We start from the raw sequence: 227328 nt of genomic DNA, 5'->3' as shown, positions 1-227328 counted from the left end.
GCAGAGCTTTCATGCCGAGCCTATCGATATGGTGCCCTTGGATGGCACCGTTGATGGTGAGGCCGGTGATGACACGATCAGCCTGGGCTATGATGACAGCACCGGCCCCAGCGATGGCGGCGGGGATCAGGTCAGCAATGATGGCAATATCATCGAAGGGCAGGGGGGCAGTGACTCGATCACCGCCGGGTCAGGCAATGACACGATCTATGGGGATTTCGCCGATCAGGCGGCAAGCTATCTGATCACCAATACGGGTGATTTGTTCCTCTATGAGCCAGAGAGTGGCAGTTCCACCCTGTTGCAAAGCGGGCTGGAACCCTACGGAGATATTGCCACAACGCCGGATGGTTCCCTTTTTGGCGTGGTGTTCAACGAAGTGGATCTCAGCAATGCCGGTATCTATGAGATAGATCCGGTGACCGGGGCGCAGACGCTGGTGATTGATTTGCCAGAGGGGACGGAGCTGCACTCCTCATTGGCGGCGGATGGCAATGGCGGCCTCTATGTCAGCAATGACAATGCCGGTACGGTGACCTATTACCCCAGCGATGGGGCTGGCGGGTTCCTTGCGGGTGTCAATGCCGGGACGATCCCGATTCCGGCGACTGATATTCTGATACTGGATGATGATACGGCCTGGGTCACAGCCAATGGCGTGATTTATCAATATGATATCGACGGGTCGGGCAATTTCACCAATGAAACCAATCTGGGCATGGCCGGTGGAGACACCGATGTCTTTGGACTGTCACTGTCTGCGGATGGCCAGGTGTTGGCCTATGAAGGAACGGGCGAGGTTTGGAGCACCGATCCGACAAGCCTGCCGCTGACATGGTCATCCGAACCCGATGCCGAGCTGGATGGCGGTATGATCTGGGGCACGGCGAATGCGGTCGGAACCGGTGGGGCGGATACGATTTCGGGCGGGCTTGGCGATGATGTGATTGCCGGTGGCGACGGGGCGGATTCGCTTTTGGGCGGCGCTGGTGATGACACGCTGAGCAGTTGGAGCGGAGCCGCCACGATGGATGGCGGTGATGACAGCGACACGTTCCTTTTATACGATTCAGGCGGCGGCAGCTATGCCGGTGTCACCATTGTCGGTGGCGAAGGCGGCGCGACGGATAATGACACGATCGACCTCAGCGCGCTGAGTGGCGCGGTCTTTGTGGATTTCACCGGTCATGAGACCGGAATCATCACCAACGGCGCGGATACGATATCCTTCAGTCAGATCGAAAGCCTGATCCTGACCGGTCAGAATGACACGGTGGATGCCACGGTGGATGCCAGCATGGGGGCGATGGATCTTTATATCGACGCGGGCGGTGGCGATGATCTGATCGAGACCTGGGGCGTCGACAGTGTTGGCAATTCCAATGTCGATACGATCCATGGCGGCACGGGCCATGACACGATCAGCTCGGGCGGGGCGGATGATCTGATCTATGGCGGGGATGGCGATGATCTGATCTCGTCCGGGTTTGCCAATGATGGTCTGGGGGATACGGTCTATGGTGGTGCGGGCAATGACACCATCAATACGGTTGAGGGCAGTACCGGCACGGTGTCCGGGGTTGGTGATTATGTCGATGGCGGCAGCGGTGACGATTCCATCACCGGGTCGGATGATACGGGCGGGCTCTTTCAAGGGGATACGCTGATCGGTGGCACCGGCCATGACACGATTTCGGCTTTGGCCGGGGATGACAGCCTGACCGGCGGGCAGGGCAATGACTCGCTCACTGGCGGCGATGGCGATGATACGTTTAACTACAGTGTCGGAGACGGGGCCGACACGATCACCGATTTCAACTTTGGCAATTCCGGGTCGCTGAGCGACGGGGATAGTGGCAATAACGACTTTATCGACCTCAGCGCATTTTACGATGATATCTGGGAGCTGCATGCGGATCTGGCCGATGACGGCGTCCTGAACCAGTCCAATGACGGGGTGGATGGGGTCGATTATTCGGACAACACGCAGTTTGCGGTGGGCGACAGTCTGAGCTTTACCGGGGCGTCGGCGGATGGGTCGTCGTTCACGGTGGAAAACACCGGGGTGATCTGCTTTGCCAAGGGCACGATGATCCGCTGCGCTGAGGGGGAGGTGGCGATCGAAGAGCTGCGTCCGGGGGATCTCGTGCAGACGATGGATCGCGGTCTGTGCGAAATTGTGAATGTTGAGCGGTCAGATGTGCCGTTCAGCCGGTTGAAGAAAGAGGCGCAGAGCCGCCCGGTCTGGATTTCGCCGAAATTGACAGGGGGCGAGGTGCCGCTGATCGTGTCGCCGCAACATGGCCTGATGCTGCCGGGGCGCGGTGGGACGCGGGCTTTGATCAAGGCGGGGCATTTGGCGCGGATGGAAGGCGGGCAGGCGCGGGTGATGCTGGGCAAGCGGCAGGTGAGCTATTTCCACCTGATGCTGGAGCGCCATGAGATCCTGTTTGCCAATGGCATGCCCGCCGAAAGCTTTTATCCGGGGCGTATGGCGGTGTCGACGCTGGGCCGGGAGGGGCGGGCGCGTTTGGTGCAGCTGTTCCCGGATCTTGTGACGTACCGGGCCCGCCATGTCTTTGGCCCGCGCGTGCGCGAGGTGGCCAAGTGGAAGGATCTGCCGGAGCATATTGGCGATCTGATCGGGAGCCGGGTGTATTAGGGTTAGGGTCAGGACCCATTCATTTAACGTCACTGGCGCAGGAAGGGCAAAAAAGTAGAGTTTTTGAACGCGCAGGAACTGGCGGGGTCAATTGAAAGCGGCTAAAGCCGCTGCTTTGCAGCGCTTACTGCGTCGGGACGATTTACCTGATCTTGCCCCTGAGCTGCGGTACACCGCCTTGAAATACAACCAGCATTTCTGCGCCGATGTGCCTTGTCAGGAACAAGATCAGGTTAACCAGTGGCGTTAAATGAATGGGTCCTGACCCTAGAATACAGGGCGTTTTTGTAGGAGCGTTTTGAGGAACCGCGAGCAGAGTGTTTGGGGGCGCTGCCCCGTCCCGAGCAAGCTCGGGACTCCCCGGGATATTTTTAGCCCAAAGAAACCTGAAGGGGTGGAGGCCTTCATTGGGGGCAGAGGCGCTTAAGCAGGCGGCAGGCGATCTGGGTGTTGGCTGCGCGCCTTGGTGGGTGGCTTTGGTGGTTTGAGGGCGGGAAACTGGGCTGTGCTGCCTACTCCAAACAGTCCTTTGGGGGATCTGTTTTTGCGCAAACCGTGTGGAATAACAGTGTTCCGGTCAGGCCTTTGGCCACCAGTAATTCCTCGGCGCGGCCGCGGGTTTTAGGGGTGCTGAAGGTGATAAAGGCCTCAAGGGGTGTGACTGCCTCGGCAATGGCAAATTGGGGCAGGGGCGGGGTGCCGGCCTCGTCAAAATCATTCGGCTCCGCGAAATAACATCCGGGTCGATAGCATCCTGCCTCGGTGAGGTCCTGCTTGTGGCGGGCAAAACTGTCAATGGCGACGGTGCCGACACGCGCCTTGCGAAGGGGGCGCAGGGCGATGCTTTCCTCGATCACGCCATTGGCGGGGAGGGTTTGGCGAATGACAAAAGTGGTCGGATTGACATCGGCCAGTTTCGGATCTGTGGGGCGCAGGATCAGCTTGGCAACAAACAGGTCGGCATTACCATTGTTCAACAGGCCGAGTTGCAGAAATTCATCTTTTTTCGGGCCCTGCTGGGTCTTGACGGTGGAATACAGGCGGGCGCTGACATTGGGGGCTAGGCTCTGTTGACAAAATCCAGCCACCACCGGTTTCAGACCAATTTTTGTCGGCGCTAGGCGTTTGCGCGCAGGAAGGGTGGCCGCCTTAGAAGCGGAAATAACGACGCGCAGGCAAAAATTGACGAAATCGCACGCGACGCGGCAGGTTTTGCTTCTGCCTTCTCTGATTTGCCCTTCCGATCAGCCAGATCGCCGCGGTCAAATCAGCTTGTCAGCAGCAAAACCTGACACGCGCCGGTGATGGCTGGATTTTGTCAACAGAGCCTCAGACCGACAGCGCCTGGGGCAGCAGGGCCACCCCCGCGGTTGCCAGCGACAGGATTGTGGTCAAAGCCCCGGCCAGTGCCGCAAATCGGATCAGGTTGCGGCTGACTTGGGATTGTCTGGTGCCGCAATGTGGGCAGATCGAAGCCTCGACATCGATCAATTCGCGGCAGCCCACGCATTTCTTGCGGGTTTCAATCTGAGTTTCCGTCATTTTGTCAGACCCGACATTAGGTGGCTTCTGGCGATCAAACAGGCAATCCCCAGATAGAGGGATCTTCACCTTGACACGCCTGAAGCGCGCGCCGCTTACAACTGCACCTCGATGATTGAGGCCGGGTCGAGGCCCTGGCCGCCGGGTACGATGGCAAAGATTTCACCATCCACCAGGACATTCGCCCCGGTGCCATCTGGCCAGTCTTCGACCGTGATAGTCAGGGCGTCGAAATCGGTCACGATGCTGCCGTGCGGATTAATGGTGATGCCAATCACGTCCTCGGCAGGGTTGAAATCGGCAAAGGTGATCGGGCCATTGCCCAGTTCCTCGTTGGTGAAAAGATCCGCACCCGCTCCGCCGGTCAGCGTGTCATCGGCCCCACCCAGCAAGGTGTCATCTCCCTCGCCGCCAAAGAGTTCATCGGCCAGCGCGACCTCATTGGGTGAATAGCCACCACCATAAAGGATGTCATTGCCAGAATCGCCAAAGAGTTGATCCATACCGGTTCCGCCCTGGAGGCGATCATCGCCATCGCCGCCGGTCAGCGTATCATCATCATGACCACCAAACAGAATATCATCCCCGGCATTGCCGTTCACAATGTCATTGCCGTTATAGCCAACCAGGTAGTCGTTACCCGTGCCGCCATTCAGCGTGTCATCGCCTTCGCTTCCGGTGAATTCGACGGCGAAATCGATGGTGTCGGGGTCAATGCCCGCTGCATTGCTAAGCGTCGCAATGTGTTCGCCAGCGTAATACAGTTCGGCACTGGTTCCGTCGCTTGAGTCCGCAACGCTCAGGGCTCCGTCTAGAGGAGTTGTGCCAGGGTGGATATCGACATTACGATAAATTAGTCGGTCTTCGCCAGGAGCGAAATCGGAGATGATACTGACGTTGTTACCGTCCTGAAAAAGGTGGAATTCGTCGGTTCCTGCACCACCTGTCAGCGTTGACCATGAAGATGCAATCAAACGGTCATCCCCGTCTCCACCATTCAGGTCGCTGAAATCTCCCCTGTTTTCCAAAGTGTCATTGCCTTGGCTGCCGAACATACCAGCGGAACCTGCGTCATTGATCAGCCTATCATCTCCTTCGCCGCCATCCATGACGTCAGCGCCGTCGCCGCTATGAAGTGTGTCATCTCCCAAACCGCCATCCATGACATCACTGCCATCACCGCCATTCATGAAGTCCCGTCCAGCGCCGCCATCGAGGCTGTCACTACCTGCGTCGCCTGAAAGACGGTCATTGGCATCGCCGCCCGTGATTATGTCGTTACCTTCCCCGCCTAACAAGACATCCCGATCAGCACCGCCGGACAGTTGATCATTGCCTTCGCCCCCCACCAGGGTGTCGTTTCCGGCCAAGCCTTGGAGGATGTCGTCTCCATTTGTACCGGCCAGGCTATCAGAGCTGTCGGTACCAAGACCTGGGTCCACCTCATCACCTGGATCGTCGCTTGGGGTGTCATCGGAATGATCGGATTCGCTGTCGGAGCTGCCGATCAGTGCCAAAGAAAGTCCGAGAAATAAGAGAATAAGTGGGGACATGGGAATTACTCGTGCAAAAATTGTGAATCGGGGTCATTTTATAAAAAATTTATCTATTTGTGATTGCAAATCTATTTCCTTGTTTTTGTCATTGTTTTCCTAGTGGAAACAGTTGCTGGCACTGGCCACTACGTGGCCTGTTGTGCGGGCGCATGAGCGATGTCGGTTCCTGCAACAGGATTTCGCTCAGCTACAGGCGTGCGGGCGTTGGGCGGTGGCAGTCTTGCGGGCAGACAGGAGATTGCCATGACCCAGACGCTTTCGAAAACGCCAATGCCAACCAGAGAACGCAGCCGGGCCGGGGGGCGCAGTGCCCGACGGGCGGCGCGCAGCACGCGGGATGTCACCATGTTGCCGGGGCTCAAGCGCGGCATTCCGATTTGCGAGGTGATGGATCAGGAGCAGGTGGAACGCATCGATGCGGCCTCGATGGATATTCTGGAGAATGTCGGGGTGCAGTTTCGCGACCCCATCGCCTTGGAGGATTGGAAAAGGGCCGGGGCCAAGGTGGTGGGCGAGATGGTCTATCTTGACCGCGGGCTGGTGCGTGATCTGATCCGGACCATCCCGGCGGACTTCACCTATCACGCGCGCAACCCGGCCAATAATCTGCGTCTGGGCGGGCCGCATTCGGTCTTTGTGCCAATGACCGGCGCACCGTTTCTGCGCGATCTCGACGATGTGCGCCGTAACCCGCTGCTTGAGGATCTGGCGACCTTTCACAAGCTCAGCCACATGCTGCCCGCGCTGCATTCCAGCGCCCATCACATTGTCGAGCCATATGATCACCCGATCAGCCAGCGTCATTTGCGCATCACCTATTCCTCGATGAAATACAGTGACAAAATGTTCATGGGCATGACCACCAGCCCCAAGAATGCCGAAGACGTCATGGATATGTGTGCGATCCTCTTTGGCGAAGAGTTCATCGACAGCCACCCGGTCACAACAGGCAATTGCAACGGCAATAGCCCGCTGGTCTGGGATGAGACCATGCTGGGCGCGATGCGGGCCTTTTGTCGGCGCAATCAGCCGGTTCTGTGCTCGCCTTTCGTGCTTGGGGGCGCGAACACCCCGGCCTCGGTCCCGGCGACAGTCGCGCAATTGAATGCCGAGGCGCTGTCGGCTCTGGCCTATACGCAGGTGATCCGGCGTGGCTGCCCGGCGATTTACGGGCATTACCTGTCGACCGTGTCGATGAAATCTGGGGCACCGATGGCGGGGACGCCGGAGATCAGCCTGATGAATTTCATGATCGGTCAGATGGCGCGGTATTACGATGTGCCCTGGCGGACCTCGAACACGCTGGGAGGGGCCAAGAGTTTTGACGCGCAAGCGGGATATGAAAGTGCCACGACCTTGTCAGCGGTGATGCATTCCGGGGCCAATTATATCTGGCACTCGGCGGGTTGGAACGAGGCTGGGATGCATTGTTCGATTGCGAAATTTGTTGTCGATGCCGAGCAATGCGCCATGGCCTATCGCATGGCTCAAGGTCCGCAATGGGGCGATTTCGACGAGGCGGTGCGCGCTGTTCCGGATGTGGGGCCAGGCGGGCATTACCTGGGGCATCCGCACACGCAGGAGAATTTTCAGACCGCGTTTTTTATGCCGGAGCTGTTCGATAACAACTCGATCGAGCAATGGGTCGCAGAAGGATCAGTTGAGATCACCGAGCGGGCGCTGGGCTATGCCAAGACGCTGTTGTCTGAGTATCAGGAGCCCAAGCTGGATGAGGCGAAGAATGAGGAACTGCTGGACTATATCGCGCGGCGTGAACGGGAAATTCCGGCGAGTCACGAGTTGAATCAGGAGTATTGAGGATAGTTTGCACGAACAGAGGGGCGCACCCGAACCCGAGGGCGGCCCTCTGTTTGGCAATCCGTAGGTAAAAACCGCCATGATGGCAGAGTGTTTCGACGTCGCATATTCGCACCCGCCCTGGGGGCGGGGTCGGGTGCGAAACGGATTGCGGGCAATCCGGGAAAAGGTTTGGTTTTGCCTCTACGGCTCCAGCGTATAAAGAAAAACCTTGCCCGCGCCCTTGTCGCGGGTCACTTGGAAATCTTCACCGTCATATTCCCAAAGCTGGCAGTCTTCTTTGGTGGAATAGCTTTGCAACACACGGCAGAAATAGCCTTCTTTCCAGGCCCAGCTTCCGGTGATTTCCTTGCCTTTGAACACCACGATCAAGCGGCCATCGTTTTGTGCCAAGGCGGTTGTGTCGCCAAGGTAGAGCGTTTTGCCCACGGCCAATTCCACGAATTGCGACTCGGATTCGATGCGGGTGAAGCCCTGGGCTGAAACGGGGCCGGTCAAGCTGGCCAAAACGAGGGAGAAAAGCAGAAATCTGGTCATTTGGGCCTCTGATAGGGTGGGTAAGACAGTCACCACAGCGATAAAAGCCCGGGCAAAGCCGCGCCATGACCAAAATCAAGCATAAAAGCCAAGGAATGTGCACCAGAGCGGTTGACTCGGGGGGCAAGGCCAGTAAAAGGCAGGTTCCAGATTTTCACGTGGGCCCCACGCCCAGCGTTGCAGGAGATGACCCATGGCGAAGCCGACAACAATCAAGATCCGCCTGAACTCGACCGCAGGCACCGGCCACTTCTACGTGACCAAGAAAAACGCCCGTACCATGACCGAAAAGATGGTCATCAAAAAGTACGACCCGGTTGTGCGCAAGCATGTTGAATACAAAGAAGGCAAAATCAAGTAAGCCTTTTTTCGGTTCAACCGAGATTGCAAACCGCGCAGGGGTGACCCTAGCGCGGTTTTTCTTTGGCCAAATGGGAGAGAGACAATGACAGTCTGGCCAGACCCTGTTGAATTGCACGGAGCATTTGTCTCCGTTGTGCCCTTGTCGCAGGACCATCACGATGATCTGTGCGACGCCACCGAGGATGGGGAACTGTCCAAGCTTTGGTACACCTCGGTGCCGGATCGGGCGGGGATGCGGGCGGAGATCGACCGTCGTCGAAACCTCGCCACCATGTTGCCCTTTGCGATCATCGACACGGCCTCTGGTCGCGCGGTGGGCATGACAACCTATATGAATATCGATGCGGCCACCAAGCGGGTCGAAATCGGCTCGACCTGGTATCGCAAATCGGTGCAGCGCACGCCGTTGAACACCGAATGCAAGCTGATGCTGTTGCAACATGCGTTTGAAGAGTTGGATTGTGTCTGTGTGGAGCTGCGTACCCATTACGTCAATGTGCAAAGCCGCCGGGCGATTGAGCGGTTGGGGGCCAAGCTGGACGGGGTGTTGCGGTCGCATATGCGGATGCCGAACGGGACGTTGCGCGACACAGCGGTCTATTCGATCATCGCCAGCGAATGGGGCATGGTCAAAGCCAACCTGGCTTTCAAGCTTGAGAACATGGCGTGGTGATCAGGCAAAGCGACCAGAGCTTCTTTGGTCGCTTCGCATTTGCAGCATTGACCGGGGCCGCGCGCTTTGGCAGTGTCACAAGTGATGGTTCTGACGTCCCGACCATTGGTCGTCAGAGAATAGGGAACATGGTGCGCCTTACGGCAATTCCGCGACTGCCCCCGCAACTGTAGGCGGAGAGCCTGTCTGACAAACCACTGAAGCGAACCGCTTTGGGAAGGGTTGGACAAGCAGAGACCCGCAAGTCAGGAGACCTGCCATCAGAGTTGAAACGGAACCGGGCGGGGTGCCCTGGGGAGGCTTATGATGATGGCGCGTGCCAAAACAGATCTGATCGGCCCCAACCTCGCATTATGGCGCGGAGGGATGCCAGATGAACAAACCACTTTCCAGCAGGGGCTTGCGCACGGCAGTGGCGCATGAGCAGCCATTTCGGCTAACGCGTTGCACTGATTGCCCGCAGAGTGGCACCCCTTGCCGCGCCGGGTTGGAGATGCTGTTTCGCTTGCAAAAGGGCATGGCGGCGGCGGGGCAGGCGGTTGGTGAAGGTTTTCAGATGTCGGGCGAAATGGTGCTGGAGGGCTGTGCCCATCCTTGCCGGATGATGTATTTCGCTGAAAAGGGCGGGTGTTATCTGGTGGGCCATATCGCTGAAGATATGGAGGAGGCCGAGGCGCTGGCCCTGGCCAAGGGGCAGGGGGCTGGGCAAGAGGCCATGGTGATGGCGCTGGAGCAGGTGGCGCAGCCTTTGCAGTGAAGACGCGGTACGTCCTAACGGTGCGCTTTTTAACGCAGTACCAAAACGCAGGGTTTTCGTTGCACAAAACAAAAGGGCCGGTCGTTGTGACCGGCCCTTTGTTATGTCGTCGTGACAGGCGCGCTTATTCGCGGTCGCCCAGCAGTTGCAGCAGGAACATGAACATGTTGATGAAGTCCAGATACAGGTTCAGCGCACCGCTGATCGCTGCCTTGGCCAGCCATTCCTGATCGCCATGCTGAGCATGGGCGATATAGGTGTTCTTGATGTTTTGCGTGTCATAAGCGGTCAGACCGGCAAAGATCAGCACACCCAGAACCGAAATCGCCAGTTGCATGACGCCCGAGCCCAGGAAGATGTTGATGATCGACGCCACGATCAGGCCGATCACACCCATGATCAGGAAAGACCCCCAACCGGAGATGTCTTTCTTGGTGGTGTAGCCCCACAGGGACAGGCCAGCAAAGGAGATCGCTGTGATCAGGAAGACCTGAATGACCGAGAAGCCGGTATAGATCAGGAAGATCGAGCTGATCGACAGCCCCATCAAAGCCGCGAAGGCAAAGAAGGTCAGCTGAACGCCGGCGGCGGAGAGACGGTTCATCGCCGCACCAAAGCCAAAGAAGACAAAGGCCAGCGGGGCAAACATGATCACCCATTTCAGCGGGCTGGCATAGATCGCCATGCCCAGACCGGTCAGATAGGTGCCTTCATGCACCATGCCTTCGGCGGCATTGATATCTGTGGTGGTTGCCAGGCTTGCAATTGCCCAGGCCGCAGCAAAAGTGATCAGCATGCCGATCGACATGGTGCTGTACACTTTGTTCATATGGGCGCGAAGCCCTTCATCGATCGCGGCCGCGCGGGCACCAATGCCTGCGGAACGGACCGTGTCGTATTCAGCCATAAAAGCCTCCGTCAAAGAAACCGTACATGCGGGAACCGCATGGCGACGCGGGATCGCGTCGGATATGGCTCAGATATTGGGGATGTGGGCGGATTTTTCAAGGAATTCCGTACCACATCCGTAAAGATATCTGGAAACTTAGGGGCAAGATGCATTGATTTGAAGCCACTAGCGCAGGAAGAGCAATAAAGCAGGGGCTTTTGATGCGCATGAACTGGCAGGGGCAATTTCGAGCGCTCAAAGCCGCTGCTTTGCAACGCTTCCTGCGTCTGTCTCCTCAAAGGGGAGACAAATAAAATGGCGCACCTCTGGAGCGACGGATTTGGTTTGTCTTACCCCTGAGCTGCGTTGCATCGCCTGAAGAGACAACCGGTATTTCTGTGCTGATATGCTGTGTCTGGTGCAAGGTCAGGTAAACCAGTGGTGCCAATTCAATGCATCCTGACCTTAGTCACATGGAGCCGAAACTCTTATCAAACAGGAAATGTCCCCGGATCGCTTGCGATCCGGTTCGCGCCCGACCCCGCCCCCCTGGGCGGGCGCGAATTCGTCCCAACGTTTCAACAAGATGCACAGTTTTCTGATACCACCACCCAGTTGCCAAGGTTAGACGCGCCCACCCTCGGTGCCGGGCGCGAACCTGCGTGGTTGCTAGTTGTCTAAGTTGCGGATTTCGGTTCCAGGCGTCTGGCGTTTTATTTCAGCCAGTGGTTCGGCGCATCCCAGAAGGGGCGCGATGCTTCGGCCTGGGCCTGGTCCGGGGTCAGGCCAATATCGCTGAGCATGGTATCATCCAGCTCTGACAGGGACTTGCGCTGGTGGGACAGGGCCATCCAGTTCTGCATCATGGTCAGGGGACGCAGGGAAACAGAGGGAGCGTAGCGGGTTGCAACACGGATCATGATGGTCTCCTTCAAGATTTGTGATGGATTTGCGTTTTCGTATTTTTCCTGTTGATGGATATGGCCTCTTGTGTTTCATTTGTGAAACGAATGTTTTTGACGTCATCCATCAAGGTCTGTGATCAATGCGCAATCTCGACATCACAACACTGCGGTCATTCATGGCGGTGGCTAATGCGGGCGGCGTGACGCGCGCTGCCGGGTTTCTCAATCTGACGCAATCGGCGGTGTCCATGCAGCTCAAACGGTTGGAAGAAACGCTGAACCTGCAATTGCTGGATCGATCCGGGCGCGGCGTGACACTGACACCGGCCGGGGCGCAGCTGTTGACCTATGCGCAGCGCATCGTGGATCTGAACGATGAGGCTTATGCCAAGCTGACCGATCAGAATTGGGAAGGGGATATTGTTTTGGGCGTGCCCGAAGACATCGTCTATCCGGTGATCCCGCAGGTTCTGCATCGCATGGGTCGCACGCATCCGAGGGTGCGGGTGCAATTGATCACGTCGTTTACAAAGACCTTGAAGGAGAGTTTTTCGAAAGGGGAAGTTGATGTGATCCTGACCACGGAAACCGGGGTTGAGCGCGGTGGCGAAACCCTGGCCGAGGTGCCCCTGCGCTGGATTGGCGCACCGGATGGGCAGATGTGGAAGGCGCGGCCCCTGAGGGTGGCCTTTTGCCGCCGCTGCGTGTTCCGTGAAGACACGTTAAAGCGCCTGGACGAGGCGGGGATCGACTGGGAACTGGCGGTGGATTCCGACAGTGATGTCACGATTGATGCAACAGTCAGTGCCGATCTGGCGATCACAACCAAGCTGGAAGGCCACGCGCCACCGCATCTGGAGCAGATCGAGAATGGCAATGCACTGCCCGATCTTGGGACACAGCAGATCAACCTCTATACCGGTAGTGGCAAAACGCAGATGGTGGACACGCTGAGCAGCTACTTGCGTCAGGGCATGACGGCGGTGGCTTAGGGGCAGGATGCATTGATTTGACGCCACTGGTTCGCGTGGTCTTGCAGGCGCAAGGGGGGCTGCAAAGCAGCGGCTTTTTGGGGAAGTGATGAGGTAAGAGCCTCACGGAGTAGGCTGACACGTTTTTCTATGAAAAACATGTCCTTGTTCAAAGCGTTGTCGATTAGAAATGGATTGCTTAACGCTGCCTGAAATCAGAGATTTCAACGCGTGAAGCAATGCTTTTATATGCTGAAATCGAAACGCTATACGCGCCGCAAATTTTCGGAGAAATTTGAAGGAGCCTGGACAAGAGCCTCGCTGGGTAAGCCGACACGTTTTTCTTTGAAAAACATGTCCTTGCCTACGCGCCGCAAAAAAATCAGGGTTTTTTGCGGCGGGGACCACATCTTCCGTGTGGGTGAACGCATTCCCGAGGACCTGTATATACAGGTGGGCGCCAGGTAACGAAGCCACGGCTACGACAGAGCCAGCCCCCTCGGATTTGCTTAAGGCCACCGGAATGTACCCGTTCACGCAAAGCGCAGACCCCCGCCAGCGACTGACATAGGCGAGTGGGCCTAGGCAGACAAGGGCTCTCGGGTTTCTGGAGTGGCAGTTTCTCCGGAAAGATGCGCCAAAAGTGAGTTTTCAAAGAAATGTTGCCAGCCACGGGTGCAGACATCGTGGCAGTCCAAGCTCGGTGTGAGGCCGAGATGGGACAGGGTAATGCGCGACCCGTCGCCATCGGGCAGGATTTGCCAGATCAGCGATGTGCCCTGCCATTCGGTGGCGTCGGCCACATCCTCGATGATCATATTGGCCTCGCGGCAGGTCCAGACATAGGTGCCGTCGCGCATGGCAAAGTCGAAACTGACATGGGAGTTGCCGAAATGGATTGTCGCGCCGCGCTCGGTCTTTTCGACACGGGTTGACCACCAGATATGCATCTCGTCAAAGATCGCCTTTTGCGCGGCCTCGACCGAGGCCGGGGTGCGGATGGTGGCGGTGTAATCGTCGCCCATGGCGTGGAAATTACCCAAGAAGCCATGCCACCCCTTGTCGAGCGCCAGGACGAGCCCATAGCCTTCGCCATTTTCGGGCAGGCCGGAATGTTCCAGCGTCAGTTCGGTTCCGCCGGGCGCGGGGGCGAGCCGCCAGTCCACGGTGGACATGACGCCCTGCATCGGTCCGACGGTAAAGCTCCAGCGCATATGTTCGTGCGGGGTGGCCTTTTCGACCTCGCCCCAACACATACGTTCGCCATCTGCCGCTGAGAGCAGCGTATAGGGCTGGCCCTCGGCCAGATCCTCGGCAGCGGGGTGGAACCATTTGCCCATCAGATCGGCCTTGGTCAGGTGATCCCAGACGATGGCCGGGGCGGCGGGCAGGAATACGGTTTTGCGGATGGTCAGGGTCATTCTTTGTCCTCCAATTCGGTGTCTTTCAAATCTGATAACGTGTCGTGCAACGCGCCCAGATGGGTGTCCCAGAAGCTTTCGAAATAGGTGAGCCAGTTGACGACGGGTTTCAGCGCGTCAGCATTCAGCGATGACAGCGTTTCGCGCCCCGAGCGCCGCATCTGGATCAGGTTGCCGTCTTGTAGCACGACGAGGTGCTTTTTGACGGCGGCGCGTGTCATGTCGCAATGGGCGGTGATTTCGGCCAGGGTCATTTCCCGCGCGCTGAGACGTTTGAGAATGTCGCGGCGGGTGGGATCGGCCAGGGCGCGAAAGGCGGGTTGCAGATCGGGTGCGGCGCTCATGGTGTCACCGGCAGAAAATCAAACGCGCCGTCCTGATAGAGCAGGGTTACGCAAGGCGTTTCAGAGACGCAAGAGGAGACATGCGCCAGATTGGCCGGGATCTCGTAATACCCGCCCGGGCCGATTGGGGGGGCGGAGTGCGGGTCTTGCCCGGCGAGAACATGGGTCATTTCGCCCGAGACCATCAGCCCGATCATGGTGGCGGATTTGGTGTGCGGCGGGCTTTGCAATCCGGCGGGCAGGCGCACCATGGCAAAATAGGGATCGCGCATCCGGTCGCCGCGCAGCGGGGCAAAGGCGACGCCTTCGGGTGTTTTTTCCCAGTCGAGTGCGGCGGGCGGGACAAGGGTGATCTCGGCCTGCGCAAAGGTTGGCAGGAGTGTGAGACAGGTTAACAGGGGGCGGAGCATGGGGGCCTCGGCTAAAATGATTCCATTTGGTATCCTATTTATGGATACCTTTTGGTATCTCGTCAAGTGGGCGTGTCGGATTGTTTTGCGCCGGGCTGTCCTGGTCCATGGCAATTCTGTCAGGTCAGCCCTCAATTGGCCCTGCAATTCTTGATCGGTTGCCCGGAATTTCGCAGCCTGTCTGTGGCGCATCAAATTTTCAGCGCCGCATTTTTATGGGAGACGAAATATGACTATTCGGACGATGACTGCCGCTTTTGTTTTATCAGTCACGGGGTTTGTCAGTGCCCCCCAAACGGCCCTTGCCGGGGATTGTTGCATCCTGAAATCACCACAAAAGGGCACCGAGTTTTGTGTCCGGGCGACGGGGCCAATTTGTCAGGCAAACAGACATTTTTCGCAGTTCAAACCCAAGCTGTTTTGCCGGACACCCGGACGGAACCCGCCTGATTGCGTTCAGAACAAACCCAAAGGAGCCGCAATGGAAGGGGGCGGGGATTCACTTGAGCTCTCGGCCAAGTATCTCGAAATGGATCCCGAAGAATTGAAAGAGGCTTTGGGGAGCAAGGCGCGCGAATGAGCGATACATGGCCGTCCTGGCCTTTGGGTCAGGACGGCGTTTCGGTGGTGAGACCGTATTCTTCGACCTGTTCGGGCAGCAGGATATAGATTTCATCCGCTGGCGTGGCCAAGGCGTGGCGCATGATCAGGGGGTTTATGCCCATATCATGCAGGTAAGCCATGACATCGCCCTGGCCGCGCTGAATATCTTCGATGGCGATAAAGGCGGGCAGGTAGGTGTTTTTGTCAAAGTCGTGCTGATGCACCCCGATTGACGCGGATGGGGAGGCAAAGCGTTTTGCACCGCCAGAGAACAGGTAGGGGCAGGCGGAATAGCAATATTCGCCTGACAGGATGCGGGTCGCGATTGAGGCGGCGCGCAAGTGGCGGCCAAGATCCAGGGCGTCGCGGACCGAGCCGCCGGGGCTTTGCAGGATCAACTCGTTGACCGGCGGGTCTGAGCGGTCGATCTGGGCAATCAGGCGCGGGGCATCGCCGGGGGCGATCATGCCTTCGAGGCGATAGGTGCCGTCTTCGAAGGTCAAGGTCAGGCGGTCGGGCAATTGGCCGGGGTCGCGCACCGGCTGGACCTGCGGATTGTCTTCTTGCGGGCGGAATTGGCGGCGTTGATCGCCGGGGCGCACGGGTTGGCTGAGGCGCGGCGCGTCCGGGGCGAAGCTGGGCAAAGGCAGCCCGTTGCCCTGAATATCCCCCAGCACCAAAAGCGCGCCGATACCCAGTTGAAAGATCAGAACCGCCATCATGGTGCGGGCCACGGCGCGGGGGTTCATGAACCGCCCCCGGCCTTGCTGTCTGTGCTCTCGACCGGCTGAAGGTGGTCGGATTTGTCGGTGTCATGCAGGGGCGTGGGTGGTTCTGGGGCGGGCTGTGCGGCGGGGGCTGGCGGCTGGGCTGGGGCGTCAAGCACCCCCTCGACATCGCGCAAAGCGGTGACGGCGGCGCGCAGCTCGGCCAGGGTCAGCGTGTCTTCGACTCCGGCCCCCTCGCGCCCCGCGCGAATGGCGCTTTGGGTCACGGCAAGGATAAAGACCAGCACGGCGGGCAGCAGGTCAATGGCGATGGCCCCGGCCCAGGAGGGCACGAAATTGCGCGCATATAGAATGACCGCATCCGCTGCCGAAAGCGGTGTATAGGTGACATCGACCGGCGCGGTTTGGGATGACACCGATTGTGCCGCCTTTTCCAGCGTATTGGCGCGGGCGGCCAGAACATCCAGCACCGAGGTGATGGTGGAGGCCTGATCATTGCGATCCGCCGCTGTGCGCCCGTCAAGTTCGGGCAGGACAACAGAGGCGGCGAGGTCTTGGGCGGCACGTTCCACGAGTGTGGCAACCGACAGCTGGCGCAACCGGGTGATCAACCCTTGCAGGCGCACGGCGGCCTCGGAAAACTCGACCGAGCGCGCCTCGACATTGCCGGGTTCGACAGTAAGGGCGCGCATCCGTGACAGGATGGTGTTGCCTTCGGTAAAGGTGGCCTCGACCAGCGGGGTTTGCGCGGCGATCTGTTGCTCGAGCGCCGAAAGCTCGGCGGATTTCTGACGCAAGACGCGGAACACCGCCCCGCGTCCAGCGAGACCGGACAGGGTGCCCTCGGCCTCTTGTTCCGAGAGATCCTCGAACCCTTGCCGGGTGCGGGCGACATCGCGTTGCAACGCCTGACCCGACAGGGCGATTTCGTGGGCGCGTTCCAATGCGGTTTGGTAATCTTGCACGGTTTCGGCAAGGTGCTGTTCGACGGCGGCAGAGCCGGCCAGCGCGGCGGCGTTCAACCACGACGACATGGCGACAATGGCAAGGCTGCCGAGCCCCATCGCCGCCAAGAGTCCGGCGCGGGCACGGGCCGTGCGCACCGCAGGAAACAGCCGCAAAAGGTAAGACCAAAAGACAAAAATACCCACAGAAACGGCGACCGAATAGGCGATGGCGGCAAAGACCGACATGGCCCCGTTTTCATCCAACAGAGACGAGACGCCGAGATAGGTATAGATGCCCGAGGCGGTGGCGAGAACGCCAAGCGCTGTGCCGGAAAACGTATCGAGCCAGGTCAAATGGGTTTCCAGCTCACGCGAATAACGCACACCACGGGCCTCGGCCCGGGTGAGATGGGGATCGCTCATCTTGTCCTCTCCTGTTCGTTGCGAGGACTGTAGCCCAGATTTGGGGCTGGGAAAGGTGGCTTGCATTTGTTCACGAAATGTTCGATGTTTTGGGCATGATTTCGCGCGGATCAGAAGGATTGGGCACCGAAGGGTTGCAACCGGGGCAGGTTTTGGCCCGCGGGGTGGCGCGGCATCTGGCCAGCCATGGCTTTGCAACGATTGAGGAATTTGTCCCGGATCGCGGGCTGCGCGTGGATGTGATGGCGCTGGGGGCCAAGGGCGAGCTTTGGGTGGTTGAGTGCAAATCCAGCCGCGCCGATTTCATGAGCGATCAGAAATGGCAGGGATATCTGCCCTGGTGTGACCGCTATTTCTGGGCGGTGGATCAGGAGTTTGACGTTGATCTTTTGCCAGAGGGCACGGGGTTGATCATCGCCGATGGCTATGACGCTGAGATCCTGCGCATGGGGCCCGAGGACAAGCTGGCAGCGGCACGGCGCAACAAGCTGGTGCGCAAATTTGCCTTTCACGCCGCGCGCCGTCTGCACGCCCTGCGCGATCCGCGCCTATCGGGCCTGTTGAGCGTGGAGTGACCGGGGCGGTCTGGTCAAATTCCGTCGACGGAATTTGCAAAATTTTTAGATAAAAATTTTGGTTGCTCGCCGCGAGAGGTTAGGGCCTGCCCGCGCAACTGATGACAAGCCTTAGGATTTCACCTTGCGGGCGGTGGCCAGGGCCGAGCGCAGCTCTTCGATGATTTCCTCGGCCTCGTCTGGTTCGAAATCCATCGGGATCTCAAGGTCGCCGGCAAAGATGAACAGGCGCACCATGCCCTGATCGGTGGGGCCGATCTGAAGGTTGGCCTCGATCTCGCGTTCGGTATTGATACCCATTGAGCTGTCCTTTGTTTGTCACAACCAGCGAAGCCACTGGATTAAATCGAAAGGCGGCCTTTGCCAAGGGGTTGAGTTGTTGTCGGACCTGTTTCACCATGCCCCTATGGAGATTGCCCTGAAACATCTTGGCCCCGGGGATGCCGCATGGTTGGTGGACCAACATGGTCGCGCCTATGCCGAGGCAGAGGGGTTTGACGACACGTTCGGTCCGCTGGTGGCGCAAATCCTGGCGGATTTTGAGGCCGGGCATGACCCCAAGCGTGAGCGCGCCTTCATCGCCTGGCGGGGGGAGGAGCGACTGGGCTCGGTGTTCTGCGTGAAACTGGACGAGACTTGCGCCAAGCTGCGCCTGTTTTATCTGGTGCCTGAGGCGCGCGGGCTGGGTTTGGGGCAGCGTTTGCTGGATGTTTGCATGGGGTTTGCCCGCGAGGCCGGGTATGAGCGCATGCAGCTTTGGACCCATGAAAGCCACAAGGCCGCCTGCGCCCTATATGCCCGGAATGGTTGGGAGTTGCTGAGTTCCAAACCGGTTCACAGTTTTGGCGTCGATCTGGTCGAGCAAGCCTGGCAGGTCGATTTGACCGCAAAAATATGATATGAATTTTCTCGCAGATTCTCTCTTGCATTCATCGGAGGCGGGGGGTAAATCACGCGCCAGTGCCGCCTTAGCTCAGTTGGTTAGAGCGCCTGATTGTGGATCAGGAGGTCCCCCGTTCGAGCCGGGGAGGTGGTACCATCACACATTACATCATTGGTCGATGTTTCGTTGGTTTCGCCGGGTAGGGTCTGGCGGGAGATAGAAGAGCTGTCGGCATTTCAGGACCTCTTGCTGCGCCTTTGAAGTTGCGGGAGGATCCCAAGCGTTCGGTCGCGACCAAGTTTGTACATTAGAGGCGGCATGGTCCCCTGCGAGCAGTCCCTCCCAAGTGTAAGTTCAGATGTTCTCGGGCTTTCTCCATTACCGCAGATCAATTTTTAGCTGGGGTTCTCCGTTACTGGTTTTTTCAGCCGAATGCCCTTTGGGTCCAACGACGCCACGAATTCGTTTACGCAAATTGGAAAACCGCTTTGAGCGGACAACGTCAACGGCTTCGTGCAAGTCCAGACCCACGTGGAACCATCCGGGTTTGACTATTTTGATGGAAACCACTGTTGCGCGAAACGGTTGCGACAAATAGGTGCCGTTGACCGTTTCACCGACGGCCCACCCCTTGGGCGGTCCGTTCCTGATTTCTGCGCGCATGGTGTTCCAATCGCGGAACCCATGCTGATGGGCCACACGTTCAAGCGACTGGGCATGACCGATCGGCGTGCCTGCCTCGGTCAATTTCCTGCGTAGGCGTTTGGCCAGGTCCTTGGCTTCTGTCAGTGAGGGAAGAGGGCGGGTCATAAGGCAACGCCCTTTGCACTGTGGAAAATTCCCCATTTCAAAGCCGTTTTTCGGGCTGCGTGCCAAAGAACGATCATCGTGATGCCCAACATGATCACTTCGGCAATGGGGCCTGCATACCAGATGCCTAGTTCACCAAACCAAAGAGGCATCAAGAACGTCAGCGGAATCGCAACGGCATATGGCTTGGTCAAACTGAGCAACGCGGCTTTGCCCGCCAACCCGATCGCTTGAAAATAGGTTGCGAGCATCATCAATGGCCCGACCAAAAAGAAGACGCTGGTCATGACTGGCAAGATGCGTGCGACCTCCGCAATCACTGCTGGTTCTTTGACAAAGGTGCTGGCGATCTGGCTTGGCAGAGCCATCACCAGGGCTTGGACCACCACGCAATAGATGAACGCCACCCAAAGCGCCATGCGCAGGCTTTTATCGGACCTGTGCCAAAGTTCGGCACCGTAGTTGTTTCCGGTGATTGTTTGCATCGCAAAGGACAGCCCCAGCAGCGGCAGGAAGGCAAAAGTGATGACCCGTGTGATGATCCCATAGGCGGTAATCGTATCTGTGTAGCCGGGGTGCCCGACCCATTGTAAAGCGGTGATGATCGCAGCCGAACCGAGGGCCAGCCCAATGAAGTTCAGGCTTTGTGGCGCGCCCAGTGAGAGGATGCGCCCCCATTTCCCCAGCAGCGAATGGGACAATAGAGTGGTCGGGCGCAAAGGTGTTTCGCCAAAAACACGGAAGGCCAGGATGATGACAAGGGCAAGCGCCTGTGCCGCCGCAGTGCCATACGCTGACCCCGCGACCCCCAGGTCCAGAACGGCGATCAGGAGGTAGTTGAAACCAATATTGGCAGTCGAGACCAGCAGGCTCATTGCAGCCATGAATTCAACACGCCCCTCGTTGCGCAATGCGTCAGAGTTAACCGATAAGACAAAAAGCAACGGAGAACAGCAAATCGTGATCCGCAAGTAAATCAGACCCATTCGCGCCAATGTCTCAGACCCGCCTGCTGCCAATATCGCCATTGGCTGGCCAACCAGAAAAAACACCGTGATCAGGATTGCGGCCAAAGCGACGGCCAATCCGTGGGCACCTGCGAATGTGGCCCGCGCGCTATCGACATTTCTTGCACCGAGGGCGCGCGCCAAGAGGCTCGACATACCGTTCGCCACAAGTGTGGAAAGCGCGACGACCAGCATATAGATCGGAAACATCAGCGTGACGGCGGCCAGTGCATCCGGCCCAACGTAAAGGCCCAGAAACAATGCGTCTGCCACAGTAAGCAACCCGTTCATCCCCATCACAAATATGATCGGTAACGCGGTTTTCAGATAGATTTTGCCAAGCGGCCCATCTGTAAATGTATTGGTGGGGGTCTCAGTCATATCCCGTAACTCTCTAGCCAATTCGCGCAGCAAAGATGGGACCCGCATTACCATCCGCGCGATATGCGGACAGAGATGGATAGATATTTACGTCGCAGAACTTAACCAAGACAAATGTCAGCGGGTGGCAGGCGTCTGCAGCCTGCGGGTTCTTAAACCGGTGGGTATCCGGAGGTCAAGTCGTCAGGTGCTGGCTTCTCTGGCCCCGAGTTTTCATGCAGTGCCGCATGCCTTGGCGGGTCGGGTTTGGGGGCTGTGACAGCATAATGCGCTGCGCATAATGCGGTTAGACGCTTCGCAGGCAAACTAAGACCCTAACTCCCCGTTTTATTGACAGCTTTTAAGTGATCGATGAACAAGCGCAGAGGGACGATGTTTCGGTATTCACGCGGAAAGTAGATATAGGTGCCAGGCGTCTTGCCGATGTGATCTTCTAGGACCGGAACGAGTTGTTCGTTTCTAACTTGCGTTGCACAGTAGTCTTTGAAGGTGAATATCAACCCAAGGCCCCGCGTCGCCAGATCGACCATTGCGGGAAGTGTATTGGCGATCAATGGGCCCTTTACCTCGACCGCATAGTCTTCGTCATGCCTTTTGAACGTCCAAGGGGCGATATGGCGGGATGTGGGGAAACGATACCGGATGCAGTCGTGATCCAGTAAATCAGATGGCGTTTTTGGCGCGCCATGCTTCTGCAGGTAAGAGGGGCTGGCAAAAACGGCCAAGGGTTCGGCCCTGCTAATGCGCACTGCGACCATATCGGGTGCGATACGGTCCCCCAATCGGAACCCTGCGTGAAGCTCTTCTGCCAGCAAATCCGTGAGTGCATCGGTGAACTGCATCTCGATCTCAATCTCAGGAAAGGTGTCGCAGAAACTGGGCAATGCTGGGCCGACATAGAGTTCATGGACAAAATCCGTCATCGCCAGACGCAATGTGCCACGCGGTGCATGGCCTACAGAACGCGCGGTTTCCACCGCATCGGCCAGTTGATCAAAGGCGGGACCTGCCCCTCGCAGCAGGGCGCGCCCGGCTTCGGTTAGGCTGAGCGAGCGTGTTGTTCTGATGATAAGCGCCGTGCCCAACTGATCCTCAAGTGACTTGAGTTGGTGGCTGACAGTGGAAGGTTGCAAGCCAAGCCGCTGGGCCGCGCCCTTGAAAGACCCTTCCCGGGCAATGGCATTGAATATTTCGAGCGTTGGTAAGGGCAATCTCATAATTCGATTTGATACATGATAGTTGTGAAAAATGCATGTATTATCTTGTTTGACCTAAAGGGTTAGCTCTCTCCGTAAGACAACGAACTTGATGGAGAGACTTCATGAAAACGATCAATCTGCAAAACACACCTGAATTGAAGGGCGTCCTTTCCGAGGAGGTTAGCTTTGACAGCCATGGCGCGACGCTGCGGGGTGTTCTCTATAAACCTGAGGGTGCAATAGCGCCATTGACCGCTGTTATTGTCACTGGAGCCTGGACCACCGTCAAAGAGCAAATGCCGGGCACCTATGCCCGCGAATTGGCTGCGCGTGGCCTTGCGGCACTTGCCTTTGACTTCACCGGTTGGGGCGAAAGCGACGGCGCACCCCGCTTTGTCGAGGATCCCGCCGTGAAAACAGCCGATATCAAAGCCGCGACCAGCTATTTGAACAGCCGTGATGATATCGACGACATTTCCGGTCTCGGCATCTGTGCCTCCTCGGGCTACATGGCGGTGGCGGTTGCTGACGATGCGCGATTGAGCAAGTTGGCGCTGGTGGCACCCTGGTTGCATGATCCCGAAATGGCTGAAGGTATCTATGGCGGTGCTGAAACCGCTGCCAACCTGATTGCTGCCAGTGATGCCGAAGGCGCTGCTGAAACCGTTTTATTGGGGGCCAGCGCAACCGAAGAAAACGCCGTCATGTATCAGGCACCATATTACAGCGAAGAAGATCGCGGCCTGATCCCAGCCTATGACAACAAGTTTTCGGCGCTCAGCTGGAAGCCATGGCTGACCTATGACGCTCAAGCCTCGGCAGATCGTCTGACCAAGCCGATTCTGATGGTCGGCTCGCCGTCCATTGCCTTGCCAGCTGGGGCGGTAGCCTATGAAGCCCGCACGAATGCGCCGTTCGAAAAAATCTGGCTGGGCGAGGATGTCACGCAGTTCGATTTCTACGACCGCGCAGATGTTGTGAAAGCCTCAGTCGACGCAGTTTCTGACTTCTTCAAATCCTGAGGAACACCCCCATGAAATCACTTATCCAACTCTCCCTTGCGACTGCAGTATTCATCACCGGACAAACCGCTATGGCTGACACACCCGAAAACAATATCAAAGTTGTGCAAGACTTCTTTGCGGCCTATGGCGCGAACGATCCCGACGGTATTGCCGCTGTCATGGACGAAGATGTGATATGGCACATTCCTGGCCGCCACCCGCTCAGCGGCACCAAGAACGGTCGGGACGAAGTGCTCGCCTTCTTCGCCCAATTGGGGGCCGCCAACTTCCAGGCCGACCCGATATATTTTGGCGCAGATGAAACACATGTCGTGGACATCCATCGTGGTTGGTCGAATGCCGAGGGCAAGCCAAATGTCGATACGACATGGGCGCTGGTCTACCGGATTGAAAACGGAAAGATCGTCGAGGCGACAAATCTGTCTGCCGATCAAGATGCGGCCAACACATTCTTTTGGTCGCAGTACCAATTGAAGCCCGTCCCGTCCCGTCTTGCTGATTGACCGCGCTCGGCCCGTGTTGCTCGCAACTGAGAACACGGGCTTTTCCAAAGGAGAATTCTGATGACAACCGACATTTCAAACACCGTTGCGCGGTTCTTTGCTGCGGTCGACCGTTGCGATTGGGCCGCGGTTCGGGAGCTGATGACCAACCCCTTCCACGTTGATTACTCTTCCTATGGCGGTGGGCCCGCTTCGGACGTGACACCAAGAGGGCTGACAAGCGCATGGGCGGATTTGCTGCCCTTCTTTGATCAGGTTCATCATCAGATCGGCAATCTGATTATCGAGCAACAGGGTGAAACTGCGAAGGTCCAGTGCCACGGGATGGCCACGCATTTCATTGCGAATTATCCCGGTGGAGATTTGCAATTGGTTGTAGGGACTTATGATCTGACGCTCGCGCGGATGAATGGATTTTGGAGGCTGTCGTCGATGCGTTTCAACTTCAAATTCGCATCGGGAAACGCAGATCTCGCTGCTGAGGCCGGGCGTAGAGCGGCCAATCACACTAGGGAGAAACGCAATGCTTAAACCTTTGTTCCTTGGATTGATCACTGTGGCAAGCCCTGCCTATGCGCAGGATCTTCCCCGCGCCATTTCCTGCTATCAGAACAGCACAAATGCAAAGGACATCAATGCCTATATGGCGTGCTTCATAGAAGAGGCCGAGATGACAGATGTCTCACGCAGCTTCAGCGGACAAAAGGCGATTGCTGCTTGGGCAGAGCGGGAGGTGATTCCCTATGGGGAAACGTTTCAGCACCGGGAAATCTTGGAACTATCCGTGGGCTATGCCAAAACCGAAGTTACCTGGCTGAGTTGGATCGTTCATTATTCCTATTGGTGGGATAGAGAGGACAAGATCACAAGAATGTCGCTGCAATACGCAAATTAGGGTCTGTAGATAAATCGACGGCAAAAGAAAGCATTCGCAACACCCACATGTACTCAAGGCCTATCGCGCAGGCGGGTGAGATTGGTGCAGCTGCGCCAAGCCTATCTTGAGAGATCTCGGCATCAAATATTCTGATACTGATCCACGTGCTGAAGGACAGAGTTATAGCATGGCAGCAAACCTGGTTGGCACTGCATCCTGACCCTAGAGATTGGTGTTTAGCAAAATCTCGATGCGAATATGTTCTTGTTGGCTGTGCGTGGTGCTTTTGTCCGAAATTGCTTTCAGTTTGCGAACGGCACTGCGAACCATATGCCCTGCGTTTTGAGCGATGACACAATCGAGCCGCCCGTCATGCAAAGCCGCCTCGGTGAAGGGGGTTCGTTCATGACCGACGGTCACCACATCTTTGATCCTGGGCAGCGTCGACAGCACGGTCACTGGGATCTTGGCCTCTGAGGACATAATGTAGATGCCCACGAGGTCCTGATCGTTGCTGACCACATTTGTTATGATTTCCTCGGCGCGTTCTTCGTCCCCATAGGTTTCGAGCGAGGGCAGGGCGGTCAGATTCGGGAAGCTCTTGCCCAGTTCCGCGTCAAATCCAAGGCGGCGTTCCAGGCTGTCGCGCGACTGCATGCTTTCCGCGATGACCATGATCGACCCGCTGTCGGATTTGCTAAACCGGCCCAGTAGAGCGGCCGCCGTCGCCCCGGCTGCGCGGTTGTCGATGCCGACCCAGTCGGTATCCATCGTGGTCTGATCGGAAATGAAAGGGATTGCGGCCACACCCCGTTCCTGAAGGCGAAAGATGGCGTCCCGCACTTGCGGAGATTCCGGGGCCATGATGGCAACGCCGCTTGTCTCGTCCGGGGAAAGCGAGGCCAGAAAGGCAGCGATGCTGTGAGGGTCGTTTTCGTCAATATGTTCAACGTCACATCGGACTTGATCAAGTGCGAATGCCTCTTCTGCGTCCCGGATATGGCGAACGATCTCTTCGAGAAACTCTTCGCCGGAGCGGGGCAGGGCAAAGACGAACCGGTAGCGTTTCGATTTGGCGAGGTTCGCCGCCTGAATGTTGCGAACAAAGCCCAGCTCTTTGATGGCGGCGTTCACCTTGTCGACCGTCTTTTGCTTGACGCCCTCGCGACCATTTAGGACGCGATCAACTGTGGCGCGGCTGACGCCGGCTGCTTTGGCCAGATCTTTTGTCGTTGGACGCATCATAAAATGATCACCAGAGAGCTGCGTTGATTTCAATTTAATATCAGACCTTTGCGATGACGAAAACCGATGACTTTCCCGGAGGCGTTACGACCTTTTAGCACAAAATGAGGCACGTGCATCAAAAATATCTTGATTTGATGCACGTGCCTCAAATAGGAATGAGGGGCATCGAGTCGGAGCGAGGAGGCTTGGCTCGAAACTTCAGGGAGGAGATTTCCGAATGAAAAATACACATCTCACTTCAGTCGCAGTGGGTGCGATTATGGCATCTGGTGTTGCCAGCACGGCTCTGGCGGATGGGCATGCGACCGAACTCACGCTTTGTTGGGCCGCATGGGATCCGGCAAATGCCCTGGTTGAGCTGTCAAAAGATTTTGAGGCCATGTCCGGTCACAAGATGAATTTTGAATTCGTGCCCTGGACCAGCTTTGCGGATCGTATGCTGAACGAGTTGAATTCTGGCGGTCAGCTCTGTGATCTCATGATCGGCGACAGCCAGTGGATTGGTGGCGGGGCTGAGAATGGTCACTATGTCAAGCTGAACGATTTCTTTGACGCCAATGGCATCGATATGGGCGATTTCATCCCGGCAACCGTGACGGGCTATGCCGAATGGCCAAAGAACACGCCGAATTACTATGCGCTTCCGGCCTTTGGCGATGTGGTTGGCTGGACCTACCGCAAAGATTGGTTTGAACGCCCCGAGCTTCAGGAAGAGTTCAAATCCACCTATGGTTACGACCTGGGCGTGCCGGAAACGCTGCAGCAGCTGACAGATATTGCGCAGTTTTTTCAGGGGCGTGATATTGACGGTACCACGGTTTACGGGGCCGCAATCTATACCGAACGTGGTTCCGAAGGGATCACCATGGGGGTGACCAATTGGCTTTATAACCATGGGTTCCTCTACGAAAATCCAGACAAACCTTATGATCTTGACGGCTTCGTAAACTCGGCAGATGCCGCTGCGGGGCTGGAAGCCTATAAGGCGCTTTATGATACGGCCACGCCTCCGGGGTCATCGAACTGGTATATGGGCGAAAACATCGACGCCTATCGCTCTGGCCAGGTCGCCATGCAGATGAATTTTGCCTTCATCTGGCCGGGTGTCGAAGCGGATGAAAAGGTTGGTGGCGGCAAGTCCGGGTACTTTCCGAACCCTGCTGGCCCGTCTGGTCAGTTCGCACAACTCGGCGGGCAGGGCATTTCGGTCGTTGCCTATTCTGAAAAGCAGGATGCGGCCCTGGAATATATTCAGTGGTTTGCGCAGCCTGAAATTCAGTCCCGTTGGTGGGAACTCGGCGGGTATTCTGCCCTGAGCGCGGTTGTCGAAGACCCCAGCTTTGTCCAGAGCCAGCCCTATGCGCAGACCTTTCTCGACAGCATGGCAATCGTCAAGGATTTCTGGGCGGAACCGGCCTATGCCGACCTTCTGATCCCGATGCAAGAGCGTATCCACAACTACGTCATTGCCGGCGAAGGCACGGCGCAAGAGGCGCTGGATGGCCTGGTTCGCGATTGGACCGAAGTCTTTGAGGACGAAGGCAAGCTCTAACCATAACCTCCCTGTCGGACGCATGTGGATGCCCCATGCGCCGGACGTCCCAGCCGATCAAACGGTCGGCTGGGGCCATATCTAAATTGGGCACAAGTTGCGGGTTGTCGTCTTTGGGCACCTGCACAAAAGGAACAGCGATGACCGCATCACCCATACAAAAGATGGCTGAAAAAACGCCACCGGGGATGGCACGTAATATCAAAGGGCTTTCGGACCGAACGATTGCCTGGATTTTCGTGGCCCCGACAATTTTCCTGCTCTTGGCCGTCAATATCTTTCCGTTGATTTGGACGATCCGCCTGAGTTTCACGAACTATCGGGTGAACCGCCCCAACAAAGATGTTGATTGGGTCGGGCTGCGAAACTACGAGCGCATCCTGAATGATCCAGACATCTGGAACACGATGCAAGCAACGGCGCATTTCCTTCTTTGGACCATTGCGCTGCAGGTGCTGATCGGATTTGCGCTGGCTTACCTGATCAACAAGAAATTCAAGGGCAACGATCTTTGGACGACGATCATCGTCTTTCCGATGATGCTGTCCCCGGCTGTTGTCGGTAATTTCTGGACCTTTCTTTATCAGCCGCAGATTGGCCTGTTTAACTACGTCATCGCGTTTTTCACGGGCGCTGATCCGGCCAGTTTCTCGATGATCGGCGATGTGCATCTGGCCCCCTGGGCGATCATCATCGCGGATACCTGGATGTGGACACCTTTTGTGATGCTGATCTGTCTCGCTGGTTTGCGATCCATTCCAGACAGCATCTATGAGGCGGCGGAATGCGACCGGGCCAGCAAGTGGCGGCAGTTCTGGACCATCACGATCCCCATGGCACTGCCCTTTCTGATGTTGGCCGTTTTGTTCCGTGGGATCGAGAATTTCAAGATGTTCGATCTTGTCGTGCAGCTCACCGGGGGGGGACCCGGCAACACCACGACACTGACCTCGATCGACCTCAAGCGTGAGGCGTTTGAGAAATGGCGCACCGGGTACTCCTCTGCTTACGCCGTCATCCTCTTTGTCACCGTCTTCGGCCTTGCGTCGATCTATGTCAAAGCGCTGAACAAGGTAAAAGAAAGATGAGCTTTTCCGTCACCGAACCGACCAAGGGCACCAAGTGGTTTGCTGGAGTTCTGGTCGTCGCCTATGCGGTCATCACACTTATCCCGCTGCTGTGGATCATCGCCACAGGGTTCAAGTCACCCGCCGATTCCATCGCTTATCCACCCGTGGTGGTGTTTGAGCCGACGCTCGAAGGGTATGTGAACCTCTTTACCGACCGCACACGTGCAACCGAGGATATGCTGGAGGCCGCGGGCCCGCCGCAAACCTGGTACGAAGAAATCGCGCGGGAGCGGGGCACAGTCATCTCTGGTCCGTCCCGCTATGGCGAACGTTTTCTCAATTCGGTCATCATCGGCTTTGGGTCTACGGCGCTGTGCATGATCCTTGGGACCGCCGCCGCCTATGCGTTCAGCCGGTTTCGGGTGCCACTGAAGGACGATCTGCTCTTTTTCATTCTCTCCACCCGGATGATGCCGCCTATTGCGGTCGCGATCCCGATCTTTCTGATGTTCCGCAACTTGGGCCTGAACGACACCCATCTTGGCATGATCCTGCTTTATACGGCGGTGAACCTGTCGCTATCGGTCTGGTTGCTCAAAGGGTTCATCGACGAGATTCCGATGGAATACGAAGAAGCCGCCCTGATCGACGGATACACCCGGTTTCAGGCTTTCTACAAAGTCGTGCTGCCTCAGGCTGCAACAGGCATCGCGTCTACTGCAATTTTCTGTCTGATCTTTGCTTGGAATGAATATGCCTTTGCGGTCTTGCTAACCTCGGGCGAGGCGCAGACCGCACCGCCCTTCATCCCGAATATCATCGGCGTGAACGGTAAGGATTGGCCGGCTGTGGCCGCGGGTGCCACGATCTTCCTTGTCCCCGTGATGGTGTTCACCGTGCTTCTGCGCAAGCACCTGTTGCGCGGCATTACCTTCGGAGCGGTTCGCAAATGACAAACTTTATCAATGGCCTGCTACGGCTTCGCCGTGGTCCGTGGGAAATGGTGGCTTCGATCCTTATCGCTTTGGGTGTGATCATGTTGATGCAGCCCATCGCCATCGGGCTCTACACCTACTCGTTTATCGTAACCCTGATCGGCACGGTGATGTTCATCATCGTCAGCCACTTTCCAGAATAGGAGGCGCACAATGGCACAAATTCGCATTGAAAACGTGCGCAAGGAATTCGGGGCCTTTACGGCTGTGCAATCCTCAACCTTCACGATTGAGGACGGAGAATTCTTTATGCTGCTGGGGCCGTCGGGCTGCGGCAAGACGACAACGCTGCGGATGATGGCGGGGCTTGAACTGCCAACATCGGGCGAAATCTATATCGACGGCGAAGAGGTGGGGCAAAAACCCGCCAGCCAGCGCGATATCGCCTTTGTTTTTCAGATGTTCGCCCTCTACCCGCATATGAATGTGGGCAAGAATATCAGCTATCCGCTGCTGAGCCAGGGGATGCCAAAACCAGAGGTCAAAAAGAAGGTCGGTGAGATCGCTGAGATCCTTGGCATCACCGACATTCTGAACAAACCAGTTGGTGGTCTGTCGGGCGGTGATCGGCAACGGGTCGCTTTGGGCCGCGCCATTGTCCGCGATCCCAAGGCGTTTTTCATGGACGAGCCGCTTGGCGCGCTCGACGCTGAATTCCGCGAACATATGTCCGAAGAATTGCGGGCGCTGCATGATCGGATGAACGCCACCACGGTTTATGTCACCCATGATCAGCTTGAGGCCATGCAAATGGGTGACAAGATTGTGGTGATGAACCACGGTGTCGTCGAGCAATTCGGCGTTCCGCAGGACATCTATGACTGGCCTGCCACCAAGTTCGTTGCGCAGTTTATTGGCTCTCCGCCGATGAATTTCCTAGATTTCCAAGGGATGGTCGGCACCGGCCAGAGCGAGCTGCGGATGAACGATGTGGCCATCGAAATGCCCGAGATGCGCGAAGGCCGTGACGGTGCACTGACCTTTGGTATTCGTCCCGAACATGTGCGCCTGGACGATGCGGCCCCTTATCGTGGCCGCGTGATTGCCACCGAATATCTGGGCACGACGCAAATTGTGACCCTGGACACTGCAAATGGAGAGGTGAAGGCAAGGCTTTCGTCAGCTGATGCTGTGAAAGTTGGCGACCAAACTGGTTTGCGCTTTGATCCGCGCACGATCACCCTTTTTGATGCAGAAAATGGGAAAGCGCTGAAAAGCGCCGCGAATATGGAGGTGTTGTCGCATGGCTGAGGTGGTTCTAAACGGCGTGTCCAAAGCGTTTGGTGATGAAACTGCCTTGGACAATGTGAACATGACGGTGCCGGACGGGTCCTTTGTCGTTTTGCTTGGGCCGACCGGTGCGGGCAAGACCACGACTTTGCGCATGGTGTCGGGGCTTGACAAGCCCGATGCCGGGCATGTGAGCATCGGCGGGCGCGATATGGCTGGGCTCACACCTGCGCAGCGCGATGTCGCCATGGTGTTTCAGCAATATTCGCTCTATCCGCATTTGACGGTTCGGCAAAACCTTGAGTTTCCGCTGAAATCCCCGATCCTGCGCACCCGGCAATCGGTGATTGACCAGAAGGTAGGCGAGGTGGCCGAGATTCTACAGATCAGCCATAAACTGGGCAACAAGGCCACGGCCTTGTCAGGTGGTGAAATGCAGCGGGTGTCGATTGGGCGGGCCTTGGTTCGCAACCCGTCAGTCTACCTGATGGACGAACCGCTCAGCTCTTTGGATGCCAAGTTGCGATCAGATCTTCGGATCGAGTTGAAAAACATCCAGGCAAATTCCGGCGCGACGCTGCTTTATGTGACCCATGACCAGATCGAAGCCATGACCATAGCCACCCATGTGGGGGTGCTGGACAATGGCAGGCTGGTGCAATTTGGAACTCCGCGCGAGATCTATGAAAACCCGGTCAGCGTTTATGCCGCCAGCCGTCTGGGGCAGCCGCGCATCAACGTGGTGCCCGCTGATTTGTTTGGAGGTGCGCCGCAAGCGGCGGAAACCATCGGTCTGCGTCCAGAACATATCGTGCAGGGCGAGGGAGAGGACAGCATGGTCAAACGCGTGGAACATCTGGGTGATCAGACGCGATTGCATCTGGCTTTCAAAAACCACGACCTGATCACGGTTACGGATGCACATACGGAGCTTAGCGAGGGCGATATTGTCAAAATCCGCCCCGAGAAACCTTATTACTTTGACGCCTCTGGCGCGCGCGTGGCCTGAGGGAGGGCAGCATGGAACATTTTATCAACGCCAAGGAAGACATGGTCACACAGGCAATCGACGGAACGATTGCTGCAGCCGGGGGCAAGCTGACGCGGCTTGACGGGTATCCGCATATTCGCGTTGTCGTGCGCTCTGATTGGGACAAATCCAAGGTCGCGCTGGTCTCTGGCGGCGGCTCGGGACACGAACCTGCCCATGCGGGTTTCGTGGGCGAAGGCATGTTGACCGCGGCGGTCTGCGGCGATGTCTTTGCCTCACCTTCCGTTGACGCCGTTTTGGCGGGCATTCTGGCGGTGACTGGTCCGGCGGGCTGTCTGTTGATTGTCAAGAATTACACCGGTGACCGCCTGAACTTTGGCCTTGCGGCCGAACGTGCGCGGGCCTTTGGTCACAAGGTTTCCATGGTGATTGTCGACGATGATGTCGCCTTGCCCGACCTGCCGCAGGCGCGCGGGGTTGCGGGCACCCTTTTTGTCCATAAGATCGCCGGTGCCATGGCGGAAAACGGATCTAACCTCGAGGCCTGCACCCTAGCCGCCGAACGTGTGATCAAAGCGACCCGCAGCATCGGCATGTCTTTGGACACCTGCACCGTTCCCGGCTCGCTCAAGGAACAGCGTATCCCGCAGGGCATGGCGGAACTGGGATTGGGAATCCACGGCGAGGCCGGTGTGGAGCAGGTCGCCTCGCGCGGGGCGCGGGATGCGATTGCGCTGATATCCGAGAAACTGGCGGCGGGAATGCCGCAAACGCCCCATGTCGCGCTGATCAACAATCTGGGCGGGGCCTCGTTTCTTGAAATGCTGATCCTGACGGAGACCTTATTGGCCTCTGAGATCGGGCAGAATATCAGGCATGTGATCGGCCCCGACGCGATGATGACAGCGCTGGATATGCACGGTTTTTCGGTATCGCTGTTGGAACTGTCCAATGGCGACGAAGAGCTGCTGGCCCAGGCCGTTGGTGCCCCGGCCTGGCCCGGTTGCAACACCGTTCATGTGCCCGAGGTTCTGCCATTGCCGGATGGGCTATCCCCCATTCGCGCGCCTGCATCCCAACATGAACCGACCAAGGCGTTTCTGACAGCCTGCTGCAATGTGCTGATCGCCTCCGAAGCGGATCTGAATTTGCTTGATGCGAAGTCAGGGGATGGCGACACGGGCTCGACTTTGGCCACTGCTGCGCGCGCCTTGATCGAAGCGATGGACACCCTGCCGCTGGCGGATCACACACAGCTTTATCGCGCGATCGGGCTGGAGTTGAGCCAAACCATGGGCGGATCATCAGGCGTTTTGCTGGCCATCTTTTTCGCAGCGGCAGGAGACGCTTCGTCGTCTGGTTTACCGATGAAAGATGCCCTCAAGATGGGGCTGGAGCGGATGCGGCAGATCGGCGGGGCCAATCCCGGTGATCGCACAATGGTTGACGCGCTGTTGCCTGCTCTTGAGGAGTTGGGAACAAGCGTTGCGGCGGCTGCGGCGGCAGCCCGCAAAGGGGCGGATTACACGGCGAGCCTGACATCAGCAAAGGCCGGGCGCGCAAGCTATATCAATGCCGAGCAGTTGGATGGTCATATTGATCCCGGCGCCGAAGCGGTGGCCCGCCTGTTCGAACATCTCGCAAGCTGATCCGATGGAACAGGAAACACTTCACGCCTATCTCGACCGCGAGGTAGGCGACGCAAGTCTGCATGATCTTCTCGACCGGATTGCCAGCGCCTGCTGGTCCATTTCGTCACTGGTTCGTCGCTCTGCTTTACACAGCAATCCGGATGAGGTGGGTTCAGCCAATCGACAGGGTGACCTGCAAAACCCGCACGAGTTGTTGGCAGACGATGTGTTTGCGCGAGGCTGTGCGGCTCATGCTGGCGTCGCAATGCTGATCTCTGAGGAAGTCGACGAGGTCATAACGTTGAAAGATCCCCAAACCGGCGATTTTGTTGTGGCCTATGATCCTTTGAATGGCGCTTACAATCTTGATGTTGGTCTTCCGGTTGGATCCATTTTCGCTGTGTACAAAGTGTCAAAGGATTGCGGAAAGACCGCTCTGCCCTCAGGGCGGCAGCTGGTTTGCGCCGGCTATGCGATCTATGGCCCGTCGACCATGTTGGTGCTGACAATTGGAAACCGTGTCCAAGGGTTCAGCCTTGATCCCGAAACGGACACGTTCATTTTGACCCATCCCGATGTGACGGTTCCGCAGAACGCAGTAGAATTTGTAATCACCCTGTCGCCCCGGCGGGCACCCATCCAAAACCTTGTTATGCGCTGGACAGCTTCAATAGTGGCTGAGGTTCACAGTCTCCTGTTATGCGGGGCGATCTTTCCCTGTCGTGTCGAGGATGAAAACCCGTCGCACAGGGGAAGTCTCCGCCTATTTTTCGAAGCCTATCCTATGGCCATGATCCTTGAAGCGGCAGGTGGCAAAGTAACAAACGGTCGAACCCCGATCCTTGACCTCATGCCCTTGGAGGCTCATCAACGCTCATTCGTCCTGTTGGGCTAAGGCTACGAGATTGACTGTATGGTCCAGGCCTTTACAGCTTTGGAACAGGTTCCGTCTGACTTCGAGTGCTTTGACGCAAGTAAAGACTTAAGCCAACTTTCCTCAAAGGACATGGTCTGATGAGATGCCATGTGGTCAAACATGGCATCCATACCTGTTCTGGATCCAGCCGTTATGCCCTCATGGCTGCGGGCAACCGTAACCGCCGCCGCCGGGTGTTTTCATGACAAAGCTGTCCCCGGGTGCCAAATCGGTCTGGTCGTTGCCTTGCAGGGTTTCAATTGCGCCATTCGCTCGATGAACCGAGTTTTCCCCGGTTGCGCCCGGAACACCGCCCTGCGCCCCCTGTGGCGGAACGACCCTGTGAGAGGTCAAGGTCGTGACCGTCATGGCCTCGTTAAAGGTCAATCGGCGGATGATGCCATTGCCTCCGCGAAACTCTCCGCTCCCACCAGAGCCTTGCCGGATTGAGAATTCATCAACTCGGACGGGAAACCGGGTTTCAAGAACCTCTGGATCCGTCATGCGCGTATTGGTCATGTGACTGTGCACCGCGCTGGTTCCATGGAATCCATCGCCCGCACCTGTACCGCCGCAAATGGTTTCATAGTTTTGGTATACGTCATTGCCATATACGAAATTGTTCATCGTGCCTTGGCTACCTGCGATGACACCAAGAGCGCCATAAAGCGCGTCTGCAATCGACTGGCTGACCTCGGTATTGCCCGAGATCACAGCCGCAGGGGATTTGGGATTGATCATCGAGCCTTCGGGGACGATCAATTCCAGAGGTTTGAGGCAGCCTTCGTTCATGGGAATGTCACGCCCGACAAGCGTTCTGAAGACATAGAGCACCACGGCCCGGCAGATCGCCATTGGCGCATTGTAGTTCAAGGCGCTTTGCGGGGATGTGCCGGTGAAATCAATCGTCGCCGAGCGGTTTTCCCGGTCGACCTGGATGTCCACTTCGATCTTGGAACCGTCATCCATCGGGTAGCTGAAACGGCCATCCTTCAGCACGTCCAGCACACGTCGGACGCTTTCTTCGGCATTGTCCTGAACATGGCCCATATATGCGTGCACGGCGTTGATCCCGAACTGTTTGGTGATTTTCTGAAGTTCGGAAACGCCTGTTGCATTGGCTGCGATTTGGGCGGCCAGATCAGCCATGTTCTGATCGACATTGCGGCAAGGATAGGTTCCGGACGCAAGCAGGGCGCGGGTTTCGGTGTCGCGCAACGTGCCGCGATCCACGAGTAGGAAGTTGTCTATGACAACGCCTTCTTCCACGATCACGCGGCTGTCCGGAGGGGCTGAGCCCGGTGTTTTGCCACCGATATCTGCATGATGCCCACGCGACGCCACTGTGTAGATGATCCTGTCCCCGTCAGGATCAAAGACCGGCGTGATCACCGTGACATCGGGCAAATGCGTGCCGCCATTATAGGGGTTGTTCATCATGAACACATCGCCCGGGCGGATGCTGCCGGCATTTTCGCGCAGGATCGTGCGGACACTTTCCGACATTGAACCCAGATGCACCGGCACATGCGGCGCATTGGCGACCAGATCGCCATGCTGGTCAAAGATCGCGCAAGAGAAATCGAACCGCTCTTTGATGTTCACCGAATAGGCCGTGTTGGCCAAAGTGGCCCCCATCTGCTCGGCAATGGACATGAAGAGGTTATTGAAGACCTCAAGCATCACAGGATCCACCAAGGTGCCGATCGCTTCGGCCCGTGTGATGGGAACGACGCGTTCGAGCACAAGGTTTCCCCCCTTGGCGCAGGTCGCGCGCCACCCAGGTTCAATGACATTGGTTCCGGTGGGTTCCGTCAGGATTGCGGGGCCATCGACGGAGTCACCCACCGCCAAACTGGCGCGGTTGACCAAGGGCACATTCTGCCACTCTTTCTCAAAGCACACAGAAACGGATGTCTGATCAAGTGTTGTCTCATGCGGGTCTGGAAGGCTGACTTGTTCGCCTGTGCGGCCAATGGCTTCGACCACCAGCACATCAATGATGAGGTCACTGGTGTCGGGCGCAAACCCGAACCGCTGCTGATGAGCCTGCACAAAATCCGCTTCCATGTCAGAGGGCGTGCCAAAGGCAACCTCCAGGCTTTGCTGCGCATCGCGTGGGCGAATTTGCACCCTTTCGGCCAGATCAATCTCAGCCGGATCAATCCCCTGAGCGATCACTTCGTCGCGCGCGTTTTGAGCCATCGTGTCGAGAGCTTGGCGCGCACCATTATCGCTGAGGGGCTTTTCAAACTGCTGTTCGCGCATGGCTGTTACGTCGGCCAGACCCATGCCAAAGGCCGAAAGGACACCGGCAAACGGGTGGATAAAGATGCGTTCCATGCCTAGGGCATCGGCGACAAGGCAGGCGTGCTGACCTCCCGCACCGCCAAAGCAGTTCATCGTGTAGGTGGTCACGTCGTAACCACGTTGCACGCTGATCTTTTTGATCGCGTTGGCCATGTTTTCGACAGCGATCCTCAGGAATCCTTCGGCCAGGTCTTCGGGGGATTTGCCGTCGCCGATTTCTTTGGCCAGTTCCTCGAATTTCCGGCGCACGACAGCGCGGTCAAGCGGTTGGTCCGCATTCGGGCCAAAGACATGCGGGAAATGGTCGGGGTTCAGCTTGCCCAACAGAACGTTGCAATCTGTCACCGTCAGCGGGCCGCCCCTGCGATAGGCGGCAGGGCCTGGATTGGCACCCGCGCTTTCGGGGCCAACCTGCATACGACCATCGCGGTAAGACAGAATAGACCCGCCACCGGCTGCGACGGTGTGAATGGACATCATCGGTGCCCGCATCCGCACACCAGCCACTTCGGTTTCAAAGGAGCGTTCGAAGTCTCCGGCATAGTGGCAAACATCCGTTGACGTGCCGCCCATGTCGAACCCGATGAGTTTCTCATAACCCAGTTCACCGGCCGAGCGCACCATTCCAACCACGCCGCCAGCCGGGCCAGAGAGGATTGCATCGCGACCGTGGAACAGCCGTGCATCCGTCAAGCCGCCGTTTGATTGCATGAACATGAGCCGCTCACAGCCACCGGAATCTGCGCCCAAAGCATTGGCAACCTGATGGACATAGCGGCGCAAAATCGGAGAGAGATAGGCATCGACCACGGCGGTGTCGCCGCGCCCGACAAGCTTGATCAGCGGGCTGACCTCATGGCTGAGTGATATCTGAGTGAACCCGCATTGCTGCGCCATTTCGCCAAGGCACCGTTCGTGATCGGAAAACCGATAACTGTGCATGAGCGCGATGGCGATGGATCGATAGCCCTGGTTGTGGGCCTGCGTTAACGCTTCGCGCGCCTTTGCCATGTTCAAGGGGGTGATGACATTGCCCTTTGCATCCAGACGTTCGTCGACTTCGACCACATCGTCATAAAGCAACTCGGGCAGTTCGATATTGAGGTCGAAAAGCTTGGGCCGGTTCTGATACCCGATCCGCAAGAGGTCTTTCATGCCTTTTGTAATAAACAAAACCGTCCGCTCGCCCTTGCGTTCCAACAGGGCGTTTGTGGCAACGGTTGTGCCCATCTTTACGGCGTCGATCATGCCGCTTGGGACGGGTGCATCTGGTGCGAGGTCGAGCAATTCCCGAATGCCATGCACGGCGGCGTCTTGGTAGACTTCGGGGTTTTCCGACAACAGCTTGTGCGTTTTCAGTGAACCTGTAGGGGTCTTTGCCACGATGTCGGTGAAGGTTCCACCACGGTCTACCCAAAATTGCCACATGGGACATGTCTCCTTGGTTTGCAGCCCGGTGGCTGCATTATTTTGTTAAGTGTGATTGGGTCCTGACCCTAGGCGTCAATTAAGCGCGGAGGGCAGCCAAAGTGCGATGTCAGGGAAGGCGATCAGGGCAAAGGCCATGGCAAGCATGGTCAAGCAATAGGGCAGGGCTCCGAGCATGACCTCGTTCAGATTGCCGGATTTTCGCGCGCCCTGCACGACATAGAGGTTCAGGCCGACCGGTGGGGTGATCAGCGCCATCTCGATGAGGACGATCATCAGGATACCAAACCAGATCACGTCATAGCCCTGAGCCAAGACCATTGGCACGATGATCGGAATGGTCACCACCATCAGTGACAGGGTTTCAATGAAAAAACCCAGAACGATATAGATCAACACCACCACCATAATGAAGCCGATGGGTGAGAGGCCAAGACCTTCGAGGAAGGCCGTCAGTTCGCGTCCCAGACCTGCAGAGGACAGGGTAAAGTTCAGAAAGGATGCGCCGATAATGATCAACATGATCATTGAGGTGACCTTGATCGTGCCCAAAAGGCTTTCGCGCATCATCGTCCAGCTGACCCCGCCAAAGGCCAATGCGATCAGGAGTGCGCCCGCCACACCAACGGCAGCGGCCTCGGTTGGTGTCGCCCAGCCGCGATAGATCGAGCCAACGATGAGCGCGAACAGGATCAGGATCGGGATAAGATCAATGAGCGCGCGGGCCATTTGGAGCAAAGGAAACACCCGACGATGGCCGCCAAGTTCAGGCCAGATGGTGCAAAGAATGGCGGTGACGGCCAGAAAGGCGAGCGCCAAGCCAAGACCGGGTATCAGCCCGGCAAGGAAAAGCTGCGGGATCGAAGATTGCGTCAGAAACCCGTAAACGATCAGGTTGATCGAAGGCGGGATCATAATGCCCAAAGTGCCTCCGGCGGCGATGGCACCGGAGAACAGCTTTGGATCATAGCCGAGCTTTTCAGCTTGCGGCATGGCAACGGTCGCAACCGTGGCGGCCGTTGCAACCGATGACCCGGACGTGGCAGAAAACATGGTCGCGGTCGCGACATTGGCGTGCACAAGGCCACCGGGCAGCCAGCTGACCCAACTATCCAGCGCCGCATAGGTGCGCGTCGCAACGCCGGAACGGACAAGTACTTCGCCCAGGAGGACAAAAAACGGGATGGCAATCAGTGTTGCGGAGCTGGATGAGGACCAGACCATATTGCCAAGCGCACGGCTGAGCGGGAAGTTGGTATAGAATTGATCAACCCCAAACCCCAGCAGAAAAAGGACGATCCCTACGGGAATGGAGAGGGCAAGCAGCGCCAGAAGGCCTGCGGAAACATAGGTGATCATTTCAGGCTGTCCTGTTCGGCAAATGCGCCAATGAAGGTTTCGGTTTTCGACGCTTGGCCGCGCAACATCAGGCTGATCGCTGCGAGTGTGACCAGGCTGGCCATGGTTGCGAACCAGATCCAGCCAGCGAACCAAGGGATTTGCACCCAAGCCAACGGTGTGGCCAAGGGGGTGTTGGCGCGGCTGCCATTTTCAACCGCGCGCGCGACAACAGGCCAGCATTTGACCGCGATCGTTGCGATTACGCCCGTCATGACAATCATCGAGAAAACATCAAACAGCGCGCGCAGCATACCTTGGGTGCGCGCGCGCAGCAGGTCGATGCGGATATGGCCAAGCTCTAAAAGAGCATAGGCCATTCCCCATGAGCTGACCAAAGCCATTGCATAGCCAGCCAACTCTTCCGTTCCGCCAAAGGAGGCATGGATCTGGCGCAGAGCGATATCGGCAACGACGAAAGTCGCCATTCCAAGAAGCCCAATTCCCACGATCAACGCAACGATGCGATTGAGCTTTCTAAGCTTATTGATCAACGCCAGTTCCATAATACGTCCCTTGTCCCTGTGTGATTATTTGATTGTAACGCCGACAACCTGGCCGACGCTGTCATTCCAGCGAGCCGCCCAGTCGCCGCCTGCGCGCTCTGCCCAATCAGGAAGAACGTCTCCGACCAGAATGCCGCGGGCGGTTTCGAAATCGGCATCGGAGATATCTACCAATACCATGTCACGCGCATCGCCCGATGCGCATTCGCCGTTTCCGGTCAGACAGGCGATGTCATTCACCAGAGCGTCCTGCGCGCTGGCCCATGCTGGTTCTTCGAAGCCGGATGAAATCTGGTCGCGGACCAGGTTTTGTTTGTCTGGGCTCAGCGCGTTCCAGCGATCAGCATTCATGGCCGTGACAACATGATCCCACCCGCCAAGCGGAATGGGCAGCAGGTGTGTAGAAACTTCCCACCACCCCGCGGAATAGCCCGAGCCGGCACCGGTGACGGCGCAATCGACAACACCATTCTGAAGCGCGCCGGGAACCTCTGAGAAGGAGACATTCACGCCTTCAGCGCCGAGGGCTTCGAGAAATAGCGCCGTCATCCGGCCAGAAGCGCGGACCTTCAGACCGGCCAGATCAGAAAAGCTGTTGATTTCAGCGTTGCAGAACACGACTTGCGGTGGATAGGGGGCGATTGCCAGAACTTCGGCGTTGAAACGCGCACGATAGATGTCAGCCACCATCGGGCGGGCTGCATCAACCATCGCGCGGGCCTCATCCGCGGTGAGTGCCAGTAGAGGCACATCAAGGCCTTCGAGTTCGGGCGCGTCCCCGACCGCATAGTCGGCCACGGTCATCGCAACATCATAAACGCCCTGACCAAGCAGCGGATAGATTTCAGAGAGGCCAAGGCCCATCTGGTTATGGGTTGTCAGCTCAACCTTAAAGTCGCCAGCGCCGGGCAGCGTTTCGGACCAGAACGGAGCTTCGTAAGCCTTGTGCAAAGGCAGGCTTGACCAGCTTCCGACCACAGACAGGTCTTCGGCGAATGCTGGCGCGACAAAGGTTGTCGTTGCCGCGAGTAAAGACAAGGTACGTTTCATATTTCTCTCCTAGTTGGTGTTGTTTTGGTAAATTGTTGTTTCTGCGTCTTCGGCGACATCCGTGATCAGCATGTGGCCGGGCGCATGCGTGATGCAGAGCGGGAGCCGCGCAGCGCGAAGAACGTTTTGCGGCGTCACTCCGCAGGCCCAGAAAACGGGGATTTCACCGGGTTGGAAGTCGACAGGATCGCCGTAATCCGGGGTGTTGAGATCGCTGATGCCAATATCCAAGGGGTTGCCAATAGCGATTGGTCCGCCATGAGCCTGAGGGTAGCGTGCGCTGATACGCTTAGCGTCCTCGATCTGCTCTTTGAGCAGCGGTCGCATGGTCACAACCATCTGACCGCCAAAGGGGCCAGCCGGGACAAGATCGATATTGGTTCGAAACATTGGCACATTCCGGCCCATTTCGATGTGGCGCACCGGTATTCCCGCCCGCATCAACGCGTTTTCAAAGGTAAAGGAACAGCCAAGGGCAACCGTCACGAGGTCATCTGTCCAATAGTCAGAGATCTCGGTCGTTTCGGTCGACAGGCGCCCGTCATTGAAGACGCGGTATCGCGGCACATCCGTGCGGATATCAATGTCGCGCCCCAGCGTTGTCAGCATCGGATTGCCCGTATCGCTGACACCGACAACGGGGCAGGGTTTGGGGTTTCGCTGACAAAAACGGAGAAAGTCCAGTGCAAAGGCCTCGGGGAGTATGGCGAGGTTGCACTGGAGCTTTCCCGGAGCAAGCCCAGCGGTATGGGCCGCGTGTTGGCCTGCTCTTATCCGCTTACGGATGTCGTCACCGGAAAGATGTGAGAGATCGTTTTCTCTGGCTTGCTGCACCGACATGCTGCCTCCTGTGGAAGTGTCATTGAAACTTCACACAGGGTGCGCATTCATTCAAATTATCATTTTTTATCTACATTGATAAAAAATTTGAAATCAACTGGGGTGCGCATTATGCCAGTTCACGGCAACGTCCCGCGCAATTTCTGCGCTGTTTTCAACGAGAAAGCTTCTGGGTTCCGCCAGGTAGGAGGCCGTGAACTCCAAAGGTGGCGGAACGAAGCCTGGATCGAATTCTTCGACCTCGTTCGCCTCTAAGTGGCGCGCAGCCAAAACGCGAGGGTAGGGGCCAACGGCGATTCCCGACGCGATCATTTTCAGGCTGGCTGACAGGGACGCGGATGAGAACACGCGGGATTTTGGACCGACACGCCGCGACAATTCCGAGGTGAGTTCGCGGTAGGGGCGGGTCTTGCTGGAATAGGAAATGATCGGAATCTCGGCCAGATCGACATCTTTGATCTGTTTCGACTTGTACCAATGCAGATCGAACTGAGGCAACGCGAGGTTTTTGACGGAATACTCGGATATCGGTCCCATCAAAAACGCGAGATCCAGGCGGCGTTCCAAGATTGCGGCACGTAAGTTCAAGGAAATATCCACTGTTAGGTCAACATTGACCCTTGGAAACTGCGTGCTGAAAGCTTCGATGAACCGCGGCAGCCAGGCTTGGGCAATGGTCTCCGAGGCACCGAGGCGAAACAGGCCTTCGGTTTCGGCGGGGTTGGCGACGCGGTTTTTGATCTCTTCTTCGACAAACAACATTTGTTCGGCATATCCGAGTAATTGCTGACCTTGCTTTGTCAGAACGAGGTCGCCGGGACCCCGTTCAAACAGCTTTGCCTGTAATTCGTCCTCGAGATTGGAGATGCGTGTTGAGACGGCGGGCTGGGACAAATGCAGCCGCTCAGAGGCTTTGCGGAAACCACCCAATCGGGCCACCCAAAGAAATGTGCGAAGTTGTTCAAAGGTCATGCCTATAGAGAACACTTATCGGAACATGGGTCAAACCATCAGGTTTTTTGCGCTGCCAAGCTTTGTTCACCCCAGTTCCAAACTGGTCACAGCAAAGAATTCTGCTGAGCTGGGTAAGAATGGGCCTTTGTACATGCGTGCGGTCTTGAAACCGGGTTGCAGGCCGAGCTGCTGGCACAGCGCCGTCAGTCCAGTCGCACTTTCCGGTACATCCAGCGTGATGGGACCATCAAACAGGGACGCGGCATGCGCAATCAGCCGCTGCGCGATGGATGCATTACTGGCGATGAGCGGCCCGATCTTGGACCCGAGACTGCATTTGCGCACGGTGCAGAACCCCTCCAACCCGTACTGTGAGCGGTATGTAATCGTGGTTCTGTCGGGCGAATTCTGAAACCACGCCCGCAGGTATTGTTGTTTTTCAACGCCCGAAGCTGCGGCCTCTGACGTGATCAAATCTGGGACGTCATGATCGCTGGCCAGCGAGATTTCAGCGGAGCGCGCGGCAGGGATTTGACCGGTGAAACGGGTTGTGCCCCCGGCATAGTCAAATCCGGAGGCCGCATAATTGCCTTGCTGTGCCTCCACGCCGTCCAGACCAACCGTGCGCCGACCCGCATGCCCTATTGCATGTTGCCAAAGGCCATAACCGGTCCCCATGCCGCGCGAGACAGGACGGACAATATATAGCCCGAGAAAGGCAAAATCCGCAGTATGGTTTACAACAGAAATCGCCGCGAGGGGTTCGTTTTTGTCGTTTGTCGCAACAAAGAAACCATTCGGGTCAGCCTGAAAAAACGCGGCGGCATCATCGATACCGGGGTTCCAACCTTCTTTCGCGGCCCAACCCAAAATTGTCGACACTTCTGACAAAGAGGCATTTCTGAATTTGGTCATTGGCGCAAGGCATCCCTGAGTGATGTGAACCCTCCGTCCCGTTCCTGTAGATCCAATTGCGAATAGATGTCCAAGAGATGGCTTTTCATGAACTCCTCAGCGGAATCCGCGTCACGCTCGCCAATCGCAGTTATGAGGTCGTGATGCGCATTGCTTTCGCAAAGGGCGTTCCGGCGGCGCCAATAGAGCGCAATCACCAGTGAGGACCGCGAGATAAGCTGGCGCAAGAACTGTTCGAGTGTTTCCTGGTCCGCGATTTCGGCAATCTTGAGATGAAAATCCCCGGATAACTTCAGCGCCAGCCCGGCCTCTCCCTGATCCAGTGCTGCGTGCTCACGTTTGATATGTTTCTCAAGCTCCTGAATGTCTTCAGATTTTGACCGCTCGGCGGCCATGCGTGCGATGCTGGGTTCGATCAGGGAACGCGCCTGAAACACCTCGCGAGCTTCTTTGAGAGAAGGTTTGGCGACAAAGGCCCCGCGGTTCTTTTGGATGGTAAGCAGGCCTTCGAATTCCAAGGACCGCAGCGCCTGGCGCACCAAGGTGCGGCTTACGCCAAAGATATCGCAGATCTCGTCCTCGCGCAGTTTCGCACCGGGCTGTAACCGATGTTCATGAATGGCTTCGGTCAGTTGTTTGGCGATTTCGTCGGCAGCCGACATCTTTGATTCGGTCATGATAGGCATTCAAATACTCCTGCATGACCTATGGGCCAAAGCGCGGTTTTTCTCAATATCTCACACAAAGGTGTGCTGGATCGTATACAATCACTGATTAAATCTTGGACAATGTGAGTGCGAATGTCTTCGATTTAGGCGCTTGTCCCTTTTGGTCCGAGAGCTCGCGCGGTTTCGGCTAGGGAAATCGTAAAAAAGTCGGTCAGCCTGAGATCAACTTCTCGGGGGTGACATGAGTCAAAAACTGGACTTGGAATTTATCAACCTGACAAAACGCTATGGAGCAACCGTGGCGGTTGATGCGATCAGCTATCATTTTGCCACGGGTACCTATGCGTGTTTGCTGGGTCCTTCTGGCTGCGGAAAGTCCTCGACCTTGCGGATGATTGCAGGCCACGAAACAGTGTCCGAAGGGGCCGTCACGCTGGGCGGTCGCGACATCTCGCATTTGCCACCGGCGAAACGCGGCACGGCTATGATGTTTCAAAACTATGCGCTTTTCCCGCATTTGAGCGTGTTGGATAACGTTGCCTTTAGTCTGAAAATGCAAGGGGTTGAGACCGAAAAGCGTCATAAGCGCGCCGGAGAGATGCTGGAATTGGTCGATATGTCGGCCTTGTCAAATCGCCTGCCAGCGCAGCTTTCTGGTGGGCAGCAGCAACGGGCGGCGCTGGCCCGCGCCTTGATCACTAAACCCGACGTGCTGCTTTTGGACGAACCGCTTTCGGCATTGGATCCGTTTTTGCGTATCCGAATGCGGGCCGAATTGAAAAAGCTGCAACGCGAGCTTGGCATCACCTTTATCCATGTCACCCACGGGCAGGATGAGGCCTTGGCGCTGGCTGACGAAATTGTCGTGATGAACAACGCCAAGATTGAACAGGCAGGGCAAACGCGGTCGGTCTTTGACGCCCCAAAGACGGCCTTTGTTGCGCGCTTTTTGGGCTCTCATAATGTGGTGAAAATGCCCGAGGGAATGGTCGCCATTCGCTCTGACGCGCTTACGCTGGATACCGGGGAATCCGCCAAGCTGCCGGGAACAATCACAAATATCGAATATCAAGGAACCCATGTCGCCGTGACGGCCATGGTTCCGGGCGACCAAGAGGTCACAGCCCTTTTGTCTGATCACGAGTTTTTCGACAGTCCAAAGGAAATAGGCGAGGCGATTGGTCTCGGCTGGGAGGCCAGGGCGGCACAAGCCTTGGCACAATAACTGAACGTTCAACAATGAGGAAAACGCTATGACGACGATTTCTAAAGTGCGCTATTCGCGCCGGTCCATGCTGAAAGCAGGTGGCGCGGCGGTGGCGGCCGCCGCGCTTCCGGCTCCAATGGTATGGGGACAAGAGACGAAAAACATCACCTTGCGCCAGTTTGGCACCGGGGTTTCCAACCTCAACGAAGTCGCAGCCAAGGTCAAGGAAGACCTAGGGTTTACGCTGGAAATGACCGCTCTGGATTCTGACTCCGTGACGCAGCGTGCGGCCACTCAGCCTGACAGCTTTGACATCGCCGATATTGAGTACTGGATTTGTAAGAAGGTCTGGCCGACCGGCAACCTTCAGGCCATGGATACTTCAAAGATCGCCAATTACGACAAGATCGTCGGCACCTTCCGGTCCGGGAAACTCACGCCTGAAAGCGTAATCGCACAGGGCACCGCGCCGCATACTGTTGGCTTTACCACTGGTGTGGATGGCACGGAATTTGTTCCCGAAGAATCCGGCTGGATGACGCTGATCCCGACGATTTACAATGCGGACACTCTGGGCATTCGCCCGGACCTGATTGGCCGTCCGATCAGCAATTGGTCTGAGCTGTTGAACCCTGAATTCAAAGGCAAGGCATCGATCCTCGACATCTCGTCCATCGGTATTATGGACATGGCGATGGTTGTGGAATCCATGGGTGAATACACCTACCCGGACAAAGGCAACATGACCAAGGAAGAGATTGACCTGACATTGGGCATCTTTACCGAAGCCAAGAAAAACGGTCAGTTCCGTGCTTTCTGGAAATCCTTTGATGAATCCGTGAACCTGATGGCCTCGGGCGAAGTGGTGATCCAGTCCATGTGGTCGCCTGCGATTACTGCGGTGCGTTCGCAGGGCATTCCATGTGTGTATCAGCCGCTGGAAGAGGGCTATCGGTCCTGGGGTGGCGGGCTTGGTCTCTCGGCCTCGCTGTCTGGTATGGAGCTGGAGGCGGCCTATGAATACATCAACTGGTATCTGAGCGGTTGGGTCGGCGGCTTCTTGATGCGCCAGGGCTACTATTCCGCAGTGCCAGAAACCTCCAAAGACTTCATGAGCGCCGATGAATGGGGTTTCTGGTTCGAAGGCAAACCCGCAGAGGGCGACATTACCAACCCATTTGGCCAGGTCATGGAAAAAGCCGGTGCCGTGCGCGATGGCGGCTCGTTCTATGATCGCATGGGCGCAGTGGCCTGCTGGAACGCCGTTATGGATGAGAACCAGTACATGGTTCGCAAATGGAACGAATTCATCGCTGCCTAAGCGATGCATGTCGGAGGGCATCGGCCCTCCGACACCTTCAGAACAAGATATCTAAAGAGGCAGGCGTGCAGAAAAATTCGCTTACGGGATGGTTGCTGGCGAGCCCCTTGTCGCTGGTCCTTTTGGTGTTTTTGGTCGCACCGATCGCGATGATTGTGGTCGTGAGCTTTTGGGGCGCGACGGAATGGTCGATCTACCCCGCGTTTCAGTTCGACAATTACGCGTTTCTTTTGACGTCAGAAGTGACCTATCGGGTCTTTGTTAACACCTTTAAATACGCGGCAATCACCTGGGCCTGCACCCTATTGATTGGCTTTACCGTGGCCTATTACCTGGCCTTTCACATCCGCAGCCTGACCTGGCAGATCGCGCTGTTTTTGCTGTGTACGATCCCGTTTCTCACATCCAATATCATCCGTATGATCTCGTGGATTCCGTTTCTGGGGCGGAATGGGATCGCCAATTCAACCTTGATGTCGATGGGCGTTATCGACGAGCCGGTGGAATGGCTTTTGTTCAGCGATTTCAGCGTCATCCTGGCCTTTGTGCATCTTTACACGCTGTTCATGGTTGTGCCGATTTTCAACACCATGATGCGGATTGACAAATCGCTGATCGAAGCGGCGGCTGATGCGGGGGCCACCGGTTGGCAGACGCTGTGGCATGTGGTGGTTCCCTTGACCAAACCCGGCATCATGATTGGCACGATTTTCGTGGTGGCGCTGGTGATGGGGGATTTCATCACGGTGCGCTTCATGAGCGGCAGTCAGTCTGCAAATGTCGGCCGCATGATCCAGAACGATATCGGCTTGCTCCAATACCCCTCAGCCTCGGCCACAGCCGTCATCCTATTGATCACCGTGCTTTTGTTGATCGGCACGATGCTGCGCTTTGTCGACATCAGAAAGGAGCTTTGAATGGAACCGCGTCCAAGATCCTTCTACGCTTTGACCGCCTTTTTTATTCTGTTCCTGGTGTTTTTATACGGTCCAACACTGACCATCGGCATCCTGTCCCTTCAGGGGCCGGGCGGCGGGCTGACCTTTCCGATGCGGGGTGTTTCGCTGCATTGGTTCCGCGACCTGTTCGAGCAACAAGCAGTAGGAGACATCTGGGGCTCGTTCTCGCGGTCTTTGACGTTGGGGCTGATGGTCATGGTGACGACCGTTGTCGTTTCGGTGATGGGTGGTCTGGCCTTTCGCAAGCGTTTTGTCGGCGCGACCTTGCTATTTTACCTGATCATCACCTCTTTGGTGATCCCCTCAATTCTGGTGTCCTTGGGGGTTGGCCTGATCTGGTCGCAATCCGGTTTGCCGGTTCATTGGTCGACCTCGGGTTTTGGCGCGCAATTGACCTGGACGCTGCCCTTTGGCCTGCTGATCATGTTTGCGGTCTTTAACCGTTTCGACAGGTCCTATGAAGAAGCCGCGCGCGATCTTGGGGCCTCGCCTTGGCAGGTTATCCGGCATGTGGTTTTGCCGATCATCGCGCCATCGCTCATCGGGGTTGCGTTGTTTGGTTTTACCCTAAGCTATGATGAATTTGCGCGCACGCTTTTGACCTCTGGCAGTTACAACACGCTGCCGCTTGAGATTTTTGGAATGACAACAAATGTGACCACACCGGTGCTGTTTGCGCTTGGCACGTTAACGACGGTGTTTTCTCTGATCATCATTTTGGTGTTCCTGCTGGTGGTGTGGTTGCTTAATCGTCGCCGGGCTCGTCAAGGATCCAATGCAGGCCAAGGCATGGTTTGATGGCGGTCATCATCATCAACCCCAACAGCACCAGATCGATGACCGAAGCGATGGTCAACCAAGCCCGGCTTGCCGCGCCCAGTGTGCGGTTTGAAGGTTGGACATCGATAAATGGCCCTGCGGCGATACAAGGGGTCGCAGATGGGGAGGCGGCAAAGCGCCCGCTGTTGGAATTGGTCGAGAAAGCCTCGTCACAGGGGGCCGATTGCATCATTATCGGATGTTTTGACGACACCGCGTTGGAAGAGGCCGCAGACCTTGCACAGTGCCCTGTTATTGGTCTGGGCCAAGCGGCCTATCACTATGCCGCGCTCAGGAATTGGCGCTTTAGTGTTGTGACGACCTTGTCCGTTTCCGTGCCAATCCTTCAGGCAAATATTCAACGGCAGGGCCTGTCCCCGTTTCTTTCGCAAGTCCGCGCATCGGAGGTTCCAGTCCTTGAACTCGACGCAGATCCCGTTGGTTCCGGGGCGGTTGTTCTTAAGGAGGCTTTGCAGGCGCAGGCCAGTGACGATATTTCCGCCGTCATTTTGGGATGTGCCGGGATGGCGGGCGTGACGGCGGCTGTTCAGGCGGGTTTGGAAATCGCCGCCATTGACCCGGTTACATGCGCTGCCAACTGCGTGAAGTGGCTGATCTGACAAACCATAATCGGCGCGTAAACCGATACGCGCCGGTTATGGCTGGGCCTGTCGATTGAGCCCGGGGCTTGCTGCAAGATCGGCTCAGAGCAACCGCTCGGGCAGCATTGCCAATACTCAGTGAGGCGGGTTGCGCCCGGCTTGGATTTCCGCTTGGCGTTCTGGCCAGATGGAGGCGATGAAAGCCAGAATGTCCCAGATTTGCCTGTCGCTTAGATCATCGGCAAAGCCCGGCATACCACTTGGAAACCCGGTCACGCCCATCTGGGCAAGGGCTTTGGCCCCGCCCAGTTTGGTGTAGGTAAAGAGATCCGCGTTGGAATGATGCCAGGTATGGCCGGTTTCATCATGCGGCGGGGCGGGGAGCACGCCATCGTCATCGGCAATTCGCCAATTGGGCTGCCCTTGGAGATTGTCTCCGTGGCAGGAGGCGCAGTTTTCAGCAAAAAGCGCTTTGCCCGTCGCAATGTCGCGCCCCTCCAGCTCGTGACCGGCCTGCGCAGATGTCGCCATGGTCAGGCCTGCAATCAGAAAGAGCCTCATGTCACCTCCACCCAGGTCTTCATGCCAGCTGCCTGGTGGCCCAGCATATGGCAATGCAGCAGCCATTTCCCGGGATTGTCAAAGACGCATAGAATGTCCCGGCTTTCGCCGCGATTGATCAGGGTCGTGTCGCGCAAATCGCCAAGGCCCGCTTCGTTGGTCTCATAGAAATGATGGCCGTGCAGATGCATCCCATGCGGGAAGGCAGTTTCGTTTACCAGGCGAATGCGGGCGGTTTCGCCGCGTTTAAAGCGGGCGAACGGGGTTTCAGGCAGGCCCGAATGGCCGTTCAGGGCCCAGATGTCATCGCCGGAATGACGGCCGCCCATCGCGCCGCCCTGCATGGTCAGGGTCAACTCATGATCGGCAGGGCCGGGTGTTGGGGTATTGGGGGCAGGCAGCGGCGTGATGTCTGTGTCGATTGGCGACGGGTTGTCGCCCTCAACCGCGATGCGGCCCAGCTCGTAAGGGTCGCCCCGTGTCGGAAAGTCAAAGCGCAGCGTGTTGGTGACATCGACGATCAAATCCATGCGCTGGGCCGGGGCCAAGGTGATGTCGCTGATCTCACGCGGGGCGGGCAGGGGCATGCCGTCCAGCGCCACAACCTTGCCCGAGGCTCCGGAAAGGATCACCGGGAATATCCGTGCCGTGGCGGTGTTGATCAGACGCAGGCGCAGCCGGTCGCCGCGCCGGACTGTTTCGACCGAGACCAGAGCGCGGGCAAAATTGCCCAGCCGCCCGGCATGGGCAAAATCATGACGATTGCCAAAGCCACCAATCAGCGTGCCGTCCTCTTCCAACCTCCAATCGTCGAGCAGGACGGTCACGTCGTGATCCACTGCGGGCGGTTCTGCCTCTTCGACGATCAGGGCCCCATAGAGACCCTGTTCGACCTGTTCCCAAGAGCGGCTATGGGAGTGATACCAAAAGGTTCCGGCATCCGGGGCGACAAAGGAATAGTCGAACCTGCCGCCATGGGGTACGGCGGATTGGGTCATGCCGGGCACGCCATCCATGGCGTTTTCGATGCGAATGCCGTGCCAATGCAGGGCGCTGTCCGCCCCGATCTGATTTTCAAAGGTGACGTCAAGCCGCGATCCCTGTTTGACGCGCAATTCCGGGCCGGGGGTGGTGCCGTTCAGGCCAAGCATGGCCGTTGTGCCATCCCCTTTGGGCAGGATTTGCGCGCTCACAGGCGCGGCCCGCAACACGGTTGGCGCTGCCAGGGCAGCGCGTGGCAGGGCGAGCAGGGCAAGGCCCGAAGCCATCGCCCCCCGCCGGGTCAGATTGAAACCGGTCATTTGCGATACTCCTTGTGGCAGGCTTTGCAGGTGGCCCCCAGCTGCGCCAACCCAGCCGTGAGATCATCGGGGGTGGTCAGGCTTTGGGAGAGCGCAAGCGCGCTTGCTTCGGTGTTCTGCGCCAAGGCGGTGAAGGCGTCGAAACGCTCCCAGATCACTGGCAGCGCTTCGGTCTTGGGGTCGGTTTCGGGGGCTTGGAACAGGTCCGGGATTTGGGCGGATAGGGTGGCCACATCCTTGGCCGCGGCGCGGGCGGTTTCGGCGTCAAACTGGGTTTGCCCCTTGGCCATCGCCCCCAACACTTTCATCGCCTCGCTGATAGAGGTCATGCCATTCATCCGCGCCATCACAGCGGCGTTTTTGACCCCGCCATGTGCGAGGGCGACCGAGCCAATACCGGCAATCAGCAGGGCCATGGCGAGAGGCGTTTTTGTCAGCTTCATGGTGTGTTCCTCAACTCAGTTAATACCATTGGCGCGCTGCAATTCGCGCAGATAGGTGATGATCATTTTCACATCGGCGCGGGTGAAGTCGGATACCGGTGCCATGTCGCCAAAGCTCCAGTGATGGGCCCGCACGCCCAGGGCAACGGCGCGTTGAAACGCTTCGTCGCCATGATGCGACGGTTCATAGATTTTGTGAACCAGGGGCGGCCCCATGCCGTTGCGCCCGCTGCCGTCTTCGCCATGGCAGGCCACGCAAACTGTTTCATAGGCCCGCTGCCCCAATTGGGCGTTGGGCGAAAGGGAGGCGGGCAGGGCGACCCGGACAAGCGCCGCGCCGATGTTGGCGGCTTGCGGTTGGCCCGTCGGTGGGGCTTTGGGAGGCAGGAATGCCCATGCTCCGATGCCAACCGCGCCGATGGCGGCTGCGATCATGAGTTGTTTCTTCATGTGATGTCCTCTGCAATGTCAAAATGATGGCCCCTTTGCGGGGTGTTCATTTTCACGCGCGCGGAGGTGGGGGATCAAAACCTGGCAACGTACCACTGTGTAACGCCGCCAAGGGGATTGGCAGGGGCAAACACGTTGCTAAAGCTGTTGTTTTGTCGTTCAGGGACGGCGCGCGCAGGGCCAGGCAACTCAGGCAGAGGTCGCAACTGCTGCCGATCTCATGCGCGTCCTGACAGGGTGGCGCGCAGGGGGAGGCATGGGGCATCCCAGCCGTTTCTTCCGACATATTTGGGATGGCGGTGTCGGGCATGGCGGCAGCAGAGACCCCGCCCGCCCCAAACAGGAGCGCGGCCACAATGGCAACAAGGCAGATCAGGGTTCTCATGGCCCGCATGGGGGTAATGTGCCTCTGCCCCCGCGCCAAGGCAAGGGGCGCGAGGTCACATGGAGCTGAAATCCGCTACATAGATAATTAGCAACCACACAGGTTCGCGCCCGACACCGAGGGTGGGCGCGTCTAATCTTTGCAACTGGGTGGTGGCATCAGGTAACTGTGCATCTGGTTGAAACGTTGAGGCAAATTCGCGCCCGCCCTGGGGGCGGGGTCGGGCGCGAACCGGATCGCAGGCGATCCGGGGACCTTATCTCTATGACAAGAATTTTGGTTCCGGGTGACTAGGGGCAGGACCCATTAACTCACAGGGTTGTGTTTTGGGTCCTGAGCTTCGAACCCTTATTTGCAGATCGGCAATTCCAAAGGGGGCTGTTTGGGCAAGGAGCGCCGCCAGCGATTGATCACCGGTTGAAGTTTGCGCTTGGGCCAGAATTGCGGTTTGCCGATCTTGGCCAGACAGGTTTTGTCCCAATAAAGCCCTTCGGAGCCAAGTGATTTTCCGGATTTCAGCGCGGCGCGGATCTGGGTAATATCGCTGCCCTCCGGGTAGATATATAGCGCGGCGGGGTCTTTGTTGATCAGGGGCAGAATCTCTTGCGTAGCGGTGTCGGACCAGGTTGTGCAGCCATTGCTGCGCCCAGCGGTGTAATCGACCAGACGACCAAAGGGCACATAGCCGTCTTTATCCGCATGGGGCGAGTCCGGCATTTTCATCCGACATTGCCATTTCAGGAACATCGCACGATGGCCGCCAATGGCACGATCCCGCGAATTGCGGGTTTCTCCTTCGCCTTCAAAGACCACGAATGTGCGATGGAAGGGGCGGATGTCACCGGATTGGCGGTGATAGCCTTTGAACGAGGTGCGGGCCTCGGCGGTGACATAAGATCCGCCCATGGTCAGCTTGGAGCCTTCGGCATTGCTGAAATGTTTGGCGCATTGGCGGCCATTGGAAAAATCGGCCTTGGGCAGTTTGCGCCCATTACCATAGCCCGAAGATACGGCGCGAAAGGTCTGGCGACCCTCGCAAATGGTGTAAAAGCGGCGGCTGGGTTGGCCGTTTTTGGCAATGCTGGGGCGGGTGGCATCCATGGCAAAATAGCAAGGGCTTTTGACCGCGCCCTGGCCAAGCTTTTTGAAATAATGCGCGCGGGCACGTTCCAGGACGATGGGTGCAATCTGCCCATCGCTCAGCCCAATATGCTTTTGCAACCAGGCTGGCAGGGCCTCGCTCTGCGCCTGCGATTTGACGGCAGACAGGGACAGGACGGCGATCAACGCCGCGCGGGTGATCAAATGTGAACAAATACTTGGGGGCACGGGAACCACCTTATGTTTCAACCAATGGTGGTTTCAGGATGCCATAATCCTTGATCTTTCGCACAGGTTTTTGCGGAGATGGGCCTTTAATCGCCCATTAATCGCCCATGGGCCCTGACCCTAAGACGTTTCGCCCATGCGAAACGAGGGGTTGAGCCGGGCGATCACATCGTTGATGCCCCAGACCGGCCTTTGACACGCGTGTTGAACCGCAGCGGCGTAGGGTTGCAGATTGGTGCATTCAAAGAGGAAACCGGCCGTGTCGGGATGCTCAATCAGAGAGGATTGGCATAGTGTGACAAGCTCGTCTTGCAGGGCTTGCGGGTCCAGAGTGATCGCCTCTGGGTCGCCATCGCTTAGGATGGACTTGCGAAAGGCCGGGCAGGTTTCCATGCCGATGATGTGAAGATCCCAATCGGTTAAAATGCCCACCGCATGCAGGTGATCCCAAGTCAGATTTTCACGACTGGCTGTGACAATGACCAGCGGTTTGGCCCCCTGGGCGTGGTAGATGTCGGGCACCAGAGACAGGCTTGAGGTGAGCAAAGGCACCTTGACCGCTTTGGCCAATTGGGTTTGCAGCAGGGATAGAAATCCGCAACTGGTGGTGATGGCCTGTGCGCCTCGGTGTTCCAGCGTTTTGGCCGCATCGATAAAGGCGGGGAGTAGATCATCAATGGAGCCAGAAGAGATGATCCTGTGAACCTCAGCCTTGGGGACCTTGTGATAGAGCACTGGGAAATCAAAGCTGTCAGGATTGCCGATATCCCCGAGGACACGTTTGAATTTGGTGTCGAGCATGATGACACCCAAACTGGGCCGGGCTTCGCTGGGCATGTGTTTGGCTCTATTTCACGACTTCCAGATATTGGGCTTTGGCGGGCTGCAATCCGGTGTTTCGGCTAAATCTTGTCGCCAGGATCATCTGGCTCTCTACCGCATATATGCCATCAAGCAAGCTGACGTCATCAATCAATGCGTCCAGATCTTCGCTATATTGCACTTCGACCATGCAAGACAGGTCATAGGTGCCGGAGGTCGAGTAACAGGCGCGGATTTCGGCATAGTTGCGCAAATCGCGGGTGATGGTTTTGATCATGCGCCGCTCGCATTTCAGAAAGATCAGAGCGCGGGTCTGGCTGGCCTCGGGATCGGCGGCAAGAATGGTGGTGTAGCCCTGAATGACGCCATCACGTTCCAGACGGGCAATGCGGTCATTGACGGTCGAGCGCGCAATCCTAAGTTCGCGGGCGATTTGCGAGGCGGACATGCGCGCATCCTTTTCGAGCAAAACAAGAAGCTTTCTGTCCAATTGATCTCGTGGTTGCAACTGCATGATGGCCTTGATCATCCCCGGTTCGCGTGCCGCAACGGTGGCAGAAGTCGCGCGGTTAAAAAAACAATTAATCTGCAGTTTAGTATGACATATAATCATGCTTATGCGACGTTTCCTTCCCAGCATGTCTGCGCTTCAATCCTTTGAAACGGCGGCAAGGCATTTGAATTTCTCCCGTGCGGCCGAAGAGATGGGCATCACGCAAAGTGGGATTAGTAGGCAAATCAAGTCATTAGAGGATCATCTTGGTATGCCACTGTTTGACCGGGTGGGGCCACGCCTGATCCTGACAGAGACAGGGCGGGCCTATGCCAAAGAGGTGTCACGGGTGTTGGATGAGTTGGAATCAGTTTCTCTGGATATGGTGCGCGGCTGGAAGACCGATGCCGCGCTCATGGTCGGAGCGATGCCGACGGTTGCGGCGCGCTGGCTGGCACCGCGATTGGACAGGTTTTCCAAACGTCATCCGGGCACCTATCTTGAGGTGACGCCGGTCACGGCAGACACGGATCTGGAAAGCAGCGCCGTGGATATCGCCATTTTGCGGGGCAAAAATGAATGGTCCAATGCGGTGGCGACGCCGTTATTTCCCGAACGGGTGGCAGTGGTGGCCGCCCCCGGCTTGATCCCTCGCGGAACCGAGCTGGCACCAGAGCGGTTTGTGGACTTCCCGCTGTTGCAAAGCTCGGCCCGGCCTGATGGCTGGCTGAATTGGATCGCGGCCAAAGGGGTTGATTTCAAGGGACGTATTCAGGGGCCGCGCTTTGGGCATGTGAACATGCTGGCGAATGCGGCGATCAGCGGGCTGGGGCTGGCCATTGTTCCGACGTTTCTGATCGAACCGGATCTGGAGCGCGGCGATCTGCATCTGCCCTTTGGCCCGTCGGTGCTCAGTGGCGAGACTTATTTTGCCGTCAGCCCGGAACGCAAGGCACAGTACAAATCCGTGCTGGCATTCCGGGATTGGTTGCACAGTGAGACAAAGTCGCTGCGCCAGGCTGCGCTGGATTAGCGGCCCAGCATTGGCCGAGCCCCTGTATATCAGAAAAAGCCGATCCGTTTGCCATCCAGGCTAAGCGGGTCTTCGCCGCGTTTGCGCAGCCAGGAATAGACCGGCGGGACGCGGTCGGCGATGGATTCCACATGCACATCGATGAAACAGGGGCCTTTGTTGTAATCAAAGGCCTCCTGTAACACCGTATCCAGCTCCGGGGCGGATTTGGCGGTAAAGGCTTTCATGCCAAAGGCTTCGGCAATCGCCTGACCGCGGGGGGGAGTAAAATCAACGCCAAAGCATTGGTTATGCCCGTTCAGGCGGTGCAACCCTTTGATCCAGCCAAAGGTGCCGTTGTTGAACAGGATGAGAATGGCAGGAACCTGCAGACGGACAAGGGTTTCAAGCTCGCCGGTTGTCATGCCAAAGGAACCGTCACCGAACAGGCCAATCGGGCGCTTGGTTTTGTCGGCACGCCAAGCCCCGACCGTTGCAGGCAGAGCCGAACCAAGGCCACCAAAGGCGCGGGGGATGGCCAAGCGGGTCTCGCAATCCTGCAACCGCAGGAACCGGGTCATGTGCGGCGTCGGCGTTCCGGCGTCGGAATAGATCAGGGCGGGCTGGCCCGAGGCTTCGAGCGCTTCGTTGAAACAGCGCACGGCGCGTTCGGGGCGCAAAGGCGCGTTGTTATCATTCAAAAGCGCCTGCGCATTGTCCCAAAATGTGGAGCGCAAGGCGTTCAGGTGATCCACCCAAGGTTGGTGTTTGGCGGTGTCAAATGCGGGATCGACGAGGGTGAGCATCTCTTGCAACACCAGTTTCGCATCCCCCGGCACGCTCATCAGGTTTTCGTAATTATTTGCCATGACCTCGGGGTCGATGTCGATCTGGGCCACGCGTTTGTTCAGGGTGAGTTTGGGAAAGGTCCAGCCGATGGTGACAACCGACCCCATGCGTGACCCAACAAAGAGCACAAAATCAGCCTCTTCGAGGGATTGATTGGCATGGGGGTGATAGCCGTTATCGCCGATAACCCCGATCGCCAAAGGGTGATCATCGGGCATGGTGCCCTGGCCGGTCATCGTGGTGCAGACCGGGATGTTCAGGCGCTCGGCGAGGGCCTGGACATCGACGCCAGCGCAGGCGCGATTGACCCCACCGCCTGAGACGATCAGCGGGCGTTTGGCATCGCGAATAAGGTCCAGAAGGGCGGGCAGGACATCCGGGGCGGGGCGTGTCGGGAAAGCCGGAAAGGTCTTGCAGTCTTCCTCGACATGCAAAGAGATGGTTTCGGGATCGACCTCTGCCGTCAGCATGTCTTCGGGGATCTGCAAATGAACCGCCCCCGGTTTACCCGAGCAGGCCACGCGAAAGGCGCGGCGGATGATTTCGGGCAGCTTTTGCGCGGTCTTCACTTGTATTGACAGCTTGGTCACCGGTTCGAACAGCTTGGCGCAATCCAGCTCGGTCAGCACCCCACGACCTTCACCGGGCAGGGGGATGTCGATGGTCAAAAGGATCACTGGCACCGCCGAGGCATTGGATTCGGCAACCGGGGGGAGGGAATACATCGCGCCCGCGCCTGATGGGCATTCGAACACGCCGGGCTTTTTGGTGAAGCGGCCATAGGCATCGGCCATATACCCCGCCGAGCGTTCATCGCGCGCCATGATATGGGTAATCTTGTCTTCCTGACGTTGCAGCGCCTCGTAAAAGGACACATTGGTGTCGCCCGGCACGCCAAAAACCGTGTCGACCTCGTAGCCCATCAGCATCTGAACGAGAATATCTGCACCCTTCACGGCACTCTCCTGAATTGATCTTTTGATGCAGATTGACGGGGGTGTTGCACGGGAACAATTTGCATTCCGCCGGGATTTGCCCGGGCCTTCCGGCAAATTGACGGATGCAAAGGCAAAATGGGCCGCGCAGCTCCGCTGTTTCGCCAAAATTGCCCATTTCGTCGTTATTTTCGCTCACACTAGCCCGCTAGTGCCACGCTCAAATGCCTAGGGTCAGGACCCATTAATTTAACGCCACTGGTTTGGTTGATCTTGGTCCTGACAAGGCACGTCTCCGCAGAAATACTGGTTGTATTTCAAGGTGATGTAACGCAGCTCAGGGGCAAGACCAACCAAATCTTGCAGACGCAGGAAGCGCTGCAAAGCAGCGGCTTTGACCGCTTGCAATTGCCCCCGCCAGTTCCTGCGCGTCCAAAACCTCTGCTTTATTGCCCTTCCTGCGCCAGTGACGTCAAATTAATGGGTCCTGACCCTAGAACTGAGCAATTTTGGACTGAAACTGATGATCTATACTGATTGTTCACAGGCCCTAGCAGCACCGGAAGGGGTGGTTCTGCCAAATTTCGAAAGGGCCGGGAGGTTGGAATGCTGTCCCGGCCTGAAACGCTTTAACTGCCAGCGATCTGGCGGGCTTTTTCGACCAGCACTTCGGCCTGACGGATCGAGGCATAGTCGATCAAGCGACCATCCAGCGACACAGCGCCTTTGCCGGCGGCTTCGGCCTCGGTCATGGCGGTGAGGATGCGCTGGGCTTTGGTGACCTCGGCGTCAGAGGGGGACATGACTTCGTTGGCCAGGGCGATCTGGCTTGGATGGATGGCCCATTTGCCCTCGCACCCCAGAACGGCGGCGCGTTTTGCGGCGGCTTTGTAACCTTCGGGGTCCTGGAAATCGCCGAATGGCCCATCGATGGGGCGCAGGCCGTTGGCGCGGGCGGCAACCACCATTCGGGCCAAGGCATAGTGCCACATGTCGCCCCAATGGGTCATGCGCGCACCGTCGTCAATTGGGTCGGTCAGCACCGAGTAATCCGGATTCACACCGCCAATGATGGTGGTGCGGGCGCGGGTGGAGGCGGCGTAATCGGCAACGCCGAAATGCAGGCTCTCATTGCGTTTGGAGGCGGCGGCGATCTCAGAGACATTCTGCATTCCCAGCGCGGTTTCGATAATATGCTCAAAGCCGATACGCTTTTTCAGGCCCATGGCGTCTTCGATCTGGGTGACCATCATATCGACGGCGTAGACATCGGCAGCGGTGCCGACCTTGGGGATCATGATCAAGTCGAGGCGTTCGCCCGCCTGTTCCACCACATCGACCACGTCGCGATACATGTAATGGGTGTCGAGCCCGTTGATGCGCACCGACATTGTCTTGGTGCCCCAATCAATGTCGTTCAACGCTGCAATGATATTCTTGCGCGCCTGTTCCTTTTTATCCGGGGCCACCGCGTCTTCGAGATCGAGAAAGATCACGTCCACATCGGACTGCGCGGCTTTTTCGAACATGCCGGGTTGGCTGCCAGGCACCGCGAGTTCGGAGCGGTTGATGCGGGAAGGGGCCTGATCAATCGGGAAAAATGACATGGTAGGTGGTCCTTTGGTCAAGTGAGGAGGGGGGCGAAAGGCAAAGCGGGAGTGTGCCCGGCGATGCGTTTCGCCGGGTTCGGTCAAGACGAAGAGAAGGGGGCAGGCCCCGCGGGTCAGATCACCCGGTCACGGGGATCACGGCCCGCAAAGAAGTCGGACAGGTTGTCGAGCACCCGGAACCCCATGGCCTCGCGCGCTTCCTTGGTGGCGCTGCCAAGATGGGGCAACATCACAAGGTTGTCGCATTGCATCAGGTCCGGATTGATACGCGGTTCGCCGTCAAACACATCCAGCGCCGCCCCGCCAATCAGCCCATACATCAAGGATTGCGTCAGGGCCCATTCGTCGATCACTTCGCCACGGGCGGTGTTGATCAAAAAAGCGTCTGGTTTCATCAGGTCGAGCCGACGAGAGTTGATCAGATGGCGGTTCGGGGCACCGCCAGGGCAATGCAGGGACACAAAATCGCACATCGGCAAAAGCGTATCGATCGAGTCGACCTGGGTGGCGTTGTTGCGTGCCAGTACCTCGGGCGCGATGGGCGAGCGGTTATGAACCACCACCTGCATGCCAAAGCCATGATGGGCGCGCCGTGCCATTTCCTGCCCGATGCGACCATAGCCGATGATGCCCAACACCTTGCCCGAAACCTTGGTGCCGATCAGATGGGTGGGACGCCAGCCGGTCCAATTGCCCGCGCGCAGCTCGCGTTCGCCTTCGCCCGCGCGCCGGGCCACCATAAGCAGCAGCGTCATGGCGATATCAGCGGTACATTCAGACAGAACGTCGGGCGTGTTGGTGACGGTCAGACCGAGATCGCGAGCCGAAGCCTCGCAGATATGGCTGTAGCCAACGCCGTAATTGCCCAGGATACGCGTTTGCGCGCCTTTTACGTCCAGCGCTTCGGCGGTGAACCTGTCCGTCACCGTGGGCAATACGGCATCGTATTTGCCCAAGGTCTCGCGCAACTCGGCCGGTGACAGGGGGATGTCACCGGTGTTGAGTTGCAGATCATAGGTTTCCGCCAGCTTGGCCTCGACGGCTGCGGGCCAGCGGCGGGTGACAAAAACGGAAGGTTTGACCATCACGCGGCCTCCATCACACGAGCGATTGTTTCTCCAATTACTGCCGGGTTTTCAGCGACGGTGACACCGGCAGCCGACAAAATTTCCACTTTTTCCGACGCACTCTCGCCAAAGGCAGAGATGATCGCGCCGGCATGGCCCATAGTCCGGCCCTTGGGCGCGGTGAGACCGGCCACATAGGCGATCACCGGTTTGGTGATGTGGTCAGAGATAAAAGCAGCGGCTTCGGCCTCTTGCGGGCCTCCGATTTCGCCGATCATCGCGATGACATGGGTGTCTTCGTCTTGTTCAAAGCGTTCGAGAATGTCGCGGAAGCTGGAACCGTTGATTGGGTCGCCACCAATGCCGACCGAGGTCGAGACGCCGATGCCCCGTTCCTTGAGCTGTGCCGCCGCTTCATAACCCAGCGTGCCGGATCGCCCAATGATGCCAACATGGCCGGGTAGATAGATATGGCCGGGCATAATGCCAAGCAACGCCTTGCCGGGTGAGATCGTGCCCGCGCAGTTTGGCCCGGTCAGGACCATGCGCTTGTCCTTGGGGTAGCGATACATGTAGCGCTTGACCCGGATCATGTCCTGGGCCGGGATGCCATCAGTGATGCAGACGCAATACCGAATGCCCGCATCCGCCGCCTCCATGATGCTGTCAGCGGCAAAGGGCGGTGGTACAAAGACCAACGACGCATCGGCCCCGGTGGCGGCAACCGCCTCTTTCACCGTGTTGAACACCGGCACGCCCTCGACGGTTTCGCCACCTTTGCCGGGCACGACGCCACCGACAACATTGGTGCCGTATTTGATCATGTCCTTGGTATGGAACCGTGCCATGCGGCCCGTGATCCCCTGAACAATGACGCGGCTTTCACGATCTAGAAGAATGCTCATTTCAGGGCCATCATTCTGGTGGCTTGGGTCAAGTCGTTTTGCCAGGCACCCACGGCGCGCTCGGCGGCTTCCATCAGGGTGGTGGCGCGGATGATTGGCAGACCGGATTGGGCGAGGATCTTTTGGCCCTCTTCGACATTTGTCCCCGCAAGGCGAACCACGACGGGAATATCGATATCCAGCTCTTTCAGGGCCAGAACCACGCCTTCTGCCACCCAATCGCAGCGGTTGATCCCGGCGAAGATGTTGACAAGGATCGCCTGAACATTCTGGTCCGACAGAACCAGGCGAAACGCCTTGGCAACCCGTTCAGGAGAGGCCCCGCCGCCAATGTCGAGGAAGTTGGCCGGTTCACCCCCCGCCAGCTTGATCGTGTCCATGGTCGCCATGGCCAGGCCCGCGCCATTGACGATGCAGCCGATATTGCCGTCCAGCCCGACATAAGACAGGCCGCGATCTGCGGCGCGGCTTTCGCGCGGGTCTTCCTGGCTTTTGTCGCGCAGCTCGGCGATTTGCGGGTGGCGAAACAGGGCGTTGTCGTCAAAACTCATCTTGGCGTCCAGCGCCAGCACCCGATTGTCGCCGGTGATCACCAGCGGGTTGATTTCAACCATTGTGGCGTCCAGCTCGGAGAAAGCGGCGTAACAGCCCTGAAGCGTGCGCACCATATGCTGCACCAGCCCCGCTTCGAGCCCCAGTTTGAAGGCGATTTCACGCGCCTGGAATTCTTGCAGACCAACGGCTGGTTCAACGATGGACCTCACAATGCTGTCGGGGCGCTGTTCCGAGATCTCTTCGATCTCCATCCCGCCTTCGGATGAGGCAACGATCATCACGCGCTGACTGGAGCGGTCGAGCACAAAGCCAAGATAGATCTCGCGATCAATCTGCACGGCGCTTTCCACATAGACTCGGTAGATGCCTTTGCCTTCGGGGCCGGTTTGATGGGTGACGAGCTTGCGGCCAAACATGGCATCGCAGGCCTCGTACATGTCGTTTTCACTGTCGCAAAGCTTGACGCCGCCCGCCTTGCCACGGCCACCGGCATGGACCTGAGCCTTGACGATCCATTTGTCGCCGCCCAATTCGCGGGCGCGATAGGCCGCCTGTTCCGGGCTATAGGCCAATCCGCCAGGGGGCACGTCCACACCAAAATTGGCCAAGATTTCCTTGGCTTGATACTCATGAATGTCCATCGGGTTCTCCTCCCTCAATGGTCCGTTTGTTTCGACGGCCCCATTCTCCTCAAAGGGGCCTGTTTCAGAGCCTAGGCGGCAACACTGGTGCCATAGCGGGTGTCCAGAATGGCAGCGATGCTGGCACCATCTACCTCGGCCCCGAGGTCGCGCATTGCATCGGCAAAGAGGTGAACGATCTTGCTGATCACGCCGCGATCCAACAGGTTGAGAATGCCGATACGCACCTGAACCGGCTCAGACAGGGTGGGCCAGATGCCAAACCCCTGCGCACGGCAGTTCTGCACCAGCTCCATTTCGCGTCCGGCAAGGGCCGGGGGCAGGTTCAGCACCACAAGGCTGGTCATGTTCGAGGTCACTTCGCAGCCCATGGCGGTCAAGGCCTCGCGCAGCACGGCTTCGTGGGTGCGGTAGGAATGGGCGCGCTTGGCCAGTCCGTCTTGCAGCGCCAAGCGCAGGCTTTCGTGGAAGGCTGACACAGCATAGGCGGAATGGGTGCGATGATAGCTGCCTTTGTCGACGTCCTGACCATTCACAATGCCCCAATGGCGCGCCTCAAAGATCGGGTTGTGCACATAGCTATAAGCCCCGCGGGTCTTGAGCGCCTCGATATAGGCATCAGTGAAACTGACCGGGGCATAGGTGAGCGGCAGGCAGCACAGACCCTTTTGCGGGCAAGAGGCCCAACCGGCAACACCCGGGTAATCGTCGATGGCGAATTCTTCGACTCCAAGAGAGGAGACTGCATCGATCAGACCCATGGCTCCGTGACGTGAGCAGGCATCCGAAAAGCCCTGCAGATCATTGATGCGGCCCGACCCGGTTTCCCAATGCGCCATAAAGGCCCATTTGGGTTTGTGCCTGGCCAGAGCGGTTTCAATCACCTCGCCACTGATCGATTGGCCATGTGGAATCTCAACGGTGGTGACCGAAGCCGCCTGCGGGTCGAGCGGGTTGGCCGCATGTTCCGCTGCTGTGGCGGCCTTGATGTTCAGGGTCTTGGCATCGATGCCCGAAAAGGTGCCATTCACAAAGGCAACAACCGTGTCGCCTGGCATGACGGCGGAAAACATTGTGTCCAACCCGCTCCAACCAGTGCCCGCAACAGCAAAGGTATGGGTGTTCTGGGTGCCCCAAAGGCGACGCAGCATATGCTTGCATTCGATCATGCCGCGTAAGACGTCATCCTGCATGTGATCGGCCATCCCTACGCGAGAAAACGCGGCCAGGACGCGGGCATCGGTATTGCCCGGTCCGGGGCCAGCGGCCAGGGTCTCGCTGATTTCCAATTGTGGGTAAATCGGCATGGTCATGTTGGTCTCCTCCTGCCCTTGGGGGCGTGTCTTGGGGGGCGGGCCGGGCCGCTCCTCATGTTGACGGGTAGGAAAACCGAAGCTTGTCATGTGGCGCAACGTAACTTACGACTGCTTTTGGGTATCTAAATGGGTGGGAAATTACCTATCCTTTTGTGTGAGAATACCGCTGTATACCGTATAAAGCCCCACCCAAATGGGTGGGAAATCGCGAATACCTGTGAGAAAACAGATGCCTGACCAATTGAGCCCCTCGATCGACATCATGCTGGCGGACAGCAATCCTCTGGTTTTGACGGCCATGTCGGAATTGTTTGACCGCGACCCGCGATTCTCATTGGTGGCGACATCCGCCACGGCCGAAGGCTTTCTCGGCACGGTGATGCGGGTGCCGGTTCAGGTTGGTGTGGTGGATTGGCATTTGCCGGTTCTGGGCGCGGCCAAGCTGATCGAAGTGCTGCGCGAACAGGAAAACGCCCCGCGCTTTGTGGTCTATGGCGATGCCGGGGGCGATATGGCACGTCTCGCGATGCAGGCCGGAGCGGCGGGATTTGTTGCGCGTTCGGGGGCGGTTGAGGGATTGCTGGACACCTGCGCCGAGGTGGCAGCTGGCAAAATGGTCTTCCCCTTCATCGATGTGCGTCAAATGCAGCAGGACCCGATCCACAGCCTGTCACGCAAGGAGCGCGCTATGCTGGAGGCACTGGCCAAGGGGCTGTCCAATCGCGAATTGGCCAAAGAATTGCAGATTTCGACCAATACGGTGAAATTCCACCTGTCAAATGTCTACGAGAAGCTGTCAGTCAAAAACCGCACCCAAGCCATCGCCTATTTTTACTCGTCGCAGTTCACCGGCGGGCAGAAATAGGCACCACAACGGGCTGATCTTGATCAGAGCCATTTTTCTTAGCGAATGTCAAAACCGGGTGGTCCAGATGCGCAGCGCGGATTTGGTGGACCGCCACCTGAAAGATTGGTCCAACCACATCCGCAGTCAGCACAGTATCAGGTTCGCCAAAAGCCTCGAGTGATCCATCTCGCAGCACCGCAACCCGATCACAGGCGAAGGCGTGGTTGAGGTCGTGCAGCGCCATGGCCACGGTGGCCTCTTGGTGTTTGGCCCAGTCGATGATTGCAATTTGGTGACGAATATCCAGGTGATTGGTTGGTTCATCCAGCAGAAAGACTTGCGGAGCCTGGGCTAGAACACGGGCAATATGCACCCGTTGTTTTTCGCCTCCTGACAGGGCGTTAAACAGCTTGTCACGGTGGGTATCGATCGCCATGTCGCGCATGGCCTGATCCACCAACCGTTGGTCATCTGCGCCAAAGGGGGAGGCAAAGGAAAGCCAAGGTGTGCGCCCGAGTTTCACCGCATCATGGACCGCGATGGCGTCGGTTGTCCCGGCCTCCTGGGTGACAAAACCCAAGCGTTGCGCCAGTTTGCGCGGTGAAAGCCTGTCGACCCGGTCGCCACCAATGGTGACATGCACCCCATCCGCAGGCAGCAAGCCCGCGATGATGCGCAGCAAGGTCGATTTGCCCGAGCCGTTGGGGCCAAGCAAAGCCAGGGATTGCCCGGCCTCGACGCTAAAGGACACATCGCGCAAGACCTGTTTGCCTTGGATCGATTTCGAGATGTTTTCAACCTGAATGCGCACGGGAACTCCGGACCAGAATGATGGCAAATGCAGGGGCCCCAACCAGGGCGGTGACGACGCCGATGGGCATGGCTTGCCCCGGAATCAGGATGCGTGACACGATGTCAGCAAGGATCAGGAACACGCCGCCGGCCAAGGCGGAGGCGGGGATCAGGCGCACATGACGCACCCCGACAAGAAAACGCATGGCATGGGGCACCACAAGGCCGACAAACCCGATGGCGCCGGTCATCGAGACCATGACAGCGGTCAGCAGGGCAGTGGTCCCGATCAGGATGGTCATCACCAGCCCGGTGCGAATGCCCATGGATTGCGCAGCTTCGCGGCCAAAGGTCATCGCATCCAGCGCACGAAAATGGGCAAAGATCACACCCGCTCCGGCCAGCGCAACAGGCACGGCAAGGTAGATATCGGGCCAGCGGCTGCCTGACAGGTTGCCCATCATCCAGAACATGATGCCGCGCGCTTGGTTGGCGTCGGCGGATTTGGCAATGATAAGCGCGGTCAGCGCATGAAACAGCTGCGCCCCGGCGACCCCGGCCAGCAACAGCGCCAGGCTGGAGGTTGCGGCAGCCGAATTGCCGCGCGCGAGCCGGGCCAGAAACGCGACAAAGCCAAAGGCCAGCAGGGCCCCGATGAATGCGCCCCCCGAAAGGGTCAAAGCCCCGGCACCAAAGCCAAGGATCGCCACGGCCACCGCGCCGGTCGAGGCCCCGGCAGAGAGGCCGAGAATATAAGGGTCAGACAGGGGGTTGCGCAGCAAGGCCTGCAAGACAACGCCGCTCAGCGCCAGGGATGCGCCACAGGCCATGGCCATGATGGCGCGGGGCAAACGGTAGCTCCACAAGATGCCGTGATCGATTGGATTGACCTCGGGTGCGGGATAGCCCGCTTCGATCCGCAACACATTCCAAACCGAGTCCAACGGGATGCGGGTTTCGCCGATCACCAGCGCAAAACCGAGGGCGGCAATCGCAATTGCCGCCCCGATTAGGAGTGAGACGGCGGGGGTGAGCCCGCCGAATTTGGTGTTTGTCACTGGGTCAGAGCCTTCTTTTCCATGGCATCCACCAGCAGTTCCAGACCAGAGATGGTGCGGATCGTGGCGTCCATCGCATGGGCATTCAGAACCAGAACGCGATCTTCCTTGACCGCATCCATCAGGCTGGCCACCGGATCGTTGTTCAGGAACTCTTGTTTGACTTCAACAGCATCTGCCGGGAACTTGCGACGTTGAAGGTCGGCCAGAACGATATAGGTCGGGTTGGCCTTGGCCAGGAATTCCCAGCCGACTGTGGGCCATTCTTCGCTGGATTCAACGACGTTCTTGATGCCGAGCTGGCTCATGATAAAGCCTGGCGCGCCTTTGGCCCCGGCCACATAGGGATCTGCATCCATTTTGGCGCTGGAGAACCAGAACAGGGCCGAGGTGTCCTCGATCTTCAGCGCTTTGGCGCGTTCAATCGCCGCCATTTCGCGGGCTTTCAGGTCTGCGACAGCAGCCTCGCCTGCTTCGGCTACGCCAAAGATCTGCGACAGCTCGATCAGGCCGCGATAGATCACCTCGGTCGAGATCAGCTCTTCGCGGGTGCCATCAACGCCGACGCTGTTATCCTTGCCGACGCAATCAGCGGGCCAGATATAGGTCGGGACAGACAGGTCGTGGAACTGCTCGCGCGTGCCGACCGAACCTTTGGGGCCGACATACCATTCATATTGGCTGGTCACGAGGCCGGGGCGTTTGTTGACCACGGCCTCAAAGCTTGGCGTGTTGTCGGCGATACGCTCAACACCTGCGTTCAATTCGGCATATTCCGGCAAGACATCGGTGAACCAGACAGCGGTTCCCGCAACCTTGTCGCCCAGACCCAGCAGATAGAGCGCTTCGGTGGTGGCCTGACCGATGCTGACCACACTTTCGGGGGCCGCATCAAAAGTTACGGTGTGGCCGCAATTCTCGATGGTGACCGGGTAATCCTGCGCCATTGCGCTGGTTCCAGAGAGCGCCACCAGGGCCAATCCAAAGGACAGTTGTTTCATATCTCGCGTTCCCACCTTGTTAAAAGCTCGGGCCGAATGTGTTGCGGCCAGATTGCGAGCTGGTATGTTATATCATAACGAAAATGCCAAGCGCAAAATTGTGGCCGGGACAACATTCAGCACAATCATGCGCAAATGATCATGGGGCCGGTTGGATCTGGATTTCCTGGCGCAATTTGCCCGACGCACGGTCAAAGATCAGGATCACATCCCCCTCGGTCACCACCGCGTACCAGTCCGCCCCTTGCGTATAGGCGGTGGCGGTTTGACCGGCGGGCAGGGTGATCACCTCTGGCAAGGGGGCGCGGGCATTGTTATAGCGATGCCAGATCAAAGCGAGGATCAGCACGATCCCAGCTATCATCACGCCCGTGAGCACCGTCACCAGAAGGCGCAGAAAGCGCAGCTGGGGTGGTTCGGGCAGAGTTTCATTCTCAGGGGTGTCCATGACAAACCTTTGCATCACCATTGCGGCCAATCCGCCGTCCCGTCTTGATAAGGCCTTGGCCCGCGATGTGCCAGAGGAGGCAGCGCTGTCGCGCACCCGTTTGGCGAAATTGATCGCCGAAGGGGCCGTCAGCCGCGCTGGCGTGGTTCTGGACAATCCCAAATTGGCAGTGGCCGAGGGGGATGAGATCGAGATCACCGTGCCGGAAAGCGTCAGCTATGACGTGGTGGCGCAGGACATCCCGCTAGAGATCGTCTGGGAGGATGAGGATCTTTGCGTTGTCAACAAACCCGCAGGCATGGTGGTTCATCCGGCACCGGGCACGCCGGATGGCACTTTGGTCAATGCCCTGCTGCATCATTTTGGCGACGACCTGTCCGGGGTTGGCGGAGAAAAGCGCCCTGGCATTGTGCATCGGATTGACAAGGATACCAGCGGCTTGCTGGTGGTGGCCAAATCCGATCGCGCCCATCACGGCTTGGCAAAGCAGTTTGAAAAGCACACCGCACAGCGCGCCTATTTGGCTTTGGTGCATGGCGTGCCAGACCCTGCCGATCCGCGCTTGATGGGGACCAAAGGGGTCTCGGCCGGGGCAGGGGGTATCACCATCACCAGCGGCTTGGCGCGTCACAAGACCGAGCGGCAGCGTCAGGCGGTGTATTTTGACGGGCAGGGACGGCATGCGATCACCCATGCCCGGGTGTTGGAGCGCTATGGCAGCCCCGAAGTGCTGAGCCTGGTGGAATGCCGGTTGGAAACCGGGCGCACGCATCAAATCCGCGTGCATATGACCCATGCGGGCCATGCCTTGATCGGGGATCCGGTCTATGGCGGGCGGCGCAAGGTCTCGGCCAAGGCGATGTCGCCCGAGGCCCATGCGGCGGTGACCGGATTCTCGCGACAGGCCTTGCATGCGCGTGAATTGGGCTTTGTGCATCCGGTCAGCGGTGAGGAGCTGCTGTTTCAGGCGGAGATCCCCCAGGATATGTTGGACTTACTGGCTTTGCTTCGGTGAACCTAAGTTAGCTGGGCGCGTGCCGCGGGTGGGAAGGGGCGCTGCCCCGTCTTGAGCAAGCTCAAGACTCCCCGGGATATTTTTGGCCCAAAGAAGACTGGGCGAAGGATGAACGGGCAGGGGGCAGATGGGCTTGTCCCTTTTGCGAGTGTAATGATATAACATGCGTCGAAATTTGGAGATGACGATGCAATCCGGTAACTTGGGGGCGACCCATCTGCGCCGCTCAAAGCGCAATATTGATCCCATGGCGGCCTATGATGCCTTGCCCAAGGAGTTGCGTCATTGGATGGCAGGGGCGAAACTGCCCTGGTCTGCGCAATCCTGTTTGAAAATCTGGCGTAGGGCCAAATCTGTGTCAGAGGCCGTAGAGCGATTGGCGCGGGCTGAGGCCAAGGCGCTGGAGAAAGAGCAGCAAAAATTCGCTAAGCTCCGGAATTCCTGACTGCTTTTGGCGCGGCATCGCGTGGTAGGATTGTTGTAACACAGAGCACCTGTGCGTGAGAGCACAGAAACAAAGGTTACATTCTCGGCAAGAAATCTTAATTGCCTGTCAAGCTTTTGGTGGCAGAGCCCTTGAACCGGCTGTTAGCGCTGCCTACCTATGATCCAACCGATGTTAAAGGTTGTTACATTTACTGGAGGAACAGGGACATGAGCAATTACGCAAACCTTCCAGCCCCGACACCTGAGGGCGGGCTGAACCGCTATTTGCAGGAAATCCGCAAATTTCCGCTGCTGGAGCCGGAAGAAGAATACATGCTGGCCAAACGCTGGGTTGAAAATGAAGACAGCCGCGCCGCGCACAAGATGGTGACCTCGCATTTGCGATTGGCCGCCAAAATCGCCATGGGCTATCGCGGCTATGGCTTGCCGCAGGCCGAGGTGATCTCGGAGGCCAATGTGGGTCTGATGCAGGCAGTGAAACGCTTTGATCCGGAAAAAGGGTTTCGGCTGGCGACCTACGCCATGTGGTGGATCCGTGCCAGCATTCAGGAATACATCCTGCGCAGCTGGTCCCTGGTGAAAATGGGCACCACAAGCGCGCAGAAAAAGCTGTTCTTTAACCTGCGCAAAGCCAAGAACCGCATTGGCGCGCTGGAAGAGGGCGATCTGCGTCCTGAGCATGTTGAAAAGATCGCCAATGATCTTGGCGTTTCCGAAGATGATGTGATTTCGATGAACCGCCGGATGAGCGGTGGCGATGCCTCGCTGAATGCCACTGTCGGGTCGGATGGCGAAGGTGCCATGCAATGGCAGGATTGGCTGGAAGATGAAGATGCCGACCAGGCGGGTGATTATGCCGAGCGCAACGAAATGGATGCGCGCCGGGCCTTGCTGACCGAGGCGATGGATGTGCTGAATGACCGGGAAAAGGACATTCTGACTCAGCGCCGTCTGGCCGAGAGCGCGGTGACGCTTGAGGATCTGTCGGGCCAATATGATGTCAGCCGCGAACGCATTCGCCAGATCGAGGTGCGCGCGTTTGAAAAGCTGCAAAAGCGTATGCGTGAATTGGCGCGCGAGCAGGGGATGCTGCCAAGCCATTAAGGCGATCGCTTAAGAACTGTTGTCCGGGTCTTCCTCCCGCCCGGCGACAGGTTTCAGGGCCTCCTTCTTTGTCCCGGAAGGAGGCCCTTGCTTTTGCGTAGGCCTGCTTTAGTTTGGCGCTAACATTTTCTTTGATCGCAAAATAATAGGGGGGAGCCATGGTGGTCAGATGGGGAGTTTTGGGCGCGGCCAAGTTTGCGCGTGAGCATATGGCTCCGGCGATCAACGCCGCGCGGCGCGGACAGCTGGTGGCTTTGGCCACGTCAAGTTCGGACAAGGCCAAGCCGTTTGAGGAAATCGCGCTGGGGCTGCGCGTTCATGACAGTTATGAGGCGCTCTTGGCTGATCCGGAGGTGGATGCGGTCTATGTTCCATTGCCCAACCATTTGCATGTGGAATGGGCGTTGAAGGCAATGGAGGCGGGCAAACATGTCTTGGTTGAAAAGCCTCTGGCAATGAGCTGTGCCGATTTTGACAAAGTGATTGCCAAGCGCGATGAGAGCGGTGTTATGGCCGCTGAAGCCTATATGATTGTGCATCACCCGCAATGGAAACGCGCCAAAGCGCTGTACGAGAGCGGGGCGATTGGCAAGCTGATCCGAGTGAGTGGGGCGTTTTCCTATGACAATTCCGCCGATACGCAGAATATCCGCAATGATGCCAGCAAGGGCGGCGGGGCGATCCCGGATATTGGGGTTTATATCTATGGCGCTGCGCGATTCCTGACCGGGGAGGAGCCAGAAAAGATCCTGAGCACCGAAGTGCGGCGCGAAAATGGGGTGGATGTCTGGAGCCATATTACTGCGCAGTTTCCGAGCTTTCATTACACGGGGGTGGTGTCGATGCGCATGGCACCTTGGCAGGAAATGGTCTTTCACGGGGATAAAGGCGTGATGCGCCTGAGCGCGCCGTTTAACGCCAATCTTTATGGTGAAGCGCGGATTGAACTGCAGAGTGCGGGGCCTGAGGGGATGGAAATGCAGACGATCCGCTATCCGGCGGACAATCATTATGTCCACCAGGTCGAAGCGTTTAATGCAGCCGTTCTGGACGGGGCGGGCTATGCCTGCCCGTTGGAGTTCAGCCGCGGCACACAGGCCATGATTGACATGGTGTGGGAAGCGGAAAGCGCGTGATCTGCGGCGCGGGCTGGAGTGTGCCCCGACTGCCCCTTTGGGGCAGCGGCCCACCCTCCAGCCTGCGCGCCTATTGGGTCAGAGATCGGCGATTTGGATGACAACCTTGCCAGTGGATTTGCGGCCGCGCAAAAGCTCCATACCGTCGCCGGCTTGCTCAAGGGGCAGGACATGCGAGACATGCGGTTTGAGCTTGCCCTCGCCATGCCAGGCGATCAACTGCTCGAGTGATTTGGTCAGAACATCGGGGCGGAAGGACAGGTAGCCGCCCCAATAGAGCCCATGCACGGACAGGTTTTTGACCAGCAGGTGGTTGGCTTTGATCTGCGGCACGTCACCGGAGGCAAAGCCGATGGGGATTAGGCGCGCCTCGGGGTTGCATGCGCGAAAGGCGGCTTCGAACTGGTCGCCGCCAACTGGATCATAGACCACATCAGCCCCGCCCAGAGATTTCACTATGGCGCGAATGTCGTCGGTTTTGGCGTCGATCAGATGATCAGCTCCGGCGGCTTTGGCCACGTCAAGCTTGTCTGTTCCGCGGGCGCAGGCGATGACAGTGGCCCCCATGAGTTTGCCAATTTCCACAGCCGTCAAACCGACGCCCCCGGCGGCACCGAGCACCAGAAGGTTTTCCCCGGGTAACATGCGCGCGCGGTGATCGAGCGCGAGGTGCGAGGTGCCATAGGCGATCTGAAACGCCGCGGCATCGACCCAGCCCATGCTGTCGGGCAGTTTGACCGCGCGGCTGGCGTCAAAGCAGCCATATTCTGCGAGACCGCCCTGGCCACCATAGACTGCCACCCGATCACCAATGGCGAAATCTGTGACCTCACTGCCGATGGCCGTCACCCGGCCTGAGACCTCAAGACCGAGCGTGAAGGGGAGGTCGGGCGTGTCCTGATAGGTGCCCTTCATCATCAGAAGATCGGCGAAATTCAGCCCGCAGGCAGCGATTTGCAAACACAGCTCTTGGGATTTTGGCTCGGGTGTAGGACAATCTGTGATTGCGGGAGGGGATTCGTGTGAGGTGAGTCGAAAGGCGCGCATTGGGATCTCCGATTGTTGCGCGCATGAGTGCCGAATCCAACAGGGCCTGTCAAATGGCACCAAGAGAGGAGAATTAGGGGTCAGAATGGGGATAATGACGGTGAAATTGCAACTTTGTGTTGTTTTGTTAGCAATTCCACCATCTTTAGGTCAGTGTGCGGCTTGATTTTAACCTCATTTTTGCAGTAGCACATCATGCTATGAAGCGCACAGGTTCGGGTTGAGCATGCAGCGACACGTGTCGCGCCCTTTGGCCCGGCAATGAAACAAAGAACGGGAAATTCAAAATGGCGCATCCTGTAGATGTACATGTCGGCAAACGCATTCGTCACCGCCGTTGGCTGGTGGGAATGACTCAGCAACAGCTGGCCGAAAAGGTTGGGATCAAATTCCAGCAAATCCAGAAATACGAAACCGGGGCCAACCGTGTCAGCGCGTCGCGTCTTTGGGACATCGCCGATGCTTTGGAAGTGCCGGTCAGCTTCTTCTTTGAAGGGATCGAAAGCGATAGCGCTGCCGAACCTAAAGAAGACAATGTACCAGCCGATATTCTGGGTGACAAAGAAGCGCTGGATCTGGTGCGTTCCTATTATGCCATTCCGGAAAACCAGCGTCGCCGCCTGTTCGAACTGGCGCGGGTTCTGTCTGACGTAGCCTGATCGTGAGCGAGCCAGTTGTAATGCTGGCTTGAGCATTAGGCGACCCTCGGTTAGCACGGTGACAAACCGCAAACAGGGGGTGGGCATGGTATCGCAAAATCTAGCAGCGGAGCTGATTGAAACGGCTGAGGCGATGGCTGATGCCGCACGCTCAGCTATTTTGCCGTATTTCCGCGCGGCGGATTTGCAAGCTGATAACAAGCTGGCCAGCGGGTTTGACCCGGTGACTGAAGCGGACCGGGCGGCAGAACGGGCCATGCGCGCTATTCTGGCCAAACGCCGCCCAACGGATGCGATCCTTGGCGAAGAATACGGACATCAAGAGGGAAGTTCGGGCCTGATCTGGGTGCTTGATCCCATTGATGGCACGCGCGGCTTTCTGTCTGGGACACCGACTTGGGGTGTTTTGATCGCTGTTTCGAATGATACTGGTCCGATCCTTGGGATTGTTGACCAACCCTATATTGGCGAGCGGGTCATTGGTGGTCTGGGCAAAGCCGAGTGGCGCGGCCCACATGGAGGCGGAGATCTGCGAACCCGAACGACGCAATCCCTTGATCAGGCAATCCTTTTTACAACCTTTCCAAAGGTTGGGACCGAGCAGGAGCGGCTCAGTTTTCATCGCGTGGCCGAGCAAGTGAAACTCGTGCGCTATGGGATGGATTGCTATGCCTATGCGTTGTTGGCCATGGGGCAGGTGGATCTGGTGATCGAAGCTGGATTAAACGCCTATGACATTCAGGGACCGATAGGCGTGATCGAAGCGGCGGGCGGGATTGTCACGAATTGGCAGGGCGAGCCTGCGTATGAGGGCGGGCAGGTTATTGCCGCCGCAAATGCCAAAATCTACGCTGAGGCCTTGGCAGTGCTGCAAAAGCAGCGCTAAACTGTCCTAGCTGGCGACGCGTCCTTCCCTTTTCTGGCGTCCCGCAGATTTTCACATACCGAAAAGGGCGGAGATCGTGATGACAGAAATTCTCATCCGCGACGCCCAGCTTGCCCTGACGATGGATGATCAGGCGCGGGAACTGGCAGGTTGCGACATTCGTTTGCGCGACGGTGTGATTGCGGAAATCGGGCAGGGATTGCGCAGCTCGGGGCAGGTGATTTTGGCCTCGAAATGTCTGGTAACACCCGGCTTGGTCAACACCCACCATCACCTGTACCAAACGTTGACCCGGGCCGTGCCCGGCGGGCAGGATGCGCTGCTCTTTGGCTGGTTGCAGACGCTCTACCCGATCTGGGCAGGTTTTGGCCCGGAAGAGATGTTCACCTCGGCGCAAATCGGCTTGGCCGAGCTGATGTTATCCGGCTGCACGATGAGCTCGGACCATCTCTACCTTTATCCAAACGGCAGCCGGCTTGAGGATACGATACACGCAGCGGGTGAGCTCGGAATCCGCTTCCATCCGACGCGCGGCGCCATGAGCATTGGGGAAAGCGATGGCGGATTGCCCCCCGACAGCCTGGTCGAACGGGAGCAGGCCATTCTCGAGGATTGCATCCGAGTCATCGACGCTTTTCACGACCCGCGGGAGGGCGCGATGGTCCGTGTCGGCGTCGCCCCCTGTTCGCCGTTTTCGGTCAGTCGCGAGTTGATGCGGGATGCCGCCCTGCTAGCGCGCGACAAGGGGGTGATGATGCACACCCATCTGGCGGAAAACGACGAAGATATTGCCTATAGCCTGGAGAAATTCGGCTGCCGACCCGGGCAATATGCCGAAGACCTAGGCTGGGTTGGCGATGATGTCTGGCATGCGCATTGCGTGAAACTCGATGGGCAAGAAATTGATTTATTTGCGAGAACCAAGACTGGTGTCGCCCATTGCCCCTGTTCGAATTGCCGCCTTGGCTCGGGTATTGCGCCGGTGCGCCAGATGCGCGACCAAGGGGTTAAGATTGGCTATGGCGTTGACGGGTCGGCCAGCAATGATTCCGGGAATCTGGCAGCCGAGGCGCGCCAGGCCATGCTGATGCAGCGCGTGGCCAATGGTGCCGACGCGATGAGCGCGCGCGAGGCGTTGTATATCGGCACGCGCGGCGGGGCCGAGGTTTTGGGGCGGGATGAATGCGGCCAGATCGCTGTCGGCAAACGGGCCGATCTGGCGCTATGGGATATGTCAACGATTGAGGCCGCGGGCAGTTGGGATCCGGCGGCGCTTTTGCTTGCGGGTCCGATGAAGGTCAAACATCTACTGGTTGAGGGGCGACATGTGGTCAAAGACGGTCAGATCACAACAATTGATCTGGAAAAGGCCATTGTTAAACAGAATCAGTTAGCCCATTCTCTGCGAGAGAAGATCTGACCGGAATTTGTTGGGAACGCCACATGCTGCGCTTTGCTTTGCTTTTGACCGTGATAATGGCTTTGGGCCTGCCTGCCTCAGCGCAGCAGGCGCGGCAGATGTTGAACGGTATGCGATCTGAAAAAGGGTTAGGGCAGGTTCAGCCGTCTCCCCGCTTGGAAAAGGCGGCGATGGCCCATGCGATGGACATGTCGCGCAACGGGTTTTTTTCCCACAAGGGCTCAGATGGGTCGCAGGTGATGACGCGTGTGCGACGCACCGGATACGGGCCTTGTGTGGTGGCGGAAAATATCGCGCACGGCCAGCGCAGCCTGACCGAGGTCATGGCCGCTTGGGCAAATTCCAAGGGGCATCGCCGCAATATGCTGAACAAGCGCGTGACCGAATATGGCTTGGTCAAAGCGCCGGGCAATTATTGGGTGATGGTGCTGGCGACGTCTGGTTGCTAAGGTCTTAGCTTTTGGCGGCGACTCGGGACCCGGAAACGTAAGTCTCTGAAATCGCGCGATCATCCCCCATCATGATGGTGGAAAACAGCGTTTCCCAGATGTCCTTGGCGCGGCTGGAGCGCTGCGCAATAGCGGGGGTCGAGGCGAGATTCATCACAATGAAGTCCGCCTCCATCCCAACGCCCAGATTGCCGATAGAATTGTCCAGATGCAGGGCACGGGCCGAGCCAGCTGTAGCGAGCCAGAGCAATTCGGCGGCGTGCAGAGGCGTGCCGCGCAATTGCCCAATCTCATAGGCTGCCGCCATGCTGCGCAACATGGAAAAGGACGACCCGCCACCGGTATCTGTGGCGAGCCCAACAATCTGCCCTGCCGATTTCAAACCCGCCATGTCGAATAGCCCGGAACCGATAAACGTGTTGGAAGTCGGGCAATGGATCAGCGAGGCACCAACCTCGCGCAGCTTGGCCTTTTCGCGGGTTTCCAGATGGATTGCATGGCCATAAAGGCCCTTTTCCCCGAGCATTCCAAAGCTTTCGTAGGTGTCTAGATAGTCGCGCGCCTGCGGGTACAGGCCTTTGACCCATTCGATTTCGTCCAATTGTTCGCTGAGATGGGTCTGCATCAGGCAATCGGGATGCTCGGCCCAAAGCGCGCCTAAGGCCTCCAATTGTTCCGGTGTTGACGTGGGCGAAAACCGGGGCGTGATCACATAGGAGGCACGTCCGCGCCCATGCCAATGCTCCAGCAGGCGGCGGCTGTCATCGTAAGCGGACTTGGCATCATCCTGCAGCCCCTCGGGCGCGTTTCGATCCATGCAGGTCTTGCCCCCCAGCACGCGCATATTACGCTCGGCAGCCGCGGAAAAGAACGCATCCACCGAAGAGGGGTGAATTGTGCAATAGGAACAAACGCTTGTCGTGCCATTGGCCAGCAATAAATCAAGGTAGCGCCCCGCCACCTCATCTGCATAAGCCCGATCGCCAAATCGCATTTCCTCGGGGAACGTATAGCTGTTGAGCCAGTCAATCAGCCGTTTGCCCCAGCTGGCGATAATCCCGGTTTGCGGGTAATGCGCATGCGCATCGACAAACCCGGCCAGCAAAAGCCCATCGCCATGATCCACCTGATCCGCCCAAGGATAGGCCGCGCGCAGGTCCGCCGCCGGGCCAACCGCCTGGATCTTGCCATTCTCGACCAAAAGCGCACCGCGCGTTTCATGTCGCGCAGCCGCCAACCCGTCGACAAAGGGATCGCCGTCAAAACGCAGGGTCTGACCAAGATGCAAGGTGGCTTCTGACATAGGGGGCTCCGGAAACGTGCATCGCCGCAATTGGCGACCACAATAGCTACATTGATCTGCGATCTTTTCGCAACCTCTCTGTTACCTCCCCACGGCTTGCCCTAAAGTCGGGTCAGGATTCTCCGGAGGTGCCCATGCTTGATGACATCACGAAACAAGTGGCTGAGAGTGACGGGGAATATGCCTTGGATCGCAAGGACGTGGCCAAGGTTCTTTATGCTGTCGACTGCGATGATCGTGATGCGCTGATCGAGCTGATGGAGCCGCTGCACGCGGCGGATATTGCCGACCTTTTGGAACAGATCAACGCCTTTGACCGGATGCGGCTGGTCAAGCTGTACGGTCAGGAATTCGACGGGGAAATCCTGTCGGAACTTGATGATGCGATCCGCGAAGAGTTGATCGAAATCCTGCACCCACAGGTCCTGGCCGAGGCGGTGCGGGAATTGGAAACCGACGACGTTGTCGATCTGGTCGAAGATCTGGACGAACCGCAGCAAGAGGCGATTCTGGACGCGCTCGAAGACAGCGACCGCGCCGCTGTCGAGCAATCGCTGACCTTCCCGGAATTCTCTGCCGGGCGTTTGATGCAGCGCGAGGTCGTTATGGCCCCCGACCATTGGAATGTCGGTGAAGCCATTGATTTCCTGCGCGCACAAGAGCATTTGCCAGAGCAGTTTTACCACGTGGTCCTGGTCGATCCGCGTCTGCGCCCGGTGGGCAATGTGACGCTTGGGCGGCTGATGTCCTCGCGCCGCGAGGTCTTGCTGACAAGCATCGCTGAAGAGACGTTTCAGACCATCCCAGTGATGCAGGAAGAGGGCGAGGTCGCCTATGCTTTCAACCAATATCATCTGATTTCCGCGCCCGTTGTGGATGAAAATGACCGTTTGGTCGGGGTGATCACCATCGATGACGCCATGGCGGTGCTGGATGAGGAAAACGAAGAGGATATCCTGCGCCTCGCCGGTGTAGACGGCGAAAGCCGCCTCTCTGACCGGGTTATCGACACCACCAAACGCCGTTTTCCTTGGCTCGGCGTCAACCTGATCACCTCAGTTCTGGCCTCGCTTGTCATTGCACAATTCGAAGAAGCGATTTCGCAATTGGTGGCTTTGGCGGTGCTGATGCCGATCGTTGCCTCGATGGGCGGCAATGCGGGCACGCAGTCGCTGACAGTGGCGGTACGGGCCCTGGCCACCAAAGATTTGACCGGAGCTAACCTCTGGCGTGTGGTACGGCGCGAGGTCTTGGTTGGCCTGGTCAACGGCATCGCCTTTGCGGTGATCATGGGTGTGGTTGGCGTCATCTGGTTCGGCTCACCCGCGCTTGGCGGGGTGATCGCTGCCGCAATGGTGATCAATCTGGTCGTCGCCGGGCTTGCCGGAATCGCCATCCCCGTGGTTCTTGAAAAGGCCGGGGTTGATCCGGCGCTGGCCTCGGGCGCGTTTGTGACCACCGTGACAGATGTGGTGGGCTTTTTCGCCTTTCTCGGGCTGGCGGTTTTGGTCTTGCTATAGGGGTAAGAGATGGATCTGGAACAGGAAAAAGCCGCCGCACGTAAGGCGGCTTTTGCGCGACGCAAAGAGGCTTTTACCTTCAACCAACCGGGCAAAGCAGGCCATCTCAGCGCGTTTCTCGCTGGGCATCGCGGGGTTCCGGTTGCAGGCTATATGCCGATCCGGACCGAGATCAATCCGCTCGCCGCGATGGAAGAGGCCGCAGCCCATGGCCCCGTCGCTGTTCCGGTGATCATCGGGGCCGGGCAACCGTTGAAATTCGCGCTATGGGAGCCTGATTGCGCGTTACAAGATGGTCCGTTTGGCGCTCAGATTCCGGCCAAGCTCAACTTTATTGAACCTGAAATCGTCATTGTCCCGCTGGTCGCCTTTACGCGCGAGGGCGGGCGTCTTGGCTATGGTGGCGGCTTTTATGATCGTTCATTGGAATTGCTGCGGGCGAAACGCCCAACCTTGGCGGTCGGCTTTGCCTTCGCCGCGCAACAGGCAGATGAGCTCCCGCTCGAGCCAACCGATCAACCGCTCGACCTGATCATCACGGAACAGGGCGTTCTCACCCCGTAACGCCCAGCCTTTAGTTTCTCTGGGCCAGAAATATCCTGGGGGTGAATGGGCCCTTTAGGGCCCAGAGGGGGCGAGCCCCCCCCAACCCGCCCGCGGCACGCGGAAACCGTCAGGTTTCAACCCGGGTACCGTCTACCGCTACGGCCTTAAAGTGCGCGCCAGCCAATGTCGCGGCGCACAAACCCTTCGGGCCAATCCACCGCGTCCACCATGGCATAGGCACGGTCACGCGCCTCTTGCAGGCTGGCCCCGCGCGCCGTGGCGTTCAAGACACGTCCGCCGGTGGCGACAATACCCGCCTCTGACTTCGAGGTGCCCGCATGGAACATCACGTTAAAGCTATCCTCGACCAGCGCGTCCAAGCCTTTGATCACCGTGCCCTTTTCATAAGACCCAGGATAACCCTCTGCCGCCATCACAACGGTCATGGCGTGATCATCTGCCCAGGTCACCTGCGCCTCTTCCAAACGCCCTTCGGCGCAGGCCTGCATCAGGTCCAGCGCCTGCGCGCCAAGTCGCAGCATCAGAACCTGACATTCCGGGTCGCCAAATCGCACATTATATTCCACCAGACGCGGTTGGCCGTTTTCGATCATCAAACCGACATAAAGCACACCGGAATAGGGCGTGCCGCGCTTGGCCATCTCGGCCATGGTCGGGCGCACGATCTCGTCCATGCATTTGGCCAGCACATCATCATTCAAAACCGGGGCAGGGGAATAGGCCCCCATCCCGCCGGTGTTCAGCCCGGTATCGCCTTCGCCAACGCGCTTGTGATCCTGCGCCGTGCCCACGGGCAGGCAGGTGTCGCCGTCAACCAGTACAAACAAAGACGCCTCTTCGCCGGTCATGAATTCTTCGATCACAACCTCAGCACCCGCCGCGCCAAAGCTGCCGCCAAACATATCGTCAATCGCCGCTTCTGCATCAGCCACGGTTTCGGCGATGATCACGCCTTTGCCCGCTGCCAAACCATCAGCCTTGACCACAATCGGCGCGCCTTGGGTGCGGACATAGGCTTTTGCAGCCTCAGCCTCTTTGAAATGTCCATAACCCGCTGTCGGGGCATTGGCTGCGTCGCAGATTTCCTTGGTAAAGCTTTTCGAGGCCTCAAGCCGCGCCGCTGCTGCAGACGGGCCAAAGACCGACACACCCGCTTCGCGTAAACGATCCGCAACACCGGCGGCCAAGGGGGCTTCTGGCCCGATGATCACAAGATCAATGGCGTTTTCGCTGACGAATTCCGCCACCACACCGCCATCATTGACATCCATCGCCGCGCATTCGGCGATCTGCGCAATCCCGGCATTGCCCGGGGCCACGATCAGCTTGTCACATTTGGGGTTTTGCAACACCGCCCATGCCAAAGCGTGCTCACGCCCGCCGCTACCGAGAATTAGGATGTTCATTGCATGGTCCCCTTGGTATCCGTTGGACGCGGTCTAATATCCGCAACGTAAAACGGCAAGAGTAGTCGCAATGAATGGTTCTTTGAGTGACCTGGACCTGTGGACACGGATTGAGACATATCAATTTCCAAAGGTCGATGGTCAGGAGTTTGAAGAGTACGTCGCAGAAAAGACCGGTTACAAATTGACCGATGCCAAGGCATTGGTCGAAGAGTACCGGCGATTTGTCTATCTGTGCGTGATCGCGCCAGGGCAGATGCGGCCATCTTCTTATGTCGACGAGGTTTGGCATATTCACCTGACTGTGACCCAGGATTATTGGGATCGTTTTTGCCCAGATGTTTTGGGGCGTAAACTTCACCATATTCCCGGCGGCCCTGCACCAAAGGATGATCCGCAGTTTGCAGAAACCTTGGCGTTGTATGAGGCAGAGTTCGGGGTAACGCCACTTGAGAGGTATTGGCGAGCTGTTCGCTTTCAGGAAGTCTTAGACTTGGCACAATTCGTTCTTTGGGTCGCATGTATTGGTGGCCTGATCTTTGAAAGAACGGATATTGCGATCATAGGGGGTATTGGAGCGCTGGGTATCTATCTTTGGTTATGGGATCGAAGACCGCGTCGTAAAGGCCTATCAAGTGGAGGAAGTTGCGGAGATGGTGGTGGTTGCGGAGGCGACTAGCCACTGACCTGTGAACAGCATAAGTTGGCCTGACATTTGCATCGAGGCAGAGCATGGACCTTTTCGACGATACCCCGGACACATCGGACAACGCTCCGGAATTCACGGTTTCGGAACTCTCCGGCGCGGTCAAGCGCACGATTGAGGGTGAGTTTGGCTTTGTCCGCGTGCGTGGCGAGGTCGGGCGGGTCAGCCGTCCGCGCTCGGGGCATGTGTATCTTGACCTCAAGGATGACAAATCTGTCATCGCGGGGATCATGTGGAAGGGCGTGGCCGCCCGCCAGCAGACCCAGCCCGAAGAAGGCATGGAGGTCATCGCCACCGGCAAGATGACCACCTTTCCCGGTCAGTCAAAGTATCAGATCATCCTGGAAGAGATCCGCCCCGCCGGGGCAGGGGCGCTTATGGCGATGCTGGAAAAGCGCAAGGCGCAGCTGCAGGCCGAAGGGCTGTTTGATCCGGCGCGCAAAAGGCCTTTGCCTTATCTCCCTGAAATCATTGGTGTTGTGACCTCGCCCTCGGGGGCGGTGATCCGCGATATTCTGCACCGCCTGCGCGACCGTTTCCCGCGCAAGGTGCTGGTTTGGCCCGTTGCCGTGCAGGGCGCGAAATGCGCGCCCGAAGTGGCCCGCGCGATCAATGGCTTTAACCAACTCACCCCGGGTGGTGCCTTGCCCAGACCCGATCTGCTGATCGTGGCACGCGGTGGCGGTTCGGTCGAAGACCTCTGGGGCTTTAACGAAGAGATCGTGGCGCGTGCCGCGGCGGCCTCGGACATTCCGCTGATCTCGGCGGTGGGGCATGAGACCGATACGACCTTGATCGACTATGTTTCGGACCGCCGCGCCCCAACACCCACTGCAGCGGCGGAATTGGCGGTGCCGGTGCGCATGGAGTTGCTGGCCGGGTTGCGGGATTTTGACGCGCGCATGACTCGCGCAGTTGAGCAGCGTCTTGAACAACGCGGTCAGCGGTTGCGGGATCTGGGCCGTGCCTTGCCGCGCGCTGAAACCCTGCTCGAGGGGCCACGGCAACGGTTGGACGTGATGGGCGACAAACTCCCCGCCGCGCTGCGTCGCTTGGTGGATCGCCAACGTTTGCGCCTGTCTGAAAGCGCGGGCAGCCTGCGTCCTGGCGTACTGAGCCGTGCCATTGTCACCGAACGCAACAAGCTGGATGAGCGCGCGCGCCGTCTGCACCCGGCCTTGCAACGCTTGGTGGACACCCGGCGCGAGGCGTTGGCGCAGCGGGGCAATCGCTTGTCTGACCGCCCAATTCTCAGGGAAATTTCTCTGCAATCAGAACGGCTTGTCACCTTGTCGCGCCGATTGGATGACAGCCAGAATACCCGCATAACAGATGCGCGGGCCAAATTGGATGCCTTGGATCGGTTGCGCGAAACCCTGGGCTACAAGGAAACGCTGCGCCGCGGCTATGCGGTAGTGCATGGGGACGGCAATGTGGTGACCAGCGCTGCGGATGCAAAGAAAGCCTCGGCGCTCGAGATCGAATTTGCCGATGGTCGCCTGGCCGTGGGGGGCGGACAAACAGCCCGAAAACCGGCGAAAAAACCGCCGAACCCACCGAAACCGACACAAGGCAGCTTGTTCTGACGCGACGAATATGTCGCTATCCTTTTGACAGGCTTTCTTTTTGTTCTGCGCTCGCATAAGCTTTGCTGCGTTGCTGCATCGCAGGGGAGGCGAGGATGGCTGAACAAGACAAGCCGTTATTGATTAAGCGCTACGCAAGTCGGCGGCTTTATAATACGGAAACCTCCGACTACGTCACGTTGGAGGATATCGCGGGCTTTATCCGGGATGGTCGGGATGTCGAGATTATCGACCTGAAGTCGGGTGATGATCTGACCCGACAATATCTGCTGCAAATTGTGGCCGAACATGAAAGCAAAGGCGAAAGCGTTTTGCCGATCAATGTGCTGACCGATCTGGTGCGCAGCTATACCAGTCAGGCAGGCAGCACAGTGCCGCAATTCCTGGCGGCCAGCTTCGAGATGTTTCGTGACAGCCAGTCCAAATGGATGGAAAACATGGGTGCAGCGAACCCGATGGGCTCGATGAACCCCATGGCCAATATGCCGGGCTTTGAGGCGCTGCAAGCACAGCAAGAGGCGTTTCTAAAAGCGATGACCGGGGGCATGGCGGGCACTACCGCACCACGACAGGATGCTCCGGAAGAGGGCGAAGACCTCGAAGCGATCCGCAAACAGCTGAGCGATCTGCAGGACAAACTGTCCAAGCTCGACAAGTAAACTGTCCTGGCCAGCAAGATGTAGGGTGGGGTTTTACCCCACCTTTTTCATGCTCATTCCGCTGCAACCGGCTCCATGACTTGGGTCGCGGCCTGCATCAGAACAGCCGCCACCGCGTCGCAATCCGCTTCGCTCAAACGAGCCGGTAGACGCGTGTCACAGGCCCGCATCAGCATGGCGCGCGTCTTGGGCAGGTCAAACTTCTCAGGCAGGAATTCCCAGTTCCAAAAGGCGCGGGCATTGTCATTGGTCAGGCCAAAGACCTGAACCTTGACGCCCAGAGCCTCAGCCGCTGCCACAAACCCATGCACATCCTCATCGGACATGCCACAGAGGTTGAATTGCAGCGAATCCGGCGCGCGATTCTCCGGCCCTAGCTTGGCAGGCACGGTGATCCAGGGGCTCTGATTGATCTGCTCTGCCACCCGATCATGATTGCGCCGCCCGGCAGATACCCGCGATGTGAGCACAGGAATTTGCGGGCGGATCACCGCAGCAGCCAGGTTGGAAAGGCGCAGGTTATACAGCGGCAATTTGTTTTGCCACTTGGCAAAGGCCTCTTCCAACTCAGCGGAATTATCCTTGCGATCCATATGCTTGCGCCAGTTATGCTCATAAGCACCCGACAGGATGACCGCACGCGCCACGATCTCGGCATCATCGGTGACCATGATCCCGCCTTCGCCAGCATTGATCATCTTGTAGCTTTGAAAGCTAAAGCAGCCGATCTTGCCAATCGTGCCGATATTCTTGCCATGCCAAGTGGTGCCCAGGCTATGGGCCGCGTCCTCGATCACCGGAATATTGCGTGCCTCACACAGCGCCATGATCGCGTCCATATCCGAAGTATGACCGCGCATATGAGAGATGATCACCGCCTGAACGCCATCAATCTTGGCCTCAAAATCCGCCATGTCGATGCGGTAATTCTCGCCAACTTCACACAGGACCGGAATGCAATCCGCATGCACGATCGACGACGGCACAGCGGCAAAAGTAAAGCCGGGGATCATCACGCGGGCATCGCGTGGCAGATCCAGTGCTTTCAGCGACAGGAACAGCGCCGCCGAACAGCTCGACACAGCCAAAGCGTACTTGCTGCCCAGAGCGGCGGCGAATTCCTGTTCCAACAGGGCCACCGGCGCATCTTGCGGCGCGTGGTAGCGAAACAGATCCCCGGATTGCAGCAGCCGGTCAATTTCGGCGCGGGCGGCTTCGGGGATCGGCTCGGCATCGTGCATGTTCGGAAGCATGGATTTCATTTTCCTGAATTTCAGTTTTGAATATTCTTAAACTAGTGGCCTGCGCACACCAAGAGAAATCCACTACCTGGACATGAAAAGTTAATGACACTGGGGCGCGGTCAGAAGCCCAGCCGGTCGCGCATCGCGTACCAGCTCATGGCGAGGCTGAGCAGCGGCGTGCGGAACCCGGCCCCGCCAGGAAAGCGGGTTGTTGGCAAGGCTGCAAAGGCGTCAAAGCCCGCGGATTGACCGCGCACAGCTTCGGCCATCAATTTGCCCGCCTGAATAGCATTGCCCAACCCATGCCCGCTATAGCCCGAAGCCGACAGGATATTTGGGGCGAGGCGGGCCAGATAAGGCATGCGTTTCATGGTGATCGCCAGCGTCCCACCCCAGGCATAATCCAGCTTTACATCCCTAAGGCCTGGAAAAACCTGCAACATTGGCTTTGAAACCACGGCGCGAATATCCGAAGGAAAGCGATAGCCATAGCTTTCGCCCCCGCCAAAGAGCAAACGCTTATCCTCGCTCAGGCGGAAATAATTCACCACAAATCGGTCATCTGCGACAGCAATGTCACGGGTCAAAACCTCTGCCGCGCGCGCGCCCAACGGTTCTGTTGCGACAATGAAATTGTTGATCGGCATGACCCGCGCGGCGACTTTGCGCTCCAAGCCGCCGAGATAGCCGTTACAGGCATAGATCAGATGATCGGCCAGCACATGACCTTGATCCGTGGCGATGCGGATTTTACCTGCCGCATTGGGGTTGACGTCATGCACATGGGCATGCTCAAAAATCCGCGCCCCGGCGGTGTGGGCTGCACGGGCCAAACCCTGGGCCAAACGCAGCGGGTGCAGGTGTGCCGCGCCCATATCCAGCATACCCCCCTGGTAATCCGGCGATGGGCAGATTTGCGCAAAATCCGCCGCATCCAGCGCCTCAATCGGATAGTCATAGCGTTCCTGCAAAAACGCCGCATAATCATGGGTCCAACGGCGAGACTTTTCCGAACTCGCCGCCCAGGCCACCCCATCCTTCAGCGCACATTCAATCTGATGCTTTACTACAAGATCGCGCACCAGCGCCTTGGCGTCTTGCCCAAGCTCCCACATGCGCCGCGCCGCATCACGGCCAATCATGCGCTCCAACTCTTGTTGATCTTGCCTCTGCCCCGAGCCTAACTGCCCGCCATTGCGCCCCGAGGCACCAAACCCGACCCGATGTGCCTCCAACAAAGCCACGTCCAGCCCGGCCTCAGCCAGGTGAAGGGCCGCCGACAGGCCGGTAAACCCGCCGCCAATGATGCAGACATCTGCGCGAGTTTCGCCGCGCAGCCGATCATAATCCGGCGCATCCCCTGCAGTCGCGGCATACCAACTTGCCGGAAAGGCACCTCTCTTGTCATTGGCAAATAGCAGGTTCACGCGCACAGCTCCCAAATATCTCTTCGCGGTTTCTTTGGGCCAAAAATATCCCGGGGAGTCCCGAGCTTGCTCGGGACGGGGCAGCGCCCCCTACACGTTGAGCAACAAATGCTCCCGCTCCCAAGGGGAAATCACCTGCAAAAACTCCTCATATTCCGCGCGTTTCACGATGGAATAGACGCGGGCAAAATCCTCGCCCAGCACCGCATGTAAATCCGTGGCCTGTTCAAACAGCGCCAGGGCCTGCCCTTGAACACGGGGAATATCGGTTTCGCCCTCATAAGCATCGCCGCGAAATTGCGCCGAAGGGCGTTGTTTTTCCATCATCCCTAGATAGCCACAGGCCAGCGAGGCCGCGATGCCCAAGTAAGGGTTGCAATCCATCCCGGCGATGCGGTTTTCCACCCGACGTGCCTGAGGCTCGGATAGCGGCACACGAATACCGGTGGTGCGATTGTCCCGCGCCCATTCCAGATTGATCGGCGCGGCGTGGTCACGCACATATCGGCGATACGAGTTCACGAAAGGGGCCAGCACGGCAATTGCCGAGGGCAGGTGTTTCTGCAATCCACCGATAAAGTGGAAAAACGCATCCGTCTCCCCCTCTTGCGGGCCGACAAAGATGTTTTGCCCGGTCTCCATATCCAACACCGAATGGTGAATATGCATGGCGCTGCCCGGCTCTTCGGCGATGGGTTTGGCCATGAAAGTGGCAAAGCAATTGTGGCGCAGCGCGGCTTCGCGGATCAGGCGTTTGAAATAGAACACTTCATCGGCCAGCTTCACTGGGTCCCCGTGGCGCAGGTTGATCTCCAACTGCCCGGCCCCGCCCTCTTGGGTGATGCCGTCAATCTCAAACCCCTGCGCCTCGGCAAAATCATAGATATCGTCGATCACCGGACCAAATTCATCCACCGCCGTCATGCTATAGGCCTGGCGCGCGGCCGCCGGGCGGCCAGAGCGGCCCGTCATCGGCATGATATCCTGCGCCGGATCCAGGTTGCGCGCGATCAAAAAGAACTCCATCTCAGGCGCGACAACCGGTTTCCAACCCTGCGCATGATAGAGCTCAACAACCCGTTTCAAAACATTGCGCGGTGCATAAGGGATAGGCTCACCATGGCGGTCAAAGGCGTCATGAATGACCTGCAAGGTCCAGTCACCGGTCCAGGGCGCGGCTGTGGCCGTGGTCATATCCGGGCGCAGCAGCATGTCCTTTTCGATAAAGCCATCCTCATCAGCAGCCTCGCCCCATCCCCCTGTGATGGTTTGGAAAAATATCGAATCCGGCAGGTGGAAATGCTTTTGACGGGCGAATTTCGACGCTGGCACGGCCTTGCCGCGCGCGATGCCGGGCAGGTCCGACACGATGCATTCCACCTCGTCCAGGCGTTGCCCGTCCAGATAGGTCTGTGCCGCCTCAGGCAGGCTGGTCAACCAGTCACTCATGAGATCCTCCCTTCGCGGAAAAACAAGGCAAATTGCGCAGCCAGTTTGGCCTGAGACAGAGGCGCGCCCAGCCGCTTGGCGGCACTATCCAGAATGTCCTGCGGCACCAGGCCCGGACCACGCGTGTCGATCAGCGCCTGCGTATAGGCATCGCTGAATTCGGGATGGGGCTGCACGGAATAGGCCTTGCCCGGATAAAGAAGCGCTGCATGTTGGCAAAACGCATTACTGCCAACAGTCTCCGCGCCCTCGGGCGGGGTGATGACCTGATCCTGATGCCAGGCATTCACGGTCACGGTTTCGCCGTTCAGCTCATAGTCCTGCGGACCGATCGCCCAACCGCCCTTGAATTTCTCAACATGCCCCCCCAGGGCCTGCGCGATGATCTGATGACCAAAGCAAACACCGACCACCGGACGATCTGCGGCAACCGCGCCGCGGATCAACTCCTCAAGCGGGGGGATCCAGTCGTGATCCTCATAGACGCCGTGGCGCGACCCGGTGATCAGCCAACCATCCGCCGCCTCAGGGCCAGAGGGGAATTCACCGCGCACCACGCTATAGCTGTCAAAGTCAAAGCCGTGTTCGGCCAGGAGATCCTGAAACACTTGCGGGTATTCGCCAAAGGCGCTGACGAGATCTTCGGGGACGAGCCCGGTTTGCAATATGCCGATTTTCATGTGGCACCTGTCTTTGTCGCCGGTTTCATAACAAGTTACACCGTGTCGAGATAGATCTCGACCTGTTCGGCCGGTGTCAGTTCGGCCATATCGCGCATTTCCTGCTTTTTGGTCATCAGCATGTTGCGAATGAGGGTCGGGGCAAAGATGCGTTCAATTTCGGGGCTGTTTTCGAACCGGTCGATGGCCTCGGCCCAGCTGCCTGGCATCTGATCAAGTTTTTGATCATAGGCATTGCCGGTGATTGGTGCCGGGGGCATTTGCCCATCTTCAATGCCGTTCAGTGCCGCACCCAAAATCGCTGCGAGCGCCAGATAAGGATTCACATCCCCGCCGGCGACACGATGTTCGATCCGGCGTGCGGCGGGCGCGCCCGAGGGCACGCGGATCGCGGCGGTGCGGTTTTCATAGGCCCAGCAAACCGAGGTCGGCGCATGGCTGCCCGGCACCAGCCGATCATAGGAATTGGCATGAGGGGCAAAGATCAGCGCGCTGTCGGGCAGGGCACTCAGACAGCCTTGGATTGCATGCTGCAAAGCGTCGGTTCCTTTCGCCCCGCCATCATCAAAGATGTTCTTGCCCTCTGCATCCAACACCGAAAAATGCGCATGCATGCCCGAGCCGGAATAATCCTCATAAGGCTTGGCCATAAAGCTGGCCGCAAACCCATGGCGGCGCGCCAGCCCCTTGACCAATTGTTTGAACAGCCAGGCATCATCAGCCGCGCGCAGCGGGTCGGCCACGTGGACAAGGTTGATTTCAAATTGTCCCAGCCCGGCCTCGGAAATTGCTGTATCTGCAGGGATTTCCATGGATTCGCAGGCGTCATACAGCTCGGTAAAGAAGGTATCAAAAGCATCGAGCGCGCGGATTGACAGGATCTCGGCGGCCTGGCGGCGTTTGCCCGATTTTGGACTGACCGGCACCTGCAATTTGCGCGAGCTGTCATCGATCAAAAAGAACTCCAGCTCAACCGCAACAACCGGTGTCAGCCCCTTGTCCTTGTAGCGTTGCGCCACACGGTTCAGCGCATGGCGCGGGTCGCCCTCATAGGGGCGGCCATCTTCGTGAAACATCCAGATCGGCAGCAAGGCGCTGGGGGAATCGAGCCAGGGCATGGGCACAAATCCACGCTCCGTCGGGAACAGTTGACCATCTTTGTCACCGGTCTCAAAAACCAGCGGGCTGTCTTCGATATCCTCTCCCCAGATGTCGAGATTGAGCACCGACATGGGAAAGCGCGTGCCGTCTTTCAGCACTTTCTCGGCGCTGGGGATCGGCATACGCTTGCCCCGTGCCACCCCGTTCAGATCACAGGCAGCTGCACGAATGGTGCGGGCTTGCGGATGGGCGCGAAGCCAGTCTGCGGTCAGGGCGGGCATGAGTCACCTGTCGAATAATTTGATCAAATTCACTCTAGGCGCGCAAATTCTCGCTGGCAAGAGCCTTCCACAGCTCTGCCGCCCAGCTTGACCTTAGCGAATGAGCTTTGGTCGAATTTTCAGCTTAGGACGGTCATTTCGTGGCAAATGCCGGTTCAACCGCGCGTTCACAACCCCATAAACTCCGATTACCGCCAGTGTCAGCAGGATGAAATATCCGGCGAGGATGGGGTAGGGGATGAACGGGTTAAAGGTCTTGTCGGCAAAGTAATTGGCGTAGTAAAGGGCATCACCGCGCTGCCTCAGCGCTGGAAATCCGGAAAAGAACACCAGCGTCGTTGCGTGAAACAAAAAGATCGCTTCATTGGTATAGGCGGGCCAGGCCAGGCGCAGCATGGTCGGCCAGGTGATCTTGCGAAACTTGTTCCAGCCTGAAAACCCATAGGCATCCGCCGCCTCGGTATCCCCCTTGGGGATCGACAGGAGAGCGCCATAGAAAATCTCACCGGTATAGGCGGCGGTGTTCAGGAACAGCACCACCAGCGCCCCAAGCCAGGCGGCGGTGAAAGGAGCCAGCGCTGGAACCGCGCTTTTCAACGACACAAACAGGAAATAGGCAAAGAAGAACTGGATAAACAGCGGCGAGCCGCGAAACACAAAGATGAACCACTCTGAAGCTTTGCGCAGCAGCCAAACCCGGCTCGCCTTGCCCAGGGCCAAGGCGGTGGCCAAAAAGAACCCTGCCAACAGCGCCAGCACGCCAAAATAGATGTTCCAGATCATGCCGGACCCGATCAGGGTGAATTGTTGGCACAGGGTAAAATCGCCGCGCGGCAACAACCGCTCGCCATAGCCCAAGGACCGCAGCCCATAATCCGCAATCGTCTGCCAACAGCTCATGCGCCACGCCCCTGTTTCTCTGGGCCAAAAATATCCCGGGGAGTCCCGAGCTTGCTCGGGGCGGGGCAGCGCCCCAATTCAACCGCGCCGTTCATGCCGCCGCCTTTCGTTGCGCTTCACCACCTGCTGTGGCCTGTCCCCGGGTCAGGCGCTTCATCAACCGATCCAGCACAATCTCGGACACCCTAGTGAAGGCAAGGTAGAACACCAACAGGCCAAGGAAATACCACATGCGCCAATCCCCGTGTGGGTAATCGGTAAAGCGCGCTGTTTTGGAGCCACCCAATTCACGCGCCCAGAACACAATGTCTTCGACGCCGAGCAGGAACAGCAGCGGCGTGGCTTTGATCAAAACCATCCAAAGGTTGGACAGGCCGGGCAGGGCATAGACCCACATTTGTGGTACCAAAACGCGCCAGAAGGTTTGGCGCGGCGTCATACCATAGGCGGCAGCGGTTTCCAGCTGCGCATGGGGCACTGCGCGCATGGCACCAAACAACACATTGGCGGCAAAGGCTCCAAAGACGATGGCAAAGGTCAGCACCGCAAGGAAAAATCCATAGACTTCATGTACCCATTGATCTGCCGTTGACAGAGGCAGCTTGGCCGCCGCGCAAACCACAAAATCATTGCCCTGCCGGATGGGTTCGTCCCAATCGGGGCATAGCGCCTGATGGCGCAGCCATTCAAAACCCTGATCCAAGGCTATGACAAAGAACAGGAAAAACGCGATATCCGGCACGCCGCGCACCACTGCAATATAGCCGCGACCAAACCAGGACAGAGGCGCAATACGCGAACGCGCCGCCGATGCTCCGCCAAAACCGAACAGCAAAGCGGTGGGCGCGGTGATCGCCAACAAGAGAAGGACCGTGCCAAAGGACACATAGAAAGACATGTGTTTGCCCGTCGTCAAAAAGCACGACAGCCAGGCAATGCCTTCCAGCGTTTCGGGATTTGCGCAATAGCCGAAAATGACGGACCTCGTCATGTTGGCGACGGGGCATTCCCCGTCGCGTCATGTCAAAAGGGGGCGCGAGCCGCGCCCCGATCACGGATCAGAAGCGGGGAGATTCCTCGCCCAGCCATTTGATGATCATTTCGTTCAGCGTGCCGTCCTCTTTCATCGAGGCAATCGCCGCGTCGAACTTGCCGCGCAGTTCCGGGTCGGACTTGCGGAAGGCCATGCCGATACCGCCGCCCAAAGGCACGTCTTCGCCAACGAATTTCAGCTCAGCAGCGGCTTCGACCTCTGGGATCAGATAGTCTTTGTCGGCGATAACCGCGTCAGCCTCGCCGGATTTTACCGCTGCGATGGTTTCATCCGGTGTCGGGAATTCCAGCAGGGTTGCGCCGGTATCGACCACGTGGTTGGCCTGGATTGTGCCGGTCTGTGCCGCGATGATCCCGCCCTTCAGGTCGGCATCGTCAGACATGGCCGCATAGGCGGAGGGCGATGGAGGTGTGTAGTTCTGCGAGAAGTCAACGACTTCGGCGCGTTCGGCTGTGATCGACATGCCCGCGATGATCGCGTCATAGTTCGAGGAAACCAGGTTGGGAATGATGCTGTCCCAATCATTGGTCACCCATTCACAGGTCACCTCGGCGCGCTTGCACAGCTCGTCACCCAGCTCGCGCTCAAACCCGTCAACTTCGCCCGCATCGTTGAGGAAGTTATACGGAGGGTAGGCCCCCTCGGTGCCCAGACGCACGGTGGTTTCGGCAAAGGCCGCGCCCGCCATCATGGCAAGGGCTGCTGTTCCGATCAGTAGGTTTTTCATAGTTCGCTCCCTAGTTTTGACCCTTACCCGGGCCTTTCTAAATGTGAGTGGTTGATTTCAGGAAACCCCGAAGCCGCTCTGATTTTGGTGCGCCAAACAGCTGATCTGGCGCGCCCTCTTCTTCGATAAGCCCCTGATGAAGAAAGACCACATGGTCAGACACATCGGCGGCCATCTTCATGTCATGAGTCACGATCAGCATCGTGCGCCCCTCTTGCGCCAGATCCTTGATGACTTTGACAACCTCTTGTTCCAATTCCGGGTCCAGCGCGCTGGTGGGTTCGTCAAACAGCAGCGCTTCGGGTTCCATGCACAATCCGCGCGCAATCGCCGCGCGCTGTTGCTGCCCCCCCGAAAGCTGCGCCGGATAGACATCGCATTTGTCGCCAATCCCAACCTTGTCGAGATACTTGCGCGCTGCCGCTTCGACCTCATCGCGGTCACGGCCCAGCACAGTGACCGGAGCCTCCATAACGTTTTGCAGAATGGTCATATGGGCCCAAAGGTTGAACTGCTGAAACACCATCGACAGGTTTGTGCGAATGCGCAGCACTTGTTTTGGGTCCGCGGGCACGCGGGCCAATCCCTGACCTTTCCAGGTCACGGCTTCGCCCTTGAACAGGATGTCGCCCTGCTGGCTGTCCTCAAGCAGGTTGCAGCAACGCAGCAAGGTGGATTTTCCAGAGCCGGATGAGCCGATCAAGGACACCACGTCGCCGGCATGGGCGGTGATGTCGACCCCTTTCAAGACCTCCAATGACCCATAGGCTTTGTGGAGATTGCGAATTTCGATAACGGGGCTGCTGGCAGTCACGGAGCACCTTAGGCAAATGGGCGTTGCCGGGCAGAGTGCAGCAAAACTCAAACCCGATGCAATGCGCAAAACGCCCGTTCAGTGCAGTCAAAAGAGGGTTTACGAGGCGTTAACCTGCGCAAATTGCAGTGCTGGCGGGTTTGGAAGGTCCAGATAGGTCGACTCCTTGAGTGCACAAATTGCATACAAAGAGATCGCTTCGCGTGTTTTTTCATCGAGTCGTGCAATGGCGCGTTGCATCGCAGCCCGAATCAGAGCGGGGTTTTGCGACAGGCTGGTGATGAATGGCGTGGCTGGGGTTGGCACCGTGCGAGCCACTTCGCGCAGCTCGGCGGCATGGGGATCGTGACGTTTGATCAAACGCCAGCTCATGGCGTCGAGGGCCGCGAGATCACCATGGCCTTCGGCCACCGCATGGGCAGATCTGACATGCCCGCCAGTCTCACCGGTCACATTCGGCTGGGTGCCAAGATCGGCGGCATGAAACCAAAGGGCGCCAAAACCGGATTGGCTGTGATCCTGATTGATCAAAACCCGCGCGGCCAAAAGCTCGGGCAGAGAGCGATGGTCATTTGCACGCGCGATCAGCACCGAATTGTAATACCCCGGCGGACAGCCGGGCAGTTGGTAATCAGGGCTACCAATGAGCTGCACCTTGCCATGCAAACGCAACCGATAGGGCAGGTTGCAGGTCTGAGCCAGAACCAGATCGGGTGAGGTCCACAGGTCCCAAAGATCATCTGACCGGGTTAATTCATCCGGACCAAAACCCAATTCTTCGCGGATCAAACCCCAAAGTCTGTCATTTGTCGCCATGGTTTCAGGGCGGTCATACATGGGGAGGGTGGCGATCATGACTGGCGCTCAACCCTTTGACGCGCCAGCGCATTGTCGCGGTCATTAATGCCAAGCATCGAGGCAACCAGTCGAAGCAAGGCATCTTCGTGTTCGTCGCGTTGACCATCTGCCAGGGCCACCTGCCAGAGCGCTTCGATTACCTTGACACGTTCCTCGATCGGCACCGCCTCTTTGATGTCGCGGGTGAACCGCACGGTGTCTGGGGCTTCTTCCTCCAGCGCTTCGGCTTCGCTACGCAAAGTCAACGCATCCGCCTCTGACAGCTCATAGCGCGCCTGCGTCACCTCAAGAATGCGCGCCTGTTCGTCCTTGTCATAATGCCCATCAGAGCGGGCAACCCGCACCAAAAGCGCGGTCAAGGCAAGGCGACAATCCTCAGCCGGAAGCGATCCGGGCTGGGCGGCGGTCAGGCGGGCAAAGAAGGATCCAAACATGGGATGACATATAGGGGGCGATTGGGCTTTGCTCAATCACCCGTCGCGCTTTCACGGAATAGAAGCCGCCAAACGCGCCGCTTCGGAATGGTCCGCATCCACGCCAAGCACCTTTTCGATCAAATCGACCAGGGCGGCCTCGCGCTCATCCGTGATGCCATCAGCCAGCACCACCTGCCACAGCGCCTCGACCTTTTCGCGGCGATGGTCGTAATCGACGCTGTCGCGGATCAACGCTGCCATGTCCTCGTCATTCTCTACCGAAAAGGCGAGCTTTTCGCAGGTGGCGCGCATCTTGGCGGCTTCGATTGGGTTCAGATCATAAGCCTTGGCAAGAATGCGGTCGATCTGCTCGATCTCTTCAAACAGATAGGCTTTGTCGGCCATGGCCACGCGCACCAAAAGCGTCCCCAGGGCCAGTTTTGCATCCGGCTTGGGCAGCGGGGCTTCGGGCGCGTGTTTGCGTTGAAAGAACTGTGTCAGCTGCTCGAGCATCGGGGCATCCTTCCCTAATCAGGTCGCGCAAACCTACCATATGAGGTAGGTTCACTCCATAGCTATCACAACTGATTGAAGTTCTGTGTCAAGCTTGCCGCATAGTCATCCAGCCCCCAGGGCGGGTTGATCACAAACATGCCCGACCCGATCATACCATGACCTTTGCGCGCGGGGGGGAAGGTAACCTCATGGCAAAGCGCCTCGGGAAAGCTGGTTTTTAGCGCCTCGACCATGCCCGCATGGCGTTTGTCACTTAGGATCGGATACCACAGGATCAACACACCGACATTCCAACGTCGATGGATCTGTTGCAGCGCCTTTGGGATGGTTTGATAGTCGCTCTTGATCTCCCAAGGCGGGTCGATCAGCAAAACCCCTCGGCGTGGATCAGGCGGGGCGAGGCTTTGCGCCAGTTCCAAACCATCCTGCTGATGGATCTTGGTGTTTCTGGCGCGGCAATTCTTGCGCAACTCGGCATGTTCGCCCGGATGCAATTCGGCCAGATGCAGGCGATCCGTGTCGCGCAGCAGCGCTTGCGCGATGAGAGGAGACCCCGGATAGGCCTGCGCCCCATGCGCCGCGCGGGTTTGGTCCAAAGCCCGCAAATACGGGCTGTCTGCACCAAACCAATTGGCAATTTTCAGAATACCCTGCGCCGCCTCGCCGGTTTTGGTGGCGTCCTTATCGCTGAGATCATAGAGCCCGCGCCCCGCATGGCTCTCGATATAGCTCAGCGGTTTGTCCTTGCGCGTCAGGTAGTCCAGCACCCAGGCCAGCAATGCATGCTTGTGCACATCCGCCAGATTTCCGGCATGAAAACTGTGTTGATATGATAGCATGGGGCCCTCGTTTTCTGCGCTTTTATCCGGAATTCCACCGCTTGTACAAATGGCAAACCTTCCGGTACCACTTGGCGTGGATTTTATCAGGAGCATTCAAGAGATGAGCGGCCCAATCGATCGCGACAACCAGGAAAAGGAACTGTTTGAGTACCTTAGGGTCTATGTGATGATCTGGCAGAAGATTGATTTCATCTGGGGCATGTTCATCACCTCCTACATTCCGCTCTTTGGTTTTTTGCATTTCTATCCGGGCGAGATTGGCACCGGGTTTGGCGGGTTGTTTGTGATCGCGATTGCAGCTTTTACCTATGTCAATGCCCAGGCCCTGCGCCAGCATTACGACATCGCCACCACCATGAGCCGCGAATTCCGCCGCCTGAACCGAGGCTTTCCGGATTTAAACGCAGCCCTCTCCCGCACCGCCCATGACGGCCGCGCCCGCATGGTTCTGTTCACCCATGGCTTCGGCTTTGCCGGGTTCTTGTACCTGATGGGGGAACGCGTCGGGCCGGCGGAGTGCGAGGCGGTGAGTGGGTGGATCTGTTTGGTTGAAACTTGGTCTTAAGCCCCGCCTGACGTAACCTGCCGACATAGGTAAAGGTCAATTTTTCATACACAGGACATTTGATACGTTTTAAGAGAACCCTAGTTTGACAAGTAAAGTTGGCGCCGAGAGTAAAGAGATGGGAAACGAAGTTTGGGCTACATTTGAACAAGCCGAAGATCTATATGAAATCGATTTCGAAAGACTTGCAGGATTGGTCTTAACGGAACACGTCCGGGCTATTGTTATCGAGAAAGATCAGGGTTTCTTATTCAAGTATAACTTGTCCGATCTAAGGAGTTTCTTTCCTCTAAAAGATAAAAAAACTTTAAGGGTAAAACTGGTTGCGGGCCGTTTGACTGACGTTTTGATCGGAGCAGCGGCCGGGGTTTCTACTAATAAGGTTTGGGAGCTACTGAATGAGGCGCAAGAAACAAAACCGAGTTTCCCGATTAATCAAGATATCGATTTTTTTGGCCAGCCCTTTGATAGTTTTACAATTGTTGTTCCGAGGCGGTTGGACCACGAGATAAAGCGTTTACGATACAGAGTATTACACGTGCGTCGTCCATATGTTCATTTGTATGAAGTAGGAGTGAATAAGTTCCTTATGCCGCAGGAAATCGAGCGGCATCTTGAATACCTTAGGTCTCAAAAGGGACTAAAGGAGCGCCGGATCAAGGTTAACGCGAAAGACGCCCAGATGATTGGTGAAACTATTAATACAATCTTTCTAGCAGGGCACGACATGATGTATTGGGAGGCCTTTTTGGTTGGCGTTTTGCACGGCATATGTGCCCTAGGATTAGACGGGCCTCCCTACTTCAACAGGCCAGACTAAACCAACCGAGACGCCTCTTTCGCGGCACGAACAAAGTCGCGGAACAGGGGGTGGGGCTCAAATGGTTTGGACTTCAGCTCTGGATGGTACTGAACGCCGATGAACCATGGGTGATCCGGCCATTCCACGATCTCAGGCAGGCGGCCATCCGGGGACATACCCGAAAAGCGCAGCCCGGCTTTTTCCAGCTGTTCGCGATACTTGATGTCGACCTCATAGCGGTGGCGGTGGCGCTCGTCGATCGTGGTTGTGCCATAGGCATTGGCGACGCGCGATCCTTCGGCCAGCACGGCATCATAGGCCCCCAGGCGCATGGTGCCACCCTTGGCATCCGTCACCTTGCGCGAGACTTTTTCGTTGCCCTGGACCCATTCTTTCAGGTGGTAAACCACCGGTTCAAAACGTTTTTCCCCGGCTTCATGGTCGAATTCTTCTGACCCCGCAGCCGTCAGACCGGCGACATTACGGGCCGCTTCGATCACTGCCATTTGCATGCCAAGGCAGATGCCGAGATAAGGCACGTTGTTTTCGCGCGCGAATTGTGCCGCTTTGATTTTCCCTTCGGTGCCGCGCTCGCCAAAGCCGCCGGGCACCAGGATGGCGTCAAATTTCTCAAGATGCGGCGCGGCGTCTTCGCGGTCAAAAGTCTCTGCATCGACCCATTCCACATTGACCTTGACCCGGTTGGCCATACCGCCATGGGTCAGCGCCTCGGCAATGGATTTATAGGCGTCTTCGAGCTGAACGTATTTGCCGACAATCGCCACGTTCACTTCACCCTCGGGGTTGAACACGCGGTCGGCCACGTCTTCCCATTTGTCGAGGTTGGGTTTGGGTGCCGGGGCAATGCCGAACGCGTCCAGCACCGCCTGATCCATACCCTCGCGGTGATAGGCCAATGGGGCCTCGTAGATGGATTTCAGATCCTGCGCGGCGATGACGCTATCGGGGCGCACATTGCAGAACAGCGCCAGCTTTTCACGTTCTTTCTTGGGGATCGGCCCTTCGGAGCGACAGACCAGAATGTCGGGAGCCAGGCCAATCGAGCGCAGCTCTTTCACCGAGTGTTGGGTCGGCTTGGTCTTCAGCTCACCGGACGCCTTGATATAGGGCAGCAGGGTCAGGTGCATGAAAATGCACTGGCCGCGCGGCTTGTCATTGGCGAATTGGCGGATGGCTTCGAAAAACGGCAGGCCTTCGATATCGCCCACGGTGCCGCCAATTTCGCACAGCATGAAATCAACATCATCTTCGCCAATCGAAATGAAGTCTTTGATTTCATTGGTCACATGCGGAATGACCTGAATGGTCTTGCCCAGGTAATCGCCGCGACGCTCTTTTTCCAGAACATTGGTATAGACCCGGCCCGAGCTGATCGAATCCGTGCGCGAGGCAGGCACACCGGTGAAGCGTTCGTAATGACCAAGGTCGAGATCGGTCTCGGCCCCGTCATCGGTCACGAACACTTCGCCATGTTCAAAAGGCGACATGGTGCCGGGGTCAACGTTCAGATAGGGGTCAAGCTTGCGCAGGCGAACCGAATAGCCGCGCGCCTGTAGCAATGCGCCAAGCGCGGCAGATGCCAGACCCTTACCAAGCGAAGAGACCACACCACCGGTGATGAAGATAAAGCGTGCCATATTGGGCTAACCCCGTGATTTTGCGTATTATTATGAGCTCTGGCAGCGTCGCGACCAAGCTATATCACGGGACTCGAGATATAGAGGATTCGGGACGCTTTGGCAAGATCGCCGCAAGATGATGTTGCGGAAAAATTGCCAAACACAGCCAGTAGTGGTTTGGGCGGGCGGCTTGCCAGGCGCGACAAGGGCGCGCTGGGGCAGAGCCGGAAAGCGAGGCGATCCAGGTATCTTTGTGAGGTCGGCAAAGAAAAGCATAGGGCGGGTCTGGATCAGCAAGTCAGGCGCGTTGCGCGACGCAACGCGGGGAGGTTCAGGAAAAAGAACGGGCGGCCCAATCAGCCGCCCTTTTGTTTGGGATCGCGCTGTGGCGCGGATCAGTCGGCGCGTGGCACCGATGGGGCGTCGCCACCGTCCGCAGAGGGCGGAGGCAGAAGCGCGTCTGTGTCCAGACCTTCGCCCGGTGCGGCAGGTTCAACAGCCGCCGGGGCGCTGCCGCCCACGCGATCAAGGATCGAGGTGCCGGTTGCGTTGCGCGCAGAAATCACCGTCAGCGTGAGCGAGGTGATGATAAAGGCAATCGCCAGAATCCATGTCAGCTTGCCCATTGCGGTCGCTGCCGAGCGTTGGCTCATGGCCCCGCCACCGCCGCCACCCATGCCAAGGCCGCCGCCTTCGGAACGCTGCATAAGCACCACGCCAATCAAGGCGAGGGCAAGAAGAAGGTGGACGATGAGAATAACGTTTTCCATGGGACCTACGATAAGCGTTCGGCGAGATGCGTGCGGTTCTGCCGGGCTATGTAGGAGGTTTGGCGAGGCGGCGCAAGCGGTAGTCTTGTCAGATCGGACACAAAGCACTGGACGGCATGGCGAACAGCAGCCAAAGTCGCGCCATGCCACATGATCATCACGACCACGACCACCCGCACACATTGTTGCCTCCGGACCCGGCTTTGCGGGTCAAGGCCTTGGAAACCTTGTTGGAACGCAAAGGGTTGCTGGACCCGGCGGCGTTGGATGAAATCATCGAAACCTATGCCAACAAGATCGGCCCGCAAAACGGCGCGGCAGTGGTGGCGCGGGCCTGGGCGGATGAGGATTTTCACCGCGCCTTGCTGACCGATGCCACAGCGGCGGTAAGCGAGATGGGGTTTTATGGGCGTCAGGGCGAACATATGGTGGCGGTTGAGAACACGGATGACACGCATAACGTTGTCGTTTGTACCTTGTGCTCCTGCTATCCTTGGCCGCTTTTGGGTATACCACCCGGCTGGTACAAATCCGATGCTTACCGTGCCCGCGTTGTGCGCGAGCCGCGCAAGGTTCTGGCAGAATTTGGCCTGACCTTGCCCGAGGGTAAAAAGGTTCGGGTGTGGGATTCGACTGCCGAAATCCGCTATCTCGTGGTGCCCCAGCGTCCTGCCGGAAGCGAAGGCTTGAGCCAGGAAGACCTGGCCAAACTGGTCACACGGGAGTCGATGATCGGTACCGGTCTCGCCAAGGAGCAAGGCGCATGAGCCGGGTGCATGATATGGGCGGCCGTTTTGGCGACGGGCCCATTCCGATTGCGGGCACGGATGAGCCGGTTTTCGAAACCGAGTGGCACGCGCGGGCCTTGGCGGTCACCTTGGCGGCGGGGGCCTTGGGCAAGTGGAATATCGACATTTCCCGCCATGCCCGCGAATGCCTGTCACCCAAGGATTACTGCCGCTTCACCTATTATGAAAAGTGGATGGGGGGCCTTGCAGATCTGCTGGTTGATGGGGGCGTTGTCACGCGCGAGGAACTGGCCGGGGCGGCTCCTCAACCTGCTCCGAAAGAGCTGCAAGAGCGCAAGCTGAGCGCATCGCGAGTCGCTACGGTTTTGGCTGCGGGTGGTCCGGCAAATCGTGACGGGGCAGCACCAAAATTCGCAATCGGGGACAAGGTGCGCACCCGCCGCATCGCCCGTAATGTGATGCTCGATGGCGGTCATACTCGATTACCGGCCTATGCCGCAGGGGTGGAGGGGGAGATCATCCTTTCCCATGGATGTCACGTCTTGCCAGACGCCGCCGCGCATCGGTTGGGCGAGCAGCCCGAGCCGCTATACACCGTGGTTTTCGATGCTGGCGATCTCTGGGGCGAGCCGGAGCGGGCCGGGGATGAGGTGACTTGTGACCTCTGGCAAAGTTATCTGGAACCGGTGACATGAGTGCGCCGGAACCTGTTTTTGAAGCCCCCTGGCACGCTCAGGCCTTTGCCTTGGCTGTACATTTGAACGCGGAAGGTGTGTTTGATTGGCGGGAATGGACGCAATGTTTTGGCGCGGTCTTGCAAGAGCACGGCGTATCGCGCGAGCTGAATGGCGGGGATGATTACTTTCTGGCGTGGATCACGGCGCTGGAGCGCATTTGTGCGCAAAAACAAGTGGCCGATGCCGGGGCTTTGGCCGAATTGAAGGCCGGTTGGGAACGCGCCTATCTGGCCACGCCCCATGGGCATCCGGTGCATTTGAATGCGGGTGAGGTGAAGGTGGGGTAAAACCCCACCCTACAGTCACTCTTCGACGTCGTCCGTATCGACCTGACCAGAAAGGCGGCGGCGGATGATCGACCAGCTCAGGCCAACGCCCAAAACGATCGACAGAGCGAAAATGCCGATCCAGGTCGAAAGCTGCGGGTTGCTGAGATCAAGCAGACCAAAATCCCAAAGCACCCAAAGGATCGCGCCGACCAGCGCCAGAACCAAGAGCATGCCAAACAGCCCAATGCTGCGCAGAGTGGCGCGGATATAGATGATATAGCCAACCATCAGGATCAAAGCCGTCAGCACCGTGACCGGTAGGTTACCCTCCCAATTGGCCATGGCCCAACGGGTGAAATTCCACTCGGTCGGGTTATAGGTCGCGGCCAAAAGGACAAAGGCAAACAGCCAACGCAGGGCAAAACTCATCTCGGGTCTCCGCATATTTGGTGATGTCAGGTCTAACGGATTGGTGTGAGAGGTCCAGCGCCTTTACAACACAAACCGCATTTCGGCACGTTTTAGGAATTGGCCGTCTTTCTCGACTTCTTCGTGACGGATCAGTTTAAAACCAAGCGCTGTAAACGGGGCTTGGGCGGATAGGCTGGCATGGGTGGTGATATCCCTGCAGCCCAAGGTGCGCGCCTTTTCAGAGATCATGGCCCAGAGGTGACGCAGGTGACCTTGGCCCTGAAAATCGGGATGAATAAAGGCCAGATCCAGATAGCCCGTATCGTCCAGCGTCATCATCCCGATGGGGGCTTGGCCGCTGCGCGCTACCGCGACGTGTTGCGCTGCCAGCTTTGCCCGCCACCCCGACCCATCCGGCGGCGTGGCCAGCCAGGCCTGCCGCTGCGCTGCGCTATAGGGGCTGGGGTCACTATGGATTGCTGCATACATGACCTGACCCAAGGCCGGGGCATCTGCAGCCTCGGCCCAATCATAACGATATGCGTTTTCTGCACCTGCGGCCATTTTACGGTTTCCTGTTGCGTGTCGCTTGGATATACCGGCGCGGGTTTGAAAACCATCACCGAAAAGGATGTGTTATGGCGAATGTAGTTGTCGTGGGCGCTCAGTGGGGCGACGAAGGCAAAGGCAAGATTGTGGATTGGCTGTCGAGCCGCGCGGATGTGATCGCGCGTTTTCAAGGTGGCCACAATGCCGGTCACACGCTGGTTGTGGACGGAAAAGTCTATAAACTTCATGCGCTTCCCTCTGGCGTTGTTCGCGGCGGCAAGCTGTCGGTGATTGGTAACGGTGTTGTGCTGGACCCTTGGCATCTGGTCAAAGAGATCGCCACCGTGCGCGAGCAGGGCGTGACGATTTCGCCCGAGACACTGATGATCGCCGAAAACACGCCGCTGATCCTGCCGATTCACGGCGAGCTGGATCGCGCCCGCGAAGAGGCCGCCAGCAAGGGTACCAAGATTGGCACCACAGGGCGCGGCATCGGCCCGGCTTATGAGGATAAGGTGGGGCGCCGTTCGATCCGCGTGGCGGATCTGGCGGATGATGCAACGCTTGAGGCGCGCGTGGATCGCGCCCTGCAACATCATGACCCGTTGCGCAAAGGTCTGGGCATCGAAGCCGTAGATCGCGACGCGCTGATCACGCAGTTGAAAGAGATTGCGCAGGATATCCTGCCTTATGCCGCGCCGGTTTGGAAAGTGCTCAACGAAAAGCGCAAGGCGGGCAAACGCATCCTGTTTGAAGGCGCGCAAGGCGCTTTGCTGGATATCGATTTTGGCACCTATCCCTTTGTGACCTCTTCGAATGTGATTGCGGGTCAGGCGGCGACCGGCGTTGGCATCGGTCCTGGCTCGATTGATTATGTGCTTGGGATCGTCAAAGCCTATACGACCCGCGTGGGTGAGGGGCCTTTCCCGACCGAATTGCTGGATGCAGAGGGCAAGCCGGATGCGGATGGACAACGTCTGGGCGAGCGCGGCCATGAATTTGGCACCACAACCGGACGTCAGCGCCGCTGTGGCTGGTTTGATGCGGCGCTGGTGCGCCAGACTTGTGCGACGTCGGGCATCAAAGGCATCTGCCTGACCAAGCTTGACGTGCTGGACGGGTTTGAAAAGCTCAAGATCTGTGTGGGCTATGAGTTGGATGGGGATCGTCTGGATTACCTGCCCACTGCCGCCGATCAACAGGCGCGCTGCACCCCGATCTATGAAGAGATTGACGGGTGGAGCGAAAGCACCGAGGGCGCGCGCAGCTGGAATGATCTGCCCGCCAATGCAATCAAATATGTGCGCCGTGTCGAAGAGTTGATCGAATGCCCGGTGGCGCTGCTGTCGACCTCGCCTGAGCGGGATGATACCATCCTGGTCACTGACCCGTTCGAGGATTGATCCTGTGGCTCTGAGTTACAAAGCCCGGCGGCGCTGGGCGCTGGTGATCTTGCTGATTGGCATGCCGATTTACGTGGTGGTGGCGGTGAGCATCGCCAACCGCGTTGGGGTGTCTGATCTGCCGCGCTTTGTACAATTTGTGATCTATGTGGCGCTGGGCATTGGCTGGGTTTTTCCGCTGAAACCAATCTTTTTGGGGATTGGGCAGGCGGATCCGGATGCGGATCCGGAAGACGGCCAAGACTAGGAACGGTGCGGCGCTGTTTGCTGCGCAAAGGCGCCCCGCCCACCGTCCCATCGCGGACAAACGCGCGCGTGAGACATGAAAAAAAGGCGACCCGCTTGGGTCGCCTTTTGTCTTTGGTTGGGGCTGGAGCGGTTACCCGGCAGCCCGTGACGGTTTAAAGCTGATCCGCTCGGACGCGGTAAAGCGACCGCCGGATGTCTTTTCGATTTTGCCATCGCGCAAAAGCTGGCCAAAGCTGCGCAAGCGATCTTCGCGGCTGGATTCGCCTGTCTCGGCCTGACGCACGGTGGTCATCAGTTGCGGGCGCGAGAATTGTTCCATGCCTTCGACATAGGACATATAGGCCGCCGCTGCTTCGAGCAGGTCGGGCAATTCGCTGGCTCCGACGCTTTCGGCATAGGCGGCGAAATCACCATCGCCGCTTGGCTGGGCCATCGGGGCGGGGGCGCTTTCCTCATGAGGGCGTGCAGCACGCGGCGAGGGCGTATTGGAGCGCGCCACGCGGCGGGGACGAACCGGAGTGACCGGGGCTGGTGCCGGTGCTTCAGCTGGTGCCGCAGTGACGTCGTCCTGGACAACCCGCTGTTCTGCCACCAGTTTCAACGGTGCGGCCTGAACAGGCTCGGCGCTGGGGCGTTCCGTACGCGCGCCGCCAGATTGCGGGCGACGGGGGCGCACGACACTGGCCAGATCCTCGCGATAAGGTTCGGTTTCCTCGGCCTCGGTGGGTTTGCGGCCCAAAAGCCGGTCCGCCTTGGTCGCGGCAACAGCGGCGCGCAGATGCGCAATGGCGCTGCGGCGACGGTTGCCTTCGGGCTCTTCCAGCTCGGTATTGGTCTGGTCGAGAATGCGCGACTCATCAAAGTCTTCGACGCTTTGCTCGGTCAGCATGGCGCGGGCCGGGCTGGCCAGTTTCACCGCCTTGCGGGCCCCGTCAATCGCGGCGCTCAGATCAATCTCGGGCTCTGGTGTGGATACCGGATCTTCGAGGCGGAGCGGTTCGGACATGTCATCGGCAACCTCTGCTAAATCCTCGTCCTCTTCGTCATCCCAGCCCCAATCGTCGTCATCCTGTGCGACCGGCTCGGCATCCGAGGCCTGCACTTCGGGCGTTTCCTCGTCGTCCCAACCTTCCATGCCGCCCGCAAGCTCTGCTTTGACAGCCGCCAATTCGCGGGCGAGATCATCTTCGTCCTCATCCGACAGGCTGCTTGTCGCAGAAAGCGGCGCGGATAGCGGCTTGTCTTCGACGTCAGGTTCTTCGATTTCCTCAAGCTGACCGGATTGAACCGCTTGCTCAAAGGCTGTGCGTTTTACTTTGACCACGCGAGCACGTACGCGGCGCGGGGCCGGTTCGGGTGCGGGCGCAGGTTCCGGTTCTGCGACGGCTTCGGCGACGGTGGCCTCGAGCGGTTCGTCGTCAAAGAGACCGTCATCATACTCATCATCAAACGCGGTGTCGGTCAGGCTGGCCAGGGTGTCAGCCAGATCGGCACTGTCATCGCGCTTGTCCTCATCCCAGGTGGTCAGGGCATCATCGACAGAGATTTCCGCCCCCTCATCGGACAGGTCAGCAAGTTCTTCGGTGACAGTCTCTGCCGCCTCGGCCTGATCGACCTGATCTAAAGCGGACATCAGATCAAAATCTTCATCCTCTTCGTCAAAGGCCGCATCCAGCACATCATCAACATTTGGCACATCCTCAACTGCCACGGCCATCTCGTCTGAGGCAGACTGCATGACGCTGGCGATGGTGTCGGTAAAGAGATTGTCCTCTTCCTCGGCCACGTCCTGCGCGGTGTCGACCTCTGCCGGGGCCTCTGGGGCCGGTTCGGACAGGGTTCCACCCAGCAGCGCGCTCAGCGTGTCTTCGTCAAAGCTTTCCTCGGCGGGGGCTTCGGCGGTCGGAGCGGTTGGTTCAGGCGTGGAATCCTCGGCTTCATTGTCTGACACGACAGCACGAATGCGCGCCAGTTTGGCCGCGACGCTGGCGGCACCGGTGGAATGCGGAGCAGGCGCATCCTCAGCCGGGCCAGCCAGGTCGGCTGACAGATCCATATCGTCTGCGGCAAATGCAGACGCATCGGGATCAGTCATCTCATATGTATCATCGCCTTGGTTGTCTGCCGCGTCATCCTCAAGCGCAACCTCATCACTGAGATCGGGCGAGGGCGCTGGTTCATAAGCGGTGGCTTCGATGGTCGCATCATCTGGAAGAGCCTCTTCCAAAACCGATTCCTCGGGTTTGGCGCGGGCAGGGCCAGCGGCCAGGGCGGCGGCCAAGGCACCAGAAGAAGCAGCGGCAACACCGCTGGGCAGATCCAGTTGAATCTTGCCACCTTCGGGGGCGGAAATCTGTTGACGCATCAATTCTGACGCCAGCTCCGGATCAAATTGCGGGGGTTCGGCACCAAAGAACCGGTCCTCTCCGACAACGGAGCGGAAGAAATGTGTTGTGTCCTTCATCACCGCCAAAGGATCTTCGAATCCTTCTGCGGTGCAGGAAAAGGTGCCATAAGACACCGTGAGAATCTTGCTCGAACTCACCATGTGCTGCTCACTTTCATTCGTTCTGCAACAATGTGTTTACCATGACGACCGCGACGAAAGGTGACCGAATCTGTGATCATCAGCGTATCATTTCGTGGCTAGATTGTGATCTGTTTCCCAAAAGGCCATTAATTGGACATGAATACTAAAATTGTTCACAGCGAGAGCCCTGTTTTATTGGTCGGCGGCGGAAGGTGCGCTGACGCAGCGTTAACCAAGGCGCTTTCTGACACAAAATGCGCTGTTGCCGCCGATGGCGGGGCGGCAGAATTGCTGGCGCGCGGGCATATGCCCGATTCGGTGATCGGGGATATGGACAGTTTGTCTACCGAGTTGCAGGCGCGGCTTGCGCCCGGTGTGCTGCAACATATCGCCGAACAGGACAGCACCGACTTTGACAAATGCCTGCGCCATATCGAGGCTCCGCTGGTTTTGGCGCATGGGTTTCTGGGCGCGCGGGTGGATCACCAATTGGCGGTCTTCAACGTGCTGGTGCGCCGCGCTGATCGGCGCTGTGTGTTGGTGGGCGAGGATGACATCGTCTTGCTCTGCCCGCCGAAACTGCAGCTGAACCTGCCCAAAGGCCTGCGCTTCTCGCTCTTTCCTATGACGAACCTGCGCGGCACGTCGCTTGGTCTGCGCTGGCCGATCGACGGGATCGATTTTTCGCCAAATACACGGATTGGCACCTCTAATGAGGTCTCCGGGCCTGTCGCTCTTGAGATGGAGGCACCGGGAATGCTGCTTATTCTGCCGCCGGAGGCGCTTGATCCGGTTCTGGACGGGTTGCAGAGCGCGCCTTTAACATGGCCCGCTCGCGCAGAATAATATAGAGGCCTGCGGCGATGGTGATGGCGATGCCCAGGCTGGCCAGCGGGCCGGGCAGGTCTCCAAAGATCATCCAGCCCACCAATGTGGCCGCCGGGATCTCAAGATATTGCATCGGGGCCAGGGTGGATGTGGGCGCGTAGCGCAGCGACCAGGTCATCAACAGATGGCCCACGGTGCCAACGCATCCCATGATCAGCACCAGCCCCCAAATGTCGAGTGAAGGCCAGACCCAGTCAAGCGCGGGCAGGTCCAAGGGCAGGAAATGCAGCGGGATCAGCACCAGCAGCGCAATGGGCACTGACAAGGCCTGCATACCAATCGGATCCGTGGTGGCGGATATCTGGCGGGTGACCAGCATGAACAGTGCGAAGTCCAGAGCCACACCAAGCGGGAGCAGTGCTGCCCAGCCCACCTCGGCAAAGGCGGGCTGGATGATCAGCAATGTGCCGATGAAACCGACCAAACAAGCGTTCAAGCGCCGCAGCCCGACCTCTTCTTTGAGAAACCAATGGCCGAGAAGCAGCATGATAAACGGCATGACAAAAGCAATGGCCACTGCATCTGCCAGCGGCAGATAAAGCAGCGATGTGAACATCAGGCCAATGCCGAGGATTAACATGAATGTGCGCAAGATGATCAGCGCCAAGGTCTTGCCCGAGGCGCGCCAGGGCCGGCCAGTCAGCGCAACTATCGGCAAGAGGATCAACCCTTGGATTGCGAAGCGCAATGTGAGCAATTGAACGACCGACAGATACGGCCCAAGCAATTTCGCCAGCGCGTCTCCGAAAGGGATCAGCAGGCAAAAGCCCAGCATCAAAGAGATGCCGAGCAGGGGGCGGTCAAACTGGTCGGTACTTGTGCTGGTGGTCATTCGGGCACGCTATGGTGGAAACCTGCGCTCTGCAAGGCTGCTCATCCCGCCGATTGGCGGGCCTCGCAGCGGTCAGGGCAGCAGCGAGAGCCAGACCCAGACGGTGATGACCGAGAGACCGGTCGCAATCAAGACTGACGAGGCCGCCACCCGTCGGGCGCGCCCATACATATTGGCAAAGACATAGGCATTGATGCCAGGGGCCATGGAAGCGGTGAGGACGGCAGAGCGGAACGCGGGCGTCGATAGCTGCGAGAGAGATCCCAAAGTCCAGGTGATGGTGGGATGCAGGATAAGGGTCACAACGCAAATAAAGGCAATCACGCGGCCATCCCCCTGCGGGCGGTAACGAAACAGCACACCGCCCATGCCAAACAGCGCGGCGGGCAGGGCGGCGCGGATCATCATGTCAATCGCGTCGGTCAAAGGGCCGGGCAGGGACATGCCGGACAGGTTCGCAACCAGCCCTAGCAGGATGCCAATCACCAGCGCATTGCGGAACATGGCCCGGGCGACCTTGCTCGGCAGTTCCCGCGCAGGTGCTCCGCGCGCGCGGACCAGCTCCATCGCGGTGATGCCGATGCAGTAGCAAAACGGAGAATGCAGGGCGACGATGACAAAATTGGCTGCGAGGGCATCAGAGCCATAGGCGCGCTCGGTGATGGGCAGGCCGATCAGCACCGAATTGGCAAAGAGGCAGCAGAACCCTATGGCGACCGCGTCTTCCCAATCGCGTTTGAACAGGTAACGCGCACCAAGCAGGCCAACCACAAACCCGGTCGCCGAGCCTGCGTAAAAGGAGAGCAGGATCAACGGGTCGAAATCCGGCCCGATATCCAAAGTCCAGATCGCCCGGAACAGCAGGCAGGGCACGGCAAAGTTCTGGGTGAAACTCATCAACCCATCAACCGCGCTGTCAGAAAACCATCCGCGCCAAACCGCGCCATAGCCTGCACCGATCACCAGAAAGACAGGCAGGATGACGTCGAGAAGCGCTTGCATCAGGTTATCCGTCTACATGGGAGGGATTGCGCCCCGCTGCGCGTGTCGCGCTGGCGCAAGGCGCGCTGCTGGTGGCGATGCGACAAGCGGGGCGCGCCGCGTGGGCTTGGCCTCCGGCGGGGATATTTGCACCAAGAAGAAACCGAACGAAGTTAAACATCATAGCGGATCACCATGCCGTCATAGGCTGGCGTGATGTGATCTGGGGTTTCGGCCTCAACCTCCGCATAATCGAGATCGATATGCATATTGGTCAGCACAGCGCGGCGTGGGGCGACGCGGGCGATCCATTCCAGCGCCAAATCTAGATGGGCGTGGGTGGGATGCGGCGTGCGGCGCAGGGCGTCGAGGATCCAGCAATCCAACCCTTCGAGATGCGGCCAGACGTCATCGGGAATGGTCGCCACATCGGGCAGGTAAGCCAGATCGTTGACGCGAAAGCCCAAGGCCTCGATCGCACCGTGATTGACCTCGAACGGGGTGAGGGTGATGTCGCCACCGGCACCGGAAATCGTGAACGGCCCATCGATTGTGTGCATGTTCAGAATCGGCGGATAGGGCGAGCCTTCGGGCTGGGCAAAGGCATAGCCAAAGCGCGAGAGAAGCGCGTTTTGCGTATCGCCATCGGCCCAGACATTCAGCCGCTCGCGGGTGTTGAACACGATCTGACGCAGATCATCGAGCCCGTGCACGTGATCTGCATGGGCATGGGTCCAGGCCACGGCGTCGACCTTGGCAATGCCCACATCAATCAGCTGGGCGTGCATATCCGGGGTGGTGTCGATCAGAACCGAGGTGGTGCCGGCCTCGGTTTCGCGTTCGATCAGCATGGAACAGCGCCGCCGCCGGTTGCGCAGGTTGTTTGGGTCGCATGCGCCCCAATGACCGCCAATCCGCGGCACGCCGCCGGAACTGCCACAGCCCAGAATGGTGAAACGTAACTCGGCGCTCATGCGGCGGCCTTTTTCAGGCTGGCCTTGGGGAAGAGGCGGTCGAAATTGGCCTCGGTGGCGCGGGCAAACTCCTCATAGGGCAGGCCAAACAGCTCGGCCCCGACCTTGGCCGTGTTCACCACATAAGAGGGTTCATTGCGCTTGCCGCGATAGGGGGGCGGCGCGAGATAGGGGCTGTCGGTTTCGACCAGAATGCGATCCAAGGGAGCCTTGGCAAAAATATCGCGCAGCTCCTGGCTTTTGGGAAAGGCGGCGATGCCCGACATGGACAGGTAAAACCCAAGGTCAAGCGCGGCCTGCGCCAGTTCAGCCGAACTGGAAAAGCAATGCATGACACAATGATAAGGGCGGGCCTCATAGGTCTCGGTCAGGATGCGGGCCATGTCATCATCCGCGGCGCGGGCATGGATGATCAGCGGCAGGCCGGTTTCCTGTGCTGCTTCGATGTGAATGCGCAGGCTTTGCTTTTGGATCTCGGCGCTGTCGGCGGTATAGTGGTAATCCAGCCCGGTCTCACCAATGCCAACAAATTTCGGATGCTGCGCCAGGGTCACCAGCTCTTGAACGCTGGCCAGAGGCTCTTCGGCGGCGCTCATCGGGTGGGTGCCAGCGGCGTAAAAGACCTGCGGATAGGCCTCGGCGATGGCGCGCACCGCTGGTTCATTGCGCAGCCGCGTGCAGATCGTGACCATGCGCGCCACGCCTGCGTCACCCGCGCGTTGAACAATCTCTGGGCGTTCCTCGTCGAAATCGGGGAAATCCAGATGGCAATGGCTGTCAGTAATGGTGATGGTCATGGGAACTCCTTGGGCGCAGGTATCAATCAAGCCGCGCGCAGGGTCAAGGAGGGTAAGTGGGGCGGTCCGGGGGAAGGGCACTCAATGCGCACACATAAATATGTGTCTGTCGCGTGACGCGGGAGGGGCTGGAATTTGAGTTTAGATCAACCCATCCAGGATATTGCGCAACATCCGACGTTCATCCGTGGCCAAGGTGAATTCCACTCCGGCTTTGCGGGCTCCATACCAGCGAATGGTGCCATAGCAGGGGCCAAATTCGGGGAGTGTCAGATTGATCCGCGCGCCCTCCTCAAAAGGGCGTTCTTCAGTGTTGAATTTGATCAGAGCGCCATCAACCGTGATGTCGTAAATGAGGCAGTTCACCTTTGTCGCCTTATCACTTGCCACACTGGCAAGGTCCAAGATTAAGCGTTCTTCCCGACGCGTACCAGCGATCACCTGTTTCCTAGAGCCTGCCATTCCGGTCTCCGTCCAAAGCGGACCTGATCTTAGGCGAAACGGCTTAAGAAAGAAGAAACGGACCTGATTTTTGGTAAAAGGCTTTGTATTCTCTCCTGACGAGTTGGTTCGAGAGTGCAGATGAAGCGGCCTGCCTGCTGCTAGGCTATTCATTAATAAGAGCCGTCGTTTCCTAAGAATAGAGAACCGGTCGTAGGGCTTTGATTTGATCCGGTTTGCCATTTTCGACCCGCCCGGTCCCATGTCAGTCCGACATTTTATTCGTTAAAACCGCACGAAAAGACCCGACATATCCTGTGTGGCGGTCATATGGGAAAACATGGGTCGCGATATGGGAAATCTTGGGAAAGTCGCTGGGTGGCAGTGGTGAGACCGGCAAATCACCGCCAAAACGAATCGTTTTTGGCGGGTAAGGGGTGATTTCCTGTGGATAACTGCCTATATCACGGGCGTCGCGAGCCCTCAGGGGAGGGTTTGAACGTCAAATTCGAGTTTTTCTGGGAAATTATGGGACATTTTGGCGTCTCCTACTTTTGTCTATATGTAGTTGCCGTTGGGAATTATCCGCCTAACTGTGGATGATTTTGCCTAAATTTAGGTATGAGATCATGACCTTGGCAGCGCCGACCAACCCTCCAGTCCAGAAAATTCCCACAAAAAACTGTTGCGTCCCATGATTTCCCATGGCATCCATAGATCACAGGATGAGAGACGGATAACGGGGCGCTAACGACCCCACACCGACTTCAAAAATAAAAATAAGAGCAGGTTCATACAGGCATCCGCTCTCATCCCAATAAGGATCCGGCGCGCGGGCGAGCAGACATCCCCCCAGGTGGCGCGCGCAGTCGGAGATACCCGCCTAGCGGGTCAAGCGGCGGGTTGATCAGTGGCAGCAGATCAACCCGCCGTATTTCGTTTCAAGCTGGGGGAGAAGGGCAGAGGCCGGGACAGTGAGCCGTAGGCTGAGGTTCAGAGGTGAAAGTCGGCATAAGGTCGATACAAAGGGGCGGGTGTCTATCCCAGCCTCCTTTCGCCGTGTTCTTCAGGCCGGTGACCCGGATTGGACTGACGGCCTGAACCCGAACTTTGTGATCGTCTATGGCGATCGTCGCCGCAAATACCTGGAATGCTACACGATTGAGGAAATGGAAGCGGTCGAAGATCGTATTTCCGGAATGAAGCGTGGCAGCCAGAAACGACGCATTCTGGAACGTCTGTTCCTCAGCCAGTCCATGACCACCTCTGTGGATGAGACCGGGCGCATTGTTCTTCCCGCCAAGCTGCGCGACAAGATCGGCATCTCGAAAGAGGCGCAATTTGCCGGTGCCGCCGACACCTTCCAGATTTGGGAGCCCGAGACATACGAGGCCGAGATGGAGGCCACCGAGGAATTCCTCGACGAGCAGGATGATGATTTTGATCCTCTGATGTTGCTCGACGAAGACGACGAAGAGGACATCTGAGGCCATGTCGGGGGGCAAGCCACATATTCCGGTTCTTCTGCGGCCTCTGATCGAGGCGGTTTCACCTGTGTCTGGTATCTGGATTGACGGCACCTTTGGGGCAGGAGGGTATTCCCGTGCTTTGGTCGAGGCCGGGGCCGAGCGCGTGATCGGTATTGATCGCGACCCGCTGGCGCATGACATGGCGATGGATTGGATCGGCGAGTATGCCGGGCGGCTTGACCTGGTCGAGGGTAATTTTGCCCACCTTGATCAGGTGGTTGAGGCCGCCGATGGCGTGGTGCTTGATCTTGGGGTGTCCTCCATGCAGCTCGATCAGGCCGAGCGCGGTTTCAGTTTCATGAAGGACGGCCCGCTGGATATGCGCATGGCGCAAGCCGGGCAAAGCGCGGCGGATCTGGTCAACGAGGCCTCTGAGGAGGCGCTGGCCGACATTCTTTATATCTATGGTGAAGAACGCCAATCGCGCAAAATCGCCCGCCGCATTGTCGAGGCGCGCGCCGAAACCCCGTTTGAAACCACGCTGCAACTGGCTGATCTGATCGAAAAGACCATTGGGCGCAGCAAGCCCGGCCAATCCCATTCCGCCACCCGCAGCTTTCAGGCGCTGCGCATTGCGGTGAATGACGAATATGGCGCGCTTTGGCAGGGGCTGATGGCGGCGGAGCGTGTGCTCAAACCCGGCGGGCTTTTGGCCGTCGTGACATTCCATTCCGTCGAAGACCGCATGGTCAAACGCTTTTTCCAGGAACACGGTGAGAAAAAGGTCAAGGTCAATCGCTACGCTAAAGAGGCCCCCGAGATGACTCAGCCCTTTGAGATCCTGACCCGCAAAGCGGTTGGCCCGGACAAGGATGAGCTGGTGGAAAACCCCCGCGCGCGCTCGGCCAAGCTGCGTGTTGCGCGGCGCACATCGATTGCGGCGCGCGATATTGACCCCGGCGAGATCGCCATGCCCCTGGTTGCCGGGCAAATCCAAGATAGGAGACACTGAGATGCGTGGTTTGCTTTTTCTTCTCAGCGCCTTGGCGGTGATTGGCACAGGGTATTGGGCCTATCATGAAAACTATCGCACCCAGGACGAGCTGGACCGCGTTGACGCGCTGCGCCGCGACATTGGCGAGGCGCGCGAACGTCTTGCAATCCTGCGGGCCGAATGGGCCTATCTGAACCGCCCCGACCGGCTGAAAGAACTGGCGGATATGAACTATTCCCGCCTTGGCCTCATGCCGTTGCGCCCGGATCAATTCGGCTCGGTCCGGGATGTGATCCGCCCGGTGCCCGAGATCCCGCTTGAGGTGAGCGAGCCTATTGATGTGATCAGCACAGGAGCGACGCAGCCATGATGCGCACACCGCTTCGCCCGCTGGCCCGCATTCTTGAGGCACGTCAAAAGGGCGAAAACCCCGACGCCATCGAAAAGGAAAACCGCCGTCTGCGGCACGAGCAGATGCGCGACCGCACCCGCCTGCAATCCGAAGGGCGGCTTTTGGTGTTGGGTGTCATGTTCTTTTGCGCCTTTGGGGTGATTGGCGCGCGTATGGGCGCCATTGCCGCGACCGAACCAGTCGAGCCGCGCGCAGCCTCCACCGGGGCGTCGATTGTCGCCAGCCGCGCCGATATTGTCGACCGGCGGGGCCGGGTGCTGGCCACGAATATGGATACGCACAGCCTTTATGCGCATCCCCAGCAGATGATCGAACCGGATCGCACCGCCAAAGAGCTGGGCAAGATCTTTCCTGACATGGATGTTGAGGCCATGGCGCGCCGCTTTAACGACCCCAAGAAGAAATTTATGTGGGTGCGCAAAAAGCTAAGCCCCGAGCAGATGCAGGCCGTGCATGATATTGGTGAACCGGGCTTGCTCTTTGGTCCGCGCGAAATGCGGCTTTATCCCAACGGTGCGATTGCAGCGCATGTGTTGGGCGGGGCCGGGTTTGGCCGCGAGGGTGTGCACAGCGCCGAGGTAATTGGCACAGCAGGCATAGAGAAATTCTTTGATGAAGAGCTGCGCAACCCTGCGCGCGAAGGTGCGCCGCTGGAGCTCTCGCTGGATCTTTCTGTTCAGGCCGCATCCGAGGATGTGCTTTATGCCGGGATGAAGCTGCTGAACGCCAAGGGCGCTGCCTCGGTCCTGATGGATGTTCATACGGGTGAGGTGATTTCCATCGTCAGCCTGCCTGATTTTGACCCCAATGACCGCCCCAATCCGCTGGTCGAAGGCAACCCATCCGACAGCCCGCTGTTCAACCGTGCGGTGCAGGGCGTTTACGAACTGGGTTCGACCTTTAAGATCTTTGCCGCTGCGCAGGCGATGGATCTTGGGCTGGTCAATCCAAACACCGTGATCGACACCCGCCCACCAATGAAGGTTGGCGGCCACCAGATCGGTGAATTCAAGAAAAAGAACTACGGCCAGATCAGCGTCTCTGAAATCATCATCAAAAGCTCGAACCGGGGCACCGGCAAAATGGCCTTGGCCATCGGTCCCAAGCGGCAGCAAGAGTTTCTGCGCAGCCTCGGCTTCTTTGACCCGACCCCGGCGGAAATTGTCGAGGCCAAGGGCGGCAAACCCTTGTTGCCCAAACGCTGGACCGATCTCAGCGCGGTGACCATTTCCTATGGCCACGGTATTTCGACAACGCCATTGCACCTTGCGGCGGGTTATGCGGCCATTGCCAATGGTGGCATCGCGGTCAAGCCGACCTTGCTCAAACAAAACGGCGCTCAGGACGGCCCGCGCGTCATGTCCGAACAGGTCGCCGCCGCCTCGCGCCTGATGCTGCGCCAGGTTGTGACCGAAGGCACCGCCAGCTTTGGCGAAGTGCCGGGCTATCATGTTGGTGGCAAAACCGGCACGGCGGACAAACCCAAGGAACGCGGCGGCGGATATTATGATGACAAGGTCATCGCCACCTTTGCCACGCTCTTTCCTGCCCATGATCCGAAATATGTGCTGATCGTAACCCTGGACGAACCGGTTGAAACCAGCGGCGAGAAACCGCGCCGCACCGCCGGTTGGACAGCTGTGCCCGTCGCCGCCGAAATGATTGGCCGCGTTGCGCCGCTTCTGGGCTTGCGTCCGGAGTATAATACAGGGCAATTGGAAAGCGTTGTGCGCATCAAGCAATAACGTGGCCGCAAAGGCCCGCTTGCGCAGAACGTTTTTGACGAAAGAAGAAGGCTGGGGGCGTTCATGAGTATGACAGCCGGGCATAGCAAAAGCCTGACAGAGCTGGGATTGACCGCGCGCGCCGGGCGCGAGGCGCAGGTGACGGGCCTTGCCGTGGATAGCCGCGAAGTCAAAGAGGGCTATCTTTTTGCCGCGCTGCCGGGGACCCGTGTTCATGGCGGCGAATTCATCCAATTTGCCCTGCGCATGGGGGCGGGCGCGATCCTGACCGATGCCGAAGGGGCCGAGATTGCTGCGGATGAGCTGGCGGCCTCTGATGCTGCCCTGATCATCGCCGAAGATCCCCGTCAGGCCCTGGCCTATACCGCCGCCCTGTGGTGGGGGGCGCAGCCTGAACATGTGATTGCGGTGACCGGCACCAATGGCAAAACCTCGGTCTCGGCCTTTACCCGCCAGATCTGGCAGGCCTTGGGCAAACGCGCCGTCAATCTGGGCACCACTGGGGTTGAGGGCGATTGGACCGCACCTTTGCAGCACACCACCCCCGAACCGATCACCTTGCACCGCATGTTGGCGGGCGCAGCGGCGGCGGATGTCACCCATGCGGCGATGGAGGCCTCAAGCCACGGGTTGGCGCAGCGCCGGTTGGACGGGGTTCAGCTCAAGGCGGCGGGCTTTACCAATTTCACCCAGGATCATCTCGATTACCACGAGACGTTTGACGATTATTTCGCCGCCAAGGCCGGGCTGTTTGCCCGTGTCCTGCCCGAAGAAGGCACCGCCGTCATCAATATCGACGATCCGCGCGGCGTTGACATGCTGGCCATTGCCAAGGCGCGTGGTCAACAGGTGATCACCGTGGGTCGCCATGCGGCGGATCTCTGCCTTGAGGGGCAGCGCTTTGACGCCACCGGTCAAGAGATCCGGCTGAGCTGGGGCGGGGCGGTTTATCAGGCCCGGCTTGGGTTGATCGGCGGTTTTCAGGCCGAGAACGTCTTGCTGGCGGCGGGCCTGGCCATCGCCTGTGGCGCGCCTGCGGGCGAAGTCTTTGACTGCCTGCCCATGCTCGGCACGGTTCGGGGCCGTATGCAACTGGCTGCGACCCGCGACAATGGCGCGGCGGTCTTTGTTGACTACGCTCACACGCCTGATGCGGTCTCAACCGCGATCAAGGCCCTGCGCCCCCATGTCATGGGCCGCCTTGTGGCCATTGTCGGCGCGGGCGGAGATCGGGATGCTGGCAAACGCCCCCTGATGGGGCGGGCGGCTCAGGAAAACGCGGATATGGTCATTGTCACCGATGACAATCCACGCTCCGAAGACCCGGCCAGCATTCGTGCGGCCGTTCTGGCGGGGGCACCAGACGCAATCGAAGTCGGCGACCGCGCCGAGGCGATCCTGCGCGGGGTGGATGCGCTGGGGCCGGGGGATGCCTTGCTGGTTTGCGGCAAAGGCCATGAAACCGGCCAAACCGTCGGTGATACGGTCTATCCCTTTGATGATGTCGAGCAATCCAGCGTGGCCGTGGCGGCGCTGGACGGAAAGGGCCTGTGATGCTGAGCGCCGCGTGGGAAAAAGTGTTTTCCAGACGCGGGCAGGCAAATGGCGACCGCTCTGGCAGCGGCTCTGGCAGAGGCGACAGGGATCAGAGCGTTAAGAATAAGGCCCCAATCCAAGGGGCAAACAACATGGGAAGGGCCTGCGCGGTTGACGCGATGCGCAAAATGGGCCACTCCCCCGCGCAAGAAGCAGGGGTAAAGGGGTAGGCAATGCTGTATTGGCTGACAGAACTGAGCGATGGCGGGGATGTGTTCAACCTGTTCCGCTACATCACATTCCGCGCCGGTGGCGCCTTTCTGACAGCCTTGATCTTTGGCTTTCTCTTTGGCCGCCCCCTGATCAACGTCCTGCGCCGCAAACAAGGCAAAGGCCAGCCGATCCGCGATGATGGCCCCGAGGGGCATTTCGTCAAGGCCGGTACGCCCACCATGGGCGGGCTGCTGATCATCGGCGCGCTTGTGACCTCGACCCTGCTTTGGGCGCGTCTGGACAACCCCTTTGTCTGGATGGTGCTCTTTGTCACCATGGCCTATGCGGCGATTGGCTTTGCTGATGATTATGCCAAAGTGTCGAAACAGAACACCGCTGGTGTTTCCGGTAAGGTGCGGCTTTTGCTGGGTTTTGTCATTGCTGGCGTCGCTGGTTTCTGGGCCGCGCAATACCATCCCGAAGGGCTGGCCAACCATTTGGCCTTGCCAGTGTTCAAGGATGTTTTGCTCAATCTCGGCATCCTGTTCGTGCCGTTTTCGATCATCGTGATCGTCGGGGCCGCAAATGCGGTGAACCTGACCGATGGTCTTGACGGGCTGGCCATCATGCCGGTGATGATCGCCACCTCGACCCTCGGGATCATCGCCTATGCGGTGGGCCGGGTCGACTTTACCGAATATCTCGACGTGCATTACGTCCCCGGCACCGGTGAGATCCTCGTCTTTGCGGCGGGCGTTGTCGGCGGTGGTCTGGGCTTCTTGTGGTACAACGCCCCACCGGCGGCGGTGTTCATGGGCGATACCGGGTCTTTGGCCCTTGGCGGTGCCTTGGGCGCGATTGCCGTGGCCACCAAGCACGAGCTGGTGCTGGCCATTGTCGGCGGGCTGTTTGTGCTCGAAGCGCTGAGCGTGATCATTCAGGTGCTCTATTTCAAACGCACCGGCAAGCGCGTCTTTCTGATGGCCCCGATCCATCACCATTATGAGAAAAAAGGCTGGGCCGAACCGACCATCGTGATCCGCTTCTGGATCATCTCGCTGATCCTGGCGATCATCGGTCTCGCGACGCTCAAGGTGCGTTAAGGCACGTTTAAACCGGGGGTGACCATGCCACATGCCGAGCTGAAATACTCTGATGATCTGGCTTTGGATGCGGCGGCTATTCTCGCCGATATCGAAGCGGTGATTTCACGCCATGATGGTGGGGCAGGGGCCTGCAAGGGGCGCGCCTATCACTGCTCTCAGTTTCATCACACCCATGTCTTGCTGACGCTCAGCCTGCTCAGCAAACCGCATCGCGACGCGACTTTTACCCAGGCGCTGATGGGCGATGTCGAAGCGGCGGTAAAGGCCAAGCTGCCGCAAAGCTGTCACTTCTCTTTGTCGCTCACCTATAGCGACGCTTATTACGTCACCAATTATCACGAGGTTCCCGCATGATCCCGGTTCTGGGCCTGACAGGGGCCAAGGTTGGCGTGTTGGGCCTGGGCCGCTCTGGCCTGTCAGCGGCGCGAGCTCTGCGCGAAGGTGGGGCCGTGCCCATCGTCTGGGATGACAATGCCAGCGCCCGCGAACGTGCCGAGGCCGAAGGGTTCGAGGCCCGCGATCTGCGCAAAGCCATGGATGAGCTGACCCGTCTGGTCGTCTCCCCCGGTATCCCGCATCTATATCCCACGCCCAACCCGGTGATCGCTGCCGCCCTGCGCGCAGGCGTGCCGGTGGACAATGATATCGGGCTGTTCTTTCAATCGTTGGGGCAGGGTTGGGACGCCTTTGATGTCACGCCCAAGGTGATCACCGTCACCGGCTCCAACGGCAAATCCACCACTTCGGCCCTGATCCATCACCTGTTGGAAAGTGCGGGGCGCGACAGCCAATTGGCGGGCAATATCGGGCGCGGTGTGCTGGATATCGATGAGCTGATCAATGGCAGCGTCGTGGTGCTGGAACTCTCCAGCTACCAGACCGAGCTGGCCCGCAGCCTGACCCCGGATGTGGCGGTCTTTACCAATCTCTCCCCCGACCATCTGGATCGCCATGGCGGTCATGGTGGCTATTTCGCCGCCAAACGTCGGCTCTTTGCCGAGGGTGGGCCGGATCGCGCCATCATTGGTGTCGATGAGGATGAGGGCCTGTTTCTGGCCAATCAACTGGCCGAAGGGCCAGGGGATGACCGGGTGATCCGCGTCTCTTCGGGCTCGAAGCTGACCGGCCCGGGCTGGCAGGTCTTTGCGCGCAAAGGGTTTCTGTCGGAATGGCGCAAAGGGCGTCAGGTCGCCTCGATCGACTTGCGCGAAGTCACAGGCCTGCCCGGCGCGCATAACCACCAAAACGCCTGCGCTGCCTATGCGGCCTGCCGAGCGGTTGGCCTTGCCCCACGCCAGATCGAACAGGGCTTGCACAGCTTTGCTGGTCTGCCCCATCGCAGCCAGGTGGTGGGCGAAAAGGATGGCGTGCGCTTTGTGAACGATTCCAAAGCCACCAATGTCGACGCCGCTTTGAAAGCGCTACAAGCTTTCCCGAAAATCCGCTGGGTCTGTGGTGGTTTGATGAAGGAAGGCGGGCTTGAGGCCTTGGAACCGGGTTGCGCCAATGTGGTCAAAGCCTATGTGATCGGGTGCGAGGCCGAAGGCTTTGCCCTGCAACTCCCCGGTGTCGAGGCCGAGATTTGCACCAGCATGGAGCGCGCCGTGGCCGAGGCTGCCAAAGACGCGCAACCGGGCGAAGTGGTGCTGTTGGCTCCGGCGGCGGCGAGCTTTGATCAATACGACAATTTCGAAAAACGCGGCGATGATTTTGTCGCGCAGGTGGAAAAGCTGCTCTAAGGGCGTCCTTAGAACACCTTACGCGGATTGCGGCGCGTCCCAGCCAGAAGCCTTAGCATAAGAGGCAGGCACCTGACGCAGCTTGTCAAAGGCGCCGCTCTCCACCGCGTCGCGGTGAACCACGCCCAATTGCGCGGGCATGGATGTCAGCCCCAGCACCTTGGCAATCGCCAGCCGGTGGTTGCCATTCCCCGCCAGCATCACCTCGCCATGGCGATCCACATGCACAAAAACCCCGTCATATTCGCGACGGAAAAACTCGGGCCGTTCCGCCATGCTTTGAATGCGGCCCAAGCGGCGGATACTGTCATATAGCGCGTCAATATGGCGGTAGCGTTTGAGGATGTCGTCGCGATTGCGACAGCCATCATAAATGCCCTTTTCGCGCACCGATTGCAGCATAGACTCGATGATGCCGGTCTCTTCCCAGCTTTTATGCTCGACAAAATGCTCCCAAACCGCGCGGAATTTGCGTAATTCTTGCAATGGGCGCGTGGATAAATCCCAATCGCCACCGCGCACCAACCCTGTGTGACGGCGCAGCAGTTTCATCCCCTTACGGCGCTGAAAAACGCGGGTCACTTGGCGCGGGTCGATAAAGATCCGCTCATCACTCTTCGGCGCGTCAGGGCCAAACAGCAGACGGTTCTTCAGATCACGCAGCGCTTTTTGCGGCACTTGCGTTTCGATGCTGCGATGCCAGTTGCGAATTTGAAACGGTGGGTAATCGGACATGCTGACGATATAGGTTGCTCTGGCGGCAAACCTAACGGTCTCACGACATTCTTGTAAAGAATGGGTAACTTATTTTTGACAGCTCGCGCGGATGGCTTGGCCCGCCGCCACCGCCGAGGACCAGGCCCATTGGAAATTGAACCCTCCGAGCCAGCCGGTGACATCCACCGCCTCGCCAATGAAATACAGGCCCGGTACGGATTTCGACATCATGCTTTGCGAATTCAGCCCGTCCGTATCGACCCCGCCCAGGGTGACCTCGGCGGTGCGATAGCCCTCGGTGCCGGTGGGTTTCAGCGCCCAGGCGGTCAGGTCCTGACACAGCGCCTCGATCCGCTTATCCGACAGATCGCCCAGCTTGTCGCTGAGATCCATTTCCGCTTTCAGGTGCTCGACCAATCGTGCCGGCAGGTGCTGCGCCAGTTCCGTGGTCAACGCCTTTTTCCCCTCGCTGCGCCGCTTGTCTTTCAGCACGGCTGCAAGATCGGTTTTGGGGAGCAGATTGACGCTGATCGTTTCCCCCTCGTGCCAATAGCTCGAGATTTGCAGCACCGCCGGGCCGGACAGCCCGCGATGGGTGAACAGCAGAGCTTCGTCAAACATGGTGCCGTTACAGCTGATTTGGCTGGGCACTGAGACGCCGGAAATCTCGGCAAAGCGCCCCTTGTCAAAGGTAAAGGGCACAAGGGCAGGGCGGGTGTCTGTCACCGCATGGCCAAACTGGCGGGCTATGTCATAGGCAAGCCCCGTCGCCCCCATCTTGGGAATACTCTTACCCCCGGTGGCCACCACCAGATTGGCGCTGGTCACGGTGATCTCTTTGCCCTCTCGGCTCAGCCGGGTGACAAAGCGCGTCCCCTCATGGCGCAGTTCCTTGACCTCGGTCTGCAGCCACAGGTCCGCCCCGGCGTCGCGCAACTCGCTCACCAGCATCTGTACGATCTGCGTGGCCTTATCGTCGCAAAACAACTGCCCCAGTGTCTTTTCATGCCAGGCAATGCCATGCTTGCCCACCAGTTCGACAAAGTCCCATTGCGTGTAGCGGGTCAGGGCGGATTTGTGGAAATGGCGGTTCTGGCCCAGGTAATTTTCGAACCCGGCATACATATTGGTAAAGTTGCAGCGCCCTCCGCCGGAAATGCGGATCTTTTCGCCCGGGGCTTTGGCGTGATCAATCAGCAGCGTGTTCGGCCCGGCATGGGCCGCAGCCATCAACCCGGCCGCCCCGGCCCCAAGGATTAGCGTGTCTACCTTCATTCCCTGCGCCTGCCTTGCTTTGGCGTAATGCGCAAGGGGGAATGGGGCTGAATTGAAAAAAGCCGCGTGATCGCCGTCCTGCGGGTTGGCGAAATCACCTTGGTTTCTGCCACTTTATCTCAGCCAAGTTCTCTCCAACAATCGTGTTCACCAAAACGCTAGAAAAATCGCCGACCCGGCGGGCGGGACGGCGATCACGCGGCGGCCTAAAGGCCTTGATTCCGCGTGAAGAAAATCCGGCAAGACTGCAGGCTCCTACCGCGGAAACTCCATCGCCAAAAACAACACCGCCTCCGCGCTGATCGCTTCATAGATATGGGCGACATCGCCGGGAAAGCGGAAATAATCCCCGGGGCCCAGCTCTTCGGGCGCGTCCTTGGGCCCGACCCGCGCGCGCCCGCTGGCCACCAGCACATGCTCCATCGTGCCCTGGGGATGGGCGGCGGCGTCACGGGTCATACCAGCCACCAGATCAAAGCGATAAAGATCCCGGCGGCTGCCCGGCGGGCCGTTGGACAAAAGCACAGCCTTAAGATCCGTGCCCTCAGAGCTGATCGGTGTGCCCTCACCAGCGCGCACCAAAGTCAGCTCCGGCGGCGCGGTATCGAACAGAAAACCAAAAGGCACATCCAGCGCGCTGGCAATCGCCCATAGTGTTTCAATGCTCGGATTGCCTTGCCCGGCTTCCAGTTGCGACAGGGTGGATTTCGCCAGCCCGGCGCGTTCGGCCAGGGCCGACAGGCTCAGCCCCGCCTTGCTGCGTTCGCGCTTGAGCGCGCGGGCGATGAGTGTGATTGGCGTCATGGGCCCCTCGAAGCTGTTTCGTTCGTTTTAATGTCCGTTGTTCGCCTTGACAAACGCTATGTGCGCGTTCATCTAAATGGACAACGTTCGATATGAGGTTGAGATGGCCGATATAGCCGCCCCCCAAAGCAGCATCCAAGGCGACATCCGCGCCGGGTTGCGCGATGTGTCTCCGGTGCTGGGGGCCATTGTGCCTTTTGCGGCGGTGTTTGGCACCGTGGCCACGGAAAAGGGGCTGTCCATGGCCGAGGTTCTGCTGGCTTCGGCCACGATCTATGCCGGGGCCTCGCAATTCGTAATGATCGAGCTGATGGGGCAGGAGGTGCCGATCTGGTCGATCGTTCTGGCGGTTTTTGCGGTGAACTTCCGCCATGTGCTCTATTCCGCATCGATTGGGCGGCATATGGGGGCATTTGGCACCGGGCAAAAGATCCTGGCCTTTCACATGCTGGTTGACCCGCAATTTGCTGCATCCGAGGCGCGGGCGCAAAAGCAGGGGCTGCGGCCTGCCTATTATTTTGCCTATGCCTTTGCGCTATATTTCGTCTGGCTTGGGGCCAATACGCTGGGCATTTTCTTTGGGGCGCTGATCGAAAATCCCGATGCCTGGGGCTTTGATTTTCTCCTGCCGCTCTACTTCCTCGGCCTTGTTATGGGTTTCAAAGGGCGCAGCCAGTTCTGGCTGATCCTGATCGTCAGCGCGGCGGCGGCCATTGTGGTGCATCGCACCCTTGGCAGCCCCTGGCATATCACCCTGGGCGGCGGCGTTGGCATGTTGGTCGCGGCGGTTCTCAGCAAGCCGAAAGAGGATCAAGACCATGAATGAAACCATTGTTATCATTCTGCTTTGCGCCATGGCGACCTATCTGACGCGCGCCGGTGGGCATTTGATCATGCTGCAATTCGGCAAGGTCCATCACCGGGTCGAAGCGGCGCTGTCCGCCGTGCCCGTCGCCATTCTGACCGCGCTTGTTGCCCCGTCGGCGTTTAGCGGTGGCTTGCCGGGTGTTGTGGCCATGCTGGTCACCGGCCTGATTTGTCTGCGTGGCTCCTTGCTGATTGCTGTCGCCGCGGGCGTTGCCACCTTGCTGGCCTTACGGGCCATGGGGATGTGAGCGCCGCAGCCGCCCCCGGGCAATACTGCCATTAACGTTAAAATTCTGGCCAAGAGCCGCGTAAACGGCTAACCTGTCGCAAAGCGATCCCGAAAAATCGGGACGATGAGGCAGAGTAGCGGTGATCTCATGACAGAGATGGTGTATGGCACGGCCCCCGTGCGTGATGTGGAACCTGTGTTGCCCAAATGGTGGCGCACGGTGGATAAGTGGACGCTCAGCTGTATCCTGATGCTGTTTGGCATGGGGATCCTGCTGGGGCTGGCGGCCTCTCCGCCCTTGGCGGAACGCAACGGATTAACCCCGTTCTACTATGTGCAGCGACAGGCGTTTTTTGGCGGGCTGGCCATGGTGGTGATGTTCCTCACCTCGATGATGAGCCCGCTTTTGGTTCGCCGACTGGCTGTGCTGGGGTTTCTCGCGGCCTTTGTGGCGCTGGCCTTGCTGCCGGTTCTGGGCACGGATTTTGGCAAAGGTGCGGTGCGCTGGTACTCGCTGGGCATTGCCTCGATCCAGCCCTCGGAGTTCCTGAAACCGACCTTTGTGATCATGGCCGCCTGGCTCATGGCCTCGGGGCTGGAGCTTGGAGGGCCTCCGGGCCGCACCTATAGCTTTATCCTCATGGTTACCATCGTGCTGATGCTGGCCCTTCAGCCCGACTTTGGTCAGGCCTCGCTGATCCTGTTTGGCTGGGGCGTGATGTGGTTTGTTGGCGGTGCGCCGATGATCCTTTTGCTGGGGCTGGCCGGGCTTGTGGTTCTGGGGGGTATGTTCGCCTATGGGGCCTCTGATCACTTTGCCCGCCGCATTGACGGCTTTCTCAACCCAGATGTCGATCCGACCACACAGCTGGGCTATGCCACCAATGCGATCCGCGAGGGCGGGTTCTTTGGCGTTGGTGTGGGCGAGGGTACCGTGAAATGGTCGCTGCCCGATGCCCATACGGATTTCATCATCGCCGTGGCCGCCGAGGAATACGGGCTGGTCATGGTGCTGGCGGTGATCGCGCTTTATGCCACCATCGTGGTGCGCTCGCTTGTGCGCTTGATGCGCGAACGCGACCCGTTCATCCGCTTTGCGGGAACCGGGCTCGCGGCGATGTTTGGTGTGCAGGCGATGATCAATATGGGCGTTGCCGTGCGGCTTTTGCCGGCCAAGGGCATGACGCTGCCTTTTGTGAGCTATGGCGGGTCCTCTTTGATTGCAGGCGGCATCGCCGTGGGGATGTTGCTGGCCTTTACCCGCTCGCGGCCGCAGGGCGAGATTGGCGATATCCTGCGCGGGCGCACACGATGAGCCATGGTGGGGTGAAACCCCACCCTACGGACTATTGTGGGGCAGAGAAACGAACAAGCGGAGCGAGGACCCTTCAGGGTCTTCACCGGATCGCTTGCGATCCGGTTCGCGCCCGACCCCGCCCCCCAGGGCGGGCGCGAATGACGAGATGGCCGAATTCTTTGGACCCTTATGCAGTTTTTGACGCCTCACCATCTAGCTTAAGCCCGCCCTCGGTGTCGGGCGCGAACCTCTGTTTCAATGATATCATGATCGTAGAGCAAAACTGGCGAGGATCGGCGCAGGATCTAGCGATGTGATTGCCCCGATGGGGTCTATACGGTATCTGACCCGAAATCCGGGTGTGGAGTTGGTAGGATGGCAGAGAGCAAGCCTTTATTGGTGATGGCCGCAGGCGGCACAGGCGGGCATATGTTTCCGGCCCAGGCCTTGGCCGAACGCATGCTTGCCCATGGCTGGCGGGTCAAATTGTCGACCGATGCGCGCGGGGCGCGCTACACCCAGGCCTTTCCCGAAGGTGTCGAAATCGAGGAAGTTTCCAGCGCCACTTTCGCGCGAGGTGGCTTCGCGGCCAAGGCCTTGGTACCGTTTCGTATTCTGGGTGGCGTGGTCTCGACCCTGTTCAAGTTCCGCAAGGATCGGCCGGATGTGGTGATCGGCTTTGGCGGCTATCCCTCCATCCCTGCGCTGTCCGCCGCCTGGCTGCTGAAACTGCCGCGCATGATCCATGAACAAAATGGCGTGCTTGGCCGCGTGAACGAGATCTTTGCCAGCCGCGTCGATCTGATCGCCTGCGGCACCTGGCCAACCACCTTGCCCGAGGATGTCCAAGGCGTGCATGTGGGCAACCCGGTGCGCGCCTCGGTCAAAGAACGCGCCGGAGCGGGCTATATCGCCCCCGGTCCGTACCCGATGTCGGTTCTGGTGATCGGCGGCTCGCAAGGGGCGCGCATCCTGTCGGATATGGTGCCGCCCGCAATTGCCGCCCTGCCTTTGGACGTGTTGGGCAATCTCCGCGTCAGCCACCAGGCCCGCGACGAGGATGGCGAGCGCGTCAGCACCTATTACGCGGAACACGGTGTCAGCGCCGATGTGCAGCCGTTTTTCCACGATGTTCCCGCCCGGATGAGCGAGGCGCAGCTGGTGATCTCGCGCTCCGGTGCCTCCAGCGTGGCCGATATCAGCGTGATCGGTCGACCCTCGATCCTGATCCCGCTCAAGATTGCCACCGGCGACCATCAAACCGTGAATGCCCAAGGCCTGGTCGATGCCGGGGCCGCCATTCGCATGCCGGAAAGCAAGCTGACCATCGAAAGCCTGAGCGAGGCGATCCTTCAGGTCCTGACCAATGAGCAGGGCTCGATCAAGATGGCCAATGCGGCGCTGTCAGTCTCCAAACCCGACGCAGCGGAAGAGCTGGGAACCCTGGTCGAGCAATTGGCGGCGGGGCAGGGGCCGCAAAAGAATAGTGAAACGCGTGAATAAAGATAATAAAGGCGGGGCAGAGCCATGAAAGATCTGGAATTTGAACGGAGCGCAGCCATGACAGGGGCAACCAAACTTCCCGGTGATGTCGGGCCGATCCATTTTGTCGGCATTGGCGGTATCGGCATGTCGGGCATCGCCGAAGTGCTGCTCAATCACGGTTATGTGGTGCAGGGCTCGGACCTGAAGGAAAGCAAGATCACCAAACGGCTTGCGGATCTCGGCGCGCATATCTTTGTTGGCCAAAAGGCGGAAAACCTTGAGGCGGCCGAGGTCGTGGTGATTTCCTCGGCGATCAAACCGGGCAATCCGGAACTGGACGAAGCCCGCCGCCGTGGTCTGCCCGTGGTGCGCCGCGCCGAAATGCTGGCCGAGCTGATGCGCCTGAAATCCAATGTCGCGGTGGCTGGCACCCATGGCAAAACCACCACCACCACCATGGTGGCCACCCTGCTGGATGCGGGTCAGTTCGACCCGACCGTGGTCAATGGTGGCATCATCCACGCCTATGGTTCCAATGCTCGCATGGGCGAGGGCGAATGGATGGTGGTCGAGGCGGATGAAAGCGACGGCACCTTTAACCGCCTTCCAGCCACCGTCGCCATCGTTACCAATATCGACCCCGAACATATGGAACATTGGGGCAGCATCGAGAATCTGCGCGACGGATTCTATCAATTTGTCTCCAACATCCCCTTTTACGGGTTGGCCGTCTGCTGCATCGACCACCCCGAGGTTCAGGCTCTGGTCGGTCGCGTGTCCGACCGCCGCGTTGTGACCTATGGCTTTAACGCCCAGGCCGATGTGCGCGCGGTGAACCTGACTTACAAGGCAGGCGTGGCGCATTTTGATGTGGTGTTCCAATCCGAAGACATGGTGATCGAAGGCTGCACTCTGCCCATGCCCGGCGATCACAACGTTTCTAACGCTTTGTCCGCCGTGGCCGTGGCCCGTCATCTCGGCATGAGCGGCGATGAAATCCGCGAGGCCCTGGCGAATTTCGGCGGCGTCAATCGTCGGTTCACCAAGGTGGGCGAAGTGGATGGGGTGACCATCATCGACGATTACGGCCACCACCCGGTCGAAATCGCCGCCGTTCTCAAGGCCGCACGTCAGGCCTGTGACGGCCGTGTGATTGCGGTGCATCAGCCACATCGCTATTCCCGCCTGCACCACCATTTCGAAGAGTTCTGCTCTTGCTTTAACGATGCAGATGTCGTGGCTATCGCCGAGGTCTTTGCCGCCGGTGAGGAGCCGATCGAAGGCGCAAGCCGCGATGATCTGGTCGCAGGTCTGGTGCGCCACGGACACCGCCATGCCCGCGCGCTGATCAGCGAAGAAGATCTGGAACGGCTGGTGCGCGAACAGGCGCAACCCGGTGATATGGTGGTCTGCCTTGGCGCCGGGACAATCTCGGCCTGGGCCAACGCCCTGCCAGCCCGCCTGCAAAACTGAAAAACATAGGTTGGCGACCCCGCCCTCGCAGGTCGCCCACCCACCCACCCCGACCCGCTCGGGCGGGGAGGCGCATGACCCTAAAGCTAGGTTAACCGCCCCCAGGTTTCTTTGGGCCCAAAATATCCCGAGGGAGTCTGCCTTGGCAGACGGGGGCAGCGCCCCCAACCCGCCCTCCGTCAACACATCAACCGTCCAAGCCCCGCCTTACCACCACCGCAGAACCTTGCGTTGCATCAAGGCAAGATCCCTCAAGACCCGCCAAAATCTCTCCGCAAACAGGGGAGAGCACTCATGGCTGACCATCTCAAACGCCGCATCGGATTGCCCTTGCTCATCGCCTATGGCGTTGGCGTCATGGTGGGGGCGGGGATCTATGTGCTTGTCGGCGCCGTCGCTGGCGCTGCCGGCCATTTTGCCCCTTATGCCTTCCTTCTCGCTGGGTTGATCGCCGCCCCGACCGCGCTGTCCTATGCAGAGTTTTCCACCCGTATTCCCGAAGCTGCGGGCGAGGCCGCCTATATCGGCAAGGGTTTTGGCTCCGAAGCCTTGGCCGTTCTCGTCGGGCTGGCCATTGTGCTGGCCGGAACGGTCTCGGCGGCGGCCGTGTTGCGCGGCGGCGCGGGCTATCTCATTGGCATTGCTGATGTGCCGCTGATCTGGGCTGCCATTGCCATGGGCCTCTTGCTCACCGGCGTCGCTGTGATCGGCGTGATGGAGAGCCTCAGCCTGGCCGCGCTCTTCACAGCCATCGAAGTCATTGGCCTGATCCTCGTGGTCTGGGCCGGGGCAACCACCGATCCAACGCCCGCCCAAATCACTGAAACCGCTGTTCCTTGGGCCGAGGTCGCACCCGGGATCGGGGCAGGGGCCATGCTCGCCTTCTTTGCCTTTATCGGCTTTGAGGACATCGTCAACATGGCCGAGGAAACCCGCGACCCGACGTTTACCATGCCCCGCGCCATCCTGATCTCTCTGGTGATCACCTCCAGCCTCTATGCGCTTGTGGTCTGGGCCGCTTTGCGCGCCGTGCCGCCCGAAGCCTTGGCCGGCTCGGATCAACCGTTGGCCCTGGTTTGGGCGTCGGCCACTGGCGGCGATGCGCGCTTTCTCTCCGCCATTGCGGTTTTTGCTGCCCTGAATGGCGTGCTCGCTCAAATCGTCATGGCCAGCCGCGTGCTCTTTGGCCTGGGCAAGCGCAGCCCGGCTCTGGCCCTGTTCCACCATGTCCATCCGCGCTTTGGCACCCCGGCGCTGGCCTCGACCCTGATCGGCCTGGCCGTTATCCTCGGCGCGATCCTTCTGCCCGTCGCCACATTGGCCGAGACCACTTCAGCCGTACTCCTGGCGGTCTTTGTCCTGGTCAATGCCGCGCTTATCGCGGTCAAACGCCGAGGCGAACCTGGCCCCTTTACCGTACCACTCTTTGTGCCCGTTCTCGGGCTGGTCCTGTCCGCGATCGCCTTGATTGCAGCTTTCTAAAGACGCACATTGACACAAAGCGCCCCAAGGAAAGGCCCGCCCATGTTCTACACCCTCGCCATCGCGCTCGTTTCGGGTTTTGTGATCTGCCTCGTGGTCGGGCGCGTTCTGGGCGCCCTCACCAGCGCCGCCTGCCTGCTCTGCGGCTCCATCGCCGCCTACCTCATGGGGGCAAGCACACTGCTCGCCATCCTAACCGCGCTTTGCTTTGCCATTGGTGCGGCTTTGGGCTGGATGTTCGGCACCACCTGGCGCAAGCGCAGCGGGTCCTGACGCCATATAGAGACAGGCCCCAGCTAACCCCCATCAAATCCCTTGCAAAATGCGCGCAGCTGAGGCATGTTCAAAGCGCCTTGGGGGGCAGCGGAGACGGGTATGACATTCTCATTGATCCTCGCATGCCTCTGGCTGGTGGCAGCCAATGTGCTTGCCATGATCCCTTCCAAAGACAATCATTGGGCGCGCGCCTATGGGCTGATCGCCGTTGGCATCCCCTTGCTGGGCTATGTCACCTATGAAAACGGCCCCTGGATCGGCCTCCTGGCCCTGGCCGCGGGGATGAGCATTCTGCGCTGGCCGGTGCGCTATCTTTTTGCCTGGATCAAGCGGCAATTCTCGCGCCCCGATACAAACTGACGCAAACCTCGCCCAAAGCATCCATTCATCACCGCACATCATCCCTGCGTGAATGTCGGGGATTCCTGACTGGCGTTAACCAGGATTGAACCCCATCTTGTTAAGGGTAATCGGGGGATTGCTCATGCTGATGATAATACCTTTTGCTGCTTTTCTGATTGGCCTCTTGCTGGGCTATCTGCCCTTGCGCTCCTGTTACGGAGAGGTCACCTGGGCCTTCACCGCCTCCCTCATCGGCTTTGGCGCATGGCTGCTGTTCAAAGAACTCACAGTGCCCGGCCTGGATGGCGTCATGTACACGCTGCTAGGCCTCTTCGTCGTGACCCCCAGCCTCATCGCCACCCTGATCGGAGCAGCCCTGGCCCATCTCCGCCCCCGCGAAATGTGCTGACCACGCGCCCCTTTTGACGCTTGCCAGCATCAGTATTGCAAGGCATCTTGCCCGCGATGGTAGAGATTAAAGACATTAAAGACCGCGAGAGCCTTGTGGCTTGGCTGAACGCGCTTCCTCGGGAGACGGAGGAAGAGCAAGCCACCGCCCGCGGCATCGCCGTCTCCATCACCTTCCGCACCGCCGCGCGGGCCTTGCCCTACTGGTGGGACTATTCGCTGACCTCTGAAAACGCGCGTAAACTTGATTTGACAGCCTTGCCTGTTCTGCGCAGCCTGTTGATATCCCCGGTTGCCGCTTTTGTACCAACCGAGGATATCAGAAAAGCCTCCTTCTTAGCCGCCGCCTTCGCCTCCGACGCCGCCAGATCCGCCTCCGCGTCCAGAGCCGCCTCCGCCGCCGCCTCGGCCGCTAGAGCCTCCTCCGACGCTGCCTCCGTCGCCGCCTTCGCCTCCTCCGACGCTGCCTCCGCCGCCGCCGCCGACGCTGCCAGAGCCATCGCCGCCAGCGCCACCGCCGCCATTTGGGAGAATATCCGCATCGATGCAAAGGCCTTTTGGCAGGCCTTCCAGGATGAAACCAAATCAAAGCAGGTCTTTTCCTTACCGCTTTGGCAGGGTGATCCACCAAACGAAGAGCTTTGGACCAAAGTCCAAAACACCCTGCGCGAAACCGGTCAGGAGAAAGACTGGGCTTTCTGGATCGACTGGTACAACCGCCTGCTTACCGGCACTGCCCTTGCCCCCGACCACCCAATGATGGTCGAAATCGCCTTGCTGCCGAATGAGATTTGGCAAGATGAACCAGCAGCGCTGAAACGCATCAATGAGATTTGGCAGTCGCACCTCTCTGACGGTCTTAGCCGTGAGGAAATCCATTATGATCCAGAAAGGGATAATTTTGCTTCCAAAGCACCTGACGCAGAATACCCAGACCGGTTAGAGTTCGCTGTTCAGCGCCTTACTGAGATACGTGGTCTTGTCGAAGTATCGGGGAACCTTGGCGGCGCGCTACGCGGTGAAATGTTCCTCATTTCAAACGCGGTTGATCAACACAAAGACAACGCTGCCATGGTCTGGAACAACGCCCGTTCGGCTTTGTCCTTGCTCCAAGGCAATATCGCCTCGGGCGGTTGCCCAAATGATCGACAAGAACCCGTTGTCGGTCTGGTCGAAACCGCCTTGGTTGAAGTCACGAGCAGTCTCAGACATGAACCCGCCGTCCAAAAGGTTATTGACGCTCCAGTCACCGAGGCCGACGCGCCAGATACGCAATCCCAAGAGGTGCTCAACCTCGCAGCCTATGCGGTGGCAGAGGTCATGGAGCCGGAACTGGCTGCCGAAACCAAAGAGGCCGCTGAACTGATGACCCAACCGGGGCAGTCCAAAGCCATGCGGGCTTGGGCGGCAACCCGCGTTGCAGGTCGCATCATGGGTGTTTGGCTGGCCGCGCGGTATCAAAACCTGAAATCTGCGCGCGATGAAACCGTGGAATGGGTTGAGCAAAGCAACAAAGCAGTGGGTGGCGTCGCTTCGATTGCCGCCAAAAGCGCCGTGGCCGGGGCCGCCGTCACGGGGGTCCTTTATTCCGACAAAATCGCTGCTGCGGTTCAGGCAATTCTGAAGCTGGCGTTTTAAGTAACGAGCCCTGAGCGATGATTGGCCCGCTAAACCACCCCCCCCGTTGATCCTCCCCCGCACATCCCGTAAACCCGATCCAAAATAAGCGGTGGTGGCAGAGCAATGGAATTTCCGACAACACGTGGGCGTTTGACGCCCAACCGTCCCTTGAACGATCTCACCTGGTTGCGGGTTGGCGGGCCGGCGGATGCTTTGTTTCAGCCGGCGGATCTGGATGATCTCAAGGATTTTCTAAAATCCTTATCCCCCGAGATTGCCGTCTTTCCCATGGGGGTTGGCTCCAACCTGATCGTGCGTGATGGCGGTATCCGTGCGGTGGTGATCCGCATGGGGCGGGGCTTTAACGATGTGACCATCGAGGGCAATCGCGTCACCGCCGGGGTGGCCGCACTCGACAGTATCGTGGCGCGCAAGGCCGCCGCTGCGGGCGTTGACCTCACCTTCCTGCGCACCATTCCTGGCGCCATCGGCGGGGCGGTGCGGATGAACGCGGGCTGCTATGGCTCTTATGTGGCGGATCACTTCGTCTCAGCACAGGCCATCACCCGCGCAGGTGAAGAGGTCACGCTGAAGGCCGACGACCTCAACTTCCAATACCGCCAAACCGATCTGCCCGAGGGCTGGGTCATCACCCAGGCGACCTTTGAGGGCCCCACAGGCGACCCCGAAGAGCTTGAGGCGCGGATGGAAGCGCAGCTGGCCAAGCGCGACGAGACCCAACCGACCAAAGACCGCACCGCAGGCAGCACCTTTCGCAATCCCGCCGGGTTCTCCAGCACCGGCAAGGCCGATGACACCCACGAGCTCAAGGCCTGGAAGGTCATCGATGACGCCGGGATGCGCGGGGCCACCATTGGCGGCGCGCAGATGAGCCCGAAACATTCCAACTTCCTCGTCAATACAGGTGATGCAACCGCGCATGACCTTGAATCCCTTGGCGAAGAGGTGCGAAAAAAGGTTTTCCAAAACAGCCAAATAGAGCTAGTATGGGAAATCATGCGGGTTGGTGAACCGGCGCAGGATTAAGGGGCAGGCGCCATACGGCACAGACCCTAAGATAAAAATCGACGCGTTGAGTTAACCAAATCGTAACGACCAAGCCGCCAAAGTTGCGATATTACGCGGCAGATGGCGCGAAAATACAGTGGCGCAAGCCGCGAAAACAAAGTGGCGCACGTCGCAAAATATAGTGGCGCAAGTCGCAAGAATAAGGTGGCACAAGCCGCCAATCAAACGGCCACAGGCAGGCCGGAAACAAGAACAAGGGGACAAGCCCGCAAAGGGATAAACCCCAGGTAAAGAGGCGTTTGGGATGTCGAGCAGGACACTCCCGAAAGCAGCGGTGTTAATAGGTGATCCTGGCGTTTTGCGCGCAAGGACTCTGTTATCCGGGCAGGAATGCACGGCTGCTTTGAGGGGCAAAAACTATTGTCATGGAATGCGGGCCGCATGCGGTCTGCACAGGTCGGAGGGCAGCTCATGCAGCAGGTAAGCCCGCCAAACTCGCCACGTGCGCGCAAGCGCAAATTGGCCAGCCATGACCCGGCCCCCTCCCGTCTGAAATACCGGATTGAACGGCTCAAACTGACGCCAGGCTTTCGTTTTGCCACCCGGGTCTTGCTGCCCTGTGCGCTTGGCTTTGGCGCGGTTTCGCTCTGGTTCGCTGCCGAGGAAAACCGCAACGCCTTCAATCAGATGATCGTCGATATGCGCGAAACGGTCGAAAGCCGCCCTGAATTTCAGGTCAAGCTGATGGCGGTAGATGGAGCCTCTGCGGGCGTGGCCGAACAGATCCGCGCTGCGCTGCCGATCGATTTCCCGGTCAGCTCCTTTGATCTGGACCTGGGCAAGATGCATGAGACCGTGGTCAATATGCATGCGGTGAAAACTGCTCAGATCCGGGTGCGCGAAGGCAATATCCTGCAAATCCAGATCGAAGAACGTGTCCCCGCCGTCTTGCGCCGTGGGGATCGTGGGCTTGAGTTGCTCGATGACACCGGCGCGCTGGTTGGCCCGGCGCAGACCCGCTCGGATCACGTGATGCTGCCGGTTATTGCTGGCGACGGGGCCCATGACGCGGTGCCCGAGGCGTTGGAGCTTTATAAGGTAACTGGCCCTTTGCGATCCCGCCTGCGCGGTTTTGAACGCATGGGCGCGCGGCGCTGGGATGTCGTGCTGGATCAGGGCCAGCGTATCATGCTGCCCGAAGATAATGCGGTGCGCGCCTTTGAGCGCACCATCGCCATGGACCAGGCCATTCAGATGTTGTCGCGCGACCTGATCGTCGTGGATCTGCGCCTGCCGCAGCGGCCGACCATCCGGATGGGCTCAGACGCAACAGAGGCCCTCTGGGCCGCAAAACAAGAATAATGCTGGTGGGGAAGTACAGGAAATGATCGAGCTTTATGAATCCCAACGGGCGATGCGCAATATGCGCAAGGCGGCGATGCAGCGGGGTGTTGTGGCCATTCTGGATGTGGGCAGCTCAAAAATCGCCTGCCTGGTGCTGCGCTTTGATGGCTCGGACCCGGCGGATGATGGGATTGGATCGCTGGCGGGGCAATCGGGCTTTCGCGTGATCGGTGCCGCGACCACCCGCTCGCGCGGCGTGAAATTCGGCGAAATCTCCAGCATGGGCGAGACCGAGCGCGCCATTCGCACCGCCGTACAGGCGGCGCAGAAAATGGCCGGGATCCGGGTGGATCACGTGATTGTCTGCTTTTCGGGCGCAGGTCCGCGCAGCTATGGGCTGGCGGGGCAGGTCGATGTCATGGGCGTTACCGTGGATGAACAGGATGTGGCCCGCGTGCTCAGCTCCTGTGATGTGCCTGATTTTGGCTTTGGCCGCGAAGTGCTGCACGCGCAGCCGGTGAATTTTGCATTGGATCACCGCTCGGGTCTCGATGATCCGCGTGGCCAGATCGGCAATGAGCTGGCGTGCGATATGCATATGCTGACCGTCGACGCGCAGGCGATCCAGAACATCGCCCATTGCGTCAAGCGTTGCGACCTTGAGCTGGCTGGTCTGGCCAGTTCCGCCTATGCGGCGGGGGTCTCGGCTCTGGTCGAGGATGAACAAGAGCTTGGCGCGGCCTGTATCGATATGGGCGGCGGCAGCACCGGCGTGTCGATCTTTATGAAGAAACACATGATCTTTGCTGATTCCGTGCGTATGGGCGGTGATCATGTGACGAGCGACATTTCCATGGGGCTGCAGGTGCCCACCGCCACGGCGGAACGGATCAAGACATTCTATGGCGGCGTTGTCGCCACCGGCATGGATGATCGCGAGATGATCGAAACCGGCGGCGAGACCGGCGATTGGGAACATGACCGCCGCACCGTGTCGCGCGCCGAGCTGATCGGCATCATGCGCCCTCGGGTCGAAGAGATCCTCGAAGAGGTGCGTGGCTGTCTTGATGCCGCAGGATTTGACCATCTGCCAAGCCAGCAAATCGTGCTGACCGGCGGGGCGAGCCAAATCCCCGGCCTTGACGGATTGGCCTCGCGCATCCTCGGCCACCAGGTCCGCCTTGGTCGCCCCCTGCGCGTGCATGGCTTACCCCAAGCGGCCACAGGTCCGGGCTTTGCAGGTGCCGTGGGCCTGTCTTTGTTCGCCGCCCATCCGCAGGACGAATGGTGGGATTTCGAGATTCCGGTCGACAAATACCCCGCCCGCAGCTTCAAACGCGCCGTGCAGTGGTTTAGGGATAATTGGTAACAGAATTTTCTCCGAAAAATTCCGTTACGGTGGGCAAAGAGGTCTTTTGCAAAGCAAAAGAGCCTCAGCCCACTCAGCGAGGCCCCAATCACCACGCCCCGAAAAATTCTGTTACGGTGGGCAAAGAGGTCTTTTGCAAAGCAAAAGAGCCTCAGCCCACTCAGTGAGGGCCCGATCCCAACGCTCCCAACTCCATAACGCCAAAAGCATCGCTTTCAGATTCCCCCAAATCGTGGCCGGGGGCCGAACTTCTACGCCCCCCAAATACTCACCAACCAAGGTCAGGCATTCCAGACCTTCCGGTTTTCCCCCATAGGGCAACCCCTGCGATCCCTCTAAACCTCCTGTAACGGGCGCGTTTTTGTCCAACAGTCTTCAGGAGATTTCTTCATGCCTTTCACTCTGCCCACCATTTCCTTTCCCTTCATCACTGGCAGCATTTTCAACGATACCTGGATCGGAGGCTCGGGCGGTGATCGTTACCGTGGGCTTGCGGGCAATGACCGGATTTTTGGGTTCGAGGGCAATGACACCCTGGAAGGCGACGAAGGCCGCGATACCATCGATGGCGGTTGGGGGCATGACCGGCTGGTTGGCGGCACCGGCGACAACCTGCTTTTGGGCGGCTATGGCGATGACACGATCATCGGCGGCTCCGACAATGACCTGATCTATGGTGATAGCAGCCAACTCCCCGGCAGCCCGGGTTTCATCAATCTGATCTGGTCCAGCAATGACCGCATCTTTGCCGGCGCCGGAGACGATACCGTCTTTGGCGAATATGGCGATGATGACATTTATCTTGGCGCGGGCGATGACGAAGCGCATGGCGGCTCCGGTGATGATTTCATCTTTGGTGACAATGGTGATGATCTGATTTTCGGTGACGCTGGCGCGGATGAGATCCAGGGTGGCCATGGCAATGACTCCCTTTATGGCGGTGCCGACCAGGATCTGGTCTTGGGCGGCGCGGGCCATGACCAGATCTTTGGTGGCCAAGGCAATGACAATCTGTCCGGCGGGGCAGGGGATGACACCCTGTTTGGTGGCCAAGGGCAGGATGTGATCGGCGGCTCCTTCGGCAATGACGATCTTTACGGGTCTGACAGCGGCGCAGGGGATGGGGTGGCTGACCGCTTTGTCTTTGAAACCGGCCATGGGGTGGATGCCGTGATGGATTACGAGGTCGGGCTGGACATGCTGGATCTTGTCGATGGGCAAAACGTGGCGGGCTACAGCGTCGGCACCTTTCTGTCCCCCAGCGGGGCCGTGCTATCGGGAATCGAGCTACATTTCGCAGGCGGCGATGCGATCATTGTCCAAGGCGTGTTTGATTACGACGATCTGACCTTTGTCTGAATAAGCGTTTGATCAAGGCCAACGCGCCGCCAATCCAGACCCCGTTCCATCCTCCATGAACCGCCCCCCTCAAAAAGGAAATGACCATGCCAAGCTCTTCTATTCTCTTTCCCCAATTCGGCCTGCAAATCGATTTCGACCATCCCGGTTTGCGCCACCCTTTCTTTGCCATCCAAGGCGATGACAGCGACAACTTGTGGAATGGCACGTCAACCGCAGAATATTACGTGGGCTGGGGTGGCCGCGATACCGTGTTTGCAGGCGATGGAGCCGACACGATTTGGGGCGGCAATGGCAATGATGTTGTCTATGGCGAAGGCGGTAATGACAGCATCATTGGCGGGGCAGGTCAGGATGCGCTTTATGGCGGAGCGGGGCGTGACAGCCTGTTTGGCGGCTCTGGCGATGATGACCTGTCCGGCGGCAATGGCCATGATTTCCTGGCGGGGCAGGATGGGGATGATGATCTAATAGACGGCTATGGTGATGACACCCTGATCGGAGGCTCGGGCGATGACAACATCTATGGCGAAGCCGGAGATGACAGTGTCGAAGCCGGCACTGGTCATGACAATATCTATGCCGGGATCGGCCATGACTTTGTCAGCGCAGGCTCAGGCGATGACTATGTCGATGCGGACAGTGGCAATGACACGGCTTATGGCAATGACGGTGCTGACCGGTTGTTTGGCTGGGATGGCAATGACGTTCTGGATGGCGGCAATGGCGCGGATTCCCTTGTCGGTGGCGCAGGTAATGACGGTCTCTCCGGTGGCCGCCATGCTGACACGTTAGAAGGCGGAGACGGGGCCGACACGCTGAATGGCGGCGGCGGCAATGACGACCTTTATGGCGGCAGCAATGATGGCGATGCCGATGTCTTTGTTTTTGCCTCCGGTCATGACACGGTGTTCGACTATGAGGTTGGTATCGACGAAATCCGCCTTGATGGCGGGCTCGCAACCTCTGCCTATAGCTGGTCGGTGGTCACAACCCTGTCAGCGGGTGGGGCGCATGTCAGCGGGATCGAGATTGATTTTGGTGGCGGCGATGTGCTGTTGATTGATGGTGTCAGCGATATCAGCGACATTACTTTTGTCTAGGCTCTGGTGACAAAACCCAGCCGCCACCGGCGCGTGTCAGATTTTGCTGCTGACAAGCTGATTTGACCGCGGCGATCTGGGTGATCAGAAGGGCAAATCAGGGCGGTCAGAAGCAAAATCTGCCGCGTCGCGTGCGATTTCGCCAAATTCAACCAGCATGTCGTTGTTTCCGCTTGCCAGGGAGCCACCCTAGCTGCACGAAAACGCCTACAGCGTTTTCAGTTTTGCTGAAACAAAGCATCAGTTTTCTGCGTTTGAGTTTCTGCGTTTGAGCCGCAGGCGAAAGGCAGCGAAAGCTGATCCAATGTAAACTGGAAGCGCTTTAGCGCTGACAAAATTTGGACTGAAACCGGTGGTGGCTGGGTTTTGTCAACAGAGCCTGATCACCTATCTGCGCTCAAAACCTTGTTTCACCGCTATATCTAGTTAGTCCCACAACTTTAGAGCGTGACAGGGCCTAAATTTTAGGCTACTCTTAACCAACCGCTCCAACCAAGAGATGCGGCATTGGATCGAGCAGATCCCATTCAAATCGAATCCTACGCAGCGCACCTCCTCCCGTGCGCCGCGCCTCTTGTCTTGTGCCTGGGTCATGGGTTTCCGCAAAATCTGGCGGTTTGGGCGAAATCCCGCGAAAACCTGCCAAAAACATGCCATATTTGGTATGAAATACGTGTTTTTTACGTGACGTGGCGCGCGCCAGCCGTTACTCTGGAACGAAACGGGCCGGAAAACAGGCCTGAAATCGGTCAAAGCACAGGCGGAAAGCGTATGACATTGAATCTCACCATGCCCGGTCAGGAAGAATTGAAGCCTCGTATCACGGTATTCGGCGTGGGCGGGGCTGGCGGCAACGCGGTCAACAACATGATCGACAAAAACCTCGAAGGGGTTGATTTTGTCGTGGCCAATACCGACGCCCAGGCCCTGCAGCAAAGCCATAGCCAGGCGCGCGTTCAACTGGGCGTGAAGGTCACCGAAGGTCTGGGGGCAGGGGCCCGCGCGACCGTTGGGGCGGCGGCTGCTGAGGAAAGCATTGAACAAATCGTCGACCATCTGGCCGGCGCGCATATGTGCTTTATCACCGCCGGGATGGGCGGTGGTACCGGCACCGGCGCAGCCCCGATCATCGCGCAAGCCGCGCGTGAACTGGGCGTTCTGACCGTTGGCGTCGTAACCAAGCCGTTCCAGTTTGAGGGCGGCAAGCGGATGAAACAAGCCGAGGCCGGTGTTGAGCAGCTGCAAAAGGTTGTCGACACGCTGATCATCATCCCGAACCAGAACCTGTTCCGTCTGGCCAATGAAAAAACCACCTTTACCGAGGCCTTCTCCCTTGCGGATGATGTGCTTTATCAAGGTGTTAAAGGCGTGACCGACCTGATGGTCCGCCCCGGCCTGATCAACCTCGACTTTGCCGATGTGCGCGCCGTGATGGACGAGATGGGCAAGGCGATGATGGGCACCGGCGAAGCCTCTGGCGAAGATCGCGCTATCCAGGCCGCCGAGAAGGCCATCGCCAACCCGCTGCTGGACGAAATCAGCCTCAAAGGTGCCAAAGGCGTGCTGATCAACATCACCGGCGGCTCCGACCTGACCCTGTTCGAACTCGACGAAGCGGCCAACCGCATTCGCGAAGAGGTCGATCAGGACGCCAATATCATCGTTGGTTCCACGCTGGATGATGGTCTGGACGGCATGATGCGCGTCTCCGTTGTTGCCACCGGCATCGACGCGATGGAAAGCCACGCGGAAACCCCGCTGCCGCGCCGTTCGCTGTCTCAGCCTGGTGCGACCAAGGCGGTTGACGCGCCTGCCGCAGCCCCGGTTGCAGCGCCTGAGCCTGTTGTTGCCGTCGCGCCAGAGCCTGCGCCGCAGCCAGAACCGGTTGTCGCACAGCACGCCGAACCTGAACCCTCGCTGTTCCAGAGCATCGACGCCGAGCGCGCCGCTGCCGAAGAGCAGATGGAAACCATCTTTGAGGAAGAAGAGCAGGTTCTGGACGATGACGGCCTGCCCCCCCCGGCCTACCAGCCACAAGTGGCCGAGTTCCGTCCGCAGCCCGACACCATCGAAGCCGATCCGCAGGATTTTGTTGCCCCTCGCGCGCCAAGCGCTGGCAATCCGAATGCCGACATGGTCGCCCGCGTCAAGGCCGCTGCAGCCCGTGGCCGCGAAGCACAAGCTGCGCCCGCGCCAGCTCCGGCGCCCGAAGCGGAAAAGCCACGTTTCAGCGTGAATTCTCTGATCGGTCGCATGACCGGCGGTGGTCAACAGGCCGCCCCCGAGGCCGCCCCGGCCCCGCGTCAGCAGCCTCCGGTTCAGGCACAGCGCCCCGCGCCAATGCCACAAGCCGAGGCCGAGCCAGAAGATGACCGCATCGAAATCCCGGCCTTCCTGCGTCGTCAGGCGAATTAAGCCAGACTAAGGTTGGAAACAGACAGCACCCTCGGTTTAGCCGGGGGTGTTTTGTTTTTGGGACTTCTTAAACATCAATATCAGAGGTTTCCAATCAGCGCGGAATCAAGGCCCTTGGGCCGCCGCGCTATCGCCGTCCCGCCCCCCGGGTCGGCGATTTTGCTAACGTCTGGGTGAACACAGATGATGGAAAGAGCTTGGCTGGTATAAAGTGGTAGAAACTCTGGTTGCATCGCCAACCCGCGGGCCGGCGAAAGCGCGGCTTGTCTAAATTCATAGAGTGCAGTTGCAATTATCCTGAAGCGTTTCGGGTTAAACCTGAAACGCCATTCGCTGCCGCTCGCCTTTGGCTCAAACGCGAGGCGCGATGCTCGTGTCTCAGGTAAAACCCGAAACGCTATAGTTGGATTCGCTTTTCACCTCCCTGCATCTGCGGGGGCGTTTTATGTCAGATGTTGAAATTTTTCTGTGAGTTATCGTTAACAATTGTCGGAAAATCCGACTTTCCGCCTGTGAGTAACCTTGTGGAAAGAATTTCAAACCAACGCGTTTTCAACACCTTACACCATGCAAATCCGGGATGCGCGGTGATCCGCCAATTCTTAATGGGCATGTTTCACTTGGTTACAATCTTTGATTTGAGCCAACCCGCCCCTTTTCGTATCCACTTGGCCAAAGCCGCGCCCAATGGGGAGGGTGGCGGTAACCAAGGGATACCCCGTGCAGACAACGCTCAAATCGGCCATCACATTCCAGGGCTTCGGCCTGCATTCCGGGAAACCGGCATGTCTGACCATTCGCCCAGCTGCTGCCGATTTTGGGATCTGGTTTCAACGCACCGATCTGGACACAACACCGTCCAAGGCCGACACGCTCATTCCGGCCCGCTGGGATGTCGTGGAAACCTCGCCGCTTTGCACATTGCTGCGCAACGAAACCGGGGCCTCGGTCTCGACCGTTGAACATGTCATGGCGGCCCTGTCCGGTTGCGGCGTCCATAATGCCCTGATTGAAATTGATGGCCCCGAGGTTCCGATTCTCGACGGGTCCAGCATTCCTTTTGTGCGTGATATTCTCGCCTGTGGCCTGCAAGAACTCGACAGCCCACTGAAAGTGATCGAAGTGCTCGCCCCCGTGAGCGTGAAAACCGATCAGGGTTGGGCACAGATCAGCCCGGCACAACCGGGGCAGGGGCTGCAAATGGACTTCCATATCGACTTTGTCGATCGCGCCATTGGCCAGCAGGACAAAACCTTGAACCTCGCCAACGGCACCTTTGTGCGCGAGCTGTGCGACAGCCGCACCTTCTGCCGTGCCGCCGATGTCGAGGCGATGCATGCTGCGGGCAAGGCGCTGGGTGGCACCTATGAAAACGCAGTTGTCGTCGATGATGACAAAGTGCTCAGCCCCGGCGGTCTGCGCCACCGGGATGAGGCCGTGCGCCACAAAATGCTCGACGCTTTGGGCGATCTGGCGCTGGCGGGTCTGCCGATTGTTGGCCATTACGAAGGGCACAAGGCCGGTCACGCCATGACCAATGCTTTGCTGCACGAACTCTTTGCCACGCCATCGGCCTTCCGCATCGTGACCTGCGACCCATTTATGGCGCAAAACCTCCCCGGTGCCGGTGTCGAACTCGACGAAATTCCCGTTTTGAACTGATAGAAATGTCATGCGCGGTCCCTTGCGCATGAAATCCGCGTTAAGACGTTTTGCACGGGAAAATTCTGTGCTAGACCAATGCCAACTGGGTCCTTATTTGTGACCGGATCAAAGATCAAAGGGTAGTCAAGCATGGCAGGGGGCGGATCAAGAACAGCACTGATCGGGGCGACCTTGGGTGTCGTTGCGCTTGCGGGCTGTTCGGAGTTGGAACGCAAAGGTGTTGGCCCGGGTGGCGTGCCTTTGGAAAGCTACACCGCCGAACAGATTTTTGAGCGCGGCGAATACGAACTGTCGAACAAAGATTACGAGGATGGTGCGCTCTATTTCTCTGAAATTGAACGGCTTTATCCCTATTCCGAATGGGCTAAACGTGCCTTGATCATGCAGGCCTATGCCCATCATCAGGACAAGAAATACGAAGATGCCCGCGCCGCCGCGCAGCGTTTCATTGATTTCTATCCAGCCGATGATGACGCCGCCTATGCGCAATATCTCTTGGCGCTCAGCTATTATGACCAGATCGAACTGGTCGGTCGCGACCAGGGCCTGACCTTTCAGGCCCTGCAGGCGCTGCGCACCGTGATCGAACGCTATCCCGACAGCGAATATGCCCGAAGCTCGATCCTGAAATTCGACCTGGCCTTTGACCATCTGGCGGGCAAGGAAATGGAGATCGGCCGCTATTATCTCAAGCGGGATCATTTCACCGCCGCCATCAACCGTTTCCGCGTTGTGGTTGAGGATTTCCAGACCACCACGCACACGCCCGAGGCGCTGCATCGTCTGGTCGAGGCCTATCTGTCCCTTGGTCTGGTCGAAGAGGCGCAAACCGCCGCCGCCGTTCTGGGCCACAACTACCAATCCTCGGACTGGTACGAAGACAGCTACAGCCTGCTGCGCGGTCAGGGGCTTGAGCCGAAATTCTTCCGTGGCAACTGGTTGGCCGCGGCCTATCGTCAAACGATCAAGGGCGAATGGCTCTGAGGGTGGTATCGCCGCTTTTGGACAAGGCTGAGACCTGATGCTGCGCGCGCTTGAAATCCGAGACATGCTGATCATTGACCGGTTGGACCTTGCTTTCCAACCGGGCCTGAACGTGCTGACCGGTGAAACCGGGGCGGGCAAGTCTATCTTGCTGGATTCGCTCGGCTTTGTTCTGGGTTGGCGGGGCCGCGCCGAGCTGGTGCGCACAGGCGCGCAACAGGGGGAAGTCACCGCTGTCTTTGATCTCGCCCCCGGTCACGCGGCCTTTGGCGTGCTCGAAGAGGCCGGGTTGCCGGTCGGGGATGAGCTGATCCTGCGCCGGGTGAACACCACCGACGGGCGTAAGACCGGCTGGGTCAATGACCGCCGTGTATCGGGCGAGGTGCTGCGTCAATTGTCGGCCACTCTGGTTGAGCTGCACGGCCAGCATGATGATCGCGGCTTGCTTGATCCCAAGGGGCATCTGGCGATCCTCGACATCTATGCTGGGAATGACGCCCTGCGCGCCGATCTGCGCGCCCGCTGGTCCGAAATGGGCGCGGCGCGGCGGGGTTTGAGCAAGGCACAGGCTGCCTTGGAAGAGGTCCGCGCCGAAGAGGAATTCCTGCGCCACGCGGTGGATGAGCTCAGCAAACTCGCCCCAGAACCCGGCGAAGAGGCCGAGCTGGACCAACGCCGCCGCCGCATGCAGCAGGCGGAAAAGATCCGCGATGACATCGGTCAGGCGTCGTCAGCTCTGGGCTATGACGGGGCCGAAGGCGCCATGGCCAATGCGCTGCGCTGGCTCGAAGGCGCGTCGGAAAAGGCGGATGGCCGCTTGGATGACCCGATCAACGCCCTGACCCGCGCCATGGCCGAGCTGGACGAGGCGGCGCGCGGCGTTGCCGATTGTCTCGACGGTCTCGACTTCAATCCGGCGGAGCTCGAAGACACCGAAGAGCGCCTCTTTGCTCTGCGCGGGCTTGCGCGCAAACATCAGGTGCAACCCGATGAACTGGCCGATCTCAGCGCCAAACTTTCGGCGCGTCTGGCGGCCTTGGATGCGGGAGAATCCCAGATTGCCGAGCTGCAAAGCGCGTTGAAACAGGCCGAGACCGCCTATGGTGCCGCCGCTGATTCGCTTACGCAAAACCGCCGTGCCGCGGCGACGCGTCTGGATGCGGCTGTGGCCTCAGAGCTGGCCCCGCTCAAGATGGAACGTGCTGTTTTCGTGACAGAAATCACCCCTGCTCCCGACAGCGCCGAGGGGCGCGATGCGGTGTGTTTCTCGGTCGCCACCAATCCGGGCAGCCCCGCCGGACCGCTGAACAAGATCGCCTCGGGCGGTGAACTCAGCCGGTTTTTGCTGGCGCTCAAGGTTTGCCTCTCCGAAGAGCGCAATGCGGGCGTGACCATGATCTTTGACGAGATCGACCGCGGTGTCGGTGGGGCCACGGCGGATGCGGTGGGCCGGCGGCTCAAGGCTCTGTCCGATGGCGGTCAGGTGCTGGTCGTGACCCACTCGCCGCAGGTCGCCGCGCTTGGCGGGCATCACTGGCGCGTGGCCAAACATGTGGCGGATGGGGTGACCACCTCGGATGTGTCGCCACTGGATGCGGACCAGCGCGAAACCGAAATCGCCCGCATGTTGGCGGGCGACACGATCACCGATCAGGCTCGCGCGGCGGCGCGAGCGCTGTTGGTGGGGTAACTGGCCCGGATTGCTTGCAATCCGGTTCACGCCCGACCCGCCCGTCAAACCGAAGGTTTGCATTTGGAAGTGGGTCGGGCATGAACCTCGTGTTGCACATTAACTCTTCACCGCCGACACGCGCGCAAACCCCAACACACACAGCACCAACACACCCCCGGCCACTCCGGTTCGGATCATGTTGAACATCTGCCAGCGTGGCGAATAGGCCTGCCACACCGCTTTGGCCTTGTCCAACCCTTCGGGCACTGCCACAGCCGCCAATTCATTGTTCATCACCACATTGACCGAGGCCGTCAGGGCCAAACACCCACCCAGGTAAATCACCCCAGCTGCGCCAAACAACAATGCCGCCGGCCTCGCTCCAGCAAGCCAACACAGCCCCGCCGCCAGCAAAGCCACCACCGGCGTGCCAAAAAAGATTGGGGCAAAGGCCACATTGCGCACGCTGGCATTCATCGCCTGCATGGCCGGAATGGCGATGCGTGGGTCAGCAGCGTCCAAGCCCCACATGGTCGAGCAGATCCAGGCATAGAAGAACCCAAAGATCCCGCCAGCCAAGACTGTGGCCAGCAGCCCTGTGCCCCGCGCCATCATGCCTCGGCCCCTTTGCGGGCTGCGACAAAGACTTGGTAGAGGATGGTGACAATCGCGAGCTGCGCGGTGATCACAGCGGGCCAGATTTCACCAAAGGCGGGGTCGATATATTTATGTGGGCCAAAGCTGACACTGGCCAAAAGCGCGGCGATCACCGCCAAGGCGCGCCCGGCCAGGCTGGTGCCCATCTGCAGCGACGCGATGGCAGCCGCAATGGCCACGCCTAAAAACGGGGCCAGCGCAAAAAGCGGGATGGTGCGCGGCGGGTGCGGGGCCAACCCGGCAAACATAGAGGCCAGCATCACCGCTTGTAACGTGATCAACACCCACAGGGCGGCATTCTTGGGAGAGGCGGGCAGCGGGGCAGGGGATGTCATGGGTCGTCTCCTTTGGTTTCATAATCCGTTTCCGTAACGATGTGTACGGTTGTTCATTGACGTAATCTTGTGTACGGTTTCTGTCAAGGGGCTGTTGAAACGCCCTGCCAATCGAATAGGAGACAGCATGCGCGCCGATGCCAAAGCCGAAAGAGAAACCCAAATCGCCAGTGCCGCCTATGCGCTGATGGCCGAAAAGGGGTTTCACGGATTGTCGATGCTGGCGGTGGCGAAGCGGGCCAAGGCGTCAAACGAGACGCTGTATCGCTGGTACGGAGACAAGCTTGGCCTGTTTCGCGCGCTGATTGAACGCAATGCAGATCGTGTGGCTGATGCTTTGGACGCCGCGCTTGCCGAGCGGCCAGACCCGCGCGCCGCCTTGCAGATTTTGGGGCCTGCCTTGTTGGACATGTTGCTCTCGCCGCAGGCCATTGCGTTGAACCGCGCGGCGGCAGCAGATGCCAGCAATTCACTCGGACAGGTCCTGGCCGAATCCGGGCGTGGCCGCGTCTTTCCCCGTATCGCAGCCCTGTTTGACGATTTGATCGCGGCAGAGCTGTTGCACGGCCCGGCGGCACCGGCTGCCTCGCTTTGGGTTGATCTTCTGGTGGGGGATTGGCAGATCCGGTGCGCCACCGGTGCCATGCCGGTCCCCGATGCCGCCGCCCGCCGCGCTCGGGCCGAACATGCCGAGGCGGTGTTGTTTTTGGTCAAAGGGGGGTAGGGCCGTCTGGTCGTTGCCGGCACGCCCTGGGGGCGCTGCCCCGTCCCGAGCGGGGCTCGGGACTCCCCGGGATATTTGGGGCCCAGAGAAGAAGCGGGGGCGGGTTAAAAGGTCTGAAGGCGAAATTAATGTTTTGAGGTCGTGGCGGGTCAAGGCGCGCTTGGGGGAGCAGGAAATCTATACGAAACAGCGGCAGAATCGGACTGTTTACGGTTTGTTCCAGATCCGGGGCCTCGGATTGCTGGGGGCAATCTCTCCGAAATCCCGCGAATTTTGTACCGATTGCCCCGTTGCCTGTTGATCGCGCGGGGCGTTACCGGCAGCGTGCGCTGCGTTATTTGGATTTTGGCAACTGGCTCAGTTGCCCGGGACAAGCTTGCCCGGATTCATGAGGTTGTCTGGGTCCAGCGCCTGTTTGATGGCCCCCATGACCTGCCAACCCTCGCCATGTTCCTGCGCCATAAAGGATTTCTTGCCAATGCCGACCCCATGCTCGCCAGTACAGGTGCCGCCCAGAGCCAGCGCGCGGGCAACCATTTGATTTGACAGGCGTTTTGCTTCTTCGAGGTCGGCGGGTTGGTTTGGGTCGATCAGCAGGATCGCGTGGAAATTGCCATCCCCCACATGGCCCAGGATCGGGCCGGACAGGGAGGATGCGGCGATATCGGCCTGGGTCTGTTCCACCGCCGTGGCAAGGTTTGAGATCGGCACGCAGATATCGGTGACCATAGCCCGCGCCCCAGGCTTGGAGGCCAGCACCGCATAATAACCGTTATGGCGCATCGCCCATAGGGATCGACGCTCTTCTTCGCGGGTGGACCACTGAAAAGGTGAGCCTTCATAATCACTTACGATTTCGGCAAAGCGTTCCGCATCCTGTGCGACACTGTCGGGGCTGCCGTGGAATTCGACCATGAGATGGGGGGCCTGGGCCATCGAAACCCCGGCATAATCGTTGAAGGCGCGGGCAGTATCGGCGCAGGCAAATTCGATCCGTGCCATGGGAATGCCCATCTGGATGGTTTCGGTGACGGCGGCGACCGCGCTGGCCATATCGGGAAAGCTGCAGATGCCGGCGCTGATTGCTTCGGGGATGCCATGCAGTTTCAGCGTGAGTTCCGTCGCCAGCCCCAGCGTGCCCTCGGATCCAACCATCAAGGCCGTAAGGTCATAGCCTGCCGCGCTTTTTCGTGCTCGGCTGCCGGTGTCGATCAGGCGACCATCGGCCAGAACCACCTTCATCCCCATGACATTGTCGCGCATGGACCCATAGCGCACCGTGGTCGTGCCCGAGGCGCGGGTCATGGCCATGCCGCCGATCGAGGCATTGGCCCCGGGATCAACGGGAAAGAACAGGCCGGTGGCGCGGAGTTCTTCGTTCAGCGCCTCGCGCGTCACGCCCGGTTGCACCACCACATCCATATCCGCCGCATTGATCTGCAAGATCTTGTTCATGCGGCTGAAATCAACGCAAACACCGCCGCGCGTGGCCAATCCGTGCCCCTCAAGCGAGGTTCCCGCCCCCCAACCGATCACAGGCACAGCATATTTGGCGCAAATCCTGACAATCTCTTGAGTTTCTTCACTTGTTTCTGGAAACACAACCGCATCTGGCGGTGTCATGGGAAAGTGCGATTCGGAGCGGCCATGGGCCTCAAGCTCGGATTTGGACAGGCTTAAACCTTCGCCAAGAAGTGTGTGTAACTCTGCTAGCGCCTGTTCTACGGGCATTTTGGCCTCCGACTTCAATTGGGGGCATGTTAACCAAGCTCAAGGCGGGACGAAACCCGCTGGATATGAGGAGACCAAAGTGCTGAGCCAATTGCGCAACCAAGTGGGGCAGATGCGGCGAGCTTTTGGTCAGGGTTGGGATCTTTTGCGCCACAAAGGGCCAAGCCAGATACAGTTCTGGTTGATCGCTTTGGTGCTTGGGATTGTCTCTGGTCTGATCGCCATCGGGTTTCGCGCCGCGATTGAATGGTTGCAAACCACGGTTTACGGCACGCCACATGTGAACACGCTGCACAGTTTCGCCGAAGAGTTACCTTGGTATTTTATCCTTATGATTCCGGCCTTTGGTGGGATCGTGGTTGGGTTTATCCTGCATCATTTCACCCCGGATGGCCGTGTGCAATCGGTGGCGGATGTGATCGAGGGCGCGGCGCTGAATGATGGCCGGGTCGAGCGCAAGGCCGGGGTGGCCTCGGCCATGTGTTCCTGGATCACGCTGTCGACCGGGGGGAGCACCGGGCGCGAGGGGCCGGTTGTGCATCTGGCGGCCTTGGCGTCGAGCTGGGTTGCCAATGCGTTGAAGGTGGACGGTGTGACCGGGCGCGACCTGTTGGGCTGCGCCGTGGCTGCTGCTGTGTCGGCCAGCTTTAACGCGCCGATTGCCGGGGCTTTGTTCGCGCTCGAAGTCATCCTGCGCCATTTCGCCCTGCACGCATTCGCGCCCATCGTGGTGGCCAGTGCGGCGGGGACCGTGATCAGCCGCTTGGTCTATGGCGATGTGACCGAGTTCGCTTTGCCCGGCACAACAACGGTTGAATTCTACCTGGAACTCCCGGCGTTTTTCCTGCTGGGGCTGGTCTGTGGCGTGGTTGCCGTTGTGATGATGCGGGCGATATTCTTCGCGGATGATGTCGAGACCGAGCTGCAAAACCGTCTCAAACTACCCTATTGGCTGCGCCCGGCTGTTGCGGGGCTGTTGCTGGGTGGGATCGCGGTTTTCTTTCCTCATATCATCGGGGTTGGGTATGAAACCACATCTTTGGCACTGACCGGCAATCTGCTGCTGCACGAGGCGTTTATCTTTGCCGTTCTCAAGGTGTTTGCCGTGTCGCTGACGGTCGCCGGGCGCATGGGGGGCGGGATGTTTTCCCCCTCGCTGATGGTTGGGGCGCTGACCGGGCTGACCTTTGGCCATATCGCGACGGGGTTGTTTCCCGATATGTCCTCGGCCTTTACACTTTACGCTTTGGCGGGCATGGGGGCGGCGGCGGCGGCTGTTTTGGGCGCGCCCATTTCCACAACGCTGATTGTGTTCGAACTGACCGGTGACTGGCAAACCGGGCTGGCGGTGATGGTCTCTGTCTCTATGTCCACGGCCTTGGCCTCGCGGCTAGTGGATCGATCGTTTTTCCTGACCCAGTTGGAACGGCGCAATGTGCATCTGGCGGCGGGGCCGCAGGCCTATCTTTTGGCCATGTTCCGTGTGCAGGGGGTGATGCGACGACCCACGGATGAGAATGCTGCGGATGAGCAGGCCTGCCGCGACCTGATTGAACAGGGGCTGCATGTGCCAGTAGACGCCACGTTGGAGACAGCCTTGCCCCTGCTTGATCGGTCTGATCTGTCGTTTTTGCCGGTGATCTCACGTGACGAAAACAACGCCCCTGTTTTGCAAGGGGCGCTGTTTCATGTTGATGCGCTGAAGGCCTATAACCAAGCTCTTGCTGCTACCGCTGAAGAAGAGCACAGCTAGGCTAAAAAGTTAGCGATTGCCGGGCAGACGCTGCATGATGCAGAAGCGGAAATCGCGGCCACGGTGGTGTTCACAGGCGTCATAAGCGGCTTGCAAATCGCTATAAGGGCGCGGGTTTGGTTGTGGCTTGGGCGTGTGCGGGCGCTCCTTGCTGAGATAGGCTTTGTGCGCCCAGCCAATCAGGCCGGAATTCAGCTTGAGCAAGCGCCATTTGCCACTGCGCCCCAGGATCTCGACCTTGGTGCCGTTATGCATTTTGCGGACCACATGGTAATTGGTGCCCGGACCTTTGCGCAGGTTCAGATCGCCATAGGGCGCGTCCACCCAGCGGAATTTGCGCGGTTCATAGATCGGGTTTGTGTCACGATCACGCGGTTTGGTGTCGCTGATGAAATGCCCATGCGCCCATCCAATGGAATCCGACTGGTGGTGATAGACTTTCACCCATTCACCCGGTTGCGCCAGAAAGGTGACATTGTCGCCATGGCGCATCTTTTCCATGACAGGGTAGCGCGTGGATGGCCCTTCGCGCAGGTTCAAAAACCCGTCTTTGGGCGCGTTGATATAGACCTGACGCCCTTCGGTGGCGGCGGCAGAGGTGGCAATGAATAGGGCCATGAGGCAGGCGAGAATACGAAACATCTTGATTGTCCTTTTTGCTGAAGCAGCGATAGGACGATCATGGGAAGAGGGGTGCCAGATATACAATATCACCCGCCGCTGGACGGGTGATATCGGATGACATGGTGTTTAACCATCTGAATTTTAAGGTATAGTTCTAAGGGTCAGGAATAACTGACCTGGCAAGGTTTTCCCGATTTCAGACTTAGGGCAGCTGTTCGATGGCAACGCCATCCTGGACTTGAAAGGCCAGATAGCCGCTGATTTCCTTGACCGCATCAATTGGTGCTTCATAGCTCCAGACCGCGTTTTCATAGGTCTTGGATTTTGACATGATCGAAAAATACGAGGCCTCGCCCTTATGGGGGCAGGTGGTCTTGTGATCAGTTGCCTCAAGAAAGGCCATGCCGATATCTTCGCGTGGGAAATAGATCACCGGCGGGTAATCCCCCTCGGTCAGCTCCAAAGCACGGCTGGATTCCCCAAGAACAGCCCCACCGGCCCGAATGATCCAGGTGCCTTCGGCTGGAATAATGGTGATTTTGCTCATGTTTCTCTCCCCCGTTTTGTCGTTGACCCGCGTTTAAGACACGGGAATTGTTTCAGCAGTATGTCAAATAGCCCGGCAGGCCTGCGACAACCAGTCTTTTGCGCCGCCTTCGACCAAAGGACTAATCCGGGCCGCGACCTCGGCATGATAGGTGTTCAGCCAATCCCGTTCAGCCTCTGTTAGCAAATCCGCATCAATCAGCCGCAGATCGATGGGCACCCAGGTCAGGGTTTCAAAGCGATACATTTGCGGAACCGACTGGCCGGGCAGGGCCGGGGCCTCTTCTACGGCTATCAGGTTTTCGATACGGATGCCAAAGGCCCCTTCTTTGTAAAAACCCGGCTCGTTCGAAATGATCATGCCCGGCTCAAACGGCACCTTTCCCGTGCGCGCCAGCCTTTGCGGACCTTCATGCACCGACAGATAGGCCCCAACCCCGTGACCGGTCCCATGTCCGTAATCCATCCCCTCTTGCCAAAGCGCAACACGGGCCAGCGCGTCAAGATCGGCCCCGGCCAGTCCCTTGGGAAAGCGCAAGCGCGAGATGGCAATCATGCCCTTCAGCACCAGCGTAAAGGCGCGCTGCTCTTCCGCGCCGGGGGAGCCAATAGCAATGGTGCGGGTGATATCGGTGGTGCCATCGACATATTGGCCACCGCTATCGACCAGCAAAAGCTGATTGTCCTCAACCTTGCGATTGGTTTTTTCCGTCACGCGGTAATGCACGATGGCCCCATTCGGCCCCGCGCCCGAGATCGTTTCAAAGGAAATGTCGCGCAGGGCGTTGGTGGCGCGTCGCTCACCCTCAAGCTGTTTAACCACGTCGATTTCAGTCAGGCTTCCGACGGGTTGCGCGTCAAGCCAGGCGAGGAAACGCACTATTGCGGCCCCATCGCGCAGATGGGCCTGGCGCGATCCCTCCAACTCGGCGGCGTTCTTGCGCGCCTTTGGCAGCAGGATCGGATCCTGCGCCTCATGCGGATCGTTCAACAATGCGGCCACAGCCATGGGGCAGGTGGCCGGATCAATCTGAACCCGCCCCTCCAGTGCCTGTACCGCATTAAGGAAGCCCTCTACCGGAGCAACCGACACTTTGGGGCCAAAGTGATCCCCCAAACCAACCAATTTCTCAGCAGCGCAGAACAGCGACACCCGCCCGTCACGATGCAGAATAGCAAAGCCATGGGGCACCGGATTGCGCGGAATGTCACTGCCGCGGATATTGAGCAGCCAGGCAATGCTGTCGGGCAGGGTGATGATGGCCGCATCCGCTGTCAGCGATTGGGAGATGCGGTCGATTTTTTCCCCATGCGCCTCACCGGCCAGATCCAAAGGCTGAACAAAAATCTCGCCCAAAGGCGGGGCTGGCTGATCCTGCCAGACCTGATCAACCAGATTATCCAAGGCGCGCAGCTCACGGTCTGGCAATTTCTTGGCCAGTGCGCGGTGCTGATCCAGCGAAAGCAACCAGGGATCAAAGCCGACAATCCCTTTTGGCAGTGCCTCAGCAATCCAATCGCCCAAGGAGACTTCCGGCCAATCCACCGGCTCAAATACATCCGCGACCTGCGCACGTACCTGCACGCGGTAACGCCCATCCACAAAGACACCAGCCCGATCTGCCAAGGCCACGCACCAGCCCGCAGAGCCTGTGAACCCGGTTAACCAGGCCAGCCTTTCATCATGTGCAGAGACATATTCCCCCTGATGCGCATCGGCGCGTGGCACCAAAAAGGCGTCAACACCCGCCGCCGCCATGGCCGCGCGCAAAGCCTCAAGCCGCGCAGGCCCTTGTTCCGGTGATGCCGTTTCCTCAAAAGACTGAAACAAATCCGCCTCCCCTTTAAACATCGCCACCGCAAGGTGACCACCATCCCAATGGTTTCTTTGGGCCAAAAATATCCCGGGGGTGGCAAGCCTTTGGCTTGCAAGGGGGCTGGCCCCCTTATCCACCCGTCAGGGTTTCCCAGAATTTAGGACGCCTTGCGCATCCCCATCACCCGGGCCCGCGCCCGAGGATCGCTGTCAAAGAGCGAGGCAAGCTGTTCGGTCATCGCACCGGCCAGCTGTTCGACATCGGTGATGGTCACGGCGCGGTCGTAATAGCGCGTCACATCATGGCCGATCCCGATCGCCAGCAGCTCAACCTGTTTCTTGCGTTCGACCATGGCGATCACATCGCGCAGGTGTTTCTCAAGGTAATTGGCCGGGTTCACCGACAGGGTGCTGTCATCCACCGGGGCCCCGTCCGAAATCACCATCAGGATTTTGCGCGCCTCAGGACGGCCCGCCATGCGCCGATGCGCCCATTCCAGCGCCTCGCCGTCGATGTTTTCCTTCAGAAGGCCTTCTTTCATCATCAGGCCCAGATTGTCCCGGGTCCGCCGCCAAGGCGCATCGGCCCCCTTATAGATGATGTGGCGCAGGTCGTTCAGGCGCCCGGGCTGCTGTTCGCGCCCGGCATTCAGCCATTTCTCACGCGCCTGGCCGCCTTTCCACGCGCGGGTGGTAAAGCCGAGGATCTCGACCTTGACGCTGCAGCGTTCAAGTGTGCGGGCCAGAACATCGGCGCAGATCGCCGCAATCGAAATCGGGCGCCCGCGCATCGAGCCGGAGTTGTCCAAAAGCAGCGTCACAACCGTGTCGCGGAACTCGGTGTCTTTCTCGATCTTAAAGCTCAGCGGGGTGGTCGGGTTGGCGACAACCCGCGCCAGACGACCGGCATCCAGAATGCCCTCTTCGCGATCAAACTCCCAGGACCGGTTTTGCTGGGCCTGCAAGCGGCGCTGCAACTTATTGGCCAGACGCGACACCGCGCCTTTCAGCGGTTCAAGCTGCTGATCCAGATAGGCGCGCAGCCGTTCCAATTCCTGCGGTTCGGCCAGATCCTCGGCGAGGATCTCTTCGTCAAATTCGGTGTCATAAACCTGATAATCCGGGTCGGCCTCGGAAATCGGTTGCGGGGCGGGGGGCTCCATCGGGGCCTCGCCCTCGGGCATTTCTGCCTCATCACCCAATTCCTGATCCGCCATTTCATCCATGCTCACCTGAGCCTGAGACGGATCCTGAGTTTCTTCCTGGCTTTGCTCGGGCGAGGCTTCGGCATCTTCGCTCTCGTCATCCTGCCCAGTGCTGTCTGGCTGTTCGTCCTCGTCCTGCTCATCCTGCGAGGCGTCATCATCGGACTCATCATTCAACTCGTCCGGGTCATCGCCCAACTGGTCGCCATAGCCGAGATCGGTGATCATCTGGCGGGCGAATTTGGCAAAGGCCGACTGGTCAGACAGCACGTCCTGAAGGTTCTCCAGCGTGCCGCCCGCCTGATTTTCCACAAAACCGCGCCAAAGTTCCATGACATTGGCGGCTTCAGGCGGCAGGTCGCGCCCGGTGGCAAGGTGGCGGATCAGGTATCCGGCCGCAACGGGCAGGGGGGCCTCGGCGGCCTGGGTGATCTGACCATAGCCGCGCCGAATGGCGTCATGGCTGATCTTGGCGTCGATATTGCCAGCGGTGCCGGGCATATCACGCGCGCCCATTGCCTCGCACCGGGCGGTTTCCATCGCCTCATACAATTCGCGCGCCATATCGCCCGGAGGCGCAAATTTTGCATGCGTGCCTTCGTCGTGATAGCGACGTTGCAGGGCCAAAGCATCCGCTGTGCCCCGGGCCAGCAAAACCTCATCCCGCGTCATACGGCGCGACACCTGCGGCAGGCGCATAGCATCGCCTGACACGCCAGACGGATCGACCGTATAGCTGACGGACAGTTCCGGATCGTCTGCCATCACCTTGGTGGCTTCTGCCAGGGCTTTCTTGAACGGATCTGCGGGATTGTCGGATGGTTTGCTCATGTCAGTTTTATGAGCAGAATGTCGCTCCGCCGCAAGAGGGAAAGCGGCGTTTTAGAGCGGTCGGGCGGTTAGCTTAGCACCATGATTTGGCAGGTCATCAGGTGCTGATCGGCCAAACGCTGCGACATGTGCCGCCGCCGTTCATCCTGTTGAAAGGTTGCCGCCTGTAACAGGCGGGCATGGGCCATCTTGGCCTCAATCCGGTTGGCCAGCACGGTCTTGCCGCTCAGCCCCGACTGGCGGGCATCGTCGATCACAGCGGAAAGCAAATCCTGAAACAGGGAATACCCGGCCTCGGCCTGATGATCTTCACCCCCCATTAACCAGGCATGTTCGCGGGTTGCTGAAAAACGACCCAAGCATGTGGCAAAAAACTGCGCCTGATCACGCGGGGCGTCGGGCATGGCATGTGCTGGCAGGCTCGACAAAAGCGCCAGTGTCAGACTTCCTAAAATTGTTTTCAGATCGCCCATATTTTGGATGATAGGGGCAATTTATCGCTTAATGCTTAAGCGAAATGAAAACTTTTAATAAAAGTGATCCTAAAAACACAGGTTTGCCACGGTGCTGCAACGGCTCGGAACGCCGCTGGCCTTCAATCATGCAGTTTTGATCCGGTCGGCAAAAGCTCTGTACAGGCCACGCACAGCGCGTCCTGACTGCAGGAGGAAACCTCGCCCCGTTCCGCAAAACGGGTCAACAGAGCCAAGCTGTATTCGTCAAACCGGGTTTCCGTGGCCCCATAGCGCAGCGGTGCGGTTCTGTCGGTTACGGAATAGTCCGAAGCGGCGAGCAATTGGTCGCGATGGGCCGACATCGTGACAGATTGGGTATCGCCGGGCCTCATGACATCCAGCCATTTGGCCCGCGCATCAAAGACTCCGGCGCAATATTGCATGACATGCCTGTCAGCGTCGCTTGTGGCCTGAGCGCCAGAAGCCGCAATCAGACCTAAAGTGAAACACGCGGCACGCGCGACAATCCCCAACCCCATGATCTCAGCCCCCCAGCCAAATCTTTGGACCAGCAAAACAGGCTTAACAAAAGGTTACAAGCCTGAGAAAGGGCGTCGCTGTGTTTCTGATCTGGAAACAACGGGGGTGATTTACAGCGTCGCGCGGCCGGTGATGAGATCCGCCAGCAGGGCAATATGCACATCCAGCGCATCAATCACCCGGTAGTTGGTGGCCTGCCCATCAAAGGCGAGGTTCAGATCAGTGCCCGCCAAAACAACCGCATCCGCGCCCAGATGATCAACCATGTCCTAGCCAGCACCGAGAAACAGCTGGCGCTGTTCTGGCGTGCAAATGCCAGCGACGGCCATGTCCTGATAGCTCTGCCCGATCTCGTCAATCCGACCGTCCAGTGCGACGGCTTTGGTCTGGGTCAACTGCCCGTAAAGGCGGGTGTTCATGACAACGCGCGTTCCCAACAGGCCCACTGTCTTGATCCCTTCGGAAACAAAGAAGTCGTCCAAAGGGGCAACGGCGGAAATCAAGGGGAGGGCGGAGCGTTTGACGGTTTCCTCAAAGCAAAAGTGACCACCCAGAGAGGTGATCGCCACCGCGTCACAGCCCGCCTCGGCGAGGCGGTCAATATGGCGGGCATAAATCTCGGCCTGCTCTTCGCGACGGTCCGCAAGGTTGTTGACGATCAAGGCCTGTACGTCGGCATGTTCGATGGTCAGATCAAACGGCCCGCCCACGGCGGCGGTCAGGCGCTGGTAGTAAACCACGGTGGCTGCGACGCCTATGCCGCCAATGAGACCGAGATGCATAATGGGCCTTTCAAGACTTGAGCTGTCACATTTAGCGTTAATGGAAAAGGCGGCACGATAGGCACGCCTGCCTTGGTCAATAAGCCAAAGAAGGCCAATTAAAAACCGTGTTACATTTTGTGCAAGCCGGATCTTCCATGCAGGGATGGAGATGGCCGTGGTTTGCGAAGACGACCAGCCAGCTTTCAACCCGAGCCTTCAACTCATGGTTTTTCGGCAAACTATTCAAAGGCATCGTTTGCCCAGGCATCCTTGGAGCAATGGGCTTGGCGGCACTGTGCATTTCGTCAATTAGGCGGTTCGCGCGTGCGCGCATCATGATCGCATGTGCATCACGCGCCCCGGTTAGCGTTTCTCGCCAAATAGCTCGTGCCTCAAAATGGGCTGCGCAATTTACTAACGTATTACGAGGCGTCACCGACCAAATAGAGTTTTGGTCGGCAATCACGGCGTTGGTGGTGCAAATCAACAGAAATGCACCAAGCCGGATCATCAGCCCAAGCTCACATTCGCTGCGCTTTCAGGCAGTTCTTCGTCAAAGCAGCGCTGGTAGAACTCGGCCACTGTCTGGCGTTCAAGCTCATCACATTTGTTGAGGAAGCTCAGGCGGAAGGCATAGCCGACATTGCGGAAGATTTCCGAGTTCTGTGCCCAGGCAATCACGGTCCGTGGCGACATCACAGTCGACAGTTCGCCATTCATAAAGGCGCGGCGGGTGAAATCGGCGACGGTGACCATCTGTTTGATGGTCTTGCGACCGGCCTCGGTGTTGTAATGCGGGGCCTTGGACAGGATGATCTGCGTTTCCGCGTCAATCGAGAGATAGTTCAGCGTGGCAACCAGCGACCAGCGGTCCATCTGACCTTGGTTGATTTGTTGCGTGCCGTGATAGAGCCCGGTTGTGTCGCCCAGACCCACGGTGTTGGCGGTCGCAAAGATGCGGAAATAAGGGTGCGGGGTGATGACTTCGTTCTGATCCAGCAGGGTCAGCTTACCATCGGTTTCCAGCACGCGCTGGATCACGAACATAACGTCAGCACGGCCTGCATCATATTCGTCGAACACGATGGCGGTCGGGTTGCGCAGGGCCCAGGGTAGGATGCCTTCTTGGAACTGGGTGGTCTGCTTGCCATCCACCAGTTTGATCGCATCCTTACCAATCAAATCGATCCGGCTGATATGTGAGTCCAGATTCACACGAACCGCAGGCCAGTTCAGGCGCGCGGCAACTTGTTCGATATGGGTGGACTTACCGGTGCCGTGATAGCCCTGAATCATCACGCGGCGGTTGTTGCGGAAACCGGCCAGAATCGCGAGGGTCGTGTCAGGATCAAACTTGTAAGTGCTGTCGATATCGGGAACGCGGTCGCTGTTCTCGGGAAAGCCGTGAACAACCATATCGCTATCGATTCCAAAGGTTTCACGGACAGAGATCTCTTCAGTCGGTTTCGCGTTGATATCAATCATGCCGTCCGCCATGTTCCGGTGTCCTTATTCAATCGGGCTGTCTTAACGTCGCCTTGTCGTGCCTCATTTCGCCAGCAGGGGCAAGGGGCTGCAATCGTTTCTGCGGGCCGAGCCGCAATAAGACCGCGCCATGCCGCGAAATTCGCCGGAACGAGGGATGGCCGAGGCCAAGATGCGGACTGGCCTTAAGGCGCGTTCCGGTGGGCGAGGGGCAGAGTTTCGTGGACCGGCGCGTTGGTTTGTGGCATCCAAGGGGCGGGATATGTGGTGGGGTGCGTGATGCAGTTACAGCCCAAGTCATCGGAAATCGAAACATTGCTGACCGAGGTTGCCAAAGGGGACCACCGCGCTCTGCGCGGGCTGTATGATTGTGTCGGGGCTGATTTGTATGGCGTGGCGGTTTATTTGGTCGAAGATGAAAGCGCGGCATCGAATATCCTGACAGATGTGTTTGAGCGGGTTTGGCAAATGGCGGGGATGATGCGCGCCAATGGCGTGCCGCCGCATGTTTGGTTGCTCACACTGACGCGGGACACAGCGGTGGCGCATTTGCGGCAGCAACGTCGCAACACGGGCATTCCCGCCGCGCTGGACATTACGGAACGCCTATACGCAACCGACGCCCCCAATGCGGGTGGCAGTGCCGAGGCGGTCCAATTGCAGGCCTGCCTGTTGGAACTGCCCCCAGATCGGGCAAGCTGGATGGAACGGGCCTTTAAGGCCGGGATGACTTATGCGGACCTGGCTGAGATCACCGGGAAGCAGGGGGGAGAGCTGCGCGCGGCCTTGCGACGCAGCGTGTTGCAACTGCGGGAGTGTCTGAGCCGATGACAGTTGACGTTGACGCTATGCCCGCTGATCTGCCCGGAGGGGACGAGGCCACCGCGGCTGAATATGTCCTGGGTCTGCTGAGCGATGCCGAAGCAACGCCTTTTGAGACGAAGCTCAACAAGGATCGTGACCTGCAACAGGATGTTGCGGCCTGGCAGGCCTATTTCTGCACCTATTTTGAGACGGTCCAGCCCCAAACCCCGCCGCCTGCTTTATGGCGTGAAGTGGAAATACGGGTTGGACAGGAACCGAAGGTACCCATGTGGCGGCAAGTCCTGCCTTATTTGATAGGTGCGTTCTTTGGGGGCGGTTTGACGTGGCTGGTAACTATGATTGGATTAGGTGGCCATTGAAAGCAGCAGATGCAAACTGGCGGTAAACTGCGAAGGGATGCAGCGGCGTAATCTACTGAAATAGCTGGAACGTTCGAGGATGTGACGCTAAATAGGGGCAGTTTCACAACTGACTAGAGAATGTTATGCCCAAACCTATTAAATCGCATCTGCTGGCTGTCTGTTTTGCCGTAGTTTCGCTTTCCGCCTCTCCTGCGGTTTCCCAAGACAAACTACCGACAATTCCTGTAACCAAAGATTTCAGCATCAGCTCCAGCCAATGGACAAGTGGTTTGGGAAAAACCCATTTGGCATGGCGGGTCATCGAGCAAAACGGGCAGATCATGGTATGCGGGGCGATTGCCTCGGATAAGCATTCGACCATGTCCAGACACAATCGCGCAATTCTGCGCAAAGGTTTCGTCAAGGTGCAGGGCAAGAAGGTGTTGCGGGGATTGGGTTACTTTACTGTGGCAAAATCTGGCACAAACATCTTGGACGCGCGTGCGACCTGTAAACCTATCGCGGCCAAGGTCCCGTCGAAATCCCGCTTCCTTCTTGGGTTTGATCCGGTGCGCGTGCGAGGGTAATGCGCACCATTTTATAGGGAAATTTCTCTCGCAAGCGGGCGAAACCGGTTTATAAGGATTTGCCCGCATAAAGAGTCTGTCCCAATCCGAGGTGCCCCATGACCGGAGAGCTGTCCCCCATAGACAAGGCCAAATTCGTTGCGGCCAAACGTGCGGCCGAGTTTGTCGAAGACGGCATGCGCGTGGGGCTTGGGACGGGATCTACGGCCGCTTGGCTGGTGCGATGCCTTGGGGAAATGGTTGAGCAAGACGGGCTCAAGATCCTGGGCGTGCCGACCTCGACCCGCACGGCGCAATTGGCGCGCGAGGTCGGGATCAAGGTGATCTCGCTGGACGAGGCGCGTTGGCTGGATCTGACCATTGATGGGGCGGATGAATTTGATGCGGATCTGTCGCTGATCAAAGGCGGCGGCGGGGCGTTGTTGCAGGAAAAGATCGTTGCAACGGCGTCTGACCAGATGGTGGTTATTGCTGATGCGGCCAAAGAGGTCGAGCACCTCGGCAGCTTTCCCCTGCCGATCGAGGTTATTCCCTTTGGCTGGCAAACCACCCAGGCCCTGATCGAGGAAACCCTTGTTTCCATGGATGTGATGGGGCGGCAGGCTTCGCTTCGTATGAATGGCAGCGTGCCCTTTGTCACGGATGAGGGGAACCATATTCTGGACCTGCATCTTGGGCGAATTGGCAATCCGCGCCAGCTGGCCATGGTGATCAATCAGATCCCCGGCGTTGTTGAAAACGGGCTGTTTATCGATATTTGCGACAAGGTGGTGATCGGCTATGGCGATGGTCGGGTCGAAACCCGCGACATCAACGAGGGCACCGTGTCAGAAGATCGCCTGGATTTTGTCGAGACCGACAATCTGTTCCGCGATATTTAAGATCCAAGGACTGTCGGTCAGGTCGGAGTGACGTGTCAGGCGGTGCGAAACAAATTCCGTCGACGGAATTTGCAAATTTCGTGCACGAAATTTATTACCGCTTGCCGGGATCGTAGGCGTTAATTCGCAATCCACAAAAAGATGATACCGGTCACTAGGGTTGCCAGACCCAGGTTGCGTCGTGCGTCCAAGGGCATCTCGCGCAGCGCTTCCAGCAGGCGCTCCACAAGCGAAGGGGCTAGTGCATAGACCAGCCCCTCGATCACGAGGACCATTCCGATCCCCGTTAGTATATCTGTCCAGCTCATTGCTGAGCAGGTGCCGCGGTTTCGCTTCCGAAATAGTCAAAGAACTGGCTATCCGGCGTCATGATGATTGACGAATTGCCGCCTTGCAGCGCCTTTTCATAAGCTTGCAGCGAGCGATAGAAAGCAAAGAATTCCTCATCCGCGCCATAGGCCTCGGCAAAGACACGGTTGCGTTCCGCATCCGCTTCACCGCGAATGATGTTCGCTTCTTTCTCAGCTTCCGAGGTGGTTTCCACCACGGTACGATCCGCCAGGGCGCGGACACGCTGAGCAGCTTCGTTACCGCGGGCGATTTCGTCTGCGGCTTCACGCTGACGTTCTGCACGCATCCGGGCAAAGGTTACCTCAAGGCTGGTGGGCGGCAGGTTGGTTTGCTTCAGACGCACGTCCACAACCTCAAGCCCCAGCGATTGCGCCTGTAGCCGGGCGCGGTCACGGATACGGTCGGTCAGCTCGCGGCGATCTTCGGACAGGATGCGGTCAGAGGTCACCTGATCGGCACCCAGCACTTCGCGGATCATCGAGTTGAGAATGCCGGACAGGCGTTCCTCGGCAACGCGCGTGCCACCGGCACCCACCGCTTGGCGATATTGAACCACATCGGAAATCCGATAACGGGCAAAGGCGTCCACAACCAGACGGCGGTCGTCTGACGGGGTGACTTCGATCTCTTCGGAATCCAGCGACAGGATACGGTCTTCGTACCGCACAACCTCTTGGATCAGAGGGATCTTGAAGGCCAGGCCCGGCTCTTCTTTCACGGCCTTGATCTGACCAAATTGCAGCACCAGCGCCTTTTCCCGTTCATCAACCACAAAGATCGACGAAAGGAAGATCACCAGCAACACCACAAAAGCGGGAAGGAGATAAGTTGTCTTGCGCATCAGTTCTTGCCTCCGCTCGAGCGGGTCAGCTCATTCAGTGGCAGATAGGGGACAACGCCGCCTTCGCCGGTCAGGCTGGGATCGAGGATCATTTTGTCGACCCCGCCCAGCACGTTTTCCATGGTTTCCAGATACAGACGCTTGCGCGTCACATCTGGTGCCTTGGCGTATTCTTCGCGAACCGAGGTAAAGCGCGCGGCCTCACCGACGGCTTCGTTCACAACGCGGGCGCGATAGGCTTCGGCCTGTTCCAGAACCTGCGCCGCAGAACCACGGGCTTCGGCCACAACCTTGTTGGCATAGGCATCCGCCTGGCGCTCCAAACGATCTCGCTCTTGCTCGGCTTCTTGAACTTCGCGGAAGGCGTTGATGACTTCGCGTGGCGGGTCAGCCTTGGCCAGGTTCACGCGAACAATGGAAATACCCGATTCATACTCATCAAGAGTGGTCTGGATATTGGCCATGGCGGTGTCGGCGATGACACCACGATCACGGTTCAGGATCGGAGCGAGGTTGGTCGCCGCGATGATTTCGCGCATGACCGCCTCAGACACCGCTTGAACGGTCAGTTCGGGGTCGCGGATGTTGAAGAGGTATTTCGCCGGATCGGTGATGTTCCAAACGACCTGGAAATCGATGTCGACGATGTTGGCGTCCGTGGTCAGCATCAGTCCATTGCCGTTCCGGCCAGCCCCGATGGTTTCCGAACGTTCCGAGGTCACATTGACCACCTCGGCGGTTACCAGCGGCCAAGGTGCAAAGTTCAGACCCGGATTGCCGGTGCTGGAATATTCACCAAGGAAAAGCTCAACTGACTGCTCTTCCGGGCGCACGGTGTAAAAGCTGGCGAAAAGCCACAGAGCGATCAGACCGAACACGCCCAAGGCCACGGTCCCACGGGTAAAGCCAGGGCCCGCCGGGCTGCCACCGCCGCCATTGCGACGGCCACCACCATTGTCACTGCGCCCGCCCATGAGCACGCGCAGCTGCTCCTGACCTTTTTTCATCAACTCGTCGATTTCGGGAATCTGGCCGTCATCGGGGCGTTTGCCCCCGCCACCTTGCGGGCCGCGACCATTATTGCCGCTGCCATTATTCCCGTTATTTCCGCCGCCCCCCCAGGGGCCGCCACTGTTTCCTGCCATGAAGCGTTGTCCTTCTCTGGTCCTCTGGCGTCTTATCTACAGTAACCTGTGCGTGATTTGGTTAAAATTCAACCAGTCCGCGTGGGGTTCCGCATTGTGACAAGTTCTTCGGCCATTACGGGGTGAACCGCAACCACTCGGTCGACATCTTCTTTCGTTGCCCCCATTTTTACGGCGATTCCGGCCAACTGGATCATTTCGCCCGCCGCTGGTGCGACGATATGGCAGCCCAAGACCTTGCGGTTGGCCTGGCTGACGATCAGTTTCATCAGCACTTTTTCCTCGCCCCCGGCAAAGCTGGATTGCATGGCCTTGAAATTTGTCGTGTAGACTTCGATCGGTTCCTGCGCCTTGGCCTCTTCTTCGGAGAGACCAATTGTGCCGAATTCCGGTTGGGTAAAGACTGCACTTGGGATCAGCTCGTGATCAACCGGCATGGGGTCGCCGCGGAACACGGTCGAGACAAAGGCCATGCCTTCGCGAATGGCAACCGGAGTCAGGTTCACGCGGTCAGTTACGTCACCAATCGCATAGATCGAAGGAACGGCGGTTTGGGAATACTCATCCACAATGACCTCGCCCTTTTTGCCGATTTTAACGCCCACCTCTTCGAGACCCATATCGTCGGTATTGGGGCGGCGACCGGTGGCGAACATCACGTGGTCAAACAGGGTTTCGACTCCATTGGTGTCGGTGACCTTGATGCGATCTCCGGCTTTTTCCAATGACGCGACATTGGTGTTGAGTTGCAAGTCAACACCCTTGCGGATCATTTCAGAGGCGATCAGGTCGCGTGCTTCCTGGTCAAAGCCACGCAGGATCTGTTCGCCGCGGTAAAATTGCGTGGTCTTCACGCCAAGCCCATTCATGATCCCGGCAAATTCCGAAGCAATATAGCCGCCGCCAACGATCAGGATGTTTTCGGGCAGTTTCGGCAGGTGGAAAATCTCGTTCGAGGAAATCGCCAGTTCCGAACCGGGGAAATCCGGGATGACCGGGCGGCCGCCCATGGCGAGCAGGATATGCTTGGCCGTCTTGCGCTCGCCGGTCGACAGCTCGACCGTGTGGGCATCGACAATCTTGGCGCGGGCATCAAAGCTTTCGACACCGCTACCGGCGAGCAATTTGCGATAGATACCTTCGAGACGGTCCAACTCGGTCGTCAATTTGTCGTGGAAGTGATCCCAGTTGAAATCCCCGGCGCTCATATCCCAGCCATAGGCCTGGGCTTCGGCGACCATTTCGGGATAGCCCGAAGCAAAGACCATCAGTTTCTTGGGCACACAGCCGCGAATAACACAGGTGCCGCCATAGCGGTCTTCTTCGGCCAGGCCAACCTTGGCACCGGTTTCACCCGCTGCGACACGTGCGGCCCGAACGCCGCCAGAGCCTCCGCCAATGACAAAAAGATCGAAATCAAAGGTGCTCATGACGGGCCTCATCTGGTTGTGTTCGCTTTGGCAAAGATATTTCACAGCCCAGATAGGAAGGCCAGTGCCCCTTGTCATCGGTCGACATCGCACGTCTTTGTCAAAAGCGTTACAGGTTTTGATTAGGTTTTGTTGAAAGGCGGACTTTTACAATTCGTTAACTTCGATTTGGCCCAATACCGCCAAAATTGATCAGGAGTTCTGCCAAGATAGACAGCTTGCGTTTGCAAAGTTTCGCTCACCAGCACCTCACATTTGCTTGAGGTGAGGATTTCCCTCCTTTGGTGTTGCGCAATCGCACCTATCTTTGACACATTAACAAGAGGCGAGCAGAAACATGCAGAACGTGTGTAACCCGCCGAAATGGACAAGGAGTGCCAAGTTGAAACCCCAAACCCTCGCTTTGACCAAGGACAATGTGACGCCATTGCGCCTGTTCTGGCTGACGACATTGTCGATGGTTCTGATCTTGTCGCAATCGCTGATGGCGCATGCCCGCGGCGCGCCCGAAAGCTTTGCTGACCTGGCTGAACGCATCAGCCCATCGGTTGTGAACATCACAACTTCGACCGTTGTCGAAGGGCGTGGTGGCCCACAGGGGATCGTGCCCGAAGGATCCCCGTTCGAAGACTTTTTCCGCGAATTCCAGGATCGCGGTGGTGAAGGTGATCGCCCACGGCGCAGCTCGGCCCTGGGGTCTGGTTTCGTCATCTCCGAGGACGGATATGTCGTAACCAACAACCATGTGATCGAGGGCGCGGATGAGATCCTGATCGAATTCTTCGAAGGGTTCGAATTGCCTGCCAAGCTGATCGGCACCGATCCGAACACGGACATTGCACTGCTCAAGGTTGAAGCCGAAGAGCCGCTGAAATTCGTCAGCTTTGGTGACAGTGACACGGGCCGCGTTGGCGATTGGGTCATGGCGATGGGCAATCCGCTGGGGCAGGGCTTTTCCGTGTCCGCTGGTATTATCTCGGCCCGCAATCGTGCGCTGAGCGGGACCTATGACGACTACATCCAGACCGATGCCGCTATTAACCGTGGTAACTCGGGTGGTCCGCTGTTCAACATGGATGGCGACGTGATCGGCGTAAACACCGCGATCCTGTCGCCCAATGGCGGCTCGATCGGGATTGGGTTCTCGATGGCGTCCAACGTTGTCACCAAGGTTGTCGACCAGCTGAAAGAGTTTGGTGAAACCCGTCGCGGTTGGCTGGGTGTGCGCATACAGGACGTGACCGAAGATCTGGCGGAATCGCTGGGTCTGGAAGAAGCCAAAGGCGCGCTGGTCTCTGATGTGCCGGATGGTCCTGCCAAGGATGGCGGTGTCGAAGCTGGCGATGTGATCGTGAACTTTGACGGTGTAGCGGTCGAAGACACCCGCCAGTTGGTGCGCGTCGTGGCCAATGCTCCGGTCGGCAAGACTGTGCGCGTTGTCGTGAACCGTAACGGTGAAACGCAAACCCTTAAGGTGACTCTGGGCCGCCGTGAAGAGGCTGAGGGCAAAGCGCCTGCCGCCGTTGAAGATGACACACCAGAAGAGCCTTCGAAGCTCGAACTGATGGGCCTGACCCTGAGCCCACTGACGGATGAGATCCGTGGCGAGCTTGGCCTGGATGAAAAAGCCACAGGTCTTGCGGTGGTTGCGGTTGACGAGACCTCGACCGCCTTTGAAAAAGGTCTGCGCGCGGGTGATCTGATCACCGAAGCGGGGCAAAACCCGGTTGCTGATCTGGACTCGCTGAAAGAGCGCATTGATGCGGCGAAAGAAGCGGGTCGCAAGTCGATCCTGCTGCTGGTGCGCCGTGGTGGTGATCCACGCTTTGTTGCGCTTGGCTTGACTGAGTAACGCAAGCAATCCTATCATTTCAAAAGGGGCCCCGTCTGGGCCCCTTTTTTGTTGGCGGTTTCCCGGCGCGTGCTTAGGGTCAGGACCCATTAATTCGCGACGCTCAGTTCGCCAGATTTTGTTCCAAACCAGGCATATGCCCGCAGGATTAGTGTTTCTCTTTCAAGGGTATATAACGCAGGCTGGGGCAAAATCCGGCGAACCCGTCGCGCCAGAGGCGCGCCAATATCTATTGGCCTCCCTTCGGGAGGACGGGCATGGAGAAATAAATGCTCTCAGTGACTCGATTTTCTTGCCAAGGCAACCAGCCTTGTCTGCGAAATTCAAACCGCCGATAACACGTATTTTTCCATGCTGAGCATTGCGAATTAATGGGTCCTGACCCTAGCATAGGGGCAGACGCAACTTTTTCAGGCGTGGGACATGCGATTTTCTCTTAACCCCTTTGGCAATTCCAAATCGCCCTTTGCAAAGGCTCTGGCATCTTATGGGTTCAAAAATTGCTCGCAACGGCAGGGCAAGCTGTTGATTGGTGTTCCGGCGATGGACGGTTTGGACCCGATTGATAACTTACCGGAGGGTCTGAAGGCTGTGGCTTTTCTAGCCGCGCCTGTTCAGGTGGACCTCATCGGCAGTTTTATGAGCGATCCCTTGGCCCAAAAGGTTGAGATTCTGGCGGTCGGAACCTCGCATTACTATGCTCAGCACCGGTTGGGTGATTACGACATGCGCGCCGCCATTGTGCGTTTGGATCAACCTTTGCCGTCCTTGCGCAAAGCTGTTCTCGGCGATATGTCGCAATTGTTCAATGGCGGGCAGTATTACGGAAAGCTCGGCGAGATCGGGCCGTTTCTTGAACAATGCCCAGCTTTGGAAAAGCTGGACTTATTTGGGCAATTTGCGCTGCGGGCACCGGTGCGACATCCGGCCCTGAAAACGCTCTACGCGGCTGCCGATAGTATCGGCGTGTCCGGTGGTCCTGTGGATCAACAGACGGTAACCAACCTGCTTCTGTCGGAATTCGCGTCTTTGGAAAGCTTGGAATTGGAGCTTGAGGAGGAAGATCTGGAGGAAGATTATTCCTTGCCCCAAGGGTTTGCCGGAGCCGGTTTGATGCCCAAACTTGAAAAGCTCTATATCGATCCGCTGGCCAAAGAGGCGCAAGAGGCCTTGGACAAGTGGCGGACGCGGTCTTAGTAGGGGCTTCTGAGAGTGTTAGCTGAGGGTTTTCGCGGCGATGCCACGCAGTTCATCCAGGATCGGGTGTGTGCCCAGATCTCGGGTTTCAATGTTCTTGCGAGTCACGTCACTAAACCCGCCATCAAGGTATAACCCAAAGAAACCGCCGTTTACCAATGTCGCGTCGACATAGTCCAGGAGTGGCATTTGCACAGGTTCTATTGTTACGTCTGTGACAGAGGGAGGCGTTGGTGCTTGTTGTTCTTGCCAATCGGCACCGTCAAAGGCGAGTTGCTGAGGGTCGAGGCGGCGCGAAGTGGAGGCGCGTTCGATCTCCATCCAAAATCCGTAACCGTCACCGCCTGACACATCTGCCTTGTGATTTATATCGGGTGCAAATTCGACAAAGTACTTTTGCCCGGGCTTCAAGAACATTTCCGAAAAACCTTCGCTCAGATATTCTGGATCAAAGACGAATGGGTCGAAATGGGCGAGCTCTTGTAAAGGTTTGGCATCGTCATGGGGATATGCGTGACGCAGGTCGACTTGTCCCAAGTGATGGACCATCTCCAGACAGAATTCGGGAAGGCGGCTCAGTTTCGCTAGCTTATCCCAGGCGCGTTTGGCTTGCGAGCTGGCTGGGCAAAGCGGAGGTTGTTTGTATTGAACTTCACTCGCAAACGCATAGCCCGCTTGGTTCAATACGTCGATCTGAGCGTCAAGGCAGTCTTTCCAGGCCGCGATTTTCTTGGTGGTCATAACGTTCACAAACTGCTGCGCTCAACCGCGATAAGACCGAGGCTACGGGCGGTTTCCAGTGAGAGTTGGCCGCTGATAAGGCCGCGTTCGGATTGGTATTTCTTGACCGCGGCTGTTGTCGGCGCGTCGAGTGCGCCGGTGACATTGCCATGGAAATAGCCGCGCACGGCAAGGGCGCGTTGCAGGGAGGCGATGAACTCTGGCGTGAAATAGGGCGGGCAGGGGGCCTCGAACTTCATCTCACCGCGTGGTATGACAACTCGGGCAACCGGGGCTTTGCGATAGATGGGGGGGCGGATGACCGTTCCATCCTCGGCGATTTCAGCCTGGACGACCTGCACTTCGCCCATGACCTGTTCATAAACCGCAGGCGTTGTTTCGCGTGCCCAGCAATTGCCCGAGGCGTCGGCTTCGGGCATGGGCGGCGGGCCCATGGGGGTTGCGGCACGGGTTACGGGCTGCGATGTGCTACATGCAGCCAATAGCGCCAACGCGGAAAGCGGGGCGAAAAAACGGGTCATTCTGCTCGGGCCTCTTATCGTGCCTGCGTACTTATCTTGGGCTGACCCTAGCGATTATCGCGCATTGTGCAAAGCTCTGTGTCCAAAAGCCGGTCCAGCATGTGCGAAATATCTTCGATTGTGTCCGCAATGACATGGGTGACGCCATTATCGCGCTGGATCTGGCCGGTGACGCGCAACATGCGCCCGGCAATCACCGCGCGGCGAAATCGTTCATACATTTTGCGCCAGACGATAATATTGACGATGCCAGTTTCATCCTCGAGCGTCAGAAAGATCACCCCATTGGCGGTGCCGGGGCGCTGGCGCAGTATCACCAACCCGGCCACGGTCACGCGCGCGCCATTTGGCGGTTCCACCAAACGCTCGGCGGGCAGGGCGGAGGGTGGCCTGGGCCAGTCACGCCTATGGGGGGCGGCAATTTGCATGGGAACAAAGATAGAACATATGGTGCGCAATGCAAGAGATTGTGAAGGACGGCCCCTGGCAGGGCATAAAAGGGGCTGGCAGAGGCGGCGGCGGCGGATTAGGTATACCGGCGACAAACGTATGGAGAGCGGTGCTGATGGCAAAAATTACCTATATCGAGCACAATGGAACCAAGCATGAAATCGAGGTGGCCAATGGGCTGACCGTGATGGAAGGCGCGCGCGACAATGGCGTGCCGGGCATCGAAGCCGATTGCGGCGGGGCCTGTGCCTGTTCCACCTGCCACGTCTATGTGGATCCGGCCTGGGTCGAAAAGGTTCCGGCCAAGGATGACATGGAAGAAGACATGCTGGATTTCGCCTTTGAGCCTGATCCCGCCCGCTCGCGCCTGACCTGCCAGATCAAGGTGACTGATGATCTGGATGGCTTGGTCGTGCAACTGCCCGAAAAGCAGATCTAACAGGATGGGGGCGCCGCGTCATCCGTTGCGCCCTTTGCGCCGCCTCATGCGCGGCGCGTGTCTGGCGTTGAGCCTGTGGCTGCCGGGGGCTGCCGCGGGTGATATAACCGACGCCTATTATGACGCGCCAACAACGCGTTACGCCCATGGGGTATTGGGCGATGATGTGGAATACGGTGGGCTTGTCATCGTCAGTGATCAGGATCGCGAGGGCACCAAAGCCTCTACTGATCGGCATCGCGTGACGGTGCGATTGCCACAGGATCATGTCTTTGAGGATATTGCCCCGCGCCTGGTGGATTTGGGTGATGGCATGCAAGCTGTCATGGTTGTGGAAAGCGACATGCAGCTTGGGGCGCAATTGGCGATCTACAACGCCCTTGGTCACAAGCTTGCAGAGACGCCCCATATTGGTCAGCGCAATCGCTGGCTGGCCCCAATAGGAGCGGCGGATCTGGATGGGGATGGCTATGTGGAAGTAGCCTATATCGACCGTCCACATCTGGCCAAGACATTGCGGATCTGGCGGTTTGTCGATGGCAAGCTGGTCGAGGTGGCGGCGGGCAAAGGCCTGAGCAATCACCGGATTGGCTGGGACTACATCGAAGGTGGGATTCGCGATTGCGGGCAGGGGCCCGAGATGATTGTGGCCACTGGGGATTGGCGGCGTGTCTTGGCTGTTACTTTTGATGGCAAAGGGCTGAGAAGCCGCGCTTTGGGTCGTTATAGCGCAGATGCAATCAAGCGCGCCATGGAGTGTCGATTGAAATAAGGGACGGGGCTGGCGCTCAAGCAAAGCTTGTCGCCCCACCCACCATCCCGTCACTGTCTGACCAAACTTGATAAGAATCGCCTGGCCCCCTTTGCTTTCATGAATTTTGGCGTTAGGGCAGCGCCATGCGACTTCTCTTTCTCGGCGATGTGATGGGCCGCGCGGGGCGCGCTGCCATCACCGAACACCTTCCCAAGCTGCGCGACGACTGGCGGCTCGATTTTGTTGTGGTCAACGGCGAAAACGCCTCGAACGGGATGGGGCTCTCCGGGGAACATGCCAAGCTGATCCTGAATGCCGGGGCGGATGTGGTGACGCTGGGCGATCATGCCTTTGACCAAAAGGACATGCTGAGCTTTATCGAAAGCGAGCCGCGCGTGCTGCGCCCGATCAACTTTGCCAAACAGGCACCGGGGCGCGGGGTCGGGCTGTTCAATGATCGCCGAGGGCGCAAGGTTTTGGTCAGCCAGGTGCTGGGGCAGGTCTTTATGAAGCGCGCCTATGATGATCCGTTTTCAGCCATGGATGAGGTGCTGCGTCGCCATCCAATGGGCGGGCAGGCGCAGGCCATTCTGGTCGACATGCATTGCGAGGCAACCTCGGAAAAGATGGGCATGGGGCATTTCTGCGATGGTCGTGCCAGTCTGGTTGTCGGCACTCACACCCATGTGCCGACGGGGGATGCGCAGATCCTGCCCGGTGGCACCGCTTATCTGACAGATGCCGGCATGTGCGGGGATTACAATTCCGTCATCGGCATGGAAAAAGCTGAGCCGATGCGCCGCTTTGTGACCGGTATGGTCAAAGGGCGTTTTACCCCTGCCACCGGAGAGGCGACCCTGTCCGGCATTGTCGTGGAAACAGATGATCGCTCCGGCAAAGCGACCAGCATCACGCCCATCCGTCATGGCGGACGCTTGCAGCAATCCGGGCTGTAACACCAGGCTTTCGCGCATTCTCTGCCTTGTTCCCGTGCGAACAACGCGTCACAATGCCTTTGGTTGAAAGACAAAAGAGCAGCTGATGCAGTTTATCGAACTGAGCCAAACCGGGCAGGCGGGTGTTGCAATTGCGGTGGTCGTTTTGATGTTCGCGCTGTTTCTGCGCGACATTTATCCGACAGAAGTCACTGCCCTAGGGGGCGTGGCACTGCTGCTGGTCACCGGCGTTCTGCCTTACGAGGCGGCCTTGGCGGTTCTGTCAAACCCGGCACCCTGGACGATTGCAGGCATGTTCATCGTGATGGGGGCTTTGGTGCGCACCGGGGCCCTGGATGCCTTTACCAACTATGCCCAAGCGCAGGTCATGGTCCATCCCAAGGCGGCTATGGCGGCCATTCTGGCGGTTGTGGTTGTGGCCTCGGCCTTTATGAATAACACGCCTGTGGTGGTGGTCATGCTGCCGGTCTTTGTGCAATTGGCCAAATCTTTGGGGGTTGCCCCGTCGAAATTGCTGATCCCGCTGAGCTATGCCGCCATTCTGGGCGGGACCCTGACCCTGATCGGGACCTCGACCAACCTGCTGGTGGACGGGGTGGCACGCACCCAAGGCATGCAGCCTTTCACGATTTTTGAGGTCACGCCGCTGGCGGTGGTCCTGATTGCTTTTGGCATGCTCTATCTGCTGCTGGTCGGGCGATTTTTGCTGCCAGATCGCACGTCGATGGCCGGGATGCTGTCTGACCGCTCGCGGATGAAATTCTTTACCGAGGCGGTGATTCCGCCGGAATCCAACCTGATTGGGCGCGAAGTGCTGGGTGTTCAACTGTTCAAGCGCGATGGGGTGCGGTTGATTGACGTGATCCGAGGGGATGAATCCCTGCGCCGCAACCTGCAAGGTGTCATGCTTGAGGTTGGCGACCGGGTCGTTTTGCGCACCCAGATGACCGAATTGCTCTCGCTCCAGCGCAATAAATCGCTGAAACGCGTGGATCAGGTTTCGGCCAAGGAAACCACCACGGTCGAGGTGCTGATTTCTCCGGGTTGCAAGATGATTGGCCGCAGCCTGGGCGCGCTGCGTCTGCGCCGCCGCTATGGTGTCTATCCGCTGGCGGTGCATCGGCGGAACCAGAATATTGGCCGCCAGTTGGATCAATTGGTGGTGCGCGTTGGTGATACGCTGTTACTCGAAGGCAACCCAGAAGACATTCAACGCCTCGCCGAAGATATGGCCCTGGTCGATGTCTCGCGCCCCTCGGCCAAGGCGTTTCGCCGCGGTCATGCGCCCATCGCCCTGTTGGCTTTGGCGAGCATTGTCATCCTGTCAGCGCTGGGCGTCGCTAAGATCCTGCCTTTGACAATCGTCGCAGTGGCAGTGGTGCTTCTGGCTCGCTGTATCGATGCCGAAGAGGCGTTTTCCTTTATCGAAGGGCGCTTATTGGCGCTGATCTTTGCCATGCTGGCGATTGGGGCGGCGCTGCAATCCTCTGGCGCGGTCCAGATGATCGTCGAAGCGGTCGCGCCGCATCTCATGGGGTTGCCGCCCTTCCTATTGATCTGGGCGGTCTATCTGTTGACGTCTGTCCTGACCGAAGCGGTCAGCAACAATGCTGTCGCCGTGGTGGTGACACCGATTGCCATCAGCCTTGCCAGCGCCATCGGTGTCGATCCGCGCCCGCTGGTGGTTGCCGTCATGGTTGCCGCCTCTTGCAGCTTTGCCACGCCGATTGGCTATCAAACCAACACATTGGTCTACGGTCCTGGCGGCTATAAGTTCACCGATTTTGTCAAAGTTGGCCTGCCGCTCAATATCAGCATCGGCTTGATCGCGTCCCTGTTCATTCCGCTCTTCTGGCCGCTCTGATCCTAATGCGTCCGACTTTTGAACTGAAACCCCGTGAGGCACCAATGTCCCGAGGGTGCCAAAGGCACGGCAGAGTACTCGTGTCTCAAGTTTATAGTCGGGCGCTTTAGGCTTCTCTGGGCCAAAAATATCCCGGGGAGTCCCGAGCTTGCTCGGGGCGGGGCAGCGCCCCATACCGGTTTAGCTGTAACGCGCGACAAAAGCCGCAAGGATCTTTTCCGGCCAGGTCACATCTGCCGAATGGCACATGTCGATAAGCCGGTCTGCGTCCTCTGGCGCGAAATAGCCTTTGTGGCGGTAAAATCGGATGCGGGTTTCAAACTCGGCCCCGTCAGCTTCCGGGTGGAACTGCGTGGCATAAACGTTGTCACCATAGCGGATCATCTGAAACGGGCAGGGCGCGGATGACAGAAGATGCACTGCCCCCGTGGGCAGTTCCTGCAAGGCTTCTTTATGCCCGACAAAGGCGTCGAATTGTGCGGGCATGTCGCGCAGCAACGCGTCCGCGCGCCCGGCCTCGGTCACCATGCAGGTCGTCGGGCCAACCGGTTCGCCATATTGCGCCTTGGAGACATCTGCCCCCAAATGGTGCCCCAAAATCCCGATCCCGTAGCAACAACCCATAAAGGGCAGATCGTTCGCGGTGATTTGCGGCATCAGTGACAGGCAGGATTGCTCGATCCGGGCCTCTACCGGCGTCTTTTGCTCCGGCGCATCAGAGACACAGCCCGGCCCGCCACCGACAATCACACCCGCGAAATCCTCAACGTTCAGGTTATCCGGCAGGTCTTCGCGGTCCAAACAAATGCGGTGCACGCGATCTGCGTCCAACCCGCTTTTGTCCAGGATTGCGTGATATTCGCTATCGCTGGTTTCAGGTTCAGGGCGCAGTTGCAGCAAGAGAAATTTAGCCATGTTCCCCGCCTAACGCAGCCCCAGGACAAAGCCAAGCCTGCACGGGGTCACATGAGGGCAAAGCCGCCTTGGAACTTGCCGCTCAATACCCTATAGAATGCGCCAAACTGGACGAATAGAGACGAGGCGAGACCATGGCCGGCCATTCCAAATGGGCAAATATCCAGCACCGCAAAGGCCGTCAGGACAAATTGCGGGCCAAGCTGTTTTCGAAACTTTCCAAGGAAATCACCATTGCTGCCAAGATGGGTGATCCCGATCCGGAAAAGAACCCGCGTCTGCGCCTGGCCGTAAAAGAGGCCAAGAGCCAGTCCATGCCCAAGGACAATATCGAACGCGCGATCAAGAAATCCGTTGCGGGCGAGGGCGATGATTACGAAGAAATCCGCTATGAGGGCTATGGCCCGAATGGTGTGGCGGTGATCGTCGAAACCATGACAGACAACCGCAACCGCACCGCCTCGACCGTGCGTTCGACCTTTACCAAGAATGGCGGCAATCTGGGCGAGACAGGCTCGGTTGGGTTCATGTTTGACCGTGTGGGCGAGATCATCTATCCGGCCTCCGTTGGTGACAATGACACCGTCATGGAAGCCGCGATTGAAGCGGGTGCCGAAGATGTCGAAAGCTCGGAAGATGGGCATGTCATCTATTGCGCGGATACCGATCTGAACGATGTCTCCACTGCCATGGAGGCCGCGCTGGGCGAATCTGAATCGACCAAGCTGATCTGGAAGCCCACCACCACGACCGAGCTGGATTTGGACGGGATGCAATCGCTAATGCGTCTGGTGGATGCATTGGAAGACGATGATGACGTGCAGCGAGTCACCACCAATTTTGAGGCCTCCGACGAGGTTATGGCCCAACTCTGACATGTAGGCTCATCGGTGCGCACTGCGCCGGTGAGCCTTTGCTGCCTGTGTCAGCCCGCCCAAAGCCCCTTTGCGCAATCCCAAAGTTGCTTGGGCATCTTCCTCAGACCTTACGATATCGATTTCGGCCTCGGGCATCTCAGCGGTCATGAGGTTCTGAAACATGCGTGCCACGCCATAGGTCATGTCAGACCCGCGGATAAGCGCCACTTTTGGCTGGGTGCCCTGGGCTTTGTGATGTCGCACGAGACTGCGGGTGATGTGCAGGACACCGGCAAATCGCAGATCCAGTTTCGAGATCTCGCGCAAATCGTCAATTTCCACCATGCCGGGGCGATAGGTGCAGCTGGTATATGTCTGTATCATCGAATTTCGGATTTGGGCCAACGTTACCTGACCCAAATACCGCGAATAGATAAAGTTATCCTCTGGCTGAATCGACGTTTGAACCGGCATATGACCTCATGAATTGACGCATTTCAAAGTCGCCGCGCAGTTCTAAAGCGAGACGGTGCGCGTGGGAAAAACGATGTCGCGCTGGATACTCAAAATCTGAAACAGAACCGATGAACTAAGAAGAAAGCAATGGCTGGCCCAACCAGTCGGGTTGGACCACCCTAAATCAAGGGCAAACACCGCCAATATCAAGGTATTTGCCGTAAACCCATCCATTGGGGTCGGGTTGCCCCCAAAGCGGGTTGAGGCATGTGCCTGACATGCATTGGATGCGGTACCATCCCCCGGCGCGATCCCAAACGGCGATCTCATCACCCCGATAAAGCTCGCCGATCTGCTGGTAGTTGGATCCCGGACCGGTGCGCACTGCCAGAAATCCTTTGCCTGCGCTGTGGTTGTACTGGCTGATCGGGCGCACCCCAATCACATAGCCTGTGCAATCTCCAGCCGTTGCCGTTGTGGCAAAACTGGCGACCAGCGCCGCAACGAGAAGTCTGACCATTTGTTTCATTACGAGATACTCCCCTTTAATCCATGTGTCGGAGAGGTCAGGGACCGTTCCCCAACAAGCTAAGTGTAACGCGGGCCTGACATTCTTTCCTTGATATATGTCAGTCGCGCCTGAGACTTGCCCAATCTCAGGCCCTGCCTTATGCATATCGCCATGTTATTGCGCGCAATTTTCCTTTTGACCCTTGTGGTGGGCCTTTCCGTGGCGGCCACGGTCTATTTTGGGAATGAGGTGTTGATCGCGCTGGGACTGATCCTTGTGCAGGCCAAAATCATCTTAAAGAAAGTTGCAACGCTTGAACTGCCGGTCTTTATCCTTTGGCTGAAAACCCAAGCCTCGGCATTTTTCAAGATCGAGTTGATCAAGAAATGGATCATGTCCACGTTGATGCCGCTGGTCTTGGGCAAGGCGTTGCTGCGCCGCCTGGCCGGGTTGTTTTCGGGCTATATCGAAGCGGTCAAAGCGCGCTATGAACGCATGTTGGGCTGGTATCGCGGGCTTAGCGGCCTGGAAAAAGCCGTGTCTGCGCTGATCCTGATTTTTGCCACATTGGCCCTGTCGGTCAGTTCGATCGGGCTGTGGCTGGTGCTGTTTTCGGTTCAGGTGCCTCTGTGGATTGTCGCCGGGGCGACGGCGGCAGGGCGGATGATCTGGGTCACGCTGCAAAAATCGACGTTCAAGGCGATTGCTTTTTTGCAGCTGGGGCTGTTGTGGAAAGGGCTTCAGAAACTGCTGCCAGAGGGGTTGCTGAAACGAAAACGCGCGTTCGACTACCGCGTCGCCCGCGCCGTGATCCGCCGACGTCGCATGACGGTGCGCCAATTGGCGGATCGCAAGGACAGCCTGCCATTTCGCATGGGCCTGATGGTGGATTACCTGTTTGGCACCGGGTCACGTTCGGGCGAGTCAGATTGAACCAGCGTCGCTTTGGCGGTTTTGATCACCGCATCGGTGACCGGCTTCAGCGCCGGGGCAAGGATACGGCTGACCTGCCAGATAAGAGGAACGTCCCATGTCGCGGTTTCGTTCAGAGTGACAAGCCTTTGCCGACGCAAAGCCCGCCAAACCAGCAGTTCCGGGTTCATCCCCCAGCCAAGTCCGGCAATCGCGGCATCTACAAAGGCTTGGGTTGACGGCAGGTAATGGCTGGGCGGCGCGGCGCGAGGGGCACCTTGGGCTGCCATCCAATTGCGCTGCAACCCGTCCTTGGCGTTAAAAACCAGACAGGGGGCCGCGTTGAGCGCAGCGGGATCGGTTCCTTTGGTAAACCATTGCGCGTGAAACTCGGGCGAGCAGGTGGCGACATAGCGCAAGGAACCAAGCGGGAAGGCGTCGCAGCCCGGAATGCTGGGCGTAGTGGTGATCGCAGCGCTTACCGCCCCGCGTTTCAACCAATCGGCGCTGTGGTCCTGATCGTCGATCTCTAGGTCGAAAAGCATCTCGGGCAGGTTGGCCATAGCCGGGACAAACCAGGTGGCCAAACTGTCGGCATTGATGGCGATGCGCAGATGGCGTTGCACGTCTGAGCCATCGAGCTTGAGGTCGCGGGTCAGAGCCGTTTCCAGCAACCCTATATCCTCAGCATGTTTCGCGATCCGAAGGCCATGCGGTGTACCCGTGCAGGGCGTGGCACGATTGACCAGCGTCGTGCCAACCCGCTCTTCCAGCGCCTTGATGCGCTGTGAAATCGCCGAGGGGGTGACATGCAGCGCGTTGGCGGCGGCATCAAAGCTGCCATGGCGCAAAACCGAGGCGAGAGCGGCAAGGTGATTGGGATCGAACTGCATTAGCGCCTCTTATTTTGGTGTAGCTTCTTTAATTTGATTGCTGAGAATTCCTGAATTAGTCAAGAGCGACACAACAGGAGACCAGACAGTGACCACTTATTTTGCAGGCTTTTTCCTTGGCTTCAGCCTGATCCTGGCCATTGGCGCGCAAAACGCCTTTGTGCTGCGCCAAGGGTTGATGCGGGCGCATGTGTTGCCGGTCGTTTTGGTCTGCGCGTTGTCAGATGCGGTGTTGATCGCTGCCGGCGTGGCGGGGTTTGGGGCCTTGGCGACGGCCGTTCCGGGGCTGGAATGGGGCATGCGCCTATTCGGGGCGGCGTTCCTGGTCTGGTACGGGCTGCGCACCCTATGGGGCGCTTGGCAAGGCGGGCAGGCGATGCAAGCTGGGGAGCAAGCGGGCAGTTTGCAAATGGCGGTTTTGACCTGTCTGGCGCTGACCTGGCTCAACCCGCATGTCTATCTGGACACGGTCGTTTTGCTTGGAGCGGTGTCGTCTCAGTACAGCGACAAGTTTTTGTTCGGCGCGGGGGCGGCCTGTGCAAGCCTTGTTTTTTTCTTTTCGCTTGGGTTTGGCGCGCGGCTCTTGGCACCGGTTTTTGAAAAGCCACAGGCTTGGCGGATCCTGGACCTGTGCATAGGTGTCACGATGTTGTTGATTGCCTGGGCTTTGCTGCGCGGCTGACATCCTGTTGATTTTCCTGCGACCCAAGGCTTGCGCGACTTTGTGAATGCGTTAAGTGTTTTGCCATGGAACAATCACGCCCCGCTGTCGGAATATTCTGGATGGTTGTCACCGGGCTTTGCTTTGTCGCAGTGACGGCCTTGGTCAAAACCGTGCATGGTCGCGTCCCCGCGGCTGAGGCGGCGTTTCTGCGCTATGTCATGGGGCTGGTTTTTATCCTACCATTCTGGCGCGAATTGACCGCTTTTCGCCCCAGTCGGCGACAATGGCGTTTGTTTGTCATTCGCGGTGTTTTCCAAGCCTTGGGGGTTGTGTTCTGGTTCTTTGCCATGACACGTATCCCCCTGGCCGAAGTCACCTCGATGAATTACCTGAACCCGATTTTTGTCACCCTTCTGGCGGTGGTTCTGTTGGGGGAGCGGCTGGCCTTTCGGCGCGTCATGGCGATCATTGTGGCGATGATCGGGGCGGTGATCATTTTGCGCCCGGGTTTTCGCGAGTTGGATCCGGGGCATTTTGCCATGCTGGTCACCGCCAGCTGTTTTGCCGCGTCTTACCTGGTGGCCAAAATCCTGTCATCCGAGGTCAGCCCGGCCATGGTTGTCGCCACCATGTCTGTGACGGTCACCATCTGCCTTGCGCCCTTGGCGATCCCGGTTTGGGTTTGGCCCAGTTGGCAGGACCTGTTTGTTTTGTTCCTGGTTGCCTGTTTTGCCACCGGCGGCCATTACGCGATGACACTGGCCTTCAAAGCGGCCCCATTGACCGTGACGCAGCCGGTGACCTTTCTGCAATTGCTGTGGTCGGTCAGCCTTGGAGCGTTGCTGTTTGACGAGGCGGTCGACCCTTGGGTTATTGCTGGCGGCGGGCTGATTATGGGGGCGGTTGTGTTCATCACCTGGCGCGAAGCTGTGTTGAATCGGCGCGTCACACCTGGTGTTGTGGAAACGAAACACTGATCCTGCGGCCATTGTCGCCAATTCGTTAAAACTCCCCGCAATCGTCGCAATCGCGCCGCAATCCTTAAGCAGTTTGTCAACCATCGACCCGTAACGTGAGGATGGAGTGACAAATGTTTGCGGAGAATAAATTGACTGAGAATATGGAAGAAATTCAGGCCTTTCTGCTGAAAGAGCGGGACAAGGTTCTGTCGGATGCGGAATGGCGGTTTCGGATGCGTGGCTATGGCTACAACCTGCGTCGGACCGATGGCGGTATCGAGGTTGCGCGCCTGCCACAAAACAAGGTTCTGGGCACATTCGAAATGTAATCCCGTCGGGCTGATGCCCAAGGGAATCGCTGCTTTCTAAGCCGCGCGAAAGATGAATTTGGCCGGATTGGCCATGTTCAGAGGCAGCCCGCGAGGGCTGACGATGGAGCCCCGGACTGTGAGGGATGCGTCCGGTTGGCGACCTAAATCGAAGAAAACACAACAGTTTTGTCCAGGACTGTTGCACCTCGACTTTGTTGGTTTGTCCGCCTTGTTTGTTTTTGATTGACTTGTCAGTCAATAACCGGCAGCAAATTCAGTATGCCTAAGATCGGACAAGAACCCAAAAGACGCGCCGCATTGGTCGCAGCCACGGTCGAAGAGATCGGGGCGGCGGGATCACTTGAGGTGACTGTTGGACAAATTGCCAAACGCGCCGGCATGTCCAGTGCGCTGGCCCATCACTATTTCGGCGGGAAGACCCAGATTTTTCTCGCGGCCATGCGCCATATCCTGAACCAATATTCGCGCGACGTTCGTGACGCGCTGACCAAGGCGCAGCCGGATCGGCGGCTCGAGGCCATTATCGATGGCAGTTTTGACCCCAATTGTTTTGACCCAGCGGCCACGTCGGCCTGGCTGAATTTTTACAGTTTCGCACAACGCGACCAAGAGGCTGGGCGGTTGTTGCGCATCTATCAAAAGCGCCTGCACAGCAACCTGGTCCATGCCTTGCGTCCCCGTTGCGACAAACCGCAGGAAGCCGCGCAGATCATCGCGGCGCAGATCGACGGCGTCTATCTGCGTGCAGCCTTGAACAAGGGCGACATGAGCGGGGCGGCCGATCAGGTTAAGGCGGTGGCGCAGGCTTTGTTAGAGGTCAAAACCTATGACGCCTAACATCCTCATCATCATGGTGGATCAGCTGAACGGAACCTTGTTTCCCGACGGTCCGGCAGATTGGCTGCATGCCCCCAATCTCAAGGCTTTGGCCAAGCGTTCAACACGGTTTGTCAACAGCTACACCGCCAGCCCGCTTTGCGCGCCTGGACGGGCGAGTTTCATGTCTGGCCTGTTGCCCAGCCAAACGCGGGTTTACGACAATGCGGCTGCGTTTGCCTCGGACATCCCGACCTATGCGCACCATCTGCGCCGGGCCGGGTATTACACCTGCCTGAGCGGCAAGATGCATTTTGTCGGCCCCGACCAGTTGCACGGGTTCGAAGAACGCCTGACCACTGATATCTACCCGGCGGATTTTGGTTGGACACCGGATTACCGCAAACCTGGGGAGCGGATTGATTGGTGGTACCACAATATGGGCTCGGTCACCGGGGCTGGCGTGGCGGAAATCTCCAATCAGATGGAATATGACGACGAAGTCGCCCATCACGCCAAAATGAAGCTGTACGATTTGGCGCGTGGTAAGGACGGGCGACCCTGGTGCGTGACCGCCAGTTTTACCCATCCGCACGATCCTTATGTGGCGCGGCGCAAATATTGGGACCTTTATGAGGATTGCGAACATCTTGATCCCGAAGTGCCCGCCATGGGGTATGAGGATCACGATCCGCATTCCAAGCGCATATTCGATGCCAATGACTGGCGTAGTTATGAGGTGACGCAGGAAAATATCCGTCGCTCTCGTCGCGCATATTTCGCCAATATTTCGTATTTGGACGACAAGATTGGCGAGCTTTTGGCGGTGTTGGAAGACACACGGCAAGAGGCGGTGGTGGTTTTTGTCTCGGATCACGGTGATATGCTGGGTGAGCGCGGGCTTTGGTACAAGATGTCCTTTTTCGAGGGTTCGTCACGGGTTCCGATGATGATTGCCCTGCCGGATGGGCAGGGGCAGCGGGTAGATGCGCCCGTGTCGACCATTGATCTGTGCCCGACGCTGGCCGAGCTGGCCGGGGCCGATATGGGCGAGATTGCGCCTTGGACCAGCGGTGAAAGTCTGGTGCCTTTGATGAATGGCAGTGAGCGCAGCACGCCTGTGGCGATGGAATATGCGGCAGAGGCCTCTTATGCGCCGCTGATCTGTTTGCGGTATGGCAAGTGGAAATACACCGCGTGTACGCTGGATCCCGAGCAGTTGTTTGACCTTGAGGCGGATCCGCATGAATTGACCAACCTGGCGGATCATCCGTCCCATGCGGGCACCTTGGAGGCGATGCGGGCCAAGGCGGAGGTGCGCTGGGATCTGGCGCAGTTTGATGCGGAGGTCCGGCAATCCCAGGCGCGGCGATTGGTGGTTTACGAGGCCTTGCGGCAGGGCGGCTATTACCCGTGGGATTACCAGCCGCTGCAAAAGGCATCAGAGCGCTATATGCGCAACCATATGGATTTGAACGATCTTGAGGAAAGCCAACGCTTTCCGAGGGGGGAGTGACCGTGGCGATGTCGGTTTCACCGGATTGGCGCGCCGGCCTCCCACCCACCCCGTCGCGCCAATCCGGCGAAACGATTGTGGTTTGGGGGCGTGAGACCTCTTCGAATGTGCAAGCTGTGATGTGGTGCGCTGCTGAGCTGGGGCTGGTCGTGGATCGTCGCGATGTCGGCGAGGGTTTTGGCGGTTTGGATCGGCTAGAGTTCCTGGAGATGAACCCCAATGGCTTGATCCCGGTCTTGCAACAGGGGGAGCTGACCTTGTTTGAAAGCGCCGCCATTATCCGCCATCTGGCCCGGAGCTTTGGTGACGATAGGTTTTGGCCGCGAGACAGTCGGGCGCTGGCCAAGGTGGACCAATGGGCCGAGTGGGCCAAGCAGATGGTCGCCAACCGTTTTACCGGGCCGGTTTTTTGGCGTGTGGTGCGCACAGCTCGGGCGCGGTGGGATAAGCCTGCGATTGAGGCGGCGGTTGATCGGCTTGAAGCCGCGCTGAGCGTGGCGGAGCAACAGGTAAGCCAACAAGATTGGCTGGCGGGGGATCATATGACACCGGGGGATATTCACCTGGGCCATGTGCTGTACCGCTATTTCGACATCGAAATCACGCGCAAGGACTTGCCTGCTTTGCGTGCCTATTATGACCGGCTCACCGGGCGGCCTGCCTATCAGGCGACGGTGATGCTTTCTTATGAAAGTTTGCGAGACACGATATGAGATATGAGACGCAACCCACCGCCAGCCATTTTGTGAATGGGGCCTATCTGGAAGACACAGAGGGCGAGCTGATCGAGGTGGTTTATCCGGCCACGGGCGAGGTGATCGCGCGTGTGCATGCGGGAACGCCTGCGGTGATCGAGGCGGCGGTTTCTTCGGCCCATGCGGCACAAAAGGAATGGGAGGCTCTGTCTGGCACTGAACGTGGTCGGGTGTTGCGCCGGGCTGCTGACATCATGCGCGAACGCAACCGCGCGCTGTCGGAGCTGGAGACCTATGACACCGGCAAGCCGATGTCGGAAACGCTCTATGTGGATGCGACAAGTGCGGCGGATGCGCTGGAGTACTTTGGTGGTCTGGCGGGCAGCCTGACTGGTGAGCATGTGCAATTGGGTGGCGATTGGGGCTATACGGTGCGCGAGGCGTTGGGCGTTTGTGTAGGCATTGGGGCCTGGAATTATCCGACGCAAATCTCTTGCTGGAAGGGCGCGCCGGCGCTGGCTTGTGGCAATGCGATGATCTTTAAACCCTCGGAGACCACGCCGCTTTGTGCGTTGAAAGTCGCCGAGATCCTGATCGAAGCCGGCTTGCCTGCCGGTGTGTTCAACGTGGTTCAAGGCCTGGGGGCGGTGGGGGCTGCTCTGGTCAGTGATCCGCGCGTGGCCAAAGTGTCTTTGACAGGCTCTGTCCCGACAGGACGCAAGGTTTACGCGGCCGCGGCCGAGGGCATGAAACATGTTACCATGGAACTCGGGGGGAAAAGCCCGCTGATCATTTTTGATGACGCGGATCTGGAAAATGCTGTGGGCGGCGCGATTTTGGGGAATTTCTATTCCTCCGGGCAGGTCTGTTCCAACGGGACACGTGTCTTTGTTCAAAAGGGCATCAAAGAGGCGTTCCTGACGCGTCTGGCGGAGCGATTGGCGACGGCCAAGATCGGCGATCCGATGGATGAAAGCGTGAATTTTGGTCCAATGGTGAGCAAGGCACAGCGCGAGATCGTGAAGGGCTATATCGCCAAGGGCAAGGATGAGGGAGCAAGGCTGGTTTGCGGCGGCCAAGAGATTGAGGGCAATGGGTTTTATATCGAGCCGACGGTGTTTGCCGATGTGGATGATGACATGACCATCGCGCGCGAAGAGATCTTTGGCCCGGTGATGGCGGTGCTGGATTTCGAGGATGAGGACGAGGTTGTGGCGCGTGCCAATGATACGGAATTTGGCCTGTCAGCCGGTGTGTTTACCAGCGATCTGACCCGCGGCCACCGGGTGATTGGCAAGATGGAGGCGGGGAGCTGTTTCCTGAACTCCTATAATGATGCGCCTGTGGAATTGCCCTTTGGTGGTTCGAAAATGTCCGGTGTCGGGCGCGAGAATGCCAAGGGCGCGATTGAGCATTATTCGCAGGTGAAGTCGGTCTATGTGCGCATGGGAGATGTTGAATCTCCGTTCTGAGGTCGGACACCGCCCCGGCGAGTCTCCCGCCCACCCACCCCGTCTCGCCGGGGCGGAGGGGATGCGGATCTGGCTGGGGCATGTGTTTGGCTGAATTGAGAATTTGCTGAGAAGCGGTTCAGGGGCAGGTCTGCCCTGAACGCGCCAAGTCAAGTGTAAGGGGGCGATTCCCCGAAGCGTCAAGGACAGGGCGCCCCTAGGGCGCGCTCGCCTAAGGGCGATCCTTGACCCTTCGTGGAATCACCGAGGGTTGTTGAGATGCAAGCGGAATATGTGATTGTGGGCGCGGGAAGCGCCGGATGTGCCATGGCCTATCGATTGGCGGAGGCAGGCAAATCGGTCATCGTGATCGAACATGGCGGTAGCGATTGGGGGCCGTTCATCAACATGCCGGGGGCGTTGAGCTATCCTATGAGCATGAAGACCTATGATTGGGGCTTTGAAAGCGAGCCGGAGCCGCATCTGGGCGGGCGCCGCTTGGCTTGTCCAAGGGGTAAGGTGATTGGCGGATCCTCCTCGATCAACGGGATGATCTATGTGCGCGGTCACGCCTTGGACTTTGACACTTGGCGGGAGATGGGGGCCTCGGGCTGGGGTTATGCGGATGTGTTGCCCTATTTCAAACGCCAAGAGGATTGGCATGATGGCGGCCATGGCGGCAACCCGTCCTGGCGGGGGCAGGGTGGTCCGCTGCATGTGACGCGGGGCAGTCGGGTGAACCCGCTGGTGCCGGCCTTTGTCGAGGCGGGGCGTCAGGCCGGGTACCCGGTGACTGAGGATTACAACGGGGAGCAGCAAGAGGGGTTTGGCCCCTTTGACATGACCGTCTGGAAAGGCGCGCGCTGGTCTGCGGCTTCGGCCTATTTGCGGCCTGCGGAAAAGCTTGGGGCGCAGGTGGTGCGTGGTCTGGCGCGTAAGGTTGTGATCAAGGATGGGAAGGCGGTCGGCGTTGAGTTACGACGCAAGGGCCGTGTCGAGACCATTGAGGCCAGCCGCGAAGTGATCATCGCCGCCAGCGCGATCAACTCACCGAAACTGCTCATGCATTCGGGGATTGGCCCGGCGGCGCATTTGGCAGAGCACGGGATCGCCGTTGTGGCGGATCGACCCGGCGTTGGGCAGAATCTGCAGGACCATCTTGAGCTCTATATCCAGCAGGCGGCGACCCAGCCGATCACTTTGGCCAAGTATTGGAACCTTTTGGGTAAGGCCTATGTTGGCGCGCGCTGGCTGTTTGGGCGGTCTGGGCCTGGGGCCTCGAACCAGTTTGAAAGCTGTGGTTTCATCCGGTCTGGGGCCGGGGTGCAGTACCCGGATATTCAGTATCATTTCCTGCCCATTGCCGTGCGCTATGACGGGCAGGTGGCCCCGGAAGGGCATGGTTTCCAGGCCCATGTGGGCCCGATGCGGTCCCCTTCGCGCGGGGCGATTACGCTGAAATCGGGCGATCCCGAAGCTGCGCCCAGCATCTTGTTCAACTATATGAGCCATGAAAAGGACTGGCAGGATTTCCGTACCTGCATTCGTTTGACGCGCGAGATTTTTGGTCAGGAGGCCTTTGCGCCTTATCGCGGTCATGAGATCCAGCCGGGTGATGCCTTGCAAAGCGATGAAGAGCTGGATGGCTTTATCAAAGAGCATGTGGAAAGCGCCTATCACCCTTGCGGGACCTGTAAGATGGGGGATGCGGATGATCCGATGGCTGTGGTTGATCCAGAAGCGCGGGTGATCGGCGTGGATGGGTTGCGAGTCGCGGATAGCTCGATCTTTCCGCAAATCACCAATGGTAATCTGAATGCGCCCTCGATCATGGTTGGTGAAAAGGTCTCGGACCATGTTCTGGGGCGCAGATTGCCAGCAGATAATGCCGCGCCTTGGATCCATCCAAATTGGGAGGCGCAGCAGCGTTAACTATTCTTAACGGAAACGGTTGAAATCGGGGTTTGCAGCCCCGATTTTAGCCACATGTTAAGGTTTCGTTTTTGCATTGTTCTATTGAGTGCGGTCTTTGGGGCGCAAATTGCTGCCAGCGATATTACGGGCACGGTTCACGTTTCTGATGCAGATACCATCCGGATTAACGGAATCCCGATCCGCCTGCATGCAATAGATGCACCGGAAAGCGATCAGCGTTGCGGCGGCGCAAACCAACCCCAATGGCAATGTGGGCTTTGGAGCAAATCCGAAGCGCAAGTCATGTTTCAGGGCCGTGTTGCGCGCTGCGAAGAAGTTGATATCGACAAGTATTATCGCGTCGTTGCCCGGTGTTTTGTGGACGGGCAGGATATGGGCCGCGTTCTAGTGCAAAACGGACTGGCCTTTGCCTATCGCAAATATGGCTTGGATTACGATCTGGATGAAAAAGCCGCCGCGATTGCGGACCGTGGGCTTCATGCCACGCAGATTGTTGCGCCCGAACAGTTTCGTGCCCATGCGCGACAGGCGCGCGCCAAGTGGGCATTGGCGGGTGCGCCAGTAGGATGTTTGATCAAGGGCAATATCTCGCGTAAGGGCGCGCGGATTTTTCACGTGCCGGGCCAAAAGTGGTATGATGAAACGCGTATCAGGCCGGAGCAGGGGGAACGTTGGTTTTGTTCCTTGGAAGAGGCGCGTAAAGCTGGTTGGCGGATGGCACGGGACTGAAAAAAGAGAGGTTCAATCGGTTGAATTGATCCGGGTCAAAGTCACCTTTGGTGCCCTGTGCGACACTATTTGCGAAACGATCAGGAGAGAGACGCAGATGTCCCACACCCCACATGAGCTTGCCGAAGAATTCCCGGAATTTGTCGAGAAAATGAGTACGCTCAAGCAGTCTGATGCGCATTTTGCCAAGCTGGCTGACGAGTATCATGATCTCAATCGCCAAGTGCATCGCGCTGAAACCAATGTGGAACCGATGAGCGAGTTGGCCGAAGGTGAGTTGCGCAAGAAACGCGCGGCGCTGAAAGATGAGATTTACGGGCTTCTTTCGGCCTGAATTGGTCAAAAGTTTTCTGGTGAAACCGGTCAGGTCCTGCCTGGCCGGTTTTTGTTTTTTGGATAATTCCGGGTTTTCAACAAGATGGCAGGGTCGCCACAATCACGCCACAATTTAGCCACAAATTTCAATATCTCGCGACGTCGATTTAGGAGGGTTTTAAGGAACTCACGCCAGTTTGATAACCAACCAAGCGAGTGATGCAGATCCGGGAGAAAGGCCGATCTGCCGGGGCAGAATGTCGCCTGCAAACACTTTCTGATCGGTGTTCTGCGCAGAAGCGCCGCCGTGATGCAGAGGCGTGAAACATGTCGAGCATTTTGACCAATATGGGTGCGTTGAACGCCCTGAAGACCCTGAGAAAAGTCGGGTCTGATCTGGATGATACCATGCAGCAAGTGGGCACGGGTAAGCGTGTCTCGAATGCGGGTGTGAACGCGTCGGTCTGGGCGGTGTCCAAGACCATGGAATCCGATGTCAAAGGGTTTCAACAGATCTCCGATGGGCTTGGCCTTGCCCAGGCGACGCTTTCTGTAGCGCGGCAAGGGGCGGAAAGCCTGGCGGATTTGCTGACCGATCTCAAGGGTAAGATCGTGGTTGGCCAACAGGACAATATTGACCGTCAGAAAGTGCAGGCAGACGTTGATGCCCTGCGCAATCAGATCAATGCGGTTGTGAATGCCACTCAGTTCAACGGGCAGAACCTGATCAAACATACCAGCACCGATGCCGGGTCTGGCCATATTCAGATTTTAGCCTCGCTCAGCCGCACTGAAAGCTCGGTGACCACAACTGATATAACGCTGAAACGGCAAGACTTGCGGGGGCTGGCCGCTGTCGTCGCGGCCAGTGGTGGCACATACACCGCGGCTGCGGACCAGGTGACGCTGAACGCCACGCAAAGCGCGGCCATGGATCTGAGCGGGCAATCGGTCAGCGTCGGAACAGCCTTTGCGATTTCGGTCTTTGGCATCGATGCGGACGGGTCAGCCTTTGCGCAAAGTGATTACCGCACCACCGCCGCCGGCGCGCCAACTCAGGCCGAGATTGCCGGGGGAACTTTGGCCTATGTCGCCCGAGAAGGGGACACCATGGCTGACGTGGTCACCGGGCTTGGCCGCCGCTGGGAGGCCTATGCCAATGCAAACTCGCTCTCTTCGGACGTTCTGAGCTTGGAATTCGCTGGCAGTACCATTACGGCCAGTTCGGATGTCAGCTCGGGGAGCGATACCTTGCAGGTGACTCTCAGCCGTCTTGGGGCGGATGCGGGCAATGTGACCGGTGGCGACCTAGGCGATCTGGCCTCGATCGACGTCACGACCGAGGCCGGGGCACGTGACGCCCTGGGACGGGTCGACGTGATGATCGAAGCGGCCGTGGACGCCGCGGCTGAGATTGGCTCGGTCCAGGGGCGATTGACCACGCAAGAGAAGTTTACATCCCAGTTGATCGACAGTTTCAAAACCGGGATCGGTGCCTTGGTGGATTCCGATCTGGTTGAGACCTCAGCACGTCAGCAGGCTTTGCAGGTTCAGCAACAATTGGCGGTGCAGGCCCTGTCGATTGCCAATCAGCAGCCGCAAACTTTGCTATCTCTGTTCAGATAGAAAAAGGCCGCTTTTGCGGCCTTTTTGTCTTAGTCTTCCATGGCTTCCAATTCGTCGATGAAGCCTTCGATCATCGACAGGCCCTTGTCCCAGAAACTTGGGTCCGAGGCATCCAGACCGAACGGGGCCAGCAGTTCTGAATGATGCTTGGACCCACCGGCTTTGAGCAGGTCAAAATACTTGTCCTGGAAGCCTTCGGGCTGTTCCTGATAGGCCGCGTAAAGCGCGTTCACCAACCCGTCGCCAAAGGCGTAGGCATAGACGTAAAACGGCGAATGCACGAAATGCGGGATGTAGGCCCAGAAGGTTTCGTATCCCGGCATGAATTCAAAAGCCGGGCCAAGGCTTTGGGCCTGCACGCTCATCCATAGTGCGTTGATGTCATCCGGGGTCAGCTCACCACTGCGACGTGCGTCATGCAGTTTGCATTCAAAGTCATAAAATGCAATCTGACGCACAACCGTGTTGATCATATCTTCGACCTTACCGGCCAGCAGCACTTTGCGTTCTGCCTGATCCTTGGCCTGATCCAGCATCGCACGGAAGGTCAGCATCTCACCAAAGACCGAGGCGGTTTCTGCCAAAGTCAGCGGAGTTGAACTCAACATCTCGCCCTGACCGGCGGCCAGAACCTGATGCACACCGTGACCCAGCTCGTGCGCGAGGGTCATCACATCGCGCGGTTTGCCGAGATAGTTCAGCATCACATAGGGGTGCACATCGGTGACTGTGGGATGGGCAAAGGCACCGGGGGCTTTGCCCGGTTTCACCCCGGCATCAATCCAACCTTTGGTAAAGAACGGATCGGCGATCTCACCCATGCGGGCATCAAAGCCGTTATAGGCATCCATCACGGTTTTGGTGGCCTCGTCCCAACCAACGATCCGGTCGCTTTCCATCGGCAGCGGCGCGTTGCGGTCCCAGACCTGCATCACGTCCAAGCCCAACCACTTGCGTTTCAACTCGTAATAACGGTGGCTTAGGCGGGGATAAGCGGCGACAACAGCGTTGCGCAGCGCCTCAACCACTTCGGGTTCCACATCGTTTGACAGGTGCCGCCCGGTCTGCGCCGTCGGCATGCCGCGCCAACGATCCAGAATTTCCTTTTCCTTGGCCTGAGTGTTGTGAACACGAGCAAAGGTTTTGATATTCTCCGCAAACACGCTGGCCAATTCCCGCGCTGCCGCTTCACGCTTGTCACGGTTTTGATCGGTGAGGAAGTTCAGTGTGGCTTCGATGTTCAGCTCTTCGCCGTCGATATCAAAGGTCAGACCGGCAATGGTTTCGTCAAAAAGCCGCTCCCAGGCATCGCCAACAACACCAAGGTCATGCAGGAATTTCTCCATCTCATCAGAGAGTTGATAGGGCTTCATCTTGCGGATCTTGTCAAAGACCGGTTTGTAGCGTTTCAGCTCATCGCTTTCTGCGAACAGCCCGGTGAGAAAATCATCGTCCAACCGGTTCAATTCCAGGGTGAAAAACACCAGAGGGGTCGAGAAATTGGTGATGCGTTCCTGATTGTCAGACAGGAATTTCGCCCGATCCGCGTCAGTGGTCAGCTGGTAGTAACGCAAGCCCGCATAAGACATGATCCGCCCGGCGACGCTGTCGATGCGTTCCTGACGCTTGATCGCCTCAAGCATGCCGGTTGCGTCCAGCGTGGCAAGCTTGCCTTCGTAATCATCCGCGAATTTTGCACAGGCCGATTCCAGCCAGTCCAGATCGCGTTTCAATTCGGGTGAGTCGTCTGACGGGTAGAGGTCGCTCAGATCCCATTCCGGCAGTGGCCCAAGCTCTCCCCCCCCTGACATAGCATTGGTGTCATAAAGCGGTTGGATTTTCATGGGGAACTCCTTGGTTATCTGTGAGAGAGCTAAGCCTTCTCTGGCCCAAGGTTCAAGGGGCAGGTGGCTAGAAACGCCAGGATAGACCAAAATGTCCGGCTGTCTCTTGATTGCCGGTTTGGGTGATGGCCGCGGTCAGGGCGGCCCGGTCTGAAACCGAGTAGCTCAGGCCAAAGCCATGGGCGTTGAAATCGCTGTTTTCAGCCAGTTCGGAAACCAGATAGAGCGTTAGGTCGCGTGTCGCCTGATAGGAAAGGTCCAACGCTAAGATGTCAGGGTCGTCATGGGCTGAAGGGTGGAAAAAGCTAAGGCCGACTGCCCACTTATCTTTGGTATAGGTGACTCCGGCCTTGGCATTCAATTCCGCCCCGTCGCTGTGATCGGGCCAAAGCCCCTCAACCGCAGCCGCGAGGGTCCACGGGCCTTTTTCATAGCTTACGGCGGCACTGGCACTGTGAAAATCGCCACCACGCGCCGAATGGGCGGATACGGCCCAGCTCCAGTCTCCGGGGCGCGACTGGTAGCTCAGCCCGAATGGCACCGCCCCATCGCGCAAGGCTAGGGTCGTGGTTCGGGCGCGGGAATATTCTGCGCGCTCATAGCTGAGATAGGGGGCGATACGTTCGAATTTTGAGGGCAGAACGGAATCATAGGCCGGTCTGACCACCCCCAATCGGAGCCGATCATCCCATGTCAGGGCCACATAGGTCTCATGTGGGCGCTTTTCAGGGAGCACAAATTCGTAAACGCCGACTTCAAGCGACAGTGGATAAGAGCGCGATAGGTCAAAGGCGGCCGTAACATCCAGAAATCCAAAGCCCGACGCGTCATCTGTGGCTTGAAACCCGGCCCAGACAAAGCCGTCCCAATCCGCCGCCTTTGAGGGCAGGGCGCCAAGGAGGGAGATCGCGAAAATAAGGGCAAAACGTATCATGGCGGCTCTTCCGCTTAAAATCTGCATCTTGCAATTCTAGTTGCTTTCAACAAGCAAACAGTCACAGGCAAATACAAGTTTCACAAATTCTGCGCAGAGCCGACCCGCTACAATTTAAGCAGTCATCGCGTTGCTCGACCCTGCACGGTCAAAAAAAGCGCAGATTTGGTCGGTGACACGACGGCGGGTGGTTTCATCTTCCATCAGGATTTCATGCTCACCATCGGTGATCTGAACCAATTGTCCACCGGGCCATTTTTCCATGCGCGAGGTGATGCGTGTCGGATCAACAATGCGTTCATTTGTGCCCAAGAAGGTCAGACAGGGTTGGGCAGGCGATGGGCGGCGCGACAATTCACGCGTTTCGGCCAAGGCCTCGTGCAGCCAGTTCAAGGATGGCCCGCCAAGCTGTAATTCGGGAACGGCCAAAACCTGACGCTGCATATAATCCCACATATCGCGGTCGCGGGTCAGCAAATTGTCCTCGAAAGGCTCCGACGCCACATAGCTTTCGGGTTTGGTGCCGGGTGTGAATACATGGCCAAGCCCGATTTGTTTGCCCCACCAGGACAAGGCCCAGGCGGCAGGGCGCAGAGGGTCAGCCATACGAATGCCCCACATCGGGCCGGTAAAGACGCAGGAGTCAACCGGGAGCCCATCCATCACGGCCCGCAATCCGATACATCCGCCCATGGAATGGCCGATCAGGTGCAGCGGTTTTGGTAGGTTCAACGCCTCAACGCATTCCATGACGGCCGCGACATCGTGCTGGTAATCCTCGAACACGGCGACATGGCCCGCCATGGGTTCATCCAGCATACGATCCGCAAGGCCCTGACCCCGCCAGTCAATCGCCAGCACGTGGTAACCACCAGCGGCCAGATCGGCGGCAGTGCGGCCGTATTTCTCAACATATTCCGTGCGACCGGGGAAAAGCAGCACGGTGCCCCGCGCCTGTTCTGCCGGGAAATGCGCGATACGAAGGCGCAAACCGTCAACTGTTTCGATCCACCAGGCACAACTGCCAACGGGACCTTCGGACAGATCAGCGTGAAAAGGCGCGGGAACTAAATTCATTATGCAAGTACCGAAGCAAGACGCATGGCGGCGGACATGTCACCGTCAATGGTCAGTTTACCGGACATGAAAGCACCGGTCGGGTTTAGATCACCAGTCAGGATCTGCTCAAACGTGTCGACATCCGCTGTCAGGGTCACGTCGGCATCATCGTCGCCGGCGCGCACGCCGTTTTCGTCAACGATCAGGCTGCCTTCGTCGCCCAGAACAAATTTTGCGGTGGCATCGAATCCTTCGCCGCCAAGTTTTTCGGTCAGGGCCGAAACGGCGGTGGAGATAATGTCGCTCATGTATTTTCCTCTCTACATCCAAGTGGCGCTGGAAATCTTGCGCTCCGGCGCTACACTTGGCGTAAGTTAAGAGCACGGGTTACCATGGTTTTCAAATCTATCCTCGCGGCAGTTTGCACCGTAGTCATGATTTCCCTACCTTCCGGTTTAAGGGCGGAAACCCGCGCGTCGGAGCTTTTGCAAGAGCTTTCCGTTGCGGAAGATTCGCTGTCAGCCCAGAGGTTGGAAAATCAACTAATAGCAGAATGGTCCAAATCTGGATCGCCTGCAATGGATTTGCTGCTCAAGCGCGGGCATGACGCTTTGGAGATTGAAAAGACCGAGGCGGCGATTGAACATTTTCGTGCGCTGACCGACCATGCGCCGGATTTTGCCGAAGGTTGGCACGGGCTGGGTTTGGCCTATTTTCATGCGGATCGGTTTGGCGTTGCCATGGATGCCTTGGAGCGCACCTTGGCCCTAAACCCCAATCATTTTGGGGCGTTACGCGGCGTCGGAGCGATTCAGGAACAGATTGGCGAGGGGGCTCTTGCCTATGATGCCTATGCGCGTGTACTTGAGCTGCGACCGCATGATCAGGATGTGATCAACGCCATGGCGCGGTTGGAACGAGACGTGAAGGGCACCAAGCTCTGAAAACAAAGGCGGCCCCAGATCAGACCACGGGCCAAGGTACCAAATGGGCATGAACACAAGGATCGCGGCCGTTCTCGGCCCGACCAATACAGGCAAAACCACCTACGCTATTGAACGTATGCTGGGGTATCGCACCGGGGTGATCGGCCTGCCGCTGCGTCTGCTGGCACGCGAGGTCTATGACAAGATCGTGGATCTGCGCGGCCCTTCCGTTGTTGCTTTGGTGACCGGCGAAGAGCGGATCGTGCCGCCGCGGGCCAAATACTGGATCTGCACGGTTGAGGCCATGCCCGAGGGCATGGGCGCAGATTTCGTAGCGGTGGACGAAATCCAGCTTTGCGCCGACCCCGAGCGCGGCCATGTCTTTACCGACCGTTTGATGCGGATGCGGGGCACCCATGAAACGTTGCTTTTGGGGGCTGATACCATGCGCGACCCGATCAAGGCGCTGATTCCCGATGTGGAATTCGTGCGCCGCGAACGGATGAGCCAGCTCGTCTATACCGGATCGAAAAAGATCAGTCGCTTGCAGCCTCGCACTGCGATTGTCGGTTTTTCGGTCGACAACGTCTATGCCATTGCCGAGCTACTCAAGCGCCAAAAGGGCGGGGCGGCGGTTGTCATGGGGGCACTCAGCCCGCGCACCCGAAATGCACAGGTGGCGCTCTATCAGAATCGCGAGGTCGATTTTCTGGTTGCGACCGATGCGATTGGCATGGGGTTGAACTTGGATATCGACCATGTGGCCTTTAGCGCGCTGACCAAGTTTGACGGGCGGCGCATGCGCCCCTTGCAACCTAATGAACTGGCCCAGATTGCCGGACGGGCCGGGCGCGGCATGTCGGATGGTACGTTTGGTGTCACCGGCGAGGCGGGGCCGATCCCCGAAGACTGGGCCGAAGCGATCTGCAATCACCAGTTCACACCGCTGAAAAAGCTGAATTGGCGCAATCCAAATCTGCGCTTCGGGTCTATCGATGCGCTTGAGGCGAGTCTCGATCAGGCACCAAATGATGAAATTTTGATCAAAGCGCGCGAGGCTGATGACCTCAGAGCGCTACGTAACCTTGCTTCAGAGGCGGAAATCCGCGCACGCGCTTCGGACGGAAAATCGGTGCAACTCTTGTGGGATGTGTGCCGAATTCCAGACTTCCGCGGCATTTCGCCCAATGAACATGCGGGTCTTTTGCAGTTGATATATCAACATCTGCACGAAGCAGGACACGTTCCGGATGAATTTGTCGCACGTCAAATCAACCGTATTGACCGGACGGATGGCGACATTGACACATTGTCGAAACGTCTGGCCTATATTCGCACGTGGACATATGTCGCGCAGCGAAAAGGTTGGTTGCGTGACGAAGACCATTGGCGCGGGGCAACTCGCAAGGTAGAAGACAGCCTGTCAGATGCGCTGCATCAGCGCCTGACACAAAGATTTGTTGATCGGCGCACATCCGTTCTTTTGCGCCGGTTGAAGCAGAAGGAGGCCCTTTTGGCCGAAGTGAATGATCAGGGTGAAGTGACCGTCGAAGGTGAATTCGTCGGGAAACTCGAAGGGTTCCGGTTCCGTCAGGATAAGGACGCAACCGGGCAAGAGGCCAAGACGCTGCGACAAGCGTCGCTGCAGGCATTGACCCCGCATTTCCATTTGCGCGCAGACCGTTTTTACAACGCGCCTGATAGCGAAATCGATTTTACTGAGCAGGGCGGCCTTATGTGGGGCGACCAGGCGGTCGGCAAATTGGCCAAGGGCGACGACCCTTTGAAGCCACGCGTCGTTGTCTTTGTCGATGACGAGGCCGGGGCCGATGTGGCGCAAAAGGTGGAACGCCGTTTGCAGCACTTTATGGATCGCAAGATCGCCGCTCTGTTTGAGCCGCTGATCAAGATGCGTGATGACGAGACCCTGGCCGGTCTGGCGCGTGGCTTTGCCTTTCAACTGGTCGAGGCCATGGGCATTGTGCAGCGTTCGGATGTGGCCGACGACGTCAAAGCGTTGGATCAGGATGCACGTGGAACCCTGCGCAAGCATGGTGTGCGCTTTGGTCAGTACACCATCTTTATGCCGCTGCTGCTAAAACCCGCCCCGACGCGCCTGCGTTTGGTGTTGTGGAGCCTGGCCAACGATCTGCAAGAGTTCCCCGAGGCGCCGCCTCCCGGTTTGGTTACCGTGCCAAATGTCGAGGACGTGCCTGCGCGTCACTACGCCTTGGCTGGTTACCGCAAGGCAGGGGCCCGCGCGATCCGCATCGATATGCTGGAACGGCTTGCCGATATGCTGCGCACCGAGGACAGCCGTGGAGGCTTTGAAGCCAAGGCGGATATGCTCTCGATCACAGGCATGACGCTTGAGCAGTTCTCCGACCTGATGGAAGGGCTGGGCTACAAAGCTGAGAAAGGCGAACGTGCCAAGGTGAAGCCTGCGCCCATCGCCGAAGGTGCTGCCGAAGACGAAACCACGCCTGAAACAGCTGCAGAGCCTTCCGAGGATGGTGAGACTTTGGTCGCAGAGGCCAAAGCCGAGCCGGCCGAGGCTGAGGTTGTCGAAGCGGATGCTGCTGAGGCCGGCGAGCCCGAAATGGAAGTGTTCTATACCTTCACTTGGGGTGGCAATCGTGGCGGCCAGCGTCGCGGTGGTGGCAAGCCACGTCGCGATGCGCGACCCGGTGGCGGCAACCGCGGTGACAATCGTGGCGAGCGCAAGGGCGGCAAAGGCAAACCTCGTGGCAAAGGTCCGAAAGGCGGCGGTGATCGGGGGGCCAAATCCTTCCAGTCGCGTCCGCCGAAAAAGGAAAAGGCCATTGATCCAGATAACCCGTTTGCAGCGGCTCTGATGGGGTTGAAGGACAAGGGCTAAGTGGCCGAAACCGCCGAGAAAATCCGCATTGATAAATGGCTCTGGCATGCGCGTTTCTTTAAGACGCGCAGCCTGTCGGCCAAGGTGGTCTCGGCTGGAAAATGCCGCGTGAACGGCATGCCAGTTTCGAAACCGGCCTATGGGGTCAGCGCAGGCGATGTGCTGACCTTTCCGCAAAACGATGACATTCGCGTGATCAAACTTGTGGCTTTGGGCACGCGGCGCGGATCAGCGCCCGAGGCTCAGGCGCTTTATAGCGATCTCGATCCTCCGAAACCCAAAGAGAAATCAGTTGCCGCGCCAAGGTTTGATGGCGGTGGCAGACCGGGCAAACGGGATCGCCGCGAGCTGGAGAAGTTGCGTCGGGATGTGCTTGAATGATCTGGCGCTCTGGTCTAGGGACGCTGCAAGCTCTTTGAAGGATCGAGACTCATGACTTATGTGGTTATCGAAAACTGCATCGCCTGCAAATATACCGACTGTGTCGAAGTATGCCCCGTAGACTGTTTCTATGAGGGTGAGAACATGCTGGTGATCCATCCGGATGAATGTATCGATTGCGGCGTTTGCGAACCGGAATGCCCAGCAGACGCGATCCGCCCGGATACCGAGCCGGATATGGAGAAGTGGGTTGAGTTCAACCGCAAATACTCGGAAAAATGGCCTGTGATCATCGAAAAGAAAGATCCGCTGCCGGGTTACGAAGAGCGTGACGGCGAAGCGGATAAGATGACCAAATACTTCTCCGAAGCCCCGGGTGAAGGCAGCTAATTGATTCGTTTCCCGATTGGAAACGACGTGCGATACGCTGCCTGACCTGTTGAAATCAAACGAAAAAGCGCCGTTTTCCTGCCCCTATGGGAATGGGCGCTTTTTTATGTTATCTTGTCTGTTCACATGACGGTATTTCGTCGGGGGAGCAGGCGCTGATTTAGTCGCCCAAAATGGAAAAACAGATGACCGGGAATCAAAGGGATCCCCGTTCGTCTTTTTTGTCGCCCGCACGAGATGCGCAGTAAGGAATGAGACTTATATGACCAAAGCGAAGAAATCCGAATTCCGTCCCAATGACTACGTTGTCTATCCGGCACACGGAGTCGGGCAAATCGTGTCGATTGAGGAACAGGAAATCGCTGGCATTGAGCTGGAACTTTTTGTGATCTCCTTTGAAAAGGACAAGATGACCCTGCGGGTGCCTACGCACAAAGCCACAGAGATTGGCATGCGTTCGCTGAGCTCGCCGGATGTGATTGACGCAGCGATGAAAACCCTGCGTGGCAAGGCCAAGGTCAAACGCGCCATGTGGTCGCGCCGTGCCCAAGAGTACGAGCAAAAGATCAACTCCGGTGATCTGATTGCCATTGCCGAAGTGGTGCGCGATCTGCACCGTGCGGATGATCAGCGCGAGCAAAGCTATTCTGAGCGTCAGCTTTATGAGGCTGCGCTGGAGCGCCTGACCCGCGAAGTTGCTGCCGTTGCAGGTGGTGACGAGGTCGCGGCCGCCAAGCAAGTGGACGAAGTTCTCGGCCTGCGCGCCGCTTGATCTTTTCCCTGTTTTGAAAACGCAGCCCTGAGTCATCAGGGCTGCGTTTTTGTGTCTGGCGGTGACAAATTCCGTCGACGGAATTTGCAAAACTTTTGAAAAAGTTTTGGTCGAGCAAGCCTGGTGCGATCAGGCCATCTCTTTCTTGCCACGCTCCTCAAGGGCAGTGAAAAGGGCGGTTTCCAGCTCTCTCTCTAACTCTTGCGCGCGCTCGATATAGGCGTGGTTGTCTGCCGGCGCGATGGACGGGTCCCACAGCAAGGCCAATTCGCGGATCGTGTGCCGGTCGTGATGGTAGAATGTCTCTTCGGCAATCGCGGCCTCATATTCGCTCATCCCGACATTTTCGAGCACATAGCGCCCGGCCCGCAAGGAACTGTCGAACATTTCGCGCACGATGTCGTTTGCGCCTGCCTGATAGAGCGCGAAGACATGGGTCCGATCACGTGCGCGGGCCACGATATGGAGATCTGGCCGCAAGCGGCGTGCATAAGCGACGAGCTTGACCGTGGCCTTTGGGTCATCCAAAGCGGCAACCAGCACACGGGCGCTTTCCAGACCTGCCGCGTGTAACAGTTCGGGACGGGTAGGATCACCAAAAAAGCCTTTGTAGCCAAAGCGCCGCATCAACTGGATGGTTTGCATGTCGTGGTCCAGAACCACAGTTTTGTAGCCGGAATTGCGCACCAAGCGGTTTACGATCTGCCCGAAACGGCCAATCCCAGCGATAATGACCGGACCTTCTGCCTCGACCTGATCCGCTTCGATGGAGTCCTTGCCCTCGTCAACCCGCGAAATCACCCATTCATAGGTGAGGAACAACAGCGGGGTGATCAGCATAGAGAGGGCAACAACCAATAGAAGCCGGTCGTTCAAAGTGTCCGTCAGCACCCTTTGCTGACTGGCATAGGAGATCAACACAAAGCCAAACTCACCTGCCTGCGCCAGGCCAAGCGTAAACAACCACTGACCCCGATTGCTGAGCTGAAACAACCGCCCGATGCCGTAGAGGATCATTCCTTTGATCAGGATCACGCCTGCCGCCAACCCCAGAATGGTGAGCGGTTCCATCAGCAGGCGGTCGACATCAATCCCGGCCCCGACGGTGATAAAGAACAGGCCCAATAGCAGGCCCTTGAAGGGGGCAATGTCAGATTCCAACTCATGGCGGAACTCAGAGTTGGCGAGAACGACACCGGCCAGAAAGGTCCCCAAGGCCGGGGATACGCCCAGCAGCATCATCAAGAAGCCGATGCCGATCACGATCAGCAGGGCGATGGCGGTGAACATCTCGGGCAGGCGGGCAGAGTGGATGTAGCGGAAAAGCGGGCGGGCCCCATAAATCCCGGCGAGGATCAGACCAGAGATGACCGCAAGCGTCACTAGGGCCGCACCCCAACCGGGCAGGCCTTCGACCAAAGACATGCTGTGATGGGCGTCTTCGGCATGGGCAATGGCGGTGCGCTGGATGGAGCCATCCGCCGACAGGGTAACGGCGGGGGCAAAGGCCAAAAGCGGCATGATGACCAACATGGGGATGACGGCGATGTCCTGCGTCAATAGAACTGAAAAGGTCGCGCGCCCACCAGATGTGCGCATCAACCCCTTTTCAGACAAGGTTTGCAAAACGATCGCTGTTGATGACAGCGACAGAATCAAACCAATGGCCAAGGCGGTGTTCCAGGACAGGCCAAGCGCCATCGCGCCAAGGGTGATCGCGGCAACCGTGCCAGCGATTTGCAACCCGCCCAGGCCCAAAAGCCGATGCCGCATATCCCAAAGAGCGCGCGGTTCCAGCTCCAGACCAATGATGAAGAGCATCATCACAACGCCGAACTCGGCAAAATGGCGGATGTCCTCGGTATCAACAACAAGGCCCAAGCCCGGGCCAATTGCCAGGCCAGCCAAGAGGTACCCCAACACCGATCCCAAGCCCATACGGGAGGCCAAGGGGACAGCGATAACAGCTGCTATCAGAAAAACAGATGCCTGAAACAGCAGGGATTCCATGCTTTTGGTCTACCTTCGGTTGCTTGGTTTCATGATGCGTTCATAACACATCAATACGCAACATCTAGTTAGACCCATGGGCTGTAAACTCTAGATGAAGACCGTCAAAAAGAGGCTTGTTGCCTATTAGAAAATCGAATTTGGGCGTTTGATTGCCGAGGCAGGAGCCGAGACCATCGCGGCTCGCAGGCCGAGGGCAAAATAGCCTGCAACCGTGCCAAAGGAAGGCGACCGGTCAGAAAGGCGCGATAAAGCGGGAAAACGCCGGGGCGTAGGTAAGGTGACCAATGGCAGATCCGTTTTTGCGGTTTCGCGATGGGATATCCGGCTGCCTTGAGCGCGCTGAGGCTGTTGGGGTCGTCCAGTTGCAGGGTCGCCATGTTGGGCAAGCGGGTGCAGCCATGGCCCAAGGCTTTTTCGGTGCTGGTGGATCGTTTGACCAGCCGTTCCAGCAGGAAATCATAAAGGTCGTTTTCGCGGCTGCTGACATTCAGCACTTGGGTTGCCCGCCCGTTTTCGCAACTCAATGCATCTCTGGCGGGGCCACCAAACTCAGCGGCGGCCAACAGCACAGCGTGAGTAATGGTTTTCGTGTGGCTGTTTCTGATCGTGTGCAACGCCACGCGTGCGCCTAGTGAATGCGCAACAAGGCGTACTTTGCGACTTGGGGAAAGCTGATGAATGTGCCCAACAAGTTGCGCCAGGGATTGGCCCGCCAAGGCCGCCCGATCATAGGCCGCCCATATATTGCTGCGCGCGGACCAGCCGAAAGAAATGCCTAACCCTTCGCCCTTTTGCCCGCGCAGGCCCAAATGGCGCGGCCAACTGACCGTGCGCGCGGTCTTGGTCAGCGGCGTGCGCGAAAAAATTCCGTCATGCGGGCAAAAACCGGGTGCGCCGGGTTGGTACTTGAACCCGTGAATCATGATTGTAACAGGTCCATCATCCAGGCTGAGGGCATGGCGCAATGTCGGCAGCAGCGGCGAGCTTGCCCCGTGCAGGCAGGGCTGATTGTCGACATCCGAGATGCGCAGCATTGGCATAGTGGCAATCCATGAACGGGTTTGATGGTGGCAAGGCCAAGGCTGCGCCGGATTCGTGAACAGATTATTACAGCTGCGTGACGGTCTTGACCGGGGCGCGCAACAGGCGTATGCCACCGCCATCGTGGCGATTTGTTCACCGGATTGCGGGCCACGTTAAACATCCCGCTAAAGAGGTCAGACGAAGGGCTCCTTTCGCTTGACCGCGAACGGGGCTTTTTTGTTGCGGAGAGCAAGATGACAGACAAAAGAACACGTACCAATCTGGTGCATGGCGGAACCAAGCGCAGCCAATGGAACGAGGTCAGCGAAGCGATTTTCCTGACCCAAGGCTTTGTTTACGAAAACGCAGAGCAGGCTGAGGCGCGGTTCTTGGAAACCGGCCCGGACGAATTCATTTATGCGCGCTATGGCAACCCAACCGTGGCCATGTTCGAAGAGCGCATGGCGCTGTTGGAAGGGGCCGAAGACGGGTTTGCCTGTGCCTCGGGCATGGCGGCTGTGAATGGTGCATTGACGTCTTTGCTCCGCGCAGGCGACCATATCGTATCGGCCAAGGCGCTGTTTGGTTCTTGTCTCTATATCGTCGAAGAGGTGCTGACCCGCTACGGCGTTGAGGTCACCTTTGTCGATGGGGCTAATTTGGATGAATGGCGCGCAGCCGTGCGCCCAGATACGAAGGCTGTTTTCTTTGAATCCATGTCCAACCCGACGCTGGAAGTCATCGACATTGCCGGTGTGGCCGAGATCGCCCATTCGGTTGGTGCCAAGGTTGTAGTGGACAATGTGTTTTCCACGCCGGTCTACTCGAAGGCCATCGAGCAAGGCGCCGATGTTGTTGTCTATTCCACAACCAAGCATGTGGACGGGCAGGGGCGCTGTCTGGGCGGTGTGATCCTTGGCACCAAGGAACATATCCGCGGTGTCGTTGAGCCTTACATGAAACATACCGGTGGTTCGCTGAGCCCATTCAACGCTTGGGTCATGCTCAAGGGTTTGGAAACCATTGCCCTGCGTGTGCGGGCCCAGACCGAGGGCGCGCTGGCGATTGCGAAAGCGACAGAAGGGCATGAAAAGCTCAACCGCCTGATCTATCCCGGTCTGCCGAGTCATGCGCAATATGATCTGGCGCAGCGTCAGTTGGGGTCGGGGGGCACCATGCTGTCTTTGGAACTCAAAGGCGGGAAGGAGGCGGCGTTCCGCTTTTTGAATGCCATGCAAATCGCGGTGATCTCTAACAATCTGGGCGATGCGAAATCCATCGTGACGCATCCCGCGACGACGACTCACCAGCGTCTGAGCGTGGAACAGCGCGCGGAACTGGGGATCAGCGACGGGTTGGTACGTTTTTCTGTTGGCATTGAAGATCCTGCCGACCTCGTGGCGGATGTTTTGCAAGCGTTGGATGCCGCCTAAGCTCGACCAACTCGCCATGTCGCATTTGAAAAGCTATGCTGCGCAGATGGACTTTGCGCAGCGCGCGCCTATCTGTAGGATGCGACAGGACGAAGAGGAAGGGGCAACCCCATGAATATCCAATCGGATATCGGCGAAAAGCCCAGCCGGGAAGAGGCCGAACAAGCGCTGGCTTTGCTGCGGCGCTATGCGGGCAACCCTGCGGCATTGGCTGAGCTGACCGGCGCGTACCCGGAGTTGCACAATGTTTATCCTGACAATTTCGTCGTGGACGCGGCCTATAAGGAAACCCTGCCTGACCTTCAAAACGGCCCGGCCTCGCTGATCCGTGGGGCAAAGCGGATCATTCAGCATGTGGGGATCTCAAACTTTCGCTTACCGATCGGCTATCACACCCGTGACAATGGCGATTTGACGCTGGAAACTTCGGTTACTGGCACAGTCAGCCTCGAAGCGGATAAAAAGGGCATCAATATGAGCCGCATCATGCGGTCCTTTTATGCGCATTCCGAAAAAACGTTTAGTTTTGAGGTGATGGAAGCCGCTCTTGATGATTACAAGAGCGACCTTGAAAGTTTTGATGCGCGCATTCAGATGCGGTTCAGCTTCCCAATGAAGGTGGACAGCCTGCGCTCGGGCTTGTCTGGGTTTCAGTATTACGACATCGCTTTGGAATTGGTTGAGGTCGCGGGTTTGCGGCGCAAAATCCTGCATCTCGACTATGTTTACAGCTCCACATGCCCCTGTTCTCTGGAGTTGAGCGAACATGCCCGGCGCGAACGTGGGCAATTGGCGACACCGCATTCCCAGCGCTCTGTCGCCCGGATATCGGTCGAGGTTCTGCCGGGGGAATGTCTGTGGTTCGAAGATCTGATTGACCTATGCCGCCGTGCCGTGCCGACCGAAACTCAAGTCATGGTGAAACGCGAAGATGAACAGGCCTTTGCCGAGTTGAACGCGGCCAACCCGATCTTTGTCGAAGACGCCGCGCGCCTGTTTGCGCAAGGTCTGGAGGATGATCCGCGTATTGGGGATTTCCGTGTTGTGGCCAGCCATCAGGAAAGCCTGCACAGCCATGACGCTGTTTCGGTTTTGACCGAAGGCGAGCTGTTTTCGAATGATAGCCTGGATCCAAAACTGTTTTCTACGCTCTTTCATGTCGGCTGAGACACGCAAGAAGGTGCAGCGAAAACTCACTTTTCGCGGAAATTAGCGGCATGTTGCGCATTTCTGAGAACAAAGCGCGCGGCCTTCACTGAAAACACATCTTTTTCGTGGCACCTTGTCTTTAGGGAGGAAACCCGAACGCAAGAAAGGTTTCCGAAATGCCACGCGATAACGTACAAATTGCCATGGGGCACAGCTCATTGGCGCTCAAAATTGACCAGTTCTTTGCCGATCGCGGATTCGGTATGAACCCGGCTGGGCTGCGCCGGTCTAGGCTGCGCCAAATTATCCAACTGGAATCGCAGAGCGACCGCGAATTGGCCCGTCAGGGCCTACATCGCGATGATATCCTGCCGCATGTGTTTCGCGACATTCTTTACAGCTGATGATCTGATCACAGGCTTGGCTTGACATAAGCCCTGCAAGGCTCCAACCCTGCGGGTATGTTTGATATTCGCCCCGTCGCCTATGTCATTGGCCTGCTTGTCACAATCCTTGGTGCCACGATGTTTCTGCCCATGTTGGTGGACATTGCTGAAGGGCGTGGGCATTGGCCGGTTTTTCTGGAAAGCGCGCTGATTACTATCATGAGCGGTGGCTTGACGGCTTTGGCTTGTTCCAATGCCGTCAAGAAAGGGCTGAGCATCCAACAGACCTTTTTGCTGACGACTGGCGTCTGGCTGGCCCTGCCGGTCTTCGGTGCCTTGCCGTTTATGATCGGCGAAACCCATAGCAGCTATACGGACGCGTTTTTTGAGGCAATGTCAGGCCTGACAACAACCGGGTCGACGGTGCTGTCTGGTCTGGATGACTTGCCCAAAGGTTTGCTGCTGTGGCGCGGATTGCTGCAATGGATCGGCGGGATCGGGATCATTGTTGTTGCGATGGTGTTTTTGCCCGAGTTGCGGGTTGGTGGTATGCAAATCTTCCGCTCGGAAGGGTTTGATACGATGGGGAAAATCCTGCCCCGCGCCACACAGATTTCCTCATCGATCTCGACAATCTATGTGTCTCTGACCCTGATCTGCGCCGGGGGGTACCTGCTTTCGGGCATGGATCCGTTTGACGCGACGGTGCACGCCATGACCACGGTCGCAACCGGTGGCTTTGCCAATTATGACGCCAGCTTTGGCGCGTTTTCGGCCAGTGCGGAATATGTCTGTGTTGTGTTCATGATGCTGGCGGCGCTGCCATTTGTGCGCTTTGTTCAGATGACCGCCCTTCGCGATGTGCGCCCGCTGTTTCAGGACAGCCAGGTCAGGGGGTTCTTTGTCACGGCCATTGTGATTGTCGCCTTGGTTGCGTTCTGGCGCTATTCCATCGGCGATGCCAATGGCGAAGAGGCCTATCGCAAAGTGCTCTTCAACGTTGTCTCCATCCTGACCGGCACCGGTTATGCCAGCCAGGATTACGGGCTTTGGGGCGGGTTTGCTGTCGCTTTGTTTTTCTTTGTCGGCTTGATCGGCGGTTGCGCGGGCTCGACGGCCTGTTCGGTAAAAATCTTCCGCTATCAACTGCTCTTTGCCTCGATCAGCACGCAGCTGCGTCGTATCCGTTCGCCTTCTGGCGTTTTCACGACGCGTTATGCCGGAGTTCCGGTCGGGGCCGAGGTTATGTCTTCGGTCATGTCGTTCTTTGTGTTCTTCGTGGTGTCGCTTGGAGTTTTATCCGTCGCGCTCAGCTTGACCGGTCTCGACTTTATCACCTCAGTGTCCGGCGCAGCGACGGCCTTGGCCAATGTCGGGCCGGGATTGGGGGATCAGATCGGTCCGGCAGGTAATTTCGCCGATATCGGCGATCCGGCGAAATGGATGCTCAGCTTTGCCATGTTGGCGGGACGGCTGGAACTCTTGGCGGTTTACGCCATTTTCACAATCCGGTTCTGGAGGGCGTAATGCAAAGACCATTGGGGGCGCAGATTTCACACATGCTGAAATCGCGCGGGGTTGAGGTGATTTTTGGCATTCCCGGTGTTCACAATGTGGAAATGTATCGCGGCATCGAAGAGGCCGGGATCACTCATGTGCTGGCACGCCATGAGCAGGGCGCGGGCTTTATGGCGGATGGCTATGCCCGTGCAACCGGCAAGGCCGGGGTGTGTTACCTGATCACCGGGCCGGGGCTGTGCAATGCCATGACGGCGCTTGGCCAGGCCTATAGCGACAGCGTGTCGGTTCTGGCGGTGACGTCCTGTTTGGATGACGTGACGGGCAAGCGTGGGCAGTTGCACCAGATGCTGGATCAGCGCGCGGCGGCGGACACGGTATGCGACTGGTCCGAAGAGGCGCGGGATGCGGGCACGGCCTATGAACTGGTTGACCGGGCATTGGTCGGGTTTGCGAGCAAGCGAAAACGCAGCTGTCACATTCAGGTTCCAATTGGCACCTTGGGGAAATTGGCCGAGCCTGCCAAACCCGCTGCCATGCCACCGGGATTGCCCAAGGCGGACACGGCCACACTGCGCGCGGTGGTTGACCGGGTGTTGGCGGCGGAAAAGCCAGTGTTTATCTTTGGCGGCGGTTCTGTCGCGGCGGCGGATGTGGCAACAGACGTCTTGCGCATGACCGGTGCCGCAGCCTTCACAACCTATGCCGGGCGCGGGATTGTGGCGGCGGATTATCCCTTGTTCTTTGGGTCCTACCTGGCGCGCCCCGAGAGTGCCTCTGTTTTGGGCGAAGCGGATCTGGTGATCGCATTGGGGACGGAACTGTCCGAAGGGGATCTGTGGCGCGATGAGTTGGGGCACCAAGCCCCAATGATCCGCGTGGATATTGATCCGGTCATTTTGGCGAAAGGAAAGGCCGGGGATCTGCCGGTGCTGGCGGATGCCGAGGCGTTGCTGCGCGCGATGGCGGTGGCTATTCCAGCGCGCGTTGAAGATCGAAAACCTTGTTGGGATGCCAAGGCGGTTGCAGCGACAAAGGCGCGTTGGCGGGCTGAAGTTATGGCGGAACGTCCTGGGATTGTCGAGGTGGCAGAAGCGTTGAGGGCCGCTCTGCCTGATGACTGCATGATCTATTCCGACATGACCCAATTTGCCTATGCGGCCAAGGAAGTCTGGGACATGCCGCGTGCCGGGCATTGGCATCACCCGACGGGGTTTGGGACCTTGGGATATGCTTTGCCCGCGGCGATTGGCGGTGCGGTGGCGCGCCGAGGCTTGCCGACTTTGGCGATCCTTGGGGATTACGGGTTTCAATACACGGTACAAGAGTTGGGGACAGCGGTTGAGCTGGGGCTGAGCCTGCCGATCCTGATTTGGGACAATGGCAAACTGGCCGAGATTGAGGAAAGCATGGTGCGCAGCCAAATCGCACCTAACGCGGTTGTGGCGCGCAATCCGGATTTTCTTGCTTTGGCTAAAGCTTATGGGGCCGGGGCTGTGGAGCCTGCGAGCCTGGCAGAGATGCAAGCGGCGGTTGTCGCGGCGTTTGCTGCGCCGGGGCCGACGGTTATTCGCGTGACGCCTGATATTGAATGACCTTCGGCCATCGCCTGCGGCGGGCGGGTGCGAGGGGCGATGCCCCTCGCGCTCCCCAACTCGGGTTGAACGAGAGCGGGTGGCAAAAGGCGCACTCGCTTGAGTATTTTGGCCAAGAAGAAACGAAAACCCGGAGCGTTTTAAGGCTCCGGGTTATGTTTTGATCAGCCGATTTCGGCGAGGCGGGCGAGGGCTTCTTCGAGCTTGGCCTCATCCTCTTCGCGTGCAGCCAGGTTGGCCTGGGCCTCTTCGACGACCTCTGGCGGGGCGGAGGCGGCGAATTTGGGGTTGTTGAGGCGACCGCGCAACCCGGCGATTTCTTTTTGCAGCTTGGCGAGAGCCTTTTCCAGGCGCGCCTTTTCCTTGTCCACATCAATGATGTCGGCAAGTGGCAAGCCATAGCTGGCGTCACCTAGTGGGATGGTGATGCAGCCCTTGGGGAAGGCATCGACGAGGTCGAGAGACTCGATCCGTGCCATGCGTTTGATCAGCGTTTCGTTGCGTTCCCACGCGCCTTTGGCATTGTCGCCCATGCCAAGACCCAGCATTGGCACATAGAGACCGGCGGGCACGTTCATCTGGGCGCGGGCCGAGCGTACGCCTTCGATCAGGGCGATCACCCAGGACATTTCGGCTTCGGCCTCGGCATCCACAAGATCCGCGCCATAAGTCGGCCAATCGGCGTGAACCAACATCTTGGAGCGTTTGGCGGTGTTGTCCCAGAGCTCTTCGGTGATGAAGGGCATGATCGGGTGCAGCAGGATCATGCATTGATCCAGCACCCAGGCCATGGTGTCGCGGGTTTCCTGCGCGACAGCCTCGTCATCACTGCTGAAGAGGGGTTTGGAGAATTCCACATACCAGTCGCAGACCTTGCCCCAGACAAAGGCATAAAGCGAAAGCGCCGCGTCGTTGAAGCGGTATTCGGCCAGGGCCAAATCAACGGTTTCGCGCACTTTGGCGGTTTCACCGATGATCCATTTGTTCAACGTGGCCTGCGGGTTGGCGGGCAGGGCGCGCGGCTCCATGTCTGCTCCCACCGCGCCGTTCATCTCGGCAAAGCGGGTGGCGTTCCAGAGCTTGGTGCCAAAGTTGCGGTAGCCGGCGATGCGGTCTTTGGACAGTTTCAGCACGCCACCGATGGAGGCCATGGCGGTGTTGGTAAAGCGCAGGGCGTCGGCACCGTATTCGTCGATGATTTCCAGCGGGTCGATGACATTGCCGGTGGTTTTCGACATCTTCTTGCCCTTCTCGTCGCGGACGAGTTGGTGCAGATAGACGGTGTGGAACGGCTTTTCATCCACCACGGCGAGCTGCATCATGATCATCCGGGCGACCCAGAAGAACAGGATGTCAAAGCCGGTGATCAGCACATCGGTGGGGAAGTATTTCTGCATCTCCTCAGTGTTTTCGGGCCAGCCCAGCGTGCCAATGGGCCAGAGGCCGGAGGAGAACCAGGTGTCGAGCACGTCGGGGTCGCGATAGACCAGCAACTCATCCGTTTCCTCGTCAAAGAAATTCTTAGCCACAGCCTCTTCGTAGCTAGCGATCCGTGCATCACCGGGAATCTGCATTCTTTTCCATGCATCTGCTTCGGTCGCGGCACAGACCGCCTCGAACCCGGTTACTTCCCAGATTCCGTTGGTGCATTGTCCATGAGGCACATACCAAACCGGGATCTGGTGGCCCCACCAGAGCTGGCGTGAGATGCACCAAGGTTCGATGTTTTCCAGCCAGTGGTAGTAGGTTTTTTCGCCCGATTCCGGCATGATCTTGATGTCGCCGTTGCGCACCGCATCCAGAGCGGGGCCGACGACCTTTTCGGCGTCCACATACCATTGATCGGTCAGCATCGGTTCGATGACAACCTTGGAGCGGTCGCCAAAGGGTTGCATGATCGGCTTGGCCTCGACCAGCGGTACCTGGATCGGGTCGCTGTCTTCTTCGCCCTTCTTCTTTTTCTTGCCGCCCAGGCGTGGATCGTCTGAGGTGGTCATGACCGCCAGCCCCTCGGCGGTGATCTCGGCCACGACTTTTTCGCGCGCCTCGAACCGATCCAGCCCGCGCAGGTGGTCTGGGACGAGGTTGACGGCATCCGCTTCGGCTTCGCTCAACGTGCGTTCGCCACGAGCTACGGCACCAGCCAGAGTCGCAGCTTCGTCATAGGATCCACCATCGGCACGCATCGCACCGCGCGTGTCCATCAGGCGATACATCGGGATGCCGCCACGTTTGGCGACTTGGTAGTCGTTGAAATCATGCGCGCCGGTGATCTTCACCGCGCCCGAGCCGAAATCTTTGTCAGGGTATTCGTCGGTAATGATCGGGATCAGGCGGCGATGCTCTTTCGGACCAACCGGGATCTCGCAGAGCTTGCCAACGATAGGGGCGTAACGTTCATCGGATGGGTGAACAGCCACCGCGCCGTCGCCCAGCATGGTTTCGGGGCGGGTGGTGGCGATGGAGATATAATCGCGCTCTTCCTCAAGCGTGATATTCCCGTCTTCGTCCTTTTCCACATAGGTATAGGTGGCCCCACCCGCGAGCGGGTATTTGAAGTGCCACATATGGCCCGCCACTTCGATGTTCTCGACCTCAAGGTCAGAAATTGCAGTTTCGAAATGCGGGTCCCAGTTGACCAGACGCTTGCCGCGATAGATCAGCCCCTTGTTGTACATATCAACAAAGACCTTGATCACCGCATCGTGGAAATTGGGCGAGTTTTCGTGCCCGGTGCGCGGGTCGCCCGGCGCGCCTGCCATGGTAAAGGCGTTGCGATCCCAGTCGCAGGAACAGCCCAAACGTTTGAGCTGCTCGACGATGGTGCCGCCATATTGGCCTTTCCATTCCCAAACCTTTTCAAGGAACTTCTCACGCCCCAGTTCTGCCCGGCTGGGCTGCTGGGTCTTGGCCAGTTCCTTTTCCACCATCAACTGGGTGGCGATGCCCGCATGGTCCTGTCCTGGCTGCCACAGCGTGTCAAAGCCGCGCATCCGGTGCCAGCGCGTTAGGATATCCTGCAAGGTGTTGTTGAACGCATGGCCCACATGCAAAGCACCCGTGACGTTCGGGGGGGGGATCATCACGCAAAAGCTCTCATCCCGGCTTTTATTGGCACCGGCGGCAAAGGCCTTTTGGTCCTGCCACTGCTTGCTGATCCGCGGCTCCGCCTCGGCGGCGTTGAACGTCTTTTCCATGGGCATCGGAAATTCCTCGTCTTTGGTTGAGAAGCATCTAGCGAATGTGGCGAGGAAGTGGAAGGTGGCGCGGGACGAAATCGCTTTTCAAGGCTTTACCTTTGCAAATCTGTGCGACAGGGAAAGCCTATGATCGCCTATCTCAGCCTTTTTGCCTCCGCATTGATTGCTGCGACCGTCTTGCCGATGCAATCCGAAGCCGTACTTGTCGGGTTGCTGCTGGGCGAGGCACATTCCGTTGTCTGGTTGTTGGTCTTTGCCACAACGGGAAATGTGCTGGGGTCGCTGGTGAATTGGCTGCTGGGGCGTTTTGCCCTGCGGTTTCAAAAACGGCGCTGGTTTCCTGCATCCGAGGATCAACTGCTCCGCGCAGAAGCGTGGTATCGCCGCTACGGGCGTTGGTCCCTTCTGGGCAGTTGGCTGCCGATTGTAGGGGATCCCCTGACGGTGATGGCCGGGATATTGCGCGAACCTCTTTGGATGTTTTTGCTCTTGGTGACGATTGCCAAGGCCGGGCGGTATCTCGTCCTGGCTGCCGCGACCTTGTCCTGGATCGGCTGAATCCCCCTCCTTTGAAAACGGAAAAACGGCGGCGCTCAGGGAGGAGGAGAGAGCGACCGCCGTTTCCAGTTTTTGAAAACCCCAAGGGAGGAGGAGATGGGGCTCCAAAGCAGATGAGCCATTGAGGCTCTGAATTTTTGTGCGGTGACCTCAGGGAGGAGGAGAGAGGCCACCGCAATTATGAAAGGCCCAGGGAGGAGGAGAGGGCCAGACATATCGTTGGGTCGTTTGACCCGAAGAGCGTGGCGGTGAGGCCGGGAGGAGGAGTGGCATCACCGCCGCTTTGAAGGGTCCAGGGAGGAGGAGAGGACCCAGCAAGGCGTTGGACCGTTCAGGTCCGAATTTGGTTTGCGGCGGCTCCAGGGAGGAGGAGAGGAGCCGCCGCGACTATGAAAGGCCCGGGAGGAGGAGTGGGCCAGACATGTCATGTGGACCGCTTGGTCCGAAACTGGTTGCGGTGACCCCAGGGAGGAGGAGAGGGGCCACCGCATCTATGAAAGACCCAGGGAGGAGGAGAGGGTCTGTCATGTCGTTGAGCCGTTCTGGCTCGAATTAGGCGGCGGCGGTATCAGGGAGGAGGAGAGATACCGTCGCCGAAGCCGCAAGACGCAGGGAGGAGGAGAGCGTCAGGCGGTGTTCTATGTCTTAGACCTCGTAAGCGGCCTGATAAGCCACGCGGCGAATGATCGAGCGGTTCAGACCCAGATCCGCCAACTCGCGGTTGCTGAGGGTCTGCAGCTCGGTCAGGGTCTGGCGATACACTTTGCGACGCGCCAGACGCGCACGGATGTCGATCAGAAGCGTCGAAACACGTGCACCCAAACCGCTTTGGGCTGCTGTATCAGTGTGCGTTGCGTATGCCATTTTCATCGTGCCTTTGTGGCTGTAGTGCTTGGTTGCGTTAAACATGGGGGAAATGCTGCGACTGCACAATGGCTGTCAAAGCATTGCTGCTATGCAGAAAATGCATGAGAAACGTTGGGTAACCTTCACAAAACGCCTTAGCTTTGAGCTAAGTGATGTTCTGGGTTGCACACAGTTGGGGGTGACGCCAGTTAAAGGTGCATCAGAAACGGAGAATTCGCATGAGTGACATGAAATCCGCGATTCGAGAGGCCCTGGCCCGGCTCGAATTGCCTGATGGCGGAAACCTATATTCCAGAGATATGATTCGTGCTTTGACGGTAGAGGGCAGCAATGTGCGCTTTGTTATCGAAGCACCGAATCCGGAAATCGCCCGCCATATGGAGCCACTGCGCAAAGCGGCAGAGGCGGCGGTTGCTCAGGTTCAGGGGGTCAGTTCGGTCAGCGCGGTTTTGACGGCCGAGGCGAAATCTCCGCCACCACAGTTGAAAATGGGCGGGCATCCCAAACCGCAAGAGGGGGTGATGAAGCCTGCCGGTGTGAAAACGCTGCTGGCGATTGGGTCCGGCAAAGGTGGTGTTGGCAAGTCTACCGTGTCCTCGAACCTCGCCGTGGCCCTCGCTCGGGCTGGTAAAAAGGTCGGGCTGCTGGATGCGGATATTCATGGCCCATCGCAGCCGCGCATGTTTGGCCTGACCGACAAACCCGCCAGCCCGGATGGCAAAACCATCATCCCGCTTAAGGCTCATGGCGTCACCGTTATGTCGATTGGCTCTATGCTGGCCGAGGAAAAGGCTGTGGTGTGGCGTGGTCCGATGTTGATGGGGGCGCTGCAGCAGATGTTGATGCAGGTCGAATGGGGCGAATTGGACGTGCTGATCGTCGATTTGCCGCCCGGCACCGGTGACGTGCAACTGTCGCTCTGCCAAAAATCCGAGGTCGCTGGGGCCATTGTGGTCAGCACCCCGCAGGATGTCGCCCTGATTGATGCACGCAAAGCGCTGGATGCATTCGCAACGCTCAAAACGCCGGTCCTGGGCCTGATCGAAAACATGGCGGTCTTTGTTTGCCCCCATTGCGGCGGCGAGAGCCATATCTTTGGCCATAACGGTGTTTCGCAAGAGGCAGATAAGCTGGGTGTTCCGCTGCTGGCGCAATTGCCCATCGATCTCGACACCCGCTTGGGCGGAGATGGCGGCACGCCCATCGCCACGGGGGAAAGCGATATGGCCAAAGCCTATGGCCAGCTTGCGGATCGTCTGATCCAAGGCGGGATTGTGTAATTCCTCTAAGAACGATCTGGGGTTAAAAACGGGCGCGGTTTCGCGCCCATTTTTTTAACTGCAATCCCAAGTGCAAATAGCCTTGTCAAACGCCCTGTTGCGCAGATCCTCTTGCGTAATCATGACGTTGAGCATGCCCGCGTCGCCCAGACATAGATCATCGTCAAAGCCAAGATGGAGCAGTACCCGATCCATCTCCTGCCAGTCTGGATCAAAACGCACATCCTCTTGAACAAAGTCAGGATGCCCGCCGACCCAATGGGTAGGGGCAGCGGCTGATTCCAGCTCTTCGGCCTTTTCGAAGGCTTCAAGTTGTGCACCAATATCGTCGCTTTCGGGCAACCTATTGTGCCAATCCTGACGAAACCGATCGAGAGAGCTGTGATGGATTGAGGCAATAGCGGTATCGGCCTCAAAGCGCAGTGCCCGCCCTTCAAGAAGAGCCTCTTTGCTCAGCGCTGAGTGTTTGGGGACATTCTCAAGCTGGAAAGGTAAGGCCATGGTGTCGTCTGCTTCGGGATTAGGCAGGTATCTCAACTCGAAACTGCCGGGGTCTTCTGTAAACACCAAACGCCCATCCGTTTCGATGCCAGCAAACAGCTGCAAAATGCCACTATCCGGAAAATCAGGCAGGGGCTGGGTTTCGGAAAAATTGATCTGCGCGAGAAACAACATTGGCATTCCCGTTTCCTCGGTGACGGGCCAATGGCGATGGGTTTCGTCGGCAGTAGGTGCTCCGCCCAGACGGCTTTGGACATTATCGGCAGGTGGCAATGCTGTGTTCTCTATTCTGACACGCGGCAAACGGCTTTGGTCTTGCGCTTGTTTTAGCGCGTCGATTTCATCTTGTGTAATACGGGGGGCATTTCGAAGCTTGTACCAAGACCAAAGCGAAACGCTAACGTAAGTCGCTGCAAAACATCCAACCGCCATGACAAGAAAACTTTCGAACCAACTGAACGACTCCGGTTGTGCAAGGCACTGTGAAGAGCGCGATTCCTCGCAGGTCCAGATCTCGCGCGCGATGATCTCATCCCGGCAGGTTTGTGGTACATCTGGGGTCCCCCATACCCAAAGCACATCCAGCCACGGCAATTTTTCAATGTGCTTAGCCGCCAATTCGAAATCACCGACGGTACAAGCCGCCTTCGCCAACGCTTGCTGGTTCCAAGCGTTTGGGAACTCGTCCATTACCGACAAGTAGGACGTCCGAATTTTTGACCAGTCTGCTTCGCTGGGTCGAGGGAGGTCATGTAAGATGTGGCTGAACAGGCGCGAGGTCATGCCCGTAAAGCGTTCATCGGCGGTCAGAACAAACTCAGAAAGCTTCTTCGGTTCATGGCGCGCCAAATAGGACGCGGCGCTGCGTTGAAGGGGAGCAAAACCGGGATTCTGAGATAGCTCCTCAGCAAACCTAGCCTCAAAGTTGGGGATTGGGACTGTTTGCAGGGCCAGTAGCTCTAGCTGGGTTGCGCGCCAATGTGGATCTTGATCGCCGATCTCCGCATGGTTCGCCATAAACTCCAAAGCCTTAGTAACCGCATCCTGCCGGTTTGATGAGTCTTCGGGCAGGGATTTCGCATGCCTCGTTAGTAAAATCGCCTTTGCATTTAGGGCGCTTACCGAATTGGGACGGGCCGCGCGCCAGGAGTCGACACTATTAACAATTGTAGGCACTGACTCTTCGGTCAAGATTTGAGGATTTTCATAAAATGGAAAGTACGCGTGTGTCAGCAACCACGCGCCATTTTCATGCAGGCGCTGATTCACGCGCAAATCGTCAAGATATTGATCAAGTGCGTCAAAGTCATTTTCCCAGGCAAGGAAGATGACCTGATAAGCGGGTTCGCTACTCTTGCCAGCGACCTGCGCAAAAGAGGCTAAGCAGGTGATGGAAAGTAGAAGGCTGAAAAACAGGGTGCGAAGCATCGACGGGAAACCAACTTAAACTCAATATGTTGAGCAATTGCGCACGTCTTTGGCGAAAAGAAGGCGTGACTGTGCTTTTCAGCTTTTTAACTGCAAAAACAGATCCGTTACCAAAGCGGCCGGATCGACATTGACCGCGCGTGCATGGCGCGCCCGGTCGCTGGCTTGTCCGGCGATGGTCGCCCAGTGACGCCCTGTATGCGCATCCGGCGACAGGCGCGCCAGAATGCCTGCTTCCTTCGGAGCGGCTTCGTTCAGAGGGGGCTGGCCTGTAACGCCTGTGCGGGCCAGTCGCGCGGTTGCCTGATCGACAAGCGTCAACAACAGATCCAGTCGCGCTTCTTTGCCTTTGCCCGCGCAGCTTTCAGACAACGCCAAGAGTCGTGGCCGGTCGAAATTGGGAAGGCTGCCAAGAACCGACAGGATCTCATTATATAATGGCAGGCCATCGAGATTGATCAGGCGCAGGGCTTCGCCAACCGACCCCTGTGAAAGCTCGGTGAGCGCAGCAGCGTCTTGTGGTTCGACATGGGCATCGGCCTGCGCCAATGCTTCGGACATGTCCTCGGGCGATAAAGGCCCGAGGCGCAGCACGCGACAGCGCGACCGGATCGTCGGCAATAAGCGCGCGGGTTGGTGACTGATCAGAATAAGCGTGGTGTTCGCAGGCGGCTCTTCGAGCATTTTGAGAATGGCGTTGGCGGCCTGTACGTTCAGCTCATCCGCGCTATCGACAATCACCACGCGTCGCCCACCATCCGCCGCCGACAGCGAAAAGAAATGGCCGAGCTTGCGCACTTCGTTTACGCGGATTTCGGCGGCGAACCGTCCCTCGGCCAAGGCTTTGGCCTGATCGCTTTCGGAACTGCCCGCACCGCCGCGCCGCAAAAGGAACAGGCCCGGTTCAGACAGGGCCAAAATGCGGTGCGATACGGGGTGATCCGGTGAAATATCTAGGTTGTCTGGCGGGGGAGGGGCCCCGAACATGTCATCCGCCGCCGGCGGCGTGGCCAACAGGAACCGCGCAATCCGCCAGGCCAAGGTTGCCTTGCCCACCCCGCGCGGGCCGGTCAGCAGCCAACCATGATGCAAGCGGTCCGAGTTGAAGGCAGTCAGAAAGTCCTCTTCGGCGGCCTGTTGTCCAATCAGGCGCAGGGTTTCGCGCGGATGCGGAGCCCCTGCGATGCGATCCGGTTCGGGAAGTGGCGCGTCGCTCATGGCAGGCGCGCCTTGATCCGGGCGAGAACGTCAGCCGCAATGTCTTCGATCCCGCGCGCGGCATTGATCACCTCAAAGCGGGCGGCAAATTCCTGTGACAAGGCAAGGAACCCGGCCCGCATCTTTTCCTGCAAGCCAACGCCGAAATCCTCAAACCGTTCTTCGACCGTCGCGCGCGACTTGGCCCGCGCAAGACCCGCCGCCGGGTCCATATCAAAGAGCAAGGTCACATCCGGTTCTTGCCCGATCATCAACTCATGCAAAGCGTCAACCTTGGCCCGCAGATCACCCCGCGACAGGCCCTGATACATGCGGGTGCTGTCGGCAAAACGGTCGCAAATCACCACCTTGCCCGCAGCCAAAGCTGGGCGGATTGTCCGTTCCAGATGATCGCGGCGCGCAGCTGTGAACAGCAGCAATTCCGTCTCGGCAGACCAGCGGTCAGGATCGCCCTGCAAAACAAGTGCGCGAATTTCCTCAGCCCCCGGGCTGCCACCCGGTTCGCGGGTCAACACAACATCGCGCCCGTCTTGTTCCAACGCCTGCGCCAACATGCGCGCTTGGGTGGATTTTCCTGATCCGTCAATGCCTTCAAAGCTGATGAACAGCCCCGATGAGCCGTTTGAAGTCGTCACATCTGCTCCTTTGGACCGTCCTGCAAACGTTTCAACAGAACCTGGGACACAGTCAGCATCCGATCCATGAAACCACCCCCGGCAACCGCCTTTTCGGCGACCAGAGGCACGCGGGTTTCTGGCAGTCCTTCGGGGCTGATGATTAGTTCGGCCAGTTTTTGGCCTTGCTCGACAGGCGCTTCGATCGGGCCGGTATACACAACCTCGGCCTTGACGCCGCCCAATGGGTTCACCGGCAAAAGCAAGGTGATGTCTTTGGTTGAAACCAAACCGACCTTATCCTCAGCCCCAAGCCAGATATCTGCATCGGCGACGGCCTTGTCCTTGGTCACAATGGTTTGTTCGGCAAACTGGCGAAAGGCCCAGTTGACGATCGCCTCGGATTCCTCGGCTCGGGCGCGTTCGCTGTCCAGGCCGGTGATGGCAAAGATCACGCGGCGGTCGCCATTTTTAGCCGAGCCAACCAACCCGTAACCTGCCTCACGTGTATGGCCGGTTTTCAACCCGTCCGCGCCAATCCCAAGCGCCAACAAGGGGTTGCGGTTTTTGACATTGCCTGGCGCGCGCCCGTCAAAGGCAAAAGTCTTTTCCGAAAACATCCCGTAATGCTCAGGGAAATCCTCGATCAGCCGCGTGGCCAAAAGCACAAGATCGCGCATCGACATGACATGGCCATCAGCAGGCCAGCCCGACGCATTGCGGAAACTGGAGCTGGTCATGCCCAATTGCTGCGCCCGCTGCGTCATCAACTGCGCAAAGCCACGCTCAGTCCCGTTAGGGCTCAGGGTTTCGGCAATCACCGCGCAGGCATCATTGCCCGACAACACGATAATGCCGCGCAGCAGGTCTTCGACTTTGACGCGGTCGGTGGTGTCCAGAAACATGGTCGAGCCACCATAAGACATGGCGTGACTAGAAACGGGCAGTTTCTCTTCCATCCGCAGACGGCCATCACGAATAGCTTCAAACGCAAGGTAGAGCGTCATCAATTTGGACATCGATGCGGGGGGCAGGGCTTCGTCGGCGCGTTTGGCCAGCAAAACGGTGCCTGTGGTCTGATCAAGAACAAATGCCGCCTTGGCGCGCGTGTCAAAAGCCGAGGCAGGCACAGCAAGAAGCGCAAAAACAGCGGCGCTGGCCAACAGGCGACGGGGCAAAAAGCTCATGAAAGGCAGCTCCTGTCCAAACAAATGGGTCCAAAGACAGCACGGGCAATCAGGATGAACGTAAAGCCCGTTGAAATCCGGATGGCTCCGGTGCCATGGGCGTGTGATTCAGCCAATCGCTTGCGCTTTGTCACTTTGTTTATTGCGCGAATGGGGCGGGGTGTCACCCGCCCGCCCATGCTCTTCTGCGTTTTTTTGCCGATACAAAGAAAAGCTGCGCCGCTTTGGGATTAATGCGTCACCGCATAGGCGTCGGTAAACCCGGTGCCTTTGATCTTTTTCAGCAGGGCTTGCAGTTCAGGTTTGTCCTGAGCTGGGCCGACGACGACACGCCAGAATTTCTTACCGTTCGAGCTTTGCTCTTTCACGGTTGGAACCATGCCTTCTTGGCGCATTGCCGTGGCCGTGTTGCGCGCGTTTTGCTCAACGCTGAAGATACCGATCTGAATGAATGGTTTCGACAGGGAAGACACAGGTTTGGCTGCTGGCGCTGCCGGAGCTGCGGTTGGTGCCAAAGAGGCGGTTTCAATCGCTTTGCTGGCACCATCAAGGACCGGATCAAGCGTGCCCTCGCTGATTTCCGGCGCGGCGGGCATGGCCGCTGCTGCGCTTTCAGCCTGGGGCAGGGGGGCGTCAATAGAGACTTCTTCGCGGCGCAGGGCGACAACGTTCAAGTTTGTCGGCTGACCGGCCAAGATCCCCAAAGCCGCTGCGGCGTCAGACGAGACTTGCAAGCGCGGGCCAGGGGATTGACGCTCGCGGCGGAACAGCGCTCCGATCACGAATTTCCCATTGGCTTCGTTACGAATAATGGCACGTTCCGGGTCTGTTACATCTGGATGCGCCACCCAGACACCACCCAATGACGGGCGACCATCCCAAAGACCGGCTTCTGTGGCTTGGAATATGTCCGGGGCTTCGACATCGCGTTCCGTCGTCGCGCCGGATGTCGCGGCACGCGCCACCAGATCCTCGCTGCCGCCCGCCTTGGGTTGCAGGAAACCGGGCATTTGGCCGTCGGCGCAGGCCGAAAGCAGCAAAAAGCTTGTTAGCGCAACAGTCGCGCGCAGAATCCGGTTGTACTTGGGCGAAATTTTCCCGCTCATGCCGTGCCTCATGCCTGTGTTCGCGCGGGCGTTGCCGCACTGTTTAGCCGGATTTTCCGGTCTTTTACTGCCTCAAACGGGCTCTTTCGGCCCATATTTGGCTTCACATTAACCTGTTGAGGCTCATATGAAAAGCCTGCAGTTTATCAATCGGCAGATTTTCCCGCATTGGTACTTTTAGAATCGCAAAGGCCTGTCTAAAGAGGTCGAACGCGGAGGTTTGGCAGAGTGGTCGAATGCACCGGTCTTGAAAACCGGCGAGGGTGAAAGTCCTCCCAGGGTTCGAATCCCTGAGCCTCCGCCACTTCTAATTGCATCATGTTTTCTTGACCAGAAATGTCGCTGGCCAAGTTGAGCGGTCGCTTCATGAGTGGGCGTTTGCCAAGAACGCAGCCCTTATCTGCCTTCTTTAGTCTGCCGCCAGTTCAAACAACGCGGCAAGGCGTTTTCCTGTGGTGGGGCCGAGGGTCAAGCCTTGGTGCCCGTGGCCAAAGTTAAACCAAAGGCCCTGATGCTTTGGCGCTGGGCCGACCAATGGCAGCATTCCGGGCAAACAGGGTCTTGTACCATGCCATTGCTGCTCAGGTACTCGGTCGGTCAGAGAAATATAACCGGATATGGCCTTGAGCCCTGCTTTGAGTTGGTGCAGTTTTTGTGGTCGGTCAAAATCTGTCAGATGCGCTCCAGTTGTTACACGCAACCCTGCATTCATGGAAGACAGCACAAGTCCCTCTTGCGCAAAGAGGTAGGGGCGCGACAATTCGGTTTCGTGATTGTAGTGAGCGTGGTAGCCGCGCTTCATGACCATGGGGATGCGATATCCCAGCGGGGCCAGCAGGTTTGGCGACCAGGGGCCTAGCGCGACTACAACGTGTTTCGCGTCATAGCTGATTGATGTGGTGTTTACTTTCCACGCGCTCCCGGCGGGGCTCAGCGCAGTGATGTCCGCCTGCTCCACGCGCCCGCCATTGCGGATGAAGTGTTTGGCATAGGCGGTAACCAGGGCACCGGGATCGCGCACATGCCATGTATCGCGCCACAGAACAGCCCCGGCAGGTGCCTTGGTCAGCCCCTCCTCAGCGGCAATTTGCGTGCCATCGACAGTGGTCATGGCGAGCTCGTGGGTTTTGCCAAATTGCTCTGCCTCTAGCGCACGCGCCTCGAATGCCTTTTGATTTGTGAAAATCTCGCCCAAGCCGGATTTGCACAACAAGTGTTCCGCGCCGGAGGCGGTGATCAGCGCTGCATGGTCTGACGTTGCTTGCGCAACCAGTTCGGCGTAGTGGCGCGAAATATCGGCGTGTCGCCGCGGGGCGGATTGCCAGAAATACTGTGCCAAAGCATTGGCCATGCCGGGCAGGGCGGGCAGGTCAAAAATAACGTCATTGCTGCGCCCCAGCGCATAGGTCAGCAAAGTCAGCGGCGCACGCGGAAAAGCATAGGGCGCGCGCGCCTCGTTCTGGATCACCCCCGCATTGCCAAAACTGGTTTCCTGACCCGGCGCTTTGCGGTCAATAACCAAGACGTCCAGCCCCCGCGCCTGTAGCGCAAGGGCGGTGCTGATGCCGACAATGCCGGCCCCCAGAACGATGGTACTGCTCACGTGATCAGGCCTCGGCGATGACGGTGATTTCCACCTTGGCGTCGATCATCAAGGCGCTGCCAACGGTGGTGCGCACCGGATAGGGTTCTTGAAAGGCGGCGGCATACACCTCGTTGAAGGCGGCGAAATCTTCCGGATCAGTCAGGTAGCAGGTCGCTGAAACCACATTTGACAGATCCATGCCTTCGGTTGCCAGGGTGGCCTTGATATTGGCGATACAGTTCTCGGTCTGCGCCTTGATGCCTTCTGGAATTTTGCGATCGGCATCAAATCCGAGCTCGCCAGAGAGATACAGGGTCGAGCCAACACGGCGTTTTTTGGAGAGAGGAATATTCATTTTGGGGTCGTCCTTAGTCGAAGGTTAGAAACTCTTCCGCCTGGTTCAGCGGCGGTGCATCTGCAAGAGCCTGGAAATCCGGGCTGCGTGGGGCAAGATTTGTGCCAGCAATGATGCGCTCCAGCTCTTGGGCGACAGCGAGAACGCCCAGATCATCATGGCGTTTGCCAACAATTTGCAATCCGAACGGCATGCCCAATGCGTCAAATCCGCAGGGGATGGTAATTGATGGATGGCCTGGAATGGTTGAGGCATAGGCCATTGCCAACCAGTGATAGTAGCTTTCGGTTGCCTGCCCGTCGATCTGAGTTGGATAAAGCTCTCGCCACGGGCGCGGGCTGATCGTTACGGCGGGGGAGAGAATATAGTCATATTGCTCAAAGAAGGCCTGCCAGCGCCGGTGATAGGCCGATTGGGCAAACAGCGCCTGAGCAATGTCATCGGCCCCATAGCTGCGCCCCTCGCGCACATTTTCCGCGACATTGGGGCCAACCAGGTGAGGTGTTTCGTCATAGAGTTTTGCGTGAATGCCGAGGAACACCACTCCGCGTAAGACCGCAAAGATGCGGTCGGCATCAGCGCAGTCCGGATGCGCCTCGGAGAGGCGAGGGAGGTAGGGGGCCAGTGTTGCTATTGCGCCCTGAAAATGCTCACGGATCAAACGTTCGGTTGGCGCAAATCCGTAATCTTCTGTGACGGCAATGCGCAGCTTTGACAGGTCCTGCGCCGGAAGGTTGGCGAAACCCTCAGCGGTCCAGGGGGTCTGCCCCTTGATGACTGTTGTAAACGGGTCGTCGCGATCCGGGCGGGCCAGTACTGACAACATCAGACCGGCATCCGCCACTGTTCGCGCCATTGGTCCGGCGGTCGAGATGGGCAGCAAGCCTGCCGCGCGGGTATCACCGGGAACAACGCCGGGGCTGGGGCGAAAACCGACAATGCCGCAATAGGCGGCGGGGTTGCGCAGCGATCCGCCGGTATCAGAACCGGTCGCCAAAGGTGCATAGTGACAGGCCAAAGCAACGGCCGATCCACCCGAGGACCCGGCGCAGGTTTTGCTTAGGTCATAGGGGTTTGCGGTGGCTCCAAACACGCGGTTTCGGGTGTTGCCGCCTGCGCTCCATTCGGGATTATTGGTCTTGCCCAGCGGCACAGCGCCCGCCGCACGCATGGCGGCGACGATGCGATCATCCTTGGTGGCGACATTGTCCTGGAAGGCCTCTGATCCAAAGGTCGTGCGCAGCCCTTTGACGTCGATCATGTCTTTGACCCCAAAGGGCACACCATGCAGCGGGCCCAATATGTCGCCCCTCATGACGGCGGCCTCTGCGGCATGGGCTTCGCTTAGTACAGCATCGAAATCATGATCGGCCAGGGCGTTGACCGCCGGATTGATCTTTTCGATTTGAGCAATCGCAGCCTTGGCCAAGTCGACCGGCGACAATGAGCGATCGGCAATCAAGGCGGCAGCGTCACGTGCGGATAGCTCGGTAAGGTCCGTCATGTCCTCCCCCTGTCTGGAAGCCCGTCGTCACCGATCTTTGTAAAAAGCCCGGTCATAACGATCAACGCCTCGCGGCACAGTGGTTTCAACACATGTTCGTTGGGGGCATGTTGCGAGCAACCAGCATAGGAATGCGGTATCCAGATTGTCGGTAATCCCAAAACATCAGCAAAACAATCATTTGGGAGCGAGCCGCCGAGGTTCGGCAAAAGATCGGGGGCATTGCCAGTGGTGTCGCGGATCGATGCAGCGACGAAATCGACATAGGGATGGTCGGGGTCTAGCCGGGTCGCCGGAAAGATGTGATGGTTGCCCTCCATCGAAATCTCAACCTGATGGAACCCGTTTTTGTCCAGATGGCGGCGCAAAGCCGGGATGATCGCATCCATGTCGGTCCCCACAACAAAGCGCAACTGGCAGACCGCGCGGGCAGAACCGGCAATGGCGTTCAAAGGGGCGGCGGGCACGCCGGATTCCATGGCCAGGACAGCGAAACTGTTCCAGCCCAGCACGCGTTCGGTTTGCGTCAAATCCTCTTCGCCCCAATCTGCGTCGAGGGGCACGCCCGACTGAGGGGCGGGGAGTTTGGCCAGGATCTCCCGAACACGGGGCGTCAGGCTTGTCGGCTTCCATTCGGGGATCAAAAGCTGCCCGCGCGCATCGGTGATCGAGGCCAGCGCATGGGCCAATGTGATGGCCGGATCCCTGAGCAAGCCGCCGAAATTGCCGGAATGGTTGGCCCCGTCGCGCAGATTGACCTCAAGCGCAAAGGCGATGCCCCCGCGCGCGCCGGTAAAGATGGTTGGCACATCCGGACGCAGGCGCGGCCCGTCAGAGGCGATCAGCACATCTGCCTCCAAAAGCTCTTTTTGTGCTAGGCAGAAGTCACGCAATCCCGGTGAGCCCGCTTCCTCGCCCATTTCGATCAGCAGTTTGACGTTGAACCCCAACGCGCCCTTGGTTGCGATGATGGCGTCGAGCGCTTTGATATTGATGAGATGCTGGACCTTGTTATCGGCGATCCCGCGCCCGTAAAGCCTGTCACCTTCTTCGACGATTTCAAATGGTTTCAGACCTGCGCGCCATTGGTCATCCTGACCCAAAACCACATCGCCATGTCCATAGATCAAGACAGTCGGCAGGTCCGCGTTTTCAAGCCGTTGCGCCACCATGATCGGCGGAAAGCCGGGCTTGGGATTGGCAAAGATCTCTTGCGAAAACCCCATGCCTTCCAACAGCGCAGGCATGTCTTCGGTCAGATAGGCCTTGATATGCGGTTGCCCGCGCGGGTCTTGGCTTTCGGTGGGGCGTGACACCAACCGGCCAAGATCGGCCTGAAAGCTGCCTGTATCGAAATAAGAGGAAATATGCGCGACGGCTTGGTCGTGGTGGCTCATGTCAGGTCTCTGATGTTTCGGGTTCTGCCACGGCGTCCCCCCAAGGTGAGAATGTCTCGGTCGTGCCGGAATTCAACCCGCTTTCTCGTGCCACGCCCGCCGGGCAGGCAAAGGCATAGGGGAAGGGCAGGCTTTGGGCGGTTTTGGTTGGGATCGCGGCGTTGAGGGCATCGGTGACCGGACCAATCAGGCGCTCATCCGCGACAAGGGTTGCACCGTCAGAGGCGTCGAACCGCGGGGCCTCGATTGCGTCTTGTATGGTCATGTTCCGCTCGGACATATGTGCAAGGAGTTGCGCCACGGCGGGCATGATCTTGCGCCCCCCGGAGGCCCCGATTGCGTAGCGCCGCGCGCCGCTTTCCGCGATCACCGGGCAGACATTCATCAGGCAGGATTTATCTGGAGCAAGAGAGTTCGGATGCCCCTGAGCCGGGTCAAACCACATGATGCCGTTATTCATAAGTAGCCCGGTTGAAGGGGAGACAACCTTGGACCCAAAGATCGACAGCAATGTCTGCGTCATCGAGACCATATTGCCCTGCCTGTCGACGACCGAGAAATGGGTCGTGCAACCCGGCGCTTTGTTGCTTTCATGATCGCCCATGGTCGCGAAACGCTTTTGATAGGCGGCTTGGATGGCTTGCGCGCGCGCCACAAACCCGGCAGGTTTTGCGCTGTCCTCGGGCGGGTATTGTCTTTGCCAAGCTTCCAAAGCGTCAGCCAGTGTTGGCCCAGCGGTCAGGCCGGGTACAGCGTGAACCACGCCGTCGCGAAAGGGAATGGCCAGCGGCTCTGACCAGATCGGCGCATAGTCGGCCAGATCAGTATGGGTCAAAAAACCGCCTTTCGCGGTAACGTCCTTGACCAGACTATTTGCGATATCGCCGCGATAGAAATCCTGCGCCCCGGCCTGGGCCAGATGGCTCAGGCAATCAGCCATGGCCGATTGATCCAACCGCGATTTATGCAGCGCGGTCCAACCGGTTCCCTTGGGCCAGGTTCCCTCATCCAGAAACAGGGCTGCTGCGTCCGGGTCCTGAGCCAAATCGCGCGCGGATGAGGCAATAATCAGCGCGGCATACCAATCCACATGCAGACCAAGCCGAGCCGCCGATATGGCCGGGCCCAGCAGTTCGGCCCATTCGATTTTGCCAAAGCGCTGATGGGCTTGGGCAATTCCGGCAACGGTGCCAGGCACGGCAATTGCCGTCGCGCCAAGCAGGTTGCGATCCCCTTCCACCGCGTCCCATGGGAAAAGATCGCTGGCCTTGCCTTCTGTGGCCAACGGGTAGTGATCCAAATCCAAAGACGCAGAGGAGCGCATGCCATAGGTCAGCGCATGGGCTTTTTCCTCATCGGCGCGCCACAGCACCATGGCACCGCCACCAGCTGGCCCCGACATCCAGGGTTCCAGCACGCCAAGCGCAAAACTGACCGCTGTTGCAGCATCGACCGCATCGCCACCCGCAGCAAGAATGTCGGCTCCAATGCGCGCCGCCTCGACATGTTGGGCGGCGACGACGCCGCCCT

General features: G+C 58.3%; 224 protein-coding genes, 2 tRNA genes, 1 other RNA gene and 2 riboswitches (2 of these 229 only partly in view). Of the genes, 114 read left to right on the top strand and 113 right to left on the bottom strand.

Annotation, left to right across the window (positions count from 1 at the left end):
• Positions 1-2662 carry the 3' portion of a Hint domain-containing protein gene (locus tag CLV87_RS01405; protein ID WP_099244027.1) on the top strand. It extends 422 nt beyond the left edge of the window, so only the last 2662 of its 3084 coding nucleotides appear in the window; its start codon lies off the left edge, out of view; its stop codon occupies positions 2660-2662.
• Positions 2663-3174: 512 nt separating this feature from the next.
• Here the strand turns inward: CLV87_RS01405 and CLV87_RS01400 are convergent.
• From CLV87_RS01400 to CLV87_RS01390, 3 genes are all read right to left on the bottom strand, one after another.
• Positions 3175-3750, bottom strand: a complete 576-nt coding sequence (locus CLV87_RS01400) for a hypothetical protein (RefSeq protein ID WP_133840660.1) — start codon at positions 3748-3750, stop codon at positions 3175-3177.
• A gap of 241 nt (positions 3751-3991) precedes the next feature.
• Entirely contained in the window at positions 3992-4273 is a 282-nt protein-coding gene (locus tag CLV87_RS01395; RefSeq protein WP_133840659.1) for a hypothetical protein, read from the bottom strand.
• A gap of 26 nt (positions 4274-4299) precedes the next feature.
• Positions 4300-5757, bottom strand: coding sequence for a calcium-binding protein (locus tag CLV87_RS01390; RefSeq protein ID WP_099244033.1), 1458 nt, complete (start codon positions 5755-5757; stop codon positions 4300-4302).
• 246 nt (positions 5758-6003) lie between these two features.
• Here CLV87_RS01390 and CLV87_RS01385 point away from each other — a divergent pair, with 246 nt between their 5' ends.
• Positions 6004-7578, top strand: coding sequence for a trimethylamine methyltransferase family protein (locus tag CLV87_RS01385; protein WP_235871806.1), 1575 nt, complete (start codon positions 6004-6006; stop codon positions 7576-7578).
• Positions 7579-7761: 183 nt separating this feature from the next.
• Here CLV87_RS01385 and CLV87_RS01380 read toward each other — a convergent pair whose 3' ends face one another.
• The gene (locus CLV87_RS01380; RefSeq protein ID WP_099244035.1) at positions 7762-8115 is read right to left on the bottom strand and encodes a dihydrodipicolinate reductase; all 354 of its coding nucleotides are present in this window, start codon (positions 8113-8115) and stop codon (positions 7762-7764) included.
• A 193-nt stretch (positions 8116-8308) separates the two neighbouring features.
• On the opposite strand from CLV87_RS01380, the gene rpmG reads away from it, so the two are divergent.
• From rpmG to CLV87_RS23745, 3 genes are all read left to right on the top strand, one after another.
• Positions 8309-8476 carry a 50S ribosomal protein L33 gene (gene rpmG / locus CLV87_RS01375; RefSeq protein WP_008233681.1) on the top strand — a complete coding sequence of 56 codons (168 nt, stop codon included), beginning with the start codon at positions 8309-8311 and terminating at the stop codon, positions 8474-8476.
• A gap of 84 nt (positions 8477-8560) precedes the next feature.
• Positions 8561-9151 carry a GNAT family N-acetyltransferase gene (locus CLV87_RS01370; protein ID WP_099244038.1) on the top strand — a complete coding sequence of 197 codons (591 nt, stop codon included), beginning with the start codon at positions 8561-8563 and terminating at the stop codon, positions 9149-9151.
• A gap of 68 nt (positions 9152-9219) precedes the next feature.
• A riboswitch (cobalamin riboswitch) is annotated at positions 9220-9427 on the top strand.
• 97 nt (positions 9428-9524) lie between these two features.
• The gene (locus tag CLV87_RS23745) at positions 9525-9908 is read left to right on the top strand and encodes a hypothetical protein (protein WP_166652641.1); all 384 of its coding nucleotides are present in this window, start codon (positions 9525-9527) and stop codon (positions 9906-9908) included.
• Positions 9909-10032: 124 nt separating this feature from the next.
• On the opposite strand, the gene CLV87_RS01360 is transcribed toward CLV87_RS23745, so the two are convergent.
• Positions 10033-10815 carry a Bax inhibitor-1/YccA family protein gene (locus CLV87_RS01360; protein WP_099244040.1) on the bottom strand — a complete coding sequence of 261 codons (783 nt, stop codon included), beginning with the start codon at positions 10813-10815 and terminating at the stop codon, positions 10033-10035.
• 695 nt (positions 10816-11510) lie between these two features.
• Positions 11511-11717, bottom strand: coding sequence for a DUF1127 domain-containing protein (locus CLV87_RS01355; RefSeq protein WP_099244042.1), 207 nt, complete (start codon positions 11715-11717; stop codon positions 11511-11513).
• A gap of 125 nt (positions 11718-11842) precedes the next feature.
• Here CLV87_RS01355 and CLV87_RS01350 point away from each other — a divergent pair, with 125 nt between their 5' ends.
• Positions 11843-12694, top strand: coding sequence for a LysR family transcriptional regulator (locus tag CLV87_RS01350; protein WP_099244044.1), 852 nt, complete (start codon positions 11843-11845; stop codon positions 12692-12694).
• 376 nt (positions 12695-13070) lie between these two features.
• Here CLV87_RS01350 and ssrS read toward each other — a convergent pair.
• The 6 genes from ssrS to CLV87_RS01320 form a co-directional block, all read right to left on the bottom strand.
• Positions 13071-13227: non-coding RNA, 6S RNA (ssrS, locus tag CLV87_RS01345), on the bottom strand.
• Between the two features lie 27 nt (positions 13228-13254).
• The gene (locus CLV87_RS01340; protein ID WP_099244046.1) at positions 13255-14094 is read right to left on the bottom strand and encodes an SRPBCC family protein; all 840 of its coding nucleotides are present in this window, start codon (positions 14092-14094) and stop codon (positions 13255-13257) included.
• Positions 14091-14438, bottom strand: a complete 348-nt coding sequence (locus CLV87_RS01335; RefSeq protein WP_099244048.1) for an ArsR/SmtB family transcription factor — start codon at positions 14436-14438, stop codon at positions 14091-14093. Before CLV87_RS01335 ends, CLV87_RS01340 begins: the two co-directional genes overlap by 4 nt.
• Entirely contained in the window at positions 14435-14848 is a 414-nt protein-coding gene (locus CLV87_RS01330) for a cupin domain-containing protein (protein ID WP_099244050.1), read from the bottom strand. Before CLV87_RS01330 ends, CLV87_RS01335 begins: the two co-directional genes overlap by 4 nt.
• 608 nt (positions 14849-15456) lie before the next feature.
• Positions 15457-16200: a COG3904 family protein gene (locus tag CLV87_RS01325; protein ID WP_099244054.1), complete on the bottom strand. Its 744-nt coding sequence runs from the start codon at positions 16198-16200 to the stop codon at positions 15457-15459.
• Positions 16197-17549, bottom strand: a complete 1353-nt coding sequence (locus CLV87_RS01320) for a hypothetical protein (RefSeq protein ID WP_099244908.1) — start codon at positions 17547-17549, stop codon at positions 16197-16199. Before CLV87_RS01320 ends, CLV87_RS01325 begins: the two co-directional genes overlap by 4 nt.
• A gap of 77 nt (positions 17550-17626) precedes the next feature.
• On the opposite strand from CLV87_RS01320, the gene CLV87_RS01315 reads away from it, so the two are divergent.
• Positions 17627-18124, top strand: coding sequence for an MmcB family DNA repair protein (locus tag CLV87_RS01315; protein WP_235871805.1), 498 nt, complete (start codon positions 17627-17629; stop codon positions 18122-18124).
• 111 nt (positions 18125-18235) lie between these two features.
• Here the strand turns inward: CLV87_RS01315 and CLV87_RS01310 are convergent, their stop codons facing one another.
• Positions 18236-18424: a DUF6324 family protein gene (locus CLV87_RS01310; protein WP_099244056.1), complete on the bottom strand. Its 189-nt coding sequence runs from the start codon at positions 18422-18424 to the stop codon at positions 18236-18238.
• A gap of 106 nt (positions 18425-18530) precedes the next feature.
• Here CLV87_RS01310 and CLV87_RS01305 point away from each other — a divergent pair, with 106 nt between their 5' ends.
• Together CLV87_RS01305 and CLV87_RS01300 are read left to right on the top strand one after the other, a co-directional pair.
• A complete protein-coding gene (locus tag CLV87_RS01305) occupies positions 18531-19022 on the top strand; it encodes a GNAT family N-acetyltransferase (RefSeq protein ID WP_099244912.1) in 492 nt (163 codons plus the stop codon).
• Positions 19023-19086: 64 nt separating this feature from the next.
• Positions 19087-19163, top strand: a tRNA-His gene (locus tag CLV87_RS01300).
• 222 nt (positions 19164-19385) lie between these two features.
• On the opposite strand, the gene CLV87_RS01295 is transcribed toward CLV87_RS01300, so the two are convergent.
• The 3 genes from CLV87_RS01295 to CLV87_RS01285 all read right to left on the bottom strand — a co-directional run bounded on the left by CLV87_RS01295 (position 19386) and on the right by CLV87_RS01285 (position 22422).
• A complete protein-coding gene (locus CLV87_RS01295; protein ID WP_099244058.1) occupies positions 19386-19817 on the bottom strand; it encodes a glyoxalase superfamily protein in 432 nt (143 codons plus the stop codon).
• On the bottom strand, positions 19814-21205 hold the full coding sequence (locus CLV87_RS01290; protein WP_099244060.1) for an MATE family efflux transporter: 1392 nt from the start codon (positions 21203-21205) through the stop codon (positions 19814-19816). Before CLV87_RS01290 ends, CLV87_RS01295 begins: the two co-directional genes overlap by 4 nt.
• Positions 21206-21519: 314 nt before the next feature.
• Complete coding sequence (locus tag CLV87_RS01285; RefSeq protein WP_099244062.1) at positions 21520-22422, bottom strand: LysR family transcriptional regulator; 903 nt, start codon at positions 22420-22422, stop codon at positions 21520-21522.
• 104 nt (positions 22423-22526) lie between these two features.
• On the opposite strand from CLV87_RS01285, the gene CLV87_RS01280 reads away from it, so the two are divergent.
• Genes CLV87_RS01280 through CLV87_RS01265 form a run of 4 tightly spaced genes read left to right on the top strand, consistent with a single transcriptional unit; the run spans position 22527 to position 24827 of the window.
• Positions 22527-23426 (top strand): alpha/beta hydrolase, encoded by a 900-nt coding sequence (locus CLV87_RS01280; protein ID WP_208293317.1) that lies wholly within the window; start codon positions 22527-22529, stop codon positions 23424-23426.
• Between the two features lie 11 nt (positions 23427-23437).
• Positions 23438-23932, top strand: a complete 495-nt coding sequence (locus CLV87_RS01275; RefSeq protein ID WP_099244064.1) for a nuclear transport factor 2 family protein — start codon at positions 23438-23440, stop codon at positions 23930-23932.
• A 60-nt stretch (positions 23933-23992) separates the two neighbouring features.
• Positions 23993-24463, top strand: coding sequence for a nuclear transport factor 2 family protein (locus CLV87_RS01270; RefSeq protein WP_099244066.1), 471 nt, complete (start codon positions 23993-23995; stop codon positions 24461-24463).
• Complete coding sequence (locus CLV87_RS01265) at positions 24456-24827, top strand: hypothetical protein (RefSeq protein WP_099244068.1); 372 nt, start codon at positions 24456-24458, stop codon at positions 24825-24827. Before CLV87_RS01270 ends, CLV87_RS01265 begins: the two co-directional genes overlap by 8 nt.
• Before the next feature lie 204 nt (positions 24828-25031).
• On the opposite strand, the gene CLV87_RS01260 is transcribed toward CLV87_RS01265, so the two are convergent.
• Positions 25032-26054, bottom strand: a complete 1023-nt coding sequence (locus CLV87_RS01260; RefSeq protein ID WP_235871804.1) for a LacI family DNA-binding transcriptional regulator — start codon at positions 26052-26054, stop codon at positions 25032-25034.
• A 220-nt stretch (positions 26055-26274) separates the two neighbouring features.
• On the opposite strand from CLV87_RS01260, the gene CLV87_RS01255 reads away from it, so the two are divergent.
• The 8 genes from CLV87_RS01255 to CLV87_RS01220 all read left to right on the top strand — a co-directional run bounded on the left by CLV87_RS01255 (position 26275) and on the right by CLV87_RS01220 (position 34421).
• Complete coding sequence (locus CLV87_RS01255; RefSeq protein WP_099244070.1) at positions 26275-27609, top strand: ABC transporter substrate-binding protein; 1335 nt, start codon at positions 26275-26277, stop codon at positions 27607-27609.
• A gap of 140 nt (positions 27610-27749) precedes the next feature.
• Positions 27750-28697 (top strand): carbohydrate ABC transporter permease, encoded by a 948-nt coding sequence (locus CLV87_RS01250; protein WP_099244072.1) that lies wholly within the window; start codon positions 27750-27752, stop codon positions 28695-28697.
• Positions 28694-29632, top strand: coding sequence for a carbohydrate ABC transporter permease (locus tag CLV87_RS01245; protein WP_099244074.1), 939 nt, complete (start codon positions 28694-28696; stop codon positions 29630-29632). The genes CLV87_RS01250 and CLV87_RS01245 overlap by 4 nt, the downstream gene beginning before the upstream one ends.
• Positions 29629-29817, top strand: a complete 189-nt coding sequence (locus tag CLV87_RS01240; RefSeq protein WP_099244076.1) for a hypothetical protein — start codon at positions 29629-29631, stop codon at positions 29815-29817. The genes CLV87_RS01245 and CLV87_RS01240 overlap by 4 nt, the downstream gene beginning before the upstream one ends.
• 10 nt (positions 29818-29827) lie before the next feature.
• Positions 29828-30925, top strand: a complete 1098-nt coding sequence (locus CLV87_RS01235) for an ABC transporter ATP-binding protein (protein WP_099244078.1) — start codon at positions 29828-29830, stop codon at positions 30923-30925.
• A complete protein-coding gene (locus tag CLV87_RS01230) occupies positions 30918-31913 on the top strand; it encodes an ABC transporter ATP-binding protein (RefSeq protein WP_099244080.1) in 996 nt (331 codons plus the stop codon). Before CLV87_RS01235 ends, CLV87_RS01230 begins: the two co-directional genes overlap by 8 nt.
• Positions 31914-31924: 11 nt before the next feature.
• Positions 31925-33544, top strand: coding sequence for a dihydroxyacetone kinase subunit DhaK (locus CLV87_RS01225; RefSeq protein WP_099244082.1), 1620 nt, complete (start codon positions 31925-31927; stop codon positions 33542-33544).
• 4 nt (positions 33545-33548) lie between these two features.
• Positions 33549-34421: a fructose-1,6-bisphosphatase gene (locus tag CLV87_RS01220; RefSeq protein WP_166652640.1), complete on the top strand. Its 873-nt coding sequence runs from the start codon at positions 33549-33551 to the stop codon at positions 34419-34421.
• 180 nt (positions 34422-34601) lie between these two features.
• On the opposite strand, the gene CLV87_RS01215 is transcribed toward CLV87_RS01220, so the two are convergent.
• The 8 genes from CLV87_RS01215 to CLV87_RS01180 all read right to left on the bottom strand — a co-directional run bounded on the left by CLV87_RS01215 (position 34602) and on the right by CLV87_RS01180 (position 44529).
• Entirely contained in the window at positions 34602-38180 is a 3579-nt protein-coding gene (locus CLV87_RS01215) for a hydantoinase B/oxoprolinase family protein (RefSeq protein WP_099244086.1), read from the bottom strand.
• Positions 38181-38255: 75 nt separating this feature from the next.
• A complete protein-coding gene (locus CLV87_RS01210; protein ID WP_099244088.1) occupies positions 38256-39539 on the bottom strand; it encodes a TRAP transporter large permease in 1284 nt (427 codons plus the stop codon).
• A complete protein-coding gene (locus tag CLV87_RS01205; RefSeq protein ID WP_099244090.1) occupies positions 39536-40084 on the bottom strand; it encodes a TRAP transporter small permease subunit in 549 nt (182 codons plus the stop codon). Before CLV87_RS01205 ends, CLV87_RS01210 begins: the two co-directional genes overlap by 4 nt.
• Before the next feature lie 24 nt (positions 40085-40108).
• Positions 40109-41134 (bottom strand): TRAP transporter substrate-binding protein, encoded by a 1026-nt coding sequence (locus tag CLV87_RS01200; RefSeq protein ID WP_099244092.1) that lies wholly within the window; start codon positions 41132-41134, stop codon positions 40109-40111.
• 9 nt (positions 41135-41143) lie between these two features.
• Positions 41144-41974 (bottom strand): putative hydro-lyase, encoded by an 831-nt coding sequence (locus CLV87_RS01195; RefSeq protein ID WP_099244094.1) that lies wholly within the window; start codon positions 41972-41974, stop codon positions 41144-41146.
• A 93-nt stretch (positions 41975-42067) separates the two neighbouring features.
• Positions 42068-42946 (bottom strand): LysR family transcriptional regulator, encoded by an 879-nt coding sequence (locus CLV87_RS01190; RefSeq protein ID WP_099244096.1) that lies wholly within the window; start codon positions 42944-42946, stop codon positions 42068-42070.
• Between the two features lie 66 nt (positions 42947-43012).
• Positions 43013-43843: a GNAT family N-acetyltransferase gene (locus CLV87_RS01185; RefSeq protein WP_099244098.1), complete on the bottom strand. Its 831-nt coding sequence runs from the start codon at positions 43841-43843 to the stop codon at positions 43013-43015.
• Positions 43840-44529 carry a GntR family transcriptional regulator gene (locus CLV87_RS01180; protein ID WP_370739622.1) on the bottom strand — a complete coding sequence of 230 codons (690 nt, stop codon included), beginning with the start codon at positions 44527-44529 and terminating at the stop codon, positions 43840-43842. The genes CLV87_RS01185 and CLV87_RS01180 overlap by 4 nt, the downstream gene beginning before the upstream one ends.
• A gap of 223 nt (positions 44530-44752) precedes the next feature.
• Between CLV87_RS01180 and CLV87_RS01175 the strand changes: the two genes are divergently transcribed.
• The 5 genes from CLV87_RS01175 (at position 44753) to CLV87_RS01155 (ending at position 49437) form a co-directional block, all read left to right on the top strand.
• The gene (locus CLV87_RS01175; protein WP_099244099.1) at positions 44753-45736 is read left to right on the top strand and encodes an ABC transporter ATP-binding protein; all 984 of its coding nucleotides are present in this window, start codon (positions 44753-44755) and stop codon (positions 45734-45736) included.
• A gap of 37 nt (positions 45737-45773) precedes the next feature.
• A complete protein-coding gene (locus CLV87_RS01170) occupies positions 45774-47039 on the top strand; it encodes an ABC transporter substrate-binding protein (RefSeq protein WP_176556026.1) in 1266 nt (421 codons plus the stop codon).
• Positions 47040-47104: 65 nt separating this feature from the next.
• Positions 47105-47956: an ABC transporter permease gene (locus CLV87_RS01165; RefSeq protein ID WP_235871803.1), complete on the top strand. Its 852-nt coding sequence runs from the start codon at positions 47105-47107 to the stop codon at positions 47954-47956.
• Positions 47957-48796 (top strand): ABC transporter permease, encoded by an 840-nt coding sequence (locus tag CLV87_RS01160; RefSeq protein WP_099244105.1) that lies wholly within the window; start codon positions 47957-47959, stop codon positions 48794-48796.
• A complete protein-coding gene (locus CLV87_RS01155; RefSeq protein ID WP_099244107.1) occupies positions 48796-49437 on the top strand; it encodes an aspartate/glutamate racemase family protein in 642 nt (213 codons plus the stop codon). The genes CLV87_RS01160 and CLV87_RS01155 overlap by 1 nt, the downstream gene beginning before the upstream one ends.
• A 117-nt stretch (positions 49438-49554) precedes the next feature.
• Here the strand turns inward: CLV87_RS01155 and CLV87_RS01150 are convergent, their stop codons facing one another.
• The 7 genes from CLV87_RS01150 to CLV87_RS01120 all read right to left on the bottom strand — a co-directional run bounded on the left by CLV87_RS01150 (position 49555) and on the right by CLV87_RS01120 (position 55224).
• Positions 49555-49980 carry a c-type cytochrome gene (locus tag CLV87_RS01150; protein WP_099244109.1) on the bottom strand — a complete coding sequence of 142 codons (426 nt, stop codon included), beginning with the start codon at positions 49978-49980 and terminating at the stop codon, positions 49555-49557.
• Positions 49977-51281 carry a multicopper oxidase family protein gene (locus CLV87_RS01145; RefSeq protein WP_099244111.1) on the bottom strand — a complete coding sequence of 435 codons (1305 nt, stop codon included), beginning with the start codon at positions 51279-51281 and terminating at the stop codon, positions 49977-49979. The genes CLV87_RS01150 and CLV87_RS01145 overlap by 4 nt, the downstream gene beginning before the upstream one ends.
• Positions 51278-51724, bottom strand: coding sequence for a c-type cytochrome (locus CLV87_RS01140; RefSeq protein ID WP_235871802.1), 447 nt, complete (start codon positions 51722-51724; stop codon positions 51278-51280). The genes CLV87_RS01145 and CLV87_RS01140 overlap by 4 nt, the downstream gene beginning before the upstream one ends.
• A gap of 15 nt (positions 51725-51739) precedes the next feature.
• Positions 51740-52174, bottom strand: a complete 435-nt coding sequence (locus CLV87_RS01135) for a c-type cytochrome (protein ID WP_099244113.1) — start codon at positions 52172-52174, stop codon at positions 51740-51742.
• A 733-nt stretch (positions 52175-52907) separates the two neighbouring features.
• A complete protein-coding gene (locus CLV87_RS01130) occupies positions 52908-53888 on the bottom strand; it encodes a murein L,D-transpeptidase catalytic domain family protein (RefSeq protein ID WP_235871801.1) in 981 nt (326 codons plus the stop codon).
• A gap of 120 nt (positions 53889-54008) precedes the next feature.
• A complete protein-coding gene (locus CLV87_RS01125) occupies positions 54009-54725 on the bottom strand; it encodes an aspartate/glutamate racemase family protein (protein WP_099244116.1) in 717 nt (238 codons plus the stop codon).
• A gap of 10 nt (positions 54726-54735) precedes the next feature.
• Complete coding sequence (locus CLV87_RS01120) at positions 54736-55224, bottom strand: Lrp/AsnC family transcriptional regulator (protein ID WP_255301722.1); 489 nt, start codon at positions 55222-55224, stop codon at positions 54736-54738.
• Positions 55225-55321: 97 nt separating this feature from the next.
• Here CLV87_RS01120 and CLV87_RS01115 point away from each other — a divergent pair, with 97 nt between their 5' ends.
• A complete protein-coding gene (locus CLV87_RS01115; RefSeq protein WP_208293316.1) occupies positions 55322-56236 on the top strand; it encodes a LysR substrate-binding domain-containing protein in 915 nt (304 codons plus the stop codon).
• Between the two features lie 29 nt (positions 56237-56265).
• Here the strand turns inward: CLV87_RS01115 and CLV87_RS01110 are convergent, their stop codons facing one another.
• The 6 genes from CLV87_RS01110 to CLV87_RS01085 form a co-directional block, all read right to left on the bottom strand.
• Positions 56266-58020, bottom strand: a complete 1755-nt coding sequence (locus CLV87_RS01110; protein ID WP_099244122.1) for a thiamine pyrophosphate-binding protein — start codon at positions 58018-58020, stop codon at positions 56266-56268.
• Positions 58021-58628: 608 nt separating this feature from the next.
• A complete protein-coding gene (locus tag CLV87_RS01105; RefSeq protein ID WP_099244124.1) occupies positions 58629-59606 on the bottom strand; it encodes an HpcH/HpaI aldolase/citrate lyase family protein in 978 nt (325 codons plus the stop codon).
• Positions 59607-59722: 116 nt separating this feature from the next.
• On the bottom strand, positions 59723-60694 hold the full coding sequence (locus CLV87_RS01100) for a 2-hydroxyacid dehydrogenase (RefSeq protein WP_099244125.1): 972 nt from the start codon (positions 60692-60694) through the stop codon (positions 59723-59725).
• Entirely contained in the window at positions 60694-61581 is an 888-nt protein-coding gene (gene sucD / locus CLV87_RS01095) for a succinate--CoA ligase subunit alpha (protein ID WP_099244127.1), read from the bottom strand. Before sucD ends, CLV87_RS01100 begins: the two co-directional genes overlap by 1 nt.
• Positions 61578-62777, bottom strand: coding sequence for a malate--CoA ligase subunit beta (locus CLV87_RS01090; protein ID WP_099244129.1), 1200 nt, complete (start codon positions 62775-62777; stop codon positions 61578-61580). Before CLV87_RS01090 ends, sucD begins: the two co-directional genes overlap by 4 nt.
• 71 nt (positions 62778-62848) lie before the next feature.
• On the bottom strand, positions 62849-64090 hold the full coding sequence (locus tag CLV87_RS01085; protein ID WP_176556019.1) for an aminotransferase class V-fold PLP-dependent enzyme: 1242 nt from the start codon (positions 64088-64090) through the stop codon (positions 62849-62851).
• A 232-nt stretch (positions 64091-64322) separates the two neighbouring features.
• Between CLV87_RS01085 and CLV87_RS01080 the strand changes: the two genes are divergently transcribed.
• Positions 64323-64958 carry a response regulator transcription factor gene (locus tag CLV87_RS01080; protein WP_235871798.1) on the top strand — a complete coding sequence of 212 codons (636 nt, stop codon included), beginning with the start codon at positions 64323-64325 and terminating at the stop codon, positions 64956-64958.
• Here CLV87_RS01080 and CLV87_RS01075 read toward each other — a convergent pair.
• The 4 genes from CLV87_RS01075 to CLV87_RS01060 form a co-directional block, all read right to left on the bottom strand.
• Positions 64939-65751, bottom strand: coding sequence for an ABC transporter ATP-binding protein (locus CLV87_RS01075; RefSeq protein WP_166652637.1), 813 nt, complete (start codon positions 65749-65751; stop codon positions 64939-64941). The two genes, CLV87_RS01080 and CLV87_RS01075, sit on opposite strands and share 20 nt — an antisense overlap.
• Positions 65735-66790: a FecCD family ABC transporter permease gene (locus tag CLV87_RS01070; RefSeq protein WP_099244133.1), complete on the bottom strand. Its 1056-nt coding sequence runs from the start codon at positions 66788-66790 to the stop codon at positions 65735-65737. The genes CLV87_RS01075 and CLV87_RS01070 overlap by 17 nt, the downstream gene beginning before the upstream one ends.
• Entirely contained in the window at positions 66787-67791 is a 1005-nt protein-coding gene (locus CLV87_RS01065) for an ABC transporter substrate-binding protein (protein WP_099244135.1), read from the bottom strand. Before CLV87_RS01065 ends, CLV87_RS01070 begins: the two co-directional genes overlap by 4 nt.
• 139 nt (positions 67792-67930) lie before the next feature.
• Entirely contained in the window at positions 67931-68239 is a 309-nt protein-coding gene (locus tag CLV87_RS01060) for a DUF6476 family protein (RefSeq protein ID WP_099244137.1), read from the bottom strand.
• Here CLV87_RS01060 and CLV87_RS01055 point away from each other — a divergent pair.
• From CLV87_RS01055 to CLV87_RS01040, 4 genes are all read left to right on the top strand, one after another.
• Positions 68238-69254, top strand: coding sequence for an RluA family pseudouridine synthase (locus CLV87_RS01055; protein WP_099244139.1), 1017 nt, complete (start codon positions 68238-68240; stop codon positions 69252-69254). The two genes, CLV87_RS01060 and CLV87_RS01055, sit on opposite strands and share 2 nt — an antisense overlap.
• 187 nt (positions 69255-69441) lie before the next feature.
• Complete coding sequence (locus tag CLV87_RS01050; protein WP_235871797.1) at positions 69442-69699, top strand: DUF6525 family protein; 258 nt, start codon at positions 69442-69444, stop codon at positions 69697-69699.
• Between the two features lie 209 nt (positions 69700-69908).
• Positions 69909-70805, top strand: coding sequence for an RNA polymerase sigma factor RpoH (gene rpoH, locus CLV87_RS01045; RefSeq protein WP_099244141.1), 897 nt, complete (start codon positions 69909-69911; stop codon positions 70803-70805).
• A 158-nt stretch (positions 70806-70963) separates the two neighbouring features.
• Complete coding sequence (locus CLV87_RS01040; protein WP_099244143.1) at positions 70964-71941, top strand: Gfo/Idh/MocA family protein; 978 nt, start codon at positions 70964-70966, stop codon at positions 71939-71941.
• Positions 71942-72019: 78 nt separating this feature from the next.
• On the opposite strand, the gene CLV87_RS01035 is transcribed toward CLV87_RS01040, so the two are convergent.
• A complete protein-coding gene (locus tag CLV87_RS01035) occupies positions 72020-72988 on the bottom strand; it encodes an NADPH:quinone oxidoreductase family protein (protein WP_099244145.1) in 969 nt (322 codons plus the stop codon).
• Between the two features lie 287 nt (positions 72989-73275).
• Between CLV87_RS01035 and CLV87_RS01030 the strand changes: the two genes are divergently transcribed.
• The 4 genes from CLV87_RS01030 to CLV87_RS01015 all read left to right on the top strand — a co-directional run bounded on the left by CLV87_RS01030 (position 73276) and on the right by CLV87_RS01015 (position 76402).
• Positions 73276-73647, top strand: coding sequence for a helix-turn-helix domain-containing protein (locus tag CLV87_RS01030; RefSeq protein WP_099244147.1), 372 nt, complete (start codon positions 73276-73278; stop codon positions 73645-73647).
• 85 nt (positions 73648-73732) lie between these two features.
• On the top strand, positions 73733-74533 hold the full coding sequence (hisN, locus tag CLV87_RS01025) for a histidinol-phosphatase (protein WP_099244930.1): 801 nt from the start codon (positions 73733-73735) through the stop codon (positions 74531-74533).
• Positions 74534-74612: 79 nt separating this feature from the next.
• On the top strand, positions 74613-75953 hold the full coding sequence (locus CLV87_RS01020) for an 8-oxoguanine deaminase (RefSeq protein WP_099244149.1): 1341 nt from the start codon (positions 74613-74615) through the stop codon (positions 75951-75953).
• Between the two features lie 23 nt (positions 75954-75976).
• Positions 75977-76402 (top strand): CAP domain-containing protein, encoded by a 426-nt coding sequence (locus CLV87_RS01015; RefSeq protein WP_235871796.1) that lies wholly within the window; start codon positions 75977-75979, stop codon positions 76400-76402.
• A 4-nt stretch (positions 76403-76406) separates the two neighbouring features.
• On the opposite strand, the gene guaD is transcribed toward CLV87_RS01015, so the two are convergent.
• Positions 76407-77705 (bottom strand): guanine deaminase, encoded by a 1299-nt coding sequence (guaD, locus tag CLV87_RS01010; protein ID WP_099244151.1) that lies wholly within the window; start codon positions 77703-77705, stop codon positions 76407-76409.
• A 134-nt stretch (positions 77706-77839) separates the two neighbouring features.
• Between guaD and mgtE the strand changes: the two genes are divergently transcribed.
• Both mgtE and CLV87_RS01000 read left to right on the top strand, forming a co-directional pair.
• Positions 77840-79225 carry a magnesium transporter gene (gene mgtE / locus CLV87_RS01005; protein ID WP_099244153.1) on the top strand — a complete coding sequence of 462 codons (1386 nt, stop codon included), beginning with the start codon at positions 77840-77842 and terminating at the stop codon, positions 79223-79225.
• A 9-nt stretch (positions 79226-79234) separates the two neighbouring features.
• Positions 79235-79789 carry a 5-formyltetrahydrofolate cyclo-ligase gene (locus tag CLV87_RS01000; RefSeq protein WP_099244154.1) on the top strand — a complete coding sequence of 185 codons (555 nt, stop codon included), beginning with the start codon at positions 79235-79237 and terminating at the stop codon, positions 79787-79789.
• A gap of 146 nt (positions 79790-79935) precedes the next feature.
• Here CLV87_RS01000 and purD read toward each other — a convergent pair whose 3' ends face one another.
• Entirely contained in the window at positions 79936-81198 is a 1263-nt protein-coding gene (gene purD / locus CLV87_RS00995) for a phosphoribosylamine--glycine ligase (RefSeq protein WP_099244156.1), read from the bottom strand.
• A 70-nt stretch (positions 81199-81268) separates the two neighbouring features.
• Here purD and CLV87_RS00990 point away from each other — a divergent pair, with 70 nt between their 5' ends.
• From CLV87_RS00990 to phaR, 3 genes are all read left to right on the top strand, one after another.
• Complete coding sequence (locus tag CLV87_RS00990; RefSeq protein ID WP_099244158.1) at positions 81269-81877, top strand: glycine-rich domain-containing protein; 609 nt, start codon at positions 81269-81271, stop codon at positions 81875-81877.
• Positions 81878-81930: 53 nt separating this feature from the next.
• Positions 81931-83490 carry an exodeoxyribonuclease VII large subunit gene (gene xseA / locus CLV87_RS00985; protein WP_099244160.1) on the top strand — a complete coding sequence of 520 codons (1560 nt, stop codon included), beginning with the start codon at positions 81931-81933 and terminating at the stop codon, positions 83488-83490.
• A gap of 95 nt (positions 83491-83585) precedes the next feature.
• Positions 83586-84149 carry a polyhydroxyalkanoate synthesis repressor PhaR gene (phaR, locus tag CLV87_RS00980; RefSeq protein WP_099244162.1) on the top strand — a complete coding sequence of 188 codons (564 nt, stop codon included), beginning with the start codon at positions 83586-83588 and terminating at the stop codon, positions 84147-84149.
• A gap of 53 nt (positions 84150-84202) precedes the next feature.
• Here the strand turns inward: phaR and CLV87_RS00975 are convergent, their stop codons facing one another.
• The 13 genes from CLV87_RS00975 to CLV87_RS00915 all read right to left on the bottom strand — a co-directional run bounded on the left by CLV87_RS00975 (position 84203) and on the right by CLV87_RS00915 (position 96455).
• Positions 84203-85411: a DegT/DnrJ/EryC1/StrS family aminotransferase gene (locus CLV87_RS00975; RefSeq protein ID WP_099244164.1), complete on the bottom strand. Its 1209-nt coding sequence runs from the start codon at positions 85409-85411 to the stop codon at positions 84203-84205.
• Positions 85412-85512: 101 nt separating this feature from the next.
• Positions 85513-86820: an NAD(P)/FAD-dependent oxidoreductase gene (locus CLV87_RS00970; protein WP_099244934.1), complete on the bottom strand. Its 1308-nt coding sequence runs from the start codon at positions 86818-86820 to the stop codon at positions 85513-85515.
• A 90-nt stretch (positions 86821-86910) separates the two neighbouring features.
• Positions 86911-88269, bottom strand: coding sequence for a glutamine synthetase family protein (locus tag CLV87_RS00965; protein ID WP_099244166.1), 1359 nt, complete (start codon positions 88267-88269; stop codon positions 86911-86913).
• Positions 88266-88949 (bottom strand): type 1 glutamine amidotransferase, encoded by a 684-nt coding sequence (locus CLV87_RS00960; RefSeq protein WP_099244167.1) that lies wholly within the window; start codon positions 88947-88949, stop codon positions 88266-88268. Before CLV87_RS00960 ends, CLV87_RS00965 begins: the two co-directional genes overlap by 4 nt.
• 35 nt (positions 88950-88984) lie before the next feature.
• Positions 88985-90331 (bottom strand): glutamine synthetase family protein, encoded by a 1347-nt coding sequence (locus CLV87_RS00955; protein WP_099244169.1) that lies wholly within the window; start codon positions 90329-90331, stop codon positions 88985-88987.
• Positions 90332-90424: 93 nt separating this feature from the next.
• Positions 90425-91231, bottom strand: coding sequence for an ABC transporter permease (locus CLV87_RS00950; RefSeq protein ID WP_099244171.1), 807 nt, complete (start codon positions 91229-91231; stop codon positions 90425-90427).
• A gap of 91 nt (positions 91232-91322) precedes the next feature.
• On the bottom strand, positions 91323-92222 hold the full coding sequence (locus tag CLV87_RS00945) for an ABC transporter permease (RefSeq protein ID WP_286196904.1): 900 nt from the start codon (positions 92220-92222) through the stop codon (positions 91323-91325).
• A gap of 67 nt (positions 92223-92289) precedes the next feature.
• Entirely contained in the window at positions 92290-93012 is a 723-nt protein-coding gene (locus tag CLV87_RS00940) for a transporter substrate-binding domain-containing protein (RefSeq protein ID WP_099244173.1), read from the bottom strand.
• Positions 93013-93049: 37 nt separating this feature from the next.
• Positions 93050-93826, bottom strand: coding sequence for an ABC transporter ATP-binding protein (locus tag CLV87_RS00935; RefSeq protein WP_099244175.1), 777 nt, complete (start codon positions 93824-93826; stop codon positions 93050-93052).
• A 99-nt stretch (positions 93827-93925) separates the two neighbouring features.
• Positions 93926-94681, bottom strand: coding sequence for a phosphate/phosphite/phosphonate ABC transporter substrate-binding protein (locus CLV87_RS00930; protein WP_099244177.1), 756 nt, complete (start codon positions 94679-94681; stop codon positions 93926-93928).
• Positions 94678-95118: a tellurite resistance TerB family protein gene (locus CLV87_RS00925; RefSeq protein ID WP_099244179.1), complete on the bottom strand. Its 441-nt coding sequence runs from the start codon at positions 95116-95118 to the stop codon at positions 94678-94680. Before CLV87_RS00925 ends, CLV87_RS00930 begins: the two co-directional genes overlap by 4 nt.
• A gap of 51 nt (positions 95119-95169) precedes the next feature.
• Positions 95170-95613: a tellurite resistance TerB family protein gene (locus CLV87_RS00920; RefSeq protein ID WP_099244181.1), complete on the bottom strand. Its 444-nt coding sequence runs from the start codon at positions 95611-95613 to the stop codon at positions 95170-95172.
• A 65-nt stretch (positions 95614-95678) separates the two neighbouring features.
• Positions 95679-96455 (bottom strand): 23S rRNA (adenine(2030)-N(6))-methyltransferase RlmJ, encoded by a 777-nt coding sequence (locus CLV87_RS00915; RefSeq protein ID WP_099244183.1) that lies wholly within the window; start codon positions 96453-96455, stop codon positions 95679-95681.
• Between the two features lie 103 nt (positions 96456-96558).
• Here CLV87_RS00915 and CLV87_RS00910 point away from each other — a divergent pair, with 103 nt between their 5' ends.
• Together CLV87_RS00910 and CLV87_RS00905 are read left to right on the top strand one after the other, a co-directional pair.
• On the top strand, positions 96559-97023 hold the full coding sequence (locus CLV87_RS00910) for a hypothetical protein (protein ID WP_099244185.1): 465 nt from the start codon (positions 96559-96561) through the stop codon (positions 97021-97023).
• A gap of 85 nt (positions 97024-97108) precedes the next feature.
• Positions 97109-97843, top strand: coding sequence for a hypothetical protein (locus tag CLV87_RS00905; protein WP_133840658.1), 735 nt, complete (start codon positions 97109-97111; stop codon positions 97841-97843).
• On the opposite strand, the gene CLV87_RS00900 is transcribed toward CLV87_RS00905, so the two are convergent.
• Together CLV87_RS00900 and secG are read right to left on the bottom strand one after the other, a co-directional pair.
• Positions 97840-99483: a CTP synthase gene (locus CLV87_RS00900; protein ID WP_099244189.1), complete on the bottom strand. Its 1644-nt coding sequence runs from the start codon at positions 99481-99483 to the stop codon at positions 97840-97842. The genes CLV87_RS00905 and CLV87_RS00900 overlap by 4 nt on opposite strands.
• Before the next feature lie 377 nt (positions 99484-99860).
• Positions 99861-100235, bottom strand: coding sequence for a preprotein translocase subunit SecG (gene secG, locus CLV87_RS00895; RefSeq protein ID WP_099244191.1), 375 nt, complete (start codon positions 100233-100235; stop codon positions 99861-99863).
• Between the two features lie 143 nt (positions 100236-100378).
• Between secG and nthA the strand changes: the two genes are divergently transcribed.
• The 3 genes from nthA to CLV87_RS00880 are packed head-to-tail and all read left to right on the top strand — an operon-like array spanning position 100379 to position 102008.
• Positions 100379-101002, top strand: coding sequence for a nitrile hydratase subunit alpha (nthA, locus tag CLV87_RS00890; RefSeq protein WP_099244939.1), 624 nt, complete (start codon positions 100379-100381; stop codon positions 101000-101002).
• Complete coding sequence (gene nthB / locus CLV87_RS00885; RefSeq protein ID WP_099244193.1) at positions 100999-101679, top strand: nitrile hydratase subunit beta; 681 nt, start codon at positions 100999-101001, stop codon at positions 101677-101679. Before nthA ends, nthB begins: the two co-directional genes overlap by 4 nt.
• The gene (locus CLV87_RS00880; protein WP_099244195.1) at positions 101676-102008 is read left to right on the top strand and encodes a nitrile hydratase accessory protein; all 333 of its coding nucleotides are present in this window, start codon (positions 101676-101678) and stop codon (positions 102006-102008) included. Before nthB ends, CLV87_RS00880 begins: the two co-directional genes overlap by 4 nt.
• Positions 102009-102023: 15 nt before the next feature.
• Here the strand turns inward: CLV87_RS00880 and CLV87_RS00875 are convergent, their stop codons facing one another.
• A complete protein-coding gene (locus tag CLV87_RS00875; RefSeq protein ID WP_099244197.1) occupies positions 102024-102419 on the bottom strand; it encodes a DUF6524 family protein in 396 nt (131 codons plus the stop codon).
• 63 nt (positions 102420-102482) lie between these two features.
• Complete coding sequence (locus tag CLV87_RS00870) at positions 102483-102965, bottom strand: GNAT family N-acetyltransferase (protein WP_099244199.1); 483 nt, start codon at positions 102963-102965, stop codon at positions 102483-102485.
• A 74-nt stretch (positions 102966-103039) separates the two neighbouring features.
• Here CLV87_RS00870 and CLV87_RS00865 point away from each other — a divergent pair, with 74 nt between their 5' ends.
• Both CLV87_RS00865 and CLV87_RS00860 read left to right on the top strand, forming a co-directional pair.
• Positions 103040-104353, top strand: a complete 1314-nt coding sequence (locus tag CLV87_RS00865) for an adenylosuccinate synthase (RefSeq protein ID WP_099244201.1) — start codon at positions 103040-103042, stop codon at positions 104351-104353.
• Between the two features lie 4 nt (positions 104354-104357).
• Positions 104358-104600: a DUF2842 domain-containing protein gene (locus CLV87_RS00860; RefSeq protein WP_099244203.1), complete on the top strand. Its 243-nt coding sequence runs from the start codon at positions 104358-104360 to the stop codon at positions 104598-104600.
• Between the two features lie 132 nt (positions 104601-104732).
• Here the strand turns inward: CLV87_RS00860 and CLV87_RS00855 are convergent, their stop codons facing one another.
• Positions 104733-107150, bottom strand: coding sequence for a hypothetical protein (locus CLV87_RS00855; protein WP_099244205.1), 2418 nt, complete (start codon positions 107148-107150; stop codon positions 104733-104735).
• A gap of 138 nt (positions 107151-107288) precedes the next feature.
• On the opposite strand from CLV87_RS00855, the gene CLV87_RS00850 reads away from it, so the two are divergent.
• Positions 107289-107978, top strand: a complete 690-nt coding sequence (locus tag CLV87_RS00850; RefSeq protein WP_099244207.1) for a thiamine diphosphokinase — start codon at positions 107289-107291, stop codon at positions 107976-107978.
• On the opposite strand, the gene CLV87_RS00845 is transcribed toward CLV87_RS00850, so the two are convergent.
• From CLV87_RS00845 to CLV87_RS23735, 5 genes are all read right to left on the bottom strand, one after another.
• Positions 107896-108852, bottom strand: coding sequence for a DMT family transporter (locus CLV87_RS00845; RefSeq protein ID WP_099244209.1), 957 nt, complete (start codon positions 108850-108852; stop codon positions 107896-107898). The genes CLV87_RS00850 and CLV87_RS00845 overlap by 83 nt on opposite strands.
• 72 nt (positions 108853-108924) lie before the next feature.
• Complete coding sequence (locus tag CLV87_RS00840) at positions 108925-109854, bottom strand: AEC family transporter (protein WP_099244211.1); 930 nt, start codon at positions 109852-109854, stop codon at positions 108925-108927.
• Between the two features lie 152 nt (positions 109855-110006).
• Complete coding sequence (locus tag CLV87_RS00835) at positions 110007-110807, bottom strand: MBL fold metallo-hydrolase (protein ID WP_099244213.1); 801 nt, start codon at positions 110805-110807, stop codon at positions 110007-110009.
• Positions 110804-111604 carry a TatD family hydrolase gene (locus CLV87_RS00830; RefSeq protein ID WP_099244215.1) on the bottom strand — a complete coding sequence of 267 codons (801 nt, stop codon included), beginning with the start codon at positions 111602-111604 and terminating at the stop codon, positions 110804-110806. Before CLV87_RS00830 ends, CLV87_RS00835 begins: the two co-directional genes overlap by 4 nt.
• A gap of 141 nt (positions 111605-111745) precedes the next feature.
• Complete coding sequence (locus tag CLV87_RS23735) at positions 111746-112066, bottom strand: PilZ domain-containing protein (RefSeq protein WP_166652636.1); 321 nt, start codon at positions 112064-112066, stop codon at positions 111746-111748.
• Positions 112067-113019: 953 nt separating this feature from the next.
• On the opposite strand from CLV87_RS23735, the gene mraZ reads away from it, so the two are divergent.
• From mraZ to murD, 8 genes are all read left to right on the top strand, one after another.
• A complete protein-coding gene (mraZ, locus tag CLV87_RS00820; RefSeq protein WP_099244219.1) occupies positions 113020-113532 on the top strand; it encodes a division/cell wall cluster transcriptional repressor MraZ in 513 nt (170 codons plus the stop codon).
• Between the two features lie 4 nt (positions 113533-113536).
• Positions 113537-114526, top strand: a complete 990-nt coding sequence (rsmH, locus tag CLV87_RS00815) for a 16S rRNA (cytosine(1402)-N(4))-methyltransferase RsmH (RefSeq protein ID WP_099244221.1) — start codon at positions 113537-113539, stop codon at positions 114524-114526.
• A gap of 1 nt (position 114527) precedes the next feature.
• On the top strand, positions 114528-114878 hold the full coding sequence (gene ftsL / locus CLV87_RS00810) for a cell division protein FtsL (RefSeq protein ID WP_099244223.1): 351 nt from the start codon (positions 114528-114530) through the stop codon (positions 114876-114878).
• The gene (locus CLV87_RS00805) at positions 114875-116665 is read left to right on the top strand and encodes a peptidoglycan D,D-transpeptidase FtsI family protein (RefSeq protein WP_099244225.1); all 1791 of its coding nucleotides are present in this window, start codon (positions 114875-114877) and stop codon (positions 116663-116665) included. The genes ftsL and CLV87_RS00805 overlap by 4 nt, the downstream gene beginning before the upstream one ends.
• 63 nt (positions 116666-116728) lie before the next feature.
• On the top strand, positions 116729-118219 hold the full coding sequence (locus CLV87_RS00800) for a UDP-N-acetylmuramoyl-L-alanyl-D-glutamate--2,6-diaminopimelate ligase (RefSeq protein ID WP_235871794.1): 1491 nt from the start codon (positions 116729-116731) through the stop codon (positions 118217-118219).
• Positions 118220-118434: 215 nt separating this feature from the next.
• Entirely contained in the window at positions 118435-119517 is a 1083-nt protein-coding gene (gene mraY, locus CLV87_RS00795) for a phospho-N-acetylmuramoyl-pentapeptide-transferase (protein WP_099244231.1), read from the top strand.
• A gap of 24 nt (positions 119518-119541) precedes the next feature.
• Positions 119542-119874, top strand: coding sequence for a hypothetical protein (locus CLV87_RS00790; protein ID WP_099244233.1), 333 nt, complete (start codon positions 119542-119544; stop codon positions 119872-119874).
• Complete coding sequence (gene murD, locus CLV87_RS00785; protein WP_099244235.1) at positions 119871-121259, top strand: UDP-N-acetylmuramoyl-L-alanine--D-glutamate ligase; 1389 nt, start codon at positions 119871-119873, stop codon at positions 121257-121259. Before CLV87_RS00790 ends, murD begins: the two co-directional genes overlap by 4 nt.
• Before the next feature lie 18 nt (positions 121260-121277).
• On the opposite strand, the gene CLV87_RS00780 is transcribed toward murD, so the two are convergent.
• From CLV87_RS00780 to CLV87_RS00770, 3 genes are all read right to left on the bottom strand, one after another.
• Positions 121278-121994 carry a hypothetical protein gene (locus CLV87_RS00780; RefSeq protein ID WP_099244237.1) on the bottom strand — a complete coding sequence of 239 codons (717 nt, stop codon included), beginning with the start codon at positions 121992-121994 and terminating at the stop codon, positions 121278-121280.
• Between the two features lie 69 nt (positions 121995-122063).
• The gene (locus CLV87_RS00775) at positions 122064-123251 is read right to left on the bottom strand and encodes a BaiN/RdsA family NAD(P)/FAD-dependent oxidoreductase (protein WP_099244239.1); all 1188 of its coding nucleotides are present in this window, start codon (positions 123249-123251) and stop codon (positions 122064-122066) included.
• A gap of 255 nt (positions 123252-123506) precedes the next feature.
• Positions 123507-124055: a helix-turn-helix domain-containing protein gene (locus CLV87_RS00770; RefSeq protein WP_099244240.1), complete on the bottom strand. Its 549-nt coding sequence runs from the start codon at positions 124053-124055 to the stop codon at positions 123507-123509.
• 103 nt (positions 124056-124158) lie between these two features.
• Between CLV87_RS00770 and CLV87_RS00765 the strand changes: the two genes are divergently transcribed.
• The 19 genes from CLV87_RS00765 to recN all read left to right on the top strand — a co-directional run bounded on the left by CLV87_RS00765 (position 124159) and on the right by recN (position 146492).
• On the top strand, positions 124159-124881 hold the full coding sequence (locus tag CLV87_RS00765) for an AzlC family ABC transporter permease (protein WP_166652714.1): 723 nt from the start codon (positions 124159-124161) through the stop codon (positions 124879-124881).
• The gene (locus CLV87_RS00760) at positions 124874-125170 is read left to right on the top strand and encodes an AzlD family protein (RefSeq protein WP_099244243.1); all 297 of its coding nucleotides are present in this window, start codon (positions 124874-124876) and stop codon (positions 125168-125170) included. The genes CLV87_RS00765 and CLV87_RS00760 overlap by 8 nt, the downstream gene beginning before the upstream one ends.
• A gap of 129 nt (positions 125171-125299) precedes the next feature.
• Positions 125300-126466: a putative lipid II flippase FtsW gene (gene ftsW / locus CLV87_RS00755; protein WP_099244245.1), complete on the top strand. Its 1167-nt coding sequence runs from the start codon at positions 125300-125302 to the stop codon at positions 126464-126466.
• A 357-nt stretch (positions 126467-126823) separates the two neighbouring features.
• The gene (locus CLV87_RS00750; protein ID WP_099244247.1) at positions 126824-127951 is read left to right on the top strand and encodes a UDP-N-acetylglucosamine--N-acetylmuramyl-(pentapeptide) pyrophosphoryl-undecaprenol N-acetylglucosamine transferase; all 1128 of its coding nucleotides are present in this window, start codon (positions 126824-126826) and stop codon (positions 127949-127951) included.
• A 57-nt stretch (positions 127952-128008) separates the two neighbouring features.
• Positions 128009-129406, top strand: a complete 1398-nt coding sequence (gene murC, locus CLV87_RS00745; RefSeq protein WP_099244941.1) for a UDP-N-acetylmuramate--L-alanine ligase — start codon at positions 128009-128011, stop codon at positions 129404-129406.
• 294 nt (positions 129407-129700) lie between these two features.
• A complete protein-coding gene (locus tag CLV87_RS00740; RefSeq protein WP_099244248.1) occupies positions 129701-130888 on the top strand; it encodes an APC family permease in 1188 nt (395 codons plus the stop codon).
• Between the two features lie 42 nt (positions 130889-130930).
• Positions 130931-131161, top strand: a complete 231-nt coding sequence (locus CLV87_RS00735) for a hypothetical protein (RefSeq protein WP_099244250.1) — start codon at positions 130931-130933, stop codon at positions 131159-131161.
• Positions 131162-131263: 102 nt separating this feature from the next.
• Positions 131264-131524 carry a DUF2484 family protein gene (locus CLV87_RS00730; protein ID WP_099244943.1) on the top strand — a complete coding sequence of 87 codons (261 nt, stop codon included), beginning with the start codon at positions 131264-131266 and terminating at the stop codon, positions 131522-131524.
• 124 nt (positions 131525-131648) lie between these two features.
• On the top strand, positions 131649-131915 hold the full coding sequence (locus tag CLV87_RS00725; RefSeq protein WP_099244252.1) for a hypothetical protein: 267 nt from the start codon (positions 131649-131651) through the stop codon (positions 131913-131915).
• 56 nt (positions 131916-131971) lie between these two features.
• Complete coding sequence (locus CLV87_RS23730; protein WP_166652635.1) at positions 131972-133552, top strand: hypothetical protein; 1581 nt, start codon at positions 131972-131974, stop codon at positions 133550-133552.
• Positions 133553-133657: 105 nt separating this feature from the next.
• Positions 133658-134581, top strand: coding sequence for a UDP-N-acetylmuramate dehydrogenase (murB, locus tag CLV87_RS00715; protein WP_099244256.1), 924 nt, complete (start codon positions 133658-133660; stop codon positions 134579-134581).
• Between the two features lie 453 nt (positions 134582-135034).
• The gene (locus CLV87_RS00710; RefSeq protein ID WP_099244945.1) at positions 135035-135925 is read left to right on the top strand and encodes a cell division protein FtsQ/DivIB; all 891 of its coding nucleotides are present in this window, start codon (positions 135035-135037) and stop codon (positions 135923-135925) included.
• A 22-nt stretch (positions 135926-135947) separates the two neighbouring features.
• A complete protein-coding gene (gene ftsA / locus CLV87_RS00705; RefSeq protein WP_099244258.1) occupies positions 135948-137276 on the top strand; it encodes a cell division protein FtsA in 1329 nt (442 codons plus the stop codon).
• Between the two features lie 390 nt (positions 137277-137666).
• Positions 137667-138635, top strand: a complete 969-nt coding sequence (locus CLV87_RS00700) for a calcium-binding protein (protein WP_099244260.1) — start codon at positions 137667-137669, stop codon at positions 138633-138635.
• 86 nt (positions 138636-138721) lie between these two features.
• The gene (locus CLV87_RS00695) at positions 138722-139738 is read left to right on the top strand and encodes a calcium-binding protein (protein ID WP_166652634.1); all 1017 of its coding nucleotides are present in this window, start codon (positions 138722-138724) and stop codon (positions 139736-139738) included.
• 771 nt (positions 139739-140509) lie between these two features.
• Positions 140510-142153, top strand: coding sequence for a cell division protein FtsZ (gene ftsZ, locus CLV87_RS00690; RefSeq protein ID WP_099244268.1), 1644 nt, complete (start codon positions 140510-140512; stop codon positions 142151-142153).
• A 720-nt stretch (positions 142154-142873) separates the two neighbouring features.
• Entirely contained in the window at positions 142874-143815 is a 942-nt protein-coding gene (lpxC, locus tag CLV87_RS00685) for a UDP-3-O-acyl-N-acetylglucosamine deacetylase (protein ID WP_099244947.1), read from the top strand.
• A gap of 132 nt (positions 143816-143947) precedes the next feature.
• Positions 143948-144802 carry an outer membrane protein assembly factor BamD gene (locus CLV87_RS00680; protein ID WP_099244270.1) on the top strand — a complete coding sequence of 285 codons (855 nt, stop codon included), beginning with the start codon at positions 143948-143950 and terminating at the stop codon, positions 144800-144802.
• 37 nt (positions 144803-144839) lie between these two features.
• Positions 144840-146492 carry a DNA repair protein RecN gene (gene recN / locus CLV87_RS00675; protein ID WP_099244272.1) on the top strand — a complete coding sequence of 551 codons (1653 nt, stop codon included), beginning with the start codon at positions 144840-144842 and terminating at the stop codon, positions 146490-146492.
• 99 nt (positions 146493-146591) lie between these two features.
• Here recN and CLV87_RS00670 read toward each other — a convergent pair whose 3' ends face one another.
• Both CLV87_RS00670 and CLV87_RS00665 read right to left on the bottom strand, forming a co-directional pair.
• Entirely contained in the window at positions 146592-147089 is a 498-nt protein-coding gene (locus CLV87_RS00670; protein WP_099244274.1) for an anthrone oxygenase family protein, read from the bottom strand.
• Entirely contained in the window at positions 147086-147466 is a 381-nt protein-coding gene (locus CLV87_RS00665) for a hypothetical protein (protein WP_099244276.1), read from the bottom strand. Before CLV87_RS00665 ends, CLV87_RS00670 begins: the two co-directional genes overlap by 4 nt.
• Before the next feature lie 127 nt (positions 147467-147593).
• On the opposite strand from CLV87_RS00665, the gene CLV87_RS00660 reads away from it, so the two are divergent.
• The gene (locus CLV87_RS00660) at positions 147594-148190 is read left to right on the top strand and encodes a TetR/AcrR family transcriptional regulator (RefSeq protein ID WP_099244277.1); all 597 of its coding nucleotides are present in this window, start codon (positions 147594-147596) and stop codon (positions 148188-148190) included.
• A gap of 357 nt (positions 148191-148547) precedes the next feature.
• Here the strand turns inward: CLV87_RS00660 and CLV87_RS00655 are convergent, their stop codons facing one another.
• A complete protein-coding gene (locus CLV87_RS00655) occupies positions 148548-149921 on the bottom strand; it encodes an FAD-binding oxidoreductase (RefSeq protein WP_099244279.1) in 1374 nt (457 codons plus the stop codon).
• A 112-nt stretch (positions 149922-150033) separates the two neighbouring features.
• On the opposite strand from CLV87_RS00655, the gene CLV87_RS00650 reads away from it, so the two are divergent.
• The gene (locus CLV87_RS00650; protein ID WP_099244949.1) at positions 150034-151674 is read left to right on the top strand and encodes a chloride channel protein; all 1641 of its coding nucleotides are present in this window, start codon (positions 150034-150036) and stop codon (positions 151672-151674) included.
• Between the two features lie 9 nt (positions 151675-151683).
• Here the strand turns inward: CLV87_RS00650 and CLV87_RS00645 are convergent, their stop codons facing one another.
• The 10 genes from CLV87_RS00645 to cobS all read right to left on the bottom strand — a co-directional run bounded on the left by CLV87_RS00645 (position 151684) and on the right by cobS (position 159952).
• The gene (locus CLV87_RS00645) at positions 151684-152316 is read right to left on the bottom strand and encodes an SH3 domain-containing protein (RefSeq protein WP_099244281.1); all 633 of its coding nucleotides are present in this window, start codon (positions 152314-152316) and stop codon (positions 151684-151686) included.
• A gap of 184 nt (positions 152317-152500) precedes the next feature.
• Positions 152501-152845, bottom strand: coding sequence for a DUF427 domain-containing protein (locus tag CLV87_RS00640; protein ID WP_099244283.1), 345 nt, complete (start codon positions 152843-152845; stop codon positions 152501-152503).
• Positions 152846-152908: 63 nt separating this feature from the next.
• Positions 152909-154675: an aminopeptidase P family protein gene (locus tag CLV87_RS00635; protein ID WP_099244951.1), complete on the bottom strand. Its 1767-nt coding sequence runs from the start codon at positions 154673-154675 to the stop codon at positions 152909-152911.
• A 143-nt stretch (positions 154676-154818) separates the two neighbouring features.
• Positions 154819-156696 carry a cobaltochelatase subunit CobT gene (cobT, locus tag CLV87_RS00630; protein WP_099244285.1) on the bottom strand — a complete coding sequence of 626 codons (1878 nt, stop codon included), beginning with the start codon at positions 156694-156696 and terminating at the stop codon, positions 154819-154821.
• Positions 156697-156764: 68 nt separating this feature from the next.
• A complete protein-coding gene (locus CLV87_RS00625; protein ID WP_099244287.1) occupies positions 156765-157169 on the bottom strand; it encodes a hypothetical protein in 405 nt (134 codons plus the stop codon).
• 122 nt (positions 157170-157291) lie between these two features.
• Positions 157292-157690 carry a hypothetical protein gene (locus CLV87_RS00620; protein WP_099244289.1) on the bottom strand — a complete coding sequence of 133 codons (399 nt, stop codon included), beginning with the start codon at positions 157688-157690 and terminating at the stop codon, positions 157292-157294.
• Positions 157691-157801: 111 nt separating this feature from the next.
• A complete protein-coding gene (locus CLV87_RS24315; protein ID WP_306438013.1) occupies positions 157802-157957 on the bottom strand; it encodes a hypothetical protein in 156 nt (51 codons plus the stop codon).
• 3 nt (positions 157958-157960) lie between these two features.
• Complete coding sequence (locus CLV87_RS00615) at positions 157961-158473, bottom strand: aspartate/glutamate racemase family protein (protein ID WP_306438014.1); 513 nt, start codon at positions 158471-158473, stop codon at positions 157961-157963.
• A gap of 76 nt (positions 158474-158549) precedes the next feature.
• Positions 158550-158966: a hypothetical protein gene (locus CLV87_RS00610; RefSeq protein ID WP_099244291.1), complete on the bottom strand. Its 417-nt coding sequence runs from the start codon at positions 158964-158966 to the stop codon at positions 158550-158552.
• The gene (cobS, locus tag CLV87_RS00605) at positions 158966-159952 is read right to left on the bottom strand and encodes a cobaltochelatase subunit CobS (RefSeq protein WP_099244293.1); all 987 of its coding nucleotides are present in this window, start codon (positions 159950-159952) and stop codon (positions 158966-158968) included. The genes CLV87_RS00610 and cobS overlap by 1 nt, the downstream gene beginning before the upstream one ends.
• Positions 159953-160219: 267 nt before the next feature.
• On the opposite strand from cobS, the gene CLV87_RS00600 reads away from it, so the two are divergent.
• The 4 genes from CLV87_RS00600 to rpiA all read left to right on the top strand — a co-directional run bounded on the left by CLV87_RS00600 (position 160220) and on the right by rpiA (position 162574).
• Positions 160220-160771 (top strand): sigma factor, encoded by a 552-nt coding sequence (locus CLV87_RS00600; RefSeq protein ID WP_099244295.1) that lies wholly within the window; start codon positions 160220-160222, stop codon positions 160769-160771.
• Positions 160768-161124, top strand: coding sequence for a hypothetical protein (locus CLV87_RS00595; RefSeq protein WP_099244297.1), 357 nt, complete (start codon positions 160768-160770; stop codon positions 161122-161124). Before CLV87_RS00600 ends, CLV87_RS00595 begins: the two co-directional genes overlap by 4 nt.
• A 125-nt stretch (positions 161125-161249) precedes the next feature.
• Complete coding sequence (locus CLV87_RS00590) at positions 161250-161693, top strand: hypothetical protein (RefSeq protein ID WP_099244299.1); 444 nt, start codon at positions 161250-161252, stop codon at positions 161691-161693.
• A 98-nt stretch (positions 161694-161791) separates the two neighbouring features.
• The gene (gene rpiA / locus CLV87_RS00585) at positions 161792-162574 is read left to right on the top strand and encodes a ribose-5-phosphate isomerase RpiA (protein ID WP_099244301.1); all 783 of its coding nucleotides are present in this window, start codon (positions 161792-161794) and stop codon (positions 162572-162574) included.
• Positions 162575-162693: 119 nt separating this feature from the next.
• On the opposite strand, the gene CLV87_RS00580 is transcribed toward rpiA, so the two are convergent.
• The 4 genes from CLV87_RS00580 to gor form a co-directional block, all read right to left on the bottom strand.
• Positions 162694-162882, bottom strand: coding sequence for a DUF2065 domain-containing protein (locus CLV87_RS00580; protein WP_099244303.1), 189 nt, complete (start codon positions 162880-162882; stop codon positions 162694-162696).
• Positions 162879-163766, bottom strand: a complete 888-nt coding sequence (gene hflC, locus CLV87_RS00575) for a protease modulator HflC (protein ID WP_099244305.1) — start codon at positions 163764-163766, stop codon at positions 162879-162881. The genes CLV87_RS00580 and hflC overlap by 4 nt, the downstream gene beginning before the upstream one ends.
• The gene (gene hflK, locus CLV87_RS00570; RefSeq protein ID WP_099244307.1) at positions 163766-164911 is read right to left on the bottom strand and encodes an FtsH protease activity modulator HflK; all 1146 of its coding nucleotides are present in this window, start codon (positions 164909-164911) and stop codon (positions 163766-163768) included. Before hflK ends, hflC begins: the two co-directional genes overlap by 1 nt.
• Before the next feature lie 68 nt (positions 164912-164979).
• On the bottom strand, positions 164980-166341 hold the full coding sequence (gene gor / locus CLV87_RS00565) for a glutathione-disulfide reductase (RefSeq protein WP_099244309.1): 1362 nt from the start codon (positions 166339-166341) through the stop codon (positions 164980-164982).
• Between the two features lie 457 nt (positions 166342-166798).
• On the opposite strand from gor, the gene CLV87_RS00560 reads away from it, so the two are divergent.
• Both CLV87_RS00560 and CLV87_RS00555 read left to right on the top strand, forming a co-directional pair.
• Positions 166799-168193 carry a DegQ family serine endoprotease gene (locus tag CLV87_RS00560; RefSeq protein WP_370739634.1) on the top strand — a complete coding sequence of 465 codons (1395 nt, stop codon included), beginning with the start codon at positions 166799-166801 and terminating at the stop codon, positions 168191-168193.
• A gap of 423 nt (positions 168194-168616) precedes the next feature.
• Positions 168617-169390: a hypothetical protein gene (locus tag CLV87_RS00555; RefSeq protein ID WP_099244313.1), complete on the top strand. Its 774-nt coding sequence runs from the start codon at positions 168617-168619 to the stop codon at positions 169388-169390.
• Between the two features lie 18 nt (positions 169391-169408).
• Here the strand turns inward: CLV87_RS00555 and CLV87_RS00550 are convergent, their stop codons facing one another.
• From CLV87_RS00550 to CLV87_RS00540, 3 genes are read right to left on the bottom strand one after another with little or no spacing between them, the layout of a single operon-like run.
• Positions 169409-170131, bottom strand: coding sequence for a hypothetical protein (locus CLV87_RS00550; protein WP_099244315.1), 723 nt, complete (start codon positions 170129-170131; stop codon positions 169409-169411).
• A 5-nt stretch (positions 170132-170136) separates the two neighbouring features.
• Positions 170137-170652, bottom strand: a complete 516-nt coding sequence (locus CLV87_RS00545) for a peptidoglycan-binding domain-containing protein (protein WP_099244317.1) — start codon at positions 170650-170652, stop codon at positions 170137-170139.
• A 47-nt stretch (positions 170653-170699) separates the two neighbouring features.
• On the bottom strand, positions 170700-171080 hold the full coding sequence (locus CLV87_RS00540) for an OB-fold nucleic acid binding domain-containing protein (protein WP_099244320.1): 381 nt from the start codon (positions 171078-171080) through the stop codon (positions 170700-170702).
• Between the two features lie 137 nt (positions 171081-171217).
• Here CLV87_RS00540 and CLV87_RS00535 point away from each other — a divergent pair, with 137 nt between their 5' ends.
• From CLV87_RS00535 to CLV87_RS00520, 4 genes are all read left to right on the top strand, one after another.
• Positions 171218-171541 carry a 2Fe-2S iron-sulfur cluster-binding protein gene (locus CLV87_RS00535; protein WP_099244322.1) on the top strand — a complete coding sequence of 108 codons (324 nt, stop codon included), beginning with the start codon at positions 171218-171220 and terminating at the stop codon, positions 171539-171541.
• A gap of 4 nt (positions 171542-171545) precedes the next feature.
• Entirely contained in the window at positions 171546-172313 is a 768-nt protein-coding gene (locus CLV87_RS00530) for a VCBS repeat-containing protein (RefSeq protein WP_235871793.1), read from the top strand.
• 125 nt (positions 172314-172438) lie between these two features.
• A complete protein-coding gene (locus CLV87_RS00525; protein WP_099244324.1) occupies positions 172439-173251 on the top strand; it encodes a TIGR00282 family metallophosphoesterase in 813 nt (270 codons plus the stop codon).
• A gap of 85 nt (positions 173252-173336) precedes the next feature.
• Entirely contained in the window at positions 173337-175115 is a 1779-nt protein-coding gene (locus tag CLV87_RS00520; RefSeq protein WP_099244326.1) for an SLC13 family permease, read from the top strand.
• A 180-nt stretch (positions 175116-175295) separates the two neighbouring features.
• Here the strand turns inward: CLV87_RS00520 and CLV87_RS00515 are convergent, their stop codons facing one another.
• Complete coding sequence (locus CLV87_RS00515) at positions 175296-176030, bottom strand: glutamine amidotransferase (protein ID WP_099244328.1); 735 nt, start codon at positions 176028-176030, stop codon at positions 175296-175298.
• 134 nt (positions 176031-176164) lie between these two features.
• Here CLV87_RS00515 and CLV87_RS00510 point away from each other — a divergent pair, with 134 nt between their 5' ends.
• Positions 176165-176905 carry a YebC/PmpR family DNA-binding transcriptional regulator gene (locus CLV87_RS00510; RefSeq protein WP_099244330.1) on the top strand — a complete coding sequence of 247 codons (741 nt, stop codon included), beginning with the start codon at positions 176165-176167 and terminating at the stop codon, positions 176903-176905.
• A 9-nt stretch (positions 176906-176914) separates the two neighbouring features.
• Here the strand turns inward: CLV87_RS00510 and CLV87_RS00505 are convergent, their stop codons facing one another.
• Positions 176915-177271, bottom strand: coding sequence for a hypothetical protein (locus CLV87_RS00505; RefSeq protein ID WP_133840657.1), 357 nt, complete (start codon positions 177269-177271; stop codon positions 176915-176917).
• A 256-nt stretch (positions 177272-177527) separates the two neighbouring features.
• Positions 177528-177872 (bottom strand): SH3 domain-containing protein, encoded by a 345-nt coding sequence (locus CLV87_RS00500; RefSeq protein ID WP_176556020.1) that lies wholly within the window; start codon positions 177870-177872, stop codon positions 177528-177530.
• 153 nt (positions 177873-178025) lie between these two features.
• Between CLV87_RS00500 and CLV87_RS00495 the strand changes: the two genes are divergently transcribed.
• Positions 178026-178787, top strand: coding sequence for a hypothetical protein (locus CLV87_RS00495; protein WP_133840656.1), 762 nt, complete (start codon positions 178026-178028; stop codon positions 178785-178787).
• Here the strand turns inward: CLV87_RS00495 and CLV87_RS00490 are convergent.
• Complete coding sequence (locus CLV87_RS00490; RefSeq protein WP_099244339.1) at positions 178745-179659, bottom strand: LysR family transcriptional regulator ArgP; 915 nt, start codon at positions 179657-179659, stop codon at positions 178745-178747. The genes CLV87_RS00495 and CLV87_RS00490 overlap by 43 nt on opposite strands.
• An 88-nt stretch (positions 179660-179747) precedes the next feature.
• On the opposite strand from CLV87_RS00490, the gene CLV87_RS00485 reads away from it, so the two are divergent.
• The 11 genes from CLV87_RS00485 (at position 179748) to CLV87_RS24310 (ending at position 190697) form a co-directional block, all read left to right on the top strand.
• Entirely contained in the window at positions 179748-180341 is a 594-nt protein-coding gene (locus CLV87_RS00485; RefSeq protein WP_099244341.1) for a LysE/ArgO family amino acid transporter, read from the top strand.
• Positions 180342-180406: 65 nt separating this feature from the next.
• A complete protein-coding gene (locus tag CLV87_RS00480; RefSeq protein ID WP_235871792.1) occupies positions 180407-181300 on the top strand; it encodes a DMT family transporter in 894 nt (297 codons plus the stop codon).
• 113 nt (positions 181301-181413) lie between these two features.
• Complete coding sequence (locus CLV87_RS00475; RefSeq protein WP_099244343.1) at positions 181414-181611, top strand: hypothetical protein; 198 nt, start codon at positions 181414-181416, stop codon at positions 181609-181611.
• A 261-nt stretch (positions 181612-181872) separates the two neighbouring features.
• On the top strand, positions 181873-182451 hold the full coding sequence (betI, locus tag CLV87_RS00470) for a choline-binding transcriptional repressor BetI (protein WP_099244345.1): 579 nt from the start codon (positions 181873-181875) through the stop codon (positions 182449-182451).
• Complete coding sequence (gene betC / locus CLV87_RS00465) at positions 182441-183946, top strand: choline-sulfatase (protein ID WP_099244347.1); 1506 nt, start codon at positions 182441-182443, stop codon at positions 183944-183946. The genes betI and betC overlap by 11 nt, the downstream gene beginning before the upstream one ends.
• 8 nt (positions 183947-183954) lie before the next feature.
• Positions 183955-184659, top strand: a complete 705-nt coding sequence (locus CLV87_RS00460; protein ID WP_099244956.1) for a glutathione S-transferase family protein — start codon at positions 183955-183957, stop codon at positions 184657-184659.
• Entirely contained in the window at positions 184656-186113 is a 1458-nt protein-coding gene (gene betB / locus CLV87_RS00455; protein ID WP_099244349.1) for a betaine-aldehyde dehydrogenase, read from the top strand. The genes CLV87_RS00460 and betB overlap by 4 nt, the downstream gene beginning before the upstream one ends.
• A 258-nt stretch (positions 186114-186371) precedes the next feature.
• On the top strand, positions 186372-188024 hold the full coding sequence (gene betA / locus CLV87_RS00450; RefSeq protein WP_099244351.1) for a choline dehydrogenase: 1653 nt from the start codon (positions 186372-186374) through the stop codon (positions 188022-188024).
• Positions 188025-188108: 84 nt separating this feature from the next.
• Positions 188109-188756 (top strand): thermonuclease family protein, encoded by a 648-nt coding sequence (locus CLV87_RS00445; RefSeq protein WP_235871790.1) that lies wholly within the window; start codon positions 188109-188111, stop codon positions 188754-188756.
• 97 nt (positions 188757-188853) lie between these two features.
• Complete coding sequence (locus CLV87_RS00440; protein ID WP_099244355.1) at positions 188854-189090, top strand: YdcH family protein; 237 nt, start codon at positions 188854-188856, stop codon at positions 189088-189090.
• Positions 189091-189398: 308 nt separating this feature from the next.
• Complete coding sequence (locus tag CLV87_RS24310; RefSeq protein ID WP_099244357.1) at positions 189399-190697, top strand: flagellin; 1299 nt, start codon at positions 189399-189401, stop codon at positions 190695-190697.
• A 29-nt stretch (positions 190698-190726) separates the two neighbouring features.
• On the opposite strand, the gene CLV87_RS00430 is transcribed toward CLV87_RS24310, so the two are convergent.
• The 4 genes from CLV87_RS00430 to CLV87_RS00415 form a co-directional block, all read right to left on the bottom strand.
• Positions 190727-192541 carry a M3 family oligoendopeptidase gene (locus CLV87_RS00430; RefSeq protein ID WP_099244359.1) on the bottom strand — a complete coding sequence of 605 codons (1815 nt, stop codon included), beginning with the start codon at positions 192539-192541 and terminating at the stop codon, positions 190727-190729.
• 67 nt (positions 192542-192608) lie between these two features.
• Positions 192609-193475 (bottom strand): porin, encoded by an 867-nt coding sequence (locus tag CLV87_RS00425; protein ID WP_099244361.1) that lies wholly within the window; start codon positions 193473-193475, stop codon positions 192609-192611.
• Between the two features lie 114 nt (positions 193476-193589).
• Positions 193590-194552 carry an alpha/beta hydrolase gene (locus tag CLV87_RS00420; protein WP_099244363.1) on the bottom strand — a complete coding sequence of 321 codons (963 nt, stop codon included), beginning with the start codon at positions 194550-194552 and terminating at the stop codon, positions 193590-193592.
• On the bottom strand, positions 194552-194842 hold the full coding sequence (locus tag CLV87_RS00415; protein WP_099244365.1) for an SCP2 sterol-binding domain-containing protein: 291 nt from the start codon (positions 194840-194842) through the stop codon (positions 194552-194554). Before CLV87_RS00415 ends, CLV87_RS00420 begins: the two co-directional genes overlap by 1 nt.
• A gap of 270 nt (positions 194843-195112) precedes the next feature.
• Between CLV87_RS00415 and CLV87_RS00410 the strand changes: the two genes are divergently transcribed.
• From CLV87_RS00410 to CLV87_RS00390, 5 genes are all read left to right on the top strand, one after another.
• Positions 195113-195478, top strand: a complete 366-nt coding sequence (locus CLV87_RS00410) for a tetratricopeptide repeat protein (protein ID WP_235871789.1) — start codon at positions 195113-195115, stop codon at positions 195476-195478.
• Between the two features lie 43 nt (positions 195479-195521).
• Positions 195522-198338 carry a helicase-related protein gene (locus CLV87_RS00405; protein ID WP_099244370.1) on the top strand — a complete coding sequence of 939 codons (2817 nt, stop codon included), beginning with the start codon at positions 195522-195524 and terminating at the stop codon, positions 198336-198338.
• Entirely contained in the window at positions 198339-198719 is a 381-nt protein-coding gene (locus CLV87_RS00400) for an RNA-binding S4 domain-containing protein (protein ID WP_099244372.1), read from the top strand.
• A 51-nt stretch (positions 198720-198770) separates the two neighbouring features.
• A complete protein-coding gene (gene fdxA, locus CLV87_RS00395) occupies positions 198771-199109 on the top strand; it encodes a ferredoxin FdxA (RefSeq protein ID WP_099244374.1) in 339 nt (112 codons plus the stop codon).
• 262 nt (positions 199110-199371) lie between these two features.
• Positions 199372-199881, top strand: a complete 510-nt coding sequence (locus tag CLV87_RS00390; RefSeq protein ID WP_099244376.1) for a CarD family transcriptional regulator — start codon at positions 199372-199374, stop codon at positions 199879-199881.
• 129 nt (positions 199882-200010) lie between these two features.
• Here the strand turns inward: CLV87_RS00390 and CLV87_RS00385 are convergent, their stop codons facing one another.
• Both CLV87_RS00385 and CLV87_RS00380 read right to left on the bottom strand, forming a co-directional pair.
• Positions 200011-201891, bottom strand: a complete 1881-nt coding sequence (locus CLV87_RS00385; RefSeq protein WP_099244377.1) for a monovalent cation:proton antiporter-2 (CPA2) family protein — start codon at positions 201889-201891, stop codon at positions 200011-200013.
• 104 nt (positions 201892-201995) lie between these two features.
• The gene (locus CLV87_RS00380) at positions 201996-202934 is read right to left on the bottom strand and encodes an alpha/beta hydrolase (protein WP_166652632.1); all 939 of its coding nucleotides are present in this window, start codon (positions 202932-202934) and stop codon (positions 201996-201998) included.
• A gap of 114 nt (positions 202935-203048) precedes the next feature.
• Positions 203049-203127, top strand: a riboswitch (SAM riboswitch).
• 44 nt (positions 203128-203171) lie between these two features.
• On the opposite strand from CLV87_RS00380, the gene metZ reads away from it, so the two are divergent.
• The 5 genes from metZ (at position 203172) to CLV87_RS00355 (ending at position 208998) form a co-directional block, all read left to right on the top strand.
• Positions 203172-204350, top strand: coding sequence for an O-succinylhomoserine sulfhydrylase (metZ, locus tag CLV87_RS00375; RefSeq protein WP_099244958.1), 1179 nt, complete (start codon positions 203172-203174; stop codon positions 204348-204350).
• 111 nt (positions 204351-204461) lie between these two features.
• On the top strand, positions 204462-205517 hold the full coding sequence (gene folE2 / locus CLV87_RS00370; RefSeq protein WP_099244381.1) for a GTP cyclohydrolase FolE2: 1056 nt from the start codon (positions 204462-204464) through the stop codon (positions 205515-205517).
• Between the two features lie 158 nt (positions 205518-205675).
• Entirely contained in the window at positions 205676-205903 is a 228-nt protein-coding gene (locus CLV87_RS00365; RefSeq protein ID WP_099244382.1) for a hypothetical protein, read from the top strand.
• Positions 205904-205960: 57 nt separating this feature from the next.
• On the top strand, positions 205961-207412 hold the full coding sequence (locus CLV87_RS00360) for a TrkH family potassium uptake protein (RefSeq protein WP_099244384.1): 1452 nt from the start codon (positions 205961-205963) through the stop codon (positions 207410-207412).
• A complete protein-coding gene (locus CLV87_RS00355) occupies positions 207412-208998 on the top strand; it encodes a thiamine pyrophosphate-binding protein (protein WP_099244386.1) in 1587 nt (528 codons plus the stop codon). The genes CLV87_RS00360 and CLV87_RS00355 overlap by 1 nt, the downstream gene beginning before the upstream one ends.
• A 164-nt stretch (positions 208999-209162) precedes the next feature.
• Here CLV87_RS00355 and CLV87_RS00350 read toward each other — a convergent pair whose 3' ends face one another.
• Positions 209163-212201, bottom strand: coding sequence for a valine--tRNA ligase (locus CLV87_RS00350; protein ID WP_099244388.1), 3039 nt, complete (start codon positions 212199-212201; stop codon positions 209163-209165).
• Positions 212202-212324: 123 nt separating this feature from the next.
• On the opposite strand from CLV87_RS00350, the gene CLV87_RS00345 reads away from it, so the two are divergent.
• Positions 212325-212756 carry a YqaA family protein gene (locus tag CLV87_RS00345; RefSeq protein ID WP_099244390.1) on the top strand — a complete coding sequence of 144 codons (432 nt, stop codon included), beginning with the start codon at positions 212325-212327 and terminating at the stop codon, positions 212754-212756.
• Between the two features lie 645 nt (positions 212757-213401).
• Here CLV87_RS00345 and CLV87_RS00340 read toward each other — a convergent pair.
• A complete protein-coding gene (locus tag CLV87_RS00340; RefSeq protein WP_370739626.1) occupies positions 213402-213665 on the bottom strand; it encodes a DUF1127 domain-containing protein in 264 nt (87 codons plus the stop codon).
• A gap of 176 nt (positions 213666-213841) precedes the next feature.
• Between CLV87_RS00340 and CLV87_RS00335 the strand changes: the two genes are divergently transcribed.
• Positions 213842-214903, top strand: coding sequence for an Mrp/NBP35 family ATP-binding protein (locus CLV87_RS00335; RefSeq protein WP_099244392.1), 1062 nt, complete (start codon positions 213842-213844; stop codon positions 214901-214903).
• A gap of 54 nt (positions 214904-214957) precedes the next feature.
• On the opposite strand, the gene CLV87_RS00330 is transcribed toward CLV87_RS00335, so the two are convergent.
• The 5 genes from CLV87_RS00330 to CLV87_RS00310 form a co-directional block, all read right to left on the bottom strand.
• Positions 214958-216832 carry a YwqG family protein gene (locus CLV87_RS00330; protein WP_099244394.1) on the bottom strand — a complete coding sequence of 625 codons (1875 nt, stop codon included), beginning with the start codon at positions 216830-216832 and terminating at the stop codon, positions 214958-214960.
• A 78-nt stretch (positions 216833-216910) separates the two neighbouring features.
• Positions 216911-218050 carry a DNA polymerase III subunit delta' gene (locus CLV87_RS00325; protein WP_099244395.1) on the bottom strand — a complete coding sequence of 380 codons (1140 nt, stop codon included), beginning with the start codon at positions 218048-218050 and terminating at the stop codon, positions 216911-216913.
• On the bottom strand, positions 218047-218685 hold the full coding sequence (gene tmk / locus CLV87_RS00320; protein WP_099244397.1) for a dTMP kinase: 639 nt from the start codon (positions 218683-218685) through the stop codon (positions 218047-218049). The genes CLV87_RS00325 and tmk overlap by 4 nt, the downstream gene beginning before the upstream one ends.
• Positions 218682-219851, bottom strand: a complete 1170-nt coding sequence (locus CLV87_RS00315; protein WP_099244399.1) for a D-alanyl-D-alanine carboxypeptidase family protein — start codon at positions 219849-219851, stop codon at positions 218682-218684. Before CLV87_RS00315 ends, tmk begins: the two co-directional genes overlap by 4 nt.
• 230 nt (positions 219852-220081) lie before the next feature.
• The gene (locus CLV87_RS00310) at positions 220082-220957 is read right to left on the bottom strand and encodes an SPOR domain-containing protein (RefSeq protein ID WP_235871788.1); all 876 of its coding nucleotides are present in this window, start codon (positions 220955-220957) and stop codon (positions 220082-220084) included.
• Between the two features lie 214 nt (positions 220958-221171).
• Between CLV87_RS00310 and CLV87_RS00305 the strand changes: the two genes are divergently transcribed.
• A tRNA-Ser gene (locus tag CLV87_RS00305) sits at positions 221172-221261 on the top strand.
• 105 nt (positions 221262-221366) lie between these two features.
• On the opposite strand, the gene CLV87_RS00300 is transcribed toward CLV87_RS00305, so the two are convergent.
• The 5 genes in view from CLV87_RS00300 to CLV87_RS00280 are tightly spaced (at most 13 nt apart) and all read right to left on the bottom strand, a layout consistent with a single transcriptional unit that may run on beyond the window.
• On the bottom strand, positions 221367-222560 hold the full coding sequence (locus tag CLV87_RS00300; protein ID WP_099244403.1) for an NAD(P)/FAD-dependent oxidoreductase: 1194 nt from the start codon (positions 222558-222560) through the stop codon (positions 221367-221369).
• A 4-nt stretch (positions 222561-222564) separates the two neighbouring features.
• Positions 222565-222897, bottom strand: a complete 333-nt coding sequence (locus CLV87_RS00295; protein ID WP_099244405.1) for a RidA family protein — start codon at positions 222895-222897, stop codon at positions 222565-222567.
• Between the two features lie 13 nt (positions 222898-222910).
• Positions 222911-224401: an amidase gene (locus CLV87_RS00290; protein WP_099244407.1), complete on the bottom strand. Its 1491-nt coding sequence runs from the start codon at positions 224399-224401 to the stop codon at positions 222911-222913.
• On the bottom strand, positions 224398-225798 hold the full coding sequence (locus tag CLV87_RS00285) for a M20 family metallopeptidase (protein ID WP_099244409.1): 1401 nt from the start codon (positions 225796-225798) through the stop codon (positions 224398-224400). The genes CLV87_RS00290 and CLV87_RS00285 overlap by 4 nt, the downstream gene beginning before the upstream one ends.
• Position 225799: 1 nt before the next feature.
• On the bottom strand, positions 225800-227328 hold the 3' portion of the coding sequence (locus tag CLV87_RS00280; RefSeq protein ID WP_099244411.1) for a gamma-glutamyltransferase. It continues 58 nt past the right edge of the window; 1529 of the gene's 1587 nt are visible here — the last part of the coding sequence; its start codon lies off the right edge, out of view — the gene reads right to left on this strand; it ends in the stop codon at positions 225800-225802.

The sequence above is a fragment of the Pelagimonas phthalicica genome (genome assembly GCF_004364805.1).
GTDB classification, from domain to species: domain Bacteria; phylum Pseudomonadota; class Alphaproteobacteria; order Rhodobacterales; family Rhodobacteraceae; genus Pelagimonas; species Pelagimonas phthalicica.
The sequence above is the reverse complement of the archived record's forward strand: the minus strand, read 5'-3'. Positions and strand labels throughout refer to the sequence as shown.

Coding starts and splice junctions, on each gene's coding strand:
- CLV87_RS01390 (WP_099244033.1), bottom strand. CDS start 5,757: ATGTCCCCACTTATTCTCTTATTTCTCGGACTTTCTTTGGCACTGATC.
- CLV87_RS01385 (WP_235871806.1), top strand. CDS start 6,004: ATGACCCAGACGCTTTCGAAAACGCCAATGCCAACCAGAGAACGCAGC.
- CLV87_RS01380 (WP_099244035.1), bottom strand. CDS start 8,115: ATGACCAGATTTCTGCTTTTCTCCCTCGTTTTGGCCAGCTTGACCGGC.
- rpmG (WP_008233681.1), top strand. CDS start 8,309: ATGGCGAAGCCGACAACAATCAAGATCCGCCTGAACTCGACCGCAGGC.
- CLV87_RS01370 (WP_099244038.1), top strand. CDS start 8,561: ATGACAGTCTGGCCAGACCCTGTTGAATTGCACGGAGCATTTGTCTCC.
- CLV87_RS23745 (WP_166652641.1), top strand. CDS start 9,525: ATGAACAAACCACTTTCCAGCAGGGGCTTGCGCACGGCAGTGGCGCAT.
- CLV87_RS01360 (WP_099244040.1), bottom strand. CDS start 10,815: ATGGCTGAATACGACACGGTCCGTTCCGCAGGCATTGGTGCCCGCGCG.
- CLV87_RS01355 (WP_099244042.1), bottom strand. CDS start 11,717: ATGATCCGTGTTGCAACCCGCTACGCTCCCTCTGTTTCCCTGCGTCCC.
- CLV87_RS01350 (WP_099244044.1), top strand. CDS start 11,843: ATGCGCAATCTCGACATCACAACACTGCGGTCATTCATGGCGGTGGCT.
- CLV87_RS01340 (WP_099244046.1), bottom strand. CDS start 14,094: ATGACCCTGACCATCCGCAAAACCGTATTCCTGCCCGCCGCCCCGGCC.
- CLV87_RS01335 (WP_099244048.1), bottom strand. CDS start 14,438: ATGAGCGCCGCACCCGATCTGCAACCCGCCTTTCGCGCCCTGGCCGAT.
- CLV87_RS01330 (WP_099244050.1), bottom strand. CDS start 14,848: ATGCTCCGCCCCCTGTTAACCTGTCTCACACTCCTGCCAACCTTTGCG.
- CLV87_RS01325 (WP_099244054.1), bottom strand. CDS start 16,200: ATGAACCCCCGCGCCGTGGCCCGCACCATGATGGCGGTTCTGATCTTT.
- CLV87_RS01320 (WP_099244908.1), bottom strand. CDS start 17,549: ATGAGCGATCCCCATCTCACCCGGGCCGAGGCCCGTGGTGTGCGTTAT.
- CLV87_RS01315 (WP_235871805.1), top strand. CDS start 17,627: ATGTTCGATGTTTTGGGCATGATTTCGCGCGGATCAGAAGGATTGGGC.
- CLV87_RS01310 (WP_099244056.1), bottom strand. CDS start 18,424: ATGGGTATCAATACCGAACGCGAGATCGAGGCCAACCTTCAGATCGGC.
- CLV87_RS01305 (WP_099244912.1), top strand. CDS start 18,531: ATGGAGATTGCCCTGAAACATCTTGGCCCCGGGGATGCCGCATGGTTG.
- CLV87_RS01295 (WP_099244058.1), bottom strand. CDS start 19,817: ATGACCCGCCCTCTTCCCTCACTGACAGAAGCCAAGGACCTGGCCAAA.
- CLV87_RS01290 (WP_099244060.1), bottom strand. CDS start 21,205: ATGACTGAGACCCCCACCAATACATTTACAGATGGGCCGCTTGGCAAA.
- CLV87_RS01285 (WP_099244062.1), bottom strand. CDS start 22,422: ATGAGATTGCCCTTACCAACGCTCGAAATATTCAATGCCATTGCCCGG.
- CLV87_RS01280 (WP_208293317.1), top strand. CDS start 22,527: ATGAAAACGATCAATCTGCAAAACACACCTGAATTGAAGGGCGTCCTT.
- CLV87_RS01275 (WP_099244064.1), top strand. CDS start 23,438: ATGAAATCACTTATCCAACTCTCCCTTGCGACTGCAGTATTCATCACC.
- CLV87_RS01270 (WP_099244066.1), top strand. CDS start 23,993: ATGACAACCGACATTTCAAACACCGTTGCGCGGTTCTTTGCTGCGGTC.
- CLV87_RS01265 (WP_099244068.1), top strand. CDS start 24,456: ATGCTTAAACCTTTGTTCCTTGGATTGATCACTGTGGCAAGCCCTGCC.
- CLV87_RS01260 (WP_235871804.1), bottom strand. CDS start 26,054: ATGATGCGTCCAACGACAAAAGATCTGGCCAAAGCAGCCGGCGTCAGC.
- CLV87_RS01255 (WP_099244070.1), top strand. CDS start 26,275: ATGAAAAATACACATCTCACTTCAGTCGCAGTGGGTGCGATTATGGCA.
- CLV87_RS01250 (WP_099244072.1), top strand. CDS start 27,750: ATGACCGCATCACCCATACAAAAGATGGCTGAAAAAACGCCACCGGGG.
- CLV87_RS01245 (WP_099244074.1), top strand. CDS start 28,694: ATGAGCTTTTCCGTCACCGAACCGACCAAGGGCACCAAGTGGTTTGCT.
- CLV87_RS01240 (WP_099244076.1), top strand. CDS start 29,629: ATGACAAACTTTATCAATGGCCTGCTACGGCTTCGCCGTGGTCCGTGG.
- CLV87_RS01235 (WP_099244078.1), top strand. CDS start 29,828: ATGGCACAAATTCGCATTGAAAACGTGCGCAAGGAATTCGGGGCCTTT.
- CLV87_RS01230 (WP_099244080.1), top strand. CDS start 30,918: ATGGCTGAGGTGGTTCTAAACGGCGTGTCCAAAGCGTTTGGTGATGAA.
- CLV87_RS01225 (WP_099244082.1), top strand. CDS start 31,925: ATGGAACATTTTATCAACGCCAAGGAAGACATGGTCACACAGGCAATC.
- CLV87_RS01220 (WP_166652640.1), top strand. CDS start 33,549: ATGGAACAGGAAACACTTCACGCCTATCTCGACCGCGAGGTAGGCGAC.
- CLV87_RS01215 (WP_099244086.1), bottom strand. CDS start 38,180: ATGTGGCAATTTTGGGTAGACCGTGGTGGAACCTTCACCGACATCGTG.
- CLV87_RS01210 (WP_099244088.1), bottom strand. CDS start 39,539: ATGATCACCTATGTTTCCGCAGGCCTTCTGGCGCTGCTTGCCCTCTCC.
- CLV87_RS01205 (WP_099244090.1), bottom strand. CDS start 40,084: ATGGAACTGGCGTTGATCAATAAGCTTAGAAAGCTCAATCGCATCGTT.
- CLV87_RS01200 (WP_099244092.1), bottom strand. CDS start 41,134: ATGAAACGTACCTTGTCTTTACTCGCGGCAACGACAACCTTTGTCGCG.
- CLV87_RS01195 (WP_099244094.1), bottom strand. CDS start 41,974: ATGTCGGTGCAGCAAGCCAGAGAAAACGATCTCTCACATCTTTCCGGT.
- CLV87_RS01190 (WP_099244096.1), bottom strand. CDS start 42,946: ATGACCTTTGAACAACTTCGCACATTTCTTTGGGTGGCCCGATTGGGT.
- CLV87_RS01185 (WP_099244098.1), bottom strand. CDS start 43,843: ATGACCAAATTCAGAAATGCCTCTTTGTCAGAAGTGTCGACAATTTTG.
- CLV87_RS01180 (WP_370739622.1), bottom strand. CDS start 44,529: ATGCCTATCATGACCGAATCAAAGATGTCGGCTGCCGACGAAATCGCC.
- CLV87_RS01175 (WP_099244099.1), top strand. CDS start 44,753: ATGAGTCAAAAACTGGACTTGGAATTTATCAACCTGACAAAACGCTAT.
- CLV87_RS01160 (WP_099244105.1), top strand. CDS start 47,957: ATGGAACCGCGTCCAAGATCCTTCTACGCTTTGACCGCCTTTTTTATT.
- CLV87_RS01155 (WP_099244107.1), top strand. CDS start 48,796: ATGGCGGTCATCATCATCAACCCCAACAGCACCAGATCGATGACCGAA.
- CLV87_RS01150 (WP_099244109.1), bottom strand. CDS start 49,980: ATGAGGCTCTTTCTGATTGCAGGCCTGACCATGGCGACATCTGCGCAG.
- CLV87_RS01145 (WP_099244111.1), bottom strand. CDS start 51,281: ATGACCGGTTTCAATCTGACCCGGCGGGGGGCGATGGCTTCGGGCCTT.
- CLV87_RS01140 (WP_235871802.1), bottom strand. CDS start 51,724: ATGAAGCTGACAAAAACGCCTCTCGCCATGGCCCTGCTGATTGCCGGT.
- CLV87_RS01135 (WP_099244113.1), bottom strand. CDS start 52,174: ATGAAGAAACAACTCATGATCGCAGCCGCCATCGGCGCGGTTGGCATC.
- CLV87_RS01125 (WP_099244116.1), bottom strand. CDS start 54,725: ATGCCCAGCGAAGCCCGGCCCAGTTTGGGTGTCATCATGCTCGACACC.
- CLV87_RS01120 (WP_255301722.1), bottom strand. CDS start 55,224: ATGCAGTTGCAACCACGAGATCAATTGGACAGAAAGCTTCTTGTTTTG.
- CLV87_RS01115 (WP_208293316.1), top strand. CDS start 55,322: ATGCTTATGCGACGTTTCCTTCCCAGCATGTCTGCGCTTCAATCCTTT.
- CLV87_RS01105 (WP_099244124.1), bottom strand. CDS start 59,606: ATGTCATTTTTCCCGATTGATCAGGCCCCTTCCCGCATCAACCGCTCC.
- CLV87_RS01100 (WP_099244125.1), bottom strand. CDS start 60,694: ATGGTCAAACCTTCCGTTTTTGTCACCCGCCGCTGGCCCGCAGCCGTC.
- sucD (WP_099244127.1), bottom strand. CDS start 61,581: ATGAGCATTCTTCTAGATCGTGAAAGCCGCGTCATTGTTCAGGGGATC.
- CLV87_RS01090 (WP_099244129.1), bottom strand. CDS start 62,777: ATGGACATTCATGAGTATCAAGCCAAGGAAATCTTGGCCAATTTTGGT.
- CLV87_RS01085 (WP_176556019.1), bottom strand. CDS start 64,090: ATGACCATGCCGATTTACCCACAATTGGAAATCAGCGAGACCCTGGCC.
- CLV87_RS01080 (WP_235871798.1), top strand. CDS start 64,323: ATGCCTGACCAATTGAGCCCCTCGATCGACATCATGCTGGCGGACAGC.
- CLV87_RS01065 (WP_099244135.1), bottom strand. CDS start 67,791: ATGAAACAACTGTCCTTTGGATTGGCCCTGGTGGCGCTCTCTGGAACC.
- CLV87_RS01055 (WP_099244139.1), top strand. CDS start 68,238: ATGACAAACCTTTGCATCACCATTGCGGCCAATCCGCCGTCCCGTCTT.
- CLV87_RS01060 (WP_099244137.1), bottom strand. CDS start 68,239: ATGGACACCCCTGAGAATGAAACTCTGCCCGAACCACCCCAGCTGCGC.
- CLV87_RS01050 (WP_235871797.1), top strand. CDS start 69,442: ATGCAATCCGGTAACTTGGGGGCGACCCATCTGCGCCGCTCAAAGCGC.
- rpoH (WP_099244141.1), top strand. CDS start 69,909: ATGAGCAATTACGCAAACCTTCCAGCCCCGACACCTGAGGGCGGGCTG.
- CLV87_RS01040 (WP_099244143.1), top strand. CDS start 70,964: ATGGTGGTCAGATGGGGAGTTTTGGGCGCGGCCAAGTTTGCGCGTGAG.
- CLV87_RS01035 (WP_099244145.1), bottom strand. CDS start 72,988: ATGCGCGCCTTTCGACTCACCTCACACGAATCCCCTCCCGCAATCACA.
- CLV87_RS01030 (WP_099244147.1), top strand. CDS start 73,276: ATGGCGCATCCTGTAGATGTACATGTCGGCAAACGCATTCGTCACCGC.
- hisN (WP_099244930.1), top strand. CDS start 73,733: ATGGTATCGCAAAATCTAGCAGCGGAGCTGATTGAAACGGCTGAGGCG.
- CLV87_RS01020 (WP_099244149.1), top strand. CDS start 74,613: ATGACAGAAATTCTCATCCGCGACGCCCAGCTTGCCCTGACGATGGAT.
- CLV87_RS01015 (WP_235871796.1), top strand. CDS start 75,977: ATGCTGCGCTTTGCTTTGCTTTTGACCGTGATAATGGCTTTGGGCCTG.
- guaD (WP_099244151.1), bottom strand. CDS start 77,705: ATGTCAGAAGCCACCTTGCATCTTGGTCAGACCCTGCGTTTTGACGGC.
- mgtE (WP_099244153.1), top strand. CDS start 77,840: ATGCTTGATGACATCACGAAACAAGTGGCTGAGAGTGACGGGGAATAT.
- CLV87_RS01000 (WP_099244154.1), top strand. CDS start 79,235: ATGGATCTGGAACAGGAAAAAGCCGCCGCACGTAAGGCGGCTTTTGCG.
- purD (WP_099244156.1), bottom strand. CDS start 81,198: ATGAACATCCTAATTCTCGGTAGCGGCGGGCGTGAGCACGCTTTGGCA.
- CLV87_RS00990 (WP_099244158.1), top strand. CDS start 81,269: ATGAATGGTTCTTTGAGTGACCTGGACCTGTGGACACGGATTGAGACA.
- xseA (WP_099244160.1), top strand. CDS start 81,931: ATGGACCTTTTCGACGATACCCCGGACACATCGGACAACGCTCCGGAA.
- phaR (WP_099244162.1), top strand. CDS start 83,586: ATGGCTGAACAAGACAAGCCGTTATTGATTAAGCGCTACGCAAGTCGG.
- CLV87_RS00975 (WP_099244164.1), bottom strand. CDS start 85,411: ATGAAATCCATGCTTCCGAACATGCACGATGCCGAGCCGATCCCCGAA.
- CLV87_RS00965 (WP_099244166.1), bottom strand. CDS start 88,269: ATGAGTGACTGGTTGACCAGCCTGCCTGAGGCGGCACAGACCTATCTG.
- CLV87_RS00960 (WP_099244167.1), bottom strand. CDS start 88,949: ATGAAAATCGGCATATTGCAAACCGGGCTCGTCCCCGAAGATCTCGTC.
- CLV87_RS00955 (WP_099244169.1), bottom strand. CDS start 90,331: ATGCCCGCCCTGACCGCAGACTGGCTTCGCGCCCATCCGCAAGCCCGC.
- CLV87_RS00950 (WP_099244171.1), bottom strand. CDS start 91,231: ATGAGCTGTTGGCAGACGATTGCGGATTATGGGCTGCGGTCCTTGGGC.
- CLV87_RS00945 (WP_286196904.1), bottom strand. CDS start 92,222: ATGACGAGGTCCGTCATTTTCGGCTATTGCGCAAATCCCGAAACGCTG.
- CLV87_RS00940 (WP_099244173.1), bottom strand. CDS start 93,012: ATGAAAAACCTACTGATCGGAACAGCAGCCCTTGCCATGATGGCGGGC.
- CLV87_RS00930 (WP_099244177.1), bottom strand. CDS start 94,681: ATGATCGCCACCCTCCCCATGTATGACCGCCCTGAAACCATGGCGACA.
- CLV87_RS00925 (WP_099244179.1), bottom strand. CDS start 95,118: ATGTTTGGATCCTTCTTTGCCCGCCTGACCGCCGCCCAGCCCGGATCG.
- CLV87_RS00920 (WP_099244181.1), bottom strand. CDS start 95,613: ATGCTCGAGCAGCTGACACAGTTCTTTCAACGCAAACACGCGCCCGAA.
- CLV87_RS00915 (WP_099244183.1), bottom strand. CDS start 96,455: ATGCTATCATATCAACACAGTTTTCATGCCGGAAATCTGGCGGATGTG.
- CLV87_RS00910 (WP_099244185.1), top strand. CDS start 96,559: ATGAGCGGCCCAATCGATCGCGACAACCAGGAAAAGGAACTGTTTGAG.
- CLV87_RS00900 (WP_099244189.1), bottom strand. CDS start 99,483: ATGGCACGCTTTATCTTCATCACCGGTGGTGTGGTCTCTTCGCTTGGT.
- secG (WP_099244191.1), bottom strand. CDS start 100,235: ATGGAAAACGTTATTCTCATCGTCCACCTTCTTCTTGCCCTCGCCTTG.
- nthA (WP_099244939.1), top strand. CDS start 100,379: ATGCCACATGATCATCACGACCACGACCACCCGCACACATTGTTGCCT.
- nthB (WP_099244193.1), top strand. CDS start 100,999: ATGAGCCGGGTGCATGATATGGGCGGCCGTTTTGGCGACGGGCCCATT.
- CLV87_RS00880 (WP_099244195.1), top strand. CDS start 101,676: ATGAGTGCGCCGGAACCTGTTTTTGAAGCCCCCTGGCACGCTCAGGCC.
- CLV87_RS00875 (WP_099244197.1), bottom strand. CDS start 102,419: ATGAGTTTTGCCCTGCGTTGGCTGTTTGCCTTTGTCCTTTTGGCCGCG.
- CLV87_RS00870 (WP_099244199.1), bottom strand. CDS start 102,965: ATGGCCGCAGGTGCAGAAAACGCATATCGTTATGATTGGGCCGAGGCT.
- CLV87_RS00865 (WP_099244201.1), top strand. CDS start 103,040: ATGGCGAATGTAGTTGTCGTGGGCGCTCAGTGGGGCGACGAAGGCAAA.
- CLV87_RS00855 (WP_099244205.1), bottom strand. CDS start 107,150: ATGGTGAGTTCGAGCAAGATTCTCACGGTGTCTTATGGCACCTTTTCC.
- CLV87_RS00850 (WP_099244207.1), top strand. CDS start 107,289: ATGAATACTAAAATTGTTCACAGCGAGAGCCCTGTTTTATTGGTCGGC.
- CLV87_RS00845 (WP_099244209.1), bottom strand. CDS start 108,852: ATGACCACCAGCACAAGTACCGACCAGTTTGACCGCCCCCTGCTCGGC.
- CLV87_RS00840 (WP_099244211.1), bottom strand. CDS start 109,854: ATGCAAGCGCTTCTCGACGTCATCCTGCCTGTCTTTCTGGTGATCGGT.
- CLV87_RS00835 (WP_099244213.1), bottom strand. CDS start 110,807: ATGAGCGCCGAGTTACGTTTCACCATTCTGGGCTGTGGCAGTTCCGGC.
- CLV87_RS00830 (WP_099244215.1), bottom strand. CDS start 111,604: ATGACCATCACCATTACTGACAGCCATTGCCATCTGGATTTCCCCGAT.
- CLV87_RS23735 (WP_166652636.1), bottom strand. CDS start 112,066: ATGGCAGGCTCTAGGAAACAGGTGATCGCTGGTACGCGTCGGGAAGAA.
- rsmH (WP_099244221.1), top strand. CDS start 113,537: ATGTCGGGGGGCAAGCCACATATTCCGGTTCTTCTGCGGCCTCTGATC.
- ftsL (WP_099244223.1), top strand. CDS start 114,528: ATGCGTGGTTTGCTTTTTCTTCTCAGCGCCTTGGCGGTGATTGGCACA.
- CLV87_RS00805 (WP_099244225.1), top strand. CDS start 114,875: ATGATGCGCACACCGCTTCGCCCGCTGGCCCGCATTCTTGAGGCACGT.
- CLV87_RS00800 (WP_235871794.1), top strand. CDS start 116,729: ATGAGTATGACAGCCGGGCATAGCAAAAGCCTGACAGAGCTGGGATTG.
- mraY (WP_099244231.1), top strand. CDS start 118,435: ATGCTGTATTGGCTGACAGAACTGAGCGATGGCGGGGATGTGTTCAAC.
- CLV87_RS00790 (WP_099244233.1), top strand. CDS start 119,542: ATGCCACATGCCGAGCTGAAATACTCTGATGATCTGGCTTTGGATGCG.
- murD (WP_099244235.1), top strand. CDS start 119,871: ATGATCCCGGTTCTGGGCCTGACAGGGGCCAAGGTTGGCGTGTTGGGC.
- CLV87_RS00780 (WP_099244237.1), bottom strand. CDS start 121,994: ATGTCCGATTACCCACCGTTTCAAATTCGCAACTGGCATCGCAGCATC.
- CLV87_RS00775 (WP_099244239.1), bottom strand. CDS start 123,251: ATGAAGGTAGACACGCTAATCCTTGGGGCCGGGGCGGCCGGGTTGATG.
- CLV87_RS00770 (WP_099244240.1), bottom strand. CDS start 124,055: ATGACGCCAATCACACTCATCGCCCGCGCGCTCAAGCGCGAACGCAGC.
- CLV87_RS00765 (WP_166652714.1), top strand. CDS start 124,159: ATGGCCGATATAGCCGCCCCCCAAAGCAGCATCCAAGGCGACATCCGC.
- CLV87_RS00760 (WP_099244243.1), top strand. CDS start 124,874: ATGAATGAAACCATTGTTATCATTCTGCTTTGCGCCATGGCGACCTAT.
- ftsW (WP_099244245.1), top strand. CDS start 125,300: ATGACAGAGATGGTGTATGGCACGGCCCCCGTGCGTGATGTGGAACCT.
- CLV87_RS00750 (WP_099244247.1), top strand. CDS start 126,824: ATGGCAGAGAGCAAGCCTTTATTGGTGATGGCCGCAGGCGGCACAGGC.
- murC (WP_099244941.1), top strand. CDS start 128,009: ATGACAGGGGCAACCAAACTTCCCGGTGATGTCGGGCCGATCCATTTT.
- CLV87_RS00740 (WP_099244248.1), top strand. CDS start 129,701: ATGGCTGACCATCTCAAACGCCGCATCGGATTGCCCTTGCTCATCGCC.
- CLV87_RS00735 (WP_099244250.1), top strand. CDS start 130,931: ATGTTCTACACCCTCGCCATCGCGCTCGTTTCGGGTTTTGTGATCTGC.
- CLV87_RS00730 (WP_099244943.1), top strand. CDS start 131,264: ATGACATTCTCATTGATCCTCGCATGCCTCTGGCTGGTGGCAGCCAAT.
- CLV87_RS00725 (WP_099244252.1), top strand. CDS start 131,649: ATGCTGATGATAATACCTTTTGCTGCTTTTCTGATTGGCCTCTTGCTG.
- CLV87_RS23730 (WP_166652635.1), top strand. CDS start 131,972: ATGGTAGAGATTAAAGACATTAAAGACCGCGAGAGCCTTGTGGCTTGG.
- murB (WP_099244256.1), top strand. CDS start 133,658: ATGGAATTTCCGACAACACGTGGGCGTTTGACGCCCAACCGTCCCTTG.
- CLV87_RS00710 (WP_099244945.1), top strand. CDS start 135,035: ATGCAGCAGGTAAGCCCGCCAAACTCGCCACGTGCGCGCAAGCGCAAA.
- ftsA (WP_099244258.1), top strand. CDS start 135,948: ATGATCGAGCTTTATGAATCCCAACGGGCGATGCGCAATATGCGCAAG.
- CLV87_RS00700 (WP_099244260.1), top strand. CDS start 137,667: ATGCCTTTCACTCTGCCCACCATTTCCTTTCCCTTCATCACTGGCAGC.
- CLV87_RS00695 (WP_166652634.1), top strand. CDS start 138,722: ATGCCAAGCTCTTCTATTCTCTTTCCCCAATTCGGCCTGCAAATCGAT.
- ftsZ (WP_099244268.1), top strand. CDS start 140,510: ATGACATTGAATCTCACCATGCCCGGTCAGGAAGAATTGAAGCCTCGT.
- CLV87_RS00680 (WP_099244270.1), top strand. CDS start 143,948: ATGGCAGGGGGCGGATCAAGAACAGCACTGATCGGGGCGACCTTGGGT.
- recN (WP_099244272.1), top strand. CDS start 144,840: ATGCTGCGCGCGCTTGAAATCCGAGACATGCTGATCATTGACCGGTTG.
- CLV87_RS00670 (WP_099244274.1), bottom strand. CDS start 147,089: ATGATGGCGCGGGGCACAGGGCTGCTGGCCACAGTCTTGGCTGGCGGG.
- CLV87_RS00665 (WP_099244276.1), bottom strand. CDS start 147,466: ATGACATCCCCTGCCCCGCTGCCCGCCTCTCCCAAGAATGCCGCCCTG.
- CLV87_RS00660 (WP_099244277.1), top strand. CDS start 147,594: ATGCGCGCCGATGCCAAAGCCGAAAGAGAAACCCAAATCGCCAGTGCC.
- CLV87_RS00655 (WP_099244279.1), bottom strand. CDS start 149,921: ATGCCCGTAGAACAGGCGCTAGCAGAGTTACACACACTTCTTGGCGAA.
- CLV87_RS00650 (WP_099244949.1), top strand. CDS start 150,034: ATGCGGCGAGCTTTTGGTCAGGGTTGGGATCTTTTGCGCCACAAAGGG.
- CLV87_RS00645 (WP_099244281.1), bottom strand. CDS start 152,316: ATGTTTCGTATTCTCGCCTGCCTCATGGCCCTATTCATTGCCACCTCT.
- CLV87_RS00640 (WP_099244283.1), bottom strand. CDS start 152,845: ATGAGCAAAATCACCATTATTCCAGCCGAAGGCACCTGGATCATTCGG.
- cobT (WP_099244285.1), bottom strand. CDS start 156,696: ATGAGCAAACCATCCGACAATCCCGCAGATCCGTTCAAGAAAGCCCTG.
- CLV87_RS00625 (WP_099244287.1), bottom strand. CDS start 157,169: ATGGGCGATCTGAAAACAATTTTAGGAAGTCTGACACTGGCGCTTTTG.
- CLV87_RS00620 (WP_099244289.1), bottom strand. CDS start 157,690: ATGGGGTTGGGGATTGTCGCGCGTGCCGCGTGTTTCACTTTAGGTCTG.
- CLV87_RS24315 (WP_306438013.1), bottom strand. CDS start 157,957: ATGGTTGATCATCTGGGCGCGGATGCGGTTGTTTTGGCGGGCACTGAT.
- CLV87_RS00615 (WP_306438014.1), bottom strand. CDS start 158,473: ATGCATCTCGGTCTCATTGGCGGCATAGGCGTCGCAGCCACCGTGGTT.
- CLV87_RS00610 (WP_099244291.1), bottom strand. CDS start 158,966: ATGATCCGGCTTGGTGCATTTCTGTTGATTTGCACCACCAACGCCGTG.
- cobS (WP_099244293.1), bottom strand. CDS start 159,952: ATGGCGGACGGCATGATTGATATCAACGCGAAACCGACTGAAGAGATC.
- CLV87_RS00600 (WP_099244295.1), top strand. CDS start 160,220: ATGCAGTTACAGCCCAAGTCATCGGAAATCGAAACATTGCTGACCGAG.
- CLV87_RS00595 (WP_099244297.1), top strand. CDS start 160,768: ATGACAGTTGACGTTGACGCTATGCCCGCTGATCTGCCCGGAGGGGAC.
- CLV87_RS00590 (WP_099244299.1), top strand. CDS start 161,250: ATGCCCAAACCTATTAAATCGCATCTGCTGGCTGTCTGTTTTGCCGTA.
- rpiA (WP_099244301.1), top strand. CDS start 161,792: ATGACCGGAGAGCTGTCCCCCATAGACAAGGCCAAATTCGTTGCGGCC.
- CLV87_RS00580 (WP_099244303.1), bottom strand. CDS start 162,882: ATGAGCTGGACAGATATACTAACGGGGATCGGAATGGTCCTCGTGATC.
- hflC (WP_099244305.1), bottom strand. CDS start 163,766: ATGCGCAAGACAACTTATCTCCTTCCCGCTTTTGTGGTGTTGCTGGTG.
- hflK (WP_099244307.1), bottom strand. CDS start 164,911: ATGGCAGGAAACAGTGGCGGCCCCTGGGGGGGCGGCGGAAATAACGGG.
- gor (WP_099244309.1), bottom strand. CDS start 166,341: ATGAGCACCTTTGATTTCGATCTTTTTGTCATTGGCGGAGGCTCTGGC.
- CLV87_RS00560 (WP_370739634.1), top strand. CDS start 166,799: ATGGTTCTGATCTTGTCGCAATCGCTGATGGCGCATGCCCGCGGCGCG.
- CLV87_RS00555 (WP_099244313.1), top strand. CDS start 168,617: ATGCGATTTTCTCTTAACCCCTTTGGCAATTCCAAATCGCCCTTTGCA.
- CLV87_RS00550 (WP_099244315.1), bottom strand. CDS start 170,131: ATGACCACCAAGAAAATCGCGGCCTGGAAAGACTGCCTTGACGCTCAG.
- CLV87_RS00545 (WP_099244317.1), bottom strand. CDS start 170,652: ATGACCCGTTTTTTCGCCCCGCTTTCCGCGTTGGCGCTATTGGCTGCA.
- CLV87_RS00540 (WP_099244320.1), bottom strand. CDS start 171,080: ATGCAAATTGCCGCCCCCCATAGGCGTGACTGGCCCAGGCCACCCTCC.
- CLV87_RS00535 (WP_099244322.1), top strand. CDS start 171,218: ATGGCAAAAATTACCTATATCGAGCACAATGGAACCAAGCATGAAATC.
- CLV87_RS00530 (WP_235871793.1), top strand. CDS start 171,546: ATGGGGGCGCCGCGTCATCCGTTGCGCCCTTTGCGCCGCCTCATGCGC.
- CLV87_RS00525 (WP_099244324.1), top strand. CDS start 172,439: ATGCGACTTCTCTTTCTCGGCGATGTGATGGGCCGCGCGGGGCGCGCT.
- CLV87_RS00520 (WP_099244326.1), top strand. CDS start 173,337: ATGCAGTTTATCGAACTGAGCCAAACCGGGCAGGCGGGTGTTGCAATT.
- CLV87_RS00515 (WP_099244328.1), bottom strand. CDS start 176,030: ATGGCTAAATTTCTCTTGCTGCAACTGCGCCCTGAACCTGAAACCAGC.
- CLV87_RS00510 (WP_099244330.1), top strand. CDS start 176,165: ATGGCCGGCCATTCCAAATGGGCAAATATCCAGCACCGCAAAGGCCGT.
- CLV87_RS00505 (WP_133840657.1), bottom strand. CDS start 177,271: ATGATACAGACATATACCAGCTGCACCTATCGCCCCGGCATGGTGGAA.
- CLV87_RS00500 (WP_176556020.1), bottom strand. CDS start 177,872: ATGAAACAAATGGTCAGACTTCTCGTTGCGGCGCTGGTCGCCAGTTTT.
- CLV87_RS00495 (WP_133840656.1), top strand. CDS start 178,026: ATGTTATTGCGCGCAATTTTCCTTTTGACCCTTGTGGTGGGCCTTTCC.
- CLV87_RS00490 (WP_099244339.1), bottom strand. CDS start 179,659: ATGCAGTTCGATCCCAATCACCTTGCCGCTCTCGCCTCGGTTTTGCGC.
- CLV87_RS00480 (WP_235871792.1), top strand. CDS start 180,407: ATGGAACAATCACGCCCCGCTGTCGGAATATTCTGGATGGTTGTCACC.
- CLV87_RS00475 (WP_099244343.1), top strand. CDS start 181,414: ATGTTTGCGGAGAATAAATTGACTGAGAATATGGAAGAAATTCAGGCC.
- betI (WP_099244345.1), top strand. CDS start 181,873: ATGCCTAAGATCGGACAAGAACCCAAAAGACGCGCCGCATTGGTCGCA.
- betC (WP_099244347.1), top strand. CDS start 182,441: ATGACGCCTAACATCCTCATCATCATGGTGGATCAGCTGAACGGAACC.
- CLV87_RS00460 (WP_099244956.1), top strand. CDS start 183,955: ATGTCGGTTTCACCGGATTGGCGCGCCGGCCTCCCACCCACCCCGTCG.
- betB (WP_099244349.1), top strand. CDS start 184,656: ATGAGATATGAGACGCAACCCACCGCCAGCCATTTTGTGAATGGGGCC.
- betA (WP_099244351.1), top strand. CDS start 186,372: ATGCAAGCGGAATATGTGATTGTGGGCGCGGGAAGCGCCGGATGTGCC.
- CLV87_RS00440 (WP_099244355.1), top strand. CDS start 188,854: ATGTCCCACACCCCACATGAGCTTGCCGAAGAATTCCCGGAATTTGTC.
- CLV87_RS24310 (WP_099244357.1), top strand. CDS start 189,399: ATGTCGAGCATTTTGACCAATATGGGTGCGTTGAACGCCCTGAAGACC.
- CLV87_RS00430 (WP_099244359.1), bottom strand. CDS start 192,541: ATGAAAATCCAACCGCTTTATGACACCAATGCTATGTCAGGGGGGGGA.
- CLV87_RS00425 (WP_099244361.1), bottom strand. CDS start 193,475: ATGATACGTTTTGCCCTTATTTTCGCGATCTCCCTCCTTGGCGCCCTG.
- CLV87_RS00420 (WP_099244363.1), bottom strand. CDS start 194,552: ATGAATTTAGTTCCCGCGCCTTTTCACGCTGATCTGTCCGAAGGTCCC.
- CLV87_RS00415 (WP_099244365.1), bottom strand. CDS start 194,842: ATGAGCGACATTATCTCCACCGCCGTTTCGGCCCTGACCGAAAAACTT.
- CLV87_RS00410 (WP_235871789.1), top strand. CDS start 195,113: ATGGATTTGCTGCTCAAGCGCGGGCATGACGCTTTGGAGATTGAAAAG.
- CLV87_RS00405 (WP_099244370.1), top strand. CDS start 195,522: ATGGGCATGAACACAAGGATCGCGGCCGTTCTCGGCCCGACCAATACA.
- fdxA (WP_099244374.1), top strand. CDS start 198,771: ATGACTTATGTGGTTATCGAAAACTGCATCGCCTGCAAATATACCGAC.
- CLV87_RS00390 (WP_099244376.1), top strand. CDS start 199,372: ATGACCAAAGCGAAGAAATCCGAATTCCGTCCCAATGACTACGTTGTC.
- CLV87_RS00385 (WP_099244377.1), bottom strand. CDS start 201,891: ATGGAATCCCTGCTGTTTCAGGCATCTGTTTTTCTGATAGCAGCTGTT.
- CLV87_RS00380 (WP_166652632.1), bottom strand. CDS start 202,934: ATGCCAATGCTGCGCATCTCGGATGTCGACAATCAGCCCTGCCTGCAC.
- metZ (WP_099244958.1), top strand. CDS start 203,172: ATGACAGACAAAAGAACACGTACCAATCTGGTGCATGGCGGAACCAAG.
- folE2 (WP_099244381.1), top strand. CDS start 204,462: ATGAATATCCAATCGGATATCGGCGAAAAGCCCAGCCGGGAAGAGGCC.
- CLV87_RS00365 (WP_099244382.1), top strand. CDS start 205,676: ATGCCACGCGATAACGTACAAATTGCCATGGGGCACAGCTCATTGGCG.
- CLV87_RS00360 (WP_099244384.1), top strand. CDS start 205,961: ATGTTTGATATTCGCCCCGTCGCCTATGTCATTGGCCTGCTTGTCACA.
- CLV87_RS00355 (WP_099244386.1), top strand. CDS start 207,412: ATGCAAAGACCATTGGGGGCGCAGATTTCACACATGCTGAAATCGCGC.
- CLV87_RS00350 (WP_099244388.1), bottom strand. CDS start 212,201: ATGCCCATGGAAAAGACGTTCAACGCCGCCGAGGCGGAGCCGCGGATC.
- CLV87_RS00345 (WP_099244390.1), top strand. CDS start 212,325: ATGATCGCCTATCTCAGCCTTTTTGCCTCCGCATTGATTGCTGCGACC.
- CLV87_RS00340 (WP_370739626.1), bottom strand. CDS start 213,665: ATGTTTAACGCAACCAAGCACTACAGCCACAAAGGCACGATGAAAATG.
- CLV87_RS00335 (WP_099244392.1), top strand. CDS start 213,842: ATGAGTGACATGAAATCCGCGATTCGAGAGGCCCTGGCCCGGCTCGAA.
- CLV87_RS00330 (WP_099244394.1), bottom strand. CDS start 216,832: ATGCTTCGCACCCTGTTTTTCAGCCTTCTACTTTCCATCACCTGCTTA.
- CLV87_RS00325 (WP_099244395.1), bottom strand. CDS start 218,050: ATGAGCGACGCGCCACTTCCCGAACCGGATCGCATCGCAGGGGCTCCG.
- CLV87_RS00315 (WP_099244399.1), bottom strand. CDS start 219,851: ATGAGCTTTTTGCCCCGTCGCCTGTTGGCCAGCGCCGCTGTTTTTGCG.
- CLV87_RS00310 (WP_235871788.1), bottom strand. CDS start 220,957: ATGAGCGGGAAAATTTCGCCCAAGTACAACCGGATTCTGCGCGCGACT.
- CLV87_RS00295 (WP_099244405.1), bottom strand. CDS start 222,897: ATGAATATTCCTCTCTCCAAAAAACGCCGTGTTGGCTCGACCCTGTAT.
- CLV87_RS00290 (WP_099244407.1), bottom strand. CDS start 224,401: ATGACGGACCTTACCGAGCTATCCGCACGTGACGCTGCCGCCTTGATT.
- CLV87_RS00285 (WP_099244409.1), bottom strand. CDS start 225,798: ATGAGCCACCACGACCAAGCCGTCGCGCATATTTCCTCTTATTTCGAT.